The organism is Pontiella sulfatireligans (genome assembly GCF_900890705.1).
GTDB lineage: Bacteria > Verrucomicrobiota > Kiritimatiellia > Kiritimatiellales > Pontiellaceae > Pontiella > Pontiella sulfatireligans.
Genome location: NZ_CAAHFH010000002.1, coordinates 346028 through 576713, shown reverse-complemented (window position 1 = coordinate 576713; position 230686 = coordinate 346028). Strand labels below are relative to the sequence as shown.

Sequence of the window (230686 nt, the reverse complement as noted above, 5' to 3'; positions counted from 1 at the left end):
TGGCGTTCGCGCATGGCGGGGCGGAATTCCAGTGCACCCATGCCGCGCGTGCCGATGTAGCACAGTCGTTCGAGAGGGGTGAAGTCCGTCCGCTGCCGCCCGGTCCGCACGAGCCATTCGTCGATCAGCAGGTTGCCGAACTTGTCCGGCAGCGAGTCGGCCAGCATGCCGGGCAGTCCGTGGAACGAATCCTTCGGCAGTTCAGGGAAGAAGTAGACCTGCTCTCCCAGCGGCATGGCGATGGGGGCCAGCTCAATGCCGCTGTCGAGGAAGGCTTCGGCATATTGGAACGATGCCGCGTCGCGTCCGGCATCCCAAGCGGCGGCACCGACGACGTTTCCCCATAGCAGAATCTCGGCTGTTGTGGCTGGCATGTTGTTTCCTTTTGTTTCTACTCGTCTTCTTTCCACGTCCAAGCGGTATCGCTCGGCAGTGGATAGCGGATTTTACGGGATGCTTTTTGGCGCACCTTGCCCTTGAGCTTGGCCAGCTCAATCGGGCTGACGGGCGGCTCGGGCAGGAACTGGTCGAGCTGTCCCAGACGCCCCAGCGCCCGCAGGATGCAGATGAACGTTTCGAGCGTGGTGCCTTGGCCTTTTTCAGCTGCCACCAGCGTCCGCCGGGAGATTCCGGCGCGCTCCGCCAGATCAGCCTGCGTGATGTTTTGGTTCAGCCGTTCGCGCTGCAGGCGCCGGCCGAGATCTTTTTGGATCTCTGCATTTCCCATGTTTTCGAGATTCATCATGGGGCTAATATGGCAGATGTTTGGTGATATGCAACATAAAAGAGCAATATAGTGCGCATAAAAATATAAGTCCAGTGTGCGGAAAAATACACAATATGGCCGTATAGGTCATAGATGAGCAAATAATTGCACATAAATAAATGATAGACCGTGTTGTCCTTCATCGGTTGGCTGAGGTGAATCCTTCAAAAAGCTCGAAGGATTTATCGTGTTGGGTTACCTTCTCTACCTATTGCTCATGGAAGAAAAGGAGACTGCATGAATCGTAAAAGCTTTATCATCGCATCTGCGGCTGCGGCCGCAGGAAGCGCGCTTAGTACTCAGGCCGCCGGACGTACGCCGAAGAAGTCCGGTTTCAAAATCTCGCTCGCGCAGTGGTCGATCCGCGCATTCCATCGTGCCAAGCCTGGAGCTGACAACTACCTAGATCCGCTCGACTTTGCGAAATACGCCAAGAACATCTGTGGGATCGGCGGCCTTGAATACGTCAACTCATTCTACTTCGGCAAAGAGGGCGACGACGCCTATTTTGCGGAGCTCAAAAAGCGTGCGGACGGCGAAGGCGTTAAAAGCCTGCTCATCATGTGCGACCGGTGCGGCCAGGTTGGCGCATCCCAGGAAGAGGTGCGAATTGAAACCGTTGAAAAGCACAAGCCTTGGCTGGCGGCCGCCGCGCAGCTGGGCTGCCACTCTATTCGTGTGAATGCGCAAAGCGCCGGATCCTTTGAGGAACAGCAAAAGCTCGCGGTCGATGGATTAACCAAACTCGCCGAAGCCGCCAAGCCGTATGGCCTGAATGTCATCGTCGAAAACCATGGAGGCCTCTCCAGCAACGGCGAGTGGTTGTCCGGCGTTATGAAGATGGTGGATCTTCCAACGGTTGGAACGCTTCCGGACTTTGGAAACTTCACGCTGAACAGAAAAACAGGCGAACAGTACGACCGCTACAAGGGCATACAGGAACTCATGCCGTTCGCCAAAGGCGTTAGCGCCAAGAGCCACGCGTTCGATGCCGAAGGCAACGAAACAAAGAGCGACTATTTCCGCATTATGAAGATCGTGGCCGACTCCGGCTACCGCGGCTATGTCGGCGTCGAGTGGGAAGGCGGCAAGCCCGGTACGACCGAAGGCATTATGCTCACCAAGGCGCTGATCGAACGAGCCATTGCGGCGCTGTAAAAAAGGTAGGGACGGCTCGCCGAGCCGTCCGCCAGTCCTGGGTGCGGCGCTTTCGGCGAAAGCGCCCTACCTTGCTGCCTAGTAGTTTTCGCCGAGCACTTCGAAGTGCGCCTGCGGGTGTGCGCAGGCCGGGCACATTCCGGGGGCTTCTTCGGCTTCGTGGATGAAACCGCAGTTGCGGCACTGCCAGATTACAACGCCGTCTTTCTTGAAGACCTTTCCTGCTTCGAGGTTGGCCAGCAGATCACGGTACTGCTTTTCATGCTGTTTTTCTGCAATGGAAATTTTTTCCCAGATCACAGCAGCGGCTACGAAACCTTCTTCACGAGCTTTTGCTGCAAACGCCGGATAGAGCTCGGTCCACTCTTCGTTTTCTCCATCGGCCGCACCTTTCAGGTTTTCAGCCGTCGTGCCAATCACGCCAGCGGGGAAGGTCGCTGTGATTTCGCACATTCCACCTTCGAGCTGTTTGAAGAAACGCTTTGCGTGTTCTTTTTCCTGATCAGCTGTTCTCTCGAACATGGCAGAAATTTGAACCAGCCCTTCCTTCTTTGCGGCGCTGGCAAAGTAGGTGTAGCGCATACGCGCCTGGGATTCTCCCGCAAATGATTTCATCAGGTTCTTTTCAGTTTCGGTTCCTTTAATGTCCGGCATGGTATTGCTCCTTGGTTAGTTGTTCTTACAGTTATGGCACATGCCGCGAATCTGCAGATGCAGAGACTCCACGCGGCCGAGATTTTCAATGCCCTCTGGGAGGGGGATTTCGTCGTTCAAATAAACATCGGCAATGCACCCGCACTCGGTGCAGATAAAGTGGTGGTGTGCGTCGGAGTTGGCGTCGTAGCGGGCGCGTCCGCACACTGGATCGACGCGGCTGATCAGGCCCATGTCCTCTAGCGAGGAAAGCGTGCGGTAGACGGTGTCGTGCGAGATGGTCGGCATGCGTTCGCGCACGCGCTTGAGAATGGTGTCCGCATCGGGGTGCTCATCGGTCTGGGCCACTTCGCGGAAGATTTCCATCCGCTGGTGCGTCATCCGCAAGCCGGCATTCTGGCAGGCCAGTTTGAGGCGCTCGATATGGTTCGTCGTTCCGCCTTCAGGCGGCTCTGCGGACTGGCCGCCTAAAGGCGGAACTACGAACGTTTCTTCCTCACGCATGTTCAATGTCCGTATGGTTCGAGATTTCGGAGTTAGTGGTGAAGAGGTCGCCGCGGTTGAGCGCGTGTACATCGTCGTGTCCGGTGATGCGCGCGAAGGTCTTCAGTTCTTCGGTGCAGACGCGGAGATAGTTGGCGAGCCGCTCGGCGGATTGGTCCACGTCGAGCCGGGCGCGCAGTTCGGGATCCTGCGAGGTGATGCCAACGGGGCAGCGGCCGGTGCCGCACATGCGGTATTGCTGGCAGCCGATCGCCATCATTGCGGCGCTGGCAATCGCCACGGCATCGGCGCCCATGGCCAGCGCTTTGGCGAAATCGGACGAGACCCTCAGGCCGCCGGTGACGATCAGTGCCACGTCGCCGGCCTGGTGCTCGTCGAGATATTTGCGTGCGCGGTGCAGCGCGTAGATGGTGGGCACCGAGGTGGCCGCCTTGATGTATTTCGGTGCAGAGCCGGTCGCGCCGGTGCGCCCGTCGATCGTGATGAAGTCCGGGCGGGCTTTCAGCGCGGCCTCCAGATCGGCTTCAATGTTTCCCGCCGCCAGCTTGATGCCAACGGGGCGGTCGCCGGAAGCTTCGCGCAGCCAGATCACCTTGGCCCTCAGCTCTTCCGGACACTGGATGTCGTCGAACGAGGAGGGGCTGATGATGTCCCTGCCTTGCGGGCGGGCGCGCACGGCGGCGATTTCATCGGTAACTTTGTCGCCGGGCAGATGGCCACCCATGCCGGGTTTTGCGGATTGGCCAATCTTGATTTCGATGGCGTCGGCGTTTTTCAGGTTTTCTTCATTCACGCTGTATTGGTTGGGCACATATTCGAAAATATATTTATGCGCCAATGCGCGACTTTCAGGCAGGATGCCGCCTTCGCCGGAGCACATGCCTGCGCCAACCATGGCGCTGCCCTTCGCCAGCGCCATCTTGGCTTCTTTCGAAAGGGCGCCGTACGACATGTGCGAAACCATCACCGGCGTTTCCAGCACCATGGGTTTTCCGGTGTTTTTGCCAATCACGGTTCGGGTCGAAACCTCTGCGTCGTGCGCGAGGGGCAGGGTAGAGAGCTGCGCGCCTTTCACCAGAATATCGTTCCAGGAAACCACCGGGAGTTTGGTGCGCATCGGTTCATAGATCGAGTGGCCGGTTTCAGCCATCTCGTGAATGTCCTTCATCCAGCCTTCCGTGTCATCAGACGGACGGGTCCATGTTTCCAGATAGGCCCCTTCCGGTTTGGCTGCGGGAGCCGGGGCGGGCTGGTCATCCGCTGCGGGTTCATCTCCCTTGCATTCAAACAGTGCTTTTCCTGCGCCGCAGACCGGGCAGGCCCAGTCATCGGGCAGTTCACCTTCCTGACTGTGCTCATATCCACAAACGCTGCATACATAGTTCATCATATTCTCTCTTCGTTGAAGTCGTTCATTAAAGCTCTATCGACCCTGCCTGTAAAACCTTGTTCATTATTTTGACTACTTAGGATCTAATCCTAATAAGGATATTCTAAATCAGCTCCGGATCACTCATGATCTCCACTAGTGCCGGCCCTTCAACGGCCAGTGCTGCTTTTACTGCATCTTCCAGCTCGTTCAGTTTTTCAACGCGGAACCCCTTTGCGCCGCAGATATCGGCATATTCGGCGAAGCTCGGATTATGCAGGTCGGTTTCCCAAACGGTCATACCGGCCATTTTCTGTTCCGTACTGATTTTTCCTAGTTCGTGGTTGTTTAGCAGAATGTGGGTGATGTTCATGTTGTACTTCACCGCCGTACACAGCTCGCCCATGTATTGCCCGAATCCGCCGTCGCCGGTGAGCGCGACGATGGGGCGGTCGGGCGCGGCGGCCCAGGCGCCCATGGCGGCGGGATAGCCGAAACCGATCGAACCGAGATAGCCCGACATCAAAACGGGCTGTCCCTTGCTCTCGAAGTAGCGCCCGAACGAATAGGTGTTGTTGCCGACGTCCACCGCAATTACCGCGTTCTCGGGAATCAGCTCGCTTAGCGCCTCGAAAATCTCGGCGGCGTTGAGACCATGGCCTTCGTGCTTGGCGGCGCGGTTCTTCTTTTCCGTGGTCCATTCGGCTTTCTTTGCGGCGATTTCCTTGCGGCGGTCGGTGCAGGCGGGGTTTTTCAGCCGCTTCAAAAACAGTTCGGCGGTGATGCCGATTTCGCCGACCACCGGAACGGCAACAGAATGAAATTTGCCGAGCGTGATCGGATCGAGATCCACCTGGATGGTCGGTATGTCCGGATTGATGCCCGTGTGCTGCGAGAACGACGCACCGAAGACGACCAGCAGGTCGGCGCTGTTCATGAAGTGCGCCGAAACCAATGTGCCGCTACGACCAAGCACGCCGCAACCCAGTGGATCGGAGTCGGGAATCAGTCCCTTGCCCTTGAAGGTGGTGATGACCGGGCAACCCAGTTCGTTAGCGAGCTTCAGGATGCCCGACATCCTGAACCTTGCGCCGTGGCCCACGATGATCGCTGGGCGATCGGCTTTGTTGATCAGCTCCATTGCTTGGTCGATGGATTGGGCCGGGGGAGTGGTTTCAAGGTTGGGTAGCCTTCCCTCGGGGCTTCCGGCCTGTGGGGCAGGGGCGGGCAGCGTCTGCACCTCGTTGGGGAATATGAGATGGCCGACGTCACGCTGGAGGATGGCGTTCTTTAGAGCGAGGTTCATTAGTTCGGCATGGTTGCTGGTGTCGAGCACGGTCCGGCTCCAGCACGCGACGCTCGAAAACGCCGATGCCAGATCCACTTCTTGAAACGCGCCGGGGCCGAGCACCTGCGTATCGATCTGGCCGGTCAAAGCGAGAATCGGAATCCGGTCCACACGGGCATCCCACAGTCCGGTCAGCAGATTGGTCGCGCCGGGGCCGGCAATACTCAGGCAGGCGGCGGGCTTGCCCGTCAATTTGCCGAAGGCGGAGGCCGCAAACGAGGCGGCGCCTTCGTGCCGGATGCCGATATAGTGCAGTTTGCCCGCTTCGCATTGTTTGCGGATGGCGTCGGCCAGCCCGAGGTTGGAGTGGCCGACCATGCCGAAGACGTGGGTCACGCCCCAGTTGATCATGGTCTGCACCATCACATCAGAGACGTTCTGTTCTACTGCGGATTCTTCGGCAGGTTCTTCGGAGGAAGGGATCTCGGTGAATTCAGAGGCGGGTACGCCGCATACCGGGCAGATTTCGGGCGGGGCGTCGCCTTCGTGGATATAGCCGCAAACATTGCATTTCCAAGCCATCTCTTGTTCTCCAGTTTAAGAATACTTCCTATATCGGAGAGGGTGGGGAGATGCGAGGAATTAAATCCTTATATGTTAATAAGGAATTTGTCTCACTAACTGGTGCGGGAGGTTCAGACGCTCCTTCAGCTTTAGTTCCTTACAGTCCAACTTCTATCCAAAATGCGTTCCTTGGAACGCCGACCCTTTACAAGCTTGTTTCCAAGCAATAACGCAGGTTTTTCAGCAACGAATGAATGTAAAACAACGAATTTTCAGCGGTTTGGATTCGTTGCTTTACATTCATTCGTTGCCATTCAACCTCTGCTGCGGAGTCGCATTAGTTACTTCCGTTTTAACTTCCTACCATTCTGCGCTCCTTACGCACCCAGCCTTAACCTGTTCTGCCCATATAGATTAACCACGAAATACACCAAATACACGAAGCCTGTCCTGAGAATCTGTTTCGTGTGGTTCGTGTATTTCGTGGTTCATAAATCTGCTGCGAAGCCGCATTAGTTAATTGAAATCACATGCGAGACGTTCAATAGGTATCAGATGTCGGGGTAGCGTCAGGGAAAAGCTCGTCGAACTATCACTGCTTTGCAACAGGATGAGATCTCCACCGTGGGCCCGGGCGATTTCGCGTGCAAGGCTTAGGCCTAGGCCCGTGCCTTCGGTTTGGCGGCTGCGGGACGGATCGACGCGATAGAAGCGTTCAAAGATTCGTTCCTGATCCTGTTCCTGAATCGGGGAGCCGCTGTTCGCAACGGTTACGACGACGCTTTCATGGTGTCGGGCGGCTTTTATCACGATGCTGCCATCTTCTTCCCCGAACTTGACCGCGTTGGTGATCAGGTTTTCAAGGATCTGATTGATTAGATGAGCGTCGCCGCGCGCCATCAGTTCGGTCGGTGCATCAACGGTTACGGTTCTGTCTGGAGCCAGAATCTCGATATCAGTGGCGGCATCGCGAGCCAGTTCCGCAAGATTGAGGTCGTCGGCACTGAGCGGCAGTTGGCCCGCATCGGCCCGGGAGAGCAAGAGCAGTTTTTGTAGAATGATCTTGAGCCGCTGCACCTCGTCCAGCTGTTCGGCATATTCGCGTTGTTCGAGGCTTTCGTCGTCGGCCCGCTGCAGCGAACGTTCGATCTGGGCCTGCAAAATGGCGAGCGGTGTTTTGAGTTCGTGGGCGGCATCCGCGCTGAAACGGGTGGCTTGATGAAAGCTCATATCCAGCCGTTCCAGCATGCCGTTGATCACATCGATGAGCCGTTGAAGTTCCTTGTCGGCATTTTTGTCCGGTATCCGCGCATCCAACTGCTGCGCCGTCATCTGCTCGGCGGTCTTTGCTATTCGATCGACCGGGCGCAGCGCGAGGTGTCCGATCAGCCATCCGACGGTTGCCAGCAACAGCAGTCCTAGCGGAGCCCCAATGACCAACGTGTTTCTGAAGCGGCTGGTTTCGACATGGAGTCCCGCCAGATTGATCGCAATGCTGAGCGACACCTCCTCGTTGGCCATGGTGATGGCGCGCCAACTGCCGTCCGCTCCGGTCAACGTCGCAAAAACCGGCCCGTGGATCAGCGTCATTTCACGAGGAGCGGGTTGCGGGTTATTATTAAGTCGTTCTTCCCCTGCCGGGGGAATGTGCCCGAGTGGAGCGGATTGAACATTGGCGAAGGTGAGCGGAAGCGGGAGGGCGTTCGTGGAGAGTCCTTGGGGCCAGTCCGCTGTGGCATGCAGGACGTCACCCTGTTGAAGTGTTGCTTTGACAATGAACTGTTTGGATTCATCCATGCCGTACATGGAACGGAACGATGCATCGAACCGGTGCCAATGATCCCGTGGTTGTTCTTTCCGGACCTGGGTGTCGGCCAAGGCGATTAATTCGCGGTCGATGCGTTCGATGGCCACCCGGTTCAAGGCCGATACGGCGAAGAATCCAAAGGCCAACAGCATCAGCCCGGAGAGGCACAGGGTCATAAAAGCAATTTTGAGACGGAAGGAGCGCAGCATCAGCCGACCTCCATTTTCCGGAATCGATAGCCGACACCGCGCACCGCCCCGATAAACGATTCGGCTTCCCTCGCATCGATCTTGGAGCGTAGGCGCTGCACGCAGACATCCACCACGTTGGTGCCCGGATCAAAACTGCAGCCCCAAACGTGTTCGAGTATCTGCGAGCGCGTAAAGACGCGGCCGGGGGAACGGATGAGATATTCCAGCAGTGCAAATTCCCGGGGTGCCAGTGTCAGCGGTTTCCCGCCGCGCGCGACTTCCCGTGTCATCAGGTTCACGCTCAGGTCTTCCGCCCGCAGGATACTGAGCTGCTCGCCCGAGGTTCGCCGCAGAACGGTTTGAACCCGCACGATCAGCTCATCCATGTAGAACGGTTTCGCGATATAGTCGTCCGCACCCAGCCGCAATCCCTCCACGCGTTCGGTCGCCTCGGAACGCGCGGTGACCAAGATTACCGGAACCGTGTTTTTTCGAGCCCGAAGGTTTTTGAGAATGCTGAGTCCATCGCGACCGGGCAGCATGATGTCGAGTACGATCAGGTCAAACGGTTCGGCACAGGCCAAGGCATAGGCATCGTCGCCGTTATGAAGAACGGTGACGGCGAAACTATGCTCTTCGAGACCCTTGCCTATGAATTGGGCCAGCTTTTTCTCGTCTTCGACAACTAGGATATTCATGCACAGAAACCTATCATCTTCAGGCCGCCCGTCCAAGAACCGCAGAATTACCATTCTGTAATTTTCCCGTGTTCGACCGGTAGGGCGTGACCGCCTGTCCTGAGCGTCTCGCCGTAGTTTACGATGGCTGAAGTTTATCGAAGGGCCGGGCGCGCCGCGGTGCCGGGGAGTTTTTTTGCCGCAGATGAACGCGGATAAACGCAGATTTTTTACCACAGAGGAACCTCCCGCTTCCGGCCCGTGGGCCTACAGGCCAGAGGGAGGGGTTCCGAGCGACTTGAACGTCTTGAACGATTTGAACGAGGCGCTCCGCGCCGTTTCAACGCGTTGATCGTAAACATGAGTGCTTGAGTATTCTTTCTGATCTTTGTAAAAGTTGCGGATTTATTTTCCAACCCTTGGGAAAAAGGCGTAGAAACGATTTCAACGTGTCAGATTAGAAACTGATGTTTGGGACAAGTTGAGAAATGGGTTCAGCCAATCATTGGGGAAAGCCGATTAAAAACAGAGGCTCTTTGGATGGTTTTAGGAGTTTGGGGAAATGCAGAAAATGTCAGAATTCAAGGACTGACCCCTTTTCAAGGACAAGGCCGATTAGGAGTCTGGAAAAATGCATAAAACATTAAATCATAGAACCGACCCATTTCCCATTCAGTACCCTCAGCATCAAAATGACGAATTAGGGAAATTGATCCCTTTTTTGGATTTAAAACTCCCAGTCTTTTTTCCGTCAATATCTAGCGTTAAAACCAATCTTAAGCCTGTTGAGTATTTAAAGCTATTAGTTGCAGTAGGCCACCCGCAGTTTTTGGTGTCTGCGCACGATTTGTTTTATGCTCCTACTGAGGATAAAGAGGAAATTCATAGTTTGCTTGTTTCAGCTAAAAGAAATGGACAAATAGTTTTATTGGACAGTGGTAATTATGAAGCCTACTGGCATAAGGCCAACTGGTCTGAAGAAATGTTTTTTTCTGTTTTAGATGATTTTGAAAGCTTCAGCGTATCATTTTCGTTCGATGAGCAAAGTCCTCCACCGGACGTAGAAAAGATTTGCCAAATTACAAAGGAAAGAGCTGGGAGGCATTTAGAGCACATCGGGGACGCTATTTACTCTCCGATAATTCACGCTCCGAAGGAACTGTTGAGTGATAGTGTTGTTGGTGTTGCCCAGAGTATTAATCCGCAGATGATAGCTGTTCCTGAACGGCTTTTGGGGCACGGCGTTTTAGAAAGAATAGTTACGTTAAGAAACATTAGGAAACAACTGAATAAACTCGATAGATATCGGTGCATATCCACCGTTCTCTTTTACTGCAGTCGCGGGTGAAATCGACGCTTTTATTCCGGCGTCATCATCTATTGATCCTTTTCCGAAATTCCAACAGGCAGTTGTGCCTGGTAACCATTTGGAAATTGTTCATCCAGATTCGACCGATCATTATTCTTATAAGCTACTTTATAAAATACTAACTAATACACGAGGAGCTTTTAGTGCTGTCGAAAGTGCAAGATTGGCGGTGGAGAACAGGGAATTCCAAGAAGCGATCAATCTCTTGATGCCGGGGGTAGACGACTTAGATGCTAATGCTATCGTTACCTTGGCTCTTGCCCTTGAAAGCATCGGGTTTGATAAAGATGCCGAAGATGTTATTGAGCGTTGGAATACTACTCATGCTAGATCTGCTTTAGATCCAGTTGGAGTACTTGCGGGGCGTCTGAAGCGTCGATGGTTAGTCGGTCGCCAACAAAAGGATTTCGACCGTGCATTAGAGCTCTATTCTGATGGATTTAAGCAAGCTGAAGAAAAGAAAAATCATGATCAAGCATATTATCACGCGATAAATGTGGCATATCTTCTTTTAGTATCTCCTGATGAGGATGTTGAGGGAGCGCTGACTGTTGAGTATATGGTGGAGCGTGCTCTTTACCATGTTGAAGTGGCACAGGAAAATCAATGGACCTATGCTACCATAGGCGAGGCATTTCTAATACAGGGGAAGCTAGAAGAGTCTCTTGAAGCTTATGGTAAGGCTAAGGCTCTTGCCAATACCCTCCGCGAATGCGACTCAATGCATATGCAAGCTGTAGCCGTTTCCTCTCATGTATTTGGAGATAAAGTATCCAAGCAAATAGATGAAGCTTTTGGTTATGTAAGTGAGTCAGTATCGTAACAAGGCTGGGGTTAGTCCTTCTGTCTTCGCGTTTCACGCTTCGCCAAGACACCGCGCATTTAAGAGACGGTGCCGGAGACGGTGCCGGTCCTATTATTTAGTCATTTGCATGCAGGGGAAGTGTGCTGTCGAAAAAGGGGTCACGTATTAATAGGTTAGTGAAAAAGGGGTCAGGCCGCCTAAATCGTCATTTTGGTTTTTAGCTTCCTTTATGAAGCAGTGTTTTTGAATTTTCATCTTTCAATCATTAGAAGTCGTTGCTCTTCAGACAGGCAAGATGCTGTCCTACTTTCCATACCCTGGAGAAAGCAAGCGGGACGCATGCTCTACTTTTCCAAACATTGGAAACAGGGTAGCCGCGCGCGATGAGCGCGGATGATCCTGCTCTGCCGTCCGGGCTCAGACGCGGTCGCCGCCCGCGCCGCAATCGATACCGATGGCGACCTCTCCGAGGCCCTTGGCGGTGAATTGCGCCGGCTTTTTCTCGTCTTCGACGACTAGTACTTGGTCATGAAATTAATGTCCTGTTTCTGTTCAGCCGGATTTTTTACCACATGAATAGGGAGTGAATAACGACCCATTCACCAGAGGCACTGAGTTTGTTAAGGTTCTTTTACTCCGAGCCTCCGTGCCTCTAGCGAAGCGGGTGGTGAAATACCAGTCACTTAATTCGTGACTATGTACTAGTACTCAGTCAGGAATTAAATATCCCATCCGTCTGAGACTGTTCTGTCGAATAGTTCGACCGCAAAGACGCTATGACGCAAAGCTTTCTGTCCTTCGTGTCTTTGCGACTTAGCGGTCAATAAAAACGGCACTTAATTCATGACGATGTACTAGAATATTCATTGGCGGGAATCTACAGCCTTCCCGCCTAACTTCCAAGAAATGCAGAATTACCATTCTGTAATTCTCCCGTGTTCGATCGGTAATTGACGGGGTGTTGTATGTCTCCAGAAGCAGGCCGTGGGCTTGTAGAGAAATGAAGTAACAGGAGACTGTAATGAAGAAGTTCGAAACAGCAATGATTGCAGTGTGTATGGTAATCGCCATGCAGGTGTTTGCCCGGGCGGATAATAATGCACCTCGGCAGGAGCAAGGTGAGAACATCACCGCTGAACAGACTGAAAAGGTGAAAGAGATTCTTTCCCACTATGACGCCGCATCGCTCACTGCGAAAAATGCGATCGCTATTCACGAGGCTTTTCGCGAGGCCGGTCTGCGCGGCGGGCCGTCCATGAATGAGGCGGTAAAAGCGGCCGGATTTGATCCAGATAAACTCAGAGATCTTGCTCCGCCGCCGGATGCGCAGCAGGGGAGCGGCACCGAAGCACCTGGATCGCAACCGCAAGGCCAGAGCAGCCGTTATTCAGTGGATCAGGCGATCAGCGACCGGGCGCAGCTCAATACCATTGCATTTGACGGCGTGGCATTCCTTACCGGCAATATGGCCTGCAATACCTTTCTTCCTCCGGGGAAAGTGGCCGACTTTTGCGGGTTCCAATACATGCGCGACGTGGATACCAATGAGCTGGGACACAATACCTCGTTTGTTCCTCTGGTTGCAAATAATGTGCTCTCGGTGCTGACCGACAAGCAGAAGGGTCAGCTGATTGCCCTCGCTAAAGAGCAGGAACCTGTGTTGGCCGATTTTGGCTATCAGCGCTTCCCCTTGGTTCAGGCGTTTTACCGTCAGCTCACCGGAGATTTTCCCGAGGGAAGCACCGGTCTCAATCGGGCAGCGGTGATGAATTACGCCGCCGGTTTTTATGAAGTGGACGGATTGCTGAGTTATCGTCGCGCCGAAGTGCTGGGAAGCATTATTCGCTCGCTGAGCGACAAGCAGAAAGAATATCTGGGCAAAATGGTCTTTAATGATTCTTCAACCTGGCCGAAACTGGAGAATCAGGTGGATAAGAGAAGCATGTCGCACGCGGCTCATGTGGCGGTGATGACCTATGCCAGTGAAATGTTCAGTTGGTATGCCGGCGGTGTGGAGGCGGATGTGTATTTTTGCCCGGAACGGCACGCGACCTATTTCGGTTCTTTCTTCATGAAGGATATTCCGGCGATGGGCGACGATAACTACACCATCAGCACCTCGCTCACCGGGGACAGCGGTGAGGCCTTCCTGAATCTGCTGACGGACGGCCAGCGCAAGTTAGTGACGGGGCTGGTTGATCAACAGCGTGCGGGTTTGAATGAAATTGTGGAGATCCGCCGTGAGATTTCAATAGTGCTGCGGGGATTCCAGACGAGCGGGAAGGGGGACGAGGAAAAGGTCAGGACGCTGTCGCGGCGGTATGGCGAATTGGATGGTGAAGTTTCCTATTTCTATGCCAAAGCCTTTGCAGAGGTTGCCGGGAGCCTTTCAGCTGATCAGAAAGAGACGTTGATGAAACTGCGGAACCTGGATCCCAAATATACTCCCAAAGGCGCCTTCCTCTATTCTGAACCGATCGATATGCCGAAGATTCCGGACACCGATTTTCTCTTCGTTTCAACAGCAACGGCGAAACAGGTTAAAATGCCACAGGCAAAGAAGGTCGGTTCATTCCAATTGACCAGTCCGGCCGTTGAAGACGGCGGCATGCTGCCGGTCGATTTTACCGGCGACGGCGCAGCGGCCACGTTGCCCCTAAATTGGAGCGGAGCGCCGGAGGGGACCAAAAGTTTCGCCGTGATCATGCATCACATTGCTCCGGACCAAACCAAGTGGTACTGGATTCTCTACAACATTCCCGCAACCACCACGGCCTTGCCCCGCAATGCTCCGGGCGGCGTCGGCATGCTGGGCAACAACAGTGTCAACGGCCGGACGGAGTATGCTCCTCCGCATTCAAAAGGGCCTGGGCCGAAAACATACATCTATACGGTTTATGCGCTGTCGGCACCGGTTTCCGTGTCTGTTGCACCGGAAAAGGTCAACCGCGATGTGCTTCTGACCGCGATGAAGGGAAAGATTCTCGCTACCGCGGAGCTTGAAACCGTGTATGAGCGAAAGGTCGGCGACAACCGGGAACCTCGGGCTGAAAAATGATGAAACCGCTTGCTGTTGAACTGATCGTTGCTTCGCTTTTTGCGCTGTCCGCGAATGCTGCGGAGCAGCCGCTGACGTGGGAGGCGTGCGTCCAGTTGACGGCGAAAAACAATCCGTCGCTGGCGGTGGCTTCTGCGAATGTGGAGGTGGCCGCTTCCGCCATCTCCATTGAGCGGTCAGTCCTGTTTCCCCAGCTTTCGGCCAATGCTTCCACCATGCTGTCCGGGCCGGGGGATAAGACTACGAGATACGGCGCATCGCTCGGGGTGGAGCAGCTGCTGTTCAGTGGCGGGGGCAAACGGGCCGCGGTTCGCTCGGCCAGGGCCGGGCTGGAATCTCAACTCGCGGTGTTGAGCGGATCGCGCTCCGACGTGACCTATGCCTTGCGAAATGCGTTTATCAACGTCCTCTACGCCAAGCAGCGGGTTGAGCTTCTTGCGGAAATCGAGGCCCGGCGCGCGGATAATCTGGAGCTTGTCGAACTGCGCTATGAAGGCGGACGGGAACACAAGGGGTCTGTGGCATCAAGTCAGGCTTCTCTGTTCGATGCTCAGGTTCAGGGGGTGCAGTCCGCGCGCTCCGTATCTGTCAACCGGCAGATCCTCGCGCGGCGAATGGGGCAGGCATCGCTTCCCGTTGACACCGTTGTTGAGGGAACGTTGGCGCAGGTGTCTCCTCCGGAGGAGACCGATTTTGAAACGATTGCACGCGAAGCCCCGGCCTATCTTGAATCGCAGGCTTCCCTCGCCCGCGCCGACGCCCAGCTTTCGGTCGCCCGGAGCGGGTATTGGCCCGAGGTCAGTCTGGTTGGGGCGGCGGGGCGTTATGGCGACGAGAATTCCTTCGATGAGGATTACTGGTCTACCGGGGTAAAGCTTTCCTTTCCCATCTGGTCCGGCGGCCAGACGCGCCATGAAGTCAGCAAGGCGAAGGCTTCTCTACGCGCGGCGGATGCGGATGAGGCCCGTGTTCTCGATGAGCGCGTCCGGCTGCTCGTTTTGGCAAAACAACGGTTTGTCGATGCGGTCGACAATGTCGAAGTACAGGCGAAATATGCCGAGGCCGCCGAGATTCGCGCCCAGATCTCGCGCCAGCAGTATGAAGGCGGACTGCTCTCCTTCGAAAACTGGATTGTGATCGAGGATGATTTGATTTCCAAAAATGAACAACTGCTCAATGCGCGCAGGAGTGCCCTGACGGCGGAAGCCGCATGGTGGCAGGTAACCGGCTACGAAGCCTTTTCTCAGACCAACCCCCGTTTAGGAGATAAACAATGAAGCGCAAATGGATGAAGTTGATGGTTGTGGTGGTGTTGGTCGGCGGTGCCGCCGGCACCGCGTGGGTGGTTCGCGCCCAGCATGGAGAACACGCCCCCGCGTATGAACGGGTGGCCCTTGAGCGCATCCGCATGGAAAAGACGATCGAGGCCACGGCGGTGGTCGAACCGCGCAACCGCATCGAAATTATGCCGCCGCTCGACGGTCACATTGACGAGGTGCTGGTCGATGAAGGCCAGGAGGTGAAAAAAGGGGAAATCGTTGCGTGGATGAGTTCCACCGAACGCTCGACGCTGCTGGATGCCGCGCGGGCCCGGGGCACGGAGATGCTCGAAAAGTGGGAAGATGCCTATAAAGCGACCTCGCTGATTGCACCGCTCGATGGAACCATTATTTCCCGCGATACCGAGCCGGGCCAGACGGTGACCACGCAGGATTCCGTTCTGGTGCTTTCCGACCGGCTGGTGGTTTCGACCCAGGTGGATGAAACGGATATTGGAAACGTGAAGGTTGGCCAGAAGGTACGCATTACGCTCGATGCTTACAGGAACGAGGAGATTAGCGGGGCCGTAAGCCGCATTGCCTACGAAGCCTCGACGGTGAACAACGTCACGATCTATGAAGTCCAGTTGGAGCCGGATGCGATTCCGGATTGTATGAAGAGCGGCATGACGGCCACCGTGGCCTTCATCCTGGCCGAGGCCGACGACGTGCTCACCCTGCCGGTCGGCGCGGTGGGCGGGGAAGGCGATCGACGGTTCGTGCTTGTGGAGCACACCGGAACCGACGACCCGCCGGAACGCCTTCCGGTGCAGATCGGGCTCTCGTCCGGCGGACGGGTGGAGATCCAATCCGGCCTGCAGGGCGATGAGGTGGTGGTTAAAACGGAATTTGCCGTCAAGCACGGGAAAGACGGCGGCTCGTCGCCCTTCGTGCAGGCGCCGCCGGCCGGGAAAAGGCCATGATCAAGGTCTCCGACATTACCAAGGTATATCAAATGGGCGCGGTTCAGGTTCATGCTCTGCGCGGGGTAAGCCTTCAAATCAAGAAAGGGGAATTCGTAGCCATCATGGGCTCGTCCGGTTCCGGCAAATCGACGTTGATGCATATTCTGGGTTTGCTCGATGTGCCGGACAGCGGGCACTATCAAATAAACGGTCAGGAGGTGCAGGGACTTAGCGAAGACGCCCGCGCCGGATTGCGCGCCCGGGAGATCGGATTTATCTTTCAGCAGTTCAACCTGCTAGCGCGGATATCCGCGCACGACAACGTGGCGCTGCCGCTCATCTACGGGAACGCGCCGGGCGACAAAACCCCCGACCAGCTTCTCGAACGGGTCGGGCTGGGTGATCGAAAGTCGCACGCTCCGAATGAACTTTCCGGCGGACAGCAGCAGCGGGTTGCCATTGCCCGTGCGCTGGTGAACGGTCCGCCGGTCATTATGGCCGACGAGCCGACGGGCAACCTCGATTCCGAGAGTGCGGCCGATATCCTGCAGGTGCTTCAGGAGCTGCATCGTTCCGGCCTCACCGTGATTATGGTGACCCATGATCCGGAAGTGGCTGCGGCCGCGGAGCGAATCATTACCATGAAAGACGGGCAGGTGTTGTCCGATACCAAGGGAGCCGGGGGAACCGCAGAATCTCGATCAGGGAATGTCGAATCTCGAAGGGATGGATCATCCTCCTTGCGCCGAAAACCATTCCGTGAATTTGCGGCATTGCTGGCGCAGGCCTCCCGATCGCTTTCGGCCAACAAGGTGCGGACCGCGCTTTCCATGCTGGGGGTGTTGATTGGCGTGGCGGCGGTGATCTCGGTTATGGCGCTTGGTGCGGGCGCCAAGGTGGCCGTGGAAGCACAAATTTCGGCCATGGGCGCCAATCTGCTCGTGGTGCAGCCGCCGCGACCGAAGAGTCGCGGGGTGTCTCTGGGCGCCGGCATCGTATCGCGGCTCTCCGCGTCCGACGCCGGAGTGATTCAGGATTCCATCGAGGGCGTGCAATATGCCTGCGGTTCGGTGAACGGCAACGTGCAGGTCACGTTCGACGGAAATAACTGCAGTACCGAAGCGCGCGGCGTGGAACTCGCCTATGAAACCATCCACTCCATGACGCCGCAGGCGGGACGATTCTTTTCCGAGGAGGAATGTTCGTCGCGGGCCCGCGTGGCGGTGATCGGAACGACGGTATACGAGGCGCTGTTCGACGGGCAGGATCCGGTGGGGCAGACCATTCGCATCAACCGCAATACGTTTGAGGTGGTCGGCCTGCTGCCCGACAAAGGAAGCAGTGCATCCGAAGACGAAAACGACCAGGTTCTTATTCCGCTCAGCACGGCCATGCACCGCGTTTTCGGTGAAGACTATGTGCGGGAAATCGAAATTCAGGTCGAGTCGGCGGACTATATCGACTCCGTCGAAACCGCGGTCGTGGCTTTGATGAACGAGCGGCATCGGGTGACCGACCCTGAGAACAACGGCTATGAAACCCGTAATATGGCCGAGCTCCAAAGCACCATGGCCGCCACCAGCAACACCCTCTCGATGCTGCTGACGGGCGTTGGCGGGATTTCCCTGTTGGTGGGGGGCATCGGGATCATGAACATTATGCTGGTGAGCGTGACGGAGCGCACCCGCGAGATCGGCATCCGCAAAGCCATCGGTGCGCGCCGGAACGATATCCTGATGCAGTTTCTGGTGGAAGCGGTGGCCGTGAGTCTCTGCGGCGGCGCGCTCGGTATTGCGTTGGGTGGCGGGTTCTGTCTGGGCATGAGGCAATTCGCCGGATGGGCCGTGGCGGTGCAGCCGATCACGCTGGTCGTTGCTCTTACCTTCTCCGTATTCATCGGTGTGGTCTTCGGCCTTTGGCCCGCGCGCCAAGCCTCCCTCCTGCAACCGATCGAGGCCTTGCGCTATGAATAACGCAAAAACATAGAGTCTGGGTGCGACGAGATCAGGTCTGAATGATCAACACAGAGAAGTGAATGTTTAAAATTCAGACCTGACCCGAATGCCACTTCCTTAAGCTGCTTTGGCATTATATTTACTCCGATGCTTTATCTCGATCATTTCATGACGATGCAGTGTTAAAAGTTGATAGGGTTTGAGTCTTCTTTTAAGGCATCGCGGCTCACTCCTTCCGGGCCGAAAGGGAATTATATTGGTGCGGATCGAATCGAGCAGGTTTTCCCGTATCCGAAGGATTTCGGATGGGCAAAGCGCGGCTCGATTAAAGTATACTTCCGCCTGCCGGAGTGCTTGTAGTGCGCCTTTATAACTCAGCCGCATGGGGTCTTTTTCATGAGCGTGCGCGGTCTCATAGATCAAATGCCGAATGGCATTGTAAGCGATGAAATACATAAGCAGTTCTTTTCGGATCATCGCGGGGGATTTGCAACGCAATATATCCATTTTCGTGGTTGTTTTCAGGTCGCGAAAAAAGAGTTCTACGCTCCATCTGCGATAGTAGAGGTCGGCGATACTCTTTGCTGAATAGATAAGCGGATCGAGTAGCGTAGTGATGATGTAAAAGCTTTTCACTCGGAATCCGGGCTGCTCGATATCGACTTTGATTTGACGTAATAGAAGCTCTTTGGGCAACTGGTTCCACTCGTCTTTCGGGAGGAGTGCCTTTTTATACCAAGCGGGCCTTTCCCAGCGAATCAGGAGATCATTGTTCGCCAACTTTTTAATGCAGGTCTGTTCCGTTTTCGGTATTCGACGCGCTAATGGAATGACACTGTCAACGCCCTTTTCTCGGAGCCGATCAACATCATAAAAACTACAGAACCCTTTGTCCCCCAGGAAAATATCCCCTTCCTTGAAGGTGCCTTCCTGCTGGCGAAGCAAGGGGAGTTCATGTTTCTTTTTATTTCCGACTGCATAGCTGAGAATTGCGCCCGTCGCGAGATCGAAACAGCCGAGCAGGCGCATTGTCGGGAAACCGCACCCTGTTTTTTGAGAGGAAATTTGAGGCCATTCATCTTGATTTTCAGAGGTGTCAGGCATGCTCAACCCCGTTCCATCAACGACAATAACGCGCCGGCCCGCGAGAGGCTGATCGTCGAGGTTAACATGAAACGACTCTGAGGTGTGCTGGAGGATTTCGACCATATCCGTCTCCTCTAATTTTTTTCGCGCCTTGCAGTAAGAACCCGTGGAAACGGACAACGACTGATCACTATTGAAAGCGAGATATGTTTTTAATTTTTTGACGACTTCTGCACAGCCCCCATCGGCATCAATAATCTGTGAGAAGAACGCCCAGAAAGTGGTTTCCTTGCTGAAAATACGGTGACGACTATGATGTCCTTTCACATTATTTTTCAAAAAAGATTCGGGAATAAAACGTCCGAAACAGGCTTTTAGACCCAGCAGCGATTTGTCTTTTTTATGCATCATTTCATCGGCCATTATTTGTGCCGTAGAGCGCGGTTTTTTACGGAGCGATTGAAGATGGAGTCCTGGAAGGAAGGGTGCTGTATATTTCATGCAAGACACTCGCATTCTTCTTGGTATATATCAAGAGTATAGTATGGGTTTTTGCCCTAAAACTGCGATTTTTTGTGTGCGACAGAAGCCCTTAAGGAAGTGGCATTCAGGACTGACCCCTTTTCCAAAGGGCGCAAGATGGGCAATCCGTATTTGAAGTGGGCGTTCATGCAGGCGGCCATCCTCGGCAAGCGGGCCGACCCGATGCTCAATGCCTATTTCGAGCGGCTCGAACGCAAGAAAGGCAAGCACACGGCCAATGCCATTGTCGCCGCAAAGATTGCCCGTGCGGTCTACTTCATGCTCGACCGCAAGACCGGATTTTCTGTCGATCAGCTCATAAAGGGAAGACGATGATTTAATTTATACTTTTAAGGAGGCGGTGGTGATCCGGACGTTCTAATTGGGACAAGAGTGGTCATCCGATGCACGGCATAATTAAATGGTTCGAACCCGAAGCAGCCGTGATGGAAAGAACCCGTACCCGATCCGCTTGATTGGTACCGCCGCCTCCGGTTTTTATAGAACCTGTTTTGATAAGGAGCCGACCCTGTCGCAAGCCCGCACCAAACTGGACTCTGCCTTCCACCGCAACCGCAGGTTGCACCGGAAGAATACCGCAGACAACCGATGTTTTCTTGAATAGGTAGCGCATAGGGAAGTACCGCATGATTTTCTGGGACGTCATGGATCTTAGTAATCCGTGACAGCCGCCACCCGCCGAAAGACGGGAGACCTGGCCGCCTGAGCCCGCACGGTTGTTTGAGGGAGCCTTGCTCCACTCGCCCATGTAGAAATAAAAACGGCACGAGTTGAGACCAGGTTGGATCGATCAATCGATAGTGTAAGTTGGTAAAAACACGAAGATTGAGGCGGGGGACTTTTTGGCTTTACTCAGAAGGGCTTAATGGTGGTTCGGTTTTTTTATGCTTCACCATTCCAAATTAAAGACAAAACCTTTTTAGTTTCAGGATCAAAAACAGATGTGCACACAGATGTTCCTCCATCACAAATTGAGCTAAAGCTGGAGTACTCAACTTCATCCTCATCAGGAAGAAATGTGTGCATCAAATGCATTTGGCACAAAATCAGTTTTTTCCCGTTTCTTGTAACGCCTGCATATTCAATTTTGAATTTTGGCATCTTAGATTCAACTTCTTTCAGAGCAACGAGCATTCGTTTGTCAGTTGTTTTTTGAGACTGCTCCTTCAGGTATTGTTTGAGTGCCACCTCGAATTCATCTCTTGGAAAAGAGAGTGGCAACCAAAAGGCATCTGAAACTTCGATGTCTCTCCCTTTGGCAAATCTGGCGATATACTCCATGTCGGCAACACGCTTGACCTTGTCGTTTGCGATCACCTGAAGAGTTGTCGCTAAAACGAGAAGGCTAATAATGAGTATTTGCTTTTTCATATTTTATCTGCCGAACTATTACTTAGCGGGCAGATCTACCTGATAAGTGAATATTGAAGGAGTAATCGGGCAGAATTGCCTGTATCCAATATCAGAGCTTCTTCTTCGGCTTGCGTCGGAAGCCGTTGCGGACGGCGAGGAACCAGACGATCCAAAGGGCTTCATAAACAATGTTGCCGCTCATTTTTGAGGTGCCGTCTTTGCGGTCTTCGAAGACAATCGGAATCTCGCCGACGCGGAAGCCTTTCATCCAAGCTTTGTGGGTCATTTCGATCTGGAAACCGTATCCGTTGGCTTTGACGAGATCAAAGTCGTAGGCGGCGAGCACCTCGCGGCGGAAGCATTTGAAGCCGCCAGTGGGATCGGTGAAGGGCATGCCGGTGATCATCTGCACATAGATGCCGGCGCCGCGGCTGAGCATCAGGCGCGAAAGCGGCCAGTTCATAATGCGGATGCCACCGACGTAGCGGGAGCCCAGCACGAGGTCGGAGTCGGCCATCACCTTGTCGCGGAAATTGGGGATTTCCTTGGGATCGTGCGAAAAGTCGCAGTCCATTTCCATGACGAACTTATAGTTGCGCTCCAGCGCCCATTTAAAGCCGGCAATGTAGGCGCGGCCCAAGCCGTCTTTCGAGGTGCGGTGGAGCACATGGACGCGCTCGGATTTTTCCGACAGGGCATCGGCCATTTGGCCTGTGCCGTCGGGGGAATTGTCGTCCACAAAAAGAATATGCACGTGTGGCGATGTATCCAGCACCCCGGTGGTGATTCTGTTAATGTTTTCTTTTTCGTTGTAGGTCGGGATGATGACCAAAGTATCGATTTCGCTCATAGTTTTAGAAATGTAGGCCAGAATGCGTGGCCGCTGCAAGAAATGCGGTTAAAAATCGATGGGAATCAGGCGGGGCTTTGAGCTGGATACGGCAACCAGCCAGATTTTGGCTTCGGCGGCGTAGGGGTAGAGCTTTTCGGCGGCCTTGCGATAAATCTCCATTTGCCGCCGGTATTGCGTTGCGGTGACAGCATCGGCGGCTTCGGTAAACTTATAGTCGAAGATGGCAAAGCCGTCGGCCGTGCGGCAGAGCAGATCGACTGTGCCGTCGATCAGCTTATCCTCTTCATGCAGGACAAAGGGGAATTCCGGGCGGATTTCCTGCATGTCGGTGGTCAGGCCCATCATTAGTTCCCGGGTCTGTTCGATCCGATTTTTCAGAGCGAGCGACTGTTTTTTTGGAATGTCGAACTCATCGCGTAGCTGCTCCAACCATTCAGCGACCGATCCCTCCCAGCCGTTTAGGGCGAGTTGCTCCAGCACGGCGTGCCCAAGCGAACCGAGGGCCGTGGCATTCTCTACACTCCGAACATGGGTGCTGAAGTCGTCGTGCGCCGATTCCAGCTCGTCTTGCTCCTTGGCCAGTCGGGTGGCTGGCATGCGCTGGAGCGTCGGCTTGGCCGGTGCGGGCGGGAGGCTGTCCATCGCTTGGGCCAGACCGTTTGCGGTTGGTCGTGCATGTTCGGCGGGTTCAACCCGTTCCACGGCTTCGCTTAGGTCGGAGTACGCAAGGGTTGGAATTTCCTTATCGAACAACGGCTCTAAATTCTTGAGCCATCCTCCCGAGCGTTTGCCGACGGTGGCCGAGGTGACCACCAAGTCGCGGGCGCGGGTCATGGCGACATAGAAGAGGTTTTTCAATTCATGTTTGCGGACAGCTGAGGCGCGTTCGTTGGCGGCCTTGAAGCCCGGCGAAGCGACGCTGGATTTGTCCGGCGCAGTAATTTTGACGCCCAGCATGGGAACCTTTTCTGCAGAAGCGGGGTCGCCGCCCCCGCCTACAACCGCCGGCTCATCGAAGAAGACGCGGGCGAAGCCGCGGTCGGAGTCGCCGGAAAAGCTGGTGTCGGGTACAAAGACGACGCGCTTGGTCAGGCCCTTTGATCCGTGGACGGTCATAATGGTGACGGCATTCTGCGCGGGATCGAGCAGGGCGGCTTCGGGCACCTGCGGCGGATTGGCAATCTGCTCGGCGAGCTTGCGGGCCACCGTGCCCGGAGTGGTTTGCGCGCCGCGCTCGGTTTCGCGGAGCCAGTCGAGCACCTTGCGGAGGTTGGCCAAGCGTTGCGTGCCGCGCGGCAATCCGGCGAGCAGGGCGTCGTAGCCCGTTTCGTCGATCAGCATGCGCACGAGCTCTGACGCCAGCTTGGTGCCGAGCAACGCGCGGTAGCGGTCGACCACATCGGTGGCCGTTGGATAGTTGACCTGCAGCCGGTCGATTGAAAAGCCTTCGTCGCTCCAAGCCAGCTCGGCGATGGCTTCGTCGGATAGGCCGACCCATGGAGAGCGCAGGAAGCCGATCAGCGAATAGGCGTCGTTGGGGTTGGCGACCACGTTGAGGAAGAGGGAAACATCGCGCGTTTCCTGGCGGGAGAACAAGCCCCTCCCTTTTCCGCCTAGCGTATAGGGGACGCCGGCGTGGCGCAGCGCCTGTTCCAGCGCGGACTGGTGGGTGGTGCGGCGCAGCAGAATCAGGATGTCGGAATACCGGTAGGCGTTGTCGTCGTCCGTCGGTTGAAAGTTGTCCGCATGCCGGAAGGCGGGTTTCCATTCGCTGGATCCGTTCACGAGCAACTGGATGCGGTTGGCGACGGCCTCCATTTCGGCGGCGGTCTTGTCTTGTTTGGAAAGCTCCTCATCGCCGTCGAACGAGAGAAACTCGATGCACGGCTTTTCGCCGTCGGTTTCAAAGTCTGGGTTGGGGGCCAGGCAGTCGCTGGGGGTATAGTCTTCTTGGCCGTAGACCGCTTCGAAGAGGGTGTTGACCACATCGAGGATCGGCGCTTTGGAGCGGTAGCTGGTTTGCAGGTTTTCGGGTTTTCCGCCGGCCTTCAATATTTGGTTTTCTAGATCGGGCATCACCTGCGGGTCGGCGCCGCGCCAAGTGTAGATGCTCTGCTTCTTATCGCCGCAGATGATTAGATTGGTTTCTTCGCCCCAGAGCGACTGGATCAAATCGCACTGGATGCGGGAGGTATCCTGCACTTCATCGACGATCACATATTCAAAATCCGGTTTGGCGCGACCCGACTGAAGCAACTCGGCCGCCATGTGCAGCTGGTCGTCGAAGTCGACCGCATCCATCTCGTGCTTGCGCTGCTGGAACTGGGAGGCGCCGGCCTGCACGTAGCGCGCGAAGGCCTGGGCGGCGGGGAAACGCTCGCGGTAGCGAACGGCATCTTTGACGGATTCTTTGAGCGCCCAAAAATCGTCCGAGATTTCTTTTGCGCCACCCCGTCCGAATTTTTTAATGCCGAGTTCTTCCAGCTTATCCACAAGCGCTTCGATATCGGCAGTTTCCTGCAACGCTTGCTGGATTATGTCCAATGCGGTTTGAACGGCCGGCGTGATTTTGGGGAGCTCGTTGATCCGTTGGCAGATCATCTCGAATTCAACGCGTGTTGCGCTGGGAACGGGGCCGGGCAACATGGCCTCTGCGTTTTCGAGCGAGATGCCGAGACTGCCGGCCTGAGCAATCAGGTTGGGTACAGTTTCGGTGATGCTGGTGCCGAAGCCTCCGCCGGTGCCGATAATGTGTGCGCCGGAGCAGAAGGTTTTAAAGTCGGGGTCGGCGCCGAGGCGGGCGAGCAGCTCGTCGCGGCAGATTTGATCGAGCAGTTCTTTTTGTTCGTCGCCGACGAGGACGGAAAATCCGGGCGAGAGACCGGCTTCGAGCGCATGCTCGCGCAGCAGGCGCGTGCAGAAGGAATGGATGGTGCCGATCGGCGCCGAGGGCAGGTGCGCCATGGCGGCTATCGTGCGCTCGGTCAGCTCGTCGTTGTCTTCGGCCTCGGCGGTGCGGCGCGCTTTGAGTAGGCGGTGCGCCACGCGCATGCGCAGTTCGGCGGCGGCGTTTTCCGTAAAGGTCATCAGCAGGATTTTGCGCGGGTCGATGCCTTCTTCAAGCACGAGCTTTTCATAGAGGCCGGTGACCTGGTAGGTCTTGCCGGTTCCGGCCGAGGCGTTGTAGACGATGTTCATGCGCGCCACTATAGATGGCGCTCCAACGAAATTAAACCGCGAATGAGATCAAATGAGCGCGAAGCCTTCGGTTGATGCTAATGCTCTGTCAGAATTTAACAGAAGCGCGCAAAGGTCGCAAAGGTAGTCCGGATGAGGCTCATAGGTTCGGCAGATAAACATTGGGGTTATTGCCGCGAAAAGGCACACGCGAAGCGAGACGAAGTCAACAAGCACAACGACCTATCCTGTGTGCTTTTGTGTCCTTTACGTTCTTTTGTGGCTAATGGAGGATCTCCCTGCGAGTGAATCCCGCCTTATTTGCGCGGCTTTGTTTTGTATTCCGCCTGCGCTTCAGCGGCGAGGGGCAGGGGTGCGCTTTCTGTCGTTGGATATACAACGACCTTAGGAGAGAGCTTTGCGTACGCGGCGGTCAATGATTTTTCCAGCTTGGCTAAAACCTTTTCCGGCTGCTTGAGCTCGCACTCCCAGACCACAATGACATTCCAGCCCATTTTTTTGAGTTCGCGGATGTGCTTCCGGTCGTTGGACACATTGCGTTCAAACTTGGCTTGCCAATATTCAACGTTCGATTTGGGCATGGAGGCCGTCTTGCAGTTTTGGTGGCGGTGCCAGAAGCACCCGTGGACAAAGACCACCGTGTTGTATTTGCGCAGCACAATGTCGGGCTTGCCGGGCAGGTCCTTGCGGTGAAGGCTGAAGCGGTAGCCCGCGCGGTGCAGCAACGAGCGGACGATCAGCTCCGGTTTCGTGTTTTTTCCGCGGATCCGGCTCATCACGCGCGACCGTTGCTCTGGGGTAAACGTATCCATGCGGTTATCTATCAGCGTCCTTGTTGTTATACACCTTTTTTACCACCCGCTTTGCTGGAGACACGGAGGCTCGAAGATTTCTGTTTCTCCGTTTCTCCGTGCTTCGTGATCAGAGATAGATGTTGGTTTGCGTTCGGAGTCGAGGTGCTATTTGAAAATGCCCTTGATGGTGTTAATGGTTTCGGATACCGCGCCCCCATCGACGCCAATATTGGCGACTGCGCTGGTGATGGCTTCGTATATCGTGGCGCTGACTTCCGCGGCGACGCCGGTCCAAGTGGTGCCGCTGTCTTTTCCGATATCGGTTTTTTCAATGTCCGGAAGAGCCAGTGGAGGGGTTGGAATGCCGGCTATCTTGGCTTTCACAATCCCGTTTCTCAACACTAACTTTTCGATAACCACTTTTTTGGCCGGCTTCTTTTCTGTGGGTTTCTTTTCGGAAGAGGGCTTTTCTCCGCCTCCAGATCCTTCCTTGCCGGCGAACGCTTCGATGTTTTTTTGAATGGCCGAGATGTTGTCGGTTTTTTTCTTGCGCTCATAGGTGAACTCCGGCCCGTCGATCACGATTTCCTTGATGACGATCGTGTCGGTTCTGAGTGAGAGCAGGGAGACCGCCACCTTGAATTTTTTTAGCTCAACAGCGCTTTTCGCGGTAAATCCTTCCGGATTGCCAACGAACAATCCCTCCAGCACGACAATGCCTCCTAGGGGATTGATGGTGAGTTTTTCGATGGTCAGTGGCGCACCGATCGCTTTCGGGCCGACCGTCTCCACGGTTTTCTTTACGGCGGGGCCGAGCCAGAACAGCACCAGACACACCACGACAACAATTAGAATCGTGGCCAGGCCTACGATGAATTTCAGCAATTTAATCATTACGCACCTCCGGGGGGCATCCGGTTTCTTGACCATCAGGATAGAGCTCTTCTCCGGGATTGGAAGCCAAATCCCGGCAACACTGGGTTTTTTACGAACAAGATTGGAGGGCGAGGCTCTGTCTGGGGCAGCGTGCACAATGGCTCCGATGATGCAAAGCGAGTTTAAGGAACGCAAGACAACCGTCGCGCTCCATCTAAAATCAGGCTTTTGAGTGCTGGGAATTTTAGCCACAAAAGAACGCAGAGGTAACAAAGAAATGTCCGGTTTTTTACGATCTGCGCGCTCTTCGGAGACCAGCTCTTAATGTTTGTTAGAGGCTCAATTTTTAGTTTCCGGAGCAATGAAAGCGGCAGGGAATCGTCATGTTGACAATTGTGATACTACGGTAGTACTATCCCGCATGCCTAAGAAGATTAGAGAGCTGACCCGATAGTTGGTGAAGGCCGGCTTTGTTGATCGTGGCGGCAAAGGGAGCCACCGCAACTTTAAGCATCCCGACGGCGAGAAGATCACCATCAGCGGGAATCCTGCTCATGATGCAAAGAAGTATCAGGAACGAGAAGTCCTAAAAGATAATCCGCGAGACAAAAAAATGAAAGCAAGTGATCAATACCTTAAGATTGTGGAGTGGTCGGAGGAAGACCAATGCTATATTGGCTCCTGTCCGGGGGTGATGCGCGGCGGCGTCCACGGGGATGACGAGGCCAAGGTGTACAAAGAACTCTGCGAAGCGGTAGAGGAGTGGATCGAGGTTTATCAAGAAGACGGCGAAAAGTTGCCATCAGCGACGGCGGGGAAAGAATATTCCGGCAAGTTCGTTGTCAGGGTGGGCAAGGAGCTGCACAAAACCTTGGCCGTCGATGCGCTCCGCCAGGGCGAAAGCCTAAACGCCTATTGCGTACATTTGCTGAAAGAAGAGAGCCCCCGCTATGGGATAAAATAATAGGGATGGAAATTTTTCTTGGAAAGCAGGTCAAGGAAGCCTTTCAGTTGATCGCTAGCGCCAAGCGATGGTACGATTCGACCGTCTTATGTGAATCATTGAATTAGGGAAGGGATGTTAGTAATGCGTAATACGCAGTACGTAATAGAAACTATGGAAAAATACCGGACAGCATTGATTTTGGGCTATGGCCGCAGTGGCCGAGCGGCTGAGCGTCTGCTGCATGCAGAGGGAACTGAAACGGTCGTGCTGACGAGCGAAACCTCGGCCGATCCGGAAGTCGCCCAGGCGCTGAACGATTATGCGTTCGACGTCTGCGTCGTGAGCCCCGGATTTTCGATTGCCCATTCGTGGGTCTGCGCGGTGCGCGACGCCGGGATTCCGTTGCTTTCGGAGCTGGAGCTCGGATGGTCGCGCCATCAGGGGCGGACGGTGGCGGTGACCGGTTCAAACGGAAAAAGCACGGCGGTTAAGTGGATTTATGAAGCGCTGCTGCTGGACAGGCGCAAGGCGGCCATTGGCGGCAACTACGGCATTCCTGCGTGCGAGGCGGTGTTTAATTGTTCGGATTTGGAGTGGCTGGTGCTTGAAGTGAGCTCGTTCCAGCTCGAAACGGCGCGGGATTTCCGGGCCGACGTGGCCGTGGTGCTCAATGTTTTGCCGAACCATCTCGACCGCCACGAAAATCTGGAAATCTACCGTAAAACCAAGGCGCGAATTTTTGGGCCAGTCTCCTCGCCCAGTCGCGCATGCCTCGCGCCAGTCGGGCTTTTAGAGGTTTTGCGAGACGACGCGGGCGGTGCGGAGCGGAGCTGGGGCTCGTTTGGCGGAACGCCAGACGCGGACTATTTCTACGAAAACGGGCGCGTTTTTCATGGTTCTGACGCGGTTTTGGATTTGCGCAGCACCTTGTTCGAGAGCCCGATCATAGGGAGCTGCACCGGCTCGGCCGTTGCGGCGGTTTGCGCTTCTATGGGCATTCCGTTTGCCGTTGCTCAGCGGGTCGCGCGCCACTTCGAACCCTTGCCTCACCGCCTGCAGCGGGCCGGAGAGCTCGGCGGCGTGGAATACATCAACGATTCAAAGGCCACTAATTTAGCCGCTGTATCCGCTGCCGTGCAGGCTTGCGGAAAAAACATCCACCTGATTGCCGGAGGGCTTCCCAAGGAGTCGGACTACACTTTTGTCAAAGAAGTACTGGCGGAACGGGTAATGAGCATATACCTTATTGGACAAGCATCCCGTGCAATGTATCAAGCTTGGAACGGGGCTTGCCCGTGCGTTGAATGCGGGTCGCTGGAAGAGGCTTTCAGCGCCGCGCGCAATGCCGCTAAGCCGGGGGACATGGTTCTGCTTTCCCCCGGATGTGCAAGCTTCGACCAGTTCCGCAGTTTCGAGGAACGCGGGGAGCGCTTCATGGCGCTTTTTCAGGACGCGGTGCAGGCAGGAAGTGATGCTTTATGAATAGCGAATCGTCTATTGAAAGGGCGTAGAGGAAAAGGAGTTTGATTATGAAAGTCGGATCAGCAGTTTTAGGTTTGCACGTTGCTGTATTGTGCGTTTTTTCCCTGACCCAGGGGTGTGTTACCAGCGAGTCGCAAGGCAGCGGACGCCCGGCCGGCGCCCGCCACAAAGGGCCGTGGAAGTATGAGCATAAGGTTGCCAGCAGTGGAGCGGTTTCACAAGGCCAAGTGGGGGGCTATGAGCAAGGTATTGACGAGAGTTATGAGGTTATGGTGTTCGAAGATGCCGGCATTGACAGTTCCGACATGGGTTCAACGGTTGAGCCTTATGTGCCTCCTGCTTCATCTGAATCGTTCACGGAAGTTTATATTGTACAAAAAGGCGATGTTCTTTCGCAGCTGGCCGTTGATTTCGACACCACTGTTCCGCGTTTGGTCAGCATGAACGGCCTGTCGAATCCAGATGTGCTTTATGTGGGTCAGGAACTGCGCGTTCCCGCTGGCCGCAGCAGCTCGCCGGCCACCACCAAAAAGAGCACTTCTTCTGTGAAGAAGGGCGGATCGTATGAGATTCAAAAGGGCGACACGCTGTCCGGCATTGCCGTAGCGGCCGGGGTGGCCATCTCCGATTTGCGTTCGCTTAACAACATCAAGGCCGATAAGATTTTTGCTGGCGAAACCATCTATATTCCCAGCTATGGCAAAGTGCCTTCCTCCACGCAGAAGAGCGTTGCGAAGAAAACGTTGTCAGAGCCGGCGGCTGTTGAGCCAGCTCCTTCAGCACCTGCTCCCGCACCGATGGCCTTCGGATCCACCGTGGCAGAACCTGCCGCGCCGATGATCGTTGAAACCACTGCACCTACGGTTGAAATGGTTGCCGACAAGGTGCTGTATCCCGGTGAAACGCTCGACGACGTTGCTCGCCAGTATAGCGTGAGCAAGGCGGAAATCATGCGGTTGAACAACATTACCGACGAATCTGCGGTTCGCGAAGGCCAGCGCCTGCGTGTTCCGATTTCCGAGTAGTTGAGGCGGCGGGTATCGATGCGTAGGACTATATCGCTGTTTATCGCCATCGTATTGATACTTGTAACGCTCGGCATCATCATGCTGGCCAGCGCCAGTTCGGTGAAATACGAGGATGCATCCTATTTTTGGCGCCACCAGCTCGTCTGGTTGGCGCTCTCTTTTTTCGTGGCCTGCGTCGCTGCGCGTTTCGACTACCGCCACTACCGCCGCCTCGTCATTCCGTTGGCGGCAGTTGCTGTTGTTCTGCTCATTCTTGTGCGCATTCCCGGCATAGGACACAATATCAACGGCAGTTGGCGCTGGCTCCGCATCGGGCCGCTGACGGTGCAGCCTTCGGAGATCTCCAAGGTGGCCATCATCATGTTGTTTGCCTGGTGGCTGGCGCGCAACCAGCGTCGCGTTGACGAGTTTAAGCTCGGCATCTTGATTCCTTTCGGCATGCTCGCTTGCTTTGCGCTGCCGATTATTGTGGAGCCCGACTTTGGCACCACCATGCTGGTTTCGGCCGTTGCGGTGAGCATGATGTTTCTTGGTGGCGTCAGCGTTGCGCCGTTGCTGATTGCCGGGTTGCTTGGCCTTATGGGGGTGGTGTTCTTGATTTTTCAGAACCCGGAGCGCACGAGCCGTATTCTGGCCTTTCTGGATCCGCAGAAGTATGAGCAGGACAAGGCGTGGCAGCTGATCAACTCCTTGCGCGCATTTGCCGGGGGCGACATGTTCGGCCTCGGCTTTGGCAACAGCATGCAGAAATACCACTATCTGCCCGAGGCGCACACCGACTTTATTTTTCCGATCATCGGAGAAGAGCTGGGGCTGGTGGCCTCGCTGGCCGTGGTTTTAATGTATATTATTTTGTTTACGCTCGGCCTCAAGATTGCCTTCAAGGCGCGTGACGATTTTGGACGTCTCCTCGCCTTCGGCATCACGCTCATGATCACCATTCAGGCCTTGATCAACTTTGCGGTTGTAACCGGATGCGTGCCCACCAAAGGCTTGGCGCTTCCGTTCATCAGCTATGGCGGGTCGAGTCTGGTGATTTCGGGGCTCATGATCGGCATATTGGTTAATGTGGCGCACACCAGCCTGCATGGCTCGGCCAAGGCCCCGCGCAACCCCTTCAAAGACCGCGCAAGAAAAGTGTAGGATGTGGAAGGAGGGAAGTGGGATGTCACGCCTCACGTTTCACTCGTCACGAAGAAAAGGATTTTGAAATGAACGATGAATACGAGCTGCTCGACAGCGGCAACGGCAAGAAACTGGAACGATACGGCGCCACGGTACTGGATCGCCCCTGCGCTCAGGCCGTTTGGGCACCGCAAAACACCAGCCTTTGGGAAAAGGCCGACGCACGGTTCGACCGCGTTGGCGGGCTGAATTGGGAAGGCCGGCACAAGGTTTCCAAGGCGTGGAATGTCGAAATCGCCGGCGTGGTGATGAAGCTCTCGGCCACCGACTTCGGCCACATCGGCGTCTTTCCGGAAACGCGCGAGCTCTGGCAATGGATTCGTACAACGCTTGCTGAGCAAAAAAAGAAAAAGGGGCGCGATCTCAAGTTTCTCAACCTGTTCGCCTATTCCGGCGGCGCAACGCTCGCCGCCGCCCAGTCCGGCGCGCACTGCTGCCATCTCGACGCCTCCAAAGGCATGGTTGACTGGGCGCGCGAAAACGCCGCGCTCAACGATCTTCAGGATGCGCCGATCCGTTGGATCGTTGACGACGTCATCAAGTTTTTGAGACGCGAGGTGAAGCGTGGCAACGTCTACGACGGCATCCTGCTTGATCCGCCTTCCTTCGGCCGCGGCAAGAAAGGCGAGCTCTACAAGATTGAAGAAAGCCTGGTCACCACCCTCGATCTCGTTAACCAGGTCTTGAGCGACGATCCCAGCTTTGTGCTGCTTACTTCGCACACACCTGGGTTTTCTCCGATTGTCTTGAGCAACCTGCTTCGGCAATACCATTTAACCGGCCGCTTTGAGTGCGGCGAAATGCTCCTCACGGGAAAGCCCGGCGTCAACGACCTGCCGAACGGAAACTGGGCCCGCTGGATAAACAACGAATAAAATTTTCCACCACGGAGGCACAGAGGCACGGAGAATTGAATATCTAAACAGTCTCCGTGTCTCTGTGCCTCCGGGGTAAAAAAATACGATGAGCGAAATTAAATATTCAGCGGCGGAACTCGATCCCCTGATCCTTTTTGCGGACAACCATTTGCTGGCGGTGAACAAGCCGGCGGGGTTGCTGACGCAGGACAGCGGTACGGGGCTCCGGAATCTGGAAGACTGGGCGCGGGAGTGGGTGCGGGTTGACAAGGGCAAGCCGGGAGCGGTTTTCCTGAATGCGGTGCACCGGATCGACAAGGCCGTGAGCGGTGTTGTTTTATTTGCCCGCACCAGCAAGGCGTTGAGTCGGCTGAACGAGGACATTCGCAAGCGCAACTGCAAAAAGACCTACCACGTCCTTGTGGAGGCCGCGCCGAAAAAACCGGCCGAGGAATTGATTCACTGGCTCTCGCACGAGCACCATCGAGCCGAGGTGTGCCGGGAGGGCGACAAGGGCGCGCAACGCGCGGTGCTGCGTTATCGCACGCTGAAGCAAGCGGGGGATTTAACGCTGCTGGAAGTCGATCTCGAAACCGGGCGCTACCACCAAATCCGCGCGCAGCTTGCCGCCGTTGGGTGCCCGATCGCCGGCGACGAAAAATATGGATCAACGCGCAAGTCCGATGCGATCGCCTTGCATCACCGCCAGTTGGAAATCATGCATCCCACGTTGAAAGAACCCGTTATTGTCGAGGCGCCGTATCCGGTCGATTCAGCTTGGTGGAAGTTGGTCTCGTAGTTTCATTATAATGAAAATAACCAATTCAAATTGATTGACGTGAGTATTTTTGTAGTCCATATATTCATTTAGATGAATATTGGAGTCGATGATATGAACCCTTTTGAAATTGGTAAAACCCTAAAATCCCGTCGTCAACTGTTGGGCGTCGATCAACAGTCGCTGGCACAATTGAGCGGGGTTTCCGTGCATACGCTGAGCAATATTGAATCGGGCAAAGGCAATCCATCGCTTTTGGTGCTAGGGCGGTTGCTCGATGCATTGGGCATGGAACTGAAGGTTGGCATCCGGAACGTTGGATAAGTTTGGAGAGTTTGGTTATGAGATCGGGAACGGTGATGGTTGATGGCATTCCTGCTGGTGCGTTGAGCGAGGAGAATGGTGAATACCGTTTTTCCTACTTCGATGAATACTTGGCCAACCATGAAGCCCGTGCGGTGAGTCTTACCCTTCCAAAGCGCACTGAATCCTATGTGGCGGAACAGCTTTTTCCCTTTTTTGCCGGATTGTTGACGGAGGGCGCGGCCATGCAACTGCAGTGCCGACAGTTGAAGATCGATGAAAACGACCTGTTTGGACGACTCTTGAAAACCGCCCATGGCGATGTGATCGGAAACGTATCGGTTCTCGAAACCATCGAGGGAGAATAGCCATGGATTATTTGTGTCGAAGCACCCTCGTGCCAATCAAGTCGGCGGGTTACAGCCCTACAGCCCAACGGAAGCTTGCTGGCGGTGAGCGCAAGTTTCCCTTCCAGTTGGAGTTCAATCGCAAGGATGTAATCACCTTCCGTTCCAAGACCATCGAACACATGTCGATCTCCGGGGTGCAGGACAAGGTTTCGCTCAAGCTTTATCGCGGAAGGCTGCTGCCAACGGAACGAGATGGTGAGTACATTCTGAAGCCCATTCCTGCTGTGGCCTTGCCCGAGTTCCTGATGGATGTTCCTGCCAACGAGCATCTGACCATGCAACTGGCCGGGCAGCTTTTCAGCATCCCAACCCCGCCGAATGCCTTGGTGCAGTTCAACGATGGGGAACCTGCCTATCTGGTCAAGCGCTTTGACGGGAAGGCCGACGGAACCAAGATTGCCCAAGAGGATTTTTGCCAGCTCTCAAACCGCAGTCCGGATACGGGAACCAACTATAAGTATGAGGGAAGCTACGAGGAAATTGGCCGTTTGCTCAAGCGGTATTGCGCCGCCTATGCCATCGAGGTTGAAAAGCTGTTTGCGCTGGTGTGTTTCAACTATGTTTTCTCCAACGGCGATGCCCATCTGAAAAACTTTTCGCTCCTGCAAACTGCACACGGCGACTATGTACTGACCCCTGCCTACGACCTTCTTTCAACCTCGCTGCACCTGCCGAACGAAAGCCGCACGGCCTTGGAAATGTTCGACAACTTTGAAGGCGAAAGCTTCAAGGCCAACGCATTCTATCGCCGTCCCGACTTCGTCGAGCTGGCCAAACGCTACGGCATTGTTTCGGCGCGAGCCGAACGCATGCTCGATGCCTTTCAGGAAAAGGCGCAACTCGCCGAGGAAATGATCAGCCGCTCGTTCTTAAGCAGGACTGGAAAGCAAGCCTATGCCGACCGGTTCAAAGATCGGCTGCATGCAATTGAGGCAGCTCACTGAACGAGCCGTTCTAGGTAGTCGAGCCAGGCGTCCATGCCGACGCCGGTTTTGGCGCTGAGTTCGATGACGTTTGCGCCGGGCTGGACTTGCTGGATGTATTTCCGGCAGGCTGAAAGATCCCAGTCCAATGCGTCGGCCAGATCCATCTTGGTCAGCAGGATGGCTTTGGCGGTGGCGAAGAGCACCGGATATTTGATCGGCTTGTCTTCGCCTTCCGGCGTGGAGAGCAGGGCGAGCTTAAAGCTTTCGCCGAGGTCGAACGCGGTGGGGCAGACCATGTTTCCGACGTTTTCAATGAAGAGCAGCTGGGTTCCTTCTTCAACAACGTCGGACAGGACGTGCGAAACCTGATGCGCGTCGAGGTGGCAGGAGCTGATGGTTTCGATCTGATGAATCTTCGCGCCTTTGCCGGCGAGCCGTTGCGCGTCGCGGTCGGTCTGCTGGTCGCCGGTGATGACGGCGCATTTGATCTTGCCGTTGAGCGCTTCCAGCGTCTTTTCCAGCAGGAAGGTTTTTCCGGAGCCGGGGGCGGAAATCAGGTTGATGGCCGTTACGCCGCGCTCGGCGAGCCATGAGCGGTTTTGATCGGCCAGCGCATCGTTCTGTGCCAGCACCTTTTGTTCAAGGGTCACCGTCTTGGTGTGAACGTGGTCATGTTCGTGACCGTGTTTATGGTGGTGATGTTGCTCGTTCGCCGTTCCGCATCCGCATGTATCGCACATATTCAACTCCTTTGAGTATTAAGAGTAATACACGGAAGGCTGCTGAATCGTCACGTTAAATACGCTCAAAGCGGGCGACGCTTTCGACGTGGTTGGTTTGGGGGAACATGTCGATGGGCTGGCAGGAGACGAGTTTGTATTGGCCGTTTTCACAGAGCATCTGGCCGTCGCGGGCGAGCGAGGCGGGGTTGCAACTGACGTAGACGATGGCGGGCGGCGCGATTACGAGCAGCATTTTGACGGCCCGCGGGTTCATGCCGGCGCGGGGCGGATCGGTGATGACTACGTCGGGTGCGCCGAAATCCTTCATGTCCTGCTCGATGAGCTTGATGTCCTTGAGGTCGAGCTGAATGAACTCGCAGTTGCTGACGTTGTGGCGCTTGGCGTTGGCGCGGGCGTCGCGCACGGAGCTTTCGACGAGTTCAACGCCGAGCACCTTCTGGCAATGGCCGGAGGCAAAGAGGGTGATGGAGCCGGTGCCGCAGAAAAGGTCGTAGACGATGTCGCTGGGCTTGAGCTGCGCGCTTTCCAATATTTGGAGGTAGAGCTTTTCGGCTTGTGCCGTGTTGGTCTGGAAAAAGGAGTTGGCGGAGATGCGGTAGGTGTAGTCGCCGAGCCGGTCGGTGATGTAGCCCGGGCCGTGGAGCACATATTCCTTTTCGCCGAAGGCTACGGTGTTTTTGGCGGAGGTGATGTTGTTTACGAAGGTGGTCAGGCGGTCGCCGAGGACGGCTTGGAGCTTCTCGCTCAGCTTCTTCATCAGCGGAGGATTGTGCGTGGAGGTGACAAGGTTGACCATGAATTCGCCGGTGTGGCCGCCGTGGCGGACGACCAAGTTGCGCAGTTCACCGGTGTGCGATCGGGTGGAGTAGATCGGCAGCTCGTTTTTGTGCTCAAGGCAGAATTTACGCACGGCGTTGAGCGTGCTGTTCATTTCCTCGGTGGAGAGGTCGCAGTGGTTGATGTCGATGGCCTTGGAGTAGCAGCCGGGGGCGTGGAAGCCGAGGGCGAAGTCGAGGGGCTTTTCCTGCTGGTCGGCGGGGATGTCGATTTCTTCGGAGGTGAGGTAGCGCAGGTCGGTGAATGAAAAGTCCATTTTGTTGCGGTAGCCGAAGAGCTCGGGCGCGGGAATGCAGGGAGTGCATTCAACTTCTTTGAACCCGCCCAAGTGTTCGAGGGCGTCCTGCACCTGCTTGCGCTTGAGGCGCAGCTGCTCGGAATAGTCCATGTGTTGCCACTTGCATCCGCCGCAGAGGCCGAAGTAGGGGCAGACGGGCTCGATGCGGTGGGGCGAGGGCTTCACGAGCTCGCACATCCGCGCCGCTAGGAACTTCTTTTTAATCTTGAAGATTTCCGCTTTCACGACGTCGTCCACGGCCGCCGTGCCTTGCACGAAAATCGACATGCCGTCGTCGAGCCGGCCAAAGCATTGGTTCTTGTCCCCTAGGTCAATGATCTCGACCTCCACTATCTGTTTCTTTTTGTACATAGCGGCGAAACATAGTGGAGCGGGGGAAGGGTTGCAAAAGGATTTTGGATGCGAATTGCTTCGGGACTCGAAAGCCTACTCAGCAAACATTTCAGCCAAGGTGTCGAGCGTTTTGTTTTGGGCGGAGGGGGAGACCACGCCCAGTTTGCGGACGAGCCGTGTTTTATCGACGGTTCGGATTTGATCCAGCACGATCTGCCCTTGCTTGCCTTGGAAGGTGCAGTTCACGCGGGTGGGATAGTGCCGTTGTTTGGAAGTCATCGGGGCGATGATTACCGTCCCGATGTGTTTATTCATTTCGTCAGGGGAAATCACCAGGCAAGGGCGTGTTTTCTTAATCTCGTGGCCTTGCGTCGGGTTGAGCCGGATCAAGAATACATCGAATCTCCGGACTACCATTCCCATTCCTCGCCATCCCATTTGGATTGATTTTCAGCGACGAACAGCTGGTCGTCGCCGGCTTCGGCCATTTGTTTGTATTGCCCGTCCCACCCGCTGCGGTTTTCTTTGGGCGCACGGATCACGAGCTCGCGGTCATGGATTTCCAGCTCTACGCTGTCCTTAATGCCGCATTGTTCAATAATAGGCTTTGGAATGCGGATGCCCTGCGAGTTCCCGATTCTAATGATCTTCGCTTTCATGGGTACAATGTAATTACATTGGGGGCGGGGGGCAAGCAATTGCCTGCGAAAACAGATTGATGTACAAACCATCCCTTGTATTCTTTTTGCTTCTCAACGAAAGGATTATGAATGGAAACGATCAAGGCTATCATGACGCGGCGGAGCATCCGCACCTGGACGAACGAACCCGTTGCGGAAAACGAGCGGAAGATTATTATGGAGGCGGCTATGAATGCGCCGTCGGCGGCGGATGCGCGTCCGTGGCATTTTGTGACGATGGACGACCCCGAGGTGATCAAGCAATTCACCGGCTTGGGCGGGACGGAAATGCTGGCCGAATCGACCTTCATGGTTATGGTGTGCGGCGATGAGAGCAAGGAAATCTATCCGGGTTTCTGGCCTCAGGACTGTTCTTGCGCGGCGCAGAATATGCAGTTGGCGGCGCACGATATCGGCATTGGCTGCGTTTGGATTGCCGTTTATCCGCTGGAGGAGCGGGTGGAAACCTGCTGCAAGATTCTAGGCGTTCCTAAAGCGATTACCCCGTTTGCGCTGCTGGCCATGGGCGTGCCCAACGAGGTGCTGGCGCCAGAGGCGCGGTTCGACGAACAACGGCTGCATCAAAACAAATGGTAACGGTTTGGTATTTAATTATTGAACGCAACGTGGAATATTCAGTCTGATTTTAAAACATAACAGGAGCTGAACAATGGCAGAAGGTGTAATTGAACTCGATGGTAAAGGATACGATGAAAAAACCAAAAGCGGCGTAGTGCTTATTGATTTTTGGGCCCCGTGGTGCGGACCGTGCAAAATGCAGACCCCCATTCTGGAAAAGGTTGCGGCGGAAGTTGGCGAAAAGGCGGTTATTGCCAAGGTCAACGTTGATGAATGCCCCGAGCTGGCCGCCAAATACGGCATCCGCTCGATTCCTACACTGATTTTGCTGAAAGATGGCGAGAACAAGCAGCAGTTTGTTGGTTTGCAGCAGCAGGCCTCTCTTGTTTCTGCGATCACTGCTGAACAGTAAGACCGGATGTTTCGGCATCAAAAAAGGCGCTCCATTGAGCGCCTTTTTTGTGTTATTCGGTTTTGTTCCCGGCTGCGCTCACGCCGCTTTTTTCGAACGGGCGAGCCACGGGTGCTTGTGTTTCTTGCTTCCGCTCAGGAAGATGTTTTCTTCAGCGTTCTTCTTCTCCTTCTTCATGCGCCACATCACCAGACCGCGGGCTGCGCCGGCGGTGGGGAATATGATCAGCGAGTGCATGAAGATATCGGAAAACGCCGGAGTGCTTCCCGTAACAACCGGAGCCAGCAAAAATGCGGCTCCAGTGCTGGCTGTTGAGTATACCGATCCCCAAACCAACGCCCCTTTGGTGGCGGCGCCGTTCCATGAATCGGTATTGCAGATGTTCTTGATGTTGCTTTTCTTGGTGTTCATTTGTTTTCCTTTTGTTTGTTTGAGTTTATTTCCCAAGCAAATTGGTAAATAGAATGTGCCTTGAATGCCTATGATTAAGGCGGGGCATTGTGTGGGTGAGACTAGGCGGAAATAATGATTCCGTTAGCCAGCGGTGCGAGACGGGACTATTGTTGGTTCCAGTCTTTGTGCACGAGGGAGGTTGCACCTGTCATGTCCATGCAGCACATCAGGCTTTTTTCCGATTTGTTGATGTTCAGCGTGATTTTCATCCAGCTTTCCTTGTTTCAACGGATATCCAATCATTGGATATATGACTACATTGGTACGCATTCGGTGTGCCATGTTTTTAACAAGGCTATAAAGTCAAGGGGAGTAGTGGCATGCGTGAAAAGCGGACTAATATGCCTGGAAATAATGTTACAAAAGAGGTGCGTTTCGGCTGATTGCAGCTGCTAAATAAAACATAATTGCAGCAAATCTAGCGTCAGTTTCCGGTGACCGCCTTGCAGAATGCGGTTTTAAAGGCGCTGAGCGAATTTTCGGAGAGCACCTTTTCCTGAAGACGGGTGATTTCCGGCGCTCCATTTTTCCGAAGGGCGGAAAATGTTTCGGCGAGGGCGTCAGAGTTTTCGGTCTCGAACGTCCAGGCCTTGGGCAGCATGTCTTTCATTCCATCCCGTGCGCTTCCAATTACTGGAACACCGCGCGCCAGCGCTTCGAGCATGATGAGCGGAAGGCCTTCGAAGCGGGAGGGTATGACGAGGAAGTCGATGGCGGCATAGAAGGCTTCGGCATCCTGCTGCCAAGGCTGGATGGTGATGTTTTTGTTTCCAATTATGAGCGCCTTCAGTTTTTCTTGATCGGGGCCGTCGCCGGCGATGAGCAATCGGCACTCTTTGAAGGTGACGGGGTTTTTGCAGAACGCGCGCACCATGAAGTCCTGCTGCTTTTGGTTGAACTCAATGCGGCCGAGGAGGCCGAGCGTGAGCCGTGAGCCGTGAGTCGTGATTATCGATCCAGATGGCTCGGGAATTCCATTGGGGACGATGGTGATGGGCTTCTTGACGCCGCGCTCAATAAGCAATGCCTGCATGCTGTCGGAAATGGTGATGAAACGGTCGGGCTGGTTGAAGAGGTATTGGTTGACGCGGTCGCGAAGCGCACCGAGCTTGGCGCCCATAACGGCCATGCGGTGCGGGATGGCGATGTAGCTGACGCATTTGATGCCGGCCCGGCGCACGGCGATTACGCCTTGCGAGGCGTCTTCGATGTCGCCTTGGATACAGAGTACGAGATCGGGCTTGAGGATTTGGAGATGCTTTTCCACGGTGCGGATGCCACGCCGGTCGATTCGGTTGCGAAGCCCTTGAAGCCGGCGGGTGGTGCAGGGGGATTCAAGGGTTTGGATATTTTCGATGGTTGCCAGCCGGTCAGCGAGCCGGCGGTTGGCCGGGTTAAGCATAAAGGTGATTTCGAGCAACGGGTCTGAGGCGAGCGCCTCCACCCCGAGGCAGGCCATGATCTGATGGCCGCCGAAGTCGGGGTTGTCGTCGTATACAAGGATTTTCACATAGAACCCTTAGAGTCCGGGCAACGGAGCCAGTCCCATGCTTCCCGACTGGGCCGGTGGCGGTACGAGCTTCTGGAATTCCTTGGTGTTGCGTAGCGGATTGAAGCGCTTGTCTTTGCGGAGCATGTTGCGGGCGGGTTCTCCGCCGACGTCGATGCATTTTTTGAGCGACACCCACATGTCGGCCGGCTTGTTGAGCACCAGCTGAAGCGCGGCAAGGTTGGTCCAACCCTGCATGTCTTTGGGCTTAAGCGCCGTATATTTTTTAAGCGCCGTTTCAACAACGGCGTAACGCTTGTGCTGCGCCATGAACTGGGCGAGCTGCATGGCCATTTCGGGCTTGAGCTCTTTGGTGTTGAGCATGTGTCTGGAGAGGTTTTCCGCCTGCGCGGTCATGCCCATTTGGAAATAGAGGGAGATGAGCTGCATGGCATCGTCGGAGCTGACTTTCCCGCTTTTAAACTTTTGCTCGAGCAACTGCTTCTGAGCAGTCATTGCCTTCATGCTCTCGAGTCGGCCCCGGAATGCGGCGGCCTGTGCGTTGTTCGGGTCTTTTTCGAGGAAGACATTGAACAATTCGATGGCTTCGTCGAAGCGGCCCTGTTTGGAGATGAGGTCGGCGAGGCGGAAGTTGGCCTCTGGGCTGAGGTCGTACAGAGAGACGGCCTGCCGGAAGGCGACTTCGGCTTCCTTGGGCTTGCCGCGTGCGGCATAGAGGCCGGCGAGGGCGCTGCGAAGCTTGGAGAAGGATTTGCGCGCAACGATGTCGCGGATAAACTTTTGGTCGCCGAGCAGACGGTCGCAATACCAGCTCCAGAAGTCGGTGTCGTTTTTGATCATTTCGGCCGTAAGCGGGGTCGGCTTGTTGTTGATCTTCATGATCAGCCCGTGCGGAGTGAGGTAGGGGTACATCCATGGCAGGACATAGCTTTCCTCAACGTAGAAGGTCCGTTCCGGGGGCAGGCCGGTTTCGGGGTCGATGGGCGGGTCGTCGTAGACCACGGCCGAGCCAACGGGGCGCGTTTTTTCGTCGGTCTTGCCTTCGGTGAGGTATTGGTTGTGGTCGAAGATCATTTTGCTGAGGAAGCCGTTGATCTGCATCACGCCGGCCACGCCTTGCACCTGCACTTTGCCTCCTTCGGTCTTGACGTCGGCGCCGGCGTTGATTTTGCCGCTGCGGACGCCTTCAACATACAGCTGGAAGGCGCGGTTGCTGTCGAGCGGGGAGGGGATCCATATTTGGTCGCCGTAGAGGTCGCGCATGACGCTCATATAGGTGTTGTCGGCCAAGGCGTTCTGGGTGATGAGGTAGACGTCCTGCCGTACTTTGGCGGAGTAGATCATGTAGGTTGGAACAAAGCGTCCGGGATCGGTTCCGCCGAAGAAGATGGCGTTGGGGCCCATGGGCTCGGGATAGTTTTTATTGGGATAGGCGGCCCATTGTTTTTCAAATTCTGCTTCGTCGGGATACCAGTAGCGCATGTCTTCTTCAATGCCTTGGACGCCCTGCAACTGCCAGTTGCCGAACTGCCAGCCGAAGTCGTGGCCGTTCTGTTCGGCGCCTCCGACGACCTTGAGCTGGCCTTTGTCGTTGTAGTTTTTGTAGATCAGTGCAAAGGGAAGGAGCAGTACGAGCACCACGCCGATAATCTTGGTGTAGGGGTTGTTTTTCACCCAGGTTTCGAGGGCGGCCATAGTTAGCAGAATGCCGTAGCCGAGCCAGATGACGAAGATGGCGTGCGATTGAATGTATTGCACGCGCCCGATAAACAGGTTCTGGATGTCGGTCTTCGGGTTTTGCAGAATCATGAACACGATGCCGACGGAGAGGAAGGCGACCAGTGTTGTAACCAGCCAGCTGATGTTTTTCTTGCCGACTTTCCAGCAGAACAGGAATGGAACAAGGCTGATGATAGCAACGGGTCCGTAGAACTGGGAGCGCAGATCCATGAGGTAGGTGCCGATTTGCTGGAGGAAGCGCGGCGTGAAGACATGGGCCAGTTTAACGCGTTCATACTGCCCGCGGGTGATGGCGTGCATGAAGCCCTGCCAAGTGCGCGGATAGCCCCAGTTGATGGGCGGGTTTTGGTCGGACGAGAAGGCCATGTAGAAGTAGAAGCCGAGCCCGATGAACATGACGAGGAAGGTGGGGCCGACAATCTTGCCTTTGGGCAGGACGAAGGTGGCAATGGTTGGAACGGCCAGGGCATAGATGGTCCAGATCCAGAAGCCGGCATGGGCGGGGCCGGATACCCACATCAGATTGGCGTGTTCGGGCGATTCCGCCGCCCATTTATTGAAGCCGACCAACAGGATATACATTGCGCCGACAATGACAAAGTCGCGCACCAAGAAGGGGTGCCGGATGAGCAGGCAGGCCACGACGCAGGCGATTACGCCCAGGAACTGGAGGAACAGGTTGGCGTGGTAGACGCCCGCGCCGGCGATCACGAGAGCCACGAGGGCTCCGACCACAAATCCGAGGTGTTTGGGTTTGAAGATTTCAAGCTCGTTGAACATGACGGCGACGGCAATGGCCAGGCCCATGAACATGAGGGTCTGGTGGTTGGTGATGCCGAGGCCGAAGGCGAAGGCGCAGAGGAGGAGCCATTTGGAGTCTTTAGGCTCGACCATCCAGCGATAGAGGAAGAGCAGCACCAGCGACTGGAAGAAAATATTGAAGGTGTATACTTCGGCAATAACGGCCTGCGACCACATGCCTTGGCCAAAGGCCAGCAGCAACCCGCCGGAAATGCCGGCCACCGAGCAAAACAGGCTCTCGGTTTTTTCGCCGAGGACATTGGATTCCTTCTTAAGGCTGCGCAGCAGATCCATGCCGGAGCGGCTGATGAGCAGGGCCAAAACGCCGCAGGCGCCTGCGCCGGTTGTGGCAGAAAAGAGGTTGACAGCCCAGGCGGGGTTGGGGTGGCCGTGGAAGGTGACCGCGTGGAATACCCACTGGAAGAACCAGGTCAGCAGCGACCAGATCGGGTAGCCGGGCGGGTGGGGGACGCCAAGATAGTCCGACGCCACGATCAGCTCGCCGGAGTCTTCGAGCCCCAAGGTGGGCTGCAGGGTGATTACATAGACAATCATCGAAACGACGAACGTCGTCCAACATGCGATCCAGTCCGATTTCCGGAAAAACTTTTCTGTACTCAAAGTCGACCTCTCCAATTAGAAAAAATGAACACATAGGATAGATTAAACCTCCCATAGGTCAAGTTTGCATCCCGCCTTGGGTGCAATCAATTGATGGGCATCTTTTCACGCCTTGAAAGTTGGCGCGAAAGCAGCTTTTCGCGGGCGGGCCGCCTTTTGGGGCGCTGAACCGATAAAAACTCTCGCAATCGTAAGAGGACTTTGCGTAAATCGGCCTGCTTTTTATTTCCACCGGATTATTGAACGAGAGGGTTCCATGGCATCGAGGATAGGCGCGTTTCTAAAGGGGAAGGATTCCCCTGTTGCGCAATTGGTTAAATATGTCATGTGCGGTGGCATGTCTGTGGCGGTTGACCAGGCTGTGTTCTATCTGCTGGCATGGCTGGCGCTGCCCTGCCTGCGCTCGAGCGATCCCGCCGCCCGGTTTCTTGAGTGGGCGGGCTTTGCGGTGCAATCGGTCAGCGAGGCGGAGTTGGCGCGCAACTACTGGATTATCAAGGGGATCTGCTTCCTTGCGTCAAATGCTGTGGTCTACACGCTGAACGTGCTTTTTGTGTTCAAGCCGGGGAGGCATCGTAAACCGGTGGAAATCCTGTTGTTCTTCGGGACTTCGCTGTTCCAGTTTTTCTTTATATGGCTGGGTGGCGTGCTTATTACCGTCTATAACTGGGAAGTGACCTATTCCAATGTCACCATGCTAATGGTGTCGATGATGATTAATTATTTAATAAGAAAGAAGCTGGTCTTCAAGGGGTAGCGGGCCGCTTTAGAGTGAATTTATGAAAAAGGCATTGATTACAGGTGTGAACGGGCAGGACGGTTCCTATTTGGTGGAGCTGCTGCTTGAAAAAGGCTACGAAGTGCACGGTATTGTTCGGCGCACCAGTTCGTTCAGCCGCGAGCGCATTGATCCATTGTATGGCAAAAACACAGATGCCGTCGGCGAATTCGTGCTGCATTACGGCGATATGAGCGATGAAAAAAACCTGCGCAAGCTTGTCGAATTCGTTCGTCCGGACGAGGTGTACCACTTGGCATCCCAGTCGCACGTGGGCATCTCCTTCAATATGCCGGAATATTCAACCGATGTGAATGCACTCGGCACGCTGCGGTTGCTCGAAGCCATCCACGACTATTGTCCTACTGCACGGTTTTATCAGGCTTCGACATCGGAACTCTTTGGAAATGCCGATGAGTCGCCGCTGACCGAGCAGACCCGCTTTAAGCCCAATTCGCCTTATGCGGTCGCCAAGCTGTATGCATACTGGATGACCGTCAACTACCGGCAGACCTACGGGATGTATGCCTGCAACGGGATTTTGTTCAACCACGAGTCGCCCCGCCGCGGCGAAAACTTTGTGACGCGAAAAATCACCCAGACCGTTGCCCGCATAGCTCTTGGTTTGGAGGAGTCGCTATCCATCGGCAATATGAATGCCTGTCGCGACTGGGGCTATGCCCCCGACTATGTGCGCGCCATGTGGCTGATGCTGCAGCAGAAAGATGCCGTGGATTATGTAATCGCTACAGGGGAATCGCACTCGGTGCGAGAGTTGATCGAAAAATCGTTCGCCCACATTGGCACGAAGATCAAGTGGTCCGGCGAGGGAGCCGATGAACAGGGTGTTGATGCCGCAACGGGAAAAATACTCATCACCGTCAATCCCAAGTATTACCGGCCGATTGATGTGGATGCGGTCCTCGGCGATGCATCGAAAGCCAGGAATGAGCTGGGCTGGGAGCCACAAGTGAAGTTTGATGAACTCGTTGGAATCATGATGGAGGCCGATCTGGCCGCCGTCCGGAAGTCGGATAGGAACTGATTTGAAAATTTTAATACTCAATTGGCGTGATGTACTGCATCCGCGGGCGGGCGGTGCAGAAATGCGGCTCCACCAAATCTATGCCCCCCTTACGCAGCAGGGGCACGAAGTCATTCTCTATTCCTGCGCCTTCCCTGGCTGCAAAAAGACCGAAAACGTGGATGGCATCGAAGTCCACCGTCTCGGCAACGACCTCACCTTTGCGCCTCGCTGTACGCTGGGTTTGCGACGCTGGGTTAAGAAGCACCAGCCCGACATCGTGGTTGAAGAACTCAACAAACTGCCTTTTTATTCGCCCCTCGTCTATAAAGGCCCATTGATGATCCAAATGGCGCATCTGTGGCGCAACTCCATCTTTAAAGAGGCCAGCTTTCCTGTTGCCTTCGTAGTTTGGTTCTTCGAACAGACCATCGGCTGGTTCTACAAAAACTGCTGGTTCTCCGTCTACAGCACCTGCACTCAGAATGACCTGAAAGCCTTCGGCGCTAAAGATGACCGCAACCGCCTGATCTATTGCGGCGGCGACCTCAAGGCCTACGTTCCCGGCACGGTCGAGCGCGAACCCTTCATTCTCTGGATCAGCCGCCTTCAAAAATACAAGGGGCCGACCGATGCCGTCGAAATTCTGGAAAAACTAGCAGCCGACTTCCCCGAGCTCAAACTTGTGATTGTCGGCGAAGGGCCGTTCCGGCCGCAGCTTGAAGCATTCATTGCCGAAAAAGGCATGCAGGACAAGGTCACGCTCACCGGCTTCATCAGCGAGGAAGACAAAATCGACCTGCTGCAACGCGCCGCCGTCCATCTGCAATCGAGCTACAAAGAAGGGTGGGGATTGAGCGTCATCGAGGCCAACTGCAGCGGCTGCCCCGTCGTTGCCAACGATACCACCGGCTTGCGCGACAGCTGCCGCGACAACGAAAACGGCTTGCTTTACACGCATTGCGACATCGAAGACGGCGCCGCCAAGGTCCGGCAAATGCTGACCGACGACGATCTCCGAGCTCGTCTTGTCGCCAAAGGCTATGAATGGGGCGGCAGCTTCAGCTGGGAGCGCAATACCCGCGAAATCCTCGCCTACCTCCAAGAGATCATTGACGCCGAATGAAGCTTTCCATCATCATTCCCGCCTACAATGAAGAACTTCGCCTTCCGGTGACGCTCGAAGATTATGCCGGATTCTTTGCCGGCAAGTTTGGCGACGATATGGAGCTGATCGTGGTTGTGAACCACTGTTCCGACGATACCGAAGGAATTGTGCGCAAGGCTGACGAAATTTATCCGCAAATCTGTGTTGTTGTGGAAACCGCCCGGATCGGAAAAGGCGGGGCGGTGGAGCTCGGCATGCGGCAGGCAAAGGGCGATCTCGTGGGGTTTGTTGATGCCGACGGATCAACACCTCCGGAAATGTTTTTTAAGCTCTCAGAAAACATTGGCGATTCCGGATGCATTATCGGTTCTCGATGGATCGAAGGCGCAGTGGTCAGCCCGAAGCAATCGTGGATGCGCCGGCTGGCCTCGCGCATCCTGAACAAGGTGTTCGTTCACGGAATGTTTGGCTTGAATGTGCATGACAGCCAATGCGGCGCCAAGCTGTTCCGCCGCGATGTGCTTGAAAAAGTATTGCCGGAGTTGACCGAACCGGGCTGGGCGTTCGATATTGATTTGTTGTGCCGCGTCAAGCGGTTGGACTATGGTATCCGTGAGTTTCCCATTGAATGGCACCACGTGCCGGGAAACCCAATTAACTTCATGCTGATGTCATTGCAAATGCTTGCCTCGGTGTGGCGGGTGAAAAAGGCGCTCTCGTGCTAAGAATGGAAAATGAGATGAAAAGCGATAAAACCAAATTCCTGCTATGTGTTCTGTTTTTTGTTGTCCTCGCAGCCATCACTTTCCGTTGCACCTGGGGCGCAGACATGGTCTTTTCCGCCTCGGATCTGAACATTGGCCGGTTGGCTTCCATGAAAAACGGTTTGCCTAGTGGCCTCCTCGGCGGATTTTCTGCGGGGCCTGTTCTCGGAGGAAGTGGTGTTCCCAGTCCCCGGTTTTTCAATCTGTTGCTGTCATTTATGCCGCTCGAGTTTTTTGCCAATACGTTTTATGGCTTGGTGCTTGTGCTCGGGTCAATTTCGTTGGTTTGGTTTCTACGTTTGTGGAACCGTAGTTGGTTGGCATCGATTTTTGGCGCTCTGGTTTCTTTTTGGGTTAATTCCATCATGTTGGCGCCAAGCGGCCACGCCTACAAGATGGAGGTGCTGGCTTTTTCTGTGCTGGGCCTGTGCTTGATTGAAAAAGCGGTTCGCGCAAACTCAAACAGAAGGGCTGTAGGCTTTTCTCTCCTTCTTGCCGTAGTCGTTGGCATAATGATGATCGAGCAGCAGGATGTGGCCTTGCTTGCAGGGCTGTTTGTGGGGCCGTATGCCATCTTTCGTCTAATTCAAATGCATGGAAAGAAGAGTGCTCTGCGCTGGGTCTCTGTACTTGTTCCTGTTGCCTTGGTGTCTCTGTTGCTTTCAGGGAGTACGGTAATTAGCTCATATAAGCGAAATATAGCCGGGGCGGCTGCCGTTCAGGAAAGTAATGCACAGGGAGAAAAAAATGAAAAGTGGAACTACATTACCCAGTGGAGCATGGTGCCGGGCGAGTGGCCGGATCTAATTGCATCTGGCTGGAGTGGCTGGAGCAGCAATAATCCGCAGGGTCCTTATTGGGGCAAGCTGGGGCAGTCCGCTGAGTGGGAAGGCACCAAGAAGGGATTCCGCAACTTTAAGCTCACAAGCGTCTATTTTGGCATTATTCCATTCCTTCTTGGTGCATTTGGTTTTGTCTGTGCGCTAGGGAATCGTAAGAACGAGGAGGGGAAGGCCATTTTATTTTGGAGCATTGCAGGCGTGCTTGGCTTCCTGCTGGCCTTCGGAAAATACAGTTTGTTGTACAAACTTTTTTTCCAGTTGCCGATGGTGGGCAACATCCGGGCGCCTATCAAGCTGTTCGACAACTTTCAGATTTGTCTGGCTATTGTGGCGGCCTATGGCCTTGATCGGCTTCTGATCGATGGCAAGGCCGGCAAAGGGACCAAGGTGTTATGGATTGCTAGCGCTGCGGTTGGCGGGCTTGCGCTGTTTGCAGGTCTGAAGGTGCTGGCCTTCCCGAATGCGCGCAAGGCCGAGTTTTCCCAAATGGGGTTTGAGCGTTTTTCGGATCTGATGATTGAAAACATGGCGAACGCGTGGTTTCACGCCGCTCTCCTGTCTGTAGTCTGCGCGGGGCTGGTCTTTATGCTCTGGAAAGGAATAGGGCAGGCCAAGTGGATTCTGACTACGTTTGTCTTGGTGCTAGCGGCGGACAGTCTTGTTCTGACGTCTCACTATTTTAAGTCGACCGATATTTCTTCCCTTAAAAAGGGAAATGCGGTGAGTGATTATCTCAAAGAACATCAGGGTGTTGAACGTACGTTCTTTGTCGATCAGAGTGGCATATACAACCAGTGGTTGGCTTCGGATGGACCCTATCATCGATTGCGGTTTTTCAATATTTGGCAGATGCCGCGGATGCCGGTCGAGTATAAGGAATACTTGGGTAAGGTGGGGCGCAACCAGGTTCGTTTGTGGCAGCTTTCGGCCGTCAAACATGTGGCAGCTCCCTCCCAGGTTCTAGAACAGCTCAAGAAAAATCCGGAACTGGGGAAGCAGTTCAAACCTGTTCTGAACTATAAAGTGCCAACCGCCCAGGGCATGCGTCCGGATGTTTTGCTTGAATTCAGTGGAAGCATTCCTCGTTTTGCGCTTTTTAAAAACTGGGAAAGCATTCCTCTTGAGGAACATTGCGATAGACTGGTTTCGCTAGAGCATGATCCGCAGACCTCCATTTTTCTTATACCGGAATCCGGCGTTGCGCCACAAAGCGGTTTAGGAGAATTCCAACCCTTGGCAGCTAAGAGGGCTGGAAGAACGGCGACGATAGAGGTTCAAGCTGATCAACCTTCGGTGCTTCGCTTTTCTCAACGTTATGAGCCGAGTTGGAAGGTTTTTGTTGATGGGAAAGAGGCAGAGCTTTTGAGGGTGGACTACCTCTGCATGGGCGTTGCTGTTCCCTCCGGGACACACACCATCGAATTTAAATGCATCAGCGGAGTGCAACGACTTTCAATTTTTGTCACGGTGCTCTTATCAGCTATCGTGGTTTCGGTATTTTGTCTCCGGAAAAGAGGGGAGCGTTAAAATGGACTTAGATAAAACATTGCATGTTGGAGCCCCGAATATCGGCAACCGGGAAAGGTTTCATCGGTATGTGGATGAGATTTTTGACCGCCATTGGCTGACGAACCGGGGTGAATTGGTTCAGGAATTCGAACAAAAGCTGGCTGACTATCTGGGCGTGAAGCACTGTATTTCCATGTGCAACGGAACCGTTGCGCTGGAAATCGCCATTCGCGCCCTCGATCTTAAAGGGGAAGCTATAATCCCTTCGTTCACCTTTGTCGCCACTGCCCATGCTTTGCAATGGCAGGGGATAACGCCTGTGTTTTGTGATATCGATCGCCAGTCCTACTGCATCGATCCGCGGGAAATTGAAAAACATATTACCCCGCAGACTTCTGCTATTATGGGCGTCCATCTCTACAGCCGTCCGTGCGATGTCGAGGCTCTGCAGGCTATTGCCGACAAACATGGCATTAAGCTGCTTTTCGATGCCGCGCATGCATTCGGGTGTTCTCATAATGGGAAAAAGATCGGCAACTTTGGCGAATGCGAAGTCTTCAGCTTCCACGCCACCAAATTTTTTAATACGTTCGAAGGTGGCGCCATTACAACCAACAACGATGAGTTGGCCGAAAAGATACGCCTGATGCAAAACTTCGGATTCCAAGGCATGGACAATGTTATCTATATTGGCACAAATGGGAAAATGACTGAAATCTGTGCTGCCATGGGGCTGACCAACCTAGAGGATCTGGACGGTTTCTTAAAAATCAACAAGCGGAACTATATAGCCTACACGAAAGGCCTTTCCTGTATCCCCGGCCTTTCACTCATTGAGTTTAATGACGCCGAACAATGCAACTGGCAATACATTGTCGTTGAGGTCGGTGATGAGTATCATCTCTCCCGCGATGAGTTGATGGAAAAACTGCACGACCAGAAAATTCGCGCCCGCCGTTACTTCTGGCCCGGTTGCCACCGGATGGAGCCCTATAGATCGCTCCAACCTAATTCTGGAATAATGCTTCCTGTTACCGAGGAAGTCTCGGAACGTATCCTTGTTCTCCCAACGGGAACCTCTGCCACTCTTGAAATGATTGGTAATGTCTTAGAGCTGCTATGACTCCTTTTTTTATAATTGGAAATCCCCGGTCCGGCACTACATTGCTGAGGTTAATGCTAGCAAGTCATCCGGATCTTTTGGTGACTCCTGAGTGCGGATTTGCCTTGTGGTTAGCCGAGGAGTTTGAAGGCAAAGATCCGACCCTCAAAGCTGTTAGAGTTGAATATGCGAAAAAGGTGTATACCTCTAAAAAATTCGATACTTGGGGGATCACTTATGAGGTGCTTAAATCACATCTCATAAATAGTCGCCCCCGCACCTACGGCGAGCTAGTGGCAGAGGTGTATTATTGTTATGGGCAGTGTATTCTTAATAAAAAATTCGTTCGGTGGGGGGATAAGAATAACTTTTATATCAACTATATTAACACGATTAGAGAAATCTATCCCCAAGCCCAGTTCATTCATATTATCCGAGATGGACGTGATATTGCCTGCTCGTATCAGGAACTGAATCTCCGAAATTTGAAGAGTCGTTTTGCCCCACAATTGCCACAAGACGTAGCAAAAATCGCTTTGGAGTGGGGGAAAAATGTATCCCTAGTACGAAGTTGTCTTGATCCTCTTGACAGCATCACGAAACTGGAAATTAGTTTTCATGATTTAATAATGTCTCCCACCATAAAGCTGAAAGAAATCTGTAGATTTCTAGGAGTGGGCTATGATAGCCGGATGCTTGAATACCATGAGTTGAATGGGAAGAATAACCTCGAACCGGAACAACTTATGGAGTGGAAAGAGAAAACCCGTTTCCCGCCACAGCAGGATCGTATCGGGAGGTACAAAAAAGACCTAAAACCACTCGACATAAAAATCTTTGAGCAAATAGCTGGAGACACATTAAAGCATTACGGATTTCCTCTCTCAGAGGATAATCATTGAATCTAATTACCGTGATTTTGCCTTCGTTATTGTCGAGTAAACAAAGTCCAAACCATTCATTTTTCTATGGCTTACGCAGGAGAAGGAGATAAGTAATATGATCAGGGCATCAATAATTCAACTTTATGACACGTTCAGGACAAAACAATTCTTGAATAAGATCGGCAAAGACAATCTCGATGCAAAAAATCATCTTGATCATGCCTTCTCTGCATCAAGACGACGGCGACCTTATCTTGCGTATGCAGAACTGAAAACTGCAGAGTATCTAGGTGCTGATCAAAAACAGGTGGAAAAGTATAAGGCTATTTATAGGAGAGCATTGCCCGACCCGAAGCTGATGTCTCACAATCAATACTTTCGTTTTAAAACACTGGCTTCGGAAATCATGGAACGAAGTAGTTCCGACAAGGTTTCTGTTTTGGATGTTGGTGGTGGTGAAGGTGGGTTGGCCGCCTTTCTGCCAGAAAATGCTTCCTATTGTCTTGCTGATCCGAACTTCAATGGTATTTCGGGAGAAAATCTTCCATTTACTGACCACTCATTTGACCATGTCATTTCCTGCCATGTACTTGAACACATACCAATGAATGAGCGATACCTTTTTCTGGATCAGCTACTTTCCAAATCTAGAAGTGGCGTTATTCTTCTGAATCCCTTCCATGCAGAAGGAACTCAGGACAGTGCAAGGCTTAAGTTTATTATTAAACTAACGGGCGTGGAGTGGGCCAAGGAGCATTTGGAATGTACCCTTCCGAGGATTGAAGATCTTCAGGAATATGCCTCCGATAGAGGGTTGGATATTTGCGTGACACCGAATGGAACCATGGCAACAACGACGGCATTTGTCTTTCTTGACTATTTCGCTTCCAAATCAGGGCTGAAAAATGATTGGAAAGAGGTCAACGCTTTTTTCAATGAGAAATATAGTGATATTCTCGATTCGCCGGAATATCCCACTGCCTATCTTGTCTACCTTGGCCATCCGAAGAAATAAGGATGCCACAAATCATGCCCTCTCTTGGAAAACAAGCCCTACATGGCGCATTCTGGTCGTTTGCAGAGCGATTTGGGCAACAGGGCATTCAGTTTGTCATCGGGATAGTCTTGGCCCGGTTGCTGGAACCGAAGGATTTCGGTGTCCTAGGAATGATCATGATTTTCTTCGCTTTGGCGGAATCTGTTGTGGACAGTGGGTTCGGCCAGGCTCTGATCCAAAAACAGGACGCAAGCCGAACCGATGAAAGCACCATATTCTGGTTCAATTTGTTGTTGGGACTCTTTATGGCGGGCGCCTTGTTTCTTGCTGCCCCATGGATTTCCTCGTTTTATGGTCTTCCATTGCTCAAGCTTGTCACGCAGGCCTACGCGCTCAACTTGCTCATCAATAGCTTTGGGATTGTTCAAAACGCATTATTAATAAAAGATTTGGCATTCAAGCGGCGTATGGTGGCGGTTTTGGCGAGCATGTTGATTTCTGGGTTGGTGGGAATCTTTTTGGCTATTCAGGGTTTCGGAGTTTGGGCGCTGGTGGTTCAGAGTTTGGTAATGAATGCTACCCGAACCGTGGGGTTGTGGATGGTTCATTCTTGGCGTCCCCTTTTTGTTTTTTCAACGACTTCTCTAAGACGACTCTGGAAGTTTGGGTCACATCTTCTTTTCGCCGGCCTATCGAATACGATTTTTGACAATATCTATCTGGTGATTATCGGAAGGGTCTATTCGGCTAGTGATCTTGGTTTTTATCAGCGAAGCAAGCAGTTGGTCATGTTGACTTCGTATTCACTTTCCCAGGTAATTTCCCAGGTAAATTTCCCCCTCATTTCAAGGATTCAAAATGATCCCATCCGCATGAGATATATTTCCGAGAAAATATTTCGAAGTACCATGTTACTAATCCTTCCGATTATGACCGGATTAGCTTTGATTGCGCCAAGCCTGATTCAAGTGGTTTTCGGTGAGAAATGGATGCCGTGTATTTCTTATTTTCAGGCCCTCTGTGTAGTTGGTATTCTCTACCCATTGAATCTATTGAATTTAGATATTCTTAAAGCTTTAGGACGTTCTGATTTAATTTTTCGATTGGAGTTCTTTAAAAAAGGGTTGGTTCTGCTGAATATTACAATTGCCTGGAGGTATGGAATCATGGCTCTTTTACTGGGGCAGGTTTGTTGTAGCTTTTTAGCGCTTATTCCAAATTCTTTCTATAATCGGCGCTTTATAAAATTCGGTATTTTAGCGCAGCTTTCTTCAATAAAAGGGATAGTGACTTCCGTTGCGATTGCAGGGGTTATAGCGTTTCTATTTGGTGGACTATTGGAAGGAAATTTAACGAAGTTGCTTTTACAGAGCGTTGTTTATGCAATTTTATGCTCGGGAATCCTATGGATGTTGAAAGAACCGACTTTTGTGGAACTTACCAAAATGTGTTGGACACAAGTCTCTGGGGGAAAAGAATGAATCAGGTCTGGGACATTCGAAAAGAAGACCCATTGGTGAGCGTGTGTGTGATTACCTATAACCATGCGCCCTATATTCGGGATTGCCTGGACGGAGTATTGAGCCAGAAAACCGATTTTCCATATGAAATTTGTATTGGTGAAGATGAGTCCTCGGATGCCACCCGGGAAATCTGTAAGGAATATGCCAAAAAGTATCCTGATAAAATCCGTTTATTTCTCCGTAGCCGTGAAGATGTTTTGATTATTAACGGTCGAGCTACGGGTCGCTACAATTTTCTGGAGACATTGAAATCTTGCCGTGGAAAGTATGTGGCACGCTGTGAGGGAGATGATTATTGGATTGATCCGCGAAAATTAGCGAAACAGGTCGGATTTTTAGAAAAAAATCCTGCGTTTAGTCTTTGTTATTGCAATGTATTTATAAGACATGATAAAGGTTTGTTTTCCTTGTGCCCGGGGTATTCCAATAATCCTTTTTGGAGTAGAAAATTTGGGGTGGGACGTGTGCCTGAAAATGATTTGGACGCACTTTCCTTGGTGCACGGGAATATGTTGCACACTCCCGGAGTAGTTATGCGAAATTCGTTAACTGAGGAACATTTTTCAAGTTCACTATTTCGTTGTTCCTTCATGGCAGATTGGCCTATGAATTTATGTGCACTCCAGCAAGGCTTAGGAAAGTTTATGAATGAACCGATGGCTGTATATAGGGTGCACCGAGGGGGGATTTGGTCGGGTTGCGGAATGGAAGAGCGGTTGGTAAATACGATTTGGAGTGCTGTGGCCATGTTGGAATCACCCTTTTTCTCGCAAGCCACTAAAGAGGGTTTGAGAAAAGGGGCTGCGTGTTTTTTTAGGCGGTTGTGGTTTATGGGGGAAAGTTATTCTTTTGATTCTATGATGATATTATATAGGAACATTTGCGCGAGATTGCCTGAGCTGGAGCCAGAAATATTAAGAGAAATTCGCTCAGTTGATAGCTTAGAACAAAAGAGTTTTAAGCGAGCTTTGGTGCGGGTCCTGAAACGCATGAGTGGTTTTGTTGGACAACTGGGAAGGAAGGGCTAAGAAATGATGCCTTTAGTCTCAATTTGTGTGCCTACCTACAACGGGGAGCGATTTTTGACCGAGGCGTTGGAGTCGGTCGAGGCGCAAATCTATGAGAATTGTGAAGTCGTCGTTTCAGATGATGCTTCTTCCGACCGGACTCTGGAGATTGTTTCTGAGTTTGCTGCTCGTTCAAAATACGAATATCGTGTTTTTAATCATGAGCCTTCTGGTATTGGTGCCAACTGGAACTATTGTGTTGAGCATGCAAAAGGTGAGTATATTAAGTTTTTGTTTCAGGATGATCTACTGCTTCCAGATTGTGTGCGAGAGATGGTCTCTTGTATTAAGAATGATTCTTCCATCGGTATGGTATTTGCTCGAAGGAAGCTGTTGCTTTCCCAGGCTCCCTCGGTCGCGGGTATAGCTTGGTGTTATTTGTTTTCAGATCCGGTAGCGAACTGGGCACACAAACTTTCGCAACCTGTCAGTGGCTGGGAACTGTTAGAAGACCGTTCTCTCTTATGTTCTCCACGTAATAAAATAGGCGAGCCTCCGTCGGTGTTGCTTCGGCGTTCGGTTTTTGAGGATATCGGGTTTTTTAGTGGGGACCTTAAACAGCAGTTGGATTATGAATACTGGTACCGAGTTCTCGCGCATTATAAAGTAGCTTTCATTCCTGATAAGTTGACGGTCTTCAGAGTACATCTGGATCAGGCTACACAGCGCAACAAAAGAGAGAAGCTTGAAGAGGATTTCGTTGGAGAGTTGCTGGCGCATGTTGACAGGTCGCTTTTTCATAAAGAGGTTCTGGCCCGTGCAGGTGGAAAACGCACTTGGTTTCATATGAAAAACGCTGTTTTTTTTCTTCTCAAAACCTGGGTAGTGAAGCTCATGGTCTTACTGAAGATTCTGAAAGGGCAGGAGTTTTTAAACTCCCCTGAATAAATATTTGATCTAATCAGAGAGTCGACGGTGTTACGGGGCTTCTGCGACCCCGTTCCCGCGCATCCTTCAAATTCCACGACAGTGCCCTGAAGAATATCCGCAAATTAAACACGGGGTTCTTTGCATAATAGCGACGGTTGGTCATCGTGTGTTTGCGCCAGTTTTTGATTGTTGTGCACAGAAGAATATTGATGGTCTTGGCAAGGGTTAAGAATGCAGGGTCGTACCGGCGACTGAAAAGGATAGCGTTGCGCATGGCGAGGTAGGCCTTTTTCTCAGGGAAGTGGCGCATAGAACCATCATGGAAATGCCAGATGGGGACATTGGTGCAATATAGTTTGTATCCGGCGTTTTTCACCCGCATCTCAAAATCATCTTCTTCGGCGTAAAATTCGTATTCTTCATCTATCAATCCGACTTTTCTGAACACTTCGACCGGCACAATCATGCAACAGCCTGGAATGTCGTTTGCTTCTTCAAAGTGCATCATGGAGTAGTCGATTTGAGCCAGCTCGAATTCAGCTAAATCATTGAAAATTTTACACCCGACCACTCCAGCATCAGGACTGTCTTCAAAAACGCTCATGGAGTCGGAAAGCCAGCGAGGAGAAAAACGCATGTCGTTGTTTAGCAGTACAACATATTCTGCTCCGTTATCCACGGCATAGCGAATGGCGGCATTGTTTCCGCCCGCCCAGCCGAGGTTATCCTGCAAGACATGGATCTCCATTTTCTTTCCGGCGATCTCGCGTGCATAATCGCAGGATTCGTCTGTTGAACAAGCGTCCACAAAAAGCAGGTGAATATGTTGGTCGTAATCGCAGGCAAGGAACGAGGGAAGCATGTATTTCAGATGGTACATGCCGTTCCAGTTAAGAACCAGCAACCAAATCTTGGGCGATGCCTGAATCCCCATGTTAAAACCCCATGGTTTCGTACTGTTGCACCCAGTATTCTTCCAAGCGCTCCGCGGAGAATTGGTTGGCGATTTCCTCATTCATTACAGTTTGAGCTGGACGGTTTTGATAAAAATATTCAATGGCCTCGTTCCATTGCTGCTGCACCAACGGTCGTACTGTAATAAGGGAGGTAGGCAGGTATTCAATGGCTCCGACATGGGGAGACGTCAGGCAGTGTGTTCCTGAAGCGGCTGCTTCTATAACTACAATGCAGAAGTTGTCGTCGTGGCTGGGCAGTGCAAAGAGGTCTGCGGCGGCAAGCCAATGGCACCGCTCTCGCCCTTTCGCGAAGTCTACATAGACGATCTTGTCTTCGATCTTTAGCTCCTTGGCCAGTTGCACGAGTTTTTCTTTTTCATCAGGCTCCGGTGGGCCCACCAAAACAAGTTTGGCATCCAGTCCCAGTTTGGCTTCATTGAAGCTTTTAATCAGGACGGTCAGGTTCTTCTGTTTCGCGGTTCGCCCAAGATGTACAACATAATATCCGTTTGGGTCTAACCTAAGATGTTTCCTGCTATCTTGCCGTAGCGGAGGATTGTCAAAGTCTGCTAAGTCAACAGGGTTGGGAATTTTGATGATATGTTTCGCACGGTTCGCGGCTCGCCATGATGTTTCTTCTTCCCAGTCCGCTGTGACATGTATGCCATAGACGCACCATAAGTTTATTTTTTCCATGGTATGGAAGAGCAGTTGCTTGAGTACGGGCATCCTTGTGAAGTGGTAGTCGCCGTAGTGGCTGCGACAGCTAATGATGGCAGGTGTTTTTCTGAGCCAAGAGATAACAGCTCCAAAGAAAGTGGTAAAGTTCCACACTCCGTTCAGGTGGATCACATCATGTTGCGGAGCGTTTCGGAATAGCGTCCATAGCGTCTTTGGAATAAGGCCGAGGCCCCAAAATCCGATGGACTTGGAAACATGCACGGCGATGCTGTCATGAAGATAAAACTGCTCTGGAGTATAGGGCATGGCTTTGCTGTCGCCGATGTAGAGGGTCACTTTATGCCCGGCCGTAGTCATGATTTTTGCTTGCTGCGCCATTGAACGGGGCATTCCTCCGCCTTGAGACGAAAGCATCATGCCAACGATGGCAATGTCGTATTTACGTGTTTGGTTCATAGCGTCCTATTACAGGTTGGAGTCGCTTACTAAATAGAGCGGGCGGTCTTTGATTTCGTCGAAGACGCGACGGAGGTATTGGCCAAGAATGCCCATGCCAAAGAGTTGCAGTCCACTGACAAAGAAAATCGCAAGAGTTAGATAGGTGGTGCCGGCATGGGAGGGGGACATTCGCTGGACAAAATTCCAAGCAACAAAGAGATAAACCCCGATGCCAATGGAGAGGAGGCAAAGTAACGTTCCAAGGTAAAAGAGCAAGCGCAAGGGAGTCCCGCTGAACGAAGTTATTGCGTTGAGTGCAAGTCCAATAGATTTGATTAACGGATATTTTGTGACTCCTGCGTGCCGGGCATCTCTGACATATTCCACGGTAGTTTGATTAAAACCGATCCAAGAGGCGAGGCCGCGCATATAGCGGTGCTGTTCGGGCATGGAATTGAGAGCATTGAGTGCTTTTCGGTCGAGTAGGCGGAAGTCGCCGGCATCCACGGTCATTTGCACTTCGGTCATTTTACTAAGAATTCTGTAGAAGAGGTGCGCGAGTAACTTTTTAAGCCCGGATTCGCCTTTGCGCGAGGAACGGACGGCATGGACAACTTCGAAGCCTTCCTTCCATTTCATAATCATATCGGCAATTACTTCGGGCGGATCCTGCAGGTCGGCGTCGATGATGATTGCTGCGTCGCCGTTGCAGAGGTTCATGCCGGCGGTGATGGCGCGCTGGTGCCCAAAGTTACGGGATAGCTGGATATATTTGACTGCCGGATTTTTTTCCGCAGTTTGCATGACCCACGGGAGGCTTCCATCGGTGCTGCCGTCGTCAATGAAAACAAACTCTAGTTCTTCTTTTAGTCCTTGGGATACCTTGTTGCAACGGTCGTAGAGCAACGGCAAGTTTTCCTGCTCGTTGAGGAACGGAACAATTAGGGATACGATACGCCTTTTTGGTGCCTCGTCTTGTTCGCTCATTGTATTTTTCCGCCGTCGGTGACTAGATTAAGAATCGGCTTGGCCAATTGATTCGCACATATTTCAAGGTTGCTGATCTTGCTAATCGTGTCGAGCGCATTATTCCCCATGATTCCTCTTCGCGATGGATTGTTGCAAAGGTAAATGAGTTTCTCTGAAAATTCTGCAGTATTGTCAGGGTCAAAAAGAAGCCCGTTTTTTCTGTCTTCAATGACTTCGGCTATACCCTTCAGATTAACGGCCAGCAGGGGTTTTCCACAGGCCATTTCATGGGTAAGGGTGTCGGTCATATGGAAGTGGTCGGTTTCCTGCCCGGTGCGCATGACCAGTCCTAGGTCAGCTGCATTGATGGTGTCGTTCAGTGATTTTTCGGTAGGAAGCCATCCTGTGAAAATAATCCGATCAGAAAGCCCTTTTTTTTTGGCCAATTGCTTTAGATTTTCCATTTCAGAACCGTTGCCCGCCAAAATGAATTTAAGGTTGGGCAATTCGTCTTTCAGTTCGGCAATTCGCTCAATAATCCAGTCATTACCTTTGTTGGGATGGAGGATTCCGTGGTGGCTGAGCACAATATCGGTGTCGGAAAATCCATATTCTGAACGTGTTTTTTTTCGAGCTTCTGGCGAGATGGGGTGGTAGATGGTTTGATCACAAGGATTCCTTGCAATAAACATCTGCTCTTCTGGTATCCCTTTACCTTTCAAGTACGTTTGGGTGTAGAAGACTTTCGTGAACAGAACCGGAGTGCGTTTCCATGCCTGAAAGTCCAGCCACTCTACCAACTGGCATACTGGTCGGAGTATTGGATGTTTTTCTGTGTAAATCCGAACAAAAAAATCCATGGCAGTCATTGAAAATTTACGCCCGAACAGAATGCGAAAAATCCATCCTGTTAGAGGAAGGGTGTCGTCGATGTACATCAGAACGCGCATCCCAGAGAGCCGGCAATAGATTGCAAGCCATGGGAGGTAGAGGTACCAGAGGATGGTTTGGCTCCATTTATGGATGGGGTTGGATCGGTCCCAAGTGAAGGGAAGTTGGTGTATTTTGACGATGTTGTTCAGTCGTGCCGGTACAGGATCCAAAGATTTTGGCCCAAAATAATGAATTTCAAGACCGCTCTGTTGCAGTATCTCAAAAGTGCGAGGAATGCAGTGTCCTCCACAACAGATCCAACCTCCCAGTCCATAGCGGTGCAAAAACGCAATTTTAGTTTTACTACTTCCCATAACTAAATAAACCGGTGTTCGAGGAAGACTTTGTAGATTTTACGGCCGAGCCATGCGTCGGTGGCGGCGTAGGTTATTTGCGATTCGGTCAGGTCTCTGCGCGCCCAGTTGGAGACTTGCTCTTTTTTGGAGATGCGGAAGCCGAGCAGGATGGCGGTGAGGCCTCGCAGGCCGAGGTTCTTGATGCCTGCTTTTTTTGCGGAGTGGGCCAGTTCAACGAAACCGCCCGGCTGGAACGGGGTCACGGCTTGCAACTCGCTGACGTCGCGCTCGAGCGCCACACCGGTTTTCACGATGTCGTGACTAGAAAGGACTTTCAGCAGGTTTGGGGTCAGGCCGCAGAGCTGGATCTGAAACAGGTAGACTTCGTTCGCGGTGGCGAGCTGAAGCAGGGACGGATCGTAGCTCTCGCCTTTGCGGAAGGCTGGGCGGGTCTCAGTGTCGAATCCGAGCAGATCTTCCTTTAATAGCTTTTCTGCAGCGGCTTCAGCTTCCTCTGCCGTTACGCAAAGGTGAATTGGTCCGTCGTACTGCTTCATGGGCAGTTCATTGATTTCGGCTTTGGAAATGTGTTCTTTAGGTGGAAAGTTATTCATTCGTGTCTTTCTTCCACTGGTCGGAAACCCAAATGGATTGTTTAGCAAGGCCCATTAATATTTTCGCGTCGGGCACGGTCAGCTTGCCGCGCGTGAAGATGCGGCGAAGCCCCATCATCATGTGCTCAAGTTTTTGTTCGTGAGTAAATTCGGTTTTAATCATCATTTCGCGCCAGGTTGCAAACATGCGTTCGCGCAGTTCGGAATCGGCCTCTTCGGCTTTTTCTTCCGCGGGATGGAATGCCCCAGCAGCGGTGAACATTTCATAGCAACAGACCATAACGGCATGCGAGAGGTTAAGCGAGGTATATAATTCGCTCGAAGGAATTTGAATAATATGGGTGCAGAGTGCGAGCTCTTCGTTTTGCAATCCTTTGTCTTCGCGGCCGAAAACCAACGCAATTTTATGGTTTTTAGCGCTTTCGAGCCCGATTTGGGCAAACTCGCGGGGGGAGTGGGCGGTGTCGCGGTAGAATCCAGTGCGCGCCGAGGTGCCGGCCACGACGGTGCAACCGGCGATGGCTTCGGCCAGTGTGGGATATTCCTTGCGTGCTTCCAACTGCGCCTTGGCATTGCACGAAAGCTTGCGCGCATCATCCCAGTCGGTCGTTGGACGCGGATTGACAATCGCGAGGTCCGTAATGTCATTGTTGTTCATCGCCCGGCAGACCGAGCCAATGTTGCCACCGAAGATCGGTTCAACTAAAACAATTCGAACGTTGTCTAGCATGCTCACGATTCATAACTCCTGAGCAGTTTGATTTCGTTCGCCCAAATGGTTTCGTCGATGGTTTCGAGCACCATGGGGATGTCGTCGAAGCGGTCGTCGTTCATAATATATTTAAAAACCTCCAGCCCGAGCACGCCTTGCCCGAGGCTGTGGTGGCGGTCAACACGGCTACCGAGTCCCTTCTTGGAATCGTTCAAGTGCATCCCGCAAAGATAGTTGAAGCCAACCACTTTTTCAAACTCGGCAAAGACGGTGGCGCAGCTTTCCGCAGTTTGGAGGTCGTAGCCGGCGGCAAAGCTATGGCAGGTATCGATGCAGATGCCGACGCGGGCCTTGTCTTCCACTTGGTCGATGATTTCCGCGAGGTGCTCAAAGCGGAAGCCCAGGTTCGAGCCCTGTCCGGCGGTGTTTTCAATCACGGCGGTCACGCCGGTGGTTTTATCGAGCGCCCAGTTGATCGACTCAGCGATGGTGGAAAGGCATTCGCTCTCGGAAACGAGCTTGAGATGGCTTCCGGGGTGAAAGTTGAGCAGTTTAAGGTCCAGTTGCTCGCACCGCTGCATTTCGTCGAGAAAGGCATCACGCGATTTTTCCAGTTTTTCGGCATCCGGATGGCCGAGGTTGATGAGATAGCTGTCGTGGGGGAGGATATGTTCCGGCGAGAAACCGTGGTCGGCGCAGTTCTGCTTAAAGGCGTCAATGCTTTCGGCCGTCAGTGGCTTTGCGACCCACTGCCGCTGGTTTTTCGTGAACAACGCAAAGGCGTTGGCCCCGATTTCGGCCGCGTTCAAGGGGGCGTTTTCCACCCCGCCACTCGCGCTTACATGTGCTCCAATTCGTTTCATCCAAATTTCCAATTCAATAATGGAGGCAAATAAAACCATATTAATGCGCAGGATGAAAGCCTGCATCATCAACAGGATTTCTGATCAAATAAATTTAGGAATCAGACGATTGTTCGTGTTTTGCGAGCCCTGTGCGGGTGGTGATTTTCGCGGAATCCGGATTAAATGCCGTTTTTGGCGAGCTTGCTGTGGTTGAAAAATACGGGGTTTGATGTCAAATGCAGAAAAGGTGATAGTTCTAAGCATGTTTTTTGCGGATTTTTATTGTGTACTGGAATTATCCTATTTAAATTGCACGCACTCTAAAACGAGGGAATCGAACTTATGGATACGACTAATTCAAATACCGAAAATGTGGATTATGACAAACAGGACTGGCTTGATGCGCTGGACGAGCTGCTTGAAACCGCAGGTCCGGAGCGGGTCAAGGACATCCTTCATGACCTCCAGATAAGCGCGCACCGCAAAGGCGTCCGCCTCCCGTTTTCGGCCAACACCCCCTACATTAATACGATCCCGCTCGATGAGCAGCCGGCCTATCCGGGCGACCGCGAAATGGAGCGCCGCATCAAAAGCCTTATTCGCTGGAACGCCATGGCCATGGTCGTGCGCGCCAACCGCGAAGAAGACGGAATCGGCGGCCATATTGCGAGCTACCAATCCATCGCGACTCTTTATGAGGTCGGCTTCAACCATTTCTTCAAGGGCCGCACTGATGATTATCCGGGCGACCTGGTTTATTTTCAGGGCCACTCTTCGCCGGGCGTCTACGCGCGCGCCTACCTTGAAGGACGCCTGACCGACGACCATCTCACCAACTTCCGCCACGAGCTGCACGACACCCCCGGGCTCTCGTCCTATCCGCACCCGTGGCTCATGCCCGACTTCTGGCAGTTCCCGACCGTATCCATGGGGCTCGGCCCGATCACCGCAATTTATCACGCGCGCTTCATCAAATATCTCGAAGACCGCGGCCTGCGCGAACCGTGCAACCAGCAGGTCTGGGCCTTCCTCGGCGACGGCGAAACCGATGAGCCCGAAACCCTCGGCGCCATCAACCTCGCATCGCGCGAAAAACTCGACAACCTGACCTTCGTTGTTAACTGCAACCTCCAGCGTTTGGACGGTCCGGTGCGCGGCAACGGTAAAATTATCCAGGAACTGGAAGCCTCCTTCCGTGGCGCCGGCTGGAATGTGATCAAAGTCCTGTGGGGCGACAGCTGGGATCCGTTGCTCGAAAAGGACGAAGACGACCTGCTCGTTAAACGCATGGGCGAAGTCGTCGATGGTCAATATCAGAAATACACCGTGGAAGATGCCGACTATGTCCGTGAGCATTTCTTTGGAACCGATCCGAAACTGCTCAAACTGGCGGAACATCTTTCCGATACTGAAATCCAACGCATGCGTCGCGGCGGCCACGATCCGGCCAAGGTATACGCTGCCTACAAACAGGCGTCCGAAACGAAGGGCCGCCCGACCGTGATTCTGGCGAAAACCGTCAAGGGCTACGGCATGGGAACGGCCGGGGAAGGGCAGAACATCACCCACTCCCAGAAAAAGCTCGGCGAAGATTCGCTGCGCGAATTCCGCAGCCGGTTCGGCATTCCGATTTCCGACGAAGACATCGACAGCGTACCGTTCTACCGTCCGCCGGCAGACAGCCCGGAGATGCAGTATCTCAACGCCCGCCGCGACGAACTGGGCGGCCATGTGCCGACGCGCCGCACGGCATACACGCCGATCGAGATGCCGGCCGATAAAATCTTCCAGGAATTCGATGCCGGTTCCGACCGTCCCGTTTCCTCCACGATGGTTTTCGTCCGCGTTCTTTCAAAACTGCTCTCCGACAAGAGCATCGGCAAACTGATCGTTCCGATCGTTCCGGACGAAGCCCGTACCTTCGGTATGGACGCGCTCTTCCGCCAGGTCGGCATCTACGCCCACTCCGGCCAGCTCTACGAACCGGTCGATGCCGACAACCTGCTCTTCTATAAGGAAGAGAAGGACGGCCAGATCCTCGAAGAGGGCATCACCGAAGCCGGCGCGTTCTCCTCCTTTGTGGCGGCGGGCACGGCCTATTCGAACCATGGCATCAACACGATCCCGTTCTACACCTACTATTCGATGTTCGGCTTCCAGCGTATTGCCGACCTTGCATGGCTGGCCGGCGACTCGCGTTGCAAAGGCTTCCTGATGGGCGCAACCGCGGGCCGCACCACGCTCGCCGGCGAAGGCCTGCAGCATCAGGACGGCCACGGCCTCGTTACGGCGCTGACCATCCCGAACATGGCGGCCTACGATCCGGCTTATGCCTACGAGCTGGCCGCCATCATCAAGGACGGCATTCGCCGAATGTATGTAGATAACGAACAAATTTTCTACTACATCACGCTGATGAACGACAACTATGAGCAGCCCGCCATGCCGGAAGGCGCGGAAGAGGGCATTCTCAAGGGCATGTATAAGTTCCAGTCATCCGAAAAAGCGCAGGCGCAGATTCTCGGCAGCGGCGCAATTCTCCCGCAGGCGGTCAATGCGGCCGAGCTGCTGAAGGAAACCTATGGCATCGAAACCAACGTTTGGTCGGTTACGAGCTACAAAAACCTGATCAACGATGCGCAGGATGCCGAGCGCGAAACCGTCCGCAACGGCAACACTACCAAGCCGTACGTCACCGAATGTCTCGAAGGCGAATCTGGACCGGTGATTGCCGCTTCCGACTATATGAAGCTGCTGCCGAACTCGCTGGCCAAGCATGTGCCCGGTCTCGTGGCGCTGGGCACCGACGGTTTCGGCCGCAGCGACGGCCGCCGTGCGTTGCGCAAGCACTTCGAGGTTGACCAGAACGCCATTGCATGGACCGTGCTTTCGTCGTTGGCCTCCAAGGGCGAATATGATCAAAAGAAACTGGAGAAAGCCCGCACGGAGCTGGGCATCGATTCCAATAAACCCAATCCGGTAGGAGAATAGAACCATGGCACTTGAATTTAAACTTCCAGAGCTTGGAGAAAACATTGAAGGCGGCGATGTCGTCAGCATCCTCGTCGCCGTAGGCGATTCCGTAACGGACGGCCAGGCGCTGCTTGAAATCGAAGCCGGCAAGGCCAGCATGGAAATCCCGTCGCCCGCGGCGGGAACCATCACCGCCATACACGTTGCCCAAGGCGACACTATTGAAGTGGGGCAGCTCGCCTTCACGATCGATAGCGTGGAACCGGATTCCAATCCGGTGCCTGCAACTGCAGAGCCCGAACCAGAGGCTGTCGTTCCGGTAGTTGAGGAAGCACCCGTGCCCGCACCAGAACCGGCACCGGCTCCGAAGGCTGCACCCGCACCCGTTGCGACTCCGGCCCCTGCGCCGGTTCCGGATGCCAAGGCTGTTTCCGCCGCCCCGAACGTACGCCGTCTGGCGCGCGAGCTTGGCGTAGACATTCACGCTGTTGAGCCGGCTCAGGCCGGTGGCCGCATCAGTCTGGAAGACGTTAAGCAGTTTGCCAAATCAAGCATGGAGAGTGGCGGGGGAAGCGGCAAGGCCAGCGTTGCCGGCGCCGTGCGTGTGGAAAAAATGTCCGGCATCCGCAAAGCGACCATGAACCACATGGCGCATTGCTGGAGCACCATCCCGCATGTCACGCAGCACGATACCGCCGACATCACCAAGCTAGAGGCGTTGCGCAAGCATTATGCGCCGCGTGCCGAAGCCGCCGGGGCGAAGCTCACGATGACCGCCATTATCATTAAAGTCATCGCCTCCGCGCTCAAAGTGTTTCCGAAGTTCAACTGCAGCATCGACCCGGAAAAGTCCGAGATCATCTACAAGGATTACTACAACATCGGCATTGCCATGGATACGCCCAAGGGGCTTCTGGTTCCGGTTATCCGGGACGCTGATCAGAAAAACATGGTCGAGCTGGCAGTGGAGCTAAAGGCGCTGGCAACAAAGGCGCGCGAAGGCAAGCTGGAGATGTCGGATCTGCAGGGCGGCACCTACACCTTCACCAACCTCGGAATTATCGGTGGATCGTTCTTCACGCCGATCGTCAATTCGCCGGAAGTGGCGATCCTTGGGGCAGGGCGCGGCTATTGGGAATCGAGTATCGACAGTGACGGCAAGCGCTTTAAGCTGCCGCTCTCGCTTTCCTACGACCACCGCATCATCGACGGCGCCGACGGCGCGCGCTTCCTGCGCTGGGTCGTAGATGCGATCGAAGAGCCGATGCTCATCTCGCTGGAGGGGTGAGTTTAGCCTGGAGCAGCAATCGCTCCGGGCGATAGGTTTCGAAGGCTGTACAGGCCTTCCCAGTCTCCGCCACGCATCTTGCGGGCGCCGTTTTTTCGGCGCTCGCCGAAGAAGGGCCGGTTGTTTTCGAATATTTCCTCGATAAACAATCGGCTTCCCAGTGCGACTCCGTCGTTGAAATAGCGGACATGGCAGCGAATCAATGCCCTCAGCGGCAACTCGCCGCCTTGTTCCAATACCTCTTTGGCTTGTTGCTCGGTAAACCCGGCTTTGGCATCCGTTTCGTAGCCTGTGCTGAATAGATAGGTGCGGTACTTTGCCGAAATCTGACGCCAATTACCTTCCTGTCCTTGGGATTGCATCAGCCGGGTGATTCCGTCGCGCGCAGCCTCCCCTCCGCCGACTGCTTCCGCGTAGCCGCAATGCCGGTATTCCTTCGGATCTCCGACAAGTCCTGCGCGAACCGGATTCAGGTCAATATACGCCGCCATGGTCGTCAAGGCATGGTCGGAATTCTCCACCAGCACACTCTTGAATCGCTCTTCCCAAAGCGTTCCCCTGCGACCGTGCTTGCGGTTGTACCACTTAGAAAAACGTTCCTTGAGTTCCTTCAGAAACACCGATAGATCGCCCATTCGCGAGACATACTGCAACCTGAATTCATCAAGCCAGTCCCTGTTTCCAGTATCTTGGGCATGTTGGAACGCGCGCGTGTATTCCTGCTCGATTTCGGAGAATTGCCTTTTGGAATAGAAGGTTCGGAGTCGATCCAGCAGGGCGTCATCATCCAAATCGGTGATATTGGGCACTTCCACCAATATGTGAAAGTGGTTCGACATGATGCAGTAGGTCAGGATCCGCAATCCCGAAAAAGCTTCCAGCTTGCGCATGGTCAGCATGAAGAATTCTTTTTCTTCAGCTCCCATGACATGGTCGCGGTTCACGACGCGCGACATGACATGATAGTAGTTAGTTTCTCTATTCCCAAGTATCCGAGGTTTTCTCATGAACAAATCTTTAGCAGGTGCCATGCATCAGTGTCAATATATTATGTGCCTGTCACTTTATAGTAACTGACGCTCTTCGTGTGCAATTCACATGGGGGAATGCTCATTTCGCGTGAAGGATAATTTGCATCAATAGTTTTAATGTGGAAGATAATGGCTATGGATTTAACCATGGCCATTTTTCATGCCGAGATCACTGTGCTGGATTACGAAAGCACGGGCTCTTTGCGCGGTTTCGCCAACGAGCCGTGGCAGATCGGCATGGTGTCGCTCAAGAACGGGAAGGTTGATCCGGTTTCTATGTTCGAGAGCCTGTTGCGGGTTGATGTCAACCGTCCGTTCAATCCCCATGCGCCGGGGCGGCACTCGATGCTTCGCGATCAAATCGCGGTGGCGCCAACGCCGGAGGAATTGTGGATGCAGGTCCGGTCGCGCCTTACCGGTTATCCGCTCTGCGCGCACAACGTGGCGACCGAAAAAAAGTTTACCCGTCTGATGGCGCCGATGCATAAGTTTGGCCAGTGGATCGATACGCTCCGGATTGCCCGCAAGGTGTGGCCCGGTTGTCCGTCGTATGCGCTTGAAGACCTCGTCGTCCTGCTCGATCTCAAGCTGCGGGTGGATGACCTCTGTCCCGGCAAAGAAGCCCATGATGCGCTCTACGACGCCGTCGCCTCCGCCATGCTGCTGGAGCACCTTTTTGAGCAGCCGGGGTGGGGGAATGTTACGGTCGGGGAACTCGCATCCATGTAGTTTTTCCCGCAGATTACGCAGATAGACACCGGTTTTTTATCCGCGTGAATCTGCGGGCAGCAAATGCTCCAGCGGACAGCCCGCGCATTTGGGCTTGGTGTTGCAGTGCTCTTTGCCGAGCTGGACGATGAGGGCGTGGTATTCGTTGAATAGCTGCACGTCCTCGGGCAGGCTTTCTGTGAAGAGTTTCGCCACCGAATCGTACGAGGCGTTTTTGTCGCACCAGCCGTGGCGCGACAAAAAGCGCTTGGTGTAGGCATCCACCACAAAGACCGGGCGTTTGCCGGCATAAAGCAAAATGCTGTCGGCGGTTTCCGGGCCAATGCCCTTCCACGAAAGCAGCTCAGTCCTCAGGGCAGGGGTATCGAGCGCAAAGAGCTGGTGCAACGAACCGTCGAAGTGCTCGCGGAGGATCTCAACCATGCCCTTGATGCAACCGGCTTTCTGATTGAAATAACCCGCGGGGCGGATCCATTCGGCAATCTGATTCTGCGACGCTTTTTCCAATGTCTGGAAGTTTAGCGCGCCGTTTCTTCGAAGGTTGGAAACTGCCTTTTCGACGTTCGACCACGCGGTGTTTTGCGTGAGGATGGCTCCGAGCATCATTTCCAGCCGCGTTTGGGCCGGCCACCAATGCTGTTTGCCCCATAGGGCAAAGAGCGCATCGAAAATTTGCTGCTTATCCGAGTTCATCTGGTGGCTGGAGCTCGGTGCCGTTCACCTATCTGGCAATGCACAGTTGCGCAAGCAACACATCAACCAATAGGCTACTTCTGACCCGTCGGCGCTTCGCCTGTGGTTCCTTGTTTCTTTTTCCGCTTTTCTTCCTGTTTTTTCTTCTTCGCGATCTCTTTTTGCCGCTTTTCGTATGAATAGTTGGGTTTAGCCATTTGAGCTCCTATTTAAATTAAGCTCTATTTTATAGCGCATTTAGGCGGCATTTCTCGCACCAAAAAAGAGATCTTTCTACGGTTGCCTCACTCGAAGTTGTTCCGTCCTTTTCCTGAAAGCATGCAGATGGACGTCATTGGCGGCTTGATGCGCCATGGAATTACTTTCCGGAAGCGCCTTTCCAGAACCGCCGGGTGGAGGCCGCAATGCCGCCAACGATCAGGTCACATTTCCTCCGAATGAAATCATGCCGGCGGGAGGTTAAAAAGGCCTTGATGATTCGTGCGGTTTCCGGCGTCCGCAGGTATCCATAACTCTTATGCGGATTGGGGTGGGAGTTGACCTCATAGTCATTGGCCGCCAGCAGGTCGATGGCCCTAAGTCCCTTGGAGTTGGCCGCGTAATCATCGCGGAGCGTATGATCCAGCGCAACGGTGTCGCGTAGATCGGAAAGGTTGTACCAATGCGGCCAAACGCATTCCGGTGCGGTGGGTTGTTTCAGTTCTGGAAAAAGGGACTGCTGGGCCTTAAAATTCCGGGCGACTATCGGCGGCAGGCCCAGCGGGGAGCCCATGGTCACCAAGGTGTGGATCTTGAAATTAACCGAAGGGTCCCAAAGCACATCAAACGCAATGATCGACCCCATGGAATGGCTGAGGAGCAGGATCTCATAGCCGGCGTACGTCTGAAGCGTATCGCGTAGCCGGGCTTGTATAGCTGCTTTTGCTGAACAATCTTCGTTCTTAAGCGATCGGCATTCATCCGTATAATAGAAGTCTAGTTCGGAGAAATGATGCGCCATCATTTTTGCACTGGCTCCCGGAAAGGTTTCCGATAGATCTTTCTTCAGGAACAACCGATCGAGATGGGTTTCGATAAACTTCAATGCGAACGCATGCAGGTGCCTGCGCTTTTGCGACTGCTCGGGGCTGGCGGTATACGGCTCTGCTAGAAAGAGCGGGTCTGAGGGGGCGTCAATTTCGGGGCTCAGTGGTGCTGGATAGGAAATATCGGCCCAGTAAACCATTTCAAAGGGAATGTTGAGTTTTTGTTTCCCCCGCCGGGCCAGCCCTTCGCCAATGGCCTTCAGCCACGATGCACGCAATAGCGCAGCATCCGGTTTATTGCCGAGTCCGTGAATGGCGATTATGATTTTTTTCATGAGCGGGGGGCGCCAGTTGCGTTCAGCTGCTTGCGCATCCAGCCCGGGCGGTTTGTGGCAATGCCGTTTATGCCGTTTTTGGCGAGCGCGGCGGCCCGGCGGGGATCATCCACCGTCCAGCAATAGCAACCCAGTCCATGCTCTCGGCAGGCGCGGATCAATGCAGCATTCAGCAGCGGGGTGTTTTGAAGGTTCACCCCGTTCAGCCCGCGCTGCCGGGTTGTGCTGAGGATCTGGTGGAGCGCGCGTTTTTTGCGCCACGGAACTTGAAGGCGCGGAAGCTTATTCAGCCACAGCACCTCTATGGCTGGAAAATTTTCCTTCATGGCGATGACCGTTTCCAAATCAAACTCCATCAATACCATCTGCGACGGCTGCAGGGCCGACGCCGCAATCACTTTCTGCAGCGGAGCAACGGCGGGTGGGCCGGCTTTGATCTCGATGAAAATGCGGCGGTCCGTGGGCAGCAGATCCAGCACTTCGGCAAGCGCCGGGATGCGGGCGTCGCGCCAGTCCGGCGATTTCCAGCTTCCAGCATCCAGCGCTTGCAGCTCGGCAAGGGTCATGTCCTTGACGGCTTTGTTGACCCCGGCCGTCCGCTGAACCGTCGGGTCATGAATCACCACCAGTTGTCCGTCCTGCGTCAGGTGGACGTCGCATTCGATGGCGTCGGCTCCCTGTGCTAAGCCCAGCTCAAAAGATTCCATTGTGTTTTCCGGGGCATCGTAGGACGCCCCGCGATGAGCGATAATCTCGGCGGCGTGATTCACTTAGACTCCGGCTTGGTTTCAGCAGGGATCAACTCGCAGGTAAAGCTGCCGACGGCGACCTTGCTCTTCATCATGACCGGAATATGGCGGTGGTCGGCGGTCACCCAGATTTCAAGCTTCGCCTTTTTGCTCTTCTCAAACACGCCTCCCATATCCTTAAGGTCGGGGAGCAGTTTAAAGGTGTCATACTTCCGCCCATTCACTTTCTTGCGTTCACGAGCGGCCACCTTGACCAGCGCCATCTTGCTCTTTTTCCCGTCCGTAAACGGCCCCTTGATCACCTTCCCGACTTCCAGCTCCTGCATGCGGACAAAATAAAAGGCCGAGAGCGGATCCTGGGAGCCCGGTAGAATTATGGTCTCCTGCTTTTTGCCCTTCAGCTTCTCTTCATAGAAGGCGGTTTTTCCCGCTTCGTCATAGGTCACCACCACATCGCGCTTGGTCTTTCCTTCGCGCTGTTTTTTTTCAAAACGAAGCGAGCGGCTCAAATCCAGCTCCGTTAGAGAAGACAGCCGATCGCGCACCTTGAAGAGATGATCGATTGATTTGCGGGTGCGCGCGGTCAGCAGAAAACTCCGCACCGGTTTCCCGTTGAGCTCGGTATCGGGCAATACTTCCAAGGTCGCCGAACCGACCGTTAAAAACTGCCATCCTAGCGAATAGTGAAGCTTCTCGCCCGGTTCAAATGCCGGAGGCGCCTTCGGCCCTGAAACCTCGGCCTCTTGTCCAAACGATCGGTGCAATAAAACAGGAACCACCAGCAAAGCCTTAAGAATCGTTCTGCGCTTTTCCCTTCCTTGCATGACCCTTCCTTTCTCTGAAGCAGGCTATCCCGCACAGGCGCGGAACGCAACCCGCACGCCACTGTTTTCATGAGGCTTCGATTTGTGGACTCATTCCTCGGCTCTTCTGTTTTCGGTGATATGTCGTGGCGGTGGATTCCGATCCGCCGTGTCCATGCATTCGGGGCAACGGATCAGAATCCGCTCCCACAACCAGCTACGCCACTTGAACACGCTGCTGGGTGCGGTCGCTTCCGTGCTTCGGGATCAGCGGTTTGTTTTCGTTGGTTGGTATTTCGAAATCCAAATCCTGAATCTCGAGACTTGACCCCAGTCTTCTTAAGTTCGGGGCAAGGACGGTTCTTGATTTGCAAAGCACTGAACTTCTTGTGGAAAAGTGGCCGACTTATTCGTTTTCGGATATCGCAATCCCGTTCTCCTTGAGGAATGCGCCGAACTTAACGTCCACTCCCCGGATATGCTTAAGCAACCAGTTGACCAGCAGTGTTTCGATGGATTCGGCCAAGACGGCCGTCGGGCCGTCGTCCCGGAACTCGCTTTCCATGTAGGCCAGGATGGTCTTGAACTCCTCGTGCTTGGCCTTGTGGGCTTCGAACGCTGGATAGCCATGCGCCTTCATGTTGCGTTCTTCCATCGAAAAGTGGAAGTCCGTGTAGTCAATCAGGAAGCTGAGGGTGTCGGGAATTTCATTGGGGCCATGCTGTTGTTCAACGGCTTTGGTCAGGTTGTTGAGTCGCTGTATCAGTTCTTTATGCTGGTCGTCGATCAATTCAACGCCAACGGAAAGGTCGTCGGTCCATTTCACTTCGTTCATTTGATGTTGTCTCCTTCTGGGCTGGCATGGTGGTTGGTGGGCAATACGATATTGTGCAACATGAAAACGAAATACCGCGCCTCTTGCAATAGAATTGAGACTGTGTCTGTTTTAGGAGTCAATTTTATCGATATTGCTCCAGCCTTTCCACGAGCACCTGTTTCATGCGGGGCTTGTCTTCGGGGTAGAGCGAGATGAGGCGCTTGCCTTGCTGCTGGTAGAGTTTCTGTTTTTTGAGCATACCGATTTTGTAGTCGGCGGTGGTCATGCCCCAGTATTCGATGTAGACGTCGAATTCGGGCAGATAGAAGTCGGGGCGGATGGCGTAGCCGTCGAGGATGCGGAAGCGCTCGTCGTAGCGGTAGCGGATGTTTTCGGCAATGAGCCGTTCGCCGTCGGACTGCACCCAGGTTCCATCCTTGGCGCGGATCTTCTTTTGCAGCTCGACCTTCATTTCAAAATTGCGGCGATCCATGAAAACCTCGTCGAAACAATAGTTGCAGAACGGGCGCTGGAAGGCCTTTTGCGAACGGGCGAATTCGTCGGGCTCCAACTCGACGCCGCGGCGTTGGCAGCAATGGACCGCTTGCCTCTCTTCGATTCGGCTCGTTTCCACGATGATGCCGATGGCGCGTTTGGCGCCATTGTTGTTGTATTCCTTTTCAACGGGGCTGATGGCCATATATCGCGCAGGTCGTGCAAGGCCGGCTTGGCTGTGCTTCCGTAGGCGCAGAGCGCGCGAGCGGCGTATTGCCGAACCTGGGGCTTGGCGTCGCGAAGCATCGGAACGAGAGCGGAGACAGCCTTTTCAGCCTCCGCCAGTCCGGCCAACTTCCCGATGGCGGACGCCGCCAGACGCCGTACGTTGGCGGCAGGTGAAAGCGTCAGTTCAATCAGTTCTGGCAAAGCAGCTGGGTCGCCGGAATTTCCAAGTTCCACTGCACGATCCCTGAACTGTTTTTCCAGTTTGCTGTCCATTTCCAACTCCAAAATTTGACAACGTTCAAAGGATGAGGTCGTATCCGGTTTCCGGAGTCACGGACAGGAATTCGGCATCTGGATAGCACTTTAGCCATTCGGGCGGGGTTTTAGCTGTTTTCTTCGGCGACCATTTGCATTCGTAGCCAAAGAGATTGCCGTCGCGCTCTTCCACCCAGTCGATTTCCTGCTGGGTGTAGGTTCGCCAGAAATGGAGGGGGATGCGGGTGCCGCTGTATTCGAGTCTTTTTCGGCGCTCGACAACCATGAAGTTTTCCCAGAGCGCTCCGATGTCGTCACGCTGGTCAAGCGGATTGAAACGGGCAATCACGGCGTTGCGGATGCCGTTGTCGGCAAAGTAGTAGCGGTGCTTGGACGTCACCTCCTTGCGGAGGTTGCGGCTGAATCCAGTGGAGCGAATCAGGACATAGCTTTTTTCGAGCAAGTCCAGATAGCGCCCGGCCGTTTTGACGTCGATGTGCAATTGCCCGGCCAGTTCGTTGAACGAAACCTCCTTGCCAACCTGGAACGCCAGCAGCTTGAGCATGTCCAGCAGTGTCCGGGGGCTTTTCACCTTTTCGAGGGCAAGGAGGTCCTTCAGGAGGTAGGAGTCCACCAACTCATTCAGCAACTCTTGCTTTTTTTTCGGGGAGGTTTCGGTAGCCACTTCCGGATAGGATCCATATACGAGAAATTCGGGCAGCTGTTCTTTAAGTTCATGGCGGTTGCATGTGTTCAGCAGCTCCATTTGGGCAATGGGAAACAGGTGGCAGGTCTTTTTCCGGCCGGTTAGCGGTTCGCCAACCTGCCGGGCCAGCTCGAACGAGGCGGAGCCTGTGGCGATCAGCCGCAGGTCGGGGCGCTCATCGACCAGGATTTTCAGAGCCATTCCAATGTTTGGAATATTCTGCGCCTCGTCGATGGCAATGAGTTCATAGCCTTCGGCATAGGGAAGGATTCGTCCGAAGTCCTGGGAACCCAGTAAATCCTGAATCCGGATGTTGTCGCCCGAATCCAGTTTGTATTTCAGAGGCGTCCAGCCCAGAAACTCCTTCAGCAGGGTGGTTTTCCCGACTTGCCGGGCGCCGGTCAGGATCAGCGCCTTGCCCGGAGCGAGCTCCTGTTCTAGATTGTAGTGTCTCGCAATCATGGAGATACAAAAGCACGGAGACGGATGGGTGTCAATAATTTATGGATCATGACTCCATAAATTCACATTAAAATGTGGATCCGTGTTCCATGAATGGTTTGGATTCCGATCCGCCGTGTCCATGCGTTCGGGGCAGCGGATCGGACGCGTAGCGAGGCTTTCTGTTAGAAAGCAACGACCGAAGGAAGTGGCAATCCGCTCCCACAACCAGTTGCGCCACCTGCAAACTATTCAGGTTTCGAGAGCCGCCATGCTTTGGGATGAGAGGTTCGTTTCTTTGGCTGGCATAATTAAATAAGTTGCTGTGAGTTGATGCTTGGGATCTGAAAGTGGTTTGTTGTTTGTGGATCGAGAGCCATTCTGCTGATTTCGTCATGGGAAAAACCGAGTTCAGAAAGAATTATGGTTTTGCAGAGAATATTGAGTTTCCAGCATAAGTGAATTTGTTTTAGTTGCAGTTCTTTGAGTTCATCGAGGTTGTAGCGATTGACAGGTTTCTGGGGAGTAAGGTGCGCGCACTCATTTCTAAAGAGCCTTGCTGATTTGGAAAAGGAGCTTTTCTTGCCAAGAAAATTACGAATTATTTCAGGTTGTTCCTCCCAAATCCTGTTTATTATTGGCTCAAATTTGTCCAAGGAAAACCGTTTTCGACCGTAAAACTCAACCGTAATTGCTAGGTCAAGAAAGATATCGGAGACTTCGAGTTGTTCGGTTGTAAGATGCTTTATGTGATGGTGGATCAGTGGACGATATTCCGTTTCCAATCGACACCATTCTTCCCATAAAGAGGGTATGCGATCCTGAATTTTATGAAACTGGATTAGGATGCGCCCATCATCGAAGGAGGCGTTCTTGTTGTAGTAAGGCTTGATCATTTCTGTAGAGATGCGCAGTCGTGGTGACCTGAGGGACGCATCCCTTGTGAAAATCTTTTGTTGGGTTACAAATGACAGGAAATCACTCATCCAAAGTTCGGTGAAATACGAGTGGTTGAGGAATGAGCCAAGTTTCTTTTCTTCCTGCCAAAATGATACGACGTAATTTGACTTCTCATGATATTCGAAACAGGTTCTTTCGCTACGCGCTTCGTCGTGCAATGAAAATGGAATACGTCTACCTAAGTATTCATGAACCTCAATTTGGCCTGGTGGTTTCTCCTTGGCGCCATACTCAAGCCATTGGTGTAAACCGGAAAAAGTGAAAGCAATACCAAGCTCACTAAGCTCATTTAAGGAGTGAATGTGGGCGCCAATCAAAAGAGCTGAAATTTCAAATGTTGTTTCTGAGATGAACGTTTCTATGTTTGGGTGGTGTTGGTGCCGTCTATTGCATAATATTGCCGTAAGCTTGATGCCATCAAGGGTTTCGCCTAGCAATAAATCATAGTTTATAAAGTTGTCATGCTTCCATAGGATTAGCCTGAGAGTGCTGTTTTGATGTATGGCCTTGCCTCCATAGCGTTCATTTGAGTTAGGCGCATACCAGTGTCCTGAAAACTCCCTGCTCATCCTATTGCTCCTTCCGTTAGTGCGCTTCCAGCCAATTCTCCCCAGTGCCGGACTCAACCAAGATGGGAATCTCCATCGGGATGGCGGATTTCATTTTTTCCTCGATGAGGGGGAGGAGGTCGTCCTTTTCGTCGAGGGCGAGGTCGAAGACAAGTTCGTCGTGGACCTGCAGCAGGAGCTTGGTTTTGGACTTCTTTTCTTCGAGCATTTTTTGGATGGCGATCATGGCGATTTTGATCATGTCGGCGGCCGTTCCCTGGATGGGGGCGTTGATGGCGTTGCGCTCGGCGCCGCCGCGGACCATTTGGTTGCGGGCGTTGATGTCGCGGATGTAGCGGCGGCGGCCGGTGATGGTTTCGACGTATTCATGCTGCTGCGCAAATTCGATGGTGGAGTCGAGGTAGCCCTGCACGCCGGGATAGTTGGCGCGGTATTGCTCGATGATTTCCTGCGCTTCTTTGCGCCCAATGCCGAGGCGCTGGGCAAGGCCGAAGGCGGAGATGCCGTAGATGATGCCAAAGTTGACCATCTTGGCCTTGCTGCGCATTTCGCGGGTGACGTCGTCCTTGCCGACGCCGAAGACGCGGGCGGCGGTGGCGGTGTGGATGTCTTCGCCGTGGATGAAGGCTTCGCGCAGGCCGGCGTCGCCGGAGAGCTCGGCCATGATGCGCAGCTCGATCTGGGAATAGTCGCAGGCGAGCAGGGTGAAGCCTTCGCGCGGGATGAAGGCGCGACGGATTTCGCGACCGTCTTCGGTGCGGATCGGGATGTTCTGCAGGTTGGGGTTGACCGACGACAGGCGCCCGGTGGTGGTGACGGCCTGGCTGTAGGTGGTGTGCAAGCGCCCGGTCCCTTCGAAGACTTCCAACGGCAGGGCGTCGACATAGGTGCTTTTAAGTTTGGTGAGCCCTCGGTAGTCGAGCATCTTCCGGACAATCTCGTGGTCGGGCGCCAGACTGGAGAGCACTTCCTCGTCGGTCTTGTATTGCCCGGTCTTGGTCTTCTTGGGTTTTTCAACGAGCTTGAGCAGATCAAAGAGCACTTCGCCGACCTGCTTGGGCGAGTTGAGGTTGAACTCCATGCCGGCCATGGTGTAGATGGCGCTTTCCAAGGCATGGATCTTTATGCCGAGCTCCGCGGAAAACTTTCCAAGGGCTGGAACGTCGAGGTTGACGCCGTTGTATTCCATCGTGGCGAGCACGGGCATGAGCGGGGTTTCAATTTCGTAGAATACGCGTTCCTGGCCGCGCTCCTTGAGCATCGGCTTGAGCTTGTGCCAGAGCTGGAGGGTGATGTCGGCGTCTTCGGCGCCGTATTCGCAGAGCTCGTCGAGATCGACGTCGCGCAGCGTTTTTTGCGTGCTCTTCTTTTCGCCGATGAGCGCAGTGATCGGGACGGGGGAATAGTTGAGCAGCGATTCGGCCATGTGGTCCATGTTATGGCGCTGGTCGGGATCGATGAGGTAGTGCGCGAGCATGGTGTCGAGCAGTTCGCCGCGGACTTCGATGCCGTGCCACTTGAGGATGCTGACGTCGTATTTCAAATTCTGTCCGACTTTCCGCACGTCGGGGTTTTGCAGGATCGGAAGAAACGGCTCCAGCGCCAGCAAGGCTTGTTCGCGGTCGGGCGGGAGGGTGACGAACCACGCTTCGTGGGGCTCGATGCAGAACGAGATGCCGATGAGCTCGGCAACGCGGACGTCGAGGCCGGTGGTTTCGGTGTCGAAGCAGACTTCGTAGCAACCGGCGAGTTTTGAGACGAGCGCGTCGCGTTCGGCGGCGGTGGTGACGAGGTGGTAGTTGTGCTTCACATCCTTAATGGTATCGAACTGCGGCAGCGGCTCCATCATTTCCGGATGGGCGGAGGCGGCGAATTCGAAGAGGTCGCCCTGGCCCTCGGTGGCGGCGGCCACGGCGACGGAGGCCAGGGAGGGGGACTCGCCGAAGAGGCGCTTGATGAGCGACTTGAATTCGAGTTCGCTGAAAAGAACCTTGAGCTGGTCGTCGTTGCGGACGCCCATGATCAGCTCGGCCGGGTTTTCCTTCACCGGTACGTCGCTCTTGATGGTGACGAGGCGTTTGGAGAGCAGGGCCTGGGCTTTGTTGTCTTCGACCTTTTCCTTCTGCTTGCCCTTCAGTTCGTCGGTGTGTTCGAGCAGGTTTTCGATGGAGCCGTATTCGGCGATGAGTTTCTGTGCGGTCTTGGGGCCGATGCCGGGAATGCCGGGAATGTTATCGGCGGCGTCGCCGGCGAGCCCGAGGATATCGATGACCTGCTCGATCTTAGCAATGTTCCACTGCTCCAGAATTTTCGCTACGTCGAGCAGTTCGCCGGATTTGCCGCTGCCGGGCTTGAGCATGAAGGTGTGCTCGTCGACGAGCTGGGCATAGTCTTTGTCGGGGGTAACCATGTAGGTGTCGAAGCCCTGCTGCTCGGCCTGGCGGGCGAGGGTGCCGATCACGTCGTCGGCCTCGAAGCCGGGATATTCGAGTACGGGGATGTTGAAGGCGGTCAGCAGGTTGCGAATGTGTGGGACAGCGGTGCGGATGCCCTCGGGCGTTTCGTCGCGGGTGGCCTTGTATTCGGGGTATTCGATGTGGCGGAAGGTCGGCTCGTGGGTGTCGAACGCAACGGCGATGTGCGTCGGTTCGTAGGTGTGCATAATGTCGAGCAGCGTGTTGATGAAGCCGAACACGGCCGAGACGTTTTCGCCCTTGGAATTGATGCGCGGGTTGCGGATGAGCCCGAAGTAGGCGCGGTAGACGACGGCCATGCCGTCGATGAGAAAGAGTTTCTTTTGCATAGGTGTGTTCCCTTTTTATTCCGTACTTCGCATTCCGTATTTTTGTTCAATGACTGAACCGCGAATGCTACAGGGTCTGCTTTCCAATGTCTGGAAAATCCTGTAGAAAATCTTCCAATCATTGGAAGGAGCTGGCCATGAAAAAGCTGTTATTGATTATGTTGATGGTGTTGGGAGTTGTGTTTGCGGGGGCGCAGAAGAGCGAGCCGAAGGGGAAGTATGCCATTGTGCTGCAGGCGGGCAACGAGACGAACGAGGGCATGGCGCGCGCGATCCATGCCTTGCTCTATGCCCGCGAGCTGGCTGAAGGCGGATATACTGTGGTGCTGATCTTCGACGGTGCGGGGACGGGCTGGGCCAACGAGCTGCGCAAACCGGAGAATCCGTTGCATAAACACTATGTAAAAATCAAGGAGCTCGGCATGGTTGAGGAGATCTGCGACTACTGCGCCGAACAGTTCGGCGTGAAGGATCAACTTACAGAGCAGCAGCGCAACTTGCTCGTCGGCGATTATGACGGCCATCCGAGCCTGGTGAAGTGGATTGAAAAGGGCTACCAGGTCGTGGTGCTGTAGCGGGGCGGACTTCCAGTGGAATAAAGGCTGGTTTCAATCCGTTGAATATACCAACATCCCGCTTTGTTGTTTGTAAGGTATGGTTTTGTTTTTATGATTGAGTTGACTGATGATCTGATTTTTGCGCAGGGGGGGCGGCGGTATTGTTTTGTCCATCCGTCCGATTCCTCGAAGTGCATAAAAACACTCAGTGCCAGAGGCAATCCCGCCACGCGCAAGCAGACCGCCGTTTGGTATAAAAAGCTGCGTCCGCTTTCCATGTTCGACGACAACTTGCGTGAGTTTAAATCATTTCAGTTGCTGGAAAAAAAGGGCGAAGCCGTTTGGGCGCACTTCCCGCGATGCTATGGCATACAGTCGACCAATCGCGGAGACGGCATCGTGACCGATCTGATCCGTGACGCCGACGGTCAGGTTTCCAAAACCGTGCGCGATTATATTAAAGCCAGCGGGAAAACGCCGGAGCTGCAGGCCGCCTTGGAGGATTTTTTTGAATTGTTTCGCGAGCAACGGCTCGTGACCCGCGATATTCTCCACCACAACTTGGTGGTTCAAATGGGCGCCGAAAAAATCACGATCTACATGATCGACGGATTTGGATCGTCGGAGCTGCTGCCCGTTTCCTCGTGGCTGCCGTTTGTGGGCGCCCGCAAGGTTGAGCATAAGATCGACAAGTTCAATGCGCGGTATGGCTTGGCCGTGGCAGGTTGAAAGGGAAGCATGGGGCTGACATCTAAAATCCTTAGAAACGAAAAGTTTTGTTCGAGTTGTTTCGCCTATCTCCGCCGTCGCGCATCCGGGTGGAAGCTGGATGCACCGCCCGTTTTTGTGGTGGGGTGCGGGCATAGCGGCACGTCGGTGCTGCTGCGCATACTCGGCGCGCACAGCCGGATCTATGCGGTTCCCTACGAGAGCCGGGTCTTTATGCATTCCGGCTTCAAGAAAAAGCTGGCCCGCATGGTTTGGAGCCGCGACGCCATTGCGCACGGCAAGCGCCGGTGGGTGGAAAAAACGCCAGGGCATGTCCGGTACATCAAGGATGTTTTCAGCGACTACCCCGATGCCAAGGTGCTGGTTGTGGTTCGCGACGGGCGAGATGTGGCCGTGTCGTTCCGCAAGCGTTTTGGCGAATTTGAAAAAGGGCTGCAACGCTGGGTGGCCGACAACCAGGCCGCGGAGGAATGGAAGGATCACCCGAATGTGATGTCGCTGACCTACGAACAGCTTGTGAAAGATAGTGATGCCGCCATGGCGAAGGTATGCGAATTCATCGGCGAGCCCTTTGAGGAAACTATGTTTTCGTTCCACGAAAAGCCCATGGAAATCTTTTCCCAGAACGCAACGACCGTCAGCGAAAACGAGGGGCAGAACCATAACCAATTCAGGAATTGGCAGATCAACCAAAAGCTGTTCGACGGGTCGGGAAAGTGGATGGCCGAGATGACCGCCGCCGAAAAGGCGCAGTTCAAGCCGGTGGCCGGCGACATGCTGATTGCCTACGGCTACGCCTCGGACAATGAGTGGTAGGGGCACAAGGAGATCTATGAATACGAAAGTTTTTTGCATTGGCTTCCATAAAACCGGAACGACGAGCCTCGGAAGGGCGCTGCGCATTCTGGGCTATCGGGTCGCGGGCATGTTCGGCGTGCAGAACCCGGACATCGCCGAGCAGGTTATGGAACTGGCCGGGCCGATTGTTGCGGAGCACGACGCCTTTCAGGACAACCCTTGGCCGATCATATATAAAGAGCTCGACGAGCGCTATCCCGGCAGCAAGTTTGTGCTGACGCTACGCGATCCGGAGGCGTGGCTCAGGAGCCAGGTGAAGCATTTCGGCACGCGCGAAACCTGCATGCGGAAGTGGATCTACGGCGCGGGCTGCCCGGAGGGGAACGAAGAAATATATCGGGCCCGCTACAAGCGCCACAACGAAGAGGTCTTGGACTATTTTAAAGACCGGACGGACGACTTGCTTGTGATGGACTTGGCCGAAATGGACGGCTGGGACAAGCTCTGTCCGTTCCTCGGCAAGAACGTGCCGAACAAGCCGTTCCCGCATGCCGGAAAATCCGAGAAACGGGAAGGCGCGCTGGCCAAGCTGCGCAAATGTTTTGGGAGAGGGAAATGATTGTTTCGCATAAGCATAAATTCATTTTCATCAAGACGGCTAAAACGGCAGGCACCAGCTTTGAGATTGCGTTGAGCAAGTATTGCGGCCCCGACGACATTATCACGCCGATCTCTCCGGCCGATGAAAAGATCCGTGGCGAGCTGGGTTGCCGGGGCCCGCAGAACCATCTGGCGCCGCGCTCCGACTACGGCTTGATGGACCGCTTGAACCTGCTTTTCCGCAAGCGGGAAAAACGCCTCTACTACAATCACATGCCCGCGTTCATGGTTAAGGAATTGATCGGCGACGACATCTGGAGCAGCTATTACAAGTTTTGTTTTGAGCGGAACCCGTGGGACAAGGTGCTCTCGTTGTATTACTGGAAAAACAAGACCGAACCGCGGCCGCCGGTTTCCGAATATTTGGAATCCGCCGACATCGGCATCTTGAAAAAACGAGGCATCCGCTGCTACGCGATCGACGGCAAGGCGGCGATGGACCGGGTCTGCAAATTTGAAAACTTAAAGGACGAGCTTAAGCTGCTGCAGGAGCGGTTCGAGCTGCCCGGCCCCATCGAAATGCCGTTTGCCAAAGGCTCCTACCGCAAAGACAAGCGGCACTACCGCGATGTGCTGACCGCCGCCGAAGCGGAGCGTATCGGCGAGATTTTCAAGGATGAGATCGAACTGATGGGCTATGAATTTTAATCCTGCAAACAAACGGAATTCTTCACCACGGAGACACGGAGGATAAGGTTTCAAAACTCCGTACCTCCGTACCTCCGTGTCTCCGTGGTGAACCCCCTGTCGTTTAATTTGTGACTTGGGGTAATGTGCGGAGAGCTGGCGTCGTTGATATGAAACTGATCTACAAGTGCATAATTGGAGCGGCCATTGTTGGCTTGCTTTGGCTGGGCGGAAGGTGGTTTGCGCCCGACCGTGCACCGGTTGTTGTTCCGTCCCCGCCTATGGCCGAAGAGTCCATTCCTGTTTCACTTTCCCAGCGCCCGGTTGCGCGACCTCCCGCCGAGCGTTTGGATGGGCCGGATGTGCAAGCCGTGATGCGGCAGCTGTTCGGCCAGTCGGCGTCGGGGAAATATTCTGGTTGGAGCGCGGCGGAGCTGATTGATGCGCTAGGATCGGAAGGCTTGGACGCAAAGGAGCGTCAACGCATGCTTTGGGCGCTGTGCCGTTTGGATGATCCGGAAGCACGGGCATTTCTTCACGCGTTTGTGAATGATGACGGCGCGGATGAATATTTGCGCGCCACGGTTTTGGACGGACTGTCTGCGGCGGATCAGCGTTGGGCATACGATTTGACCGTCAGCGCGCTGGGCTCGGAATCCGCAGTCGTTGCGCGCGCCGCCATTCGCGCGCTGGGCAACTATGGCGGCGACAGCGCGACAGCGATCCTTTCCGAGCTGGCCTTTGACTTTGAGGCTGATCCGGCCATAGCGCTTGTTGCGGCGGAGGCCTTGGGGCAACTGGGAAGTGCCGAGGCGGCACAGGTGTTGATGGACTTATTTGAGCAGGGCGTTACCGATGGGCAGGACGATGCGATCGAGTTTGCGTTGGCTGGCTTGGGCTGCATTGATTCGGATGAAGGACGGGGCTATCTCAAAGAGGTCTACGAGCTGGCCTCCGATCCAGAGATCCGCGTGCGCCTGTTTGAGGGGCTGGAGGAATCGACGGGGGATGTTTCTGAAATCAGCCGTCTAGGTTTGCTCGATCCCGACGACGAAGTCCGCGCCGCGGCGGCTTGGGCGCTGGCCTATGCCGACGAGCCCGGCATGGACGGGGCGGAGGTGATGGGGTTTATCGCTGCCGAAGCCGATCCCGATGTCCGGCGGTATTTGTATCAGGCCTTGGACGGGGCGGACGGTGTTGACGCCGCGCAGCTCATGGCTCAGATGGCGGTTGAATCGAACCCGGATGCCAAGCTTGCCGCCTGCCAAGCGACATGCAGAGAACTGTCGATGGATTCGGACCCGGCTGCGTTTTTAGACCTGTTGAAGGGCGAGTTGATCGAGCTGCGAAGCGATGGCGCCCTTTCAGAAAATCAGATGGCTATTATAGATGGCTTACTGGAGCAGGTTGGGCGTCTTGAACTTTAACCAGCAGGCGGTAGGCCCGAGGTTTTGCGCAACGGGCCTGCACCCGGCCGAGCAGCGCGCATCGGCGGCGCTGGAACTCTACCGCACGACCGATCACGAAGACGCCGTGCCGCACCGTCATGGCGCACTAATCTCCGAGCGGAAGCCGCAGCGAGACGATGCACCCGGCAGGGTCGGCCGCTTCGATCTGCACGGTGCCGCCGTGCGCGTTGACAAAGGCTTTCACGAGGCTCAGGCCTAGTCCGTTTCCTGGAGTTGTCCGGCTGGCGCTGCACCGGTAAAAGCGCTCAAATGCGCGTTCCCGTTCCGACAAGGGAATTCCGGGGCCGTTGTCGGCCACTTCCAAGTGGGCCTCGTTTTGATCGGCGGAGAGCTGGACGTTCACCCTGCCGCCGTCCGGCGTAAACTTAATGGCGTTGTCGAGCAGGTTGGCGATCACGCGCTGGATCCGGCGGCGGTCGCCGACCAGGCGGACCGGCTCGGCGGGGAACTTGCTTTGCAGGGTGATTTTTTTCTCCTGCGCCGAACCCGAAAAAACAGCGGTCGCCTTCTGCGCTTCAGCGCTGAGGTCGAACGGTTCCGGATGAAGCACCAGCACGCCGGTTTCGGCACGGGCCACCTCAAGGATGTCGTTGATGAGCGGGGCAAGGTGGTCGCATTCTTCGATCACCATGCCCGCGACCTCCTCGCATTCGGCTTCCGAAGCGCAGTTCCATTCCATGGTTTCGAGCAGTCCCCTGATCCGGGTGATGGGGGTGCGCATATCGTGGGCAATATTGGCGGTGACATCCCGCAGCTCCTGCACCAGTGCTTCAATCCGCGAGGCCATGCTGTTGAAGGCGTCGCAAAGCTCTTCCACCTCGGTGCCGCCCCGGCGGCTGCCGACGCGGTGTTGCAAATGCCCCGCATCCAATGTGCGGGCCGCCGCCGTCACCCGCTTGACCCCGGCCATCGCCCGCCACGAAAGAAACCAGCCAATGAAAATACTGCCGGGCACAAAAATCGCCAGCAGCCCGAGAAAGAACTCCCACCAGCGCCGTAGTTCAAGCTGGCCGAAGGAAAAATCATTCGAAATGCACAGCACGTTTCCATCATACATTTCCCGCGCCATGAAAAGGCCGTGTCTGGGGCTGGTCAGGAGCGCTTCCGTGCGGTCTTCAAGTTCGCGGCGCAGCGCGGCAATCCGTGCGGGCGAGAATGCACTTGGTGAGGTTTCCGCCAGCCGGCCTCCGGCCGGGTCCAGCAGCAGCAGCTTAATCGCGGAAACCGAAGCGTCGTCCAGCGGATTCGCAATGGCAGTTTCCAGCGAATGGAACACCTCTTCGATCGATTCCGAATGGCTGATCCACATCTGCCCGGCGGCGGAGATCAGGATTTCCAGCCGCTCCGTTCCGGTGGAGGCGATAACTTCATAGCCGCGGCCGTCGTGCTGCGCCTCTGCCTCGATCATGCCGACCATGACCTTGGGGAAGGCTTTGAAGAAGTTGGTTTGAACGGAGGCCGGCCACTCGCTGTTGGGGATGATTTGCGGATCCTGTTCGGCGCTCGACCCAAAATACCTTTCGGTCAAAAACTCCATGGCTTGATTCATCCGGATGCGGGTCTCGGACTGCAGCTGGTTGTACAGCACGAGGTGGCTGATCCCGTAGGTGACGACCAGTACCGACAAGGTGAGCACAAAATAGTACAGCACCAGCCTGAACTGGAACGTCCTGCGCCAACTACCCTTTGATTTCGAGCGCATAGCCGGCTCCTCTTACGGTGTGGATCAGTTTGGGTTCAAAGTCCCGGTCCACCTTGTCGCGCAGCTTATAGATCCGGGCCTCGACCACGTTGGTGTGGGCCCCCGCGTTGTATTCCCACACCTGCTGCAGGATGGTGTCTTTGGAAACCACCCGTCCCGTTTGGCGCATTAAATAGACGAGCAGTATGTATTCCAAGGGCTGGAGCTCGATTTCGGTTTCGCCGCGAAACACTTTGTTCCGCAGCAGATCCACGCGCAGGTTCGCCACGCACAGCTCCTGCGGCGCAGCCAGCCCGTCGTAGCGGCGCGTCCGGGCTTCCACGCGCGCCAAAAGCTCCGCGAAGGAAAACGGTTTCACCAGATAGTCGTCGGCGCCGGCCTGCAGGCCCTCCACCCGGTCTTCGACAACGCTTTTGGCGCTGAGAATCAAAATCGGCGTACTGCGCCCGTGCTCCCTGAAGCGGCGGATAATTTCCATTCCATCGAGTCCCGGAAGCATGAGGTCCACGATCAACAGTCCATGGTCGCCTTCCAGCGCCAAGCGAAGCCCCGCCTCGCCATCGGCCGCATGCTCGACGGCATAGCCGGCCCGCTGGAGGCCTTTCACCACGAACAACGCAATTTTTGGGTCATCTTCGATCAGCAGTAGGTTCAAAGCCGTTCCTCATTTCGCCAACACAAGTCAAGGTTCTAGCAAAAGGCGCGCCGCGCCGCAAATTGAACGCGATGATTAAATGGTTATGCTCGCTTTCTTGTGCGGCCGCCGGTTCGCATTTAGCTTCAATCTCCATGAAACGAATCTGCTTCGGCCTGCTCTTGCTTTATATCGCTGTCTACCTGCTGCCGTTGGGCTGCCGTTCGCTCGCGATCCCTGATGAAATGCGCTATGGCGAAATCGCCCGGGAAATGCTCGCCTCCGGCGACTTCGTCACCCCCCGCCTCAACGGCTTGCGCTATTTCGAAAAGCCCGCCGGCGGCCATGTGCTCAACGCCGCCTCGATGGCGGCTTTTGGCGAAACCAACTTTGCTGTGCGGCTGATGTCGGCGCTGGCGGCGGGGCTCTCCGCCTGGGGGCTCTTCGCCCTGCTGAAGCGCCGCCTCGGGCTGGAAACCGCGGCGTTGGCGGCATTGATTTTCCTCACCTGCGGCGAGATGATGGTTATCGGAACCTTCAGCGTGCTCGACAGCATGGTTTCCGGCTTCATCACCCTTTCGCTGTGCTGCTGCTATGCGGCGCTCGATGCCGCCGGCAAAAAGCGCGCGGGCTGGCTCGCGCTGAGCGGGGCGTTCGCAGGGGGCGCCTTCCTCGTGAAAGGCTTCATCGCGGTGGCGGTGCCGGTGGTGGTCGTCGTGCCCTACCTGCTGCTCCGCCGGCAGTGGAAACAGCTGTTCATCGTGCCCTGGATTCCGCTGGCGGCCGCGCTGGCCGTGGCGCTGCCGTGGTGCTTGGCCATCGCTGACCGGGAGCCGGACTTTTGGCGCTACTTTTTCTGGGAGGAGCATGTTCGCCGCTTCTTTTCGCAGGGAGAGGCCCAGCACGCCCATTCGTTCTGGTACTTCTTCCCCGTCCTCATCGCCGGTGCCATTCCCTGGGCCTTTATTGCGCCGCTGCCGCTGCGCGACCTCGTCCGCCGCCGGCGCCGCGAGCCGCTGGTGCAGTTTGCGCTGTGCTGGCTGGTTGCCCCTTTGCTCTTTTTCTCGGCGTCGTCCGGCAAGCTGGCCACCTACATCCTGCCCTGCTTCGCCCCGTTTGCCCTGCTGCTGGCCCTCGCGCTGGCCGACCGCTCCGAAGAGGGCGGGGAAAACCGCTCCCTGCTGGTGGGCTCCAGCATTTTTGCAACGATTCTAGCCACCGCAATGGTCGGTCTGCTGGTGGTGGGCGGCCTCTGCTTCCTGGAAGTTCTGCCGCCTCTCGATGCGCATTTCACGCTGAAGTTTTGCGGTGCGCTGGCTGGGCTGGCGCTGGCGGTTTGGCTCGCGCTCAGCGGGCGCGGCAACCGGCAGAAGACCGTCCGGCTGGGGCTCTCCGCCGCGGTGTTGTCCATCACCTTTGCCACCTGCATCCCGACCGAGGTCTCCCAGGCCTTCGGCCTGCAAGGGTTTCTAGAATCGGAACGCAGCCGCATAGAACCGGACACCATTCTCGTCGGCGTTCCTCGAACCGCCCATTCGCTCTGCTATGTGTACAAGCGCGACGATGTCTATCTTTTCCGCCGGGCCGGCGAACTCACCTACGGAGTTTCGTATCCGGAGGCCGCGCACCGCCTGCTCGACATGCCGGACTTGGAGCGCCTGCTCCTGCAGCGCGGCGGCCGGCGCGTGGTACTGGCCATGAAGAGCTCCCAAGGCGTCCGCATCAAGGCCGAACTTCCAATGCCGGACTACGAACGGGAGTGGCTGAAAATCTGGTATGCCGTATACGAACCCCTTACCGAAAATGTAAACAACCCAACAACAAGGATTGCCCTATGAGAACCCAATTCCTTCCCTTTTCCGTTCCAACCATCTCCGAAGAAGAGATCGCCGCCGTCGGCGACGTGCTCCGCTCCGGCTGGATCACCACCGGCCCCAACTGCGCCCGCTTCGAGGGCGCGTTTGCCGCCTACACCGGCGCCGCCGGCGCGGTGGCCGTCTGCTCCGCCACCGCCGGCATGCACTGTGTGCTGCTCGCGCTCGGCATCGGCCCCGGCGACGAAGTCATTACGCCATCGCTGACTTGGGTCTCCACCGCCAACCTCATCTGCCTGCTCGGCGCCACCCCCGTCTTTGCCGACATCGATCGCGATACGCTGATGGTCTCGCGAGAGACCATCGAGCCGCTCGTCACCTCCAAGACGAAAGCGATCATACCCGTCCACTATGCCGGCGCGCCTGCTGATATGGATCCGATTCGCCAGCTGGCCTCCGAGCGCGGTCTGGCGCTGATCGAAGACGCCGCCCACGCCGCCGGCACCGAATACAACGGCGAACGCATCGGCAAAAAGGGCACCGCCATCTTTTCCTTCCACCCGATCAAAAACATGACCACCGGCGAAGGCGGCATGGTCTGCTCCGACGACGAGGCGTTGCTGGCCAAGGTCAAGTCGCTCAAGTTCCACGGCCTCGGTGTCGATGCGTTCGACCGTCAAACCCAGGGCCGCACCCCGCAGGCGCAGGTCATCCAGCCGGGCTTCAAGTATAACCTGACCGACATCGCCGCTGTGCTCGGCCTCGGTCAGCTCAAACGTCTCGACGGCTTCAATGCGCGCCGAGCGGAACTTGTTGCGCGTTACCGCGAACGGCTTGCGGACATTCCCGAAATCCTTCCCTTGGGCCTTCCGGAATACGGCCATCTCCACGCATGGCACCTCTTTATCGTCCGGGCCGCCACGGACCGCACCGTGTTCATGGCGGCGCTCAAGGAGCGCAATATTGGAACCGGCCTGCACTTTCGCGCCATCCACCTGCAGAAATACTACACCGAAACCTTCGGCATGAAACGCGGCCTGCTGCCGAACACCGAATGGAACTCCGACCGCATCTGCTCGCTCCCGCTTTTCCCGTCTATGACGGATGCGGACGTCGACGATGTCGCGGCCGCCATCAAATCAACGTTAGCTGCAGCAAAGGACTAGCCCGATGAATCAAAACACCATGGCCTCGATTGTCATCCCGGTTTTCAACGAACAGGAAAACCTGTCCGAACTTACCCGGCGCTGCATCGCTGCCTGCGACGGTATGCATATTCCCTACGAAATCATCCTCATTGATGACGGCAGCCGCGACGGGTCGGCGCGCATGATTTCCGATGCCGCCGAAACGCACGGCGGCAAGGTGGTCGGCGTGCTGCTCAACCGCAACTATGGCCAGCACGCCGCCGTCATGGCGGGCTTTGCCCATGCCAAAGGCGACTTCATCATTACGCTCGACGCCGACCTGCAGAACCCGCCGGAAGAGATCCCCAACGTGGTGAAAAAAATGCTCGAAGGCTACGATGTCGTCGGCACCGTCCGCCAAGACCGGCAGGACTCGTTCCTGCGCACGCTGCCGTCGCGGATGGTCAACAAGGTGGTCCGGAAATCGACCGGGGTGCATATGACCGACTACGGTTGCATGCTGCGCGGCTACACCCGCGAAATCGTCGAAACCATGTGCCAGTGCCGCGAACGCAGCACCTTCATTCCCGTTTTGGCCAACACCTTCGCCCACAAGGTGACCGAGATCCCCGTCGGGCATAGCGAACGCACCGACGGCGATTCGAAATACAGCTTTTGGAAACTGATCAACCTCCAGTTCGATCTGCTCACGAGCATCACCACTTTTCCGTTGCGTGTGCTGAGCGTGGTCGGTGGCTTGGTCGCCCTAGCCGGCATCGCGCTGGGTGTGCTGATCATCGTTCTGCGCATCCTCTGGGGCAGCGCCTGGGCCATGGAAGGGGTGTTCACGCTCTTTGCCATCCTCTTTGTGTTCGTCGGCGCGCAGTTTGTCGGGCTCGGCCTGCTCGGCGAATACATCGGCCGCATCTACCACGATGTGCGCGACCGCCCCCGCTATTTCGTCCGTCAGCTGGTTGGCCGAAAACTTTAATTTATAACGAAAAGGAATCCTCATGAAAACTGTTGTACTAGCTTACCACTCGATCGGATGCGAAGGCATTGAAGCGCTGCTCAAAAGCGGCTGCGAAATCAGCGCCGTCTTCACCCACGTCGACAACCCGCACGAAAACCTCTGGTTCAATTCGGTGGCGGAGCTCGCCTCCGAACTCGGGATTCCGGTCTATGCGCCGGACGACATCAACCACCCGCTGATCGTCCAGAAAATCCGCGCCATGGAGCCGGAGGTGATCTTTTCGTTCTACTACCGCAACATGGTTAAAAAGGAGCTGCTCGCCGTTCCGCCGAAGGGCTGCATCAACCTGCACGGCTCGCTGCTTCCGGTCTACCGCGGCCGCTGCCCCGTCAACTGGGTGCTCGCTAACGGCGAATCCGAAACCGGCATCACGCTGCACTACATGACGCCCCGGCCCGACGACGGCGACATCATCGCCCAGCGCCGCATCGCAATCGACTACGACGACACCGCCAAATCGCTCTTCGGCAAAATGGTCCGCAGCGCGGAACCCCTGCTGCTCGACGTCCTGCCGAAAATTAAGAGCGGCACCGCATCGCGCACTCCGCAGGACCATTCCAAGGCCTCCTACTTCGGCGGGCGCACGCCGGCCGACGGCGAGATCAACTGGGACATGGGCGCCGAACAGATCCGCAACCTCGTCCGCGCCGTCACCCGCCCGTACCCCGGCGCCTTCTCGTTCATCGGCGACCGCAAGTTCCTGCTCTGGCAGGTTTCGGTCGAACCCGCCGCGGCGGCGGCCGCCCCCGGAACCATCCTCAGCACCAACCCGCTCATCGTCGCCTGCTCCGGCGGCGCGCTGCGCGTCGAGAGCGGCCAGGCCGACGGCGGCGTGATCCTCAACGGCGGCCAGCTCGCCGAGGATTCCCGCCTGCTGCCCAACATGAAGTTCGGCCCCAACCCGAAAACCAAGTACGAGGCCGAGCGCCGCAAGAGCGTGCTGATCCTCGGCGTCAACGGCTTCATCGGGAGCCACCTCTCCGACCGCCTGCTCAAGAGCGGCAAGTACGACGTCTACGGCCTCGACCTGCGCAACACCTACATCGAGCACCTGATGGACGAGCCGGACTTCCACTTCCGCGAAGGCGACGTGACGATCCACAACGAATGGATCGAATACCACATCCGCAAGTGCGACATCATCATTCCGCTCGTCGCCATCGCCACGCCGATCGAATACACGCGCAACCCGCTCAAGGTCTTCGAGCTCGACTTCGAGGAAAACCTGCGCATCGTCCGCAGCTGCGTGAAATACAAGAAGCGCATCCTCTTCCCCTCGACCTCCGAAGTCTACGGCATGTGCCCCGACGAACAGTTCGACGAAGAGGAGTCGCCGCTCGTGCTCGGCCCGATCAACAAGCAGCGCTGGATCTACTCCTGCATCAAGCAGATGCTCGACCGCGTCATCTGGGCCTACGGCGAAAAGGAGGGGCTCGACTTCACGCTCTTCCGGCCCTTCAACTGGATCGGCCCGCGCCTCGACACGCTCAACTCGGCGCGCATCGGTTCATCGCGCGCCATCACCCAGCTCATCCTCAACCTCTGCCAGGGCACCCCGATCCAGCTGATCGACGGCGGCGAGCAGAAGCGCTGCTTCATCGACGTCGACGAGGCGATCGAGGCGCTCTACCGCATCATCGAAAACGAAGGTGGCAAGTGCACCGGAAAAATCATCAATATTGGATTCCCCGAGAACGAAGCCAGCATCAAGGAGATGGCTGAAATGCTCATAAAGCAGTTCGATACCCATCCGCTGCGCGACCAGTTCCCGCCCTTCGCCGGCTGTATTGAAGTCGAGAGCGGCACCTACTACGGGAAGGGCTACCAGGACATGGTGCGCCGCGTCCCGAGCATCAAGAACGCCAAGCGCTGCCTCGACTGGGCTCCCGAGATCAGTCTCGACGCCTCCATCGGCAAAACGCTCGACTTCTTTTTGGAGCAGGCCATCGAGTCCGGCGAATTTGCACAAGAGAAATATGTGCTCGAGGAATGCGCGGTTTGAAACTTGGACTTCGAATTGATGTGGACACGTTCCGCGGAACCAAGCTGGGCGTGCCCGGCCTGTGCGACGTGCTGAAAAAGCACGGCGTGAAGGGCACGTTTTTCTTTTCGGTCGGACCGGACAACATGGGCCGGCACCTCTGGCGTCTGCTCAGACCTGCCTTTCTGCTAAAGATGCTGCGCAGCAACGCCTCCAGCCTCTACGGCTGGGACATCCTGCTGCGCGGCGCCTTCTTCCCGGGGCCGGTCATTGGGGAAAAGCTGGCGGCGCAAATCAAGCGCGCCGCCGAAGAGGGCCACGAGATCGGCTTGCATGCCTGGGACCACCACGCGTGGCAGGCCAAGATCGCCACGATGGATGACGACGCCGTTTTCCGGCACTTGGAGAATGGCTTCAAGCTGCTGGAAAAAATCTGCGGGCAGGCGCCGACCTGTTCGGCGGCGCCGGGCTGGAAGTGCAATGACGCGGCGCTGCTGCAAAAGGAGCGCTTTCCGTTCCAATACAACAGCGACTGCCGCGGTTCGTCCGTATTCATGCCGGTGGTCGCCGGCCAGCGGCTGAAGCAGCCGCAGGTTCCCGTCACGCTGCCGACCTACGACGAAATCATTGGGTGCGGCGGCATCACCAACGAAACCTACAACGACCACATTCTTTCGCTCATCCAGCCGGACCGGCTGAACGTGCTCACCATCCACGCCGAGGTCGAGGGCATCGTCTGCCGCGGCTTGTTCGACGACTTTCTCGCTAAGGCCGTCCAGCGCGGCATCGAAGTGGTTCCCACCGCCGCGCTGCTCGGCGAAGCAACCGCGCTGCCCGGCGACGCCGTCGTCCCGCGCACGCTCCCCGGACGCGAAGGCTGGATTGCCTTTCAGGCCTCACACGTGTAATTATAAACATGCATCTAATTCCGGTATTCCGGAGGAGAGATAAAATGAGTGGAAAAGTGATTAGATTAGGTTTGGCTGCGCTGGCGGTAGGTGCGGTGTCGGCATGGGCCGGCGGAAAAGCAATCAAGGCCGACCAGCTTCCGGCCGCGGTAGTGGCCGCCGCGAATGCGGCCTGCCCGGGCGGAACCATCAAGGACATTGAAAAGGAAAAGGATGACGGCGCGGTGGTTTATGAAGTCGAAATGACGGCGGGCGGCAAGGGCTGCGACCTTAAGATTGCGGCGGATGGAACGGTGCTGGAAACCGAGCAACAGGTCGCCGTAGAAGACCTGCCGAAAAAGGTTCAGGCCACCTTGGCCAGCTTCGCCAATGCTGCGGTCAAAAAGGCCGAGCTGGTGAAGGAAAAGGATGCGGCGGCGTTATACGAGATAAACATCGTCATGACCGGCCAGGCCATGGAACTTAAAATCAATGAAAAGGGCCAGATCATCGAACTCGAAACCAAAGGCAAGAAGAAGGGTGAAAAAGAAGACGACGATTAGCCTTTGAAATCTGGGACATCACTATGACTCGAAGAATGCTGGCCAAAAACCTTCCGCTCTTTGCCTTGCTCGTATTTTTGCTGGCAGGCTGCGCCCATTACGATGACCGCCCGCTGGATCCGGAATCCAATCTGGCCGCCTTTGATGCGCGCTCGCTGGCCGATCCCGGCCTGGCGGAATTCATGGCAACCAACCGGCCGGACGCCGGCGCTTCCGCAGGCTGGAATGCGGCGGAGCTGACGCTGGCGGCGTTTTACTTCCAGCCGGAGCTGGCCGCCGCCCGTGCGCGCTGGGCCGCGGCGGTTTCGGAAATCGGCGGCGCGGGTGAATATCCCAACCCGACGTTCGGCATTGCTCCGGCCTTCAACAGCAGCACCTCTTCCGATGAAGGCCTCGCACGCTGGGTTATTCCCGCCTCCCTCGATTTCACCCTCGAACAGCCGGGCAAGCGCAAGGCGCGTATCGCGCAGGCGCGTTTCCGGGCGGATGCCGCGTGGCTCGAGCTGGTTCAAACGGCGTGGCAGACCCGCGTGCAGGTGCGCGCCGAAATGCTGGATCTCTACCGCGCCCGGCAGAACAGGGATCTGCTGGATGCACAGGAGGGATTCCAGAACCTCCTGCTGCAGGCCATTGACCGGAAGCGGCAGCTGGGAGGCACCGGCCGAATGGCGGTGGATCAGGCGCGCGAGGCCGACAGCATGGTTCAGCTCGATTGGGAAGAAGCCATAAAGCAGGAGGGGATGGCCCGCGCCCGGCTGGCCTCGGTCATCGGAATTCCGTCATCCGCCTTGCGGGCCGTCACGCTTGATTTCAGCGAATTTGAAGAACAGTTGCCGGGCGAAATGCCCGTTTCCACGGTCAGGAAGCAAGCCCTGATGAACCGGGCCGACATTCTCGGGCTGCTGGCGGAATACAATGCCGCCCAATCGCAGCTGCAGCTCGAAGTTGCGAGGCAGTATCCCGACCTCGTGATCGGCCCCGGATATGAATACGACCAGGGCGACAACAAATGGGGACTGGGCCTGTCGTTCACGCTTCCGCTGTTCAACCGGAACCAGGCGGCCATCGAAACGGCCCGCCGCCGGCGGGAGGAAGCGGCCGCGCGGTTCAACGCATTGCAAACCAGCGTGCTGGGCAATCTCGGGCAGGCCTCCGCCGACTACAGCCACACCTATGTTCAGTTTCTCATCGCCTCTAAAATGCATGCAGCCAGAAAAGCCATGTTCCAACGATTGGAAAAACAGGCGATGGAGGGCGCGGTCTCGGCGGAACAGGAGCTCGCTGGTCAAATTGCTCTCCTTGAAATGAACAAGGTAAAACTCGCCGCACAGATGGAGGCGCAGGCGGCGCTGGGCCGTCTGGAGAGCGAACTGCAAAGCCCCGCCGACCTGCCCGGCTGGCAAACCGCCTTGAAACAAACCATCGATCACAACGAGGATGCCCATGAAAACAACTAAATCATCACTCATCGGAATGCTGGCGCTCTGCGCTGTTGCCATTGCCGTTGGGCTGCTGTTTGTCCACCCGTCCGCAGAGGCGGAGGAGGCGGAAGAAGCCATCGAAACCGTGGTTCCCGTCCAGGCCGGCGAGATCGTCAAAACCACCCTGCACGGCTACGAGGTGGTCTACGGCAATCTGGTCGCCGCGCCGGCCGGCGCGGATGCGCCCGCCGGCCGCGTTGCGGTGCAGTCGGCCATCGACGGCGTAGTCCTTCGCCTCGCATGCAGTCCCGGGCAGGCCGTCAAAAAGGGCGACGTGCTGCTTGAGCTCGATGCGCGTGCTGCGGAACTGGCGATGAAGGAACAGCAGCAGCTCCTTGATTTTTCCCGCAAGGAATTTGACCGCCAGACCCGGCTGCTGGAAATCGAAGGCACCTCTCAGATGGAGTATGAGCAGGCCGCGCGCAACTTCCATCAGGCCGAACAGGCCGTGGTCGCCGCGCAGGTGCAGCTGGATTACCAAACGATCCGCGCGCCGATTGCCGGAACCGTCGCCTCCGTGCGGATCAACGCCGGCGACGCGGTACAGGCCGCGCAGACGCTGGGCGAAATTCTGAATGCAAACCGCCGAGTGGTTTCGATGCAGCTGCCCGCCGCGGCGGCCGGCCGCGTACAGCAGGGCATGCCGGTGCAGGTCGAGACCGCCAACGGTTGGATCGATGCAGGAACGATTGGCTTTATCGCCGAAGCGGTTGATCCAAAGAACGGAACGCTCGAAATCCGCTCAACGCTGCTGGCGGACGTCTCGTTGCGGATCGGGCAGTTTGTCCGCGCACGGATTCTGTGCGAAACCCATGCCGGATGCCTCGCGGTTCCGGCCGAAGCGTTCGTCACCAATTCCGACGGCGAAACCTACGTCGCCGTGCTCTCGGGCGACCGCGCTTCCCGGCTTCCAGTGACTGGAAAACTGCGGGAAGACGGCTGGATTGAAATCGAAGGGGAGGGCCTTGCCGCGGGCATGCCGATCGCCTCCGAGGGGGCTTATGGGCTGCCGCAAGAAACCCGCGTTGAAGTGATTGGACGCTAACCAATGAAGAACCAGCCGTCCTCCCTCATCGAAAAGGAAGGGTCCCTGCTGGGGCGCTTCGCCGTACGCCACGCGCTTTCCATTGTTTTTGTCAGCGTGGCGCTTTGCCTGGGCGGCATCTATTCCGCCCTGCAGGTGCCGTCGTCCGTTTTTCCACAAACCAATTTTCCGCGCGTCGCCATTCTGATCGACAGCGGCGTGATGCCGGGCGACGAAATGATGGCGCGCATCACGCGTCCCATCGAAGAGGTGATGAAGGATATCCCCGGCGCGGAGCGCGTGCGCTCCTCCACCGGGCGCGGCGCGGCGGAGATCAGCGTCTACTTTGATTGGAAGACGGACATGAAGCAGGCGGAGCTGTTTGTGCTCGGCCGCCTCTCGCAGATTCGCGGCAGCCTGCCGGCGGAGGCGGAAACCAGCGTCTACCGCATGACCTTCTCTTCGTTCCCTATCCTTGGCGTCAGCCTGACGAGCGATACGCGCGACCTCGTGCAGCTCTCGGAAACCGCCCGCTACGACCTCAAGCCGCGCTTCCTCGGCATCCCGGGCGTGGCGCGCGTGGATCTCGTCGGCGGGCGCGCCGCCGAATACCACATCACGGTCGATCCGGTCCGTCTCAAATCGTTCGGCCTGACGATGCAGGATATCGCCGATGCGCTGGAACAAAACAACTTGATCACCCCGGCGGGCATGCACGAAGAAAACCATGCGCTCTACCTCACGGTGCTCGACGGCCGGATTGCTTCGCCCGAGGCGCTGGAAGACTTTGTGTTGCAGACGCCGGACGGGCATCCGTTGCGCATCGCCGACATCGGCACGGTGGCGCGCGGCCCGGAACCGGTCTACAACCTTGTGACGGCCGACGGGCAGAATGCCGTGCTGCTCAACATCCGCAGCCAGCCCGACGGCAGCACGCTCGATATTGCACGCGAGCTCAAACGGCAGCTCAAGGAGCTCGGCACCGAACTGCCGCCCGATATGAAACTGGCCTTCTTCTACGACCAGTCGGAGATCGTGAAGGAGTCCGTCCGCAGCACCTGGGAAGCGCTGCTGCTGGGCATCTTTCTCTCCACGGTGGTGCTGTATCTGTTTCTAAAACAGGTGGGCACCACGTTTGTCGCCATTCTGGTGATTCCGATCTCGGTGCTGATCACCCTGCTGGTGCTGAAGCTCGGCGGCATGAGCTTCAACATGATGACGCTCGGCGGCATCGCCGCGGCCATCGGCGCGATTATCGACGACTCCATTGTGGTGGTGGAGGCGATCGCCACCCATATCAGCCGGGGCATGAAGCGGCTTGAAGCGGTCAAGCAGACGATCGGCGAAATCTCGAAACCGCTGCTGGCCTCCACGCTGACGCCGGTGGTGGTGTTTATTCCGCTGGCGTTTCTCGACGGCATTACCGGCGTGTTTTTCCGGTCGCTGGCAATCACGATGGTGGTGTCGCTGCTGACCTCGCTGGTGCTGGCGGTTACGCTGATTCCGTCCGTCGGCGCCTGGATCATCCGCGCAAAAGAAACGGACGGCGAAGAGGCCGGCGGGCCGGTGCTGCGCGCCATCATCCGCGGCTATGAAAAGGCCGTGCGCGGCGCCCTCGGCCACCGCGGCCTCACCGTTGGGTTCTGCCTGCTGCTCGTCGCGGCGGGCATCGCGCTCTATCCGCGCCTCGGCAGCGAATTCCTGCCGCCCATGGACGAAGGCGGCTTTGTGATCGACTATGTTGCGCCGCCGGGCACCAGCCTCAAGGAAACCAACCGCGAGCTGATGAAGGCCGAGGAAATCCTTGTTTCTCTCCCGGAGGTCGAAAGCTATTCCCGGCGCACCGGCGCGCGCCTCGCGCTGGCCGTGGCCGAGCCGCATACCGGCGACTTTCTGGTCAAACTCAAAAACGACCGGGAACGCGCAACGGACGAGGTTATGTCGGAACTGCGCCGCAAATTCAACACCGTCGCGCCGCTCGTCGAATGGGAATTCCCGACCGTGCTCGGCGACCTGATCGGCGACCTCGCCTGGGCGCCCGACCCGATCGAGATCCGCCTCTTTTCCACCGACGTCGATTTCCTCAAGCGCAAGGCGCCGCAGGTCGAGGAGATGATCCAGGCCATTCCCGGCATCGTGGACACGTTCAACGGGCTGGTCTACACCGGCAACGACATCAGCTTCCGCATGCGCGAGGCCGATGCCCGCCGCTACGGGCTCGACACCACCGCCGTGGCCGCCACGCTTAGGGCCGCCATGATCGGCACCACCGCCACCGCCATCCTCGAAGGCGACCGCGTGGTCGATATCCGCATCACGGCCGACGCACGTAAACTCGCCACCATGGCCGAGCTGCGCGAACTTCCACTGCGCACGCCGGACGGAGAAATCGTCAAGCTTTCGCAGGTGGCCGATCTTGTGATTGCGCCCGGCCAGATCGAGCTGCATCGCGACAACATGAAGCAAAGCGTCTCCGTTACCGCCCGCCTCGAAGGGCGCGACATGGGCAGCGCCGTCCACGATATTATCGCGAAGCTGCGGCAGGATCCCGAGCTGCCCGCCGGCAGCTTTGAAATCGGCGGGCTCTACCTCCAGCAACAGGAGGCCTTCCGCAACCTGCTCGCCGTGCTGGCCATGGCCATTGTGCTGGTCTTTACCGTGCTGCTCTTCGAGTTCCGCAACTTTGCCGCACCGGTCGCCATTATGCTCGGCGCCCTGCTGGCGCTCTTCGGAACCGTTGCCGCCCTTTTGCTGACCGGCATTTCGCTCAACATTGTCTCGTTCCTCGGCGCGATCATCGGCATCGGCATCGTGGCCAAGAACGGCATCCTGATGCTCGACATGGTCGACCACCTCGTGGAAGGCGGGCAGCCGCTGACCGAGGCGCTGGTCCACTCCGGCCGTCGCCGGCTGCGTCCGGTGCTGATGACCTCGCTGACGACGTTGCTCGGCATGCTGCCGATCGCCTACGGCATGGGTTCGGGCGCCGACATGCTCCGGCCGCTCGCCGTCGCCGTGATGGGCGCGCTGACGACCTCCGTCCTTCTCTCGCTCATCGCCACGCCGGTCTTCTACCACCTGCTCGTCTCTTTCAAGCCCAGGGGCTAGATGTTGTTGAACCACGGAATACCCAGCGCGGCATAGCCGCAACCAAAATTGAACCGCGGATGAACGCGGATGGACACGGATCTCTTTGACAGAAGAACGCAAAGGTCGCGAAGACGGAAGCGCTTTCCGTTGCGCCTTTTGCCCTGCTATCCGCCGATTTCTTGTTTTTCGTCACGCGCGTTTTACAGCGAAGGGCTGCGCGAGAGATGACCAGCGAATTAATGAAAACTACGAATCCAAAATAAGGGCAGGAAATCCATTCGTAGATTTTATTCATTCGTTGGTTAAACCCTTTGGTTGCGGCTGTGACGCGCCATGAACTTGGTGTTCAAAAAACGTGTGACGAAAAACAAGAAATCGGCGGATAGTAAGGCAGGCGGGACGCCTGCGGTACGTATCGCAGGCGTCCCGCCTGCTCTCTAAATCGTAAAACTGATAATGGTATGACTTGGGTGCCGTGGTTACTTCAGCGTAGTTTCGTATTCATTGAAGCGCGCTGAAACTGTTTATTGCTGGAGGGTGTAGCAGCGTTCGCCGGTGACGTTGGCCCGGTGCGCCCGGTCGTTGGCCAGCGGTGTTTCGCGCAATCCCGCCAGAAGGAGTGCGGCCGTCGCGGCAAGCAGCAGGGCCGTTGAAAGCAGTTTGGTTCGCAGCATGGACTTCATAGAAAGCAATGTTTAGAGGCTGGCGGACTGCGTTCCAATGAAGCAATCATAACCATTTAGTCATGCTTTACCTTTGCCGCATCATGCGCGGGAGGGGCGGGGCTGATGACCAATTGGTTATTTATCGTCCATTGATTCGAACGGATCGATTAGTTACTTTCCATGCCTGCCCAGCAAATCATTTGAAAAGGCTGGATAGAGTGCCGCACATGCCGCGCAGCGCCGTGTTAAACGTATAGGAAGCCATAGCCATGTTGAATAAAGAAAAGAGTGAAGGGAGCACTGACCGCGTGTTTGATGACGCCGCTTCCCAGATTGCCGATTTTTCATTCGATCAAAAAGTGGCCAGCGTGTTTGACGACATGGTCAGCCGGTCGGTTCCTTTTTATGATGAAATCCAGCGCATGAGCTGCGAACTGGCGGCCGATTTCGCCGAGCCCGGCAGCAACCTGTACGATATTGGCTGCTCCACCGCCACCACGCTGCTGGCGCTGGATGAAAAGCTGGATCCTTCCGTACGCTTTTTCGGCATCGACAATTCCGAGGAGATGCTGCTCAAGGCCAAGGGAAAAATCGCCCAGTCCGGCACCCGGCGTGCGATCGAATTGCAGGCGGTTGATGTGCACAAAGGAATGGTGGTTGAAAACGCCAGCGTGGTCACGATGCTCCTGACGCTGCAGTTTGTGCGGCCGCTTTACCGCGACCAGGTGATGAAGACGCTTTATAACGGGCTGAACGAAAACGGGTGCTTGATTATAGTGGAAAAGCTGACTTGCGAGCATACCGACTTTAATCGGCTGTTTATCGAGCACTACTATGAATACAAGCGGCGGAAAGGGTATTCCGAGATTGAAATCTCCAAGAAGCGCGAGGCGCTGGAGAACGTGTTGATTCCCTACCGCAGCGAAGAAAACATCCATTTGCTAAAGGAAACAGGCTTCCGCTATGTGGAGGAATATTTCAGGTGGTATAACTTTTGCGGCATTATTGCGGTCAAGTAGGAGCGGGTAATTTATGAAGTCAACGCGGGTCATGCGGGATTCATCTTGTCCGACGCTTTCGGTTGTGGTGCCGGTTCACAATGAAGCAAAAAATTTAGCGTCGCTGATCGAACATATTTCGAAGAGCCTGGAGCGCGTCGATCATGAAATTATTTATGTGAACGACGGCAGTACGGATAGCAGCCGCAAGGAGTTGGAGCGGTTAGCGTCCAAATTCGCGACTCTCCGGGTTTTCCATCACCGCACTTCCTGTGGTCAAAGCCGCGCGGTGGTTACCGGCGTTCGGCAAGCGAGGGCGGAGCTGATTGCCACGCTGGACGGCGACGGCCAAAACGACCCCGCCGATCTGCCCCGCCTGCTCGAAGCCTTTCAGGTGGCCGCGGATCCCGCACTGGCCATGATTATTGGGAATCGGGCGTCCCGCCGAGATACGGCATGGCGGCGCTTCAGCTCTCGTTTCGCCGCTATGGTTCGCGCCAAAATGCTGCGCGACCATACGCCGGACAGTGGCTGCGGCATTAAGATGTTCCGTCGGGAGGTTTTTCTCGAACTTCCAAATTTCAACCATATGCATCGATACCTGCCGGTTCTTTTCCGCAACAACGGATACTCCGTGCAAAGCATGGAAGTGAACCACTTGGATCGCTGGCATGGCCGTTCGAACTATGGCACGGTGGACCGGCTGCTGAACGGGTTGTCGGATGTGCTTGGGGTCATGTGGTTGACCAGACGCACAAATGTGCCCGAAATAGAAGGTGAAGTTTCTGAACGCGCCACCGCAAAGGAAGACAGATGATAGAACTATTGACTGATCCGTGGGTATTGCTTGGCCTTTTGGGGCAAGTGATGTTTTCGCTTCGAATGCTGGTTCAGTGGTGGGCGAGTGAAAAAGCGGGGAACTCCATTGTGCCTGCGCAGTTTTGGTATTTAAGCATCTTGGGCGCGTTGGCTCTTTTTTCCTATGCGGTTCATCGGCGCGATCCGGTCTTTATTCTGGGGCAAAGCTTCGGCCTGTTCATCTACAGCCGCAACATTGCGCTTATGTTCAAATACCAAAAGAAACTGGCCTCGCTCGAGTTGAAAAAAGCAAGTTAGATACCTCTGGAAGCGATAACATATGAATGAACATTCCTCCGTTCAATCGATCGGCGGCCCGCGTTGGCCGGTCGTTCTTTTCATCCTGCTGGGGTTGAACGCGGTCGTGCAGGTTGTTCTGCGGGTTTCGATTTCCGACTCGCTGGGGCTTGATGAGGCCGAGCAGCTTTTTTTGTCGCAATGGCTGGTGTTGGGTTATGGCCCGCAGCCCCCGCTGTACAACTGGATCCAGCAAGGGTTTTTTGCATTGATCCCCAGTCCGGTGCTGGCTCTTTCGCTGTTTAAGCACCTGCTGTTTCTGGGCCTGTTTGCCCTGATGTACAAAACCACCCGGATGCTGGTCACTCCCGCAGCTGGCGCGGTTCTGGCTGTGGCCATGCTTTTCCTGATGCCGGAATTTTCGTTCGAGGCCCAGCGCGACCTCACGCATACGGTTCTCGCGGCGTTTAGCGGCATGTGGTTTTTTTATGCATTGATCCGCATTTTGTTGAAGGCCAACGGTGCGAAGGACTTCATCCTGTTTGGACTGGCCCTCAGCAGCTGTCTGCTTTCAAAATACAACACCCTGCTGCTGGTGGTCCCCATGCTCGCTGTGGCGGCGGGCATCGGGGAGCTGAGGAGGCGCTTTTGGGTTCCGCGCGCAGGGTTGGCCCTGCTGGTTATGGCCGTGCTCTGCGCGCCGCATTGGTATTGGCTGTTTCAGCACCTCGGCGACGCAACGGCCAATTCCATCGACAAGCTGGATCTGACCGAGGACGGCTCGGCCATCGGAATTCGGATTGAGGGCCTAAAAAACATGGCTGGCTCGATCTCCGGCATTGCGGGGGCCTTGCTGGCGACGGCGGCGATTGTCTTTTGGCGCTCGTCTCCCCGCAAGCCTGCGCTGTCCGGTCCCGAGCAGATGCTGGGCAAGCTGTTCCGTCGCTACCTCATCGTGCTTCTATGCGTGATGCTGGGGTTTGTTGCTTTTGGCATTGGCGACTTTAAGGGGCGCTGGCTGCTGCCGTCGCTGGTTTTTTTGCCGGCGGTTTTGTGCTTTTACTTGTTCCGCTGCCGCAAGGTCACGCAGCGTCAGCTCCGGCTGTTTCTCGCGATCTCGCTGGTGGTGGGTCTCGCCATCCCGGTGGCCTTGGGCGTGCGGGTTGCCGCGGCGAGGCCGGGCAACTATAAACGCCTCAACGAGCCGTACCGGGAGCTCGTTGAGCAGTTTCCGGTGACCGGCGATTTTCTGCTGATTACCGACCGGGTTCGCGTCGCCGGAAATTTAATGCACCATCTGCCCGGTAACGTTGTGGCTTTGTCAGCGGACATGGACTATTTCCCCGTCGCACCCCGCACCCATCAAACGGTGGTGCTGGCGTGGCGGGAAAAACATGCTGGCCGGAATGCAGGGCCCCGCCAGGTGCCTGGTCGGCTGCTCGCATTTGCAAAGGAGCAGACCGGCCTGGAGACCATCGAATTTGAAGGGGTTGCAATGCTTTATGCGCCCTATAAATACGGAACCGAGCTGCGCGCTTTGAATCTGGCCTGGTTTCGCGTCAACTAACCTTTTGCTGCTTCCCTTTCTGCGAGTTGACGCAACTAGAGCCTTCTCCTTTATTGATCAACGCGATATGTTGCGGGCTATTCAGGACAACGGTTTTAGGTTATGAAAATTACGCAGATTATGTTGGGCAAGGGATTCGGCGGCGCCGAACGTTCGTTTGTGGACACCGCGCTGGCGTTGGCGGCGCGCGGACACGAAGTGCAGGCCATCTGTCATCGCGATTTTGTGAAACGCGGGCTTTTGGAAAATGTACCGGGCTTGACGCTCGAAACCATCAAGGCCGGGGGCGAATACGATTTCATGGCCCCGCGGAGGATTGCCAATCTGATTCGGGCGTTCGAGCCGTCGATTGTGCACACGCAGCTCAAGCGGGCGGCGTGGCATGGAGGGCGCGGCGCCCATAGGGCCGGTGTTCCCGTGGTTTCCAAACTGCATAACTATGTAAAGCTCGAGCGCTACCGCTATGTTCATACGCTGATCGGCACCACGGAGGACCAGCGCCGGCACGCGTTAAAACTCAATTGGCCCGAAGACCGCGTTACGGTGATTCCGAACTTTTCCCGCGTGCCGCCCGTTGCGGAGGCCCGGACTCCTGAGGCACGTCCGCTGCGGCTGCTGACCTATGGCCGCTGCGTGCACAAAAAGGGCTTTGACGTGCTGCTTCAGGCTTTGAAAAAACTGATCGACGGCGGCGTGGAAGCCGAACTGCTCATTGGCGGTTCGGGCCCCGAACTGGACGCGCTGCAGGCGCTGTCCGTCAAACTGGGGCTGGCCGGCCGCGTCAACTTGGGGGTTTGGATCGATGATGTGGGGCAGGCGCTGGATGAAGCGGATGTATTTGTGCTGCCTTCGCGCGACGAACCGTTTGGAATCGTGATGCTCGAAGCCATGGCGCGCGGGCTTCCGATTGTTACGACCCGCACGCAGGGGCCGGTCCAGGTGCTGACGGACGAAACCGCGTATTTTGCCGACATCGATTCGGTTGAAACCTTGGTGGCTGGACTGCGACAGGCGGCGGCTCATCCGGAAGACGCCCGTCAAAAGGCGGCGGCGGCGTTGGAGCTGTATCGCACCACCTACCATGAAGACGCCGTACTTCCGCGGTTCGAAGCGCTTTACGAATCCGTCAGTTCGCGGTAGACCGCCAGCTCGGTGTCGGTCATGTGGCCGAGGCTGAAATTTGTTTCGATGTGCTCACGCATATTGGAAAAGCCGAACCCTAAGGCTTCGAGCAGTTTTTCGGCCATCGCTTGATGGTCGTCGGGCGGAAAGAAGAATCCATTTTCCCCGTCGAGCAGAATGTCGAGCGATCCTCCATGCGCGCTGGCGATCACCGGCGTATTCATGGCCAGCGCCTCGGCGGCGGTTCGTCCGAAGGTTTCGGGCTTGCTCGAGGCCGCCGAAACGATGAAGTCGCTCAAGGCATAGATTTCGCGCACCTGCGGCTGCGAGCCAACAAAGCGGATGTCCGCTCCCAGCTCCTGTGCCCGTTTTTTGAGCGAGTCAAAATAGTCGTCTTTGCCATGCCACGCGCCGCCGGCCGCCACGCCGACAATGTCCGGGTGCCGCCGCTGCACTTCGGCCAGAGCACGGATAAAGCTGCCGTGGCCCTTCCATTCGGTGATACGGCCGACAATGGTGACCAGGCGCCGGCCCCCGAGCCCATGCTGTTTTTTAAAGCCGTTGATAAAGGCTTGGTCGGCACAGGCGGGGTCGAAATAGTCCATGTCGATGCCGCGCGGCACATAGCGCAAGAGGGATTCATCGATCGAATAGTTTTTGAGAATGTAGTCCTTGATGGCCGTGCTTCCGTAGATCACGCGCTCGCCTTTCAGCATGATTTCGCTGTAGCGACTGACGCTGTTGAAGCCGTGGACGGTGGTGACGAAGGGGATCCGAAGCTTTTTATTGGCAAACCAAGCCAGCCACGCCGGAACCCGGCTGCGGGCATGAAGGAGGTCCGGCTTTAGCTCGGCTAAAGCGGCCTGCAGCTTGAGAACCCGCAAGGGAAAGCTCAGCGGGTTCTTGGAGCAGACGTCCAGCGCAATGTGGCGGCCGCCTTCTTCTTCGATTCGGGCGGCAAATTCGCCGCCGGCGGAGATGACCGTTGAACCATGCCCGCGCCGCACCAGCTCGCGGCTAAAATCCACAACGCCGCGTTCGACGCCGCCTTGGTTGAGCTCGGGTAGGATTTGGACAATATGCATGGGGGATAAGCTAGCAGTTAGGCGGGCAGACTTGAAGCGGTTAAACCGCGGAGTTTGCGCGGAAGTGTGCGTGGTTTATACCCGCAGCCTTACGGCCTGGATTGTTGCATGCCTATCCGGTTGGCGCACCAATTACTCATATGGGATTAATCTGAAAGGTATTGTTTCTCACACATGATTGAGAGCGAATAGCGAACAATTTCCACAAAGCCACGAAGCCAAAGAAAACAGGGTCGTCCGCTGAATCGGTGGGTGAATAACTTTTCCGAGGGAAAGGCGCTTAGGAGCGAATGGCTCGTTTGCCCTGTAAAAACTTGCTTTTGATGGGCATCGGGCTTCGAATTCTGGTGCGAAATATTCTGTATCGATAAAAACACACATAAGCGCAAGCGTAACATGCTATAAATACGGTGGTTAGGTTTGTTTCTCCAAAGTCCTGCCCACCGATTCGGCGGAAGAGGCTATTTTTTAGACGGGATGACAGAATGAACAGGATTGTTCTTTGGCAGGGCGAGACCACCGGGCGGGCCGTTCATCCGTCGCAAATGCGGTGCAACCGCCTTGGAGTGCGCTGACTCCGTCAGCGCTTTTGCGCAAGAACAGCCTTTGCAGACGGAAAGCGGTAACGTGGTTTCCGCACTCCAAAGCGCTGCGCGCAAACCCCCAACTTCTCTAAACCCTTTCCTTAACTTCAATCTAAACCCGAGCAAGGTGTACGTATATATATTTTGCTGTGCGTATGGGGCGTGCAGTTGTGTGGGCGGATAATGAAAAAAGTGGTCCGCCTCTCGGATGAAGGGAGTAGAGGAAATGCAGAAAACATCATTTCATAGGTCTGACCCCTTTTTAATCACGAACATCAGCAACGCCATGATATATTTTTCTCAAATGAGGATTTAGAAAGACGATGCTCGGCCGCACTTGAGTTCCTGAATATATTCATACAACGCTACAAGGAGGCCTCCGTTCCTTTCAAAAATGGTGAACCTCAGCAAATAGAGCCTTCTACTGTCATAAAATGGGATAAACAACGAGAGTTCTGGACATTTGCAAAATAAAATCAGCGAACCAGAGGCTTGACCTTACCGTGACAACGCCCGTTGATAAAGTTGAAGCACAATCCACTCAGGGTCATGAGTAACGTTCATATGGCTGAAGTTTTGTCAACAGGGCAAAAAAATATTATCCCCACTTTTTCCACACGGTCGATCGGCATCCGGAAAAGGGGAACTCTCATTCAAACCACCCGCGAAAGGAGCGCACGCAGGGTGAGCGGTTTAGCCGCACGCAGGGTTATGCTCATATCCTTGGACTCATTGCCATGCCGGTGAGGGCATGAACTACCAGTAGTATCCTTGTTCACCGCGGCCCTTCCCGTTGTCTGGGTGTCTGACACTCAACCGCGATCCCGTCGGATCTCTGTGGTTTAGTCGTATAACGTTATCAGGGGCTGGCCTCTGCTGCTCCCGTTCGCACGGGTGGTTTGAATGATTTATAAAGCGGGGTGGTTCTCCTTTTAAAATTGTTTTCGGAACGAAAAGTAAATGCGTCTCGCAAGTGGCTCGCCGAGCGCCAGGTGTCTTCCCCTATAAGGGCCGAAGGCCGACGCGAAGCGACGTTACGCGAGGAGCGCGCTTGACGGACAAGGGGCGTCTTGCTGTTCGATGATTATGGCGATGTCCCAGATGTAGGAGGAGAGTTCGCGGGCGATGGCGGTTCGGATTTTATTGGTGTGCAGTCCGCGCAGGGCCAGTTTATACCAGCGTTTGCTGAGCCGGTTCTGCGCGTGCCAGGAGACTTTTTTGACGTCCCTCGATAGTCCTTCCTGCCGGACCGAGAGGGCCTTCGATACTTTGGCCGGCAGTTTGTAGTGCCCCGCGCATTCAATGAGAATCCAGCGCGCGTGGGCGTTGCCGCATTTGGTGATCGATCCCATCCGGCGTGTTTCCCCCGAGCTTTCTTCCGACGGAATGAGACCGAGGTAGGCCATCAGTTGCTTCGGATGTTTGAAACGGCCGAAATTGCCGATCTCGCTGACTATCACCATCGCCGCCACCATCTTGAATCCGCGCATTCCCATCAAAGCCTCTACGAGTGGCTTCCGCTTCCAGGTGCTCAGGATTTTCTCCATCTGATCCTCCAGTCGTTTGATTTGTTCCCCGGCGTTGTCGATCCGGCGGATGTACTCTTCCAATAGAATTTTCTGAGTCGGATGCGCCATCACCAGTTCACGCAAGTAACGCATATGCGCTTCGGTCCAGCGTGCTTTCTCCGGGTAGCGATAGCCGTTGCGGAGCAGGAAAGAGAGCAACTGCTTTTTTGAAGCTTTGAGATCATTCACCGCATCGGTCCGCCCCCTGCATACATCGCGCACCACTTCATCGTCCACCTCCGGAATGTGCACCGCAGTCAAGTGTCCCGATCGATGCATCTCCGCCAACTTCCGGGCATCGCGTTTATCTGTTTTGCGTTTCTCTCCGGGCTTGGTGGGAATCAGTGACGGCGCGATCACCTGACAGTCGTACCCAAGCTTGATCAATCGGCGGGCCAGCACGAATCCCGTCGGCCCCGCCTCATAACAGATTTGCAGATCCTCTTTTTGCAGATCATGCTTCTTTTGGATTTTGCGGATGGCGTCGACCGTTCGGTTCAGGTCGGCGGAGACCTTTCCATGGAGGATCGAGGGCTTCATGTCGTTAAAGGCGAGCGCGAGTACATTTGATTCTTTATGTGCATCGATTCCTACGGTACATTTTTTCATGGCGTATTCCTTATGGTTTAGGTTGTTAATGGATCCGGTGGTGACCGGATCCGCCCGCGATTCGTTCGCGGGTACGCCATCTTTTTTAACAAGACAACGACCGCGGCGGAATCAACTTCAGCCATAGGGTCTGCTGAGATAAAATTATGAATACCATCACAGGTATAGCCACACTTGTTGCAACAATAGTAGCGTGGATTGGCTATCAACAGCACAAGCTAGCTAAAGAAAAATTCAAACTCGATTTGTTCGAAAAACGCTTTTCTGTCTATAAAGGGGTTCAGGAGTTTCTGATAATTATCCTACAAGAGGGTGCTTTTGAATTTAAGCAACTAGCTACTTTTAATGCAAAAACCCAAGATGGGACGTTCTTGTTCGGATCAGATATTCCAGACTACATCAATCGTATTTACAAAGACGCATTACGTATGAGAACAGTCAATGTTCGGTTGGAACATTTACCAGTGGGAGATGAGAGAAATCTGTTGTGCGAAGAAGAAAGCCAGTTGCTAGAAGAACTAGCCGAAAGACTATCTAGCTTGCCAGAAATCTTTGCCCCATACCTTCGCTTTGAAAAATGGAAATAATGGCAGAACCAGTCAATTGAGAGGTACGTGAAATGTCGTGCGATAATTTAACCATTCAGTTCTCGCGCAATATCCTTAGGTTGTTTCAATTTCACGCCCCTCATTTCAAACGTTCTGTATTTTAAATATGAAAGGTAAAAATGAATAAGATCAAAATTGTGTTTTTCGGGTACATGATAACCTGCAACTTATTATATGCAATCGAGACTCCCCTTGAATCAGGAGCCCCTGTTTCCTATGTGTTCTCGAATCTTACCTCAACAGCTGAAAACACAGAGGGATATGATGTTAAATTTATCATCACATTCGGTGGTGATGGAGTGACCCAAACCGAGGGCTATTACATTAGATTTTATGCAGATAAAAAATCATTAACTCCACTTTTTACAGATGATTTTGTAAATCGCTGGGACCACTCCGTCATGTATCTGAACTCCAAGTTTAACAATAGTAGCATCGATATTTGGCGTACGGATTTTGAAGGTAGAGTTGAGTTTGAAAACCTCAACGGCACTGTGTCGATCACCTCAGTTAAAATGATATTAGATGACGACAATGGTGGCTTCTGGACTCAGACTATGACAGTTCCCGAACATATGAAATTCTCAACAACAAACGGAACCCCGTATGAATGGTTAGCCAACCTTGGGTATAGTGCAAATTGGGAAGCTGCTGATATTGCAGATTTTGACAATGACGGATTCCTAAATTGGCAGGAGTATGCTTCCGACACTGATGCAACGGATAACTCTGACTTCCTTAAGAGCCTTATCTCAGGAGGAAATATAAATTTCGACAGTTCATCATCATGCCGTTATGGCATTAAATATTGTGATAACCTTCAGAGTGGAACTTGGAATTTGTTAACTAACAACATCTCTGGGGATGGAACTGTGATGTCTGTTACACCATCCCACTCAAATCCAAACCGTTATTTCAGGATTACTTCAGAGCGAAAACCTTAACAAGATAACAGAACCACCATGAAAGGGGTCAGACCTGAATGGCACTTAGTTAAGCCGCTTTGACACGATATTTACTGCGGTGCTTCGTCTCTTTCATGGTACTTCGATGTTCGGTCAAAAGTTGATAGGGCTTGGGCCTGCGTTTGAGGCAGCGGGGTTCTTTTCGGTTGGGCCTGAGCGGTACGGTTTTGAGGGCAATTCCCCGCAAGGGGTCAGACCTATGAAATGATGTTTTTTGCTTCTGGCCCCGTTGCCCCCTTATTGAAATGCCGTCTAAATTTCTTCCCGAACCAGCCTGTTTTCTAATGTTTCAGCCCGTTGAATCGTGCAAGGGGTCAGACCTATGAAATGATGTTTTTTGCTTCTGGCCCCGTTGCCCCCTTATTGAAATGCCGTCTAAATTTCTTCCCGAACCAGCCTGTTTTCTAATGTTTCAGCCCGTTGAATCGTTGCTGGGGCCTTAAGTTTTATCCTCTCCGCTACGTTTGTCTATCATCCTTAAACCTTTTTCAGTCTGCCAAGACTTCTAACTCGGATTTTGTCCAAAGTATAATTCCGAATCTTCAAGTTTCTTAATGGTTAACAGGAAATGGGAGTCCGATATCTTAATATTTCCTGTCCGGGTCTATCTGCGTAATCGGCGTGTTCTGCGGTTGTCCCTATTGGAGCAGAAGGTTCCGGGCTTGGTGCGGCAGGTATAAAAAAACAGCGTACGGAAGGGGGAGATCCGTACGCTGCTCTAAACAGGAGAAAAAAGGAGAAAACCTGTTTATCAGGGAGATGTTATTAATCTTAGACCGTCCCGCCGGAAAACGTTCAAAAAATATTCAGGAATGCAAGGGGTCAGACCTATGAAATGATGTTTTTTGCTTCTGGCCCCGTTGCCCCCTTATTGAAATGCCGTCTAAATTTCTTCCCGAACCAGCCTGTTTTCTAATGTTTCAGCCCGTTGAATCGTTGCTGGGGCCTTAAGTTTTATCCTCTCCGCTACGTTTGTCTATCATCCTTAAACCTTTTTCAGTCTGCCAAGACTTCTAACTCGGATTTTGTCCAAAGTATAATTCCGAATCTTCAAGTTTCTTAATGGTTAACAGAAAATGGGAGTCCGATATCTTAATATTTCCTGTCCGGGTCTATCTGCGTAATCGGCGTGTTCTGCGGTTGTCCCTATTGGAGCAGAAGGTTCCGGGCTTGGTGCGGCAGGTATAAAAAAACAGCGTACGGAAGGGGGAGATCCGTACGCTGCTCTAAACAGGAGAAAAAAGGAGAAAACCTGTTTATCAGGGAGATGTTATTAATCTTAGACCGTCCCGCCGGAAAACGTTCAAAAAATATTCAGGAATGGTTTCTGCTCTGGGCATAAAAAAACAGCGCACGGGAAAAAGAGGAGGGAAACCCGTGTGCTGTTTCAGAGGGAGTTAATCAAGACTCCATGAATTAGACGTGGCGTGGGGCGCGGAGTGGACATATTCCCCTCCCAAATCAATCTGCGCAATCAGCGTGTTCTGCGGATGCCCCTACAGCCCCTAGCGCCCTTAGCCTTAGACGGTGCCGGCAACTGCCAAGTTAGGCTCTCCAACTGCAAGTCGCGGGATGCGTAGGCGTAGCAATCTACTCCACAGAAAGTGAGCCTGCCAAACGGCAGGAGTGTAACGTCAACCCATCCTAAGGCGTAGCAGGTGGAATAAAATCGGCAGCCCGTAGGGGCGAAATGCTGAAAATAATGAGTTCTGAATAACGATCTATGTTTCCCCTTTCAGCATATTGCTTGCCGTCCATTTGATTTCCCGTTGATCTCGAACCGTCCGTACCACCATTTCGATTTCAGCGCCCGGTCTTTTTTTCTGGCAATTTCCAGTCCCATTGTGCTCTCCTATTCGTTGTTCCGATTTGATACCCCTCTAAACAAAGAGGGCGTTTCAAACCGCCAAACCCGAACTTTCCGACGGAGTCTGGCTATTTCGGGGCTGAAAAAGGAGTTTGCAGTTTATGCAACTACTTGGAAAGCAATACATTGAGCGGGAGTAATTCAGTGGTAGAATGACAGCTTCCCAAGCTGTATGTCGCGAGTTCGACTCTCGTCTCCCGCTCCATCTTTAAAGGGTTTGTCCACAAGGATAAGCCCTTTTTTATTGGTTATTATGCATGTTTGGCCACTCTTCACCGGTTTTGATGGCGCGTGACAACTCGTGATTAAAACTGAGTAGGGGTGGAAATAAAGTGGAAACATTTGCCGTTTTCCCTATGGCGACACCACCCCCGCGCACTTTCGGCGCACAAATATCCCCCATGAGACCGGTAACCCCAATAAGTTGAAGTAGGACACTTAAGCCGGTTCCGTCTGTCTTTTGCGGAAGCTGCCTTTGATACGTTGGCGTTGGAGAGGCCCCTACCTCTGGGGGGAGGAGGGGACGCGACCCCCTTTGAAGCATAGATATCGTCCCGAACAGGTACGCGGATTTTCGGGAAGTATATCAATAGCCCGGCCAGCTCAGGAAATGGTGCGTCATGGGTTCAAAGTGCAGATACATTGATTTTGCAAGGGGTTTACAGCGATTGGGAAGTAAATGCGCGTGGATATACTTCATGCGGTTTGACTGTTTAGACGGTCTCGGATGAGATGTATCACACCCGCGCGCGCAGGAAAATGAGGACCTAACCTTCCTTTGTAGCTGGCTTGGTTGACGAAAAGCCTACTCTTTAGATTGGATCCAAACACTCTAATGTTCATTTCTTGCATTGAGGAAAGAATTTTATATGTCTAAGATGTTTTTATGAAATTAGGGGGCATTGATCTCCATCATTGCATCAGGCATGCTTTTAATGTGCTTACTTGATGGATTGCCGTATACCTATTTCCAGATTCTTCGTTGGGCGGTCTGCGGGGTGTGTGGATACAGAGCCTATCTTTCCTACACGCTGGAAGAGAAAGCGTGGATGTGGGGTTTCATTTTCGCTGGCGTTCTGTTCAACCCTATTTCCCCAATCCGGCTAGACCGAGATGTGTGGGCTGTTGTCGATGTTTGTCTCGCTGTTTTACTTTTGCTTTCTCTGAAAGCAATAAGAAATGGGGGTCGCTACATGTTGGAGAAATCTTTAAAACTGCAGCTCGTTATAAACTCAGATAAACAAAAAACAAAGGAGGCCTCAAAATGAAAGAACTCACGCCAGATTTATTCAAAAAAGCACTTCTTGCGGAACGTGGTGCAATTTCAGACCGTCACCGTGCAATGCTCAAAGCCCACTATCAAGCTGATGAACATACGCTGACTGCCACAGAACTAGCTGCGGCTGCAAGGTACGACAACTACTCCGCCGCAAATCTTCATTATGGGAAGCTAGGAAAATTATTGGGAGCTCATCTTCCTTTTGAACCGAATAAAAAAGAAGGTGGGACCCCCATCTGGATAACCATTCTGGCGGTAGGAGATCCGGAGACTCCCGAAGGAGAGCACTACAGATGGATTATGCGACCAGAACTGGTTCAGGCTCTTAAGGAACTTCCTTGGGGCATGGACAAATAATAATGAAAACAAATCAGACCGCCACTCCGGAGCAATTTCAGGAGGGAGCTGGCGGTTTATGATTAGTCCGAGTGATTGACCGAAATATCCAAACCAAACTTACGAGTGGCATCTACCGCGCGGACCTTAAACTCGCAGGTATCGCGTATGAAGATGCGCAACGCGGACGCGCGGACTTCCACGCGTTGCGCAAAACCTTTGGGACACTCATGATGCTTGCCGGTGTCAATCCGCGTACCGCGCAGGAACTCATGCGACACAGCGACATCAAGCTAACCACGCAGATTTATACGGATACGCATTTACTTCCAACCGCCGCCGCAATCCACAGTTTACCGCATTTGGGTTTTGCCCCACATACTGCCCCCACAAATGGGACAAAATGGGGCATCTCCAGTCCTGCCCTGTCCCGAATTCAAGAGGGAACGAGCCCACTTTCAGTCAATGGTATGGCGGGTTGGGGGATGCTGAGTCCTGAAATGCCCCAAGGAGGGAATGGTGCCGGAGGTGGGACTCGAACCCACACAGATTTCTCCGCGGGATTTTGAATCCCGTGCGTCTACCGATTTCGCCACTCCGGCAATGAGTAGGAAAGTTGAGCAAGATAGCAAACTTCTGCGGTTTGGCAACTGATTTCACAATATTTGCGCGGATGCGGCTGATGGGGCCGGTCGCCGTTTTATTTTGCTTTTTGGGCGATGGGGGCATAGCTTGCTCCATTCACAAAAAGCAGAGAGGCCTACCTTGGCAGCGGAAGACCAGTATAAAACCAGAGCAACACTGATCCAGCGGGTGCAAAACCAGCACGATGACGCGTCGTGGGAGGAGTTTGTGCGCGTCTACCGTCGCTACATCTATGCGATTATCCGAAGCATGAACATTTCGGAGCATGATACGGAAGACATTCTCCAACAGGTTTTGATCAACCTCTGGAACAGCCTGCCGAAGATGGACTACGAAAAGATCAACCGCTTCCGCAGCTGGCTGAGCACCGTAACCAAGAACTGTGTGACCGACTTTATCCGCAAGCGCACCCGCGAGGCAAAGCGGCTGGAGAAGGCGGGGCAGGACGATACCCTGACTTATCTGAAGGCGATCCGCCTGCCTGAAATCGACAAGATTGCCGAACGCGAGTGGGAGATCCATCTGACGAATCTGGCGCTGGAAAATATTATGCCGCTGTTTTCAGGGAAAGCGGTGGATGCGTTCCGGTTGACCCTCAAGGGCAAGAGCGTTGAAGAGATTGCCGCCGAGCTGGGGCTGAAGGAAAACTCGGTCTACCGCTTGAAAAACCGGGTGAAGGAACGGCTGATTCTGGAAATCAGGCATTTGCGCGACGAACTAGAGTAGCGACGCGCTTTTTTGACTTCTATAGATTCGTCCGAAAACAACGGGAAGATAGCCACGAAAAAGCACAAGAGGCGCGAAGACCAAAATACGTTAGTTTTTCACAACCATCCCATAGGGGCACGAAGATTTGCGTAACCCATTGAAAAAGAGGGTTAAGTAGAGGGTTTTTGAAAAATTGGAATTCGCACTTTTTTGCTATGAGGTGCCAGATCTCCTTTGTTGCCGCTTGCTGTCCCATGGCGCGGGGCCTATTTCGGTTCAAAACCGGGAAAACAGGCTTGTCCGGGAAGCGCAGCCATGCGCGGAAGACCGCCTGCTGTTCCATGGAATTGCAGCAGTTCTTTCAGATCGAACCGCTCCCAGGCGTAAGAGCGCAGCAAGGCCATCAGGCGGCTAAAGCTGTGCGTCCCAGCGGATGCGAATGCGGCGTAGCGGGAGAGCAGCCATACTAAAAGCGCGGCCCATACCTGCCACTGTATCGCTTTTTTACTGTAGCCGATGAAGCCGGAGAGTTTCAGCGTTTGTTTGAGCTGTTTGAAAAAGACTTCGATTCCCCAGCGCGATTGGTAGAGGTCGGCCACGGAGCTGGCGGCCCATTTTATGTTATTGGTGATGAAGGTCATCTCGACCTCTTTCCCGTTGATCTCGACCCGCGCGGTTACTATACGCAGCGGTTGCGGATAGGCTTTTTGACTTTGCTCGGTGTTGAGCACGATGATCTGGTCATGGACGATGCCTTGCGCCGCATCGACGGGGCGTTCCTCAATCACCGTACAGCTCATGTTGTCCTTCGCCCTCTTTCAAGGGGACGCATAGTTCGCGGGCGCGTGTTGAATCGTGATGAGATGCTTCTTCAACAATGGCAATGGTCGGCAGGAACGTTTGTAGGTTCAGCGTCAAATGAAGCTTCGCCGAAGCTTTTTGTCGCCGATGCTTCGCCCAGTCTAAACAATTTGCGACCAGACTGATCGTCGAGGAGTCAATCGCGTGAATCGTGGTTTTAAATCGTCGCGGAATTCCAGAATAACGGCCTGCGGGTCCGAACCCAGGGCTTTGCGTCGTCAGAGCTTTGAGCGTCTCCCAAAAAAGTTTCTCCATGAGCATGGGGTCCCGCGTTTTATTCGCATGGCTCAACGTATTGCGTTTTGGGGCGGTGGCTTCGCGCAGCAATGAGAGGCGCGACTTTCGCAACGCGAGCGCGTCTCATACATCCGCCAGCGAAATGCAGTGGCACAACTGGGCAAATAATAAGCTGACGACGTGGCTCCATGCGGAAAAGGTTCGCGCCTTCTTTTCATCCTCAATTTCTCGGGCGATTCGGGAAACGGCATGAGACGGAATGTACTTGCAAAGCTGCGCAAGGACACAGACTCTCCTTCTGGCTGGTTTGTTATTTTGTTTTTTCATACGCCGATTCTGAGTGGAATCGGCGGCCAGCCGCTACAACTTTTTAAAAATTCTATGGGTTGACTGTGGAAGAAATTGATTATAACGCCGCCCGAGTACTGGATCATCTGAAAAAGCAGGGTATTGAGCAGGATACCATTGTGATCTTTACCTCGGATAATGGTTCCTGGTTGTCAAAGGGCCGAAACGGCGGCTCAGCCAAGCCGCTGTTCGAGGGTAAGTTTACCGGCTTCGAGGGCGGACAGTGTGTGCCGTGCGTCGTTTGCTGGCCGGATACAATTCCTGCCGGATCGGTTTGTTCGGAAATGGCTTTCTCAATTGATTTGCTCCCGACACTGGCCAACATTTCCGGCACCGCGGTGCCGGATGGTATTGATGGGAAAGACATTTTGGGCCTCTGGAAAGATCAGGGGGCCAAAACCCCGCATGACCATTTCTTTTATGTATTTCAGGGAAAGGCTGTGCGTTCCGGAAAGTGGAAATATCATAGAAAAGAAGTGTTTAAAGTGAAGGAAACCACACGCGAAAGCGATGGCCCGACCCTCTACAACCTCGAAGAGGATATCGGCGAGGCCAATAATGTCATTGATGAGCACCCTGAAGTGGCAGAGAGGTTGGATCGGGCGCTTCAAACACACCTTGATCGGATATCGAAAAAAAATTAAAAAACAAAATAGTCTCCTGCTAACACGCAGGGGACTTGAGGATAAGAATACTTATGAAGAAGAATATACTATATTGGCTGGCAACAACCGTCATCGTCTCCGCATTCTCCATACAGGCGGCAACGGAACTGCTCGATCAGTCGACGATTCAAATATCTCTTCTTGAAGCCAATGGAGAGGCCAACGAATGGGCCGATTCCGTTGAAGGCTTGGAGACGAACCGCTATGGATATCAGATCTTTTTTGAACTAGAGGATGCGCCGAACTATCTATCGTTGACACTCGATCTGCCTGAATCGATCAAAGATATCACATTAAACGGAGCCCCCGTTCCAATTCCTCTGGAAGGTATGGAATACAGAACCATCCCGGGAATCCCGGCAACCCTGTTGAAAGAAGGAGAGAACGTTCTGATCGCAAAAACTTACGTTCCTGGGAAGAAAAAGAGGCGCAAAAAGAGTCAAATAGTAATGCCCTCAAAAGTATATATGGCCACCGATGGCAAATTCGCCCTGCAAGGTCTGCTGGCTGAAGATCTTGTTCTTCAAACCGGTCCAATCCTTGGAAGCGCTAGTCAAACCTCCGTCACGGTGGCCTGCCGAGTCAACCTCCCTGCGGAAGTACAACTGATCCTCGGCGACCAAACCCTGATTGCCAAAAAAGGCTTAATGCATTCCTTTAAAGTCGAGGGACTCTCTCCAAACACGGATTACTCCTATACGCTTCAGGGGCGTCCCGATGCGACCTCCGCTTGGGCAACGCTTTCAGAAAGCTATTCCGTGAAGACTTTTCCTCTGGGCGGCGATCTTGAATTCATCGCGATGGGCGACTGCCGTTCGAACCCGGAAGGCTGGGGGGCCATTGCCGCTGCTGTCACTAAACACAAGCCGATGTTCTGCGCATTTAGCGGAGATATGGTGACTATTGGGCAACATGATGTGCTCTGGGATAAGGAACTCTTTTCTCCGGCAAAGGAATTCTTTGCCACCATTCCGTACTACGCCATTATCGGGAACCATGAAGGTGGAGCGCCTCTATTCACCCGCGTCTTCCCGACGCCGAGCGGAACACCAACGTGGGAGCAACGAGTCGGCTCTGCACATATTATTTCTATTGATGGCGAAGAAGACTGGTCGGCGGAAAGCGAAAAAACCAAATGGCTGGAGGGCGTCCTCGCGGCATCCGATGCCAAATTCATTTTCTTGTTCTCCCACTTCCCCGCCTGGACGTCCGGACAACACGGCCGTCTCATCGATGGACAACCCAAAGAGCAACCGATTCGTGATGGACAGGAAGTGATTGTTCCATTGATGTCCAAATATAATGCGACCGCCATGATTGCAGGGCATGATCACACCTACGAACGGTCTGAGGTGCCGGGTAATATTTCCGTTATTGTGTCTGGGGGAGCTGGCGCCCCATTGCGTGATAAAGTTGAGGGGTGCGAAATCCAAAATCCGTATTCTGTCGCTTTTGCATCAGAATATCATTACTGCCTCTTTTCCATCAAAGGCGATCAATGCACGATCACAGCCTATGCGCCCGCAGGAGACATCCTTGATACACATGTTTGGAACGCTCGGGAGGCGAAGTAAAGTAACCGTCCTTTCGTCGCGTTCCTTAGGTATGGCAACGCGACGACGCTTATTTTCCTGAACTCCTGTGGGATGGCGGTGTTAGTTTTTGTGCATTTTGAGCCTCTTTGTGGCCATTAAGTCACGATGAGATCTGACCGTTTCATCAGGAAAGCGTTCCGTGCAGATGAGGCATGGATCTACTTTTTCGCATCGACCACTTCCATGCTTTTCCGCAGTTCGGTAATGACGGCCTTGGGATAGTCGCTTTCCGTGAGCACAACGCGCTTGAGCTTGAACGGCTCCAGCTGCTTGGCCAGCTGCTTCCTGTTGTCCAGCTTGACGCCGGTCATGCGCAACTCGTTGAGCTTCAACCCGCGAAGCTCGCCCAGATTATCCAGCTTGGAGCGGCTGATATCCAATGACTTCAACTTCAAGGGTTCCACGATATTGCGCCGGTAGACCCCGATAATATTGAAGGAAAAGACCGAGTAGCCGGAGCCGGACAGATTGAGGTGGAAGCCACCATCCCGCTTGCTTAGCGCCAATGGCTTCGCTTTGGCCCGTGGAATATAATTGAGTTTATCGAGCACGGCGGAGGCGAGCGGTGCATATTCTTCCGGCGAGGCCGAGGCTGGGCGGCGGCGCATGTGGTGGTAGTACAGATAGTAGAGCGTCATTTGATTGGCGGCGCGGCCCTCATTGAACAGGTCGGCCAGCTGTTGGTCGGTCAGGCGCCTTTTGTCGACCGGCTTAATCTTGGCGTATTTGCGGCTCAGGGTGCGCATCTGGCCGATCCGCTTCGATTGCCCTGCGCCGTCAAAGCATTCGTTGGCGGCGTTGAATTCGCCCAGCACAAAATGCAGGATGCCTTTTTGCTCCAGCAGGTTTTGCCGTTTGACCGTATCCACGTTTTCCTTGAGGCCGGTTTCCAGGAGCTGGACCATCGAGGCGGCATTGACAAAGTCGCGGCTGCGGACGGTATAGGACACGGCTTCGCTCAACCCCTCGCCGAGCTCCTTCGCCAGCCGCTGCTGCTTTACGTAGAGGCTGAAGTTTTCTTCCGCTTGCTCGCGCGCCTTTACGGCATCGGCCTTCTCGCGGCTGATAGCCACCAGGTTGCCGCTGATCACCACGGCGAGCAGCAGCAGGAAAAAGATGACGAGCGATGCCAGCCGGCTGTGGCGCTGCAGCAGCAGGGAGATGTGGATCAGCCATCCGGCATGCTCCGCCTGCGTGGGGTATCCGGAGAGGAAGCAGCTGATTTCCTGGCGCAAGGCCAGCACGCTTTCGTAGCGGTTGGCAGGCTCCAGCGCAAGCGCCTTCATCATAACGGCGGAGAGGCCTTTCGGAATCCGTGCATCCGGCTTGCGCCGGCGCGGGGGCACCACCTTGCCCTCGCGTGTGTTTTGAACGACCTCGTTCGCCGAGCTGCCTTGCACGGGGAGTTCATGCGCCAGCAGCATGTAGAGCAAGGCGCCGAGCGCATAGATATCGGTCTGCTCGGTCTTTTCGGCATAGGCGAGGGTCTGCTCCGGCGCCATGAAACCGGGCGTCCCTTTCATGGTGCCCGAAAGGGTCATGTCGTTGAGCACGTCGGCGTCGAGCTGTTCGGAATCCTCTCCGGACAGGCGATCTTCGGGGGTGTTCATCACGCGCGCGAGGCCCCAGTCGCAAACCAGCACTTCGCCGAACTCGCCGACGCGGATGTTGTCGGGCTTGATGTCCAGATGCAGCACGCCGCGCGAATGGGCATAGGCAATGGCGTCGCAAACCTTGATAAAAATATTGAGCAGGGTTTCAAGCGGATAGTCGCGGCGGTAGCCTTCGTCGCCGTCGCGCAGCTTTTTAACGATGGTCTTGAGGCTGTCGCCGGGCACGAGTTCCATCGAAAAGAACGGCACGCCGTCGGGATCGAACCCCATGTTGTAGACCGGCATAATGTTCGGGTGCGCGAGATTGGCCGTCAGGCGCGCTTCGCGCAGAAACTGCTCCTGATCCTGCAAGTTGTCGGCGCGCACGGAACGGGCCATCGCCACCCGGCGGTCCAGCCGGTGGTCGTGCACGAGCGCCACTTTTTTTTCGCCGCCCTCCGCGATTTTGTTGATCTCGCGGTAGCGCTCCACATTGTCCTTGAGCGAATTAAGGATGGGCGTGAGCGATGCCGCTTCATCATCCGTCAGCGAAAGGGCATCCGTGTTATAGAAGTCGCGCAGCGTCTCGTTGCGATCGCTGAACGTCTTCTCCAGTTCTTTAGTGTCGCCTTCCGCCATACTGAAAACTTTCCTCGAGTTGGAACCGGCATTTATAGCGCGTTTGCAGGCATTGGAAAACTATTTGTTTCGCCAAGCGCCCTCCATCCCGTGGAAGAGCCAGTCGGCTTCGGGCACGCCCCAGGCGGCGGGCGGATAGGCAAAAGGCTTGAGCTGGTCGATCTGGTCGAAGATGGGCTGGACGACGCGCCACTCGGCCTCGACTTCGTCGGAGCGGGTGAACAGGGTTGAGTCGCCGTGGAGCGTGTCGAGCAGGAGCCGTTCATAGGCTTCGGGCAACGACTTGTTCCAGGTGCCGGAATAGGAAAAATCCATTTTCACGTCTTCCACCACAAAGCGCATGCCGGGCCGCTTGGTGCCGACCTTGAGAAAGATGCCTTCGTTGGGCTGGATCTGGAAAATGAGGGTGTTGGGCTTAATGCGGGCAATGTCGCACACGTCGCCCTCGCATTCGATCTGCTGAAAGAGCTGCAGCGGAGGCACCTTGAACTGCACGGCGACCTCAGTGGTTTTCTTGGCCATGCGCTTGCCGGTGCGCAGCAGGATCGGCACGCCCGCCCAGCGCCAGTTGTCGATTATCAGCCGCAGCGCGGCAAAGGTTTCGGTGGTCGAAGCCGGATCGATCCGCTCCTCTTCGAGGTAGCCCTTGATCGGTTGCCCGTCCTCCTCCATGCCGGCGGCATACTGCCCGCGGCAGACCGCGTCGGAAATATCCTTGCGGACATCGAGCTTGGCGGCATTGAGCACCTTGACCTTTTCATTGCGGATGGCGTCGGCCGAGAGGTCGCCGGGCGGTTCCATCGCCACGAAGCAGAGCAGCTGCAGCAGGTGGTTGGTAATCATGTCGCGGATGGCGCCGTATTCATCGTAGTAGCCGCCGCGCCCCTTTTCCATTCCGACTGTTTCGGAGGCCGTAATCTGGATGTGGTCGACATAGCTGCGGTTGAACACCGGTTCGAAAATGGCGTTGGCGAAGCGGAACGAAAGAATGTTCTGCACCGTCTCTTTTCCGAGATAGTGGTCGATGCGGTAGATTTGCGATTCGTCAAGATGGCGCAGCAGCTGGGCGTTCAGGGCCTTGGCGCTGGCCAGATCTTTGCCGAACGGCTTTTCAATCACCACGCGCGTCCAAGGCGCGCCCCCCGGCTGGGCCACCATGCCGGACTCCTTCAGCGACCGCACCGCGGTCTCGAACAGCGACGGGATGATGGACAGGTAGTAGAGGCGGTTTTCGGGATAGGTTTCCACATCCTGAAATTTTTCCTTCAGCCCGGCATAAACCTCTGGCGTGGAAATATCGCCCTGGTGGTAGCGGATGTGCGCAACAAAGCGCGCCACCGTTTCATCGTCCGGCGGCACGCGCGAAAATGCCGCAATCGAGTCCGCCAGCATAGTGCGGAACACTTCGTTGTCGTAGTCGCGCCGGGCCAATCCGACGATGGTAAAGTTTTCGGGAAGCAGCTCCTGCGCATAGGCCATGTAGAGCGCCGGGATCAACTTGCGGTGCGTCAGGTCGCCGGAGGCGCCGAAAATCACGATGGTAACGGGATCGTGGACCCGGCTTTCGCCAATCATTCCAGTTGCGCTCATGAGGGGAAACTCCTTGTTGATTGCCGGAAACCCTACACCGGCGGCACGCGCTTTTCAACGCTTGCCGTGGCTGCGTTTACGCGCTACCGTACGCGCATATTTTATGAAGATTCTCGGTCGCTACCTATTCAACAACATGCTCAAACCGCTGCTCTACCTGCTGGTGCTGTTCACCTTGCTGTTCATCGTTGCCGACCTGATGAACAACGCCGGAAAGTTCATGAAAACCGAGGCTTCGGTGCTGATGATGGCGAAATACTACAGCCTGCAGCTCCCCTCGCTGGTCATCTTCATCGTGCCGATCTGCCTGCTGCTCGCCACGCTCTACAGCCTTTCCTTGCTCACGCGCCACAGCGAAATTGTGGCCATGCGCGCCTGCGGCGTCAACATTCACCGCATCGTCCGCCCCTACCTCGGCATCGGCTTTGTCTGCTTCCTGCTGACCGCGGGCGTCAACGAATACACCGGCCCAAAATACGCTTACCGCGCCTACCAGCTGCTCCAAAGCCAGAAAGACGAGTCCGACGACGTCTATTTCGAGCATATCCCCTACAAAAACCCCACTGCCGGCCACAGCTGGTACATTGAAAGCTTCGACACCCGCAACTACACCATGCGCGGCGTCACCCTCCGCCGGCAACGCGCCGACGGCAGCGACGCCCTGAAATACACCGCCAAGAAAGGCATGTGGATGGATGGCCGCTGGTGGTTCGAAGACGGCGCCGTCCAGCGCTTCGATCTCAACAGCAATCTCGACGGCCCTGCTGAAACCTTCCAGGTGCGCGAAATGCGCGACCTCCCAGAAATCCCTGAAGACTTTCTCGGTGAGGCCAAAGACACCGCCCACCAATCCTCTTACGAGCTGTGGAAATACATCCGCACCCACCAGCATCTCTCCAAAGCCACCATCACCTCCAAGCATGTCGACATCCACCACAAGCTCACCATGCCCTTCGTCTGCCTCATAGCCACCATCATCGGCATCCCCGTCGGTGCGCACACCGGCCGTAAAGGCGCCTTCGCCGGCATCATGCTCGCCATTAGCATGTTCTTCGGCTTCTACGCCATGCAGTTTTCGATGGAATACCTCGCCAAGCAAATGATCATCCCCCCCTGGGCCGGTCCCTGGCCCGCCGTCGTTGTTTTCGCCGTCATCGGCTACAGCATGATCCACCGCATGCGCTAAAGATCCCCGTGCAACCGATGGGCGCCGAGGCCGGCGTCCCTCCACCTTCTCTTGGAGGGAGGCGTTTCATCGCCGCCTGTGCGGGCAGAGTTTCCGGACCGAAACATAAAGAAAACCATGGCGGTACAACCTGGTTTTTCATGCAGATATCCATCAGATATCGACGGTTTTCCGGGCCGTTAACCTTTCTTTAAACCATTCGGTTTTTCGAGTTCGGCGATGATGTTCAGGTCGGCTTTGGAGTAGGGGACTTTGCGGAGGTCGGAGATTTTCAGCCATTGGAAGTTCTGGCATTCAAGCGGGCGGGGACGGCCGGATTTTATTTTGGCGAAGTAGGTGTGCAGATCCATGGTGAAGTGGCTGTAGGCGTGCTTGACGGTGACGAGGAAGCCGCAGGTTTCGATGTTGATGCCGAGTTCTTCCTTCAGCTCGCGCACAATGCATTGCTGGATGGTTTCGCCGGTTTCCTGCTTTCCGCCGGGGAATTCCCAAAGGCCGCCGAGCATGTCCTTTTCGCGCCGCTGGGCAATCAGCACTTCGCCTTTGCGGTTGGTGACGACGGCCGCGCCGACGACCATGTGCGGCGTTTTCTTTTTGGGCGCTTTGACGGGGTAGTCGGTGGGGCGTCCGGATTCATGGCCGAGGCAGACCTTTGACATTGGGCATTCGCCGCACTGCGGATTCTTGGGCAGGCAGACGGTGGCGCCGAGCTCCATCATCGCTTCGTTAAAGTTGCCGGCGTCGCCCTTCACGAGCAGCTCGTCGGCGAGCTGCTGAAGTTCTTTCTTCGCGGTCGTGGTACGCGTGTCGGTGGTGTAGGCGGTCAGGCGGGAGAGCACGCGGATGACGTTGCCGTCGAGCACGGCCATGTCGAGGTTGAAGGCGAGCGAGCCGATGGCGGCAACGGTGTAGCCGCCAATGCCGGGAAGCTTGAGGATTTCTGCCGGATCGCGCGGGAAGCGTCCGCTGTAGTCGGCTGCAATAATCTGCGCCGCTTTGTGGAGGTTGCGCGCGCGGGAATAGTAGCCGAGCCCCTCCCACATTTTAAGCACATCCTCCTGCGAGGCGGCCGCCAGCGATTTGAGCGACGGGAAGCGCTTCATGAAGCGGTGGAAGTAGGGCGTGGCCTGGTCGACGCGCGTTTGCTGGAGCATCAGCTCCGAAATCCAAACACGGTAGGGCGTGCGGTTGCTGCGCCACGGCATGCTGCGTTTGTTGGCGGCAAACCACGGCAGCAGCCGGGCCTTTACCGCGCGTTTTATTTTGTTCATCCGAGGATGTCTCCCACGCCGTCGAGGATTTGGTCGGGGCGGTAGGCGAAGGCGTTGACCTCCGCGCGGGAGGTGCATCCGCTCAGTACGAGTACGGTGGCAATCTCTGATTCGACGCCGGCGAGGATGTCGGTATCCATGCGGTCGCCGACGATGACGGTGTCCTCGCGTTGGCAGCCCAGCCTTTGGAGGGCGGTGCGCATCATCAGCGGGTTGGGCTTGCCGACAAAGTATGCCTTTTGGCCCGAGGCTTTTTCAATCGGCGAGATCAGCGCGCCGGTGGAGGGCACCATGCCTTGCTCAGTGGGGCCGGTTTGGTCGGGATTGGTGCCGATGAGCTTGGCGCCCTGCTGGACAAACTTGACGGCGCGCAGAATGCTTTCGTAGGTGTAGTTGCGCGACTCGCCGACGATGACATAGTCGGGGTTGACGTCGTTCATGCTGATGCCGGCGTCGTAGAGCGCGTTGCTAAGCCCGGTTTCGCCGATGACGTAGGCCGAGCAGCCGGGCGCCTGCTTGGCGACGAAGGCGGCGGTGGCCAGGGCGCTGGTGTAGAAGTGCTCCTTCGGCACATCGAGCCCGAGGCGGGCGAGCTTTTCCTGCAGCTCGCGCGGGGCGCGTTCGCTGCTGTTGGTCAGGAACAGGAAGCGCTTATCTTCCCTCTTCAGCCAATCGACGAATTCGGGGACGCCCGGCAGGAGCTTGTTGCCGTGGTAGATGACGCCGTCCATGTCGCAAATGAAGGCCTTCTTGCTGCGTATGTTTTCCATTGCCGCTTCTCCAAAATAAAAACCCGGCTCCAACGATTGGAAACCGGGGCGTATTCTCCAAAGTCTGGAAGCCGGGTCGAGCGTATTCAGCTTAATATCTGTTTTCCGCACCCACCGCATTTCCCGCTGGCGACAACGGTCGGCCCATTTATTTCTTTTTGGCCTTCTTTTTCTTGGAGCTGCTCGTCTTTTTGGAAGAGCTGGTTGCGCGGATGGGGTTGTCGATGCTGTAGAGCCATTTATCGGACAGAAAGGACCGCTCGTTGGATGATTTAGCAAGGATTTTTCCGTCGCGCCGCACCACAACAATGTAGCCGGCATAGACGTCGCCGGAGATATTCTTTTTTGAGGACGAACTGTTGTTGTTGCTGCTGTTGCCGGAGGACTCCTTGGAGGTTTTGGTTTCTACATAACTGACGGGTTTTGATTCGGCCTTATGCGCGGTGCGCTTGCGTCCGGCGATGGTAAGGGTTTCTTTTCCCTTTTCGCAAATTTGGGGTTCGCCTTTGCTTCCATTGCTCTCTATAGGGCGTTTGATGAAGAACCATTCAAGATCGAAGGTGTCTTCTTGGGGGGAAAGGTTATTGACCTTCATGTCGAGTAAGTAGGTCTGGGTTTCCGTTTCTGTTTTAGTGACAGAGGAGCCTTTCTCGGATTTACTTCTCTCGCTGTTCTTTTCGAGTTTTCCGGAGGCCGCTACGCTGGCTCTGTGGGTTTGGGCGGGTTTGGCATGCGCAAGGCTGAATGCCGTTGTCGTTAGCGCAATGGACAGGGCTGTTCTTATATTCATTCGTTTTCTCCTATTGGGTTGAAGTTATGTTTTCGTTCAGGTGTGAAGGCGTCGGGCTACCGAAGTTTTGAGGTCCACTCGTCGGAAGCGAAGATGCTGGAGCTGGCTTTTTGGTCGAGAATTTCAGAACCGTATTTGAGGCGGACGATCCAGCCTTCGTTTTCGACGCCGCTTTCCTTGATTCTGGCGTCGCCGCTGTATCCGCTGCTTCGGTTGGTTTCGATTTTTTGAATCACAAATGGATCGGATGCAATGTCGACGAAGGTTCGTTTGCGCGCCTCAACGGTGACCTTTTTGGAGTCCGTGCTATGAATCGTGGTTGGGCTCTCGTCTGCCTTGTCGTCCGTTTTAACCGCCTTGCCTAAAAAGAACCATTCCACGGTATAGGTGTCCGGATGGGTGGTGGCATTAGTGATGGTGGCTTTAAGCCGCTGCACTTCAGTGCGCGTTTTGGTGGTTGTGGTTGTGGTATTGATTTCGCCGCTGTTTTTACTTTTCTTGTCTTCGTTCTCGCTCTCGCTCTCGGATGACTTCTCCACTTTGGCTGAGACGGCAAGGCTCGCTTCGTGCAGGTTGGCTTGTTCTTCAGCCATGTTCTCCATATTGAGCTGCTGCTTGAATTCGCGGGTTTTGACGACGGCTTCGGCGTGGGCGAAGTCTTCGGCGAAAAAGACGGCGCGCGAAGTTTCGTGGAGCGCAGTGCGCTTGTAGGCCACGCTGCCGGTGTCGGTCAAGAGCGTCATGTCCGTGGCGCCGAGCTTCATTAGGATGCCTGTGCGCGGCTGTCCGTTCGCCAGTTTAACGGAGACCTCGGAGCCGAGCTCCGGCGGTTGGAAGGTCGGCGCGATTTCCGCCTTCTGCTGTTCGTAGTATTCTTTGACGGAGTCGCCGGCAAAAACGGCAGACACGCCCAGAACGAGGGTCAGGATTGCAACGGTTCTTTTCATGTCGGGAGGTTCCTTTCTCTATTGGACGTTGGTGGAGGGCAGCATGTGGACAACTTGGATCTGCCGCTGTGTCGCGGAATGGATGCGCAGGGTGTAGCCGGGGGCTTCGAGGGTTTCACCCGATTTGGGAATGCGCCCGAGCCGGGAGAAGATGTAGCCGCCGAGCGAGTCGTATTCATCGTTTTCAGGCAGCTTGGCGTCGAGCTCTTCGTTGAGCTCATAGATCGGCATGCGCGCCTGAACCATCACGGAGCCGTCCGGCCGCCGTTGCAATTCGTTTTCTTTAAGGTCGTATTCGTCCTCGATTTCGCCGACGAGCTCTTCGATGACGTCCTCCATGGTGACGAGGCCTTCGGTGCCGCCGTATTCATCGACCACCAGCACCATTTGCGCATGCGACTTCTTCATGAGCTGCAGCAGGTCGTTGAGCGGCATCGTTTCGGGGACATAATCGATTTTCTTGGCGAGCTGGCTGACCGTCGTTTCGCTGGCGCTGTCGGCCCCGAGCCGGAGGAGCTCTTTAACGTGAAGCAGGCCGACAACATCATCGATGTTTTCGTGGTAGACCGGAAAGCGGGAGTGGCGCGAATCTTTGATTTGATCGATGCACTCGTTCAGCGTCAAGGTGTCCTTGAATCCTTGAATGTCGATGCGCGGCGTCATGATTTCGCGGGCGATCGTCTCGCCAAACTCGAACACGCTGCGGATGATTTCCCGCTCCTCCTCTTCGAGGGCCTCTTCATCGGTTTCTTCGATCAGGCTTTTGATTTCGTCTTCCGTCGAAGGGCGGTCCTCTTCGTCCGAGGATGACATGGCATGGTGCAGCAGGCGGTCTTCAATAAACTGCAGCGGCCAGACAAAAGCATACAGCAGCAGCGTCAGGGTTCCAATCATCGGAAGTGCGGCGAGGGAGATGCGGTCGGCATAGCTTTCCGACAGCACGTACGGGATAATGCGCGCAACGAGCATGTAGAGCAGCGAAAGCAGGAAGAGGGCCGCCACGGTAAAGCCTTTGCCGCATTCCTGTAGAGCGAGATAGAAAAGAATGAAAGTGGCAATGGCGGTCAGCGTGAGCAGCAGGCGGGCGGCTTTCGTGAGTAGATTCCAGCGGTGCCGCCAGAATTCAAGCCGTTTGGTGTGTTTGCCTTCGCGCTCGATCAAGCGGGGCACGCCGGCGTCGCCGGTAAAGCGCAGGGAGGTGAAAACCGTGGCCAGCGTGGAGGCCAGAAGCAGCGTGGCGATGCTGTAAAAAAAGTACTCAGTCAGAATGTCGTTCATCAATGGGGTCTATGTTTCCTGTGCGTTTTAAAGCCGGCTAATAAGTCGCAACGCCGGCAGATGTCACACAGCTAAACGAAAGACCTGCTGGATTACCAGTCAAACTGCTGTTTTTTCACCACGAGACGGCTGTAAAAATCCGAGGGGGGAATTGCATCGGCAGGAATAGGTGATAGTGTAATGCACCTTATGAAAGAGATCATTGCTGCCATCATTGCCGGTTCCGCACTCGGGTGGGTTGCCATTCCGCACTGCTACGCCATGTGCGGCCCGCTGCACGTATCCGTTTGTGCGCTCCACCGCGATAAAAGTCTCAAGGCGCTGTCGCTGTTCAATCTAGGCCGCATCGTCGGCTACACCCTCGCCGGCCTGCTGTTCGGTGCGTTCGGCGAGTTCATTAACATTGGCCCTGCGCACTATTGCTGCCAAGAGGGCGCCCATCCGCTCCGCGGTGCGCTGCTGTCGCTCCTCTTTCCCGGCATAATGATGTTTTTCATTGCCGGCTACGCATTCCGTAAAAAGGGGCTGAAGGCGCCGAAGACGAGCTGGATGTCGCGCTTTTTCAGCGGAGGGCTCGGCAAGCTCACTGCCGGCGGAGTGTGTACTACGCTGATTCCCTGCGGCATGCTTTATGCCGCCTTTGCGATGGCCATCGGCACGGGTGTTTGGTGGAAGGGCGGCGCGTTTATGCTGGCCTTCGTGGTCACCCAAACCTTTTTCATGCAGCTGGGCATTTCGCTCGGCCGCCTCGTCGATAAGAAATGGGGCGCCCGCTTTGAGAAGGCCTTCCCGTGGATCTGCCTGTCGATCGGCGTGTTCTATGTTGTAATGTTTGCTTTCAAACTAATTCCACCCGCTCAATAGGAGGGTTCGCACAAAGTCTCGAAGCCACTAAGGCATAAACGCTCCTGTTTCTTTGTGGCTTAGTGCGAGAATAATGATTCATGGCTGACCGTTGCATAGTTTGTAATCGAAGCGTTCCCGGCGGGGCGGGCGAGTTTTGCTGTCCGGGCTGCGCGGCGGTCTATACCATCGTAGGCAAGATGGGGCTCGAGGGCTCCGAGCGCGATGAACGGATCCAATCCCTGCTTGAAGGCGTTTTTCCCGGTGGCGGCGGCGAGGCGGGGGAGGTGGCCGACGCTCCGGAAATCGAGAACGGGCAGGACCTCTGTTTTCTCGTGGGCGGCATGGTTTGTCCGGCCTGCTCCTGGCTGGTGCATCACAGCCTCGGGAAACTGGCCGGGGTGGGAAACGTCAACCTCAACTTTATCGCCGAAACCTGCACGCTCTCCTACGATCCGATGAAGATTGGCAAGGACGACATCCATGCCAACATTGAAAAGCTGGGCTACCAGTTCTACGAGGGCGCCGATGCGGACCGCGCGGGCTACGATTATTTCCGCTTTGGCGCCGGCTGGTTCTTTGCCCTGAACAACATGATGATTTCGTTCGTGGTCTACTCCGCCGAGAGCTGGGAGGTGCCGTTCGCCATGCAGCTGGTTTGTTCAGTCCTGCTTGCCGTATTTGGCACGCTCGTGCCGCTCTATGCCGCGCGCAACACCATGCTGGCCGGCTTCCGCCAGATCGTCATGCGCCAGTACCGGATGGAGAGCCTCGTTTTTCTCTCGGCCACGGCGGCGTGGATCTATTCGGTCTTCTCCATGGTCACCGGAGATTTTGCCCATCTCTACTTCGATGTCGTAGCGTTGCTGCTGATGCTCATCGAAACAGGCAATCTGATTTCGGGAAGCTTCTATAAAAAGCTGAGCCGGCGCGTCAGCTCGCTCTCGTGGCAGCTGCCGAAAAAAGCGCGCGTAGAGGCCGATGACTATGCCGCCGTTGAGGACCTTCAGCCCGGGCAGGAGTTTTTGGTGCTGCGCGACGAGATTGTCCCGACCGACGGCGTGTTGATGGGCGCTGCCGAATTTGACTTCAGCCTGATCACGGGCGAGTCGCACGGGGTTTCGCTGGAGCAGGGCCACTATGTTGGCGCAGGCGCCAAACTGCTCTCCGCCAACGCCCGCCTTTCGGTTCCGGCGGCGGGCAGCAGCAACCTCATTCAAAAGATTGTCGACAGCACCATCGAAGCCTTCAATACCCGCAAAGAACAGCTTTCGATGGGCGACAAGATCAGCCAGGTGTTTGTGCCGATCGTAGTGGCCGTTGGGGTGCTGGTCCTGTTTGGCAATCTGCTGTGGGGCGACCGCGGCGAAGCCATCATCCGTCTCTTGAGCGTGCTGATTGTGGCGTGCCCGTGCGCGTTCGGCATTGCCGAGCCGATGGTGCTCACGGCGGCGATTGAACGGGTGCGCGGGCTCGGCATTCAAATCTTCAACGGCGCCGTGCTGGCGCTTAAGCCTTCGGTGGTGGTGTTCGACAAAACCGGCACGCTCACGCGCGGCGCGCCAGAGGTGCGCAGCATCGTTTGGCTCGTCGATGAAAAAAAGGATTATCTCAATCTGCTCGCGTCGCTCGAGAACGGCATTGAGCATCCGATCGCCCGGGCGTTGGCCGCGGTGGGCGCGCCCCGGCCGATTACCGACCGGACGGTTGCCCGCACCGTGGTGTCGGCCAAAGTCGACGGCAAGCACTACCTCGCCGGAAGCGCCGAGCTGTTTCCTGACGTTGGGATTCCGCCGGGGTTGGAAAATTCTACCATCGTCATGTTTGGGGACGCCGAACAGTGCTATTTAGTGGTCGGTCTGCAGGATGCCGTCCGCGACGAATCAAAACAGCTTGTCGCCGACCTCAAGGCTGAGGGCGTTGAGCCTTGTATTTTTTCCGGCGACCGCAATGCGGTGGTGCGGCAGGTGGCCTGTGAGCTTGGCATGACGGATTTCCGAGGCGAGATGGGCAGCGGCGACAAGCAGCGCGAAATTGCGGCGCTGCAGGCAAGGGGCAAGACGGTTATGATGGTGGGCGATGGAATCAACGATGCGCAGGCGCTGGCGGCCGCCGATTTCGGGCTGGCGGTCTTTTCCGGACAGATTCCGGCAAAGATGAGCGCGGATGCTGTATTTATGGTTCCTGAGATTGGAAAACTGCGGGATCTGCCTTTCATGCAACGCAAGGTGCGCCACAAGATTCGGCTGAATTATGGCTGGGCGTTTCTGTACAATGCGGTCGGCATGTTCCTCGCCGGCGTGGGATGGCTTTCGCCCAAATATTGCGCCGTCGGCATGGTTTTTTCAAATCTGGTGGTCATCTTTAACTCGATGTACGGCATGAGTTTACCGAATAAGAAGTGAAATGGGGCGGGTGGGGCATGCTGGACGGGGAGGACGAAGCCTCTCTGGGGTTGGGGCGAAGGGGCCTCTGTTTCAGCCTCCCTGCGGCTTATTCCATAATACCCTTACTCTTTTTTGCGTGAATGGTCTTGACGGGTAAAGCACTCACCATTTATAGATGATAAAAGTTATAACAAAATGACCGTTTGAAGGAGACCCAAACTATGAAGCTATCAACTAAAGGCCGCTACGCCACTCGCATCCTGCTTTGCATTTCCCGCCTCGAAGGGGATCTGCCCGTGCCGAAAAAACGGATTTCTGAGCAGGAAGGAATTTCAACCGACTACATCGAACAAATCATTGTGCCGCTCAAGAACGCCGGCCTTGTAAACAGCGTCCGCGGCCTGCGCGGCGGTTTTCGTCTGGCCAAGGACATGGCCGATATCACCGTTTACGATGTCCTGGCGGCGTCGGAAGGCGACATCAATTTGGTGGGCTGCCTGGCGGAAGGCTGCAGCAACTCCGACAAGTGCGTGGTGCAGCGTGTGTGGCAGGGAGCCAGTGATGAGCTCCGGATCTATTTCTCGAAGATTACCCTCAAGGAATTGCACGACGACTATGTTAGGCGCACGGCCGACCAACCCATCATGTTCAATATTTAAATTGGAGATAGACGATGCCTGTTTATGAAAACATAACCGAAACTGTAGGACACACCCCGCTGGTGAAGCTCGGCCGTATTGGCAAGGGCCTGCCGGGCACGGTAGTGGTGAAGATGGAGTCGCGCAACCCGTTGGGCAGCGTGAAGGACCGCATCGGCGTGGCTATGATTGAAGACGCTGAGCAGAAAGGCTTGATCAAGCCGGGCTCCACGTTGATTGAGCCGACGAGCGGCAACACGGGAATCGCTTTGGCGTTCACTGCCGCGGCGAAGGGCTACAAATTGATTCTCACCATGCCGGAAAGCATGAGCATCGAGCGGCGCCGTTTGCTGCAGGTGCTCGGCGCCGAGCTGGTGCTCACCCCGGCGGAAGAGGGCATGCCCGGCGCGATCACCGCCGCCGAAAAGCTCGTTGAACAAAATCCCGAAGCCATCATGCTGCAGCAGTTCGACAACCCCTCCAACCCTGAGATCCACCGTGTGGCTACTGCAGAAGAAATCTGGGAGGACACGGACGGCGCGGTCGATGTTTTTGTGGCTGGCGTTGGAACGGGCGGCACGCTGAGCGGCGTGGCGGCTGGCTTGAAGGCCAAGAAGCCCGAGGTCAAAGCCGTGGCGGTTGAGCCGGCCAAGTCGCCGGTCATTGCCGGCGGCAAGCCGGGCGCCCATAAAATCCAAGGCATCGGAGCCGGCTTCATTCCAAACAATCTGGACATGAGTCTGATCGATGAAGTGATCGGCGTTGATGGCGACGCTGCCGGTGCTATGGCGCGTCGTTTGGCCAAGGAAGAGGGCATTCTGTGCGGCATTTCCGCCGGTGGCAACGTGCTGGCGGCCATCGAACTGGCCAAGCGCTCCGAAAACAGAGGCAAGATGATCGTTACCATGATTTGCGACACGGGCGAGCGCTACCTTTCCACCTGGCTCTTCGAAGAAAGGTAGGCCTTTCATCAGAGGCTGGCGAACGCCGGATTTCCATGCTTTGGAATCCGGCGTTTTTGCGTTTGGGCGGCGCGTTTTTGGGTGGATCGAGGAAAGTGCCGATGACTTGTGGGCGTTTGGGCTTGAGGGGGCGCTCCGGCTGACCTATTGTCCCCCCTTTATTTATAACTCGGGAAAGGGGTGTTCATGAACATCGTAGTATGCATCAAGCAGGTGCCCGATTCAGACAAGGTCACGATTGACCGCGAGACTAATCGCCTGAATCGCGCAGGAGTTCCAAGCATTATTAATCCGTTCGACGAGAACGCGCTCGAAATGGCGTTGCAGCTCAAGGATCTGCACGGTGGAAAGGTCATCGTCATCTCCATGGGGCCGTCGCAGGCCGACGAAGCGTTGCGTACCGCGCTTTCGCACGGGGCGGACGAAGCCATTTTGGTTTCCGACCGCAAATTTGGCGGCGCCGATACATGGGCAACATCCTATACGCTCAGTCTCGCCATCAAAAAGATCGAAGGTGTTGATCTTGTTCTTTTTGGCAAGCAGGCCATCGACGGCGACACCGCGCAGGTAGGCCCCGGCGTGGCGCACTTCCTCGATATCCCGATGCTGACCTACGCCAAGGCGGTCGAAGTCACTGGTGACACCTTCAAAGTGGACAAGGTTACCGAAGACGGCTACGAAATCTGGGACATCGACAAGCCCGCCGCTCTCACGGTTGTAAAAGAGGCCAACCAGCTTCGCATGCCGTCGCTCAAGAAAAAGATGGCTGCCAAGAAGGCCGAGATTCCCTGCTGGGGCGTCGAGGAGCTTCAGCCGGTCGAAGAAAACATCGGTCTGGCCGGATCGCCCACCAAAGTGAGCAAGGTTTTCGCGCCGCCGGTCAAGCTGAACAAGGAAATCCTTTCCGGCGAGCCGTCCGAAATGATTGCGGAACTGATTAAAAAGCTGAAGGAGCAACACGTACTATGAGCACGACAAAGGAACTTTGGGTATTCGCAGAGCAGCGCGAGGGCAAAATTGCCGGTGTGGTGCAGGAACTCCTCAGCCAGGGCCAGATTCTGGCCGACAAGGCGGGCTTCACGCTGGCCGCCGTACTGCCTTCCGCAGACGGAGCCGGGTTGTGCCAAGAGCTTTACAACTTTGGCGCCAAGAAGGTATATACAATCGACGATCCAAAACTGGCCGACTACCAGAACGACTACTATTCCCGCGCAGTCGCCCAGCTGATCAACGAGAAGAAGCCGGAAATCGTCCTCTACGGAGCAACCACCATCGGCCGCAGCCTTGCACCGACCGTGGCCGTAATGGTTGACGCCGGTCTCACCGCCGACTGCACCGAGCTCGACTTCGACGTTGAAGCAGGCAACCTGCTGCAGACCCGTCCGGCGTTTGGCGGCAATATCATGGCCACCATCATTTGCCCCGACCACCGTCCGCAAATGTCGACCGTCCGCTCCAACGTCTTCAAAAAGACCAAGCTTTCGGACCGCGAAGCCGGCGAGCAGATTCCGTACGAAGTCGACCTCTCCGGCGTGCCGGAACGCATGCGCCGTTTGGAATCCGTTCACGAAGCGGACAACAACAGCATCGACCTCAACGCCGCGCAATTCATCGTTTCCGGCGGGCGCGGGGTAGGAAAGCCCGAAAACTTCAAGGTCATCTACGATCTCGCCTCCGAGCTGGGCGCGGCGGTCGGTGCTTCGCGCGCCACCGTGGACGCTGGCTGGATTTCGCACCACCACCAGGTGGGGCAGACCGGAAAGACCGTGTGCCCGGTGATTTACATCGCCTGTGGCATCTCTGGCGCCATCCAGCATTTGGCCGGCATGCAGAGCTCCGACATGATCATCGCGATCAACAAGGATCCCGACGCGCCGATCTTCGATATCGCCGACTACGGCCTCATCGGCGACCTGCACCAAATCGTGCCGGAATTCCAGAAGCAGATCGCTGCAGCAAAAGCATCGTAAGCGCGGCCAAGCCGCGTGAATATCGAATAACGAACAAGGAACTGATGAATAAAGAAGTACAGCTCCTGCGAAATTCAACATTCTTTGTTCGATATTTTTCGGTTCGGTTGGTGGATTGGATGGATTGACGGTTTGAAACTGGAGCCCCAATCCTGTAATTCATTCATCCATTAATCCAACGATAAGGAATCTGATATGGAAAATGTTGTAATCATTGGAGCCGGTGCTGCCGGTCTGACGGCTGCGGTTTACGCTGCCCGCGCCAATCTGGCGCCGCTCGTGATTGAAGGCATGCAACCGGGCGGACAGCTTACCACCACCACTGAAGTCGAAAACTTTCCGGGCTTCCCGGACGGCATCGACGGCACCGAGCTGATGGACAAGTTCAAGGCGCAGGCCGAACGTTTCGGCGCAAAGTTCCTGCAATATGACGCCGTTCAGAAGGCCGATTTTTCCAAACGTCCGTTCAAGCTGGAAATGATGGCCGGCGACCCGATCGAAGCAAAGACCGTTATTATCGCTACTGGTGCAACAGCAAAATATCTCGGCATCGAGTCCGAGCAAAAATTTATGGGCCGAGGCGTTTCCGCCTGCGCCACCTGCGACGGGGCTTTTTACAAGGATGTGCCGATTGTGGTGGTTGGCGGCGGCGACACCGCTTGCGAAGAAGCGATGTTCCTGACGCGCTTTGCGTCGAAGGTTACGCTGGTGCACCGCCGCGATGAGCTGCGCGCCTCCAAAATCATGGCCGACCGCACCGTCAACCATTCGAAAATCGAGATGGCCTGGAATTCCACTATTGAGGAAATTCTCGGTGACGACACCGGTGTGACCGGCGTGCGGATCAAAAACGTGAAGACCGGCGAAACGACGGATATCGAAGCGAAGGGCTACTTCTCAGCCATCGGCCACAAGCCGAACACGGACGCGTTTAAACAGCTCGATATGGACGAAGTCGGCTATCTGATCGCGGACGGCGTAAAGACCAAGTATGAAGGGGTCTATGCAGCGGGCGATGTGTCTGACGCGATCTACCGCCAGGCGGTGAGCGCTGCTGGAACGGGCTGCGCCGCCGCGCTGGAAGCCGAGCGCTTCCTCGAAGCGCAAGGGGAATGACGGAGAATTTTAGATTGCCGATTTTTGATTTGTAGAACTCAGTTGGCGTTGGCCTCTTAACAAGAAAAGCTGTCGCAGACCCGAAATTCAAAATTCAAAATTCAAAATTCAAAAATAAAGAATGGGTTAATTAACTAGGAGAAACAGACATGGCTATCAATTGGGGTATCACCGAAGAGCAGCAGGAAATCGTCGATCTGATCGACGATTTCGGTAAAGAACGTATTGTTCCGGTTCGTGCGGAACTCGACGAAAAGGGCATCTTTCCGGCAGATCTGTTGAACGAACTTGCACAAATGGATTTGATGGGGCTGTACATCCCCGAAGAATACGGCGGATTCGGCGCCGATCAACTCGGCTTTTGCATGGCCGTTGAAACCATGTCAAAATACTGCATCGGCGTTTCCGTCTCCTACGCCGCCAACGCCCTCGGCGCCGACCCGATCATTATCGGCGGCTCTGACGAGCAGAAGAAAAAATACCTCTCTCCGCTGGCCTCCGGCGAAAAATGGGCCGCCTTCGGTCTGACGGAAGCCAATGCCGGCTCCGACGCGGGCGGCATCCAGACCTCCGCAGTGAAGAAGGGCGACAAGTATGTCCTCAACGGCACCAAGCAGTGGATCACCAACGGCGGCGAAGCCGACATCTATACCGTCTTTGCCGTCACCAACAAAGCCAAAGGTGCCCGCGGCGTTTCCTGTTTCATTGTTGAAAAGGACACCCCCGGCTTCTCCTTCGGCAAGAAGGAAGACAAGCTAGGCATCCGCGCTTCCGCCACCCGCGAACTCGTTTTTGAAGATTGCGAAGTCCCGGCAGAAAACCTGATTGGCCGCGAAGGCATGGGCTTCCTGCTCGCCATGAAAACATTCGACGTTTCCCGCCCGGGCATCGCCGCGCAGGGCGTTGGCCTAGCACAGGGCGCGCTCGACGAAGCCGTCAAGTATGCCAAGGTGCGCAAGCAGTTCGGCAAGCCGATCATTGCCAACCAGGGCCTGCTCTGGATGCTCGCCGAAATGTCCACCAAGGTGGAAACCGCGCGTGCCATCACTTACGCCGCCTGTCGCACGCTCGACGCCGGCATTAAGGACGTCTCCAAGATTTCCGCCATGTGCAAATACTATGCGGGCGACGTCGCCATGTCCGTCACCACTGACGCCGTCCAGGTGCTCGGAGGCTACGGCTTCATGAAGGAATATCCGGTCGAAAAGATGATGCGCGATGCCAAGATCCTGCAAATCTACGAAGGCACCAACCAGATCCAGCGCGACATCGTCGGCAACTCCCTCGTCAAGGAATACGCCTCGATCTAGCGGAGGGTCGCACGCCGTGCGACCGGGCGGACCGCGTCCGCCCCTCCAGCCAAACCCCGTCGTTTTCGGCGGGGTTTTTCTTTTCCGTGGCGGTGGACTCCGATCTGCCGTCTTCCATCCGCAGGGGCGCCGGATCGGAATCCGGCCCCACGCCGCTCTACGGACTTAGCGGCGGTTCGGCCTGAATGTGGTAGAAGCGGTTGGTGTCGGTTGCGCCGATGCCGTCCAGGTGCTCGGGGGCTATGGCTTCATGAAGGAATATCCGGTTGAAAAGATGATGCGCGATGCTAAGATCCTCCAGATCTACGAAGGCACCAACCCAATTCAGCGCGATATCGTGGGCAACTCCCTCGTCAAGGAATACGCCTCGATCTAGCGGAGGGTCGCACGCCGTGCGACCGGGCGGACAGCGTCCGCCCCTCCAGCCAAACCCCGTCGTTTTCGGCGGGGTTTTTGTGTTACGTGGGGCGGGGCGGCGAATCAATCTCCATAACACATTGCCATGTAGAATATGGCTCCCTACTATGTGTTTGATAGTGGGTTTTTGTTGGTTCGGGGTGGCTGGCTGGTTGGCTGGGGTTCCGCTTCGTGCCAGAGGATGCAACAGAACCAATGGAAAATACGGCGCGCCCGGGGGGCTGTTATGCCGTTCGGCGCAGACGCTCCATTGTGGCTTTTTCTGTTGTTTGGGGATGCAGTTCCCGCTGGTCGGGAAACTAACAACAGGAGAGAATAGATATGCCGCGAATTAAACTACTACCCATGCTGGCCCTGGCCTTCATGTCGCTGACCGCTTGGTCGCATGGTTCCGAAGCAGCCGGGGCCGTAAGCTTGGCGGATGTGGTTAATGTGCAAAAATATTTCCGGGCCATCCATGTGATGGCGATGCTGCTGGTCGGTTTCGGCTTTCTGATGGTGTTTGTGAAAAAATACGGCCGCTCGGCGGCCACAGCCACCTATCTGCTGGTGAGCGTGGCGATCCCGCTCTATTTCCTGAAGGACTCGCTGGGCATCATGGGCGGTGTTGAACTCGATATCGACCGGTTGATTCTGGCTGAATTCAGCGCGGCCGGCCTGCTGATTTGCGCGGGCGCCGTGCTGGGCCGCTTGAAGCTGTTCCAATATATGCTGCTGGCGATCCTGTTTGTTCCGTGCTACTCGCTCAACGAGTGGATACTGCTCGAAGGCGGGCTGGGGCTGATTGAGCATGGCGCATTGGTCGATACCGGCGGCTCCATCGTCATCCACGCCTTCGGCGCGCTGTTTGGATTGGGCTCCATTTTTTCCCTCACCAGCAAAAAGGAATTCGAGACGCCCATCGAAGCCGATGCGACGAGCGACCGGTTTTCGCTGCTCGGCAGCATGGTGCTGTGGATTTTCTGGCCAAGCTTCTGCGCGGCATTGGTGGAGCCCTCGGCCATCCTCGGCACGGTCGTGAACGTAATCCTTGCCCTGTGCGGCTCCACCCTCGCGACCTACTTCGTTTCGCTGGCGCTCCGCAAGAAAGTTTCCGTGGCGGATATTGCCAATGCAACGCTGGCCGGCGGCGTGGCCATTGGCTCCACTTGCGACCGCACCGTTCCGGCCATTGCATTTGCGATCGGCATCGGTGCGGGCGCAATTTCCACCTTCGGCTTTGCCGTAATCCAAGACAAGCTGCAAAACCTGATCAAGAAGACGGACACTTGCGGCGTATTGCATCTGCACGGCTTGCCTGGCCTGTTCGGCGGCTTGGTTGCGCTGTTTGTTGTGAAAGGCATCGACGTCGGCGCGCAGCTTTCAGGAATTGGAATCACCATTGTGCTGGCGATTCTGACGGGGCTCGTTGCCGGCAAGCTGCTGTCGTTTGCCGGCAGCCGCATCACTCCCTATGACGACGAAGAGGAGCTCGACTAAAGGTGAATCCTTCCTAGGCCGCCACCCCTCCAGCAAGCGCCTGTTCGCCGGGGTTTTTTGTTGCGTGGGTTGGAGTAGATGCAAAAAAAAGCCCCGGCGCGCTTTTCCGGGGCCGCTGGGCATCAGGAGCTTTATGCGTATTATTTGCCTGTCGATCATGAGTCAACACAATCTGGACAAGGGCATCTGTTAGCGATTTACACCTCCGTGTCGCCAGCTTAAGGGAAACTCCCTCAATGTTTATGGACAGCTTTGGGCGCAAAATGTTCTGAAAAAACGCCGGCTTATTTCCCGCGGCTGAGGATGGGGTAGAAGAGGATGCGCGGGCAGATGAAGACGGCGGTGAGGGCGATCATCAGTCCGATCCAGCTCTTGGCGCTTTCTGCCATAAACAGCGCGGGAATGATGACGGCCATGCCGAGCAGCATCCATGCGGTGAGCAGGCCCTTGGTGTGACGTCCCATAATTTGCGGGATATTGAAGAAGAGGTCGAACACCCAGTGTTCGAGCAACGCGCCATGCTCGCCAAAGACGGGGATGATGTGAACTACCGAAGTGGCGCGCAGGCTGACAAGGAAACGTGCGAGGTGCGGATAGGTGGTGGTCATCTGCAATGGGAAAGCGAGGTAGCCGATGTATTTCACGAACGAGAGCGGGCAGGCGACGAGGTAGTCGCGCCAGTTGCGTTCGCGGATCATCAGATAGACCACATAGAAGCCGCGGCAGAGTGAGCCGGGCGAGATCGGCGTGACCTGGAAGAGGGCGACCACGCCGGCGAAGGCCAGCGACGCGTCAGTCTTCGTTCCGCCTTTGCTGAGCACGTAGGCGGCAACAAATCCGCCGGTGATGACGCTGACGATCTGGGTGACGGGGATGGTGCAGAAGTGCACCGCCATGCTCTTGAGATATTTGACGATGTAGGGCTCTTTGATGATGGAGACGATGTGATCGTGCTCCTCTTTGGAGAGCATGCCGTCTGCTTCGCCTTCGGCGACTTGGTCGAGGAACCATTTTTCGCGGAAGGCTTCGTCTCTGGCAAAGTCGTAGATGAATTTGAAGAAGGCCACGAAGCCGTTCCATGCGATGATCGGGCGCAGCGCCAAGCGATGCAGTCCAATCGGCAGCAATCCGACGGTAAAGCGCTCAAGGAAAAACAGGCCGGGCTTTTCGGCGAGTTTGCGGGTGCGCGCTTCGTCGGTGCGTCCGGCGCGGTGCCAGCTGATCAAGTCGTGCGCAGCGCGTGCCTTGAACGCCATTTTGAAATAGTCCGGCTTGGTGAAGATGCCGAGCATATGCTGGCGGAAGGCTTTGCTGCCCCAGCGCTGGCGGATCATTTTTCCGAGGACCGGGACGGCGCCGAGCAGATGGAAGAATGAGAAGGCCAAGCCGCCCTGGCGCAGTTTTTCAGCGAAGGCTTCATCGACGAGGTCGTCGGCCAAATAGCCTTCTACGAGTCCGGCGATGACGTCTTTCTGCAGCGCTTTGTCGAAGGTGATCCGCAGGCCGTGGTGGGTGATGTCGGGCAGGGAGCGGCGATAGGCGCGGTCTTGGGTTTTCAGCTCGTCGATCATCGGCTGAACCTCTTCGAACACCTCGGGATGTTGGGCGATAAAGGCATCCATTTTGGCAAGGTCGCAACGGTCGAACTGTACGAGGGTGTGGCGTTTAAACAGGCCGTCGAAAATGAGCTTAAAGTCGCCGGGGCTCATAGGCAGCCACGGGAGGAGGGCGAGGCCGGCGCGGAAGTCGATGGCGCAGAGGCCGCCGTCTTCGGTGTCGGTGCGCTTCATGCAGTTGGGCTGGCTCTTCATCGTCGACCACTCGTACTGGCGGGCAAATTCAGGGGCGCCCAGATCGTGCATTAGCTCGACCATGTCGCGCATGAAGCGACGCTTGTCGACATATTCGGGGCTGCCGGTTTCTTCGAGCGGCACGTTTTTCCAGTCAAAGCGCTTGGCAATGTCTTCGTCGGCTTCGAGGTTCCACATGCGGCCTTCGACCCATTCGGTGATTTCGCCGTAGGCGTTGAGGTTGGCGTCCCAAAATGAGGCGTACGCATCCTTGACGGCGGTTGTGCGGCCAAACTTGATGAGGCCGGCTTGCCGAACGAGCTTTTGCCAGGCGAGGCCGGCGCGGCAGGCGCCATGGTTGACCTGCGAGCTGAACGGCCCTTGGAAGGCGAGCCAATAGGTGGTGTTGCGGAACCAGCGGGAAAAGGCGCTCGGGGGAATGACAATCTTAACGGCGTAAAGCTTGCCGCGCTCCAGACCCGGAATGTCTTCAGGAAGATCGAGCCCGGTGAGCTTGCAGCGGTAGACCTGCCCGGCGAAGCCGCCTCCGAGGAATTTATCGACTGTTAGCTCGGCTCGGCCTTCAATGGCCGGAAGCACTCCGGTGATGTCGATCGGCAGCACGGTTCCGTTTTCATAGCGGACAGGGCGGTGGACGATTTTCAGCAGCGGATCGCCCGCGGCGGCGGCCAATGCTGCGCATAGTTCGGATGAATATTTTTTTTTCGCCATGTTTCCCCTAAATCGAAGCTGCAAAAACAATTCGAACCATGCCAAAAGCAATATGGGATGACAAACCCTACTGAAGGTTAAAAGACGGATGCACCAAACGTGAAAGGCGCATCATTGACACACAATTTCACTTGCGCGCCCCGTGAACTTGAAGCATATTCTCTCGATCTTCAGGGCAGGGTGAAATTCCCGACCGGCGGTGACAGTCCGCGAGTTGCTCCAATGTTTGGAGCAATAGGATGCAGTGAAATTCTGCAACCGACAGTAAAGTCTGGATGAGAGAAGATGGATTCGCGCAGCGTTGTGCATTTCCCAAAAAGCCCTGAAGGCGTACGCCCTTTAGGGCTTTTTAGCTGGAAGGTATAAATATGAGCGACAGTATATTCGATCCGATCGAGGATGTGATAGAGGCATTCCAAAACGGCGGAATCATCGTAATGACTGATGATGAAAACCGTGAAAATGAAGGCGACTTGATTTGCGCCGCGGAAAAGACCACGCCGGAAGTGATCAACTTCATGATTACCCACGCCCGTGGCTTAGTCTGCGTGCCGATGGAGGATGACCAGCTCTCACGGCTGGGCTTGTCGCACATGGTTCCGGCGCATTCGTCCGATAAATACCATACGGCGTTTATGGATTCGGTGGATGTCCGCGAGGGAACCACCACCGGCATTAGCGCCGCCGACCGCTCCAATACCGTTGCGGCATTGATTTCTGAGACGAGTCAGGCGGCTGACTTCATCAAGCCCGGCCATTTATTTCCGCTCAAGGCGGTTCCGGGCGGCGTGTTGGAGCGTGCCGGCCATACTGAGGGCACGGTCGATTTTTCCCGGATCTGCGGCATGAAGCCCGCCGGCGTCATCTGCGAAATCATGAAGGACGACGGCGAAATGATGCGCGTCATCGAGTTGCGCAAGTTTGCCGACAAGCACGGCCTGAAAATGACGGCGGTTTCGGAAATCGTTAAATACCGTTATCTCCACGAGCCGCTTATCCATCTTGAGCGCGAAATAAACATGCCGACCGATGCCGGCCCGTTCCGCTTGAAGCTCTACAGTTCTGTCGTCGATAACAAGGATCACCTTGCGCTGGTGTGCGGCGATGCAGACTCAGGAAAGACGCCGTTGGTGCGCGTGCATAGCGAATGTTTGACCGGCGACGTGTTTCATTCCATGCGGTGCGACTGCGGCGCCCAGCTGCACGCTGCCATGCATGCGGTTCAGCAGCATGGCTATGGTGCCGTCGTCTATATGCGCCAGGAGGGCCGCGGCATTGGCCTGGCCAAGAAGCTGCACGCCTACGAGCTGCAGGAAAAAGGCATGGACACGGTCGAGGCCAACGAGCACTTGGGCTTCAACGCCGACCTGCGCGACTACGGCGTCGGCGCCCAGATTCTGCATAATTTGGGCATGACCCAAGTCAATTTGCTGACGAATAATCCGGCGAAGATTTCTGGATTGGATAAATACGGCATCGAAATCGCCGAACGCGTTCCGCTGGTGTTTCCACCGTCGGAGCATAACGGTTTTTACCTGTCGACCAAGCGCGATAAGATGGGACATATTATTTAGTGAGACGTGAGGCGTGATGTTCCGGTCACGACTCATTCGTCACGCAAGGAGTTTGTTATGGGAAAAGGGATTTCAAAAGCGATTGAACGAATAGAAGGCATCGGTGCCAATCAGGTTGTTGGCAACCTTGATGCTTCGGGCATGCGGTTCGGGATTATTGTTGCGCGGTTCAACGACGAGCTGACCGACGAGCTGGCGCGCAGCGCCTATCAATGTTTGGAAAAAAATGGGGCCAAGCGCGAAACCATCGATATGGTCCGCGTGCCGGGCGCTTACGAAATCCCCGTGGTTGCCGAAAAAATGGCGGCTAGCGGAAACTATAATGCTCTGATTGTGCTCGGCGTGGTGGTTGAAGGGGAAACGCAGCATGCCCAGATGATCATCGACACCACCGGGCAGAGCATCCTTGATATTGCCTGCCGGCATCAGCTTCCGGTCATCAATGAAATCGTCGGCGTCCGTAGTTGGGCGCAGGCCGAGGCGCGTTGCCTCGGCGGCGAAAACACCCGTGGGTGGTATGCGGCTGAAGCCGCCATCGAAACCGCCCGCGTCTACAAACAAATTGGATAACTTTAATGCAGAAGAAAAAAGTCAACGGCCGGCGCGAGACGCGCGAATGGATCATGCAGTTTCTTTTTCAGCTCGATTTCAATCCTGAGCCGATCGATATCGCACTGAAGGATTTTTGGGAGGAAAAAGAGCCCAATGCCCGCGAAAAGACGTATGCCGAGGAAGTCATCAAGGGCGTGGTGCAACACAAGGAAGAGCTGGATGCGAAGCTTTCGGAATATGCCACCCGCTGGAATTCCGACCGCATGGGCGCTGTCGACCGCACCGTTATGCGCGTGGCCCTGTTCGAAATGCTTTACCGTGAAGACGTCCCGCCGGTGGTTTCCATCAACGAAGCCGTCCATTTCGCCAAGGACTTCAGCAGCTTTCAGTCCGGCCGCTTCGTGAATGGGGTGCTCGACCGCATCCGCAAAGAAATCGACCGCCCGGCCCGCACCACCTACAAGCCCAAGGGAGGCAAGTAATGGCTGGCTGGCTTGGCGCGCTTTCCAAGACCCGCAGCATCATTAAGCAGGCTTTTTCGCCGTCGGCCACCGAGGCCGGCGAGCTGAACGTTGAAGAGCTCGAAGAAATCCTTCTGCGTTCCGATGTGTCCGCGCGGTTGGTGATGGATATCGTCGATGAGCTGGAATCCGCTCCGCGCAAAGCTTCGCGTAAGGAATTGCTGCGAGGCATGCTGTTGGACGCGCTGGGGGAAGGCCCGGAGTTTGCCTGGCCGACCGGCCAGAACGCCTATGTACTCATGCTGCTCGGAGTAAACGGTTCCGGCAAAACGACCACTGCTGCCAAGCTGGCCAAGAAGGCCAAGGGGCAGGGGCTCAAACCCATGCTTTGCGGTTCCGACACCTTTCGCGCAGCTGGCTCCTCGCAGCTTAAGCTGTGGAGCGAAAAAGTCGGGTGCGACTTTGTCGGCGGCGAGATGGGCTCCGACGCCGCCGGCGTGGCGTTCAATGCAGTGGAAGCGGCGCTTGCAAAAGACTGCGATGTTGTGCTGGTGGATACGGCCGGACGCATGCACACCAAGACCCCGCTCATGGACGAACTGCCTAAAATGTGCCGCGCCATGAACAAACGGCTCGAAGGCGCGCCTCACGATGTTTGGATGGTGCTCGACGCCTCTCTGGGACAGAACGCGATCATCCAGGCCAAGCAGTTCAACGAAGTGGTGCCGCTCACCGGCATCGTCGTCACCAAGCTTGACGGCTCCTCCAAGGCAGGCTTTCTCTTTTCCGTGCGCTCCGAACTCAACGTGCCGATCCTTTTCACCGGCCTCGGCGAAGGCGAGGACGATCTTGTCCCCTTCAGCCGCGAAGAATTTGTGGATGCTCTATTCGGAGATGCGAATGAAGAATAAACACGAAGGCACTAAGAACACGAAGAATTAATTTGTGGCATCTTAGTGGGCTATGAGTCTTAGTGTTTACAAGTTATGACTGTTGACGAAAAACATATGATGCGGGCGATTGAGCTGGCGAAGCTGGGCGAGGGGATGACCCGCCCGAATCCGCCGGTGGGCGCCGTGCTGGTGCTCGAAGACTACATCGTTGCAGAGGGCTGGCACCATAAAGCCGGCGAAGACCACGCCGAGCGCGATTGTCTGGGCAAGCTCCCGCCGATTGCCACCTCGCTGAAAAACGCCACGCTCTATGTTACGCTCGAACCCTGCTCGACCCATGGGCGCACGCCGCCTTGCACCGACCTCATTCTCGAAAAGGGCATCGGCCGTGTTGTGGTGTCGGTTGTTGATCTAAATCCCGCACACGCTGGACGGGGACTGGAAATTTTAAAAGAAGCTGGCGTTGAGGTCGTCTCTGGCGTTTGCGAAGCCGAGGGACGCGAACTGATCGCCCCGTTTGAAAAATTCATCACCACCGGAATGCCGTACGTTACGCTCAAGCTGGCATCGACGCTCGACGGCAAGATTGCCGACCGCAACGGCGACTCCAAATGGATCACGGGGGCCGAAGCGCGCGAGCGGGTGCAAGAAATGCGCCTCCGGGCGGATGCCGTTATGGTGGGCGCGGGAACCGTGCGCGCTGATGATCCGTCTCTGCTGCCCCGGCCTTCCAATGGTCGGAAACCTTGGCGGATTGTCGTTGGAAAAAACATTCCGGCCGGCTCAAAAGTGCTGACGGATGAAGACGCAGAGCAAACGCTGGTGCGCGAAGGTTCGCTGAGCGTGATTTTGAAAGAGCTGGCGGAAAAGCATGATGTGATGCATGTCCTCTGTGAGGGGGGCGGTCAATTGGCGGCGGGACTTATTGAAGTGGGGCTCGTTGATGAGTTTGCCTTTTTCATCGCGCCGAAGCTGATGGGCGCCGACGGGCTTCCAAACTTTGGAAAAACCGGCGGGTTGATTTCCGATGTGAAAAACTTGAAGTTCCAATCGTTGGAGCAGGTCGGCAACGATATTTTGATTAAAGCGAAACAGGAGAAATAGATATGTTTACAGGCATTGTTCAGCGTTTGGGCAACATTACCGATATTAAGATGGAAGGCACGGCGGGGCGCATCACGATGGTGCCGAACCGGCCGTTCGACAAGACCGTTGGTCTGGGCGACAGCATTGCGGTCAACGGCACCTGCCTGACCGTGGCGGCGATAGAGGACGAGAAACTGATGTTCGATGTGCTTGGCGAAACCTTCGACAAAACCAACCTCGGCGAAAAGAAGCCGGGCGATCTGGTGAATCTGGAGCAGGCGCTGGCGTTGGGCGATACGCTGGGCGGCCATATTGTAACGGGTCATGTCGACAACACCGGCATTGTAGCGAAGGTCGACCAGGTCGGGCGCGACTGGAAATTCACCGTCGAAACCTCGCGCGATATGCAGATGCTGATGGTCTACAAGGGCTCGATCGCCATCGACGGCATTTCGTTGACGGTTGCAGAACTGACCGACAACGGCTTCATCGTCTACATTATCCCGCACACGATTCAGGAAACGGACATGTCGGAATTCAAGGTTGGTACCAAGGTGAACCTTGAAGCTGATATTCTTGGCAAGCACGTTCAGCGCATTCTCGAATTCGGCGGCGGGCAGGACTACCGCCTTAATCTGAACGGCTAGAGTTCCCTAAAAGGGAACCTTGTGTTGACGCATCTTGCGGAGTCTGCTTTTATGCATGTGGTCAAAAGGAAGACATTGGTCGAGTTTTGGCGGAAACATGCGAATTCCGAGGCTCCCTTGGTGGGATGGTACCGTGAAGCGAAGTCGGCTCGGTGGAAAAGTCCTCAGGATATAAAAGACCACTATCGATCAGCGGACTTTCTTCCGGGAAACCGAGTCGTTTTCAATATTGGCGGAAACAAGTACCGGCTGGTGGTGAAGATTGCCTATGTGCCCGGCACGGTTTATATCCGATTTATTGGAACCCATGCTGAGTATGACAAAACCAATGCGGAAACAGTGTGATGAAAGCACGGGTAATAAAAACCGAAAAGGAAAATGATGAGGCATTGGCTCGCATTGAGCAGTTGATGGAGCTTGAACCGTCGCCCGAAGTGGTGGACGAAATCGAGCTGCTCTCAACCCTCGTCGAGCTGTACGAAGACAAGGCCTATCCCGTCCCGTTCTTGAATCCCCTTGATGCCATTCGTTTCCGCATGGAGCAGCAGGAGCTCAAACAAAAGGACCTCATTCCATACATTGGAAGCAAGAGCAAGGTATCTGAGGTGTTGGCGGGGAAACGCTCGCTGAGCCTGTCCATGGTTCGGAGACTGCACGAAGGCTTGGGAATTCCCTTGGATGTTTTATTGGGGAGCAAAGAGATCAAGCTAGGGATGGTTGCTGAAGAGCCATTGCAGTATAGAACCCGTCGGGAAGATCCATGATGCGCTATTCATTTTTATTTCTGTTGATTGCATCCCTTTGCGGGTGCCGGGCTCCGGCGCCTAAACACCGGCATGTGCAGCAGCCAAAGCCGAAGAGGGAAGCGGTTCGGCAGAAGCAGCTGTTTATCGTGATCGACGATGCGGGGCTGGCGCTGAGCGAGGTGCAGCACTTTCTGGACATCCCGGTACCCATGACCATTGCCGTGCTGCCACACCAAAAGCAGACGCGCGAGGTGTGTGGCGCTTTAGCTCGCGATCCTAAAAAGGAAACCATCCTCCACCAGCCGATGGAGGCGCGCGACGCATCCAAGAATCCGGGCATAGGGGCAATCTACAATACAACGCCTCCAGCTGAGGTGCGGGTCATTCTAGACAGCAGCCTGGCTTCGGTGCAGGGGGCAGTGGGCATGAATAACCACATGGGGTCGCGGGTGACGGAAAATCCGGTTTTGCTCGATGAAATCCTTCGCTACTGCAAAGCCAGCGACCTGTTGTTTCTTGACAGCAAGACGGCCTACAACTCGATGGTGGAACGCGTGGCGGACCATCACGGCCTCCACTTCGAAGAACGCGACATTTTTCTCGATATCCAGCACGACCAGGAATATGTCCGCCGCATGTGGGGCAAGTCGGTGGCCCATGCCCGCGAGCACGGCTATGCGATCGTCATTGGCCACGCCTGGTGCAAAGAAACCGCCGCGGCCATCAACGACAGCTACGAAACCTTGCGGAACCAAGGCTACACCTTCCACAAGCTCTCGGAGCTGTATAAATAATCTGCAACTAAAAATTAGTTGCATGAGTGGAGGGTCAGGAGTATTGAATGGGCAGGCACGAAAAACTGGTTGCTCGGTTTGAGAAAATCCCAGCTGCTTTTACATGGGACGAGCTATGCCAGCTGCTGTCGGGCTGTGGCTTTGATGTATTGAGCGGGGCTGGATCTAGATTTAAGTTTACACACGCTGAGAGGAAACGGGTGATCAGCCTTCATCGGCCTCATCCGGTTAATATAGTGAATAAATATGCCTTAAGGCAGGTATATGAAGTTTTAAGACAGGATGGATTAATCAAATGAAACCGCTTCAGTATAAAGGATATTTAGGTTCGGTGAAGTGCAGCGTTGATGACGATTGCCTTTATGGGAAAATTCTTTATATCAACGATCTGGTAAACTACGAGGCAACGTCTCCTGTTGAGCTGAAACAGACTTTTGAAGCGGCGGTTGACGATTATCTCCAGACGTGCGAGCAGCTCGGGAAGGAGCCTGAAAAGTCGTTCAAAGGGTCGTTCAATGTGCGCGTGTCTCCTGAACTGCACCGGGAAGCGGCTACCCAAGCGGCTATTTATGAAGAATCGCTGAATGAATTTGTTGCGCAAGCTGTTCGGGAAAAGGTGGCGCGCTATGGATCGGAGCCTTCGGAATGAGAGCTCCACGCGTTGAAAACCGCTCGGTGCTGGTGACGGGATGCTCGTCGGGCATCGGTTTGGCGACGGCGGAGCTGCTGCGCTCCAAGGGTTGGACGGTTTTTCCGACGGCGCGGAAGCTGGAGGATTTGGATGCGCTCCGGCTGGCGGGCTTCGATGCCATTAAACTTGATGCAACCGACAGCACATCGATCGCCACTGCGGTTGAGCGGGTGCTGGTCAAGAACGACGGCAAGCTGGGCGCGGTGGTGAACAATGCGGGTTTCGGCATGCCGGGCGCGATCCAGGATTTGACGCGCGACGCGATGCGCTATCAGTTCGAAGTGAATCTCTTTGGCTTGCAGGAGCTGACCAACCTTCTGATCCCCGTTTTCCGCGAGCAGGGCTGCGGACGCATTGTGAATATTAGCTCGGTGGTGGGGCGGTTGGCGCTGCCGTTCATGGGCATCTATTCCGCCTCCAAGTTTGCGCTCGAAGCGGTCAGCGACGCCCAGCGCGTAGAGCTTTCGCCAGATGGAATCGGCGTGTCGCTGATTGAGCCCGGGCCGATCCGTACGCGTTTTTCGACCAACTGCGCAGGACAGGGCGAGGAAAAGCTGGATGCGGGCGCTTCGAAATTTGGAGCGGCGTATAAACAGTATTTTGAAAAGCGGCGCAACGGAGGGATGGGCGAAGACCGGTTTCGCCTGCCTCCAGAGGCAGTGGCGCGTAAGATTCTGCAGGCCTTGGAATCCAACCGGCCGAAAATCCGCTACAAGGTGACCCTTCCTGCCTATTTGGGCGATTGGGCGGCGCGTTTTGTGCCGGCGGGATTGATTGACCGCATGATGATCGGCCACGTGAAGAAGCGCTTTGGTTGATCTTGGCAATGCGCGGATCCTTCCTATACTGAAACCATCTCATTTGGAGGCTTGTTTCATGAAAAAGACGCTGTTCCTGCCGATGCTGTGCGCTCTGGCTTTTGCTGGATGCTCCTCCGTTTACGTTAAAACGGACTACAGTGAATCAATGGATTTTTCCCCGTTCAAAACGTATGCCTGGCTGCATGCCGTACAGCCGAAAACCGGCGACGCTCGGTTGGACAACGACTTGACCGACGCGCGCATAAGGGCGGCGCTTAACCAGACGCTGCCGGACAAAGGGCTGGTGTTCGACGAAGACAATCCTGATGTCTTGGTGGCCTATTTCGTGGATGTGACGCGCCGGATTGGCGGCAACACAATGGCGTTCGGCATGGGCTATGGCCAGCGGGGGCGGCGTTATAGCGCTATCGGATACGACACCGCCATCTATGATTATGAGGAGGGGGCGCTGACGATCGACATTATCGATGCCCAGACCCAAAAGACCATTTGGCGGGGCAGCGGATACCGCAACACCTACAGTGGCTCGAACCCCGAAAAGGCCACGGAAATCATCAACTCGTCCGTGGCACGGATTCTTAAGAAGTTTCCTCCGAAATAGCCGGATCTATTTTCTGGCGTTTGAAATATGCTTCAGCATATCCGCGGCTCGGGAAGGGTCGGTTCTTTTAAGGATTTCAGCTTCCTGCTTTGCGCGGTCCCATTGCTTCAGCTGAAAGTAGGAGAGCGAGAGCATGTAGCGTGCATCAGCAAAATTGGGATCCAGTTTCAGGGCAGCGGTGCAAGCCTGGGCGGTTTCGGTGTACTTGCCTAAAGAATAGTAGGCCAGCCCCATGTTGTATTGAGCGTTTTTGGCATTCGGGTCGGCCTGAACCGCCTTTTGGTATTGTTCAATCGCTTGAGCATATCTTTTCTCAGCGTGCAACTTGGCCCCTTCGCCCATAAATTGTACTGCTCTGGACAGATCAGCCGTCGGCGCCGCCCTTCCGCCGAGGCGCGCAATCGCTTGTTTGGCTGCTTCGACGTGGCTGCCGTCCGTGGCCGTCCTTTGGAGGTAGTCCTTGTACCATCCCATCGCCGCGCTTTTGTTGCTCAGCCACTGTTCGTAGATGGCGCCAAGGTTGTATGCAGCGGGGGCATAGTTGGGATGTGTTGCGAGAATTTGCTTAAGCCGATTGATGGCGGCATCGCTGTTTCGGCCGGCATGCAGTTCAGAGAGTGCGAGTGCATTTTGAGCGGCTGGCGTGCGCGGATTAATCGATGCGGATTTGGCCGTTGTCTGCACGGCGCCTGCCCAGTTGCTCTTCTGCATTTCAATGAGTCCAAGGATGGTGAGGGCCGTCTGGTTTTGCGGGTTTTCGCCCGCCACGTTGTTCAGTGCCATTTCCGCTTCGGCAAGGCGTCCTTCATGAAACAGCGCAATGCCGAGGTTTAGATTGGCGCCGGTCAGTTCCTCGGAGAGCGAGCACGACTTGCTGAAGGCTTCCGCGGCGGCGCCGTCTTCTTGGAGCTCCCATAGAATGAGACCCAATTGGTTCCAGGCCGCCGACTTCTTTTCGTTGCCGGACGATTTGCGGATGGATTTTTCCAGCAAGGTCCGCGCGCGGACCAAATCGCCCTTTTCCCACGCGGACATCGCCTTGGAATATTCTTTTTCGCCGGACCGTTCGCCGCAACCGGCAAACATGGCCAGCACCAGGCAAATGCTTCCGATCACCACTGCTGTCTTTTTGTTTTTCATGCTTCTGAAATCCCTTTAACCCAGACCTGTCGGGTCCGCGGTCCGTCAAATTCGCAAAAATAGAGGCTTTGCCATGTGCCCAGCTGCAGTTGTCCGCCGGAAACAATCACCTGAACGGACGAACCCATCATGCTGGCCTTAACGTGCGCAGCCGTATTGCCTTCGGAGTGGCGGTAGCCGCCGTTCCATGGAACAATTCGGTCGAGCACCAGTTCCATGTCTGAAGTCACATCCGGGTCGGCGTTCTCGTTAATCGTCACGCCTGCCGTCGTGTGGGGGATGAATACCGTCACTACGCCGTCAGCAAAACCGTTATTTTGCACAATGGAAGCCACTTGCTGGTCAATGTTTACAAAATCGGTGCGGGCACCGGTTTTTATCGAAAACTTCTTCATGACATACACCTTATCCAAACGTTGGAAACATGAAAGCGGAAAGTGGTTGGCGAAGGGGAAAAAGCAACATCCAGACGTTCGAGGGTAACATCTAACTCCCACGATCGTGGGAGTTAGATGTTACTTGCTCGAGGGGGGATGAGGGTAAAAACTTGCTAGCGGGCTTCCCTTTTTTTCCTTCAAGCCCTTTAATCAGCACTCAATTAAAAGGTTCGGGGATTGGAGATTCTTTCAAATAATTTTTTAGCTCTAGCAGGGATGGCGTTGCTGCTGTGCTGCTCGGCTTTTTTTTCGGGCACGGAGACGGCTTTGTTTTCGCTGACCCGCGAGCAAGTGAAAAAACTACGCCACGATGGGCGCCATGTTGAAAAGCTGCTGGCTTTGCTGTCAGCGAATCCTTCGGGGCTATTGATTGCGATCCTGTTCGGCAATCTGGTGGTGAACATTCTCTTTTTCTCCATGAGCGCGGTGCTTGCCTTAAACATTGCCAAGCAATATGGAGATTGGTGGCAGGCTGTTGTTGGGTTCGCCGTGCTGCTTCTCGTGATTCTCGTGGGGGAAATCCTGCCGAAGGCGATCGGCATTTCTTTTCCCGAACGCGTCGTGCGCCTGAACTCGCTTCCGTTGCGCAGTTGGTTCCGCTTCATGGGGCCGGTGCGCGTGGCATTGGAACATGTCACCCGTCACATGGAGCCGCCGGAGCAGCACGACAACCGGCTTGATGCCGCCGAGTTCAAGACGCTGGTCGAAGTCACCCAGCATGACCCCTCCTTCGGGAGGCAGGAAAAGGCGATTGTCGAGGATATCGTCAATCTGCCCGAAATTCGTGTGCGGGAGCTGATGGTTCCCCGCGTTAAGCAGCTGTTCCGCCGGGCGGATGCGCTCGCCGGCGAAGCATTGGCCGAAGCGGCCGAGCGGGAAATTGAACTCATTCCCATCTATGAAGAAGATGAGGACAATATTGTTGGCTTCGTAGAGGTGCGCGACCTGTTTGTGGATAGTGATCCAGACCGTCCGCTATCTGATTTTGCGAATCCGGTCCAGTTTGTGCCGGAGGCGATGCGGGCCGATGAAATGCTTCGCCAGTTTCTTGCCGAAGGTTTGCGAATGGTTTGTGTGGTCGACGAGTATGGCGGCCTTGCCGGTACCGTTTGCCTCGAAGATTTGTTAGAAGAGGTGGTGGGCGAGTTCGATGTTATGGATGCCCCTGAGTTTGAGCAACTCTCGGAAACGACCTACCGCCTGCTGGGCAGTCTCGGGGTTCGTGAGTGGCGCAGCCTGTTCGTTGGCTTCCTTCCCGACGAAATGATGCGCGACCTTGCGCTGGACACGTTGAGCGGGCTGGTGGTTTCGCTGCTCAAGCGGATGCCGGTTCCGGGCGATGTGGCGCATGTGGGCAATTTGCGGTTTACCGTCGAGCAAGTGCGTTCGAATCGGATCGAGTCGGTGCTGCTGGAGTTGGAGTCCAACGGCGGGGGGGGCGAATCATGATGGTTTGGACGATCCTCGCCATTTTGGCCGGGTTTCTGTTCTCGGCCCTGTTTTCCGGGGTGGAGACGGGGAGTTATATGATCAACCGCATCCGCTTGCGTCATCGCGAGCGCGAGCGCCGGCCCTCTGCATTGGTGCTCTCGAAGTTGATGCGCAACTCCCATATCTTTATTTTCACGGTGCTCATCGGCAACAACATCGCCTGCTTCCTGCTCTCCAAAGAGGTCACCGATCTCTACTTGGCCGGCGGGCTCGAAGCGGGGCGCATGCTGTTCGGCTTCATCCCATGGAGCGCCGAGGCCGCCGCTACGCTGACGCTGATGTTCCCGCTGTTCCTCTTCGCGGAAGTCGGCCCGAAAAATCTGTTCCGTAAAAAGGCCGACTCGCTCATGTACCGCTTGGCCGGGCTGCTGCGCCTAGTGGTCTGGTTCTTCTACCCCGTTACGTGGCCGCTCACGCAGCTGTTCCGCTTGCTGACCCACGGCATGGATGATCCCGGCCGCGAGCTTCACCGGCTTTCCCCCGATGCGCTCAGAGAATATTTTTCAACCGGCGAAAAGGACGGGGTCATTTCCTCGTTCCAGAACCGGATGATGGACAACGTTACCTCGATGCACCGGGTTTCGGTGCGCGTGCTCATGACGCCGTTCCAGAAAGTGCCGCGGCTGCCCGATACCGCAACGGTGGCCGATTTCAAGCGGCTGGCGGCGCAACGCGGCGAACCCTATGCCATGTTGATGCACAAGCATGCCGTGGTTGGGATCATCTCAATGTTTGCCGTGGTCAACCGCAAGCTCGAAGACGGGGAGCGACTGAAGCCCTATGCCGAGGATGTGCTCAGCGTGCAGGATAGCCGCAACTTAAAGTCGGCCTTTTACCGCTTGCGCCGCCATCCGCGCCACTGTGCGGTCATCGTCGATGCCCACCGCCATCCCGTCGGCTTCATCCGCCTTGAGGATATTGCGCGCTACCTCACGCTTAAATAGGGGCGGTCTACTTGGCGAGCAGCTTGCGCATGCGGTGCAGGCTTCCGGCGTTCACCACGTTGGTATAGCCCGCTTTGTTCAACGTCCGTTTGGCCGATGCCGAACGTGCGCCGCTGTGGCAGTAGACAATGATTGCTTTGGACTTGTCGGTTTTTTGCTGGCCGATAGCTCCTGCAATGATGTCGTAGGGAATGTTCAGCGCGCCGTCGATATGCCCGCCGGCAAACTCGCCCGCGGTGCGGGTGTCGATCACCAGTGCGCCGCTTTTAATTAATGCAGGAACATCGGCGTCTTTGTCTGCGCCTCCGCCAAAAAGAAGATTTGCAAGAATACCCATGGTGATTGCCGCCAGTCCTAGTTTTAGTGGTGTTTTCATTTTTTCTGCCTTTGCTCAGATCAGCCTGTCCGGCATCCGAATCAACAAGGCGTCGTCCTCCGCGATGATCGGATGAGGAAAGCTATCCCATATCCACGCCTTAGAAAAGCTCTAGGCCCGCTGATTTTTTTGCCGCCTGATAGGAAAACGTGGGCGGACAGAACCTTCCGGAAGGGGCGGTTTATCGAGTTTGGAGTTGATTCACATCCTGAAAAGCGATTTCCTAACCCCCATTTTTGAACAAGACGGCAACGGTGAGCGTTGCTTTTGAAAGGTAAAATCCTATGAGCAACAAAGCGAAAATAATCTACACCATCACCGACGAAGCGCCGGCCCTCGCCACGCATTCACTCCTTCCGATCATTGCGGCTTTTACCAAAGCCGCCGGAGTGGCGGTTGAACCGCGCGACATCTCCCTTGCCGGACGCATCCTCGCCAGCTTCCCCGATGCCTTGACCGAAGAGCAGCGCGTCTCCGATGCGCTGGCCGAACTGGGCGAGCTCGCCAAGGCGCCGGATGCCAACATAATCAAGCTGCCGAACATCAGCGCTTCGGTGCCGCAGATGAATGCGGCGATCAAAGAGCTGCAGTCCAAAGGTTTCGCATTGCCGGATTATCCCGAAGTTGCAGCGACGGAAGCCGAGCAGTCCGCCAAGGCGCGCTACGACAAGATCAAAGGCAGTGCGGTCAATCCCGTGCTCCGCGAGGGCAACTCCGACCGTCGCGCCGCCGTTGCGGTTAAGAAGTATGCCCAGACCCATCCGCATCCGATGGGGGTCTGGAGCGCAGACTCCAAGTCGGTTGTAACCTGCATGACGGCCAACGATTTTTTCGGAAATGAAAAGTCCGTAACGATCCCGGAAGCGACGGTGGCGAAGATTGAACTTGCTGCCGCCGATGGCAGCGTGACGGTCCTGAAAGACGGCCTCGCGCTGCTGGCCGGCGAAGTGCTCGACGGCACTTTTATGAGCGTCGCCGCCCTCAATGAATTCCTCGCGGAACAGATCGCCGCCTCCAAGGCGGACGGCGTGCTTTTCTCGCTCCACATGAAGGCAACGATGATGAAAGTTTCCGACCCGATCATCTTCGGGCACGCTGTGACGGTGTTTTTTAAAGACGTCTTTCAAAAGCACGCCGACACGATCAAGTTCCTCGGCGTCGATGTGAAGAACGGCTTCGGCGATCTTTGCGCGAAGATTAAAACCCTCCCCGCTGAAAAGCAGGCGGAGATCGAAGCCGACATTGCTGCGGTCTATGCCGACAGCCCGGATATGGCGATGGTGGATTCCGACAAGGGCATTACCAATCTGCACGTCCCGAGCGACATCATCATCGATGCCTCCATGCCCGCGGCCATCCGCACGTCCGGCCAAATGTGGAACAAGGCCGGCCAGCTGCAGGATACCAACTTTGTCATTCCCGACCGCTGCTACGCCGGCGTGTACCAAGAGACAGTCGACTTTTGCAGAAAGAACGGCGCCTTTGATCCGCGCACCATGGGCACCGTGCCCAACGTCGGTCTTATGGCCCAGAAGGCCGAAGAATACGGATCCCACGACAAGACCTTCGAAGTTCCAGCCGACGGCACCGTCCGCGTGGTCGATGCATCCGGTGCCGTGCTCTTTGAACACCAAGTGCAGGCCGGCGACATCTGGCGCGCCTGCCAAGCCAAAGACGCGCCGATCCGCGACTGGGTGAAGCTTGCCGTGACCCGCGCCCGCGCGACCGGCTTGCCGGCCGTCTTCTGGCTCGATGCCAACCGTGCGCACGACGCGCAGCTGATTGAAAAGGTGAACCTCTATCTTAAGGATCACGATACCGAAGGCCTGGACATCCAAATCATGGCGCCCGAAGCGGCCACCCGCTACACGTTGGCCCGCGCCAAAGCTGGCGAGGACACCATTTCCGTAACCGGCAACGTGCTGCGCGACTACCTCACCGACCTTTTCCCGATCCTCGAACTCGGCACCAGCGCCAAGATGCTCTCCATCGTTCCGCTCATGAACGGCGGCGGCCTCTTCGAAACCGGCGCCGGCGGTTCCGCGCCCAAGCACGTGCAGCAGTTCAAAAAGGAAAACCATCTGCGCTGGGATTCCCTCGGAGAGTTCCTTGCATTGGGCGTATCGCTCGAGCATCTCGCTTCAGTCTTCGGAAACGCGAAGGCCCAGGTTTTGGCCGATGCGCTAGATGTGGCCAACACCAAGTTTCTTGCTGAGAATAAGTCGCCGTCCCGCAAGGTTAACGAGCTCGACAACCGCGGCAGCCACTTCTATCTGGCGTTTTACTGGGCGGAAGCCCTTGCCGCGCAGGATGCCGACGCCGAATTGAAAGCCCGCTTCGCCCCGCTGGCCGAGGCGCTGACGGCCAACGAAGAAAAAATCGTTGATGAACTGCTCCGTGTTCAAGGCGTCGCGATGGACATCGGCGGCTACTACCGTCCCGACGAAGAACTCGCGTTCAAGGCCATGCGCCCCAGCGAAACCTTCAACGCCGTGCTCGCCTCGTTGTAGTCCAGCAAGGCCAAGCATCTAGAATGCATGAAGCCCTCGTCGAAAGACGGGGGCTTTTTGTTTGCCCGGCAAAGCCGGCAAACCCAGTCGCCTGAAAGAAGGCGATAACACCCCGTCCGAGGGGAAGTGAATTCGAATCGCAAGGGCGTTGCTGGTAACGGCGGGGTCTGAAGGAAGCGATAGGAAGTGAACGGTACATAACGGTTGTAAACCTGATTCGGCAGGCGCGGTGGGTCAGCGTGCAAAATAGCGCGAAGCCCGATATGGCGATGCCCAACCGCTGGTTCAACGAGATCGGGCTATACCCAGCCGATCAAGTAGAGACCGGAACGCTTTCCCCGTTGAATCGGGGATAAAAGTAGACAGGAGCCGTGTACGAGGTTCGTACGCACGGTTCTGTGAGAGGAACAAGGCTGAGCTTAATCACTCAGCTTTGTCCTACTCGATTCTATCGCATGTTTCCCCACAAACCGGCGGGTTCCTGGCCGACGCGCCAGAAGGCGACGCCACGGATGGGGCGCTGAACGTACAGATTCAGTTTGGCCTCCAAGGACTGGAGGGTTTCAAAGTGAACATCGACGGTGACGGTTTCCTGAAAACTGTAGAAACCGCCGTTTTCCCGGTCGTTGGAAGGCTGGATCCTTTTTTCCCGCAGTTCGTTGGCCACCTCTGAATTTTTATAGGCCTTGGCGAGGGAGGGGGTTTGCCAGCCCCGTCCGTAAAGCGGGACGCCCATGACCAGCTTGTTCGGATCAATGGTTTGCAGGGCGTAGTCGTAGATCTTTTTGCACCAGGGCAGGGAGGCGACGGGGCCGGCGGCGCCGGAGCGGTAGTGCTCGTCGTAGGCCATCACTACCACACGGTCGGCAATCATGCTGATGAAGGGATAGTCGAAGGCATCGTCGGGGTTGGTTTGTTTGTGCGCCGCCCAGCGGGCCATGACGGCGACGCTGAATATTTTATCCTTGGGCAGCGCTTTTTTTACGGCGGCGAGAAAGTTGAGATAGGCGGTGCCGTCTTTGGCGCTGACGCTCTCAATATCGATCTGCAGTCCGGCGAAGGGCTTTGAGCGTTCGACGATGTCGGCAATGATGCGGCTGCGGAAGGGCAGTTGGGGGTTGAGGTAGATGTGTGCGAGCGTGGTGCTCCACGGGATGGTGACGACGAGGTGGTAGCGGGTTCCTGCATTGGCGCCGGGCAGGGCGGGAGGCGCCAAGTGCCCGCCGGAAAGGCGGCCGTCGCTATCGACCGCAGCGCTGAAGCAGGCAACGTCGGTGATTGTTGATGCGGCGGGGAAAAGTTTTTCCTCGCCTTTCATGAGATAGGCCCAGGTTTCGGGAAAAGTTTTTGCTTGTCCGGACAGGGCGGACAGGCACAGCAACGTGGCGACAATGGAGTTTTTCATGCCCTCAAGGTAGGAGGGCGGTTGCGCTCTGTCAAGGGTTGGGGCTTAGGCCGCGCCGGCTTCCTTCTGTTTTTCCGGCATGGTGATTTCCGATGCCGCTTTTTTGAACGGGAACTCCACGGCCAGGGCGGTAACGCCGGCATCGCGGTATTCCAGGTTTATTTCGGCGTCGAGCAAGGTCGCATAGCGACGGGCCAAGGTGAGCCCGAATTTGTTGTCGACCGCACCTTCGACCGCCGGTTCGTCCGGAGTGCCGAAGAGCTTGGACAGCAGCGGATCGTGGCGGTTGGTTCCGGTGTAGACCATTTCAAAGAGAATGCGGGTGCCGTCTCCTTCGCTGGATTTGCGGGCGGCATGGAGGCCCAACCGTCCTTTTTCGGTGTGGTCCAAGGCATAGCCAAGCAGGATGGAGAGGATCTTGCGCACCTTCTGTTCATCGGTTTTAACCAGCTTCGGTACGTTGTGGGCGGCCTGGTACTGCGCAAAACTGACGGCGAAGAATAGCTTCTTGGTTTCGGCGCGGTGGGTGAACTGCTGGTCAATGTTCTTGATGAGTTCGTGCAAGTCGCATTCGTCGGCATTCACTTCGCCGCTGCCGTCAACGAGGTGAGTCAACTCGCTGCGGTAGTTCATCATGTCGATCAGGTTGCGACAGCGGAAGTTAATGCCTGTAATCTCAGCCTTTTGCTGGGGCGACAGGTTTTCGGCCTGTTCGATAACGAGGCTGGACTTAATCGCTGGATCGAGCGTTTCCTGTATGGTCCGGTTCAGCTCGTCCACTAGCTCGCCGTTCATGCGGCTGATGGCTTCGGCTTCGGCCAGTGCCTTGCGCAGTTCGGCCTGCTGTTCGAGCTTGAGCTTGTTGAGGAGGTTTTCCGCCTGCTGCATCTGCTCTTCGGCTGTTTCGCGCTGTTGGAAGGTTTCGGTTAGTTCGCGTTCACGCTGCTCGATGGTCTCCTGTAGGGCGGTCACGCTCTGCTGCAATGCGGTTTCATTTTTCTGATATTGTTCGTTCTGCTTCCGGAGCTCATCGGTCTGCTGTTCAACGAAGCTCTCAGCATTTTCCTGGCTCGCTTCGAAGGCGATCTGAAGCTCAGCGAGTTCCTGCTCGCCCTGCTTGTGCTTCTGCTCTTCGGCCCGGAGGCTTTCCGTAGCGGACGCGATCTGTTCTTCGAGCTTGGCGATGCGCTCCTCCTGTTTCTTTTCCTGTTCGCACAGGCTGTTTTCCGATTGCTGGAGGAGGGCCATCTTGTTTTGAAGTTCGCTGGTTTCGTCGGCTAAGAGCTGGGCTTGGTTATCGGCCATCTGCTGGATTTTGGCTTGGCCGGATTTATAGGCTTCGGCCAGTTTTTTGTATTCGGCAGCCATTCGCGAGAGTTCGGCTGCGCGCGTTTTCAACTGTTCATTGGCTGCGCCTTGCTCCTGCTTCAGGCTTTCCGTTTCCTGATGCAATTGTTCGCCGATCTGCCGCTGCTCTTCGAGCTGGCGCTGGAGTTCCTGCGTTTCGGAGGCCACCATCTGGCTTTGGCCCTCGGCCAGCTCTTTAAGCTTGCCCTGGGTTTCCGCCAGTGCGGCGGAAGCTTCGCGGTGCGCCTCGTGGGCCGCTTCCAATTCGTCGTTGCGCGCCTTGAGGTAGTCTTCGAGCATTTCCTTTTCCTGCATCAAATCGCTCACCCGCTTACGCAGCTTGATTTCGTCGAGCCGGATTTCCGCAACATTGAGGTTCAGCTTCTGGGTTTCGCGCTCAATGAGCTGCGTCTGGCGCTTGCTCATGAGTTCTAGCTTTTGCTCGGCTTGCTGGCGCTGCACTTCTGAGCCTTCCCTCGCCTGAATTTGATCGGCATGCTCTTTGGCTTTGAGATGGAGTGAGTTTTCCAGTTCCTTGATGCGGTCTTCCAAATCTTTTTCGCGCTGGCGGAGAGCCTTCTCGCGAATTTGCTTTTGGGCTAGCTGCTGCTTCATCGCTTTGGTTTCCTGCTCGATGCGCAGGCTGAACTGCTGCTTAAGTTCGTCGAGTTCTTCCATGTTTTGGATGAGCTTTTCCGCCGTGGCTTTGCGTTCGGCCACCTCTTTTTGGAGTTCGTCGGAATGCTTTTCGGTCAACTGCTTGAGCTGCTCTTGGGTTTTATGCAGTAGGTCATCGACCTTCTGGAGCTGTTTTTCCGCTTTATCGCGCCCTTGATGCTCGGTGTTGAACTGCTGTTCGTGCTGGCTCTTGACCGCATCGAGCTGTTGATTGCGTTCGGCGGTAAGTTCTTCGAGCTCTATGCGGTATTTGTCCAGTGCGGAGCGGTTGAGCTTGAGGTTGGCTTCGGCCTGCTGGTGCAGGGCGGTGGCTTCGTCGAACTGCTTTTTCAGGTTTTTTGAATGCTCGTCAAGTTTACGCAGCTCTTTCTCTTTGATGGAAAGGAGCTCTTCCCACTTCTTGCGCTTGTCGGTTTCGGCGTTGAGCTTCTCGAGCCGCTTGGAGAGTTGTTCTTCAAGCTGGCGCTGGCGGGCCTGAAGGGCCTCTTCGCCGCGGCGCAGGGTCTCTTCGATGCGTTTTCGATCGGCGAGGTGTTCCTTGTATTCATGCTCTCGGTTGATCTTTTCAGCCTCGAGGATCTTAAGTTTCTGTATGGCGCTGGAAAGGGAAGAAGCGGTCTTGCTGTGCTCGCCTTGCGATTTGCGCAGCTGGTTGGCGGTGTTTTTGATCTGGCTTTCCAGTTCGCCGCGGTAGTGCCGGGCTTCCTCTTCCTTCTGCTTTCGGTCTGTGATTTCGAGGGACAGGCCGACCACGCCTTCGACGAGTCCTTCGTCGGAAACGAGCGGGATCTGGATGGTTTCCATCCAACCGGATTTGTTCCGGGTTTCGTAGGGGCGCTCGATCCGGTGGAGCTTGCTGGACTTCATGGTGTTGATGGCTTGCTGGTCGTGTTCGCGCGGGGTGGCGGGCATGATTTCGAAAATGGTTTTTCCCACCCACTCTTCCTGGGGGATTCCCGTGCGCTCGGCGAGGCGTTTGCTGGCGTAGAGGTAGCGGCAACGCGTGTCCTTTACATGGACGTCGGCCGGCAGTGCGCTTAGAATACGGTGCATGAACTGCACTTGGCTGCCCAGTTCTGCCTTTTCGCGTTTTTGCTGACTGATGTTGCGCTGCGATCCCCAAATGCCGACCAGCTTGTTGTCTTCAATCAGTCCAATCACATTGTTGAGCAGGTTAATGCGGCTGCCGCTGGCGTCCTGCCGTACGGATTCCAGATCAACAGCTTTGAAACCTTCCGCAACGAAGGTGGCAATGCTTTCATAATTCCTGAACGGTCCGCATCCGTCCTGCAGTTCGCTGATGCTCTTGCCTTCGAGTTCGGTGGGCTTGGTGCCATACATGCCGGAAAACGTGTTGTTGCAGGAAGCGACCGTCATTTCGCTCATGATGGCTTGGGTCATCTTTTCCGGCGATGTGGAGAGGGGGATCGGGGTTGCCGGGGTAAGTTGGTAGTAGCCTTCGATCGTTTCTTCCACGAAACGCGCATAGCGCGCGGCATTGGCTTTGAGGCTCAGCTTTTCTTCGTGCTGTTCGGTTACGTCGTAAATCCAGCCGATGCAGCTTTCAACATCCATTTTTTCGTTGAACACTTTGGTGGCCTGGCAGACCACATGCACTTCCGGCTTTTTTGCCGGCTTGAAGCGGAAGGCGAATTTGAGCGGCTCTTGGCTGTTGGTGAATTGTCCCCACGCAGACTTGAACGCTTCGCGGTCTTCGGGGTGGATGGCGCTGTGCAGGCCTTCTTTAATCGCCTTTTTTGGATAAAGCCCCGACATTTCCTGAAGGGCGGCGTTGATGTAGGTGCACTTGCCGGCGGCGTCCATTTGGAACATGCCGACTTTGGCGTCGAAAAGAATGCCTTGATAGCGTTCGGCGGTATGCTTGAGTTCGCCGCGGGTCTGCGTTAAATCGTGACCGGTTTCCACGAGGCGGGTCCGGGTGCCGTCGAGTTCGTTGGTGATGTCCTTGAGTTGCCGGCTCGCGACATTGAAGCGCCGCTGAAAGCTGAAAAACATGATCATGGAAAGCACCAGCAGGCCGCCAATGATTAAGTAGCTGGCGATGCTTAATTCAAACGGAAGGAGGCTGGCCAGCTCGTTTCCTCCCTGGGCTTGCACGCCAGACGGGACCAGCAGCATTCCTGCCAGCGCTGTTGCGGTTGATTCAATTTTTGAAAAGCGGTTGTGGAGCTTCATGTTTTTTCCTCAATTAACGAACGCGTAACAGTCACGCGAAAGGGAGCATCTTGCATGCCAAGCAAGCAGCGGAAATGGTTCCCGGTGAAGGGCAGGGGGTTTCCTCTAAGATCAGACCTTGCTATTCGGCGGTATCGGCCCGTCTGAAGAACAGGAGGACGGTGCCAAAAAAGACGATATACCCCGAAAGCCGGGGGGCTGGGGATTCGGCCGCTTCGATGGTTTTGACCGGGCTTTTTGGCGTTGCGGCAACCACCGGTTGCGGTGCGGGCCTGGCGGTCTGTTTGGGCGGGGCCAAGGGCGGAGGTTTGGGGGTTGCCGGGTTCTGGATTCCCGGCGGGCGGGTCGTGGGAGGGTGGGGCATGCGGTTGTGCGGCGGCCGATCTTCAGGCGGATCGGTCGGGGGTTGCGCAAGGCAGGTCGCCGCGCTGAGCGCCGCTAGAATGATCAGATGTTTCTTTGAGATGGGATGCATGGCTTGGATCGTATTTTTCCTGGGGAAGGAAACGGTCGCTCCCATCCCCTTCCGGAGGCTAGCCGTTTTCTTCTTTGGAGGCGCGGCGCAAGGCGAGAAGGCATGTGCCGCAGAATACGATGTAGCCGCTTAGATGCATGCCTGGCGCGCTATCTTCGGCGCTGGAAGACTGCCCGTCATCTGTTGCCGCCACCAGTGCCGATGCTGCCCGAGGCGCGTCGTCGAGATAGGCGGGCGCCGCCTGCACCGGCATTTTTTGGATAGCGGCAATGAGTTGCTCGACCGTTTGTGTTTTCGACTCGTTCCGCTGATCTTCCGCTTGGATGATCAGCATCTTGTTGTTGATGACGGGACTTTTGAGCCGGCATCCCAGAGCGGCGACCAATCGTTTTTTCCGGATCATGTTAATGATCAGCTTTTTCTTGGTTTCCGCCTCAATTTTAGATTCAACGCGAAGCGTGCCCATGTCGCCGATCACCACTTTGCGGCTGGAGTCTTCCAGGAACATGCTGAAGGGGTCTTCTGCGGTTTCCAATCGGACTGTGCCCCCGAGGATATGGATTTCGGCTGCGCCGCCGTCGCTGGCTTTGGTGTTAAGCTCGAGTTCGGTGATGCGGTAGGTGGCTTGGTCGCGCACATAAACCTGTCCGGTGCCGCTTCCCGCATTTCCTACGGACAGCGCGCCGGACACATTGGAACGGTTCCGCAGCGTAATGGAGCCTTTGCTTTGGGATGTGCCGAAGGCTTTGGCGGAAAGGGCGATTCGTCCATTGAGCGAAAGGTTGTCGTTAAGCGTCATATTGGCCAGGCCCGCGGCGGCCGCGGGAATATTTACGGTTTGCTGGTGGGGAACCGGGTTCAAGAGGTTGATGTTGCCGTTCCCTCCGAGCGTCAGTTCCCGGCCATAGAGTTGGATCCCGTTGTTGAGCTGGATGGTGCGGTTGATGGCAACCAGACTGTTTTCTTCTCGAAAGTGAACCGATTCATCGCCTTCAGGCGTGTGCTTAAGCTTCCATTTGAACTTGTCGTTCCAGTCTGCCCCCGTTTCATCGCCCCGCCAAACATTAATGTTTTGCGCGCTGACACTGAGGGTTGCGACGCTTAGCGCCATCAGACCCGCTATGATTTTTCCCTTCAGTTCCATAATTGTATACTCCCGTTTGCAATTAACCAACGTGAGTAATAAAGCATTTACCGTGCCTACATTCCCGGCCGGGGGCATTCGAAATAAAACGCCGCAAAAATTTAACTTAGCCCAATTAGTGGCACGGAGGGTGCTTGTATGGAGCCATCGATTTTAATTTAACGAATTTAGATGAGGGAATGACGAGAGCCATGAAAAATTATTTGTTTTCAAAGGAAGATGGATTGATGCAGCTGCCCTACGGCGAGTATGAGAAGCTGATGGAGCATGCGCAGGAGGGGAACCGCATACGTGAAGTCAAGGCTTCCGTCGTGGCTGGGCTGCGGTCCTTCCTCGGCGCCGCCGCGCCGGCGCTGAAGACCGCCCCGGTGGCGGAAGAGGCGCCGCTGCGACAGGATGCTCCGGCTCCTGAAAAGGTTTCTGTCGAATTTGCCGCAGAAATGCCCCAGAACGCACCGGCTCCGGTACAAGAACAGAGCTTGGCGAAAAAAAAAGCTATGAAAAGTCCTGCACCTAAACCTGCGTCCCGCTCCGAATCGGCCGACATCAGCATTCCTCCGATCAAGAAGGAGATTGCCGCGTTTTTCAACAAGCAGGACGATTCCAGCCGGCTGTTTAATGTGCTTAAACAATACTACACCTGTTTGAACGAAGCGTGTGGCGGTACGGTGCGCGTTACGATGAAAGACGGAGTATGCAGTCTCTGGAACTATGACGAATGGGAAGAGTTTGCCTTTGTAGACATTTTCGAAAGGCACCTGCGGATTTCGCTCGATCCGCGCTGCTCCGAGCGGCTCAAATCCCTCAATTTCTGCGAGGTTCCGCGTCTGCTTTCCGGGCGGCGCAATCTGATTAGTGCACAGGTGGATGATCTGAACAAGATCATGCTCGACGTCCTCATCCAGGCTTTTGATGAAGTGGGAATGACTGCTTAGTAGTAACGGGAGAAGTACATGAATAAAAAAGAAAAAACAAATCTGGCCATGCTGTTCGTCGCTGCCGCGCTGTTTATAGCGGTTAATGCCGGCGTATGGGTGGCTACGCAAAAGGGAGTTATGCCCTCGGTCGAGAACGTGTTGGTGTGGGGCGCCTTTGTTTCCCTTAACGTCGCGTCACTGCTTTGGGCCATCAGTCTGTTGGGTCTGCAACCCCTAGTGGTTGCGCTATCCTATTTGGCGGGCGGTTTTCTGGCCTTTCAGGGCGTGCGCGGCATGCCGGGAATCAGCGTGGCCGAAGTGACTTGCGCCGGCGCAACCTATGGTGCATTTGGCGCGCTGGCGGTCGGCAATGCCACGGCCCGCGTACGGCTGGCCTTTTTCCGTAAGGGTCAAGTTCCCTTTATGTTTGTTATTCTTGGTCTGATTGTGGTCGACGGCATTCTTAACAGCCGTATTTCCATGGTAAAAGGGCCGGTTATTCTGAACGCTCTCGTGTTTCCTTTTCTGCTTGCGGGCGTCGTTGTTGGTTTGATCTGGATGGTTCTCAACCGCTTTGGAATTGGGCAGAGCGCCCATGAGGCTGAAATGGCCAAAGCGGATGAGCATGCGGAAGTTGAAGAGCTGGAATCCGTCGAGGCCGTTGCCAGCAAGCTTGTCATCGAGATGCCTCAAGACGCTGTCTCTGAGGGTGAGGACGGAGAGTCCGACGATCTTCCTTCCCCGGTTGCTTTGCCCTTAGTGGCGGTCGCGGAAGCTGCGGAAGAAGTTGACGCGCCTCTCGTCGTGGCCTCCGAAGTCAAACCGGCCAAGGAAGAGGAGTTTTTCCCGCTTGAAATTGATAAGGACGATGCCTTCATCCTGCCGGAACTGGTTTCCGAAACGGATCATGATGCAGAAGAAGAATTTCCCATTACCTCATTCGATGCCGAGAGTTATGTGGCTGGACTTTCCTCCATGGATGACGATGCCGAAGGCCGCGTCATGATAGAGGAGCCCCCAGCCGCCGTTGCGGTGGAGAAAAAACAAGAAACAGTTGTAGAGCCGGTGCCGAAAGCCGAACCAGAGAAGAAAAATAAAAGCGAGGATTGGCTGAGCAACCACCTCGATTTGTTGAATAAACTAAAATAATGAAATAAGGAGAAAGTCATGGATAACGATAATGTACAGATATTCTACGATGGAAACGGAAATGCCGTTGCAGTGCAAATGCCCATCACCGACTACGAAAAAATCATTAAAAGCGCCAAAGAAGCAGTGGATGCCAAGGATGCCATTGCCAAGGCTGTGGATGCGCTTCAAGGCATATTGTAAGCCGGAGCATTCATCCGGCTTCCGTTTTCCAGCGCCTGGAAAATATCAGGCGTTGGAAAACAGATTCGCCCTTTTTTTTTCGAAGGAAAACCTTTCCCGATTGTCCATATCAATGCCGGCAGGTCGTTCTCTGAGTGAGTAGAGCCGTATAACGGTTCCAACACGTGGCGCCTCCGGGGTGCCGCTAGGATGGGAAAGATGAAGAAAACAGTGCGTTTAACAGGCCGAAGTGTGGCGCTTGGCCTGCTTGCGGTTTTGGCCGGTGCCGGTCTGGTGCAGGCCGCTCCGAACAGCGCCAGCGCAAAAATCGACCGCTTGGTTTCCGCCAAGCTCGACGAGCTTGGAATACCCACCTCCGATCCCTGCACCGACGAAGTATTCCTTCGCCGCGTCTATTTCGACCTGATTGGCACGCTGCCGACCCAGAGCGAGGCGCGGGAGTTTTTGGGCAGCCACAGCATCAATAAGCGCAGCGAGCTGATCGAGCAGCTTTTCGACCGTCCGGAATTTGCCGACTATTGGTCGCTTAAATGGTGCGATTTGCTGCGCGTCAAAGCTGAGTTCCCCAGCAAGCTCTGGCCCAATGCCGTTCAGGCGTACCATCGCTGGGTGCGTACGGCGCTGTTCAACAACATGCCGTACGACGATTTTGTGCGGGCGCTGCTGACCTCCAGCGGCAGCAATTTCCGCGAGGCGCCCGTCAATTTTTACCGCGCCATGCCCAACCGCGAGCCCGCTGAGATCGCCCGCGTTGTAGCGCTTACCTTCATGGGCATGCGCACCGACAAGTGGGGCAAGGACCAGTTGCTCGGCATGGCGGCCTTTTTCGGGAAAGTGGGTTACAAGGGCACTGCGGAGTGGAAGGAGGAGATTGTTTTCTTCGATCCTTCTAAAGAGTTTCTGGACCCCGACACAAAAAAACCGGTCGAGCTGCGGCTGCCTGGAGGCGAGTCCGTCGAACTCTTGTCCAACGGCGATCCCCGGCTGGCCTTTACCGACTGGCTTGTGGGCAGCAAGGTGTTTGCGAACAGCATGGTCAACCGCATTTGGTTCTGGCTATTGGGGCGTGGCATCGTCCATGAAGCCGACGACATCCGCGACGACAATCCTCCGCAGAACCCTGCGTTGCTGGACTTTCTTGCACAGGAGCTGGTGGACAGCGGCTACGACATGCGCCACATCTACCGCATCATTCTCAATTCCAAAACCTATCAGCTCTCCTCAATCCACAACGAAGGCAACCTGTCCGACGAAGCCAACTTTTCGCGCTACTATGTGCGGCGGCTCGATGCCGAGGTGCTGATCGACGCCATTTGTCAGATCACCGGCACCACGGAGTCGTATTCCAGCGCTATTCCCGAACCATTCACTTTCATCCCGGAAGACCAGCGCTCCATTACATTGGCCGACGGCAGCATCACCAGCCCGTTCCTCGACCTCTACGGCCGGCCGCCGCGCGCCACCGGCTATGAATCGGAGCGCAATAATACGCCGTCGAGCGCGCAGAAGCTGCATATGCTTAACTCGACCCATATCCAGCAAAAGCTGCAGAAGAACAAGGCTTTGCTCGGCCTGCGAGCCGGCACGGCTAAAAGCAAAAAGAATAAACAGGTTAAATCCCCATGGAAGTCTCCGGAACAGGTGGTGGAAGATATGTACTTAACCATCCTTTCGCGTTATCCTACCGCTCAAGAAAAGGAAACCGCTTTAGTGTATTATCGGGAGACCGGAAACAATTATAACGCCTCGGTCGATCTGGCTTGGGCGCTGTTGAACACCAAGGAATTCATCTACAAGCATTAATTGCTGAAGGAGTTCGGCCATGAATATACAAAATCACCTGAAAATGGATCTTTCCCGGCGCGATATGTTGCGCTATTCCTCCCTCGCCGGCGCAGGCGGCCTGATGCTGGGCTCGCCGCTGCAGGCGGCAACGAAGAAGCCGGGCAAGGCCAAGTCGGTTATCCAGATTTGGATGTGGGGCGGGCCGTCGCACCTCGACACCTTCGATCCCAAGCCGGACGCGGGCGCAGACTATTGCGGCCCCTATACGTCGCCGATCGAAACAAACGTCAGCGGCATCCGCATCTGTGAACGGCTGCCGCTGCTGGCCAAGCAAGCCGACAAATATTCCATCATCCGCAGCATGACCCATGGGATCAACGGCCACGAGACGGCCTCGTACGTCACCCAGACCGGACGCCCGGTCGGCAACGGCGAGGTCTACCCTTGCACGGGCGCCGTGGTCTCGCGCTTTAAGGGCGTGGATGCGGGCTACACCGGCCTGCTTCCTCCATACATCGTGCTCACCAAACCGCAGGGCCGTTTTTCCGAGTCGGGCTTCATGGGGCTTCGCTACAAGCCCTTCGCCACCGGCGGGAAGCCCAGTGCGCCGGTATTTACGGTTGAGGGCGTCATTCAGCAGGGCATCACCGAGGCGCGTCAGCGCGACCGCCGGCAGCTGCTGCACGATCTTGAAACCTATGGTGGAAAAATGACGGGTAATCCGGCTTTCGAGCAGATGGACCTATGTGAAGAGCAGGCCTATGAACTGATTCTCGGCGATGCTGGAAAGGTGTTCGATATCAAGACCGAAGATGCCGCGCTGCGCGAGCGCTACGGCCGGTCCGACTTCGGCGCATCGTGCTTGATTGCCCGCAAGCTGGTGGAAGCCGGCGTGCCGTATGTGACCATCAACTACAATGGATGGGATACGCACAAAAAGCATTTCGAGATCATGACTACCAAACTCCCCGAGCTGGATCGCGGCTTTTCTACGCTGCTCGACGATCTTGACCAGCACGGCCTGCTCGACAGCACCATCGTCTGGTGGGGCGGCGAATTTGGGCGCGGGCCTAAGATCCAGATGGAGGCGCCTTGGAACGGCGGCCGCAGCCACTATGGAAAATGTTTCAGCCATGTGGTTGCCGGCGGCGGCTTCCAAGGCGGTCAGGTCATCGGAAAGTCGAGCGAGAAGGGCATGGAAGTGACCGACCGTCCGGTGTATCCGTGGGATCTGATCGGCAGCATGTATGAACAGCTCGGCATCGATTCGAATGCACAGCTCCCGCACCCGCAGGGGCTCGATGTGCGTGTCTGCCCCACCGAGGCCGATGGCGTGGTCATGGGCGGGCGTTTGCGGGAAATCATGTCATGAAGACGCGGCTCAAACTCGCGGTGGCGGCGGTGGTGGTTGCGGGCGCCGGCCTAGTGCAGGCCAAAGAGCCGCATATCGGCTATGCCTTTCCGGCGGGCGGGCCGCGCGGCACCTCCTTTGTTGTGTTCATTGGCGGGCAATACCTGAATGGGGCCACAAACGTCTTTGTCAGCGGTGAAGGCGTTTCGGTTCAAATTGAAAAATACACCGTCAAATACGAACCCAAGAAGCTGTCGCAGATTTTTCGCAACATCCAAAATGCAACGGCAACGCTTGAGGATGGTGCCGAGGGCAAGGAAAAGGAAAAGCTCGAAAAGCGGATCGCAATGGCCAGAAAACAACTGACCTTGGCCGATTTGCCCGAGGGGACTGACCCGTTCGATAGAAAGATGGTTCAGCGATATGCTAGAGCCGACCCCAAAGAGCAGTTCAACCCGCAGATTTCCGACCGCCTGCGCGTTCGGGTGAACATCGGAAAAAACGCGCCTCCCAGCGAACGCGAGCTGCGCGTCTATACGCCGGCCGGGCTTTCCAACCCCATCTATTTCCAGGTCGGCACCTTGCCGGAAACGCTCGAGGAGGAGCCGAACGACGACCACATGATGCCCGGCCTACAGACCGTTCCCGTTCCTTCCGTCATCAACGGCCAAGTGCGGCCCGGCGACATCGATCATTTTCAGTTCAAGGCCAACAAGGGTGATTCCATCGTGGTGGATGTGGCCGCCCGCCGCATTATTCCCTATCTCGCCGATGCCGTGCCCGGCTGGTTTCAGGCCGTGGCGGCGCTCTACGACGACAACGGCAATGAAGTGGCCTATCAAGACGACTATAAGTTTCATCCCGACCCCGTGCTTTTTTTCGATGTTCCAAAGACGGGAACCTATACACTCTCCATACGCGACTCTATCTACCGCGGCCGCGAAGATTTCATCTACCGAATCGCCATCGGCGAACTTCCTTTCATCACAAGTATTTTTCCGCTCGGCGCCGAGCAGGGGAAGGAGGTGGACATCGCTTTGATCGGTAAAAACCTCCCCAAGACCCGCCTGACCGGCAAGCTCCCGAAGAACGGGTTCGAGGTGCGCCACGTTTCGGTGAAGCGCGAGGGCTACCGTTCCAACGAAATGCCGTTCGCCATCGGCGAAATGCGCGAAGCGTTCGAAACCGAACCTAACAATACCCCCGCCGAGGCGCAGCCCATCGAACAGCCGCTCCTCATCAATGGATGCATCGAGCAGGAAGGCGACCGCGATGTGTTCAGCTTCCAAGGCCGGAAAGGCGACTCGCTTTCCATCGAGGTGATCGCGCGCCGGCTCAATTCGTCGCTCGACTCGGTCATTACGCTGACCGGTCCAGGTCTTGAAAAGCCGATGCGCAACGATGATTATATGAACAGGGACAAAACCTATTTGCATCTCGGCGCCGGTCTGGTTACGCATCATGCCGATTCCTACCTGCTGCATACGCTGCCGGCCACAGGAACCTATTTTGTTGAGATTGGCGATGCCCAGTCGAAGGGTGGCAACGAATACGGATACCGCCTGCGCATCAGCCCCTCCAATCCCGACTTCAAGCTGCGCATGGAGCCCTCCGGACTGCAAATCGCCTCCGGCGGCACGGCCGCCTTTTCCATACGCGCTTTGCGCATGGAGGGCTTCGACGGAAAAATCCAGCTAGACGCAGCCAACCTGCCCTCCGGATTCTCCATGAGCGAAGCGGTCATTCCGGCCGGTTCCGACCTGACCCGTTTCACCATCACCGCCCCGAAGGAAATCCATGGCAAGCTGATCAGTCCGGAGATCTCGGGAACCGGCATCGTGGCCGGCCGTCCGGTTACGCGGCCTGCGGTCCCGGTCGACGACCAAATGCAGGCCTTCCTCTACCGTCATCTGGTGCCCGCAAAGGAACTGGTGCTGGCGCCGGTCTCCAAGCAATCCCCCTTGAATTTTGAAGCGCGGATTCCAAAATCAGGAGTTGTTTATCTGCCGCTCGGCCAGGAAGTGAGGGTTATTTTAGACGGGAAGAGCCGTTCCGGAGCGAAAGGCTTTCAGGTCAAGATCGACCATCCGCCGGAAGGGATTGCCTTTAAGAAGGGCTGGATCGCACGCAAGAAGCTTAAGGGAAAAAACGCCGAAGGAAAACAGCGGTACCATAAATCCGACGTCGCCGGTGCCATCCTGATCACCGCCGGTGAGCCGCTCAAGCCCGGCGACGAGCTGAGCCTCGTGGTCATGGCTGTTGAAAGAAAGGGCAAAGAGGAATTCCTCTATCCCGCACCCGCGATTCCTGTGAAGATCGTTAAACCGAAATAAAACCAGAGACCATCGGGAGTAGAAGGGCGGGGAATCCCGCCCTTTTTAGGTTTACATGAGTGTTGTTAAGAGTACTCTTGGTCGTGTTCTTAAGGAGGCTTAATTATGACCGTCATTACAGCAAACGATTTAAAGAAGCAGGGTGTTTCCGCGCTGGACCCCATTTTAAAAGAAGAGCAGGAAGCGGTCATCACGGTGCGTGGCGAGCGTAAATATGTGGTGATGGACATGGCGGCCTACAACCATTTGCGGGAATGCGAGCTGGAGGCTGCTTTGATGGAGTCCCGTCGCGACCTGGAAGCCGGCAAGTTTGTTTCAGAGAGTGTAGCCGACCACATCCGCCGGATTGCCGATGACCTATAAGATTTTCTTTACTGAAAGCTACAACAAACGGGCCCGCAAGTTCCTGAAACGGCACCCGGATGTTCGCAAGCAATATGAAAAGACGTTGTCGTTGCTTGAGCTCAACCCGCATCATCCTTCGCTTCGGCTGCATCCGCTCAAGGGAAAGCTCTCAGAACTTCACTCGGTTTCAATCAACATCAGCTACCGCTTGACCATCACGTTTCTCATAGCGGAAAAGTCCATTGTCCCCATCGATGTCGGAACCCACGACGAGGTGTATTGAGCCGTAGGATGGAATTCCAATTCCGTCCACCTGCCAGAATGGTCGATGTGTATTTGGAGCATTGTTCTTCATTGATGTTGCCCCAAGAAGCATTTTCATAAAATGCAAATGCCGTATTGCATCCAAACTGGTTTTGGCAGCGGCCTCGGAAGATCATTGATCATGGTAAATCCAGAGTGACGATCGTCACTCTGGATTTACCGTCCGCGGGGAAACTTTTATCGATAAGATGTGGAGCGGGGTGGCGGTTTCCAAGGATTGGAAGCCGGTTAAAGCTCCATTGCCACTCCGATGACGAGTTCGAGGAAGAGGAGAAGGTGCAGCAGCAGAAAGGCCTTGGCGGATGCCGGGACCTTGCCATGTTGCCTTCCAATCTCCCATGCGACGGTCCAGTCGGCCCATATGGACAGACCCCAAGTGATGGCTGATATGACGGTCTTCCCTTTTTTACGGATGTATCTGCGCAACCCGAAAACCCACAGCCCGATCAGGATCGGCAGATAGAGCATCGAGGTAACGATGATGAGGACGCAGCAGGCCTGGCTCATTCGGCTTTATTAGGGGGAGCTTTGGCTTTTGGTTTCTTGGCCGGGCGCCCTTCGTCCTTGGCGCTTTTCTGACGGTCGGCGGAGGGGAGGTCGACGTCCATCAGGTCGCCTTGCGTGTTGAGCAGCAGCAGGCGAAGCTGGTCTTCGACGTGGACGGGGTAGGGCAGCACGCGCAGCTGCAGCAGCACTTGCACTTGGTTGGCCGTGAGTTTGAGGCCTTTGTATTCGGATTCGAGCACAAACTTGCAGCCTTCTTTCCAGCCGGAACAGCCGTAGGCGGTTTTCCCTTTGATGACTTCTTTGCCGCATACGGGGCAGTCGCCGAAGCGATCCGTGTCGAGCTTGGTGGAGGTGCTGCTTTTGATCAGCCCGCGGGTGTAGGCATGTATGCCGTCCATGAAGTCGGAGGCCTGCGCCTCGGAGCGTTCGATCTGCTTGAGTTTTTCCTCCCACTCGCCGGTCATTTCGGGCGATTTGAGCAACGGGTCGCGGATGAGTGCAATCAGGCAACGCCCCATGTCGGAGGCGCGGATCTGTTTTTTCTGGCGGTAGATGTAGTTGCGGCGCAGCAGCGTTTCGATGATGGCCGCGCGGGTGGCGGGCGTGCCGATGCCGCGCTCCTTCAATGCTTCGCGCAGCGCATCGTCGTCGACCCATTTGCCGGCGGCTTCCATGGCGCCGAGCAGTGAGTTTTCGGTGAAGAATTGCGGGGGCTTGGTTTTGCCTTCGCGGGTGGAGGGTTCGTGGTCGCCGCTTTCACCTTTCTTGAATTCGGGCAGGGTTTGCTCTTCCTCTTCTTCGCCGGAGTCGGGATCCTTTTTCTTTTTCTTCTTTTTAGGGAAGAGCACCGACCAGCCCGGCTCGACGATGACCGTGCCCTTGGCTTGGAACTTTACCTCGACGCTTTCGCCGTCGACGGTGGTGATCTTTTTCAGGCAAATCGGGTAGAACGCGGCAATGAACTGGGTGACGATAGCATTGTAGACCATCTGTTCGTTCCCGCCGAGCGAGCCGGGGATGATGCCGGTGGGGATGATGGCGTGGTGGTCGGTAACCTTTTTGTCATCGACGATGCGCTTGGTGAAGGGCAGCTTGGCGAGGTCGAGCGGTTTGATCTGCTCCGTGCGCATCGGCTTGAGCTTTTGAAAGATGCCGGGGATGCGCGGCTTCATGTCGGCGCTGAGGTAGCGCGAGTCGGTGCGCGGGTAGGTTACGAGCTTGGACTCGTAGAGGTTTTGCGTAGCGGCCAATGTATCGGCCGCCGAGAGGCCGTTGCTTTTATTGATCTCGCGCTGGAGCGTGGTGAGGTCGAACAGCTGGGGAGGCTGTTCTTTCTTCTGTTTGCCGGCCACGCCGGTGACGGTGAAGGGCTGGCCGGTGATTTTGTCGAGCAGCTCCTGCGCCTTTTCCGGTTGGTCGAAGCGGTCGCCGGTATATTTGAAAACGGTGTCGCGGTATTTGGTGGCCAGCTCCCAAAAGGCTTTGGCGCGGAACTTAAAGATTTCGTCGTCGCGCTGGACGATCATGGCCAGCACGGGCGTCTGGACGCGGCCGATGCTCCAGAGCACGCGGTCGTCGCCGGCGGCGAGCCGGCCGTGGCGCACGGTGAAGCAGCGCGTGGCGTTGAGGCCGACAATCCAGTCGGACTCGGAGCGGCATTTGGCGGCGGCGTAGAGCGGGTCGTAGTCGTGGCCGTCCTTCAAATCCTTGAAGGCCTCCTTGATGGCGTCGGGTGTAAGCGAGCTGAGCCAGAGGCGTTTGAGCGGCTTGTCTTCGCATTCGCTTAGCGCAAGGATGTAGCGGAAGATCAGTTCGCCTTCGCGCCCGGCGTCCGTGGCGCAGACGATTTCGTCGGCTTCTTGGCAGAGGCGTTTGATGGTTTCGAATTGTTCGGAAACGCCTTGGTTGTCGATGAGCTTGAGCTTGAATTCGTCGGGAATGAAGGGGAGGGAGTCGAGCCGCCACTTGCGCAGTTCGGGGTTGTATTCGCCGGGTTCGAGCAGGGTGACCAGATGGCCGAACGCCCACGTGATGGCGCACCCGCGCCCTTCGATGCTTCCCTTCTTCTTTTCGGTGATCTTCAGCACGGCGGCGATATCGCGCGCGACGGAGGGCTTTTCTGTAATGACGACTTTCATAGGGCCTATTGCGTACTGCGTATTTGATTTGAAACGGACATCTTGTACATTGGATGGAATCTGTTCAACCAATATCGGAGCCGGATGGTTATGAAGAAGATATTTTTATTTATGTTGTTGTGCGTCGCTTCGGCCTGCGCGGCCGGCGAAGTTGCAGTGCTGACCGAGACGCCGGTGGCGGAGTTTGCCCTGCCGGACGGAAAGGTTTTAAAGAACGCCTTTGTTTGGCGCCGCAATTCCGAGGGGCTCATGATTGTGCATGACGACGGGCAGGAGTTTTTGAATTTTAAGCTGCTTCCGGCGGATTGGCGGTCGGCCTACGGTCTGGATCCATCCGAGGCGCCTGCCAACGGGAAGGTGGAAAGACGCCACGACCAATATTTGATCTATCCGATTCTTATGAAGCTGAAGGGGCTTTCTCCGGAAAGTTATTCCTTCTACACATCCAAGCGCTATAAGGGCGATGCCGATAACCTGCTGCTTTCGGGCTGCGCCTTGCAAAGCCTGCTGGATGAAAACTTTTCAAAGGCGCTTCGCCTGAACGAGATTGTTGCGGAGCGCTTCCCCGATGACGGCCGGCTTGAGTTGAAGGACTTGTTTTCTGTCTGCGAAAGGTGCAAGGGGGAGGGCATTCGCACGTTTGCATGTAAAGCCTGTTCGGGATCCGGAAAATGCGAAAAATGCGGAGGAAAAGGAACACGAGCGGCTGCGTTGAACGACGAACTTGTGCACTGCACGTTTTGCCGAGGCAGCGGAAAATGCCCAAAATGCGGTGGATCAGGCGAACAGATCGTTCAGTGCCACGAGTGCAAAGGACGGGGCAAGATTTTGGAACAGGACAAGGTCAACGCCCAGTTGGCGATCTTGGTGGAAGAACTAAACGCCTTCCAAAAAGCGCAGTAAAACCCGGACGTCCGCCGGTCAGTCCGCGATCGGGACATAGTCGATTTCCTGAAACTCGACGACTTCCTTCAACCAGACTTCCTGCACGAAGCGCACATGGTCGGGGTGGGTATTATAACCGTCGTAGGCCGCTTGATCCGCAAACTCCATGGAGAGGCCGAAATCAAAATTATTCTTAGGGCTGGTCTCTTTCAGGGTTTGGAAGTTTTCAACGCCCGGGATTCCGGACAGTTCGGCGGCTTGGGCCAGAAAGCCGGCTTCCGCTTGCGATCCTTTGTCGTGCTTCAGCTTGAAGAATACAGAATGGACAATCATAGGTTTCTCTGTCGTGGTTGAATTTCGCATGGTTGTGCATCCTGTTAGAAGGCAGGCCAATCCGGCAAGGGCAGTGGATTTCGCATTCATTCATGGCTCCTGTCTATTAATTGGGGATGATGACGTTTAGGGCGCTGGGGAGCACTTCGATGCGCACTTCGGCGTCGGCCTTCATCAGCTCGCCGTCGATCTGGATGGGCGAGGGGTTTTTGCGACGCACCGTCATATTCTTGAAGTGGCGGTTGGTGACGAGCGGATGGAGGTGGAAGGTTTTTTCGATGAAGCGGTGGACCTGGCTGAGCACGATCGGCATGTCTTTGGTTTCGATGGCAACCAGTTCGAGGTCGCCGCTGTCGGCCTGGGCGTCGGGGGCAACGAGCACGTCGGAGCCGAATTGCGAGAGATTGGCTACGGTGAAAATGAGCGGGTGCTTGAAGTTGAGCGTTTCGCCGTCGATATCGACTTCAAAGGGCTGGGGTTTGTATTCGAACAGCTGTTGCGCGCCGGCGAGGACGTAGGGGACGATGCCTCGGAAGGGAAATTTTTCAAAGGCTTCGACGAGCGCGCCGTCCCACGCCATGCTGCACGTAACGAAGAAGAGGCGTCCGTTGGCCCGGCCGACGTCGATCGGCGCGGTGTAGCCGTTGAGCAGGGCTTCGGCGGCGGCGGCGGGGTGGAGCGGAATGCCGAAGTGGCGGGCAAAGCCGTTGCCGCTGCCGGCGGGGATGACGCCGAGGCGGACATTGGTGCCGACGAGCTCACAGCCGATGGTGTTGACCATGCCGTCGCCGCCGACGACGAGAATGGTATCGACGCCGCGCTTAATGGCGCGTCGCGCCTTGCCGGCGCCGTCTTCGGCGGATTGGCTGAACTGGAACGAAATGTCGCGTTCGGGCGTGTCCCACGTCTTTTCAATGGCGGCGACGAAGCGGTAGGGGCCGCCTACGCCGGACTTGGGGTTTATGAGGACGAGGACCTGTTTCATTTTGAGTTTCCAATGATTGAACGGATTTGTAGCATACGGTGCGCAGTTTGGGAATAGCGTTGAGGTTGGTTTTTCATGGTCGGTAAGCCTTTTTGTTGCACAAACGGGTTTGCAACTGGACGCCGTTGGAGTAGGTTGCTTTTTTGTTCGCTGGGGGAGCCACCCCGCTGGCGCGGGGAATTTCTAAGATCGAAACCCTAAATCCGAAAGAAAACGTCTTCTGTTAGGATTTAGAGATTTGAATTTAGGATTTCCTGCCAAGGCAGGTTGGCTGAGAGTCCAACCCTTGGAACCTGTGCGGGTTGTGCCGCGAAGGGAAGCGATTTGATCGTCCTCCTGTGTTCCCCGCCTAGTGAACTGTTAAGCAATAACGATTAACGGATGACAACATTATGAGCGGTTACGGCAAATATTTTCCACGGTCTGAAAAAATCTATGTAGAGGGATCGCGCCCGGACATTCGTGTGCCGTTCCGCGAGATCAGGCTGCACGGCGACAACGACAATCTGCGCCTCTACGACGTGAGCGGTCCCTACACCGATCCATCCTACGAACCCGATTTGAAGCAGGGGCTTCCCGCCATCCGCAGCGAATGGATCGCCGAGCGCGGCGATACCGAGGTGCATCTTTCCAACGTGGCTATTCTCTCGAACGCCGACAAGGCTTTCCAAGGGTTAGAGCGGCAACCGCTGCGCGCCAAAGCCGGCAAGACCGTCACCCAGATGGCGTACGCCCGGCAGGGCACCGTTACGCCGGAAATGGAATACATCGCCATCCGCGAGCATGTTGCTCCCGAATTTGTGCGTGCCGAAGTCGCCGCTGGGCGTGCCGTTATTCCGCTCAATATCAACCACCCCGAAGCCGAGCCGATGATTATTGGCAGGAAGTTCCGCACCAAGGTCAACGCCAACATCGGCAATTCGGCGCTGGGCTCTTCCATTGAGGAGGAAGTCGACAAGATGCAGTGGTCGACGTTGTGGGGCGCGGACACCGTGATGGATCTTTCGACCGGCGCGGACATTCACGACACGCGCGAATGGATCGTGCGCAATTCCCCGACACCGATCGGCACCGTGCCGCTTTACCAGGCGCTCAAGAAGATCGACGATGATGCCGACGGCCTGAGCTGGGAGCTCTACCGCGACACGCTCATTGAGCAGGCGGAGCAGGGCATCGACTATTTCACCATCCACGCCGGCGTGTTGCGCAACATTATCCCTCATGCAAAAAAACGGCAGCTCGGGATCGTCAGCCGCGGCGGTTCTGTGTTGGCCAAGTGGATGATGGACAACGACTCCGAAAACTTTCTCTACACCCACTTTCGCGAAATCTGCGAAATCATGGCTCGCTATGACATCACCTTTTCGCTCGGCGACGGCCTCCGGCCGGGCTGCATTGAAGATGCCAACGACGAAGCGCAGCTGGCCGAGCTCAAGACGCTGGGCGAGCTGACCAAGATTGCGTGGGAATACGATGTGCAGGTGATGATTGAAGGGCCCGGCCATGTGCCGCTCGACAAGATCAAGGAAAACATGGACCTGCAGCTGCAGGACTGCTTCGAAGCGCCGTTCTACACGCTCGGCCCGCTGGTCACCGACTGCGCGCCGGGCTATGACCACGTCAATTCCGCTATCGGCGGCGCGGTGATTGGCTGGTACGGCACATCGATGCTTTGCTACGTGACGCCGAAGGAGCATCTCGGTCTGCCGAACCGCGCCGATGTGAAGGAGGGCGTGATTGTTCATAAAATCGCCGCCCACGCCGCGGATCTGGCCAAAGGGGTTCCGGGCTCCATGGACCGCGATATCGCCATGACCAAAGCGCGTCGCGAATTCCGCTGGGAAGACCAGTACAACCTTTCGTTCGATCCGCACCGCGCCCGCGAATACCGCCGCGAATCGCTCCCGCCCGAGGAGCGCGACCAAGTGGACCAGCACTATTGCTCCATGTGTGGTGAGCGCTACTGCTCCATGCGCATCAGCGAAGAGATTCGGAAGTCGTGATGAGTGAAACGTGAGGCGTGATTAAATGAGGGACGCGTTCTGGGTCTATGTAACGGCGGAAAACGAGGCGGAGGCCAAGTTGATTGCCAAGACCGTTGTCGAAGAGCGTTTGGCCGCTTGCGCCAATCTGCTCGGCGGCATTCAGTCGATCTACTGGTGGGAGGGCAAGGTGTGCGAGGGCGAAGAGGTTGCACTTGTGCTGAAAACCTCCAATGCCCGGAAGACGGAACTCATCGATCGCATCAAACAGCTCCACTCCTACGACTGCCCCTGCATTGTCTGCCTGCCCATTGCTGATGGGAACCCCGGCTTTTTAAGTTGGATTGCTGCTGAAACCAGCTGAGTATCCATTCCATGTCCACGCGCTATAAAATCAAGGTGTCCTACGACGGCACGAATTATTCCGGCTGGCAGGTGCAGCCGAAGCAACGAACCGTGCAGGGCGAGATCGAGCGCCTGCTTTCGGAAATGACCGGCGAGAAGCATGTTCGCGTCGAGTCGTCGGGCCGGACCGACACTGGGGTGCACGCCCGGGCGCAAGTGGCGCATTTTGATCTGAAAAAACCGGTTGATCCCAAATATTTCCAGCGGGGCCTCAACGCGCAGATTGACCGCGACATCCGCATAATGACGATGGAGCAGGCGGCGCCCGATTTCCACGCGCGCTTCAGCGCCGTGGGCAAGGAATACCGGTATTTCATCTACAACGGACTGATTGTTCCGCCAACCAAACGCCTCTACCGCTTGCAGGAAGGCCGTCCGCTGGATGTCGATCGCATGCGCATCGCCGCCGACCTGCTGGTGGGCGAGCACGACTTTGCGCCATTCGCCGCCAACCGCAAGGTGCCCATCAAAAGCACGGTGCGCACAATCCATTCGTTCTATGTCCGCAAGCACGGCGCGGATGTTGCGCTGGAAGTGCAGGGCAACGGCTTTCTCTACAAGATGGTGCGCGGCTTGGCCGGCTTCATGGTTCACGTCGGCATGGGGCGCCTCGAGCCTGAAGCCGCCCTTGAAATCCTCAACCACGGCACCCGCACCGCCAAAGTTCAGACCGCCCAGCCCCACGGGCTGTTCCTCTGGAAGGTTTTTTATTAAGGCTCGCCTGAAATAAATCCCGCGCTACACTCGTTCTTGTGAAAACAAGCTGAAAGGAGTGTGGCTATGAAAAAATTCCTGTTGCTGTTCCTCGCATCATCCGTGGTCGCTGCCCAAGCGCAGCGCCGCCAGCCCCGCGGGCCGGCCATTGACAAATCGGCCTTGCAGGCCAAAACCATTCCGTACACCGAGGTGGAAAAGCGTATCATGAAGGTGCTCGACGACCTCGATGCAAACCACCGGCGCGGCAATATGAATGTGCCGGTCGAGGACGGCCGATTGCTTCGGCTGCTGGCGGAATCAATGAACGCCCGGCATATTGTGGAGATTGGAACCTCGAACGGCTATTCAGGATTGTGGTTCCTGATGGCGCTGCAAAAAACGGGCGGGCATTTGACCACCTACGAGATTGACCGTGCCCGCGCTGACCTAGCGATCGCCAACTTCAAGCGCGCCGGCGTCGAGAAGGATGTGACGCTCGTGTTTGGCGATGCCCACGCGAATGTACTGAAGCTGTCCGACCAACCGATCGATGTTCTTTTCCTCGATGCCGACAAGGAAGGCTACATCGACTATCTCGACAAGTTGATGCCCAAAATCCGTCCAGGCGGATTGATCATTGCGCACAATATGAACACGCGCCAGGCGCATCCGCCGTTCGTCGAAGCCATCGCTAAAAACCCGAAACTCGAAACCCTGTTTCTGCACATGGACAACGTCGGCGTGGCCGTGACGATGAAGAAGCGCTAAATACTGTGGGGCAGGCTTCCAGCCTGCCCGAGCAGGCAGGGATGCCTGCTCCCCGCAAACGATGAAATCGCCGGTCAAAGCACTGTCGCTGTTTGATTCCACCTGCATCATTGTGGGGATTATCATAGGCGCAGGGATTTATGAAACCACGCCGATGGTGGCGGTCTGCATGGGCGGGTGGGGCGGCACGATGGCGGCGTGGCTGGCGGGCGGGCTGCTGGCGCTGTGCGGGGCGCTCTGCTATGCGGAGCTGGCTACCACCTATCCAAGCCAAGGCGGCGACTATGTCTATCTTTCCCGCGCGTACGGCCCGTGGGCGGGCTTCCTTTTTGGCTGGAGTCAGCTGGCTGTCATCCGCCCCGGCGACATTGCCTTGATGGCGTTTGTTTTTGCGCGCTACGCTTCGACGCTCTATGCGCCGGTTCCAAACATGGGAACCTTCTACGCCGTCGGAGCGGTGGCGGTGCTGACGGTGATCAATATTCTTGGCGTGCGCGAAAGCAAGTGGACGCAAAATGCGCTGACGGTGGTGAAGGCGGCCGGGCTGCTGTTCATTGTTGCGGTTGGGCTGGCTGCGCCGGGCGCAGCACACGTTCCAGCCTCTGGAAGCATTACGGGCGGCGGGTTGAAACTGGCAATGATTCTGGTGCTGTTCACCTATGGCGGATGGAACGAGATGGCCTATGTGGCGGCGGAGATCCGCAACCCGCAAAAGAATATTGTCCGGGCGCTAGTGTTCGGCACGGTTGCCGTTGCCACCTTGTATCTGCTCGCCAACGGCGCGTTCCTGCATGCCTTGGGCTATGCGGGCATGGCCGGATCTGAGGCGGTTGCGGTTGATGTGGTTGCAACGCGGATGCCGGGAGTTGCGGCTCGACTCATTGCCGTAATTATTTGCATTTCCGCGCTCGGTGCGGTGAACGGGCTGATTTTTACCGGCGCGCGGATTTCGTATGCGCTCGGCACCGGCCATAAGGTTTTTCAAGGATTGGGAAAGTGGCATCCAAAGCTTGGAACTCCGATGGCGGCGCTGGCGCTGCAGGGCCTGCTCAGCATGGTCATCGTATTGGTGGCGGGCTCATTCGTCGATACCATCCTCTACAGCGCGCCGGCGGTCTGGCTGTTTTTTCTCGCCACCGGCCTGTCGCTTTTCCGGCTGCGGAAAAAAGAGGCAAGCATTCCGAGGCCGTTCAAGGCGCCGCTCTATCCCGTTGTTCCCATTCTCTTTTGCGCGGCCTGCGTGTTCATGCTCTTCAGCTCCGCGAGCTATGCGTTTGCAGAAAAGCCGGTTGGCCTGCTGGCGCTGCTGTCCGTCATGGCGGCCTCGGCTCTTTTCTGGCGGAAGGCGGACGGCACGCATTTCGGCTCATAGCGCTAATTGCTAACTTAGCAGGGTTAGCTCTGCATGGAGCAGGCGGTACGCCTGCGGTACGCCCCCGTGCGAATCGTCGCAGGCGTCTCGCCTGACCGCGTGCCGGATGCGACGAAGCGCATCCCGCCAGTTTTAGAGGGACAAAATGCTAGTGCTGGGGCGGATAGAATTCGGAGCGCTTTTTTTCTGAGAGTACGGAGTAGTAGTACATCTGCCGTTGCTGGTAGGCGGTCAGTTCTTGTTTGAGCTGCTCCAGTTTTTCGGGATAGAGCTCCGAGAGGTCGGCGGCTTCCATGGGATCCAACTCCACGTTGAGCAGGCGTTCGCCGTCGCGCTCGCATGAGATGTATTTCCAAGGATAATCGACGATGCCGTGCATTTTGACGATGGCGTGGGAGAGCAGATAGATGAAGCCTTCGCGCGGCTGCCCGCATACCTGCCGGCCCTGGAAGTTGGGGTGGTTGGGCTGGCCGAGGATTTCGAGAATGGTCGGGTTGATGTCGATGAGCGAGATGGCATCGCGGCGGACTCCTTTGCTGCTGGCGCCGGGGAGCTTGAAGAGGGTGCTGGTGCGGATCTGGTCGTCATATAAGGTCGTGCTGTGAGTGGGATAGCCATGTGCGTAGAAGGCTTCGCCATGGTCCGACGCGATCACAATCAGGCTGTCTTCGTAGAGCCCCTTCTGCTTGAGGTGGTCGATGAAGGCGCCGACTTGCTGATCCACATAATGCAGCGCATTGTCGTATTTGTTGACCACGTTTTCGACATAGCGCTGGTCATAGTTGAAGTATTTAAATTCAAAATCATCGGTGGAGCAGGGCTGGTAGGGGCGCGGGGCGTCTTCGTCCAAGTCGTAGGGGAAGTGGGTGCGCTGGAAATTCAGATACATGAAGATGGGCCGACCGGCGCTGCGCTGCTCAAGGAAGTCGACCGCGTGCGTGCGAACCTGTGCGTCGTCCACTTTGGATTCGATTCCAATATTGCCGCCGAGCTCGTCTTGGGAGTGGTAGAAGTGCTGCAGTTCGGTGTTGGCGAGGATAAATTTTTTCATGCCCTGCCAGTCTTCATTCTGCGCCGAAAAGAAGGCGGTTTGGTAGCCGGCGTGCGAGAGGACGTCGAAGAGGAGCGTTTTGGGATAGTCCACCTTGTCGAACTGGTCGAGGTGGTTGCGACGCAGCGGATACTGCGACGAGTGGGTGCTGGTTTGCGAATAGTTGGAATGGTTGGCCGCGGCGTAGGTCCGCGGAAAGACCAGGCTTTCGGCCGCCAAAGCGTCGAGGTTGGGGGTAACGCCTTGGCGGCGATAGCCCGTGAAGCCAAGGTGATCCCACGAGACGGCTTCGAGCATGATGAAGAACACGTTGGTTTTGGGCTTCATCGGGTGAGTCTGGAAATAGTCATCGAGCGAGAGGCTGGGCTTGAGCGCCAGATCGGCCATGGCATATCCCGCCGGCCAAGTGGCGGGAATCAGATCGTCGATGATCGACAGCGTCAGGTAGGTGGTGGGGAGCAGGTCTCTCCGGACGCTCTTGAACGCATGGTTGGGCGCGCCGTATACGAGCGCAAAGCTGCCTGCACCAGAAGCGATGAATACGGCGCAGAGGATGGCAAAAAGCTTTGGGGAGGGGACGTGTTTTTTATCGTGGTAGCGGGCGGTGTAGAATCCTGCCGCCGCGATTGCCACCGCTCCGATCAGAGACAGCTCCATGCCGTTGCTTCTTCCAATGTCTGGAAGAATCTGAAGCGTGTCGAGAAGTACGGCCTGAAGGGTGTCCCAGGCAATGAAGGAATTCACCTCGAAATACATCTGCAGCGAGGCTGTATAGATTCCGAGAAACACGATGATGCCCAGTGCGCTAAGAACAAAGCGGGCCGCTTTTTTTCCAGCCTTTGGAAGGATGGAGAAAAGGTGGTTGAGTCCATAGTGCGACAGCGAGATGGCCAGCACGAGCGGCAGCTGCATCGCCAGAGCCATCGGATAGAGCCACAGCACCCCGGGGGCGATCGGCTGCAACGCCAGCGCCAGCCCGAGCGAAACCGCATTGCACAGCGAGAAGATGCCCAGCCATAAATAGAATGTTTTAATGTATTTATGCATAAACCGACATGTGTTTTCTTCCCGTCCTTGAAAGCGGCCAGAACCTATGCGAATGAGTCGCCAGCGGCAATGGAAAACCTCGGCCTTTAACGTAGTGCTGCTCGCTCCTTCCCGGTTGTAGGGGCAACTTCGTTCTCGGCGGTAGCATCGGATCGGAATGAACGCACAGGAGGGGTCAGCCTGCTGAGGGGTCAGAACGCTTTTTTCATCATTTTCCGCATCTTGATGATAGTTGGATCATCGGCATGCTGCACATCGTTGACATTGCGGGATAGATTTGAAGCCCGGCCCATGACAAGTTTCGAGCAAATCCAGTCGTTCATAACGCTGGTGTTTTTCCGGATAAGCCAAGCCATGACTTTCTTTCGAGGGTCATTCTTTCTGAGTGCGGGCAAATCATCCTCCGTAAGGCCTAAAGCCTCAAGGCCGAAAGAAAACAAGCGCTGGGCCTCAAGTTCATCATGTCCGGCAGCTGCTTCCCCCAGATAGGACCGCCGGTCAAAACGGCTGATGCGTTCGTCTGCAAATGCATTCATTTCCTCGCGGAATTCCTGGTCGCCCAAGCACCAGCCGCGCCGGATCTTCTTCCATTGTTCATCGCACTCCATCGGGTTGTCGCTGTATAGGACTTCAAGCGTTCGCTTCTTCATCATTTCGGAAAATTTCCCCAACCCGGATTGGGAGTCCAGCAGTTGATAGCACCCGAGCACCTTCTCCACGCATAGCCAGTCCGGTCGCTTCGCCGCATCAAAATACAGCAGGAAGCTGCTCCAGCGGTATTCGGTCAAGGCGTGCTTGCTGAAATCGAGCAGCTTGGCCCGCACGGGGTTTAGGTGGATGTAGGTCGCAACGGTCGGGAAGTAGTCTCCCTGGTTCGACTGAAGCACGAGCGCCTTGTAGCGCCCTTGAAACAAGTGCCCCCACTCCTTGTGCCGGCTGTTGAAGCGTTGCGTGTATGTTCCCTGAAGCCATTTCATGCCCACCACGAGATTCGGTGCGGGGGTCTCCAGCAGAAGGTGGTAGTGGTTGTCCATCAGCACATACGCATGGATCAGCCATCCCTGGCGCCCGCAAGCCTCTGAGAGGGTATCCAGAAACAGTTCCCGGTCCCGGTCATCCCGGAAAATATTGTTTTGGCGGTCCCCCCGGCTCATCACATGATAAACCGCCCCCGCATATTCTATTCTCGGTTTCCTTGCCATGCCGGGAATTTACGTCTGGACGCTGGATGGCGCAAGGCAAAAAATGATGAAAAAAGCGTTCTGACCCCTTTTCCTGAGAGGGTATCCAGAAACAGTTCCCGGTCCCGGTCATCCCGGAAAATATTGTTTTGGCGGTCCCCCCGGCTCATCACATGATAAACCGCCCCCGCATATTCTATTCTCGGTTTCCTTGCCATGCCGGGAATTTACGTCTGGACGCTGGATGGCGCAAGGCAAAAAATGATGAAAAAAGCGTTCTGACCCCTTTTCTGACCCCTTTTCCACTTGGATTTTGGCATCATTGATAAAACCAATAGGCGTAGGAGATGTGGTCGCCGGCAATTTCGACGTCAAGTTCGGTGCCTGTCACAAACGCGGCGGGAATATCTAAAACCACTTCCTGAAACTCTGCATTGGGGATCGATACCGTCGGCCACGCCGCAGCAACGTCGTCTATATATATTCCGAGGGTGAGGGGATTGTTCATTTCAAGATGCTCGATGGAGGAGGTTTGCCGTCCGACGAAACATTTTCCAGCGGCGGACCGTGAGGAGCGCAACACCATGCGGACAGGCTTTCCGGGAATGGTATTGTGAATGGTGAATGACTCGCTGCCCATGATGATGCGGCCCACCTCGGAATACGGTTTGTCGTCCAGCTTAGCGTACTTGGTGCACAGATTGATGATGGTGTTTTTAAGGCGCGAATATTCTGTGTAGCTATGTGCGCGCTCATGCGGACAGTAGCCGATATCGAGGGAGTCGATCAGCTGCAGGCCTTTGAGCTGTTCACCGATGAGTACCGGAGTTTCGCCGCCATCGAGGGCCTCCCACTTGGCTGGATAGACGGCAAGCGCCCGGGGATTGCTCAAGGCGGTATCCGTATCGATGAGTATGGCGTTCCCCATTAAAGGCTGCGCCCATTTTCTGGCAATCTCGCGTTTGCTGTAGCCTAGCCAATATTCAAAACGAAGTTCGGGGCGGTGTTTAAGACGGTCGATGATGCGGGCGGGGTCGTTGCTGAAGTCGGCGTCGAAAAAGTCAGGCGAAAGAATGCCAAGGAGGTTGTAGAGCTTGTGCTCAGGGATATAGTAGAGGATGCCGCTTCCTCCAACCATCGAGCCAAGGCGTGCCTCGGGAGGCAGCAGCTTGTCGATTTTTTTTGCAAAGTTTTTCTGTTGGTTCAGCGAAGTCGTCGTACTGAATTTGTGAGAAAAGACAAAGGTCAGCGAAATCAATTGGTATCCGATGATCAAGGTGCAGCAGACGGGGAGGAAGAAGCGTGAGTTTTGCCGAAGGTTGAGCTGGAATGCGCCGATGAGGATGTACCAGGTCCAAACGGGGAAAACCCAAGCCAGATAACGGTCGTACGAAATGCCCTGCCATGAGCTCGCGGCCACAGTGGCCAAAGAGCCGGCAATGCAGAGCAGGATCCAGAATTCGCACAGCCGTATTTTTTTGTCTTTGCGGGGATATAGCAGGATGCCCGCAATGCCAAGAAAGCCGGCGACTAGCGGAACATGGTAGAATTGACGCCCCCCGCTGTTCGGCAGTCCGAAGAGAAAGCCTTTGAGGAGCGACATTAAATCGAACAGGGTTTGCTCTATGGCGCCAAAGAACGGGTATTGCTTGAAGTAGCCTTTGTTCGCCACCGACATGAACATGGTGTGTCCGGTCAGCAGGTGGTTGATCAAAAGGGTGGAGGCAAAAGCGGCCAAACCGGCGAATGCGCAGACCAGAAACCATTTCGACTGCGATTTAGATCCTGGAGCGGTCTCGAATTTTCCGCCGAAGGCCAAGCCCGCCGTCCCCGTTGCTAGATAGGCCATCGAAAATATGGCGCCTTCCGGACGAGTGACGGCGCACAGAATGATCATGGCGAGCATCAGCCATTTTTTGTCGTAGAGCGTGGCCGTAATGGCGGCCAGCGCGAGCAGGGCGAAAAAGCCGACATCGGTTTGGCTGAACACGGCGGCCACGGTATGGCCGCTGACCAGCGCTGTGAAGAGCACGAGCGTTGCAATTTTCGGATAAAGCTTTTTGGCTGCAAGCCAGCATAGGAGTCCAATGGCAAGATAGATCAGGCTGTTGAGCGCAAAGCTGGCGGTGAACAGAGCGTCATCGGCGGCACCGAGTTTATAGAAGGCCGCCAGAATAAAAGGGTAGAGGTGCGTCGTGCTGCCGGTCGAGGGGGCGTCGCCGGCCGAAAAGACATAGGGCTGTCCCAGCGCAATGTTGCGCGCATACTGCAGATAGATCGTCTGGTCGGGCTCGGGGCTGGCCGGAATCCCGTCCCCGGCGGCGCAGAAAAGAATGTAGAAGGCGGAGGCAATCAGCAAAGCCAAGCAGCAGGCCAAGGTCAGGACGTTTTTTTGTGACAACATATGCAATTACTATAGTTTTGATTGAATACAAGGCAATCCAAATCGAGTGGAGTGTAAAAGAACCAGCAATCTTCCTGATTGCGAATGGATTGCTGGATGACTGGAACGACTTCTTCGGAAATTATTTTAGCACTTGTGCCGCAAGTTCGGGGTCGATCCGCCGGGCCTCTTCAAGGTAGGAGGCCTCGTCGGTTTCCCGGTAGCGGAGCATGGCATGGATGCACTGCATTCTTTGGGTTTGAGCGAATTTCGGAGACAGGCTGTTCCATGTTTGCTGGGCAAGGTTCAATTCGCTTTCCTGAACAGCCAGCATAAGCAGGTTGACCGATGCGGAATGGAAATTAGGGCTTAATGCCAGAGCCTGGCGATAGGCGGTCAAAGCCTTTTCTGTTTCGCCCGCGTTTTCAAAGGCGATGCCCATGTTGTTGTGGAGCGCGGGATCGCTGGCATTCAGCGCAAGGGCTTTAAAGTAGGCTTGCAGCGCCGCTTGGCTATTATTGAGCGCCAATAGGATGTTGCCGTGCTGCAGGTGGTAGCCGGGATTCTCTTGGGTTGTTTTCAGGGTTGTTTCAATGTCGGCCAGCGCTTTTTCGTATTGGCCGAGAGCGTAGTAGGCCTTGGCGCGGAAAGCGTGATCGCCCTCGATGGGGTCGGGGGGGATGCTAAACCAATTGATGCAAGACAGGATCAAAAGCACAAGGCTGCAGGAAGCCAGTGCCCATGGAATTTTACGGGATTTGAGGGATGACCACAGGTGGATGGCGCCTCCTCCGCCGAGAATGGCCATGCCCGGCCATAGGGGAATGCGAAAGCGGCTGTTCACGAAAAAGAGAACGATAGTGCCGGAAAACAGCATGAAGAAGCTGCAGATCCAGAGCAGCAGTTCCGGCTTCTCTTTTTTAAAGAGAGCCGCTAGTCCCCATGGCGCCAAGGCCACCAGCAGCCACCAATGCACCGGAAGCCATCGGAGCAGCGGTGTTTCATGGGTTGCGGTGAATGACAAGCTGCGGTTGTTGGGCACCTCGTGGCTCCATACCATAAGCCACGTTTTTTTGAGCATCAGGTGGAGCCAGCGCAAGGGATCCTGTTTGATTTGGTCGACCGTTTTGGTTTTCCAATAGTTGGAGACCGCTTCTTGGGAAATTGCGCCCTCGGTTCCCATGGCTTCCTGATATCCTTGTTCGGCCATTACTTGGATGGGGTCGCGATAGGCGCCGTCGTAAACCACATAGCTGCTTTGGCGGGGAATCATGCCGTCGGCGCTTTGCGAGTTCCCGAGATAAAAGTTAATGCCACCGGCCTGAGTCATAAGGGAAAAGGTGCCACTGTGCCTTGCGTTCAATGCGCCAAAGAGGATTTGAACGGCGAGCAGGCCGGCCAGAGCCAGTAAAGGGGTGGAAGCCTGTGCAATTTGTTTTGGACAGCGGATCAAACGTAATGCAGACAGCGCGGGGATGGCAAGTATCAGGGGGAGGGCGTTGGGACGGGCCTGCGCCGCCAGCCCGAGGATTACGCCGGTGATGAGCCAGAGCAGGCCTGATTGGCGTGGTGACGCGCTTTTCGACGCTTGGTAAAAGGAGGTCCATACGCCGAGTAAAAGGCAGGAAAACAAAGTGGCAATGAGCAGTTCGCCCTCAAAATAAAGCGGGGGGGCGCTGAGGCAAAAGAACAGGCCGGCCACGAGGCCCGCTTTTGTGTCGGCAAAGAACCGCATGGCCAGCCAAGCCACCAGCACGGCCATGCCGACACCCATGATGTGTTGTGCCATGATGGAGAGCAACATGCCGCTTTCGAGATGAAGCGAATAGAACAGCGAAAGGAAATAGGGGTAGAGCAGCGGCCGGAACCCACCGATCAGGTCGCCTCCCGCGCCGGCGAGCTGGCGGGCGCAGAGGTCGTAATACTTTTGATCGAGAAACGGGCGGGCAAAAAAAGGGGAGGATAGATGCTGCAGGAAGTAGGCGAACCGGACGAACAGCGCCATCACGGCGATCCGGGCAAGCATCGTTTTTTGAGAACCATTTAGCACGTTTTGATAATGCGGGTTGAAGAATGCGATTCAAGTTCAAATGGAGGCACAAAAAAACCCCGGCAAAAGCCGGGGTGTCATAATTTGAGTTCAACTCGGTTTGAGTGAGTGCTCAAATTGGCATATTAGAAATCGATATTCGGATATGCATTGGTTGCGTTGAAGTCCGTACCAACGGTCGCTTCGCCAAAGGTAGGGGTTTCGTTACCAACTTTCATTGCGGCCATGCCACCCTTAAGATATTCCTCATAATCGGTTTGTGCAACCGTGCCATCATCAACCAGGCCTTTATCCATGGCGTATTGGTCAACCGCGGCGTTAACGAGACGGACGTTGTTGATTGCCGATTTAGCCATGGAGTTGGCACGGGCCTTCTGGAAGGAAGGGATGCCGATGGCTGCGAGCAGACCGATGATGGCCACTACGATCATGATTTCTACGAGTGTGAATCCTTTTTTGTTCATTTTTTTCATTTTATTTTCTCCAGTTGGATTAATATTTGCTTTTAGTTTTTTGTCTGCTTGAGCTCACCTCAACTTAATTGTTCAGACGGAATGATATATAGCAGTTGCCGTGCCAATATAAATTTTGTGTTAAATGAGCGGGTGCTGTTGAGGTGGGTGCGATGTGTTTTTTTTGGTGAAAACCCCCATAAATACAGTCATTTAGTGCTGATTTTTTGATTTGTAAAATATTTTCAGGGGCGAGGGGTCAGTTTTTGAAGAATGCTCAGATTCGCAAAAAACGAGAAGGATTTTCCTCCCAAAACTTAGAATTATCAGTTTTAGAAGAAGAATTTGGCCGGCAAGAAGCCGTTGCATAACCCTGTTTTTGCGGGATTGTTTTACACAAGGGCGCAAAGGTCGCAAAGCGGGGATGGAAAAATAACGAAGATGCTTTTTGCTTATATTCCCTGGTGCGGCGCGGTTTCGCCGCAGATGAATGTCCGCATAGGTGCGAAGACGCAAATGGAACAGACGTCAAAATATTCGTTTTTTAGCGGTTACTATGGATCCGGCGGATAAATGCAGGGATTATTGCCGCGAAAAGGCACGCGCGAAGCGAGACGAAGTCAACAAGCACAAAGACCTGAGCCGCTGCGTTTTCGTGCCTTTTGTGCCTCTGTGTGGCCATGCTTGCGAAGCTTTGGGTGTTTAATGCTCCGCTGCTTGCAGCGAATGTAGATGGAGCTTCTAGCTCCATTGCGCACTACACGCATCACTGCTGGCTCCAGAGTCCGTTGGAAGCGGTCAAGACGGAAAAGCGTTGGCGGCTCGCCTGCCCCGCATGCAGGGCCGGAGGCATAGAAACCCATGCAAAACAACCCTTAAGGAATTGGCAGTCCGGTTGTGAACCCAATAAAAAGCGGACAGGCCTCCCGACCTGCCCGCACGTGTTCCAAGGAGAGGAACGTGTTGAATCCTTAGTTGTCTTTCAATGCTTTTGCTTCCTCAATGACTTTTGATGCGAGGTGGGCTGGCACCTGTTCGTAGCGGCTGAAGTCCATCTCGAAGGAGCCGCGGCCGCTGGTCAGTGAGCGCAACTCGGAGCAAAACTTAAACATTTCCGCCTGCGGCACATCGGCCGTAATGGCTTGGAGCCCGTCTTCCGGCCCCATGCCGAGAATGCGTCCGCGCTTGGTGTTGAGCAGGCCGGAGATGTCGCCCATGAACTGGTCGGGCACGATCACCTTGACGTTCATGATCGGCTCCAGCAGTACGGGAGCGGATTCTTCGATGGCCAAATGCAACGCCCGGGAGCTGGCAATCTTAAACGCGACTTCGGACGAATCGACGTCGTGGTAGGAGCCGTCGTAGAGCTCGACCTGAACGTTGATGACTTTTGCGCCGACCAAGGGGCCTTTATCCAGACCTTCGGTAAAGCCCTTTTCGCAGGCGGGAACAAAGTTGCCCGGAATCGCGCCGCCGACGAGTTTGTTGATGAACCAGTTTTCTTCGGCCGGATCCTTCGGGCGGATGCGGATGTAGCATTCGCCGTATTGGCCGCGGCCGCCGGACTGCTTCCTGTGTTTGTAGTGCCCTTCGCCGTTGCCGGTGATGGTTTCCTTATAGGCCACTTTTGGCGTGTGGTGGGTCATTTCCACGTTGCTGCGGTTCCTGATGTGCTCGAGGGTCACGTCGAGGTGCATGTCGCCCATGCCCCAGAGGACGAGCTCGTGCGTTTCAAAATCGTGGATGAGCTTGGTGGAGGGGTCCTCGTCGGTGGCGCGGTGGAGGGCCTGGCCAATCTTGTCTGCATCCGCTTTGTTCTTGGGTTCGACGGCGTAGGCCATGACGGGCGCGGGGAAGACGATGGGCTCAAACTGGATTTCGCTGCCGAGGGCGCAGAGCGAATCGTTGAGGTAGGTGTGCTTGAGCTTGGTCAGCGCAATAATGTCGCCGGCCTTGGCTTCGGCGGCCTCGGTGGTTTTCTTGCCGTCCACATAAAGGATGGTGCTGACTTTTTCCTTCTGGTTCTTGGTCGGGTTATAGATTTCCATGCCGGGCTTGAGCACGCCGCTGTAGATGCGGACAAAGGTAAGCTGGCCGATGAAGGCGTCGTTGTAGCAGCGCCACACTTGGCCGGAGAAGGGCTGTTTCTCCTCGGCGGAGATTGCGTTGCCTTTGGCGCAATTCACAGGATAGTCGTGCGGGGAGGGGAACAGGCGGCTGATGGAATCCATCGTTTCCTTTATGCCCATGTCGGTTTTGACCGATGTGGCAAAGACGGGAATCAGGTGGGCGTCGTGCACGGATTTGCGCAGGCCTTCTGAAAATTCGTCGGCGGTGAGTTCTTCGCCGTTGAAATATTTTTCCATCAAGGTGTCGTCGGTTTCAGCGGCGAGCTCAATCAAATGGTCTTTGATGGCCTTGACGCGGTCTTTCAGTTCGTCCGGAACCCGGTCGGTCGGGGTGTTGAGAATGTCAATGGCCTTGCCGGCGGAAGTCGGGAGCACCATGGCCACGCAACGGTCTTCGCCCCAGCGCTCCTTGATTTCCGTTAAGGTGTTGCTAAAGCTGGTGTCGTCTTTGTCGAGGCAGGTGATGGCGATGCCGCGCGGCAGGTTGCGTTTTTCGGAGGCCTTCCAAGCGCGCTGCGTTCCAACCTGTATGCCGGAGGAGGCATCGACGGTGATGAGGGCGGCGTCGGTGATTTCCGCCGCGGCGACCATCTGGCCGATAAAGTCGGCGAAGCCGGGGGTGTCGATCATGACAAGGCGACGGATTTTGCGCGACGCTGCGGTGTAGACGCCGTCAAAGGGCTTGGCCCAAATGGAGATTCCGTGCGCTTTTTCTTCCTCTGTCCAATCAGCCACACTGGTGCCGTTTTCCGGAGAACCCACGCGATCAACCTGCCCTAGCTTAAACAGGATACTGTCGATCAGCGAAGTTTTTCCGCTACCAGTGTGGCCCATTAGAGCGAAGTTGCGGACATTATCAATGGGAACGTTTTTCATATTTCCTCTCCGGTTAAGCGCAAAAGCACGCAGTTACTGGTTGTTTGTTATTGGTCAATAGTCAAGGCACCTCACGCAGCCGTCTTGATGACTATTAACGAATAACTATTAACCGGGGCTCTCGCCCCCATCCCGTTGCCACCCCTGCAGCATAGAAGCGGGAAGCTTTGAAAAATACCTTTCGGCAGTAGGTTTTTCAATCCTTTTCCCGAACTAACCGAGGGTTTTGGCAGAATAATTGGGTGGCAGACACGAAGTGTCAGGCTGGCGCAGAGCGACAGCAGCGAGGCGTCAGCCATTTTTTTTCTCGGTCGCATCGGAAAATATTTTGCCACAAAATTATTCTGCCTTAGATTTAGCCCGCAGAAATCATTTTGCTTTAAATCATTTTGCCAAACCCCCTTCCATTATCCATTGTCTCCAGCCCATGGAAAACCTGACCAATACATTTGAATTGATGGCGCCGGCGGGGTCGTATGCCTCGCTCTCGGCGGCGATCCGCGCCGGGGCGGACTCGGTCTACTTCGGCGTCGACAAGCTCAACATGCGCTCGCGCGCCGCCAGCCCGTTCAGCCTCGGCGATCTGCGGCGCATTGCGCGCATCTGCCGCTGGTGCGGCGTGAAGTCGTATCTGGCGCTCAACGTTATCGTCTACGACGCCGAGCTCGGCATCATGCGCGAGGTCTGCGATGCCGCCAAAGCCACCCACATTGACGCCATTATCGCGTCCGACATTTCCGCCATCGAATATGCCCGCTCCATCGGCCTTGATGTTCATATTTCGGTGCAGGCCAATGTCTCCAATATCGGCGCGGTGAAATTCTACAGTCGCTATGCCGACGTTATAGTGCTCGCCCGCGAGCTGACGCTCGAACAGATTGCCGTCATTTCAAACGCGATCCGCGAGGAAGGCATCCGCGGCCCGAAAGGGGAGCTGGTGCAGATCGAGCTCTTCGCCCACGGCGCGCTCTGCGTCGCGATCTCCGGCAAGTGCAACATGAGCCTCGGTTGCTACAACCAGTCCGCCAACCGCGGCTCCTGCTTCCAAAACTGCCGTCGCGCCTACCGCCTCGTCGATGTTGAAACCGGCGACGAACTCGAAATACAAAACCAGTATGTCATGTCGCCCAAAGACCTCTGTACGCTGCCGCATCTCGACAAACTCGCCGAAGCCGGCGTGTCCGTTTACAAACTCGAAGGGCGCGCCCGTACGGCGCAATATGTCAGCACCGTCACCAAAGCCTACCGTGCCGGCCTCGACGCCGTTGCCGACGGAACCTTCGCCCCCGAAAACTTCCAGCCCTTGGAAGCCGGCCTCGCCAGCGTCTTCAACCGCGGCTTTTGGGACGGCGGCTACTACTGTGGCGAAAAAATGGGAGAGTGGGCGGCCGCCGGCCATTCGCAGGCCACGCACAAGCGCATCGAGCTCGGCGTCGTCTCCAATTTTTTCGCCAAGATCGGCGTCGTTGAATTCACCCTCTGGCAGCAGGAGCTGCTGCCCGGTTGCGAGCTGCTCGTTGAAGGCCCCACCACCGGCGCGGTGCAAACGGTTGTCGAAAACCTGCGCGTCGACGGCCAGCCCGCCGACAAAGCCGTAAAAAACGACAAAGTCACCTTCGCCCTCCCCGAAAAGGCTCGCCGCCAGGACAAGGTGTTCCTGCTTCAGCCGGTGGAACAAACGTAGACGGAGCTTCCAGCTCCGTTCGGGTGGGCTTATTGGTCCAGACTCACCATTGCATAGGACAGAAGTACCTTAGTGTTCATCCTGAACGGAGCTGGCCGCGACACGAAGTGAGAGCGAAGCTCAACCGAGGCTTGAGGAACGAAAGCAACCAAAGGGAATGGCAACCATCGTCTACGAAGCCCCGAAAAATTCCGGTGCCAAGGCAAGGTCGATGGAAGGAGAAACGCTTGGTCAGGGACCGGGCCTACATTTTTCTGGAGGCCGGGTGCCCCCACGGTGTGGAGGGTCGGCGACCTCGCCGACCGGGCGCAGAGGCCTGCGCCCCTCTATGGCGCGCTCGCCACGTGAGCCGAGTTGGACACGGCAACGTGGCCTCACTTGGGCGAGCACGCTTTACCAATTTATACGGAATCTCGACGTGCATCTTGTAGAAGGCGGCCGGGAGGAGCGGTCCTCGTCCGCGGGGGCCGTTTCGCTCCATTTTGGGGCGTCCGCGTTTCGCACGAACGGAACGCCTGCTCAGCTGCAGCGCGGCTGAAGACAAGACGGGGCTGGCAGGCGGAGATTAGGTGCTATTCGCTTCCAATCACGTGCGGTACGTATCGCCGCCGTCTCGGTGCGGCAAATTGAAAGGGCGTGGTTTTAGAGCACCGGCGTCATGAGGGCGCAGAGGTTTTCACCGAGTTTTTGGAGGGAGGGGCGCTGGAGCCATTCGTTGAGATGGATCTCGGTGCTGCAGTCCATGTCTTCGTGGATCATGAGCTTGAGCTTGCCAACGGCGGCCTCGTCTTCGATGAGAGCGGTGGTTTCGTAGTTGAGCTTCAGGCTGCGGACGTCGAGGTTGGCGGTGCCGACGAGTGCGACGGCGTCGTCGGCCACCAAGGCTTTGGCATGGATGAAAGGTGGTTTGCGGTGGTAGATGCGCACGCCGGCCTCGAGCAGCTCTTCGTATAGGGCCTTCGAGGCCATGCCGGCATAGTGGTGGTTGTTTTTTTCGGGAACGACGATGCGCACGTCGATGCCTCGGTGGGCGGCGGAGCGGAGCGCACGAAGCAGGTCGGTGGTGGGGACAAAGTATGGGGTGACGATCAGGACTTGATGCTGGGCCATGATGATGGCGTTGAAGAAGGTTTCGCTGGCGATGTCCGGCGGCTCGGACGGGCCGCTGTCGATGAGTCGCGCCCGCGCTGGGCCAATGGAGAGCACTTGCGGGAAGTGGGCGGTATTGAGCAGCTGGTCGATCGGCTCTTCGGTCATGAAAAACCAGTCGCGCAGGAAGGAGAGTTGGAGTTCGTGAACGAGCGGGCCTTCAACGCGGAAGTGGTAGTCTCGGATGGCATTACGCCCCTTGGCTGTGGTGTTTTCGTCGGCAATGTTGACGCCGCCGAAAAATCCGATATGGCCATCCACCACCAGGTTTTTGCGGTGGTTGCGCAGGTTGATCTGGAATTGGCGCTTAAGCGGGTTGGCTTGGGTCCAACCGCAGATTTCGAGGTTTGGAATGTTGCGGTATTGGCGGAAGAGGCCTCCGAGGAGGGCGTGGGTGGAGCCGAAGCGGTCGTACATCAGGCGCACCTTCACGCCGGCTTCGGCCTTGGTCTTGAGCTCGTCGAGGAATTTGCGGCCGATGTCGTCGCGATGGAAGATGTAGCTTTGCAAATGGATGTGGTTTTTTGCGGCGCGGATGGCTTGGAGCATGAGCGGATAGGCTTCATCGCCGCAGACGAGCGGCGTGATGGTATTGCCGTCGAGCAGGGGATGATCGCGGATCAGGGGGTCGATGGAGCGGTTGAGCTTCTGGGAATAGCTGTCGTCGATTTTGTCGAGCGCGGTCCGGTAGTCGAAATGCCACGCCACAAAGGTGCTGCTGTCTTCGTGCCGCTTTTCGCGCTGGCTCATGATGGTTTGGTTGGCGGCCTTTTTTTCGAGTCCTTTGGCTGGAATGCGGTCGATGCCGAAGGAGAGGTAGAGCATCGGGCCGATCAGCGGGAACGACCAGGCCACGAAGATCCACAGGATGGTTGCGCTGGCGTTGCGCCGCCGCTTCAGCGCATGCAGCAGGACCCCGGTGAAGGCCAGCATATGCAGTGCGGTGCTGAAGACAACCCAGGATGTGAGGTTGAACGTGCTTTCCATGAAACCCATGCTAGACGTTGGCGATGCCCGTGAACAAGTAAAAGGTTGCGCCAAGTGTTGTATGGAATGCACTAAACCGGATAGATTTGAGGCATGAGATTTTTGCTGTACAACATTTGCTACGCCACCCACGGCAACCAGCGCCGGCTGCCGCTGCTGGGCATGCTCGGGCGCACGCGCGACCACTTTGAAGAAATAACCAAATTCATCCGGCCGCTCGATCCCGATGTGATCGGATTGATCGAGGTCGACAACGGCTCTTACCGCGCCCGGCAGAAAAGCCAGGTCGAAAAGATGGCCGAAGATCTGGGGCATTTTCACTGCTACTGCTCGAAATACGGCGCTGAGTCGCGTTGGCAGCGCATCCCCATCTACAACAAGCAGGGCAATGCATTTTTAGCCAAAGATGAAATCCTTGGTGAAAAGTTCCACTATTTCGAACGCGGCATGAAAAAGCTGATCATCGAGCTGGAGCTTGAAAAATTCACCATTTTCCTCGTCCACCTAGCGCTTAGTTACAAGGCCCGGCAGGAGCAGATTCTGCACCTCTACCACCTCGTCAAAAAAACCAAGCGCCCCTACATCCTCGCCGGCGACTTCAATGCCTTCATGGGCGAGGCCGAGATCCAGCTGCTGATGTCTGCGAGCGGCCTGCAGAACGCCGACACCGAAATGCAGCCTTCCTATCCCAGCCACCGTCCTAAAAAGTACCTCGACTTCATACTGCACAGTCCGGAAATCAAGGTGAACAAGTTCTGGATGCCCGATGTGCGGCTTTCCGACCATCTGCCGCTCGTGCTTGATTTCGAGGTCGAACCCGTGGACAAGCCGACTTGAACCGGCTTTCAACCTGCGGAAAATGGCCTGTACTTGTGCGGTGCCCCGCTTTAGCATTCAGGCAAATGAGGTAATTGAGATGAATGAATTTTTAATCGGCATGGTTGTGGCGTTGGTCGTGGTCGGGGGGCTTTGGTTTTGGCTTAAGCTGAAAAAGAACCGGCCGGCCAAGGAGATCCGTATTTTTTCGAGCATCGAGCGTTTGCGGGCGATCGGTCAGCTGTCGGTCTACAAGGTGCTCACCAAAGAGATCGTCACCGAAACCGACCACACCTGGGGCGAGTTCGGCAACCGCTATCTCGGCTGGGTGCTCAGCCGAAAAAAGATGGCGATGATTTTCGAGTTCGAGATCGATTTCCGTTTCAACCTGCAAAGTCCGCTTTTCGAAATCAAGGAAACGGGCGAGGCCGCCTATTCCATCACCATGCCGCCGTGCGACTACGAAGTGCACATCCGCGACATCCGCTTCTACGACGAGCAGGGCTCCAAGCTGCTGCCTTGGCTTTTGCCGGACCTGCTCAACGGGTTTATTAGCGACGGCTTCTCCGAGGACGATAAAAACAAGCTCGTCGACGCCGCCAAGGGGCACGCTGAGAAGCAGGCGCTGGAGCTGATCAACAATATCCAGTCCGAGGTGCAGAAATCGGCTAAAACCACGCTCGAATCCATCAGCCGGGCGTTTGGCGCAGAGAGCGTCGAGTTTAGCTTCTCCACCCCGACCGCCATCGAGGTCGAAGTGGCGGTATCCGAAAAACTAGCCGCCTCCGCCTAAAACACGCCGCAACCACAACCTTTTTACCACGGAGGCACTGAGACACGGAGAAACAAAGATTTCCGTGTGTCCAGCGAAGGGGGTGGTGAACGAACATGCAAAATTTGGAATCGTTATGAATTTTACAGATCTTGGAATATCGCCCGCGCTCGTCCGTGCATTGGATAAAGAGGGCATCACGACGCCGATGCCGATTCAGGCCGAAGCGCTGCCGACCTTGCTAGAAGGGAGCGATGCCTATGTTTCCGCCCAAACCGGAACCGGAAAAACGCTGGCCTACCTGCTGCCCATCTTTCAAAAGATTGATCCCGCCATCCCCAATGCCCAGGCCATTGTGCTGGCGCCGACCCACGAGTTGGCCTCGCAGATCCATCAGCAGGCGCTGCGTCTGGCGCAAAACTCCGGGATGCCGATCAAGTCGCTTTTGCTCATTGGCGGGGCGAGCACCAAGCGCCAGCTTGAAAAGCTGAAGAAAAAGCCGCCGCTGGTCATTGGCTCCTCCGGCCGCATTCTCGAACTTATTCGCTCAAAAAAACTCAAGGTACCCAAGGTGGGCACCGTCGTGATCGACGAAGCCGACCGGATGCTGTTTGGGGAGTCGGCGCAGACCGTAGATGAAATTTTGAAAACTCTGCCGCTTCGTCCGCAACTGGTTTTTGCATCAGCCACAGTGCAGCCGGAAAGTTTTGCGACTGCCGGCGAGCTTGCGCCGGAAATGAAGCACCTTGCCGCGGCGGCGAATCAGGTGAATGCGGATATCCAGCACCTCTGTTTTTACGCCGAAGAACGCAGCAAGGCCGATCTGCTGCGCAAGCTGATCCGGGCGACCGAACCCAAGCGCGCCATCGTATTCGTCCACCGCAACAAGGATGCTGAACTGGTGGCCTCCAAGATGCATCACTACGGGATTTCTGTTGCCGATATTCATGGCACGCACGGCAAGCTTGCCCGCAAGAAGGCGATGGACGACATCCGCTCCGGCAAGGTTTCCATTCTGATTGCCTCCGACGTCGCCGCCCGCGGGCTCGACATCAAAGGCGTGACGCATATCTTCAACTATGATGTTCCATCGAGCAGCAAAGATTATCTCCATCGGGTCGGCCGGTGCGGACGGGCAGGGGAACAAGGCTACGCCCTTTCGCTCATGACGGAGCAGGAAGGCCGCCTCGCCGCACGCTACGAAAAAGAGCTCGGCATCCAAATGATTGAAGCCGAAATCCACCAAGGCCAAATCTTCGCCGCCGAGGAGTAGGTTGGTGCTCCAATGCCGACTTTTTTTTGAGAAAGAATTGAATTTGTTGCTTTACAAAATTCCCAGAATGGGAATCCTTCTTTTCGTTCTAACAGACAGGACTGTCGAGCATGAGGCTATTGACGCTGGGAACCATAAAATTGTTCTGGGAGAACCACGCTGATGCCAAGTTCGTGCTGAAGGCGTGGGTCAAAACTGTTCAAAGGGCACAGTGGTGCTGCTTTGCCGACGTAAAGAAAGAATACAGCTCCGCGGATGTGCTGCCGGGCAATCGGGTCGTGTTCAATATTAAAGGTAACAAATACCGGATTGTGGTGAAGATCCACTACAACACGAAATTTATGTTCGTCCGGTTTATCGGAACGCATGCGGAGTATGACAAGATTGATGCGGAGACGATCTAATGAAAGCAAAAATCATAAAGACCGAAGAGGAATACGAAGCGATGCTGAAGCGTGTCGAGGTGTTGATGGATGCCGAGCCTGCAACGCCGGAAGAAGAGGAACTGGAACTTCTGGGGCTGCTGGTGGAATCGTACGAGAAGGAGCATTACCCGATCGGCCTGCCCACACCGATTGAAGCCATTGAGTTTGCCATGGACCAGAAAAAGCTGACGCAGGCCGACATGGTGCAGTATCTCGGCTCGCCGAGCAAAGTGTCCGAGGTGCTGAGGGGAAAGCGGGCGCTGAGCAAAACCATGATCCGCAAGCTGGTGGAAGGGCTTGGTATTTCCCCCGAAATCCTGCTGGAGGTTGAACAATATTCCAAGGTTTCTTATCTGAATCCAAAGCCTGCCCGGTTGCGTGTGGCCGAAGACGGCGCTTCGTACGGCAAAAAAACCAAGATACCCAAGCCATAAACAAAGCCGTACCCTGTCGGCGGATTCAGGTTCTGCGCTTTTGAAGTGGAAATTCAGGTAAATCTATACCAAATTAGCGCCAATTAAGCGAGAGGTCTTATTTCATGAGTGATTTTATCCAAAAACGCATATCCGATGCCGAGGCGCTGGACATGCTCCAGAACATGCCGACGGCCGAGTTGATGGCGCGAGCGGATGCGATCCGCAGGGCGCGCCACGGCAACAAAACCTACTATGTGCATAGCCACAACCTGAACCCGACCAACCTCTGCGTCGTTAAATGCAAGCTCTGCTCGTTCTGGCGCCCCGAGGGTGCGGACGATGCCTACATCACTTCGCTCGACGATGCCCGCAAAAGCCTGGAAAAGGCGCAGAACTGGAACCTGACCGATCTGCACATCGTCGGCGGCATGATTCCTGAGCTGGACATGAAGTATTACGAGGACCTGTTCTCGCTATCCCGCGAAATGCTCCCCGGCGTGCTGCTGCAGGGCATGACCGCCGTGGAAATCCACTGGATTGCCGGCAATGCAGGCATTCCGGTGCGCGAATGCCTCGAACGCCTCAAGGCTTGCGGCTTCGGCTCCATCTCCGGCGGCGGCGCGGAAATCTTCCATCCGGATATCCGCAAAAAAATCGCCACCACCAAGATTCTCGCCCAGCAGTGGCTCGATGTGCACAAGACCGCCCATGAACTGGGCATCCCAACCAATGCCACCATGTTGTTCGGGCACATAGAAAAGGACGAACACCTGATCGACCACCTTTCGCATCTGCGCCAGCAGCAGGACGAAACCGGCGGCTTCCAGGCGGTTATTCCGCTGCCGTTCCAGGCCAACGGCAAGGCGCTTGGCGTGCAATACACCCCGTCCGGCGACCGGCAGGTGCGTGTGGCCGCCATCTCGCGCATCTACTGCGACAACTTTCCGCATGTGCGAATGCTCGTCAACTATATGGACCGCAAGCTGCTCGGCGTGCTGACGCACAGCGGCGTCGACGACATCGGCGGAACCAGCCTCGACGAGCGCATCGCCAAGGCCGGCGGCGCACCGCAGAGCCAAAAGTTTTTCTCAGCCGAGGAGATGGGGGAATTCCTGATCAACCACGGCCATACGCCGGTGCTCACCAACAGTGCTTATGAACAGATCAATGGGCAGCCGGATGTGGACGCCATTCCGGCAGTCCCCGCCGTTTCCAGCCGTTGGAAAACCATTCTTGACCGGGTCGAAGCCGGCGAACGGATCAATGCTTTCGATGCCCAGATCATCTACGACGAGGCTCCGTTTCAGGAACTCGGCCGCGTGGCCGATATCTGCCGCCGTCGAGCGGTTCCCGGCGATCTGGCGACGTATGTTTTCGACAAGAACCTGAATACCACCAATGTCTGTGTGGTGGATTGCAAATTCTGCGCGTTCTATACCAAGCAAGAAAAAGACAATGCCTACGTAAAGAGCCCCGAGGAGATCGTCGAGCAGGTAAAAGCAGCGGCTGAAGAGGGAGCGACCCAGATCCTGATTCAGGGCGGGCTGCACCCGGATCTGAAACTGGACTACTACGAAAAATGCCTTTCCGGCATACGCGATAATGTGGATATCTGGATTCATTCCCTTTCGCCGACTGAAATCGAATTTGTGGCCAAGATGGAGCACATCTCGATCAAAGAGTGTTTGCAACGTCTGAAAGATGCGGGGCTGCAATCCCTTCCGGGAGGAGGAGCTGAAATTCTCAACGATGAAGTTCGTAAACGGATCAGTCCCAAAAAGACCCGCTCCAAGGCTTGGTTGCATCTGATGGAAGACGCGCATTCCATCGGCCTGAAAACAACCGCAACCATGGTGTACGGCTTCGGCGAAACCTACGAACAGCGTATCGAGCACTTTATGAAGGTTCGCGATCTGCAGGATCGCACCGGTGGATTTACCGCATTCATTCCCTGGAGTTTTTCTCCGGATATGACCGATCTCGATTGCCCGCGCCGGCAGAATGGAATCGACTATCTCCGCCTCGTTGCCATGGCGCGCATCATTCTCGACAACGTGCCGCATCTTCAGGCCGGCTGGGTGACCGAAGGCCCGGATGTATCGCAGCTGGCGCTCCAGTTTGGCGCCGACGACTATGGCGGCGTGCTGATGACGGAAGAAGTGGTGAGCGCAACCGGCGTGGATTACAAGGTGGATGAGGATCTGGTGGTTCACCTGATCCGCGAAGCCGGCTGGGTGCCCGCGCAGCGCACCACGCAGTATGATCTGATTAAGGTCCACGGCGAAGAAGTCGAAGCTTAATCGTACTACGTATTAACATGCAGGATGCGTGACGGAAAATTTATACGCAATACGCAATAGGAATTGAACCATGGCTAAGAATATTCTAGGCGGCGACTTGATCGCCTGCAGTACAGATCCAATGACCGGGTTCTTCCGCAATGGAAAATGCGATACGCGTGCCGAAGACCAAGGCATGCACACCATCTGCGTGTTGATGACGGCGGAGTTTCTGGAGTTTTCCGCTGCATGCGGGAACGACCTTTCAACCCCGAATCCGGAGTATGGTTTCCAAGGGTTGAAACCCGGCGACTATTGGTGTCTCTGCCTATCCCGTTGGATTCAGGCCCACGACGCCGGCATGGCGCCGAAGGTAAGGCTCGAAGCCACCCACGCCTCCGTTCTCGAATTCATTGAGCTGGCCCACTTGCAGGAATACGCAGTTTAGCGAATTGCCTGTTCGTGGAGGGTCGCCGTCCCCGGCGTCCGCAGACAGCGAGGACGCTGTCCCTGCTCTAGCGTTTTCCCGCATTCAGCTGCTTCACCACGCGGTAGAGCTCGGTGACGCCCCAGGCCTGTGCGCCGCAGCCGCGCTGGATGTGCGGCGTGTTGCCGTCGATCACTTCCGGACTTTGGCGCAGGCATCCGTGGTTGAGCACGTCGGAGGCGCTGCCGAGAATGGCGAGCGCGGTTTCGCGCGCGGCATCGCCATAGACCATCACCAACGCTTCCGCGTACGACGGGAAGGGCCAGGTCCAGGCCGTGCCGTTGTGGTAGGCCGGCTTGCGGCGAGAATCTTCGTCGCCGGTGTAGCGCCCCCAATAGGGGTGCACCGGGTCGTTGAGCAGATGGCCGTCGTTGTAGACCGGAGCGTGATGCTTCACCGGCCGGTCGGCTAGGCTGCGGATGGCGCCGGGAATCAGAAGCTGTTCGCAGGCTTCGATAATGTTTTTGCAGAGCTCGGGATCTTTCACCGCGCCGAGCGTGACGGCCAGCAGCTGGTTCGAGCGCAAGGCGTCGTCCACGGCCGCATCGTGCGCGCCCATGCCCGGCGCCGCGGCAAGGCAGTCGGCCAAATAGGTAAAGTCGCCGGCTTCCACGAGGAACAGTTCGGAGATCGACTGTTCAACCTGGCCGGCCAGTTCTTTCCATTTCGCGGCTTTGTCGATTTGGGCGAGCATATCGAGCGCATACTTCCACATGGCCTGGATTTCGATCGGGTAGCCTTGGCGCGGCGTGCCGGCCGGATAGTTGGTGTCCATCCAGGTGAAGTGCGACGGGCTGAAGATCAAGCCGGAGTTAGGATCGAAGGTGATGCCGTTTTCGGTGCCGTTGATCAGGCCGGTCGCCAGCGAAACAAGCACTTCTTTCACGGTGCGTCCGTCGCCGCAGTCGGCCTTGAGCAGCTTCTTGCTTTTCTGTGCCTGCATCAGTTCGTTGCAGGCAACGTAGAGCCAAAGCGGGGCGTCGGAGGTTTCGCGGTTGTTGTCGTCGTTGCCTCGGATCATGTTGGGGATGGTGCCGCCCTTTTCATACTTGGCAAACTGCAGCAAAATGTTCTGCGCCTCTTCGAGCAGCCCGCCGGCAATAATGCCGCGCAGGCAAATCAGCGTGTCGCGTCCCCAGTCGAGGAACCACGGATAGCCGGCGATCACGGTCTGGAACTCGTCGCGCTTCACGATGAATTGTTTCATCGCAATCCCCATCGCTTCCTCAATAGACAACTGAGGGGTCAGTCCTATGATTTGATGTTTTTCCGGAAAACATGATTTCATAGGACTGACCCCTATGTTGATTTCCGCCACGAGTTCGGCGGTTTCGCTGCCGCACAGGTCGATTTTGAAATAGCCGGGGCTGAAGAGGTCGGACTCGCCGTCGATGCCGCGCGCTTGGTCGACGGGGTGGCCGATCTGGTAATACCACTCCGGCTCGGCATGGAACTCGCCGCCTTCGACGGAGACGTTTAATTGGCGGTCGTGCGCCGGGGCAAACACAAATCCGCTCTCCGATGTTTGGACGGCGTGGGGCCAATGGGCTTCCGGACCGTTGCTTGCTTTGGTGACTTCGTGGTTATTGCGGTCTTCGATGTCGGGGCGCAGGATTAGTGAAACCGGCACTTGGTCGGCCAAATGTTCGGGATCGGTTCCGGCATCTTCGCGGATAAAGCTGAGCTTGACCGCATTGGTGTCGGGGTGGAGCTGCAGCGCCGCCTTGAGCGGGATCAGTTTGCCTTCGCCAACCGGCACAGCAAAATTCCAAACCACGGTGCCGTCGTCGGCGACGGTGAAGCTCTTCTGGCAGTGGAGCGAAAGCTCGTTGGAGTAGCCCCGGGCAACGACCCATGCACGGCAACGCGTGAGCATGGTGTGGCGGTCGACCGGCACTTCGGAGTCGAGGTTGGCAATCAACAGGCCGTCGTATTTGCTGCGTAGCTCGGCCCAGCCGATGCGGATCTGTGAGAGCGCGCCGTGTTTGTTGGTGCAGACGGCGTAGCGGTCGCGGTCGTAGATTTCACCGGCCTTGCAGGAGGTGATGACTTTGGCGTTCTGCTCTTCGCTAAGCTGCATGACCGGCGAGGCGGCATGCTGAATGGCATCCGGTTCAAATAGGGTGAGCTTGAGCGTCAGGGTGCGGTGTTCGTCTGGTGTTTTCAAGGGTTGGAACAGCACGAAGGTTTTGCCGTCGAGCTGGGGCATCGATTTTTCGTGCACGATGGTTTCGCCGGCTTCGTTCTTAAGCTCGGCAATGAAGCCGTGCTCGGCTTTAACGAGCAGGAAGTGGTTCGGCGGCAGCAGCACAGTGCGGCGGGTGTCGCGCGGCCATTGCCAGGTGGTGACGACCGGTGCACCGCCGGCGAGCTCTTGGCAGACGGCTTTTGGATCTCCGAGGAAGCGACCAATGAATGCGATAGAGGGGTCAGTAGAGGGGTCAGTCCTATGATTTAATGTTTTTTCCGAAAACATTAAATCATAGGACTGACCCCTAATGTGGCCGAGGTCCACTTGATCCAGTGCCTGGAAGTGGTTGTAAATGTCCATGGCCTTGGCGCGCAGGCATTGCGCCTCGCTGGCTTCCGCGCCGCGGAACGGCGTTTCCAAGGTTTGGAAAACGCGGTTCATCCATTCGGGGTCGTCGGTAAGGCAGAGCACTTCGCCGGGCTGCAGCGGATAGGAGCTGTTGCGATGGTGCACCGGGTTTCCGGAAAGAAGGTCGGTGCCGAATTTAGTAAAGTCGCCGTGCCATTCCACCATGCCCTGCACTTCGGAGTTAAGGTTGGCGAGCACCAGCAGCTTGTTCCGGCCGGAGGCGTCGGTGCGCAGGACGGCGCTCGAGTTATGGTGGCCGTTGGTGATGCTTTCCACCTTGGCGTCGGCATGGAAGCTCGGGTGAACCTCCATGATGGCGTTGATGCGGCGGATCCAATCGATCATGTTGGTTTCGGCACCCCAGTTGATGGAGTGGCTGTTGTGGACGTTGATCTGTTCTTCGGCATACCACTCGACGCCGTTGGCAAAGCCAAAGGCGCCGTTGTGCGAGGTGAGCGCGCAGAAGGCGGCGCGCAGGCGGGCGAACGAATGCGACGTGGCGGCGAGCCGTGCGTTGTCGTGCGTTTCGCAGAAATGGATCAGGTTGCCCTTGCTTTCGGAGACGCGGATGCTTTCGGGCAAGTAGCCGTCGACTTGGTCTTGGTCATAGTTCTGGAAGATTTCGGAATAGGCCCAGTTCATGCCGGAGTCGGCCAGCAGGCCTTCGGTGACGTGCTTGTAGCCGCCGAGCCCTTCGAGCATGAAAATCGTGTCGGGATATTCCATGCGCACCTTGGCAATGATGTATTGCCACGCGTCGAACGGAACCTTGTAGCCGGCATCACAGCGGAAGCCGTCGGCGCCTTTGCGGCACCAGAAGAGAAAGACATCGGCCATGTAGTGCCAGAGGCCGCGCTCGTTATAGTTGAGCTTGGAAAGATCTTCCCACAGAACGCCCCATGCGCCCGGCGACATAAACGAGCCGTCGTCGTTGTGGTGGAACCATTCGGGATGGGTGACCTGCAGGTGCGAGGCCCAGCCGGTGTGGTTGATCGGCATGTCGAGATAGAGGCGCGCGTTGCGCTTGTGCACTTCGTCGACGAGTTCCTGGAATTGGTCGAGCGGCGTGGTCTGCTTGTCGAACTCGGCGAGGGCCGGATCGACATCGAGCAGATCCATCACGGCGAAGGGGCTGCCGAAACGGCCCATGCGGGCGTAGGTGGTCGGAGTGGGGTGGATCGGCAGGAGTTGTACAATCTTGCAGCGCAGGGTGCCGACAATAAAGTCGAGCTCCTTGATCAGGTCTCGGAATTTTCCAGACTTTGGAAGCACCGCGTAGCCGGCCTCGTCGAGCTGCTGGACGGCATGCTCTTCGTGGGGCGCTACGGCGCCTCTAAACTTGGCTTCGCCAAACTGACGGACGAAGGCGGTGTACATCGTGTTGCTGGCCACGGTTTCGGCGGGCTCGACCTTCATGACCGAGTTGCCGCCCTCCGGCCAAATGATTTTATCGTTGCCGTCGGCGATAAAGTAGGCCTTGGCCTCGAAACGGCCGACGCCGAGGAGGGGCAGAGTGATGGTGAATTTATTTTGGCCTTCGGCCTGCATCGGGAAATCGTGCCAATCGCGAGAGAGGGGCGGCAGGCCCTGTTCGGCGTGGGTGATGATCTCGGTATGTCGCACATCGGCGTGGCCAATGTTTGAGCGCAGCCATGCCTGGCCTTTGGCCTTGGTATGGTTCTCAAGGGTGAACGTGACGGTGTCGCCCCGGAAGTGAATCGTGTGCTCGCCGGGTGCGGGCTGCTGCAATAATTTGCTCATTGTATAAAAGCCTTGTTTCAAAAATAGCCAATGGTGAAAAAACTTCGGTTTTTATAGGGGGAAACCTGTGCAATGTCTGGACAAAAGGTGGAAATTTATGGGGTGCCAACACTGCGGGAAGGCTGCCGCATCCACTTCTTGAGCAGGAGCTGAGGATATTCGGGGGTGTAGTTGAGGTTTTGAGCGATGCGGAAGTATAGGGTTTGTTGTTGGGGGTGCATGAACCCAAGCGCGGTGCAGAGGATGGCTTTTTCCTGAGGCATGAGGCGCAGGGCGGCGAGCTCCTGCTGTGAAGGAGAGGGCGTTGCTCCCGAAAGCATGGCGACGGCTTTTTTGCGGTCGTATGTTTTGGGACTGATCTCGCGGATGGCTTTGGCGAGTTCGATTTCGGCGATTTCCGGATGGGCGTAGCGCTGGGCGGCGCAGTACATCACGAGGTGGGCGCTGTAGTCGTGCTCTTCATTTTGGCTGAGCAGCGCATGGGCCTTTTGGATATCGCTGTTCATCAGAGGAAGTTGGAGCTTTTCGACCACGATTCCAGATTCTGTCATGGCGTCGGCATAGTCGGTTGCATTGCCGACGGCGTAGTAGCGGGCGGCGTTGAAGTAGGCGCTCAGGCTGACCTGAGCATCGGGGAAGCGGGCGGCGGTTTCGGCCGCGGCTTGATGCTCTCCGGCCAGAGTCAGGAATTTGATCAGGTCTGCAATCCTCTGGGGATTGGACGGTTCGTCGGCCAGCACTCTACGGATTTGGAAGATCAGGGGATCGTATTGCCGCAAGGCGAGATGGATCCTCATGTTCAATTCATTGAATTCCACGTTTCCGGGATCGCGGTCCAACGCCTTTTCTGAAAAGGGCAGCGCTTCTTTGAACCGGCCGGAACAAAGCAGGTTGCGGGCGATGGCTGCGTAGCCCAGACCATTGCTTCCGGGGCCTTTCTCTGATTTTATGAACAGTTTGTGTGCGCTGTCGGGGTTGTGGGCAACACGTCCGAGCAGATAATAATAGAGAGAGGTGTCGGGATGCTGTTTGCAAAGCAGAGCGTATTCCTTTTGCAGGTCGTATGCACAATCTTGCTCGGTCATGTAATCCTGATAGAACAAATGCCAGCCAAGTTTGGGGGCGGCATCTAAACGGCCCTGCTTCAAAAACGCAACGGCCGCGTCGATCGGCATGTCGTCGACCGCCCAAGACAATAGGGCATCGATCTCGGCCGGTGCGGGATCGGCCTGTAAAATACGGCGGGCATGGGTGCGGGCTTTTGTGTGCCCGAGGTATTGATCCACCGCTTTTACGGCATCGAGGTGATTTGTTGCGGGATGCAAAAACAGCCGAGACTGAGGGGATCGCTTTGCGGACGCCCAGGCGGGGAATTTGGAGAAGGGATGGTTGATGCCGGTTAGGATGTAAACGGTTTCGCCGACGTAGAAGCGGTTCGTTGTATTGTTTTTATGCATGGTTTCAGCAAGTAGCAGCGCTAGGCCGTCTGGATTTAAAACAAGCGACTCGTGCGCCAGCTTTTGCTTGACCAACGGGGTGGTGTATTCGAATAAAACCGGAGCGTTCCGCTTGGGCCCTGCGAGGCGCATCATTTCATGTTCACCTAGGCGCAGCTTGATGCGCGTTGACGCACGCGGGAGCAATCGGTGGATCTTGCCATCGATTTCAACCGAATAGGGGAATGGGGAGCCATTGACCAGCCAAGCGTTGTGATGGTGCATTGCGGATAGGCCTTGAAATACAAGAATGGTGGCCAGAGCAGCTGCGCAAGCCATCAAAAACGCATAGGGCCGAACCAGGGATTCAGACTCGACAGGAGCGTCAACTGTTGCCTTTTCACTCATCGATTGGCACAGCGCCAGCAACTCTTCAGCCTTTGGTCCCGCACCGAGTACAATGGCCTTGCGGCAATAGGTTGCCGCTTCATTAAAATGTCCGAAGCGACACAGGCCCTGGGCAATGAGAAACTGCACTTGCATGTGGTCATAGAAGCGTCGGCCGTAGGAGTGCTGCAGATCCATGAACCAGCGTTCTTCATTATACCCCATCAAGGTTTGCATGCCGTGCAGCGCGGTATCTGGATTGTCGGCATGCTTCGAAAAGCTTTCCATCATGGATGCGAGGTCGCGGGAGCGCTGCTTTCTGAATTTGCGCTCCGAGGTCGCGCCCCGGGAGCCGCATTGCAGGCATTCATCGATAATATGCACTCTGCCTAAAGGTAAAAGGGGGAATTGGCGAAAATGAAGGAAGCGCAAGGTGGAGTAGGAACTTAACACCGTCAACCTGCGGCACCCGCAGCACTTGCTGTGGCGGGATGCCGGATTCTTTTTCCCGAATAAGTCTACGCCAAAAGGGTTGGACATAATAGTTCCCTGATGGCACCGACCTCCCGAACCGATGCTCATATTTAAGCTCATAGTACTTTTTTTGGAATATTTTTCAAGGGCGCTGTGCAAAAAAGTCTAAATCGGATTGGGACAGCGTTTGTTTAATATAGCCCCCCTGTCATTTGATCAGAAGAGCGAGTCGTTAAAGATTTTGGATTTGCGCCTCTTTTTAATCGGATCTTGTCTAAAGTTGACTTCCGAGAGGCTGTTCTAAAATCATTTCTTGCCAACCGGCGGTTCAATCGATATTTTTGCATCGGTTTCCGTAGCAGTGATTATGTGTTCGGGTTGTCCGAGAGGAGAGAGTCCATGAGTGAGTTGGTTCCAACGATCAGGGAAATCTGCAAAAAGTACGGCAACGACCGCGCGCGGTTGATGGATATGGTGCGTGAGGTTCAGGAATCGATCGGCCATGTGCCTCGCGAAGCGTTTGGCCTAATTGCATCCGAGGCGAAAACCCACCGCGTCGAAGTCGAAAGCGTCGTGTCCTTCTATTCTTTCCTTTCCGACAAAAAGAAAGGCGAGGTCGTCATTCGGTTGTGCGACGACATTATCGATCGCTTCCAAGGCGCCGACGCCATTGGCGATGCTTTGATAAAGGAACTGGGCATCGGCTTCGGTGAAACCACGGCGGACGGAACAATCACGCTGGAAAAAACAGCCTGCATCGGCATGAGCGATCAAGCGCCGGCGATGATGGCCAACGACACGGTCGTAACCAATCTGGCTCCGGAGAAAATCCCCGGCCTCGTAAAGCAGCTGCGCGAAAACCCGGAGCCGCAGGCGTTGGTTACGGAGATGGGCGACGGCAACAATGCCGACCCGTTAGTGCAGTCGATGGTCTGCAACAACATTTGTGAAGCCGGACCGGTTATTCTTTCCGACTACCGCAAGGACGGCGGTCTGCGCAAGGCACTGACCCAAACACCGGAAGAGGTGATCGAAGACATCAAAACCTCGCAGCTGCGCGGGCGGGGCGGGGCGGGCTTCCTGACCGGGCTGAAGTGGGAGCTGACGCGCCAGGCGCCGGGTCCGGATAAGTTTGTGCTGTGCAATGCCGACGAAGGTGAGCCGGGCACCTTCAAGGACCGCGTGCTGCTTACCGAGCGCGTCGATCTGGTGCTGGAGGGCATGACGGTGGCCGCTTATGCCATCGGTGCGGAAACGGGGATCATCTACCTGCGCGGCGAATATTCCTATCTGCGCGCATTTCTCGAAGACAAGATGAACCAGCGACGTGTGGCCGGCCTGCTCGGCAACAATATTCTCGGCAACGAGGGATTCAATTTTGACGTCCGGATTCAGATGGGCGCCGGAGCATATGTGTGTGGCGAGGAGACGTCCTTGATCAGCTCGTGCGAAGGCACTCGCGGCGACCCAACTGACCGGACACCTTTCCCTGTGGTCAAGGGCTACATGGTTTCGCCGACAGCGGTAAACAACGTCGAAAGCTACTGCTGCGCCGCGCGCATCATGGACAAGGGGCCCGGTTGGTTTTCGTCCATCGGCACCGAACGCAGCGCCGGCACCAAATTGCTTAGCGTCTGCGGCGACTGCGCGCGTCCAGGCATCTACGAGGTGCCGTTCGGCACCAAGCTCCGCGAGGTGCTCAGGCTCGCCGGCGCGGAGGATGTGGCGTGCGTTTGCGTCGGCGGCCCGTCCGGCCAAATGGTCGGCCCCGCTCAATTTGAGCTCGGCATCAGCTATGAGGAGCTTTCGACCGGAGGCTCGGTGATGGTGTTCAGCAACCAGCGCGACATTCTCGAGGTGGCCGATGCGTTCATGGAGTTTTTTGTGGACGAAAGCTGCGGCTACTGCGTGCCGTGCCGCGTTGGAAACGTGTTGTTGAAAAACCGGCTCGAACGCGTCCGCAAGGGCGAGGGCTCGCCAGCCGATCTCGACTATCTTCAGCGCTTGGGCGAGAGCGTCAAGTTCACCAGCCGCTGCGGGTTGGGGCAGACCTCGCCCAATCCCGTTCTTTCGACGCTGAAAAACTTTAGGCCGGTCTACAACGCGCTGGTCAAAGACAACGGCCACGGGCTGAACAAGTCGTTCAACATCATGAAAGCCGTCGAAGACGCCAGCGCCATTGCCGGACGCCGTTCCGAAATTTTCCATGCATGATCCGGTTGCGCATTGCGCAACCAGGAAACTCTAAATTCGAATATCTGAATGCTGAACAAATATAAAACTGGAGTTTCGGAGGGGTTGGATTATTGGCATTTGTTGAATTGGGATTTGTTTAGGATTTAGAGCTTAGAAATTAGGATTTTTTCCGACGAAGGAGGAATGATGAGCGATGCGATAAAAATCACAATCGACGGGAAGGAAATCGAAGCGCAGCTGGGGCAGACGATCCTTGAAGCGGCGGACGAAGCTGGAATCTACATTCCGCGGCTGTGTTCGCACCCCGAGTTGAAGCCTATCGGCAGCTGCCGCGTTTGCACCGTGGTCTGCGACGGCCGCCCGCAGGCGGCGTGCGTCAAACCGGTGATGGACGGCATGGTGATTGAAAACGAAACGCCGGAGCTGCTGCAGCATCGCCGCAACATTATCGATATGATGTTTGTGGAGGGGAACCACTTCTGCATGTTCTGCGAAAAGAGCGGCAACTGCGAGCTGCAGGCGCTGGCCTACCGCTTCGGCATCACCGCGCCGCAGTATCCCTTCCAATTCCCGGAAAAAGAGGTCGATGCCTCGCATCCGGACATCCTGCTCGACCACAACCGCTGCATCATGTGCGCACGCTGCGTGCGCGCCTCGCAGGAGCTCGACGGCAAAAACGTCTTCCAGTCGATCGGCCGCGGCTTCGACCGCAAGATTGGCGTGAACGGCGAGAAGGCACTAGGCGATACGGACATGGCGGTCGCCGACCGCGCCGCGGATATTTGCCCGGTGGGATGCATCATTAAAAAGCGGGTTGGCTTCGAGGTGCCTGTCGGAGAGCGGCTCTACGACAAGGCGCCGATTGGTTCGGACATCGAGGGGGTGCGGTCATGAGCAAGCCGAGAGTTGCAACCACATCGCTGGCCGGATGCTTCGGCTGTCATATGTCGCTGCTGGACATCGACGAGCGGATTCTCCAACTGATTGAGCTGGTCGATTTCGACCGCTCGCCGATCGATGACATCAAGCACATTTCCCAGCGCTGCGCCATCGGGCTGATTGAAGGGGGGTGCTGCAACGAGGAAAACGTACATGTGCTGCACGAGTTCCGCGAAAACTGCGATGTCCTCATTTCGTTCGGCGACTGCGCCACCATGGGCGGTATTCCCGCCATGCGGAACAATATTCCGTTGGAGGAGTGCATCAATGAGGCCTACCGCGACGGCGTGACCGTCTACAACCCAAAGGGCATCGTGCCGCAAGACCCGGAAATTCCGCTGTTGCTGGACAAGGTGTATCCTGCACACGAAGTGGTCAAGATCGACTATTCCCTGCCGGGCTGCCCGCCTTCGGCCGATACGCTCTGGGCGGCGCTCACCGCGCTGCTGACCGATAAGCCGGTGGAGCTGCCATATGAATTGCTCAAGTACGATTAGGGAATAAATGACGAAATCCGAAAGACCCAGATACCCAAGGAAACTCGAATGACGAATGGCGAAAAACCATATGATCTGGAGGAACGAACGGCTCAGTTTGGTGAAGCCATTATTGCATTCGCTAAGACAATTCCCGTGAATCCAGTAACGAGGCGTTTGATCGATCAGGTGGTAGGGGCGGGAACCAGTGTGGGTGCAAACTATTGCGAGGCCGATGATGCAGTATCTAAGAAGGATTTTAGGCACAAGATATCCATTTCGAAACGCGAAGCGAGAGAAGCGAAGTTCTTTTTGCGGATGATCGCGAAAGCGGTTCCGGAGTTGAAGGAGGAAGCAAAACCATTGTGGCAGGAGGCGAAGGAGTTGCATCTGATCTTCGCCAAGATCTACAGAGGTTGATTGATCAGATTAATAGAGTTTTAGGTATTTCATTATTCGGGTTTCTTTGGGTATTTGGGTGATTCGGTATTGAGATTTGACTAAGGAGTAATCCATGACCACAAAAAAGATCACCATCGAACCCGTCACCCGAGTCGAAGGCCACGGCAAGGTGACCATCCTTCTTGATGAAGAGGGGCAGGTTAGCCAGGCGCGGCTGCATATTGTCGAGTTCCGCGGTTTCGAGCGTTTTATTCAAGGCCGCCCGTATTGGGAAATTCCGGTGCTGGTGCAGCGCCTGTGCGGCATCTGCCCAGTAAGCCACCACTTGGCGGCGGCCAAGGCGATGGACGGCATCGTGGGCGTAGACGTGCTGACGCCGACCGCCGAAAAGATGCGGCGGTTGATGCACTACGGCCAAATGTTCCAGAGCCACGCACTGCATTTCTTCCATCTCGTCTCGCCCGACCTGCTGTTCGGCTTCGATGCCGATCCGCTCGAACGCAATGTGATCGGCGTGGCGCAAAAGTTTCCCGATCTCGCCGTGCAGGGCGTGATGATGCGCAAGTATGGCCAGGAAATCATTAAGGCGACTGCAGGCAAGAAGATTCATGGCACCGGCGCTGTGCCGGGAGGTATTAACAAAAATCTTTCCATCGAAGAGCGCGACGGCTTCCTCAAAGACATCGACCAGATGATCGAATGGTGCCGCGCGTCGCTGAAAATTGCGAAGGACTATACGCTGGAGCATATCGGCGAACTGGCCGACTTTGGTTCGTTTGATTCCAACCATGTCAGTCTTGTCCGCGAAGACGGTGCGATGGATCTCTATCACGGCAACCTGCGGGCGATCACTTCAACGGGCGAGAAGATCTTTGATCAGGTCGATTACCAAGGCTATTTCAAATACATTGCCGAAGAGGTTCGGTCGTGGTCCTACATGAAGTTTCCGTTCATCTCCTCGCTGGGGCCGGAAACGGGCTGGTACCGCGTTGGCCCGCTGTCGCGCGTGAACGCCTGCGACTTTATCGACACGCCCGAAGCCGAAGCCGCGCGCAAGGATTTCCTGTCCATCACGGACGGCAAGCCCAACAATATTACGATGGCCTATCACTGGGCGCGCATGATCGAGCTGCTCCACTCGGGCGAAAAGATCCGGGAGCTGCTGAACGATCCCGATCTGCAAGGCACCGACTTGATGGCCAAGGGCGAACGGCGCGGGGAATCGGTGGGGCTGATCGAAGCGCCACGCGGCACGCTGTTCCACCACTACAAGGTCGATGAAAACGACCAGGTGACGATGGCGAACTTGATTGTCTCGACGACCAACAACAATACGCCGATGAATTTAGCGGTGGAAGGAGTGGCACGGAAATACCTCTCGGGAGCGGAGATCACCGAAGGACTGCTGAATCGGGTGGAAGTCGCGATCCGAGCCTACGACCCGTGCCTCTCCTGTGCCACCCATGCGATGGGGCAGATGCCGCTCGTCATCGAACTCGAAGACGCCGCCGGCAACACCCTCGACCGCCGTGTGCGTGGCTGAGTGGAAGCAAAATAATTTAGGGCAAAATGATTCCAGTGCGGACAATCATTTTACCATGAAAATTCTGATAATAGGCTATGGGAATCCGGGGCGGCTCGATGACGGGCTGGGGCCGGCGTTTGCCGAAAGGGCGAGGGCCTTGGAGCTTTCCGGTGTTGCGGTGGAATCCAACTATCAGCTCAATGTCGAAGACGCCGATCTAATCTCGAAATACGAGGTTGTCGTTTTTGCCGACGCTTCGGTGGATGCGGCCGAGCCGTTCGAATTTCAGCCTCTGGAAAAGAAAGCGCCGATGGTTGGCTTTTCCAGTCACAGCATTACGGCGGGTTCGTTGCTGGGGTTGGCGGAAGAGCTTTTCGGCGCAACGCCGGCGGCCTACACGATGGCCATCCGCGGCTACGACTTTAATGAGTTTGGCGAAGTGCTGTCCGAGCGCGCCTTGGCCAATCTGGATGCTGCGCTGGAGTTTTTCGCCGGATGGGTGGCGGAATGACTTATCCTGAATAGGAAGATAAAACCGCAGATTCACGCAGATATACGCAGATTGTCAGGAAGATGCAGAAATTACCGACCTCACCTGATGAGGTGGGTGTGTGTTTTTGGGTTTTTTGCAGAACTGTGTTTGCCGGTGTTCATCTGTGGTTCATCTCCGTTTCTTGGCTTATTCCGCCGCGTTGGCCCATTCCTCCACTTCGGGATCAAGGTAGGCGTTCTCAAGGAGTTCTTCTGCCCATCGTTCGTCCTTCTTGACCAGCCGGCGCAGCAGGCGGAACGACATGGCCTGTACTGCGGGCACCTCTGAATAGAGGGCGTTGTTTAGGCATCGCCAGTCGGAAGGGATCATTTTTTTGGGCTCGATAATTTGCTTGCGGCAGTCGTCGCAGATAAAGATGCATCCATCGACGAAGGGTTCTTTTTCGAGTGGGGGCAGTTCATAGACGTCGAGTTTGACGCCGTTCTTTTCGCACAGTTCACAGTGCGAACGGGAACGTCGCACAAGATCCTTCGCAAAGCGTGAAAGCATGTTTTGCCGATGAAATTTTCCCTGGAACCCCGTAGACATTCTGTATTCCTTAAGTAGATATGCATCAAAATAGGGGAATATTTTTCAATGTCTGGTAAAAACGTAACCTTTTTAAGGCATTTGAAATTGCGGTCCGCAGCTATTTTTTCTCGAAGAGGGCTTCGAGGTCTTCTAGTTGCGTGAACATGAATTGTTTCATGTCCTGAATGGCGGTGTTGTAGATGGCCGGTGCGAGCTTTTCGATAAACGCATCGAGAAGCCGGTCGGCCTTGAAGTCGCTGATCTCTTCGTCGAACTCGTCAAAATAGATCCCCACAAGCTTCCTGCGAAGCTCGCTTTGCTGGGTGTCGGAAAGTTTGACTTCCATTATTCGAAATCGAATTTATAGCCAAGGCCCAGCTCGTTGCGCATGGTGATCATGTCTTTCTGCAACGCTTCATTGACCGGTACGCCGGAGTCCGCACGCTCGATTCCGGTGAGGTGTTCCTTTTCGCCGCAGGTGTAGATGCGTTCGGCGCCGGGCGCCTTTTCAGATTCGCGCAAGGCACGCATAATGTCGCCCGCGCTCTTGCGGAAGTCTGTCGGTTCGCAGAAGCATTTGATGTCGATGGCGATAAAGAAGTGGCCGAGCTGGTAGGGTTTGCGTTCGCCGTTGGCGTCGCGATCGGTGAGCTGCTGGAGGAAGGCGCCCTGCTGCAGGGCGGCGGACAGGACTTCCGTGACGGTGGCAAAGCCGTAGCCTTTATAGCCGCCGTTTTCTTCGCCGATGCCGCCGATGGGCGCGAGCGCCGCTTCGCCTTTGACGAGGTCTTCGAGAATCTGCTTGGAATTGGTCTTGCTCTTTCCGTCGCGCCCGATGATGAGGCCTTCGGGGCAGTCCTTTCCTTCGCGGGCATACTGCTCGATCTTGCCGCGCTGAATGACGGAGGTGGCGTAGTCGTTGACAAAATCGAAGGGCTCGTCGGTGGGGAAGCCGAAGACGAGCGGGTTGGTGCCGAGCATGTTTTCAACGCCGAAGGTGGGGGCAATCGACGGCCGTGCATTGGTGCCGGAAATGCCGATCATGTTTTCGGCGCAGGCCATGAGCGGATAGTAGCCGGCAATGCCGTAGTGGGTGGAGTTGCGAGCCACGACCATGCCCATGCCGTGTTTCTTGGCTTTGTCGATGGCCATCTGCATGCATCGCTTGGCGACGACCATGCCCATGCCGTGGTGGCCGTCGACCACTGCGGTGGCGAGGTGGTCGCGCACGATTTCGAACTCGGTGGAGGCCTGCTGGATTTTTTGGTGCACAATGCGGTCGTAGTAGATTGGCTTCAGCCGGCCAATGCCGTGGGAGTCGATGCCGCGTTTGTCGGAGGCTATGAGTACGCCGGCGCAGGTCTTGGCTTCGTCGGCGGGAACGCCGATGGCCGTGAATACGTCGAGCATGAATTTTTCCATGTAGTCGAAAGAAATGTGGTGCAGCATGTTTAATCTCTCCGTTGTTGATTGCGTAGCTCTATATAGATACCACTTCTTGCAGGATTTGTTCAAGCTCGTGGGTGGTGGAACGGATGTCGTATTGTTTTTTCACCATGACTTTGGCGGCTTGGCCCATGTTGACGGCAAGCTGATGGTCGTTGAGAAGCCACTCGATAGAGTCGGCAAACAGTTCCGGGGTGTCGGCAATAAAGCTGTTCATTCCGTTTTGAGCTGGTATGCCCGCTGCGCCGAGCGAGGTGGACACGACGGGCAGGCCGGTGGCCATCGCTTCAAGCATTTTGATCCGCAGTCCGGAGCCGAGCCGCATCGGGTTGATGAAGATGCTGGCCTGTTCGCGGTAGGGGCGTAGGTCGTCAACCAAGCCGGCCACGACCACTCGGCCGTCCTTTTTGGCGAACCGTTTCATTTCGTCGCTGGCGCCTTCGCCGACGAGGTAGTACTGCAGGTCCGGATGCTTGGCCGAAACCAACGGCCACACTTCCCGGGCGAACCACATGGCGCCGTCGTGGTTCGATTTGTTGGCGAAATAACCGCACATCATTAAGATTGGTTGCTTTGCCCGCCTCGTTTGCTTCCGGTTCAGATAGCCGCAGTCGATGCCGGGCGGGATGACGGAGACGGGAAGCTGGGGAGCATGGTTCAACAGCGTAAAGCGGTCTTCCGCCGTGAGGGTGAGGATGTGGTCCATTGCGCTGTAGAGCTCGAATTCATATTTTTCAAGCATTCGGACCTGGGACGCGCTCTTCAGCCGAAGTGCGGGAGAAACGCCGGAGGTTTCCATATACTTGCTGAAGGCCGTCGTCAGGCAGCGGTGGCAGGAGACCACTTTGTGTACGGCTGAGAGGTAGGGGTTGCGGTAGAGGTACTGGCCCATTTCGCCAAACTCGGCAATGACCACGTCGTATTTGGTGCGGCAGACCATATCGCCCACGGTGCGCATCATCTGTTTTGAATGGTTTTTCCAGAAAATAGCCGGCATCGAGCTGCTGATATAGTCGCGGAACACGCGGGTGATCACATTGGGTTGGGGGGTTGGTGCGGTTTCAAGTTCCATCAGTGATTTTTGCAACTCAGGAATATATCCCGTGTTTTCCGAAGCAACAAAGGCCGCCAATCCTACTTGGTGCCCTTGGTCGATCAGCTGCCGCATTCGCTGATAGATCAGCCGATGGCCTCCTGCCACATTTTCGTGCGGCAATCGATTGGCGAGAAATAGAATTTTCATGACGCGCGCACTTTAACCAATCGGCGGATGCAGTTACACACAAAAAACAGTTGCGGACGCTTTCCAATCCTCCAATAATGTAAAACGTATTAAGGGTTTTGGAGCAGAAGTTCCAATGTGCCGGAAATCATAACAGGAGGTTGAGATGAAACGTGTTGCTTTTAGTGTGTTGTCCCTTGCAGTCTGCATCGGTTTTGCTGGATGCAAATCCAAGCCCAAGATGGATTCGGACAAATCGATGTTCGACTACATGCAGGAAGAAGTCGGCAAGATCACAGAAAATGGAGGCATGGCCTCGGTCGGGCTCGGCGAATCCAGCAATACGCAACTGGCCATCACCAAAGCCAAAATGGAAGCCCGCAAGAATCTGGCTCAGTTGGTTCAAGTGAAAATCGAAAACCTCGAGAAGGCCTTTATCGAAGAAATCGGCGAAGCCAGCGGCTCGGAAATGAACGAGCTGTTCTCCTCGGCCACTAAGCAGATCACGTCCCAGACGCTGCAGGGCACCGTGCCGAAGATGCAGAAGTACGAAACCGACGACGGCATCACCACCGCCTATGTTTTGATGGTGCTTAACCCTGACATCATTGTTGACTCGCTGAAGAACAACAATGCCAAGCACCTGTATGAGCGCTTCCGCGCCTCTAAGGCGTTTGAGGAACTCGACAAGGAAATCAAGGAGTTCGACGAGGCCGAGCGCCAAGGCTTGCTCGGCATGTAAGGGGATTGGAGAATTGGAGGAATGGATGGTTGGAAAAGCGCTGTTTCCGGCCTCCGTTCATAAAATTCCATTCATCCAATCTTCCCGCCTTGCATCAATCCAATTCAAAACGGGGCTTGAATACTCCATTCAAGCCCCGTTTTATATGCGTCATGAAAATTCTTGGAATCGAAACCTCGTGCGATGAAACCGCGGCCGCCATTGTTGAAGATGGGCGCACCGTGCTTTCCAACGCCATCTACTCCCAGATCGCTAAGCACCGGCCTTACGGCGGCGTCGTGCCGGAGATCGCTTCGCGCAACCATGTGGCCAAGCTTCCGGGCATCATTGAAGAGGCTCTGGCTGAAGCGGGCGAGAGTTTCGACTCCATTGACGCCATTGCCTGCACCTATGGCCCCGGATTGGCCAGCTCGCTGTTGATCGGGTTTGCCGCGGCCAAGACGCTGGCGCAGCGGCTGGGCAAGCCGCTTATCGGGGTGAACCACCACGAAGGACACTTGCACTCTGTTTTCATGAAAGACGATGCTCCGGCCGAGGATGAGGTTTTCCCGATGCTCGGTTTGATGGTTTCCGGCGGCGACAGCAGCCTGGTGCTGATGCAGGGCCCCGGACAATACGAGCTGCTCGGAAGCACTATTGATGATGCCGCCGGCGAAGCGCTCGACAAAGCGGCGGCCGTGCTGGGCCTCGGCTATCCCGGCGGGCCGATCATTCAAAAAACCGCCGAGGGCGGCAACCCGAAAGCGATCCGCTTTCCGCGCGGATTGGAGCAATCGGACCGGGGCAAGTGGGTCTATAAATATGACCGCGATCTATGCTTCAGCTTCAGCGGGCTGAAAACCTCGCTGCTCACCCATGTTAAGAATCTGGACCATACACCCGAGGGCGACGAACTGTGCAACATAGCCGCCAGCTATCAAGAGGCGGTTTGCGACGCGCTCGTTATACGAGTTGAGCGTGCGCTGGGCCGTTTCCCGATCAAGAGTTTCTGTTGCGCCGGCGGCGTTTCGCTCAACAAGGTGCTGCGCGAAAAGCTGACGGCGCTTTCCGCAAAGACGGTTGTGCCACTGCTGTTGTGTCCGCCGGCCTACTGCACCGACAACGCGGCCATGATTGCCGGCGTGGCCTGTGAAAAGGCGCGGCTCGGCAAGCTTGGCGCCGAACCCAATGATGTGAATCCCAATCTGCGGCTCGCTGACTGGGTCTAGCTTCAGCCCTGGTGGCCGGATGCTTTGACGAGCGCAAAGAAGCGGTCTTCGTATTTTTCCCAGAGGCCGTTTTGCTTGAGCATGTCGGCGAGGCCGTTGATTCGGCCGGAATCGCGCGAGGCGTCCAGAAACGCTTGGTTAATGTTGTCGGCCAAGGTTTGTTTCATGGAGAGGGATTGCTGCTTTAAATCCTGAATGTTGCCGCGTGCCGAGTTTTGCACCAGTTCAACCATCAGCTTCATCAGGCAGACTTCCCACGGGGTGTCGACGCCGGTGAGGATCGCGCTGAGCGGATCATCTTTGGCGGCCACTTCACTCTTCACGCGGTCGAGCACATTGTCGATGTGGTCGGTGACGACATATTCCTTGAGCTCCTGCTTCTGCAACGTGAAACCGTACTGGAGGATGCGCAGTTCGTTGGCGTGTTCGGCAAGCCATTCCGCATATTGCTGCGCCTCTTCGCCGAGATCGCCTACGTCCATTTGTCCGAGCGACTGCGGTGTAATGATTGCCGGCTTGAGCGCTTTCAGGTGGCCTTCGCGGACGCGGACTTGATCGACGCTGTCCATCAGCTCGCAGACGAGGTAGTAGTTCACCACCGTGTCGCCGAAGGTTTCCAGCCGGCTCGATGGAGCGGTGATCAGTTCGGTATTGTTCACCGCGTACCAAAAATCAAATTGTCGCTTGTTATTATCCATAGCAGGGCTTTTCAGGTTTCAAGTTTCAGGTTTCCCGTTTCCGGGCGCAGCCCTACTTCATAGTCTTTTCATTTTGCTGGTAGTCGGCGAATTTCATCGAGACGACCCTGGAGATGCCGCGGGTCTGCATCGTAACGCCGTAGATTACGTCGGCGGTGGCGATGGTTTGGCGGCTGTGGGTGATGATAACGAATTGCGACTCGAGCACGAATCCCTTGAGCGCTTCGACAAAGCGGTTGATGTTGGCGTCGTCGAGGGCGGCGTCGAGCTCGTCGAGCACGCAGAACGGGCTGGGCTTGACCTTGAAGAGCGAGAAGAGCAGGGCGACCGCCGTCATGGTGCGCTCGCCGCCCGACAGCAGCGAGATGGTCTGCAGTTTCTTGCCGGGCGGGCGGGCAATGATTTCGATGCCGGCTTCGAGTACGTCTTCATCGTCGGTGAGCACCAGTTTGGCGGAACCGCCGCCGAAGAGCTGCGTGAACATGCCTTGGAACTGCTCATTCACCTTATTGAAGGTGTCCTTGAACATTTCGGTGGTGGTGGCGTTGATCGTCTTGATCATGTCGAGCAGCTGCGTCTTGGCGGTGATTAGGTCTTCCTGTTGCTTGTTCAGGAAAGCGTGGCGCTCTTCGTATTCGGCGTGCTCTTCGATGGCGACCAGATTGACCGGCCCCATGGAGTCGAGTTTGGCCTGCAGTTCGGCCACGCGGGTTTCGATGGTCTCGCGGTCGGGCACCTCGTCGTTTTCCCAGTGGGGCGCCTCGGCTTCGGACAACTCTTCCTTGGTGATGTGGTAGGCGCCGGTCACGCGTTCGAGCGCATTGTCGTGGCGCATGGTGAACTCGGCTTTCTCGACCTCAAATTTGGACTTGCGGTTGAGTTCGCCTTCGAGCGTGTTGCGCAGGCCGCGCAAGCGGTTCTCCGCGGTGGTGAGGAGCAAGAGGGTTTCCTCGCGCCGCGCCCGCTCGGTTTCCAGGGTTTGGGTGGTTTCCTGCAACCGGATCTCAAGCGGCTCGATCTGGGCGGTCTCGTCCTCGATCGCGGTCCGAAGGTCTTCGATGCGCCGGTTGTAGGAGTCGATCCCGCCGGTGCGGTCGTTGATCAGCTCTTCGAGCTCGCGGATGCGCGCTTCCATCGGCTCCTTGCGGTTGTTCAAATGCTCCAGCGCCTGCGATTTTTGGGAATAGACGATCCGGTGCTCGGAAGTGATTGAGAGGGCGTCGGAGCGCTTCTCTTCGACTTCGTTGAGCGCGCTGGTTTGTTCGCTGATTTGCGAGCGAATATTGGCTTGGCGATCGCGCGACTCCTGCAGTTCGGCGGCGAGGCGGGTGCGCATTTCAACGCCCTGGCTTTCGCTTTTATTTAGGTTGTCGAATTCAAAGGTTACGATTTCGACGCGTTCACGTGCGCTGGCGGTTTCTCGGACAATCACCTGGCGCTCGCCCTCTTGAAGCGCGAGTTCGCGGCGGTATTCTTCGAGCATGTGCCGGGCGCTTTCGATTGTGGAGGCGATGCCGGATTCTTCGCCGCGCAGGGTTTCGAGCGAGGTTTTCAGCGATTGGAGGGTTTCTTCGAGCAAGCCGATCTCTTCCTGCAGCTGTTCGCGCATCTGGTGGCGGGCGAGGGGGCTCTTGTCTTCCGTGCCGGGCATCCATAGCTCGGACGATCCTGCGCCGGAGACGACCGTGCCGTTTTGCGAAACCACGACGGTGTCGGCGGAAAGAATGTCGGGGATTTCCATTTCGGAACCGACCACGCGCACGTTCCAGAAAAGACGGCGCACCAGCGGCGCGACGTCGTCGTTGAAGGTGATGCAGTCGAGCAGTCCTTTTCCGACGGGGGAGGAGGTGTCGAGGTCGGCTTCGTCCTTGCTGGAGGCGACGCTCAGGATGCGTATGCTTCCGGCTTCTTGGTCGCGGAGCCAGTTGAGCGCTTCGCGGGCATAGGCTTCGTCTTTCACGACGATGGCATCGATGCACGGGCGCAGGATGGCTTCGAGTGCCGTTTGGTATTCCGGCGAAGTTTTCAGCTGTTCGGCCAGCGGGCCGATGATGCCGGCGCGGTCGGGCGAGAAGTCGGCCGGCGGATCGAGCAGCAGCTGGGCGCCGGGCGGGAACCCTTCCTGACGGGCTTCGCCGCCGGAGAGCATTTCGAGCTGCGCATTTTTAGCGGCCGCCACATGCTGCATTTCGTTGAGCTTGCTCTCGTTGCTGACGATTAAGTCTTTGCGGTTGGTGCGGTCGGAGTTGAGGCTGTTGAGCGTTTCGGCCTGTTCGGCCACTTTGCCGGAGAGCATTTCAACCTTGGTGTCCATTTCCTCCTGATGCACCATGAAAGAACCGAGGGAGCGTTCGAGCTCCGATTTTTCCGTGGAGAGGCGCTCTTTTTTGAGCATGGCCTCGCGGTCGCGCGCGTCGAGGGCATTTAGCTCGTTCTGCATCTTGGATGATTTGGAGTCGAGGGCGACCGATTCGTTGCGCAGGTTGTTGAGCTGCGAGCGGGTGCCGTTCATCTGGTCTTCGACTTCCTTCTGCACCAGCGTAACGCGCTCGAGCCCTTCTTTGGCGGCTTCCTTTTCCTGCGTCGCCTCGGTGATGTCGGAAATGATTTTTTCCAGCTCGGTGCGGTGCGCCTCGAGGCGGATGCGGGCTTCCTCGGTTTCCTGCGTGTTGCGCTGGGCGAGGGTGGTCAGCTCCGCAATGCGGTCGGTGTTCATGGCGATCAGGTGGCGGGTGCGTTCGAGCTCGCTGCGCGCGGCCGAGGCCTGTTCCATGGCTTCGGAAATCGTATTTTCGAGCAGGGTCAGCGCTTCGCGCGACGCCTCGGCCTCGGTTTCGGCCGATTCGACCTGCCGGTGCAGTTCGTTGACTTTTTGTTCCAGAACCTGGAGTTCGCCGGTCAGTTCGTTGATCTTTTTTGCGTATTCGGCGAGGCGTTCGCGCGTGACGTAAATATCAAGGTTGCGCATTTCTTCGGAGAGGTCTTTATAGCGCTTGGCCTTTCCGGCTTGGCGCTGGAGCGAGATGATTTGGCGCTTGACCTCGCGGATGACGTCGGCGAGGCGGAGCAGATTGGCTTCGGTGTGCTCGAGCTTGCGCAGGGCTTCCTTTTTGTCGGCCTTGTATTTGGTGATGCCGCTGGCCTCTTCGAAGACGGTGCGGCGGTCTTCTGGACGGGCGGATAGAATCTGGTCGATCTTTCCCTGTTCGAGCACGGAATAGGAATCGGTGCCGACGCCGGTATCCATGAACAGGCGCTGGATGTCTTTGAGGCGGCAGGCCTTGCGGTTGAGGAAGTAGCCGCTTTCGCCGGAGCGGAACACGCGACGGGTGATGCAGACTTCGTTGTATTCGATTCCAAGCGATTCCGTGCAGTCGGCCAGCGTAATGCTGACCTCGGCCATGCCCAGCGGTTTGGCGGAGTTGGTGCCGTTGAAAATGACGTCTTCCATCTTGGCGCCGCGCAACGCCCGGGCGCGCTGTTCGCCCAGCACCCAACGTACGGCGTCGGAAACGTTGCTTTTACCGCAGCCGTTCGGTCCGACAATCGCAGTCATTCCCGGCTCGAATTCGAGCTTGGTTTTATTCGCGAAGCTTTTAAATCCAACAATTTCCAAGGTTTTCAGATACACAAGGGGTCCCTCCAGAAAAACGATCGCCCAAGCTACCATAATCGGCGCGGCGCATGGAAACCGAATTTTGCTTCAAAACGGTGCTTATAACGCAGCCGGAGACGGCTGTATTTTTTAAAGCCTCCTCAAAGCTGAGCCATCCGTCCTGATTAATCTCTTGATTCAGCCTCTTCGGGCGGTAGTCTCCGTTGCGTTCAGCGCATGAACACTTGAGGCGGAGCTAAATGAAACAGAGCGTATTTTTGAAAAACAGGCGATTGAGGGGCTTTTTGGCCGTTGCGGTGTTGGCGTTGATGGCTGGATGTGCAACCATCCCTGTTGCAGATAGATATGCAAATGCGTCCGTTGAACTGGACATTCCGGATCGGCGGTGGGATCCTGGGCGACCCGATAAAAGCGTGGGGTGGTGCGGTGAAGCGTGCATTCAAATGGCCATGTTGCACTACGGCAAAGAGGTTTCGCAGCACGCCATCAACCAAGCCGGAAACCCGGGGCATCCCGACCTTTATGCGTACGACTTGGACGATGCGATGGACGTGCTCGGCGTTTCATACCTTGAGTGGAAATGGTCCGACCGGGATCTGCAATCATTCATAATTTGGATCAAGGAGCAGTTGTCTTCCGGATATCCTGTCATATGCGGCGTCAAGATATACCCGGATAAGCAGCCCAGCTGGTACTTGGACCACTTTGTCCTCGTGGTGGGGTTTAACGAATACGGCCTGATTATGAACACCCAGCCGGATTTAGACGGCCAAGCTTTGGTTCCATACAAGCAGCTTGCGTCAACTGATCCCGGCTATTCATTCAAAAGCAGAAAGAAGCGTTATTTCGGATGGGCCGTCACAGGCCTTCGCTAGAATCTCGAATAATCATATTCCTTATTTGCCTTGCATTCTCCACTTTGCTCCGAACAAAAATCACGTTTCGCGCGGGGTGTTCCCTCGTTTTCAGGGGGCCGTCGATCTCTCTCCAGTTCCTTTGCGATATTGGACTCGCTCATGCCTGCCTTTAAAAAGCCCTCAATTAAAATGCGCTCGTTCCTGTTCAAATACTTGCCCTTGCGTGTTTGGGTGCTACCTTTCCCTTGCTCCATGCCGATGTTCCTTTCTTCGTTTGTGGTGAATTGAAGAAAGGTTCATTCTGGCATGGAGCACTCGATTTCCAAACTGGGCATTTTAATTTACAGTCTGCCGGAATGCAGCCTCGCCTCGAAATATCCTAGACGTGTCAAAGCGATGCGCGATACCATCGTGGAAATTGCCTCGGAAAAAGCTGTTGGAGAGAAGGGGCTGGACAAGAAACAGCTCGGGTTCTGACGCAGGAGCATAGTTGAAACGGTTTTGGCATGTTGAACGGATTTGGATTGCTTTGGTTGCGGCCATGGTTTCATTTGCCGTTGCTGGAGAACAGGAATCGGTTGATGCCCGTAATCCGGAAGAGTGGCGGGCGAGGCGGGATGCTGAAAAGCTGAACCTGAGCCGTTGGCCTCATAAGCGAATCTTACAGCTTGCGGCCGAACGGGAGCGGCTCCTTCAACAGATTGCCGTGCTGCCGAAGCATGATCCGCAACCGCTCCCCGATCGTTTGGGGTATCATTCTGCTTTTGGGGATTCATCCTCGCTCTCAAACGCCCACCACGAACTGGAGGTGGAGTGGAAGACGTTTTATGCCAAACTGTATTCAATCGCCCTGGCTCCTGCATTCAACTCCAAGAATCCAGGCGGAGGACCCTACGCCTTTCCGAAGCGCTTTGAGATCGAGGCCAAAGTGCTTGGTCGCAGGTGGAAGGGCGACAAAGAGACCGGGCATTGGGTGGATGATCCGTTGCTCGATGAATGGGTGGAGATCGCAAACTGGCTGGATGAAGATTTCCCCGATCCAGGACCTTATCCGGTGTTCTTTGATGTAACGGAGCGTAGGGTTAAACAGGTGCGCATGACGGTTCCCCTGCTGGAACGGGAATCGGGTGCGGGATATTATGCGCTGGGTGAAATATATGTTTTCCGAAGGTTGGAAAATGGCGAGATGGGCGACAACATGACCTTTTGGTGGGATGTGGTGGATATCCGGGTTTCTGACTCTTTTTCAGTTTATCCTCTTTGGGACAAGACCTATCTCTATGATGGGGCAGTAGGTTTCGGGCTTCCGTTAAGTGGGCAAACGGATGTTGAAGAGGATTTTATGGTGACGTTCGAGGACCACGATCCTGTGTCTGAGCAGGTTGAGTTTCTGATGGATCTCGGCGTAACCCAAAAGATTGGACGAATAGAATTCTGGCCGGCCGAAGCGCCGGGGCAGATGGCGGTTTCCATGTTCGGATTCCCGGGCGAGATTACCGTGGAGCTTTCGCCCGATCCCGATTTCAGTACGTCCAGAATCATTGAGGTGAAAGACGCGGGAGAACAGTTGTTTCATGACAACCTCCTCACGGTCATATG

At 55.6% G+C, this 230686-nt stretch carries 200 protein-coding genes, 2 tRNA genes, 4 pseudogenes and 1 riboswitch (2 of these 207 cut by a window edge); of the genes and pseudogenes, 123 read left to right on the top strand and 83 right to left on the bottom strand.

Annotated elements, in window-relative coordinates:
* Positions 1-374, bottom strand: the beginning of a protein-coding gene (locus SCARR_RS15420) for a type II toxin-antitoxin system HipA family toxin (RefSeq protein WP_136062565.1). It extends 949 nt beyond the left edge of the window; the window shows 374 of its 1323 coding nt (coding positions 1-374); the start codon lies at positions 372-374; its stop codon lies beyond the left edge, outside the window.
* A gap of 17 nt (positions 375-391) precedes the next feature.
* Positions 392-745 carry a helix-turn-helix domain-containing protein gene (locus tag SCARR_RS15415; protein WP_136062564.1) on the bottom strand — a complete coding sequence of 118 codons (354 nt, stop codon included), beginning with the start codon at positions 743-745 and terminating at the stop codon, positions 392-394.
* 258 nt (positions 746-1003) lie between these two features.
* Here SCARR_RS15415 and SCARR_RS15410 point away from each other — a divergent pair, with 258 nt between their 5' ends.
* A complete protein-coding gene (locus SCARR_RS15410) occupies positions 1004-1924 on the top strand; it encodes a sugar phosphate isomerase/epimerase family protein (RefSeq protein ID WP_136062563.1) in 921 nt (306 codons plus the stop codon).
* Positions 1925-2002: 78 nt separating this feature from the next.
* Here SCARR_RS15410 and rbr read toward each other — a convergent pair whose 3' ends face one another.
* The 6 genes from rbr to SCARR_RS15380 all read right to left on the bottom strand — a co-directional run bounded on the left by rbr (position 2003) and on the right by SCARR_RS15380 (position 8999).
* A complete protein-coding gene (gene rbr, locus SCARR_RS15405) occupies positions 2003-2578 on the bottom strand; it encodes a rubrerythrin (protein ID WP_136062562.1) in 576 nt (191 codons plus the stop codon).
* Between the two features lie 15 nt (positions 2579-2593).
* Positions 2594-3082: a Fur family transcriptional regulator gene (locus SCARR_RS15400; protein ID WP_168433348.1), complete on the bottom strand. Its 489-nt coding sequence runs from the start codon at positions 3080-3082 to the stop codon at positions 2594-2596.
* Complete coding sequence (locus SCARR_RS15395; protein ID WP_136062560.1) at positions 3075-4472, bottom strand: glutamate synthase-related protein; 1398 nt, start codon at positions 4470-4472, stop codon at positions 3075-3077. The genes SCARR_RS15400 and SCARR_RS15395 overlap by 8 nt, the downstream gene beginning before the upstream one ends.
* 103 nt (positions 4473-4575) lie before the next feature.
* Complete coding sequence (locus tag SCARR_RS15390; RefSeq protein ID WP_136062559.1) at positions 4576-6321, bottom strand: thiamine pyrophosphate-dependent enzyme; 1746 nt, start codon at positions 6319-6321, stop codon at positions 4576-4578.
* Positions 6322-6819: 498 nt separating this feature from the next.
* Entirely contained in the window at positions 6820-8319 is a 1500-nt protein-coding gene (locus SCARR_RS15385; protein WP_136062558.1) for an ATP-binding protein, read from the bottom strand.
* Positions 8319-8999 (bottom strand): response regulator transcription factor, encoded by a 681-nt coding sequence (locus SCARR_RS15380; protein ID WP_136062557.1) that lies wholly within the window; start codon positions 8997-8999, stop codon positions 8319-8321. The genes SCARR_RS15385 and SCARR_RS15380 overlap by 1 nt, the downstream gene beginning before the upstream one ends.
* A 610-nt stretch (positions 9000-9609) precedes the next feature.
* Between SCARR_RS15380 and SCARR_RS15375 the strand changes: the two genes are divergently transcribed.
* From SCARR_RS15375 to SCARR_RS15350, 7 genes are all read left to right on the top strand, one after another.
* Entirely contained in the window at positions 9610-10326 is a 717-nt protein-coding gene (locus tag SCARR_RS15375) for a hypothetical protein (RefSeq protein ID WP_136062556.1), read from the top strand.
* Between the two features lie 79 nt (positions 10327-10405).
* The gene (locus SCARR_RS15370; RefSeq protein WP_136062555.1) at positions 10406-11170 is read left to right on the top strand and encodes a tetratricopeptide repeat-containing protein; all 765 of its coding nucleotides are present in this window, start codon (positions 10406-10408) and stop codon (positions 11168-11170) included.
* Between the two features lie 375 nt (positions 11171-11545).
* Entirely contained in the window at positions 11546-11671 is a 126-nt protein-coding gene (locus SCARR_RS29110) for a hypothetical protein (RefSeq protein ID WP_281281183.1), read from the top strand.
* Between the two features lie 502 nt (positions 11672-12173).
* Positions 12174-14210 carry a YbhB/YbcL family Raf kinase inhibitor-like protein gene (locus tag SCARR_RS15365; protein ID WP_136062554.1) on the top strand — a complete coding sequence of 679 codons (2037 nt, stop codon included), beginning with the start codon at positions 12174-12176 and terminating at the stop codon, positions 14208-14210.
* Positions 14207-15487 (top strand): TolC family protein, encoded by a 1281-nt coding sequence (locus tag SCARR_RS15360; protein ID WP_136062553.1) that lies wholly within the window; start codon positions 14207-14209, stop codon positions 15485-15487. Before SCARR_RS15365 ends, SCARR_RS15360 begins: the two co-directional genes overlap by 4 nt.
* On the top strand, positions 15484-16452 hold the full coding sequence (locus SCARR_RS15355) for an efflux RND transporter periplasmic adaptor subunit (RefSeq protein WP_136062552.1): 969 nt from the start codon (positions 15484-15486) through the stop codon (positions 16450-16452). Before SCARR_RS15360 ends, SCARR_RS15355 begins: the two co-directional genes overlap by 4 nt.
* Positions 16449-18407 carry an ABC transporter permease gene (locus SCARR_RS15350; protein WP_136062551.1) on the top strand — a complete coding sequence of 653 codons (1959 nt, stop codon included), beginning with the start codon at positions 16449-16451 and terminating at the stop codon, positions 18405-18407. The genes SCARR_RS15355 and SCARR_RS15350 overlap by 4 nt, the downstream gene beginning before the upstream one ends.
* A gap of 99 nt (positions 18408-18506) precedes the next feature.
* Here SCARR_RS15350 and SCARR_RS15345 read toward each other — a convergent pair whose 3' ends face one another.
* On the bottom strand, positions 18507-19976 hold the full coding sequence (locus SCARR_RS15345) for an IS4 family transposase (RefSeq protein ID WP_136062550.1): 1470 nt from the start codon (positions 19974-19976) through the stop codon (positions 18507-18509).
* Between the two features lie 99 nt (positions 19977-20075).
* Here SCARR_RS15345 and SCARR_RS15340 point away from each other — a divergent pair, with 99 nt between their 5' ends.
* Entirely contained in the window at positions 20076-20333 is a 258-nt protein-coding gene (locus tag SCARR_RS15340) for a hypothetical protein (RefSeq protein ID WP_136062549.1), read from the top strand.
* A 567-nt stretch (positions 20334-20900) separates the two neighbouring features.
* On the opposite strand, the gene SCARR_RS15335 is transcribed toward SCARR_RS15340, so the two are convergent.
* The 5 genes from SCARR_RS15335 to SCARR_RS15315 all read right to left on the bottom strand — a co-directional run bounded on the left by SCARR_RS15335 (position 20901) and on the right by SCARR_RS15315 (position 27110).
* The gene (locus tag SCARR_RS15335) at positions 20901-21389 is read right to left on the bottom strand and encodes a hypothetical protein (RefSeq protein ID WP_136062548.1); all 489 of its coding nucleotides are present in this window, start codon (positions 21387-21389) and stop codon (positions 20901-20903) included.
* A gap of 91 nt (positions 21390-21480) precedes the next feature.
* On the bottom strand, positions 21481-22221 hold the full coding sequence (locus tag SCARR_RS15330) for a polyprenol monophosphomannose synthase (protein WP_136062547.1): 741 nt from the start codon (positions 22219-22221) through the stop codon (positions 21481-21483).
* Between the two features lie 48 nt (positions 22222-22269).
* Positions 22270-25422 carry a UvrD-helicase domain-containing protein gene (locus SCARR_RS15325; RefSeq protein WP_246044500.1) on the bottom strand — a complete coding sequence of 1051 codons (3153 nt, stop codon included), beginning with the start codon at positions 25420-25422 and terminating at the stop codon, positions 22270-22272.
* 296 nt (positions 25423-25718) lie between these two features.
* Complete coding sequence (locus SCARR_RS15320; RefSeq protein WP_136062545.1) at positions 25719-26234, bottom strand: very short patch repair endonuclease; 516 nt, start codon at positions 26232-26234, stop codon at positions 25719-25721.
* A 147-nt stretch (positions 26235-26381) separates the two neighbouring features.
* Positions 26382-27110 (bottom strand): DUF748 domain-containing protein, encoded by a 729-nt coding sequence (locus tag SCARR_RS15315; protein ID WP_168433347.1) that lies wholly within the window; start codon positions 27108-27110, stop codon positions 26382-26384.
* 439 nt (positions 27111-27549) lie between these two features.
* Between SCARR_RS15315 and SCARR_RS15310 the strand changes: the two genes are divergently transcribed.
* The 9 genes from SCARR_RS15310 (at position 27550) to SCARR_RS15270 (ending at position 35025) form a co-directional block, all read left to right on the top strand.
* Positions 27550-28056: a toxin-antitoxin system HicB family antitoxin gene (locus SCARR_RS15310; RefSeq protein ID WP_222846337.1), complete on the top strand. Its 507-nt coding sequence runs from the start codon at positions 27550-27552 to the stop codon at positions 28054-28056.
* Between the two features lie 123 nt (positions 28057-28179).
* Positions 28180-29520, top strand: a complete 1341-nt coding sequence (gene murD, locus SCARR_RS15305) for a UDP-N-acetylmuramoyl-L-alanine--D-glutamate ligase (RefSeq protein WP_168433346.1) — start codon at positions 28180-28182, stop codon at positions 29518-29520.
* A 47-nt stretch (positions 29521-29567) separates the two neighbouring features.
* On the top strand, positions 29568-30545 hold the full coding sequence (locus SCARR_RS15300; RefSeq protein WP_136062541.1) for a LysM peptidoglycan-binding domain-containing protein: 978 nt from the start codon (positions 29568-29570) through the stop codon (positions 30543-30545).
* An 18-nt stretch (positions 30546-30563) separates the two neighbouring features.
* On the top strand, positions 30564-31691 hold the full coding sequence (gene ftsW, locus SCARR_RS15295) for a putative lipid II flippase FtsW (protein ID WP_136062540.1): 1128 nt from the start codon (positions 30564-30566) through the stop codon (positions 31689-31691).
* A 68-nt stretch (positions 31692-31759) separates the two neighbouring features.
* A complete protein-coding gene (locus tag SCARR_RS15290) occupies positions 31760-32608 on the top strand; it encodes a class I SAM-dependent methyltransferase (protein ID WP_136062539.1) in 849 nt (282 codons plus the stop codon).
* 88 nt (positions 32609-32696) lie between these two features.
* Positions 32697-33389, top strand: a complete 693-nt coding sequence (locus tag SCARR_RS15285; RefSeq protein WP_136062538.1) for an RluA family pseudouridine synthase — start codon at positions 32697-32699, stop codon at positions 33387-33389.
* Between the two features lie 93 nt (positions 33390-33482).
* Positions 33483-33692, top strand: coding sequence for a helix-turn-helix domain-containing protein (locus SCARR_RS15280; RefSeq protein ID WP_136062537.1), 210 nt, complete (start codon positions 33483-33485; stop codon positions 33690-33692).
* Between the two features lie 17 nt (positions 33693-33709).
* Positions 33710-34039: a HipA N-terminal domain-containing protein gene (locus SCARR_RS15275; RefSeq protein ID WP_136062536.1), complete on the top strand. Its 330-nt coding sequence runs from the start codon at positions 33710-33712 to the stop codon at positions 34037-34039.
* 2 nt (positions 34040-34041) lie between these two features.
* A complete protein-coding gene (locus SCARR_RS15270) occupies positions 34042-35025 on the top strand; it encodes a type II toxin-antitoxin system HipA family toxin (RefSeq protein ID WP_136062535.1) in 984 nt (327 codons plus the stop codon).
* On the opposite strand, the gene hypB is transcribed toward SCARR_RS15270, so the two are convergent.
* From hypB to SCARR_RS15250, 4 genes are all read right to left on the bottom strand, one after another.
* Positions 35019-35747 (bottom strand): hydrogenase nickel incorporation protein HypB, encoded by a 729-nt coding sequence (hypB, locus tag SCARR_RS15265; RefSeq protein ID WP_136062534.1) that lies wholly within the window; start codon positions 35745-35747, stop codon positions 35019-35021. The two genes, SCARR_RS15270 and hypB, sit on opposite strands and share 7 nt — an antisense overlap.
* Positions 35748-35802: 55 nt before the next feature.
* Positions 35803-37236: a 23S rRNA (uracil(1939)-C(5))-methyltransferase RlmD gene (rlmD, locus tag SCARR_RS15260; RefSeq protein WP_136062533.1), complete on the bottom strand. Its 1434-nt coding sequence runs from the start codon at positions 37234-37236 to the stop codon at positions 35803-35805.
* Between the two features lie 75 nt (positions 37237-37311).
* On the bottom strand, positions 37312-37641 hold the full coding sequence (locus SCARR_RS15255) for a type II toxin-antitoxin system PemK/MazF family toxin (protein ID WP_136062532.1): 330 nt from the start codon (positions 37639-37641) through the stop codon (positions 37312-37314).
* Positions 37629-37877 (bottom strand): AbrB/MazE/SpoVT family DNA-binding domain-containing protein, encoded by a 249-nt coding sequence (locus tag SCARR_RS15250; protein ID WP_136062531.1) that lies wholly within the window; start codon positions 37875-37877, stop codon positions 37629-37631. Before SCARR_RS15250 ends, SCARR_RS15255 begins: the two co-directional genes overlap by 13 nt.
* Before the next feature lie 111 nt (positions 37878-37988).
* Between SCARR_RS15250 and SCARR_RS15245 the strand changes: the two genes are divergently transcribed.
* A complete protein-coding gene (locus SCARR_RS15245) occupies positions 37989-38495 on the top strand; it encodes a nitroreductase family protein (protein WP_136062530.1) in 507 nt (168 codons plus the stop codon).
* A 73-nt stretch (positions 38496-38568) separates the two neighbouring features.
* Positions 38569-38889 carry a thioredoxin gene (gene trxA / locus SCARR_RS15240; RefSeq protein WP_136062529.1) on the top strand — a complete coding sequence of 107 codons (321 nt, stop codon included), beginning with the start codon at positions 38569-38571 and terminating at the stop codon, positions 38887-38889.
* 78 nt (positions 38890-38967) lie between these two features.
* Here trxA and SCARR_RS15235 read toward each other — a convergent pair whose 3' ends face one another.
* The 3 genes from SCARR_RS15235 to SCARR_RS15225 all read right to left on the bottom strand — a co-directional run bounded on the left by SCARR_RS15235 (position 38968) and on the right by SCARR_RS15225 (position 44014).
* Positions 38968-39300, bottom strand: a complete 333-nt coding sequence (locus tag SCARR_RS15235) for a hypothetical protein (protein WP_136062528.1) — start codon at positions 39298-39300, stop codon at positions 38968-38970.
* A 466-nt stretch (positions 39301-39766) separates the two neighbouring features.
* Positions 39767-40852, bottom strand: a complete 1086-nt coding sequence (locus SCARR_RS15230; RefSeq protein ID WP_136062527.1) for a glycosyltransferase family 4 protein — start codon at positions 40850-40852, stop codon at positions 39767-39769.
* A 9-nt stretch (positions 40853-40861) separates the two neighbouring features.
* Positions 40862-44014: a protein O-mannosyl-transferase family gene (locus SCARR_RS15225; RefSeq protein ID WP_136062526.1), complete on the bottom strand. Its 3153-nt coding sequence runs from the start codon at positions 44012-44014 to the stop codon at positions 40862-40864.
* Between the two features lie 256 nt (positions 44015-44270).
* Here SCARR_RS15225 and SCARR_RS15220 point away from each other — a divergent pair, with 256 nt between their 5' ends.
* The 11 genes from SCARR_RS15220 to SCARR_RS15170 all read left to right on the top strand — a co-directional run bounded on the left by SCARR_RS15220 (position 44271) and on the right by SCARR_RS15170 (position 56500).
* Entirely contained in the window at positions 44271-44771 is a 501-nt protein-coding gene (locus SCARR_RS15220) for a GtrA family protein (RefSeq protein WP_136062525.1), read from the top strand.
* A gap of 22 nt (positions 44772-44793) precedes the next feature.
* A complete protein-coding gene (gene gmd / locus SCARR_RS15215) occupies positions 44794-45837 on the top strand; it encodes a GDP-mannose 4,6-dehydratase (protein ID WP_136062524.1) in 1044 nt (347 codons plus the stop codon).
* Position 45838: 1 nt separating this feature from the next.
* Positions 45839-46942 carry a glycosyltransferase family 4 protein gene (locus SCARR_RS15210; RefSeq protein WP_136062523.1) on the top strand — a complete coding sequence of 368 codons (1104 nt, stop codon included), beginning with the start codon at positions 45839-45841 and terminating at the stop codon, positions 46940-46942.
* Complete coding sequence (locus tag SCARR_RS15205) at positions 46939-47649, top strand: dolichyl-phosphate beta-glucosyltransferase (RefSeq protein WP_136062522.1); 711 nt, start codon at positions 46939-46941, stop codon at positions 47647-47649. Before SCARR_RS15210 ends, SCARR_RS15205 begins: the two co-directional genes overlap by 4 nt.
* 14 nt (positions 47650-47663) lie before the next feature.
* Entirely contained in the window at positions 47664-50057 is a 2394-nt protein-coding gene (locus SCARR_RS15200) for a glycosyltransferase family protein (protein WP_168433345.1), read from the top strand.
* Position 50058: 1 nt separating this feature from the next.
* Entirely contained in the window at positions 50059-51162 is a 1104-nt protein-coding gene (locus SCARR_RS15195) for a DegT/DnrJ/EryC1/StrS family aminotransferase (protein ID WP_136062520.1), read from the top strand.
* On the top strand, positions 51159-52043 hold the full coding sequence (locus SCARR_RS15190; RefSeq protein WP_136062519.1) for a sulfotransferase family protein: 885 nt from the start codon (positions 51159-51161) through the stop codon (positions 52041-52043). Before SCARR_RS15195 ends, SCARR_RS15190 begins: the two co-directional genes overlap by 4 nt.
* Positions 52044-52140: 97 nt before the next feature.
* Positions 52141-53040: a class I SAM-dependent methyltransferase gene (locus SCARR_RS15185; protein ID WP_136062518.1), complete on the top strand. Its 900-nt coding sequence runs from the start codon at positions 52141-52143 to the stop codon at positions 53038-53040.
* A gap of 2 nt (positions 53041-53042) precedes the next feature.
* A complete protein-coding gene (locus tag SCARR_RS15180; protein ID WP_136062517.1) occupies positions 53043-54503 on the top strand; it encodes a lipopolysaccharide biosynthesis protein in 1461 nt (486 codons plus the stop codon).
* Positions 54500-55573: a glycosyltransferase family 2 protein gene (locus SCARR_RS15175; RefSeq protein ID WP_168433344.1), complete on the top strand. Its 1074-nt coding sequence runs from the start codon at positions 54500-54502 to the stop codon at positions 55571-55573. The genes SCARR_RS15180 and SCARR_RS15175 overlap by 4 nt, the downstream gene beginning before the upstream one ends.
* 3 nt (positions 55574-55576) lie before the next feature.
* Positions 55577-56500 (top strand): glycosyltransferase family 2 protein, encoded by a 924-nt coding sequence (locus tag SCARR_RS15170; protein WP_136062515.1) that lies wholly within the window; start codon positions 55577-55579, stop codon positions 56498-56500.
* 13 nt (positions 56501-56513) lie between these two features.
* Here the strand turns inward: SCARR_RS15170 and SCARR_RS15165 are convergent, their stop codons facing one another.
* The 7 genes from SCARR_RS15165 to nfo are packed head-to-tail and all read right to left on the bottom strand — an operon-like array spanning position 56514 to position 62944.
* On the bottom strand, positions 56514-57416 hold the full coding sequence (locus tag SCARR_RS15165; protein WP_168433343.1) for a glycosyltransferase family 2 protein: 903 nt from the start codon (positions 57414-57416) through the stop codon (positions 56514-56516).
* A gap of 1 nt (position 57417) precedes the next feature.
* The gene (locus tag SCARR_RS15160) at positions 57418-58575 is read right to left on the bottom strand and encodes a glycosyltransferase (protein WP_136062513.1); all 1158 of its coding nucleotides are present in this window, start codon (positions 58573-58575) and stop codon (positions 57418-57420) included.
* Between the two features lie 9 nt (positions 58576-58584).
* On the bottom strand, positions 58585-59544 hold the full coding sequence (locus tag SCARR_RS15155) for a glycosyltransferase family 2 protein (RefSeq protein ID WP_222846335.1): 960 nt from the start codon (positions 59542-59544) through the stop codon (positions 58585-58587).
* The gene (locus SCARR_RS15150; RefSeq protein ID WP_136062512.1) at positions 59541-60773 is read right to left on the bottom strand and encodes a glycosyltransferase; all 1233 of its coding nucleotides are present in this window, start codon (positions 60771-60773) and stop codon (positions 59541-59543) included. The genes SCARR_RS15155 and SCARR_RS15150 overlap by 4 nt, the downstream gene beginning before the upstream one ends.
* A gap of 2 nt (positions 60774-60775) precedes the next feature.
* Positions 60776-61369 carry a 3'-5' exonuclease gene (locus SCARR_RS15145; RefSeq protein ID WP_136062511.1) on the bottom strand — a complete coding sequence of 198 codons (594 nt, stop codon included), beginning with the start codon at positions 61367-61369 and terminating at the stop codon, positions 60776-60778.
* Complete coding sequence (locus tag SCARR_RS15140; RefSeq protein WP_246044499.1) at positions 61362-62099, bottom strand: RNA methyltransferase; 738 nt, start codon at positions 62097-62099, stop codon at positions 61362-61364. Before SCARR_RS15140 ends, SCARR_RS15145 begins: the two co-directional genes overlap by 8 nt.
* A gap of 2 nt (positions 62100-62101) precedes the next feature.
* Complete coding sequence (nfo, locus tag SCARR_RS15135) at positions 62102-62944, bottom strand: deoxyribonuclease IV (protein ID WP_187356377.1); 843 nt, start codon at positions 62942-62944, stop codon at positions 62102-62104.
* A gap of 324 nt (positions 62945-63268) precedes the next feature.
* Here nfo and aceE point away from each other — a divergent pair, with 324 nt between their 5' ends.
* Together aceE and SCARR_RS15125 are read left to right on the top strand one after the other, a co-directional pair.
* Complete coding sequence (gene aceE, locus SCARR_RS15130; RefSeq protein WP_136062509.1) at positions 63269-65917, top strand: pyruvate dehydrogenase (acetyl-transferring), homodimeric type; 2649 nt, start codon at positions 63269-63271, stop codon at positions 65915-65917.
* Positions 65918-65921: 4 nt separating this feature from the next.
* Positions 65922-67187: a dihydrolipoamide acetyltransferase family protein gene (locus tag SCARR_RS15125; RefSeq protein WP_136062508.1), complete on the top strand. Its 1266-nt coding sequence runs from the start codon at positions 65922-65924 to the stop codon at positions 67185-67187.
* A gap of 2 nt (positions 67188-67189) precedes the next feature.
* Here SCARR_RS15125 and SCARR_RS15120 read toward each other — a convergent pair whose 3' ends face one another.
* Positions 67190-68194 carry a transposase gene (locus tag SCARR_RS15120; RefSeq protein WP_168433342.1) on the bottom strand — a complete coding sequence of 335 codons (1005 nt, stop codon included), beginning with the start codon at positions 68192-68194 and terminating at the stop codon, positions 67190-67192.
* Between the two features lie 153 nt (positions 68195-68347).
* On the opposite strand from SCARR_RS15120, the gene SCARR_RS15115 reads away from it, so the two are divergent.
* The gene (locus SCARR_RS15115; RefSeq protein ID WP_168433341.1) at positions 68348-68947 is read left to right on the top strand and encodes a 3'-5' exonuclease; all 600 of its coding nucleotides are present in this window, start codon (positions 68348-68350) and stop codon (positions 68945-68947) included.
* Positions 68948-68983: 36 nt separating this feature from the next.
* Here the strand turns inward: SCARR_RS15115 and SCARR_RS15110 are convergent, their stop codons facing one another.
* The 11 genes and pseudogenes from SCARR_RS15110 to polA form a co-directional block, all read right to left on the bottom strand.
* On the bottom strand, positions 68984-69640 hold the full coding sequence (locus SCARR_RS15110) for an endonuclease III domain-containing protein (protein ID WP_136062505.1): 657 nt from the start codon (positions 69638-69640) through the stop codon (positions 68984-68986).
* Between the two features lie 74 nt (positions 69641-69714).
* On the bottom strand, positions 69715-69837 hold the full coding sequence (locus tag SCARR_RS29105; RefSeq protein WP_281281180.1) for a hypothetical protein: 123 nt from the start codon (positions 69835-69837) through the stop codon (positions 69715-69717).
* 161 nt (positions 69838-69998) lie between these two features.
* Entirely contained in the window at positions 69999-71000 is a 1002-nt protein-coding gene (locus tag SCARR_RS15105; RefSeq protein ID WP_136062504.1) for a hypothetical protein, read from the bottom strand.
* Positions 70997-71770: a glycerophosphodiester phosphodiesterase gene (locus tag SCARR_RS15100; protein ID WP_136062503.1), complete on the bottom strand. Its 774-nt coding sequence runs from the start codon at positions 71768-71770 to the stop codon at positions 70997-70999. The genes SCARR_RS15105 and SCARR_RS15100 overlap by 4 nt, the downstream gene beginning before the upstream one ends.
* A complete protein-coding gene (locus SCARR_RS15095) occupies positions 71767-72573 on the bottom strand; it encodes a DUF3108 domain-containing protein (protein WP_136062502.1) in 807 nt (268 codons plus the stop codon). The genes SCARR_RS15100 and SCARR_RS15095 overlap by 4 nt, the downstream gene beginning before the upstream one ends.
* A gap of 385 nt (positions 72574-72958) precedes the next feature.
* A complete protein-coding gene (locus tag SCARR_RS15090) occupies positions 72959-73387 on the bottom strand; it encodes a bacteriohemerythrin (protein WP_136062501.1) in 429 nt (142 codons plus the stop codon).
* A 124-nt stretch (positions 73388-73511) separates the two neighbouring features.
* Complete coding sequence (locus SCARR_RS28905) at positions 73512-74069, bottom strand: hypothetical protein (RefSeq protein WP_246044472.1); 558 nt, start codon at positions 74067-74069, stop codon at positions 73512-73514.
* Positions 74070-74131: 62 nt separating this feature from the next.
* A pseudogene (locus SCARR_RS29560) lies at positions 74132-74365 on the bottom strand (HEAT repeat domain-containing protein); the annotation flags it as partial.
* 25 nt (positions 74366-74390) lie between these two features.
* The gene (locus SCARR_RS15075) at positions 74391-75515 is read right to left on the bottom strand and encodes an ATP-binding protein (protein WP_136062498.1); all 1125 of its coding nucleotides are present in this window, start codon (positions 75513-75515) and stop codon (positions 74391-74393) included.
* Between the two features lie 290 nt (positions 75516-75805).
* On the bottom strand, positions 75806-77023 hold the full coding sequence (locus SCARR_RS15070) for a hypothetical protein (protein ID WP_136062497.1): 1218 nt from the start codon (positions 77021-77023) through the stop codon (positions 75806-75808).
* Between the two features lie 16 nt (positions 77024-77039).
* Complete coding sequence (gene polA / locus SCARR_RS15065; protein ID WP_136062496.1) at positions 77040-79826, bottom strand: DNA polymerase I; 2787 nt, start codon at positions 79824-79826, stop codon at positions 77040-77042.
* A gap of 137 nt (positions 79827-79963) precedes the next feature.
* On the opposite strand from polA, the gene SCARR_RS15060 reads away from it, so the two are divergent.
* From SCARR_RS15060 to SCARR_RS15035, 6 genes are all read left to right on the top strand, one after another.
* A complete protein-coding gene (locus SCARR_RS15060; protein WP_168433340.1) occupies positions 79964-80401 on the top strand; it encodes a DsrE family protein in 438 nt (145 codons plus the stop codon).
* Between the two features lie 93 nt (positions 80402-80494).
* The gene (locus SCARR_RS15055) at positions 80495-81112 is read left to right on the top strand and encodes a YrbL family protein (protein ID WP_136062494.1); all 618 of its coding nucleotides are present in this window, start codon (positions 80495-80497) and stop codon (positions 81110-81112) included.
* Between the two features lie 9 nt (positions 81113-81121).
* Complete coding sequence (locus SCARR_RS15050; protein ID WP_136062493.1) at positions 81122-81928, top strand: sulfotransferase family protein; 807 nt, start codon at positions 81122-81124, stop codon at positions 81926-81928.
* Between the two features lie 16 nt (positions 81929-81944).
* A complete protein-coding gene (locus SCARR_RS15045) occupies positions 81945-82529 on the top strand; it encodes a sulfotransferase family protein (RefSeq protein WP_168433339.1) in 585 nt (194 codons plus the stop codon).
* A complete protein-coding gene (locus SCARR_RS15040; RefSeq protein ID WP_168433338.1) occupies positions 82526-83218 on the top strand; it encodes a sulfotransferase family protein in 693 nt (230 codons plus the stop codon). Before SCARR_RS15045 ends, SCARR_RS15040 begins: the two co-directional genes overlap by 4 nt.
* A gap of 149 nt (positions 83219-83367) precedes the next feature.
* Positions 83368-84624 (top strand): HEAT repeat domain-containing protein, encoded by a 1257-nt coding sequence (locus tag SCARR_RS15035; protein ID WP_136062491.1) that lies wholly within the window; start codon positions 83368-83370, stop codon positions 84622-84624.
* Positions 84625-84751: 127 nt separating this feature from the next.
* On the opposite strand, the gene SCARR_RS15030 is transcribed toward SCARR_RS15035, so the two are convergent.
* On the bottom strand, positions 84752-86368 hold the full coding sequence (locus SCARR_RS15030; protein ID WP_136062490.1) for a sensor histidine kinase: 1617 nt from the start codon (positions 86366-86368) through the stop codon (positions 84752-84754).
* On the bottom strand, positions 86346-87023 hold the full coding sequence (locus SCARR_RS15025; protein ID WP_136062489.1) for a response regulator: 678 nt from the start codon (positions 87021-87023) through the stop codon (positions 86346-86348). Before SCARR_RS15025 ends, SCARR_RS15030 begins: the two co-directional genes overlap by 23 nt.
* Positions 87024-87094: 71 nt before the next feature.
* On the opposite strand from SCARR_RS15025, the gene SCARR_RS15020 reads away from it, so the two are divergent.
* Genes SCARR_RS15020 through SCARR_RS14980 form a run of 9 tightly spaced genes read left to right on the top strand, consistent with a single transcriptional unit; the run spans position 87095 to position 100020 of the window.
* Positions 87095-88840, top strand: coding sequence for a phospholipid carrier-dependent glycosyltransferase (locus SCARR_RS15020; protein ID WP_136062488.1), 1746 nt, complete (start codon positions 87095-87097; stop codon positions 88838-88840).
* Positions 88837-89982 (top strand): DegT/DnrJ/EryC1/StrS family aminotransferase, encoded by a 1146-nt coding sequence (locus SCARR_RS15015; RefSeq protein ID WP_136062487.1) that lies wholly within the window; start codon positions 88837-88839, stop codon positions 89980-89982. Before SCARR_RS15020 ends, SCARR_RS15015 begins: the two co-directional genes overlap by 4 nt.
* Positions 89983-89986: 4 nt before the next feature.
* The gene (locus SCARR_RS15010) at positions 89987-90934 is read left to right on the top strand and encodes a glycosyltransferase (protein WP_136062486.1); all 948 of its coding nucleotides are present in this window, start codon (positions 89987-89989) and stop codon (positions 90932-90934) included.
* A gap of 22 nt (positions 90935-90956) precedes the next feature.
* Positions 90957-92978 (top strand): bifunctional UDP-4-amino-4-deoxy-L-arabinose formyltransferase/UDP-glucuronic acid oxidase ArnA, encoded by a 2022-nt coding sequence (arnA, locus tag SCARR_RS15005; protein ID WP_136062485.1) that lies wholly within the window; start codon positions 90957-90959, stop codon positions 92976-92978.
* Positions 92966-93865, top strand: a complete 900-nt coding sequence (gene arnD, locus SCARR_RS15000; protein ID WP_136062484.1) for a 4-deoxy-4-formamido-L-arabinose-phosphoundecaprenol deformylase — start codon at positions 92966-92968, stop codon at positions 93863-93865. Before arnA ends, arnD begins: the two co-directional genes overlap by 13 nt.
* A gap of 44 nt (positions 93866-93909) precedes the next feature.
* Complete coding sequence (locus SCARR_RS14995; protein ID WP_168433337.1) at positions 93910-94407, top strand: PepSY domain-containing protein; 498 nt, start codon at positions 93910-93912, stop codon at positions 94405-94407.
* Between the two features lie 23 nt (positions 94408-94430).
* Positions 94431-95864: a TolC family protein gene (locus SCARR_RS14990; protein WP_136062482.1), complete on the top strand. Its 1434-nt coding sequence runs from the start codon at positions 94431-94433 to the stop codon at positions 95862-95864.
* A complete protein-coding gene (locus SCARR_RS14985; protein WP_168433336.1) occupies positions 95851-96933 on the top strand; it encodes an efflux RND transporter periplasmic adaptor subunit in 1083 nt (360 codons plus the stop codon). The genes SCARR_RS14990 and SCARR_RS14985 overlap by 14 nt, the downstream gene beginning before the upstream one ends.
* A gap of 3 nt (positions 96934-96936) precedes the next feature.
* A complete protein-coding gene (locus SCARR_RS14980) occupies positions 96937-100020 on the top strand; it encodes an efflux RND transporter permease subunit (protein ID WP_136062480.1) in 3084 nt (1027 codons plus the stop codon).
* On the opposite strand, the gene SCARR_RS14975 is transcribed toward SCARR_RS14980, so the two are convergent.
* Both SCARR_RS14975 and SCARR_RS28210 read right to left on the bottom strand, forming a co-directional pair.
* A complete protein-coding gene (locus tag SCARR_RS14975) occupies positions 100004-100297 on the bottom strand; it encodes a hypothetical protein (RefSeq protein WP_136062479.1) in 294 nt (97 codons plus the stop codon). The two genes, SCARR_RS14980 and SCARR_RS14975, sit on opposite strands and share 17 nt — an antisense overlap.
* Before the next feature lie 229 nt (positions 100298-100526).
* Positions 100527-100676 carry a hypothetical protein gene (locus tag SCARR_RS28210; protein WP_168433335.1) on the bottom strand — a complete coding sequence of 50 codons (150 nt, stop codon included), beginning with the start codon at positions 100674-100676 and terminating at the stop codon, positions 100527-100529.
* Between the two features lie 260 nt (positions 100677-100936).
* Between SCARR_RS28210 and cmoA the strand changes: the two genes are divergently transcribed.
* From cmoA to SCARR_RS14950, 5 genes are all read left to right on the top strand, one after another.
* Positions 100937-101686: a carboxy-S-adenosyl-L-methionine synthase CmoA gene (gene cmoA / locus SCARR_RS14970; RefSeq protein ID WP_136062478.1), complete on the top strand. Its 750-nt coding sequence runs from the start codon at positions 100937-100939 to the stop codon at positions 101684-101686.
* Positions 101687-101699: 13 nt separating this feature from the next.
* On the top strand, positions 101700-102482 hold the full coding sequence (locus tag SCARR_RS14965) for a glycosyltransferase family 2 protein (protein WP_222846333.1): 783 nt from the start codon (positions 101700-101702) through the stop codon (positions 102480-102482).
* Positions 102479-102781 carry a lipid-A-disaccharide synthase N-terminal domain-containing protein gene (locus SCARR_RS14960; protein WP_136062477.1) on the top strand — a complete coding sequence of 101 codons (303 nt, stop codon included), beginning with the start codon at positions 102479-102481 and terminating at the stop codon, positions 102779-102781. The genes SCARR_RS14965 and SCARR_RS14960 overlap by 4 nt, the downstream gene beginning before the upstream one ends.
* A gap of 22 nt (positions 102782-102803) precedes the next feature.
* Positions 102804-104327, top strand: coding sequence for a glycosyltransferase family 39 protein (locus tag SCARR_RS14955; RefSeq protein WP_136062476.1), 1524 nt, complete (start codon positions 102804-102806; stop codon positions 104325-104327).
* Positions 104328-104429: 102 nt separating this feature from the next.
* Positions 104430-105467: a glycosyltransferase gene (locus SCARR_RS14950; protein ID WP_222846332.1), complete on the top strand. Its 1038-nt coding sequence runs from the start codon at positions 104430-104432 to the stop codon at positions 105465-105467.
* Here the strand turns inward: SCARR_RS14950 and SCARR_RS14945 are convergent.
* On the bottom strand, positions 105443-106534 hold the full coding sequence (locus SCARR_RS14945; protein WP_136062475.1) for a glycosyltransferase family 4 protein: 1092 nt from the start codon (positions 106532-106534) through the stop codon (positions 105443-105445). The two genes, SCARR_RS14950 and SCARR_RS14945, sit on opposite strands and share 25 nt — an antisense overlap.
* Positions 106535-108152: 1618 nt before the next feature.
* Complete coding sequence (locus tag SCARR_RS14940; RefSeq protein WP_136062474.1) at positions 108153-109295, bottom strand: IS110 family RNA-guided transposase; 1143 nt, start codon at positions 109293-109295, stop codon at positions 108153-108155.
* Between the two features lie 146 nt (positions 109296-109441).
* On the opposite strand from SCARR_RS14940, the gene SCARR_RS14935 reads away from it, so the two are divergent.
* The 6 genes and pseudogenes from SCARR_RS14935 to SCARR_RS29305 form a co-directional block, all read left to right on the top strand.
* Positions 109442-109882 carry a hypothetical protein gene (locus tag SCARR_RS14935; RefSeq protein WP_136062473.1) on the top strand — a complete coding sequence of 147 codons (441 nt, stop codon included), beginning with the start codon at positions 109442-109444 and terminating at the stop codon, positions 109880-109882.
* A gap of 140 nt (positions 109883-110022) precedes the next feature.
* On the top strand, positions 110023-110847 hold the full coding sequence (locus tag SCARR_RS14930) for a hypothetical protein (protein ID WP_136062472.1): 825 nt from the start codon (positions 110023-110025) through the stop codon (positions 110845-110847).
* A gap of 2018 nt (positions 110848-112865) precedes the next feature.
* Positions 112866-112940, top strand: a tRNA-Gly gene (locus SCARR_RS14925).
* A 697-nt stretch (positions 112941-113637) separates the two neighbouring features.
* The gene (locus SCARR_RS14920) at positions 113638-114003 is read left to right on the top strand and encodes a DUF6804 family protein (protein WP_136062471.1); all 366 of its coding nucleotides are present in this window, start codon (positions 113638-113640) and stop codon (positions 114001-114003) included.
* A complete protein-coding gene (locus tag SCARR_RS14915) occupies positions 114000-114371 on the top strand; it encodes a hypothetical protein (protein WP_136062470.1) in 372 nt (123 codons plus the stop codon). Before SCARR_RS14920 ends, SCARR_RS14915 begins: the two co-directional genes overlap by 4 nt.
* Before the next feature lie 71 nt (positions 114372-114442).
* Positions 114443-114610, top strand: a pseudogene (locus tag SCARR_RS29305) (hypothetical protein); the annotation flags it as partial.
* Between the two features lie 257 nt (positions 114611-114867).
* On the opposite strand, the gene SCARR_RS14905 reads toward SCARR_RS29305, so the two are convergent.
* Positions 114868-114952 (bottom strand) — tRNA-Leu (locus SCARR_RS14905).
* A 163-nt stretch (positions 114953-115115) separates the two neighbouring features.
* On the opposite strand from SCARR_RS14905, the gene SCARR_RS14900 reads away from it, so the two are divergent.
* Complete coding sequence (locus SCARR_RS14900) at positions 115116-115721, top strand: RNA polymerase sigma factor (RefSeq protein WP_168433334.1); 606 nt, start codon at positions 115116-115118, stop codon at positions 115719-115721.
* Positions 115722-115969: 248 nt separating this feature from the next.
* Here the strand turns inward: SCARR_RS14900 and SCARR_RS14895 are convergent.
* Positions 115970-117128, bottom strand: a pseudogene (locus tag SCARR_RS14895) (DUF4372 domain-containing protein).
* 65 nt (positions 117129-117193) lie between these two features.
* On the opposite strand from SCARR_RS14895, the gene SCARR_RS14890 reads away from it, so the two are divergent.
* Complete coding sequence (locus tag SCARR_RS14890) at positions 117194-117793, top strand: sulfatase/phosphatase domain-containing protein (RefSeq protein ID WP_168433333.1); 600 nt, start codon at positions 117194-117196, stop codon at positions 117791-117793.
* A gap of 209 nt (positions 117794-118002) precedes the next feature.
* Positions 118003-119388 (top strand): purple acid phosphatase family protein, encoded by a 1386-nt coding sequence (locus SCARR_RS14885; RefSeq protein ID WP_168433332.1) that lies wholly within the window; start codon positions 118003-118005, stop codon positions 119386-119388.
* 179 nt (positions 119389-119567) lie between these two features.
* On the opposite strand, the gene SCARR_RS14880 is transcribed toward SCARR_RS14885, so the two are convergent.
* Together SCARR_RS14880 and zwf are read right to left on the bottom strand one after the other, a co-directional pair.
* Positions 119568-121640, bottom strand: coding sequence for a serine/threonine-protein kinase (locus SCARR_RS14880; protein ID WP_136062466.1), 2073 nt, complete (start codon positions 121638-121640; stop codon positions 119568-119570).
* Positions 121641-121700: 60 nt separating this feature from the next.
* On the bottom strand, positions 121701-123230 hold the full coding sequence (gene zwf / locus SCARR_RS14875; protein ID WP_136062465.1) for a glucose-6-phosphate dehydrogenase: 1530 nt from the start codon (positions 123228-123230) through the stop codon (positions 121701-121703).
* 103 nt (positions 123231-123333) lie between these two features.
* Here zwf and SCARR_RS14870 point away from each other — a divergent pair, with 103 nt between their 5' ends.
* Positions 123334-124416, top strand: a complete 1083-nt coding sequence (locus SCARR_RS14870) for an LptF/LptG family permease (protein ID WP_168433331.1) — start codon at positions 123334-123336, stop codon at positions 124414-124416.
* A 179-nt stretch (positions 124417-124595) separates the two neighbouring features.
* On the opposite strand, the gene mutY is transcribed toward SCARR_RS14870, so the two are convergent.
* From mutY to SCARR_RS14845, 5 genes are all read right to left on the bottom strand, one after another.
* A complete protein-coding gene (gene mutY, locus SCARR_RS14865; RefSeq protein ID WP_168433330.1) occupies positions 124596-125687 on the bottom strand; it encodes an A/G-specific adenine glycosylase in 1092 nt (363 codons plus the stop codon).
* Entirely contained in the window at positions 125684-126457 is a 774-nt protein-coding gene (locus SCARR_RS14860) for an HAD-IIA family hydrolase (protein WP_136062462.1), read from the bottom strand. Before SCARR_RS14860 ends, mutY begins: the two co-directional genes overlap by 4 nt.
* Before the next feature lie 148 nt (positions 126458-126605).
* The gene (locus SCARR_RS14855) at positions 126606-127247 is read right to left on the bottom strand and encodes a hypothetical protein (protein ID WP_136062461.1); all 642 of its coding nucleotides are present in this window, start codon (positions 127245-127247) and stop codon (positions 126606-126608) included.
* Positions 127248-127303: 56 nt separating this feature from the next.
* Positions 127304-128194 carry a hypothetical protein gene (locus tag SCARR_RS14850; RefSeq protein ID WP_136062460.1) on the bottom strand — a complete coding sequence of 297 codons (891 nt, stop codon included), beginning with the start codon at positions 128192-128194 and terminating at the stop codon, positions 127304-127306.
* Positions 128195-128212: 18 nt separating this feature from the next.
* Positions 128213-129472, bottom strand: coding sequence for a transporter associated domain-containing protein (locus tag SCARR_RS14845; RefSeq protein WP_168433329.1), 1260 nt, complete (start codon positions 129470-129472; stop codon positions 128213-128215).
* A gap of 180 nt (positions 129473-129652) precedes the next feature.
* On the opposite strand from SCARR_RS14845, the gene SCARR_RS14840 reads away from it, so the two are divergent.
* From SCARR_RS14840 to SCARR_RS14795, 10 genes and pseudogenes are all read left to right on the top strand, one after another.
* A complete protein-coding gene (locus SCARR_RS14840) occupies positions 129653-130336 on the top strand; it encodes a sulfite exporter TauE/SafE family protein (protein ID WP_136062458.1) in 684 nt (227 codons plus the stop codon).
* Positions 130337-130416: 80 nt separating this feature from the next.
* On the top strand, positions 130417-132720 hold the full coding sequence (locus tag SCARR_RS14835; protein ID WP_136062457.1) for a heavy metal translocating P-type ATPase: 2304 nt from the start codon (positions 130417-130419) through the stop codon (positions 132718-132720).
* Positions 132721-132923: 203 nt separating this feature from the next.
* Complete coding sequence (locus SCARR_RS14830; protein WP_136062456.1) at positions 132924-133361, top strand: RrF2 family transcriptional regulator; 438 nt, start codon at positions 132924-132926, stop codon at positions 133359-133361.
* A 14-nt stretch (positions 133362-133375) separates the two neighbouring features.
* A complete protein-coding gene (cysK, locus tag SCARR_RS14825) occupies positions 133376-134302 on the top strand; it encodes a cysteine synthase A (protein WP_136062455.1) in 927 nt (308 codons plus the stop codon).
* A 186-nt stretch (positions 134303-134488) separates the two neighbouring features.
* Positions 134489-135271 carry an electron transfer flavoprotein subunit beta/FixA family protein gene (locus SCARR_RS14820; RefSeq protein ID WP_136062454.1) on the top strand — a complete coding sequence of 261 codons (783 nt, stop codon included), beginning with the start codon at positions 134489-134491 and terminating at the stop codon, positions 135269-135271.
* Positions 135268-136272, top strand: a complete 1005-nt coding sequence (locus tag SCARR_RS14815) for an electron transfer flavoprotein subunit alpha/FixB family protein (protein ID WP_136062453.1) — start codon at positions 135268-135270, stop codon at positions 136270-136272. Before SCARR_RS14820 ends, SCARR_RS14815 begins: the two co-directional genes overlap by 4 nt.
* Before the next feature lie 195 nt (positions 136273-136467).
* On the top strand, positions 136468-137388 hold the full coding sequence (trxB, locus tag SCARR_RS14810) for a thioredoxin-disulfide reductase (RefSeq protein WP_136062452.1): 921 nt from the start codon (positions 136468-136470) through the stop codon (positions 137386-137388).
* A 155-nt stretch (positions 137389-137543) separates the two neighbouring features.
* Positions 137544-138698 carry an acyl-CoA dehydrogenase family protein gene (locus tag SCARR_RS14805; protein WP_136064631.1) on the top strand — a complete coding sequence of 385 codons (1155 nt, stop codon included), beginning with the start codon at positions 137544-137546 and terminating at the stop codon, positions 138696-138698.
* Positions 138699-138915: 217 nt separating this feature from the next.
* Positions 138916-139074: pseudogene (locus tag SCARR_RS14800) on the top strand (acyl-CoA dehydrogenase family protein); the annotation flags it as partial.
* A 362-nt stretch (positions 139075-139436) separates the two neighbouring features.
* Positions 139437-140594, top strand: a complete 1158-nt coding sequence (locus tag SCARR_RS14795; RefSeq protein WP_136062451.1) for an ammonium transporter family protein — start codon at positions 139437-139439, stop codon at positions 140592-140594.
* Between the two features lie 284 nt (positions 140595-140878).
* Here SCARR_RS14795 and SCARR_RS14790 read toward each other — a convergent pair whose 3' ends face one another.
* Positions 140879-143116, bottom strand: a complete 2238-nt coding sequence (locus SCARR_RS14790) for a hypothetical protein (RefSeq protein ID WP_136062450.1) — start codon at positions 143114-143116, stop codon at positions 140879-140881.
* A gap of 162 nt (positions 143117-143278) precedes the next feature.
* A riboswitch (FMN riboswitch) is annotated at positions 143279-143407 on the top strand.
* An 89-nt stretch (positions 143408-143496) separates the two neighbouring features.
* On the opposite strand from SCARR_RS14790, the gene SCARR_RS14785 reads away from it, so the two are divergent.
* The 13 genes from SCARR_RS14785 to SCARR_RS14725 all read left to right on the top strand — a co-directional run bounded on the left by SCARR_RS14785 (position 143497) and on the right by SCARR_RS14725 (position 151982).
* Positions 143497-144690: a bifunctional 3,4-dihydroxy-2-butanone-4-phosphate synthase/GTP cyclohydrolase II gene (locus SCARR_RS14785; RefSeq protein WP_136064629.1), complete on the top strand. Its 1194-nt coding sequence runs from the start codon at positions 143497-143499 to the stop codon at positions 144688-144690.
* Positions 144691-144747: 57 nt separating this feature from the next.
* Positions 144748-145260 (top strand): 6,7-dimethyl-8-ribityllumazine synthase, encoded by a 513-nt coding sequence (gene ribH / locus SCARR_RS14780; protein ID WP_136062449.1) that lies wholly within the window; start codon positions 144748-144750, stop codon positions 145258-145260.
* A 5-nt stretch (positions 145261-145265) separates the two neighbouring features.
* The gene (nusB, locus tag SCARR_RS14775; RefSeq protein WP_136062448.1) at positions 145266-145724 is read left to right on the top strand and encodes a transcription antitermination factor NusB; all 459 of its coding nucleotides are present in this window, start codon (positions 145266-145268) and stop codon (positions 145722-145724) included.
* Positions 145724-146614, top strand: a complete 891-nt coding sequence (ftsY, locus tag SCARR_RS14770) for a signal recognition particle-docking protein FtsY (RefSeq protein WP_136062447.1) — start codon at positions 145724-145726, stop codon at positions 146612-146614. The genes nusB and ftsY overlap by 1 nt, the downstream gene beginning before the upstream one ends.
* A 75-nt stretch (positions 146615-146689) precedes the next feature.
* Positions 146690-147700 carry a bifunctional diaminohydroxyphosphoribosylaminopyrimidine deaminase/5-amino-6-(5-phosphoribosylamino)uracil reductase RibD gene (gene ribD / locus SCARR_RS14765; RefSeq protein WP_136062446.1) on the top strand — a complete coding sequence of 337 codons (1011 nt, stop codon included), beginning with the start codon at positions 146690-146692 and terminating at the stop codon, positions 147698-147700.
* A gap of 2 nt (positions 147701-147702) precedes the next feature.
* Positions 147703-148329, top strand: coding sequence for a riboflavin synthase (locus SCARR_RS14760; protein ID WP_136062445.1), 627 nt, complete (start codon positions 147703-147705; stop codon positions 148327-148329).
* Between the two features lie 51 nt (positions 148330-148380).
* On the top strand, positions 148381-148674 hold the full coding sequence (locus SCARR_RS14755) for a type II toxin-antitoxin system HigB family toxin (protein WP_136062444.1): 294 nt from the start codon (positions 148381-148383) through the stop codon (positions 148672-148674).
* On the top strand, positions 148674-149093 hold the full coding sequence (locus tag SCARR_RS14750) for a helix-turn-helix domain-containing protein (protein ID WP_136062443.1): 420 nt from the start codon (positions 148674-148676) through the stop codon (positions 149091-149093). Before SCARR_RS14755 ends, SCARR_RS14750 begins: the two co-directional genes overlap by 1 nt.
* Positions 149090-149869 (top strand): divergent polysaccharide deacetylase family protein, encoded by a 780-nt coding sequence (locus tag SCARR_RS14745; protein ID WP_136062442.1) that lies wholly within the window; start codon positions 149090-149092, stop codon positions 149867-149869. Before SCARR_RS14750 ends, SCARR_RS14745 begins: the two co-directional genes overlap by 4 nt.
* Positions 149870-149916: 47 nt before the next feature.
* The gene (locus SCARR_RS29300; RefSeq protein WP_136062441.1) at positions 149917-150168 is read left to right on the top strand and encodes a type II toxin-antitoxin system HicA family toxin; all 252 of its coding nucleotides are present in this window, start codon (positions 149917-149919) and stop codon (positions 150166-150168) included.
* Positions 150165-150518, top strand: coding sequence for a type II toxin-antitoxin system HicB family antitoxin (locus SCARR_RS14735; RefSeq protein WP_136062440.1), 354 nt, complete (start codon positions 150165-150167; stop codon positions 150516-150518). Before SCARR_RS29300 ends, SCARR_RS14735 begins: the two co-directional genes overlap by 4 nt.
* Positions 150515-151378, top strand: a complete 864-nt coding sequence (locus SCARR_RS14730; protein ID WP_136062439.1) for an SDR family NAD(P)-dependent oxidoreductase — start codon at positions 150515-150517, stop codon at positions 151376-151378. The genes SCARR_RS14735 and SCARR_RS14730 overlap by 4 nt, the downstream gene beginning before the upstream one ends.
* A gap of 58 nt (positions 151379-151436) precedes the next feature.
* On the top strand, positions 151437-151982 hold the full coding sequence (locus SCARR_RS14725) for a DUF4136 domain-containing protein (protein WP_136062438.1): 546 nt from the start codon (positions 151437-151439) through the stop codon (positions 151980-151982).
* A gap of 6 nt (positions 151983-151988) precedes the next feature.
* On the opposite strand, the gene SCARR_RS14720 is transcribed toward SCARR_RS14725, so the two are convergent.
* Both SCARR_RS14720 and SCARR_RS14715 read right to left on the bottom strand, forming a co-directional pair.
* Positions 151989-153122: a tetratricopeptide repeat protein gene (locus tag SCARR_RS14720; protein ID WP_136062437.1), complete on the bottom strand. Its 1134-nt coding sequence runs from the start codon at positions 153120-153122 to the stop codon at positions 151989-151991.
* The gene (locus SCARR_RS14715; protein WP_136062436.1) at positions 153119-153517 is read right to left on the bottom strand and encodes a secondary thiamine-phosphate synthase enzyme YjbQ; all 399 of its coding nucleotides are present in this window, start codon (positions 153515-153517) and stop codon (positions 153119-153121) included. Before SCARR_RS14715 ends, SCARR_RS14720 begins: the two co-directional genes overlap by 4 nt.
* Positions 153518-153775: 258 nt before the next feature.
* Between SCARR_RS14715 and SCARR_RS14710 the strand changes: the two genes are divergently transcribed.
* Together SCARR_RS14710 and SCARR_RS14705 are read left to right on the top strand one after the other, a co-directional pair.
* Complete coding sequence (locus SCARR_RS14710) at positions 153776-155008, top strand: hemolysin family protein (protein WP_281281220.1); 1233 nt, start codon at positions 153776-153778, stop codon at positions 155006-155008.
* Positions 155005-155994 carry a CNNM domain-containing protein gene (locus SCARR_RS14705; protein ID WP_136062434.1) on the top strand — a complete coding sequence of 330 codons (990 nt, stop codon included), beginning with the start codon at positions 155005-155007 and terminating at the stop codon, positions 155992-155994. The genes SCARR_RS14710 and SCARR_RS14705 overlap by 4 nt, the downstream gene beginning before the upstream one ends.
* Positions 155995-156001: 7 nt before the next feature.
* On the opposite strand, the gene SCARR_RS14700 is transcribed toward SCARR_RS14705, so the two are convergent.
* Positions 156002-156370 carry a rhodanese-like domain-containing protein gene (locus tag SCARR_RS14700; RefSeq protein WP_222846331.1) on the bottom strand — a complete coding sequence of 123 codons (369 nt, stop codon included), beginning with the start codon at positions 156368-156370 and terminating at the stop codon, positions 156002-156004.
* A 284-nt stretch (positions 156371-156654) separates the two neighbouring features.
* Here SCARR_RS14700 and SCARR_RS14695 point away from each other — a divergent pair, with 284 nt between their 5' ends.
* Positions 156655-158880, top strand: coding sequence for an NADP-dependent isocitrate dehydrogenase (locus tag SCARR_RS14695; protein WP_136062433.1), 2226 nt, complete (start codon positions 156655-156657; stop codon positions 158878-158880).
* A 448-nt stretch (positions 158881-159328) separates the two neighbouring features.
* On the opposite strand, the gene SCARR_RS14690 is transcribed toward SCARR_RS14695, so the two are convergent.
* From SCARR_RS14690 to SCARR_RS14675, 4 genes are all read right to left on the bottom strand, one after another.
* Positions 159329-160285 carry a glycosyl hydrolase family 18 protein gene (locus SCARR_RS14690; RefSeq protein ID WP_136062432.1) on the bottom strand — a complete coding sequence of 319 codons (957 nt, stop codon included), beginning with the start codon at positions 160283-160285 and terminating at the stop codon, positions 159329-159331.
* Between the two features lie 45 nt (positions 160286-160330).
* Positions 160331-164506 carry a PAS domain-containing protein gene (locus SCARR_RS14685; RefSeq protein ID WP_136062431.1) on the bottom strand — a complete coding sequence of 1392 codons (4176 nt, stop codon included), beginning with the start codon at positions 164504-164506 and terminating at the stop codon, positions 160331-160333.
* A 121-nt stretch (positions 164507-164627) separates the two neighbouring features.
* Positions 164628-164981, bottom strand: coding sequence for a hypothetical protein (locus SCARR_RS14680; RefSeq protein WP_168433327.1), 354 nt, complete (start codon positions 164979-164981; stop codon positions 164628-164630).
* 58 nt (positions 164982-165039) lie between these two features.
* Positions 165040-166125 carry a hypothetical protein gene (locus SCARR_RS14675; protein ID WP_136062429.1) on the bottom strand — a complete coding sequence of 362 codons (1086 nt, stop codon included), beginning with the start codon at positions 166123-166125 and terminating at the stop codon, positions 165040-165042.
* A 191-nt stretch (positions 166126-166316) separates the two neighbouring features.
* On the opposite strand from SCARR_RS14675, the gene SCARR_RS14670 reads away from it, so the two are divergent.
* From SCARR_RS14670 to SCARR_RS14640, 8 genes are all read left to right on the top strand, one after another.
* A complete protein-coding gene (locus SCARR_RS14670; RefSeq protein ID WP_136062428.1) occupies positions 166317-167060 on the top strand; it encodes a hypothetical protein in 744 nt (247 codons plus the stop codon).
* An 18-nt stretch (positions 167061-167078) separates the two neighbouring features.
* On the top strand, positions 167079-168191 hold the full coding sequence (locus SCARR_RS14665; RefSeq protein WP_136062427.1) for a hypothetical protein: 1113 nt from the start codon (positions 167079-167081) through the stop codon (positions 168189-168191).
* Positions 168192-168209: 18 nt separating this feature from the next.
* The gene (locus tag SCARR_RS28205) at positions 168210-168374 is read left to right on the top strand and encodes a hypothetical protein (RefSeq protein ID WP_168433326.1); all 165 of its coding nucleotides are present in this window, start codon (positions 168210-168212) and stop codon (positions 168372-168374) included.
* A gap of 198 nt (positions 168375-168572) precedes the next feature.
* Positions 168573-170177 (top strand): DUF1553 domain-containing protein, encoded by a 1605-nt coding sequence (locus tag SCARR_RS14660; protein ID WP_168433325.1) that lies wholly within the window; start codon positions 168573-168575, stop codon positions 170175-170177.
* A gap of 19 nt (positions 170178-170196) precedes the next feature.
* The gene (locus SCARR_RS14655) at positions 170197-171531 is read left to right on the top strand and encodes a DUF1501 domain-containing protein (RefSeq protein WP_136062425.1); all 1335 of its coding nucleotides are present in this window, start codon (positions 170197-170199) and stop codon (positions 171529-171531) included.
* Positions 171528-173843 (top strand): PPC domain-containing protein, encoded by a 2316-nt coding sequence (locus tag SCARR_RS14650; RefSeq protein WP_136062424.1) that lies wholly within the window; start codon positions 171528-171530, stop codon positions 173841-173843. The genes SCARR_RS14655 and SCARR_RS14650 overlap by 4 nt, the downstream gene beginning before the upstream one ends.
* A gap of 105 nt (positions 173844-173948) precedes the next feature.
* Positions 173949-174206: a type II toxin-antitoxin system Phd/YefM family antitoxin gene (locus SCARR_RS14645; RefSeq protein WP_136062423.1), complete on the top strand. Its 258-nt coding sequence runs from the start codon at positions 173949-173951 to the stop codon at positions 174204-174206.
* Positions 174196-174471: a type II toxin-antitoxin system RelE/ParE family toxin gene (locus tag SCARR_RS14640; protein ID WP_136062422.1), complete on the top strand. Its 276-nt coding sequence runs from the start codon at positions 174196-174198 to the stop codon at positions 174469-174471. The genes SCARR_RS14645 and SCARR_RS14640 overlap by 11 nt, the downstream gene beginning before the upstream one ends.
* Before the next feature lie 269 nt (positions 174472-174740).
* Here SCARR_RS14640 and SCARR_RS14635 read toward each other — a convergent pair whose 3' ends face one another.
* Entirely contained in the window at positions 174741-175019 is a 279-nt protein-coding gene (locus SCARR_RS14635) for a hypothetical protein (protein WP_136062421.1), read from the bottom strand.
* Positions 175016-177157, bottom strand: a complete 2142-nt coding sequence (locus tag SCARR_RS14630) for a DNA topoisomerase 3 (protein WP_136062420.1) — start codon at positions 177155-177157, stop codon at positions 175016-175018. Before SCARR_RS14630 ends, SCARR_RS14635 begins: the two co-directional genes overlap by 4 nt.
* 90 nt (positions 177158-177247) lie before the next feature.
* Between SCARR_RS14630 and SCARR_RS14625 the strand changes: the two genes are divergently transcribed.
* On the top strand, positions 177248-178060 hold the full coding sequence (locus tag SCARR_RS14625) for a hypothetical protein (protein ID WP_136062419.1): 813 nt from the start codon (positions 177248-177250) through the stop codon (positions 178058-178060).
* Positions 178061-178078: 18 nt separating this feature from the next.
* Here the strand turns inward: SCARR_RS14625 and SCARR_RS14620 are convergent, their stop codons facing one another.
* Positions 178079-178405 carry a Dabb family protein gene (locus tag SCARR_RS14620; protein ID WP_222846330.1) on the bottom strand — a complete coding sequence of 109 codons (327 nt, stop codon included), beginning with the start codon at positions 178403-178405 and terminating at the stop codon, positions 178079-178081.
* A gap of 76 nt (positions 178406-178481) precedes the next feature.
* Positions 178482-179360: a diacylglycerol/lipid kinase family protein gene (locus tag SCARR_RS14615; RefSeq protein WP_136062418.1), complete on the bottom strand. Its 879-nt coding sequence runs from the start codon at positions 179358-179360 to the stop codon at positions 178482-178484.
* A gap of 392 nt (positions 179361-179752) precedes the next feature.
* Here SCARR_RS14615 and thiC point away from each other — a divergent pair, with 392 nt between their 5' ends.
* From thiC to SCARR_RS14590, 5 genes are all read left to right on the top strand, one after another.
* On the top strand, positions 179753-181363 hold the full coding sequence (gene thiC / locus SCARR_RS14610; RefSeq protein ID WP_136062417.1) for a phosphomethylpyrimidine synthase ThiC: 1611 nt from the start codon (positions 179753-179755) through the stop codon (positions 181361-181363).
* A 25-nt stretch (positions 181364-181388) separates the two neighbouring features.
* The gene (cutA, locus tag SCARR_RS14605) at positions 181389-181706 is read left to right on the top strand and encodes a divalent-cation tolerance protein CutA (RefSeq protein WP_136062416.1); all 318 of its coding nucleotides are present in this window, start codon (positions 181389-181391) and stop codon (positions 181704-181706) included.
* An 11-nt stretch (positions 181707-181717) separates the two neighbouring features.
* Positions 181718-182461, top strand: a complete 744-nt coding sequence (gene truA / locus SCARR_RS14600) for a tRNA pseudouridine(38-40) synthase TruA (protein WP_136062415.1) — start codon at positions 181718-181720, stop codon at positions 182459-182461.
* 66 nt (positions 182462-182527) lie between these two features.
* Positions 182528-183211 (top strand): O-methyltransferase, encoded by a 684-nt coding sequence (locus tag SCARR_RS14595; protein WP_136062414.1) that lies wholly within the window; start codon positions 182528-182530, stop codon positions 183209-183211.
* A 61-nt stretch (positions 183212-183272) separates the two neighbouring features.
* A complete protein-coding gene (locus SCARR_RS14590; protein WP_136062413.1) occupies positions 183273-184583 on the top strand; it encodes an APC family permease in 1311 nt (436 codons plus the stop codon).
* A 148-nt stretch (positions 184584-184731) separates the two neighbouring features.
* On the opposite strand, the gene SCARR_RS14585 is transcribed toward SCARR_RS14590, so the two are convergent.
* From SCARR_RS14585 to SCARR_RS14560, 6 genes are all read right to left on the bottom strand, one after another.
* Positions 184732-186681: a sulfatase gene (locus SCARR_RS14585; protein ID WP_136062412.1), complete on the bottom strand. Its 1950-nt coding sequence runs from the start codon at positions 186679-186681 to the stop codon at positions 184732-184734.
* Positions 186682-186872: 191 nt separating this feature from the next.
* On the bottom strand, positions 186873-187883 hold the full coding sequence (locus SCARR_RS14580) for a transposase (protein WP_136062411.1): 1011 nt from the start codon (positions 187881-187883) through the stop codon (positions 186873-186875).
* Positions 187884-188181: 298 nt separating this feature from the next.
* Positions 188182-190266 (bottom strand): hypothetical protein, encoded by a 2085-nt coding sequence (locus SCARR_RS14575; RefSeq protein WP_136062410.1) that lies wholly within the window; start codon positions 190264-190266, stop codon positions 188182-188184.
* A 121-nt stretch (positions 190267-190387) separates the two neighbouring features.
* Positions 190388-192250 carry a tetratricopeptide repeat protein gene (locus SCARR_RS14570; protein ID WP_168433324.1) on the bottom strand — a complete coding sequence of 621 codons (1863 nt, stop codon included), beginning with the start codon at positions 192248-192250 and terminating at the stop codon, positions 190388-190390.
* A 170-nt stretch (positions 192251-192420) separates the two neighbouring features.
* A complete protein-coding gene (locus SCARR_RS29100) occupies positions 192421-192768 on the bottom strand; it encodes a type II secretion system protein (protein WP_136062408.1) in 348 nt (115 codons plus the stop codon).
* Between the two features lie 950 nt (positions 192769-193718).
* Positions 193719-195752 (bottom strand): elongation factor G, encoded by a 2034-nt coding sequence (locus SCARR_RS14560; protein ID WP_136062407.1) that lies wholly within the window; start codon positions 195750-195752, stop codon positions 193719-193721.
* Between the two features lie 427 nt (positions 195753-196179).
* On the opposite strand from SCARR_RS14560, the gene SCARR_RS14555 reads away from it, so the two are divergent.
* Complete coding sequence (locus tag SCARR_RS14555; protein ID WP_222846329.1) at positions 196180-197436, top strand: peptidase U32 family protein; 1257 nt, start codon at positions 196180-196182, stop codon at positions 197434-197436.
* Positions 197437-198078: 642 nt separating this feature from the next.
* Here SCARR_RS14555 and cls read toward each other — a convergent pair.
* A complete protein-coding gene (cls, locus tag SCARR_RS14550; RefSeq protein WP_168433323.1) occupies positions 198079-199572 on the bottom strand; it encodes a cardiolipin synthase in 1494 nt (497 codons plus the stop codon).
* Between the two features lie 93 nt (positions 199573-199665).
* On the opposite strand from cls, the gene SCARR_RS14545 reads away from it, so the two are divergent.
* From SCARR_RS14545 to SCARR_RS14515, 7 genes are all read left to right on the top strand, one after another.
* Positions 199666-200409, top strand: a complete 744-nt coding sequence (locus SCARR_RS14545) for an endonuclease/exonuclease/phosphatase family protein (RefSeq protein ID WP_136062405.1) — start codon at positions 199666-199668, stop codon at positions 200407-200409.
* A 79-nt stretch (positions 200410-200488) separates the two neighbouring features.
* Positions 200489-201181 (top strand): DUF4230 domain-containing protein, encoded by a 693-nt coding sequence (locus tag SCARR_RS14540; RefSeq protein ID WP_168433322.1) that lies wholly within the window; start codon positions 200489-200491, stop codon positions 201179-201181.
* A 115-nt stretch (positions 201182-201296) separates the two neighbouring features.
* Positions 201297-202433, top strand: coding sequence for a DEAD/DEAH box helicase (locus tag SCARR_RS14535; RefSeq protein ID WP_136062403.1), 1137 nt, complete (start codon positions 201297-201299; stop codon positions 202431-202433).
* A 110-nt stretch (positions 202434-202543) separates the two neighbouring features.
* The gene (locus SCARR_RS14530; protein WP_136062402.1) at positions 202544-202837 is read left to right on the top strand and encodes a type II toxin-antitoxin system HigB family toxin; all 294 of its coding nucleotides are present in this window, start codon (positions 202544-202546) and stop codon (positions 202835-202837) included.
* A complete protein-coding gene (locus SCARR_RS14525; protein WP_136062401.1) occupies positions 202837-203292 on the top strand; it encodes a helix-turn-helix domain-containing protein in 456 nt (151 codons plus the stop codon). Before SCARR_RS14530 ends, SCARR_RS14525 begins: the two co-directional genes overlap by 1 nt.
* Before the next feature lie 104 nt (positions 203293-203396).
* Positions 203397-205574, top strand: coding sequence for a cyclic dehypoxanthinyl futalosine synthase (gene mqnC, locus SCARR_RS14520; RefSeq protein ID WP_136062400.1), 2178 nt, complete (start codon positions 203397-203399; stop codon positions 205572-205574).
* A gap of 70 nt (positions 205575-205644) precedes the next feature.
* Positions 205645-206001 (top strand): DUF2237 family protein, encoded by a 357-nt coding sequence (locus tag SCARR_RS14515; protein WP_136062399.1) that lies wholly within the window; start codon positions 205645-205647, stop codon positions 205999-206001.
* Between the two features lie 67 nt (positions 206002-206068).
* Here SCARR_RS14515 and SCARR_RS14510 read toward each other — a convergent pair whose 3' ends face one another.
* Both SCARR_RS14510 and SCARR_RS14505 read right to left on the bottom strand, forming a co-directional pair.
* The gene (locus SCARR_RS14510; RefSeq protein ID WP_136062398.1) at positions 206069-210400 is read right to left on the bottom strand and encodes an amylo-alpha-1,6-glucosidase; all 4332 of its coding nucleotides are present in this window, start codon (positions 210398-210400) and stop codon (positions 206069-206071) included.
* A 95-nt stretch (positions 210401-210495) separates the two neighbouring features.
* Positions 210496-212607 carry a tetratricopeptide repeat protein gene (locus SCARR_RS14505; protein ID WP_136062397.1) on the bottom strand — a complete coding sequence of 704 codons (2112 nt, stop codon included), beginning with the start codon at positions 212605-212607 and terminating at the stop codon, positions 210496-210498.
* Positions 212608-213096: 489 nt separating this feature from the next.
* Here SCARR_RS14505 and SCARR_RS14500 point away from each other — a divergent pair, with 489 nt between their 5' ends.
* The 6 genes from SCARR_RS14500 (at position 213097) to SCARR_RS14475 (ending at position 218746) form a co-directional block, all read left to right on the top strand.
* Positions 213097-214911 carry an NAD(P)H-dependent oxidoreductase subunit E gene (locus tag SCARR_RS14500; RefSeq protein WP_136062396.1) on the top strand — a complete coding sequence of 605 codons (1815 nt, stop codon included), beginning with the start codon at positions 213097-213099 and terminating at the stop codon, positions 214909-214911.
* 168 nt (positions 214912-215079) lie between these two features.
* A complete protein-coding gene (locus SCARR_RS14495) occupies positions 215080-215787 on the top strand; it encodes a 2Fe-2S iron-sulfur cluster-binding protein (RefSeq protein ID WP_136062395.1) in 708 nt (235 codons plus the stop codon).
* Complete coding sequence (locus tag SCARR_RS14490; RefSeq protein ID WP_136062394.1) at positions 215784-216329, top strand: NADH-quinone oxidoreductase subunit B family protein; 546 nt, start codon at positions 215784-215786, stop codon at positions 216327-216329. The genes SCARR_RS14495 and SCARR_RS14490 overlap by 4 nt, the downstream gene beginning before the upstream one ends.
* Positions 216330-216377: 48 nt before the next feature.
* A complete protein-coding gene (locus SCARR_RS14485; protein ID WP_136062393.1) occupies positions 216378-216728 on the top strand; it encodes a four helix bundle protein in 351 nt (116 codons plus the stop codon).
* Positions 216729-216822: 94 nt separating this feature from the next.
* Positions 216823-218253, top strand: a complete 1431-nt coding sequence (locus SCARR_RS14480; protein WP_136062392.1) for a Ni/Fe hydrogenase subunit alpha — start codon at positions 216823-216825, stop codon at positions 218251-218253.
* Between the two features lie 55 nt (positions 218254-218308).
* Positions 218309-218746 carry a hydrogenase maturation protease gene (locus tag SCARR_RS14475; protein ID WP_168433321.1) on the top strand — a complete coding sequence of 146 codons (438 nt, stop codon included), beginning with the start codon at positions 218309-218311 and terminating at the stop codon, positions 218744-218746.
* Between the two features lie 168 nt (positions 218747-218914).
* Here SCARR_RS14475 and SCARR_RS14470 read toward each other — a convergent pair whose 3' ends face one another.
* The 4 genes from SCARR_RS14470 to SCARR_RS14455 form a co-directional block, all read right to left on the bottom strand.
* Positions 218915-219316 (bottom strand): phnA protein, encoded by a 402-nt coding sequence (locus SCARR_RS14470; protein ID WP_136062390.1) that lies wholly within the window; start codon positions 219314-219316, stop codon positions 218915-218917.
* Positions 219317-219416: 100 nt separating this feature from the next.
* Positions 219417-219644 carry a DUF2164 family protein gene (locus tag SCARR_RS14465; protein ID WP_136062389.1) on the bottom strand — a complete coding sequence of 76 codons (228 nt, stop codon included), beginning with the start codon at positions 219642-219644 and terminating at the stop codon, positions 219417-219419.
* Positions 219644-220747, bottom strand: a complete 1104-nt coding sequence (locus tag SCARR_RS14460; RefSeq protein WP_136062388.1) for an Ldh family oxidoreductase — start codon at positions 220745-220747, stop codon at positions 219644-219646. The genes SCARR_RS14465 and SCARR_RS14460 overlap by 1 nt, the downstream gene beginning before the upstream one ends.
* A 31-nt stretch (positions 220748-220778) precedes the next feature.
* The gene (locus tag SCARR_RS14455; RefSeq protein WP_136062387.1) at positions 220779-221987 is read right to left on the bottom strand and encodes a glycosyltransferase; all 1209 of its coding nucleotides are present in this window, start codon (positions 221985-221987) and stop codon (positions 220779-220781) included.
* 145 nt (positions 221988-222132) lie between these two features.
* Here SCARR_RS14455 and SCARR_RS14450 point away from each other — a divergent pair, with 145 nt between their 5' ends.
* On the top strand, positions 222133-222708 hold the full coding sequence (locus SCARR_RS14450; RefSeq protein WP_136062386.1) for an LPP20 family lipoprotein: 576 nt from the start codon (positions 222133-222135) through the stop codon (positions 222706-222708).
* A gap of 152 nt (positions 222709-222860) precedes the next feature.
* Positions 222861-223916 carry a tRNA (adenosine(37)-N6)-threonylcarbamoyltransferase complex transferase subunit TsaD gene (gene tsaD / locus SCARR_RS14445; protein WP_136062385.1) on the top strand — a complete coding sequence of 352 codons (1056 nt, stop codon included), beginning with the start codon at positions 222861-222863 and terminating at the stop codon, positions 223914-223916.
* Positions 223917-223918: 2 nt separating this feature from the next.
* Here tsaD and SCARR_RS14440 read toward each other — a convergent pair whose 3' ends face one another.
* Complete coding sequence (locus SCARR_RS14440; RefSeq protein WP_136062384.1) at positions 223919-224614, bottom strand: hypothetical protein; 696 nt, start codon at positions 224612-224614, stop codon at positions 223919-223921.
* Between the two features lie 52 nt (positions 224615-224666).
* A complete protein-coding gene (gene smc / locus SCARR_RS14435; protein WP_168433320.1) occupies positions 224667-228245 on the bottom strand; it encodes a chromosome segregation protein SMC in 3579 nt (1192 codons plus the stop codon).
* 224 nt (positions 228246-228469) lie between these two features.
* Between smc and SCARR_RS14430 the strand changes: the two genes are divergently transcribed.
* Positions 228470-229105 carry a C39 family peptidase gene (locus SCARR_RS14430; RefSeq protein WP_136062382.1) on the top strand — a complete coding sequence of 212 codons (636 nt, stop codon included), beginning with the start codon at positions 228470-228472 and terminating at the stop codon, positions 229103-229105.
* On the opposite strand, the gene SCARR_RS14425 is transcribed toward SCARR_RS14430, so the two are convergent.
* Positions 229102-229341, bottom strand: coding sequence for a hypothetical protein (locus SCARR_RS14425; RefSeq protein ID WP_136062381.1), 240 nt, complete (start codon positions 229339-229341; stop codon positions 229102-229104). The genes SCARR_RS14430 and SCARR_RS14425 overlap by 4 nt on opposite strands.
* A gap of 52 nt (positions 229342-229393) precedes the next feature.
* Here SCARR_RS14425 and SCARR_RS28200 point away from each other — a divergent pair, with 52 nt between their 5' ends.
* The gene (locus SCARR_RS28200) at positions 229394-229564 is read left to right on the top strand and encodes a hypothetical protein (RefSeq protein WP_168433319.1); all 171 of its coding nucleotides are present in this window, start codon (positions 229394-229396) and stop codon (positions 229562-229564) included.
* Positions 229565-229577: 13 nt separating this feature from the next.
* Positions 229578-230686, top strand: partial view of a sensor histidine kinase gene (locus SCARR_RS14420; RefSeq protein WP_136062380.1) — the 5' portion only. The gene runs 1051 nt beyond the window's last position; the window shows 1109 of its 2160 coding nt (coding positions 1-1109); its start codon is at positions 229578-229580; its stop codon lies off the right edge, out of view.

Excerpts from the sequence above, each read along its gene's own strand:
- SCARR_RS15415 (WP_136062564.1), bottom strand. The coding sequence starts at position 745 with ATGATGAATCTCGAAAACATGGGAAATGCAGAGATCCAAAAAGATCTC.
- SCARR_RS15410 (WP_136062563.1), top strand. The coding sequence starts at position 1,004 with ATGAATCGTAAAAGCTTTATCATCGCATCTGCGGCTGCGGCCGCAGGA.
- rbr (WP_136062562.1), bottom strand. The coding sequence starts at position 2,578 with ATGCCGGACATTAAAGGAACCGAAACTGAAAAGAACCTGATGAAATCA.
- SCARR_RS15400 (WP_168433348.1), bottom strand. The coding sequence starts at position 3,082 with ATGCGTGAGGAAGAAACGTTCGTAGTTCCGCCTTTAGGCGGCCAGTCC.
- SCARR_RS15395 (WP_136062560.1), bottom strand. The coding sequence starts at position 4,472 with ATGATGAACTATGTATGCAGCGTTTGTGGATATGAGCACAGTCAGGAA.
- SCARR_RS15390 (WP_136062559.1), bottom strand. The coding sequence starts at position 6,321 with ATGGCTTGGAAATGCAATGTTTGCGGCTATATCCACGAAGGCGACGCC.
- SCARR_RS15385 (WP_136062558.1), bottom strand. The coding sequence starts at position 8,319 with ATGCTGCGCTCCTTCCGTCTCAAAATTGCTTTTATGACCCTGTGCCTC.
- SCARR_RS15380 (WP_136062557.1), bottom strand. The coding sequence starts at position 8,999 with ATGAATATCCTAGTTGTCGAAGACGAGAAAAAGCTGGCCCAATTCATA.
- SCARR_RS15375 (WP_136062556.1), top strand. The coding sequence starts at position 9,610 with ATGCATAAAACATTAAATCATAGAACCGACCCATTTCCCATTCAGTAC.
- SCARR_RS29110 (WP_281281183.1), top strand. The coding sequence starts at position 11,546 with ATGATCCTGCTCTGCCGTCCGGGCTCAGACGCGGTCGCCGCCCGCGCC.
- SCARR_RS15365 (WP_136062554.1), top strand. The coding sequence starts at position 12,174 with ATGAAGAAGTTCGAAACAGCAATGATTGCAGTGTGTATGGTAATCGCC.
- SCARR_RS15360 (WP_136062553.1), top strand. The coding sequence starts at position 14,207 with ATGATGAAACCGCTTGCTGTTGAACTGATCGTTGCTTCGCTTTTTGCG.
- SCARR_RS15355 (WP_136062552.1), top strand. The coding sequence starts at position 15,484 with ATGAAGCGCAAATGGATGAAGTTGATGGTTGTGGTGGTGTTGGTCGGC.
- SCARR_RS15350 (WP_136062551.1), top strand. The coding sequence starts at position 16,449 with ATGATCAAGGTCTCCGACATTACCAAGGTATATCAAATGGGCGCGGTT.
- SCARR_RS15345 (WP_136062550.1), bottom strand. The coding sequence starts at position 19,976 with ATGAAATATACAGCACCCTTCCTTCCAGGACTCCATCTTCAATCGCTC.
- SCARR_RS15335 (WP_136062548.1), bottom strand. The coding sequence starts at position 21,389 with ATGAAAAAGCAAATACTCATTATTAGCCTTCTCGTTTTAGCGACAACT.
- SCARR_RS15330 (WP_136062547.1), bottom strand. The coding sequence starts at position 22,221 with ATGAGCGAAATCGATACTTTGGTCATCATCCCGACCTACAACGAAAAA.
- SCARR_RS15325 (WP_246044500.1), bottom strand. The coding sequence starts at position 25,422 with ATGAACATCGTCTACAACGCCTCGGCCGGAACCGGCAAGACCTACCAG.
- SCARR_RS15320 (WP_136062545.1), bottom strand. The coding sequence starts at position 26,234 with ATGGATACGTTTACCCCAGAGCAACGGTCGCGCGTGATGAGCCGGATC.
- SCARR_RS15315 (WP_168433347.1), bottom strand. The coding sequence starts at position 27,110 with ATGATTAAATTGCTGAAATTCATCGTAGGCCTGGCCACGATTCTAATT.
- murD (WP_168433346.1), top strand. The coding sequence starts at position 28,180 with ATGCGTAATACGCAGTACGTAATAGAAACTATGGAAAAATACCGGACA.
- SCARR_RS15300 (WP_136062541.1), top strand. The coding sequence starts at position 29,568 with ATGAAAGTCGGATCAGCAGTTTTAGGTTTGCACGTTGCTGTATTGTGC.
- ftsW (WP_136062540.1), top strand. The coding sequence starts at position 30,564 with ATGCGTAGGACTATATCGCTGTTTATCGCCATCGTATTGATACTTGTA.
- SCARR_RS15290 (WP_136062539.1), top strand. The coding sequence starts at position 31,760 with ATGAACGATGAATACGAGCTGCTCGACAGCGGCAACGGCAAGAAACTG.
- SCARR_RS15285 (WP_136062538.1), top strand. The coding sequence starts at position 32,697 with ATGAGCGAAATTAAATATTCAGCGGCGGAACTCGATCCCCTGATCCTT.
- SCARR_RS15280 (WP_136062537.1), top strand. The coding sequence starts at position 33,483 with ATGAACCCTTTTGAAATTGGTAAAACCCTAAAATCCCGTCGTCAACTG.
- SCARR_RS15275 (WP_136062536.1), top strand. The coding sequence starts at position 33,710 with ATGAGATCGGGAACGGTGATGGTTGATGGCATTCCTGCTGGTGCGTTG.
- SCARR_RS15270 (WP_136062535.1), top strand. The coding sequence starts at position 34,042 with ATGGATTATTTGTGTCGAAGCACCCTCGTGCCAATCAAGTCGGCGGGT.
- hypB (WP_136062534.1), bottom strand. The coding sequence starts at position 35,747 with ATGTGCGATACATGCGGATGCGGAACGGCGAACGAGCAACATCACCAC.
- rlmD (WP_136062533.1), bottom strand. The coding sequence starts at position 37,236 with ATGTACAAAAAGAAACAGATAGTGGAGGTCGAGATCATTGACCTAGGG.
- SCARR_RS15255 (WP_136062532.1), bottom strand. The coding sequence starts at position 37,641 with ATGGGAATGGTAGTCCGGAGATTCGATGTATTCTTGATCCGGCTCAAC.
- SCARR_RS15250 (WP_136062531.1), bottom strand. The coding sequence starts at position 37,877 with ATGAAAGCGAAGATCATTAGAATCGGGAACTCGCAGGGCATCCGCATT.
- SCARR_RS15245 (WP_136062530.1), top strand. The coding sequence starts at position 37,989 with ATGGAAACGATCAAGGCTATCATGACGCGGCGGAGCATCCGCACCTGG.
- trxA (WP_136062529.1), top strand. The coding sequence starts at position 38,569 with ATGGCAGAAGGTGTAATTGAACTCGATGGTAAAGGATACGATGAAAAA.
- SCARR_RS15235 (WP_136062528.1), bottom strand. The coding sequence starts at position 39,300 with ATGAACACCAAGAAAAGCAACATCAAGAACATCTGCAATACCGATTCA.
- SCARR_RS15220 (WP_136062525.1), top strand. The coding sequence starts at position 44,271 with ATGGCATCGAGGATAGGCGCGTTTCTAAAGGGGAAGGATTCCCCTGTT.
- gmd (WP_136062524.1), top strand. The coding sequence starts at position 44,794 with ATGAAAAAGGCATTGATTACAGGTGTGAACGGGCAGGACGGTTCCTAT.
- SCARR_RS15205 (WP_136062522.1), top strand. The coding sequence starts at position 46,939 with ATGAAGCTTTCCATCATCATTCCCGCCTACAATGAAGAACTTCGCCTT.
- SCARR_RS15200 (WP_168433345.1), top strand. The coding sequence starts at position 47,664 with ATGAAAAGCGATAAAACCAAATTCCTGCTATGTGTTCTGTTTTTTGTT.
- SCARR_RS15195 (WP_136062520.1), top strand. The coding sequence starts at position 50,059 with ATGGACTTAGATAAAACATTGCATGTTGGAGCCCCGAATATCGGCAAC.
- SCARR_RS15190 (WP_136062519.1), top strand. The coding sequence starts at position 51,159 with ATGACTCCTTTTTTTATAATTGGAAATCCCCGGTCCGGCACTACATTG.
- SCARR_RS15185 (WP_136062518.1), top strand. The coding sequence starts at position 52,141 with ATGATCAGGGCATCAATAATTCAACTTTATGACACGTTCAGGACAAAA.
- SCARR_RS15180 (WP_136062517.1), top strand. The coding sequence starts at position 53,043 with ATGCCACAAATCATGCCCTCTCTTGGAAAACAAGCCCTACATGGCGCA.
- SCARR_RS15175 (WP_168433344.1), top strand. The coding sequence starts at position 54,500 with ATGAATCAGGTCTGGGACATTCGAAAAGAAGACCCATTGGTGAGCGTG.
- SCARR_RS15170 (WP_136062515.1), top strand. The coding sequence starts at position 55,577 with ATGATGCCTTTAGTCTCAATTTGTGTGCCTACCTACAACGGGGAGCGA.
- SCARR_RS15165 (WP_168433343.1), bottom strand. The coding sequence starts at position 57,416 with ATGGGGATTCAGGCATCGCCCAAGATTTGGTTGCTGGTTCTTAACTGG.
- SCARR_RS15160 (WP_136062513.1), bottom strand. The coding sequence starts at position 58,575 with ATGAACCAAACACGTAAATACGACATTGCCATCGTTGGCATGATGCTT.
- SCARR_RS15155 (WP_222846335.1), bottom strand. The coding sequence starts at position 59,544 with ATGAGCGAACAAGACGAGGCACCAAAAAGGCGTATCGTATCCCTAATT.
- SCARR_RS15150 (WP_136062512.1), bottom strand. The coding sequence starts at position 60,773 with ATGGGAAGTAGTAAAACTAAAATTGCGTTTTTGCACCGCTATGGACTG.
- SCARR_RS15145 (WP_136062511.1), bottom strand. The coding sequence starts at position 61,369 with ATGAATAACTTTCCACCTAAAGAACACATTTCCAAAGCCGAAATCAAT.
- SCARR_RS15140 (WP_246044499.1), bottom strand. The coding sequence starts at position 62,099 with ATGCTAGACAACGTTCGAATTGTTTTAGTTGAACCGATCTTCGGTGGC.
- nfo (WP_187356377.1), bottom strand. The coding sequence starts at position 62,944 with ATGAAACGAATTGGAGCACATGTAAGCGCGAGTGGCGGGGTGGAAAAC.
- aceE (WP_136062509.1), top strand. The coding sequence starts at position 63,269 with ATGGATACGACTAATTCAAATACCGAAAATGTGGATTATGACAAACAG.
- SCARR_RS15125 (WP_136062508.1), top strand. The coding sequence starts at position 65,922 with ATGGCACTTGAATTTAAACTTCCAGAGCTTGGAGAAAACATTGAAGGC.
- SCARR_RS15120 (WP_168433342.1), bottom strand. The coding sequence starts at position 68,194 with ATGAGAAAACCTCGGATACTTGGGAATAGAGAAACTAACTACTATCAT.
- SCARR_RS15115 (WP_168433341.1), top strand. The coding sequence starts at position 68,348 with ATGGCTATGGATTTAACCATGGCCATTTTTCATGCCGAGATCACTGTG.
- SCARR_RS15110 (WP_136062505.1), bottom strand. The coding sequence starts at position 69,640 with ATGAACTCGGATAAGCAGCAAATTTTCGATGCGCTCTTTGCCCTATGG.
- SCARR_RS29105 (WP_281281180.1), bottom strand. The coding sequence starts at position 69,837 with ATGGCTAAACCCAACTATTCATACGAAAAGCGGCAAAAAGAGATCGCG.
- SCARR_RS15105 (WP_136062504.1), bottom strand. The coding sequence starts at position 71,000 with ATGAAAAAAATCATAATCGCCATTCACGGACTCGGCAATAAACCGGAT.
- SCARR_RS15095 (WP_136062502.1), bottom strand. The coding sequence starts at position 72,573 with ATGCAAGGAAGGGAAAAGCGCAGAACGATTCTTAAGGCTTTGCTGGTG.
- SCARR_RS15090 (WP_136062501.1), bottom strand. The coding sequence starts at position 73,387 with ATGAACGAAGTGAAATGGACCGACGACCTTTCCGTTGGCGTTGAATTG.
- SCARR_RS28905 (WP_246044472.1), bottom strand. The coding sequence starts at position 74,069 with ATGGCCATCAGCCCCGTTGAAAAGGAATACAACAACAATGGCGCCAAA.
- SCARR_RS15075 (WP_136062498.1), bottom strand. The coding sequence starts at position 75,515 with ATGATTGCGAGACACTACAATCTAGAACAGGAGCTCGCTCCGGGCAAG.
- SCARR_RS15070 (WP_136062497.1), bottom strand. The coding sequence starts at position 77,023 with ATGAGCAGGGAGTTTTCAGGACACTGGTATGCGCCTAACTCAAATGAA.
- polA (WP_136062496.1), bottom strand. The coding sequence starts at position 79,826 with ATGCAAAAGAAACTCTTTCTCATCGACGGCATGGCCGTCGTCTACCGC.
- SCARR_RS15060 (WP_168433340.1), top strand. The coding sequence starts at position 79,964 with ATGAAAAAGCTGTTATTGATTATGTTGATGGTGTTGGGAGTTGTGTTT.
- SCARR_RS15055 (WP_136062494.1), top strand. The coding sequence starts at position 80,495 with ATGATTGAGTTGACTGATGATCTGATTTTTGCGCAGGGGGGGCGGCGG.
- SCARR_RS15050 (WP_136062493.1), top strand. The coding sequence starts at position 81,122 with ATGGGGCTGACATCTAAAATCCTTAGAAACGAAAAGTTTTGTTCGAGT.
- SCARR_RS15045 (WP_168433339.1), top strand. The coding sequence starts at position 81,945 with ATGAATACGAAAGTTTTTTGCATTGGCTTCCATAAAACCGGAACGACG.
- SCARR_RS15040 (WP_168433338.1), top strand. The coding sequence starts at position 82,526 with ATGATTGTTTCGCATAAGCATAAATTCATTTTCATCAAGACGGCTAAA.
- SCARR_RS15035 (WP_136062491.1), top strand. The coding sequence starts at position 83,368 with ATGAAACTGATCTACAAGTGCATAATTGGAGCGGCCATTGTTGGCTTG.
- SCARR_RS15030 (WP_136062490.1), bottom strand. The coding sequence starts at position 86,368 with ATGCGCTCGAAATCAAAGGGTAGTTGGCGCAGGACGTTCCAGTTCAGG.
- SCARR_RS15020 (WP_136062488.1), top strand. The coding sequence starts at position 87,095 with ATGATTAAATGGTTATGCTCGCTTTCTTGTGCGGCCGCCGGTTCGCAT.
- SCARR_RS15015 (WP_136062487.1), top strand. The coding sequence starts at position 88,837 with ATGAGAACCCAATTCCTTCCCTTTTCCGTTCCAACCATCTCCGAAGAA.
- SCARR_RS15010 (WP_136062486.1), top strand. The coding sequence starts at position 89,987 with ATGAATCAAAACACCATGGCCTCGATTGTCATCCCGGTTTTCAACGAA.
- arnA (WP_136062485.1), top strand. The coding sequence starts at position 90,957 with ATGAAAACTGTTGTACTAGCTTACCACTCGATCGGATGCGAAGGCATT.
- arnD (WP_136062484.1), top strand. The coding sequence starts at position 92,966 with ATGCGCGGTTTGAAACTTGGACTTCGAATTGATGTGGACACGTTCCGC.
- SCARR_RS14995 (WP_168433337.1), top strand. The coding sequence starts at position 93,910 with ATGAGTGGAAAAGTGATTAGATTAGGTTTGGCTGCGCTGGCGGTAGGT.
- SCARR_RS14990 (WP_136062482.1), top strand. The coding sequence starts at position 94,431 with ATGACTCGAAGAATGCTGGCCAAAAACCTTCCGCTCTTTGCCTTGCTC.
- SCARR_RS14985 (WP_168433336.1), top strand. The coding sequence starts at position 95,851 with ATGAAAACAACTAAATCATCACTCATCGGAATGCTGGCGCTCTGCGCT.
- SCARR_RS14980 (WP_136062480.1), top strand. The coding sequence starts at position 96,937 with ATGAAGAACCAGCCGTCCTCCCTCATCGAAAAGGAAGGGTCCCTGCTG.
- SCARR_RS14975 (WP_136062479.1), bottom strand. The coding sequence starts at position 100,297 with ATGAATAAAATCTACGAATGGATTTCCTGCCCTTATTTTGGATTCGTA.
- SCARR_RS28210 (WP_168433335.1), bottom strand. The coding sequence starts at position 100,676 with ATGCTGCGAACCAAACTGCTTTCAACGGCCCTGCTGCTTGCCGCGACG.
- cmoA (WP_136062478.1), top strand. The coding sequence starts at position 100,937 with ATGTTGAATAAAGAAAAGAGTGAAGGGAGCACTGACCGCGTGTTTGAT.
- SCARR_RS14965 (WP_222846333.1), top strand. The coding sequence starts at position 101,700 with ATGAAGTCAACGCGGGTCATGCGGGATTCATCTTGTCCGACGCTTTCG.
- SCARR_RS14960 (WP_136062477.1), top strand. The coding sequence starts at position 102,479 with ATGATAGAACTATTGACTGATCCGTGGGTATTGCTTGGCCTTTTGGGG.
- SCARR_RS14955 (WP_136062476.1), top strand. The coding sequence starts at position 102,804 with ATGAATGAACATTCCTCCGTTCAATCGATCGGCGGCCCGCGTTGGCCG.
- SCARR_RS14950 (WP_222846332.1), top strand. The coding sequence starts at position 104,430 with ATGAAAATTACGCAGATTATGTTGGGCAAGGGATTCGGCGGCGCCGAA.
- SCARR_RS14945 (WP_136062475.1), bottom strand. The coding sequence starts at position 106,534 with ATGCATATTGTCCAAATCCTACCCGAGCTCAACCAAGGCGGCGTCGAA.
- SCARR_RS14940 (WP_136062474.1), bottom strand. The coding sequence starts at position 109,295 with ATGAAAAAATGTACCGTAGGAATCGATGCACATAAAGAATCAAATGTA.
- SCARR_RS14935 (WP_136062473.1), top strand. The coding sequence starts at position 109,442 with ATGAATACCATCACAGGTATAGCCACACTTGTTGCAACAATAGTAGCG.
- SCARR_RS14930 (WP_136062472.1), top strand. The coding sequence starts at position 110,023 with ATGAATAAGATCAAAATTGTGTTTTTCGGGTACATGATAACCTGCAAC.
- SCARR_RS14915 (WP_136062470.1), top strand. The coding sequence starts at position 114,000 with ATGAAAGAACTCACGCCAGATTTATTCAAAAAAGCACTTCTTGCGGAA.
- SCARR_RS14880 (WP_136062466.1), bottom strand. The coding sequence starts at position 121,640 with ATGGCGGAAGGCGACACTAAAGAACTGGAGAAGACGTTCAGCGATCGC.
- zwf (WP_136062465.1), bottom strand. The coding sequence starts at position 123,230 with ATGAGCGCAACTGGAATGATTGGCGAAAGCCGGGTCCACGATCCCGTT.
- SCARR_RS14870 (WP_168433331.1), top strand. The coding sequence starts at position 123,334 with ATGAAGATTCTCGGTCGCTACCTATTCAACAACATGCTCAAACCGCTG.
- mutY (WP_168433330.1), bottom strand. The coding sequence starts at position 125,687 with ATGAACAAAATAAAACGCGCGGTAAAGGCCCGGCTGCTGCCGTGGTTT.
- SCARR_RS14860 (WP_136062462.1), bottom strand. The coding sequence starts at position 126,457 with ATGGAAAACATACGCAGCAAGAAGGCCTTCATTTGCGACATGGACGGC.
- SCARR_RS14855 (WP_136062461.1), bottom strand. The coding sequence starts at position 127,247 with ATGAATATAAGAACAGCCCTGTCCATTGCGCTAACGACAACGGCATTC.
- SCARR_RS14850 (WP_136062460.1), bottom strand. The coding sequence starts at position 128,194 with ATGAAAAGAACCGTTGCAATCCTGACCCTCGTTCTGGGCGTGTCTGCC.
- SCARR_RS14845 (WP_168433329.1), bottom strand. The coding sequence starts at position 129,472 with ATGAACGACATTCTGACTGAGTACTTTTTTTACAGCATCGCCACGCTG.
- SCARR_RS14840 (WP_136062458.1), top strand. The coding sequence starts at position 129,653 with ATGCACCTTATGAAAGAGATCATTGCTGCCATCATTGCCGGTTCCGCA.
- SCARR_RS14835 (WP_136062457.1), top strand. The coding sequence starts at position 130,417 with ATGGCTGACCGTTGCATAGTTTGTAATCGAAGCGTTCCCGGCGGGGCG.
- SCARR_RS14830 (WP_136062456.1), top strand. The coding sequence starts at position 132,924 with ATGAAGCTATCAACTAAAGGCCGCTACGCCACTCGCATCCTGCTTTGC.
- cysK (WP_136062455.1), top strand. The coding sequence starts at position 133,376 with ATGCCTGTTTATGAAAACATAACCGAAACTGTAGGACACACCCCGCTG.
- SCARR_RS14820 (WP_136062454.1), top strand. The coding sequence starts at position 134,489 with ATGAACATCGTAGTATGCATCAAGCAGGTGCCCGATTCAGACAAGGTC.
- SCARR_RS14815 (WP_136062453.1), top strand. The coding sequence starts at position 135,268 with ATGAGCACGACAAAGGAACTTTGGGTATTCGCAGAGCAGCGCGAGGGC.
- trxB (WP_136062452.1), top strand. The coding sequence starts at position 136,468 with ATGGAAAATGTTGTAATCATTGGAGCCGGTGCTGCCGGTCTGACGGCT.
- SCARR_RS14795 (WP_136062451.1), top strand. The coding sequence starts at position 139,437 with ATGCCGCGAATTAAACTACTACCCATGCTGGCCCTGGCCTTCATGTCG.
- SCARR_RS14790 (WP_136062450.1), bottom strand. The coding sequence starts at position 143,116 with ATGGCGAAAAAAAAATATTCATCCGAACTATGCGCAGCATTGGCCGCC.
- ribH (WP_136062449.1), top strand. The coding sequence starts at position 144,748 with ATGGGAAAAGGGATTTCAAAAGCGATTGAACGAATAGAAGGCATCGGT.
- nusB (WP_136062448.1), top strand. The coding sequence starts at position 145,266 with ATGCAGAAGAAAAAAGTCAACGGCCGGCGCGAGACGCGCGAATGGATC.
- ftsY (WP_136062447.1), top strand. The coding sequence starts at position 145,724 with ATGGCTGGCTGGCTTGGCGCGCTTTCCAAGACCCGCAGCATCATTAAG.
- ribD (WP_136062446.1), top strand. The coding sequence starts at position 146,690 with ATGACTGTTGACGAAAAACATATGATGCGGGCGATTGAGCTGGCGAAG.
- SCARR_RS14760 (WP_136062445.1), top strand. The coding sequence starts at position 147,703 with ATGTTTACAGGCATTGTTCAGCGTTTGGGCAACATTACCGATATTAAG.
- SCARR_RS14755 (WP_136062444.1), top strand. The coding sequence starts at position 148,381 with ATGCATGTGGTCAAAAGGAAGACATTGGTCGAGTTTTGGCGGAAACAT.
- SCARR_RS14750 (WP_136062443.1), top strand. The coding sequence starts at position 148,674 with ATGAAAGCACGGGTAATAAAAACCGAAAAGGAAAATGATGAGGCATTG.
- SCARR_RS14745 (WP_136062442.1), top strand. The coding sequence starts at position 149,090 with ATGATGCGCTATTCATTTTTATTTCTGTTGATTGCATCCCTTTGCGGG.
- SCARR_RS29300 (WP_136062441.1), top strand. The coding sequence starts at position 149,917 with ATGGGCAGGCACGAAAAACTGGTTGCTCGGTTTGAGAAAATCCCAGCT.
- SCARR_RS14735 (WP_136062440.1), top strand. The coding sequence starts at position 150,165 with ATGAAACCGCTTCAGTATAAAGGATATTTAGGTTCGGTGAAGTGCAGC.
- SCARR_RS14730 (WP_136062439.1), top strand. The coding sequence starts at position 150,515 with ATGAGAGCTCCACGCGTTGAAAACCGCTCGGTGCTGGTGACGGGATGC.
- SCARR_RS14725 (WP_136062438.1), top strand. The coding sequence starts at position 151,437 with ATGAAAAAGACGCTGTTCCTGCCGATGCTGTGCGCTCTGGCTTTTGCT.
- SCARR_RS14720 (WP_136062437.1), bottom strand. The coding sequence starts at position 153,122 with ATGAAAAACAAAAAGACAGCAGTGGTGATCGGAAGCATTTGCCTGGTG.
- SCARR_RS14715 (WP_136062436.1), bottom strand. The coding sequence starts at position 153,517 with ATGAAGAAGTTTTCGATAAAAACCGGTGCCCGCACCGATTTTGTAAAC.
- SCARR_RS14710 (WP_281281220.1), top strand. The coding sequence starts at position 153,776 with ATGGCGTTGCTGCTGTGCTGCTCGGCTTTTTTTTCGGGCACGGAGACG.
- SCARR_RS14705 (WP_136062434.1), top strand. The coding sequence starts at position 155,005 with ATGATGGTTTGGACGATCCTCGCCATTTTGGCCGGGTTTCTGTTCTCG.
- SCARR_RS14700 (WP_222846331.1), bottom strand. The coding sequence starts at position 156,370 with ATGAAAACACCACTAAAACTAGGACTGGCGGCAATCACCATGGGTATT.
- SCARR_RS14695 (WP_136062433.1), top strand. The coding sequence starts at position 156,655 with ATGAGCAACAAAGCGAAAATAATCTACACCATCACCGACGAAGCGCCG.
- SCARR_RS14690 (WP_136062432.1), bottom strand. The coding sequence starts at position 160,285 with ATGAAAAACTCCATTGTCGCCACGTTGCTGTGCCTGTCCGCCCTGTCC.
- SCARR_RS14685 (WP_136062431.1), bottom strand. The coding sequence starts at position 164,506 with ATGAAGCTCCACAACCGCTTTTCAAAAATTGAATCAACCGCAACAGCG.
- SCARR_RS14680 (WP_168433327.1), bottom strand. The coding sequence starts at position 164,981 with ATGCATCCCATCTCAAAGAAACATCTGATCATTCTAGCGGCGCTCAGC.
- SCARR_RS14675 (WP_136062429.1), bottom strand. The coding sequence starts at position 166,125 with ATGGAACTGAAGGGAAAAATCATAGCGGGTCTGATGGCGCTAAGCGTC.
- SCARR_RS14670 (WP_136062428.1), top strand. The coding sequence starts at position 166,317 with ATGAAAAATTATTTGTTTTCAAAGGAAGATGGATTGATGCAGCTGCCC.
- SCARR_RS14665 (WP_136062427.1), top strand. The coding sequence starts at position 167,079 with ATGAATAAAAAAGAAAAAACAAATCTGGCCATGCTGTTCGTCGCTGCC.
- SCARR_RS28205 (WP_168433326.1), top strand. The coding sequence starts at position 168,210 with ATGGATAACGATAATGTACAGATATTCTACGATGGAAACGGAAATGCC.
- SCARR_RS14660 (WP_168433325.1), top strand. The coding sequence starts at position 168,573 with ATGAAGAAAACAGTGCGTTTAACAGGCCGAAGTGTGGCGCTTGGCCTG.
- SCARR_RS14655 (WP_136062425.1), top strand. The coding sequence starts at position 170,197 with ATGAATATACAAAATCACCTGAAAATGGATCTTTCCCGGCGCGATATG.
- SCARR_RS14650 (WP_136062424.1), top strand. The coding sequence starts at position 171,528 with ATGAAGACGCGGCTCAAACTCGCGGTGGCGGCGGTGGTGGTTGCGGGC.
- SCARR_RS14645 (WP_136062423.1), top strand. The coding sequence starts at position 173,949 with ATGACCGTCATTACAGCAAACGATTTAAAGAAGCAGGGTGTTTCCGCG.
- SCARR_RS14640 (WP_136062422.1), top strand. The coding sequence starts at position 174,196 with ATGACCTATAAGATTTTCTTTACTGAAAGCTACAACAAACGGGCCCGC.
- SCARR_RS14635 (WP_136062421.1), bottom strand. The coding sequence starts at position 175,019 with ATGAGCCAGGCCTGCTGCGTCCTCATCATCGTTACCTCGATGCTCTAT.
- SCARR_RS14630 (WP_136062420.1), bottom strand. The coding sequence starts at position 177,157 with ATGAAAGTCGTCATTACAGAAAAGCCCTCCGTCGCGCGCGATATCGCC.
- SCARR_RS14625 (WP_136062419.1), top strand. The coding sequence starts at position 177,248 with ATGAAGAAGATATTTTTATTTATGTTGTTGTGCGTCGCTTCGGCCTGC.
- SCARR_RS14620 (WP_222846330.1), bottom strand. The coding sequence starts at position 178,405 with ATGCGAAATTCAACCACGACAGAGAAACCTATGATTGTCCATTCTGTA.
- SCARR_RS14615 (WP_136062418.1), bottom strand. The coding sequence starts at position 179,360 with ATGAAACAGGTCCTCGTCCTCATAAACCCCAAGTCCGGCGTAGGCGGC.
- thiC (WP_136062417.1), top strand. The coding sequence starts at position 179,753 with ATGAGCGGTTACGGCAAATATTTTCCACGGTCTGAAAAAATCTATGTA.
- cutA (WP_136062416.1), top strand. The coding sequence starts at position 181,389 with ATGAGGGACGCGTTCTGGGTCTATGTAACGGCGGAAAACGAGGCGGAG.
- truA (WP_136062415.1), top strand. The coding sequence starts at position 181,718 with ATGTCCACGCGCTATAAAATCAAGGTGTCCTACGACGGCACGAATTAT.
- SCARR_RS14595 (WP_136062414.1), top strand. The coding sequence starts at position 182,528 with ATGAAAAAATTCCTGTTGCTGTTCCTCGCATCATCCGTGGTCGCTGCC.
- SCARR_RS14590 (WP_136062413.1), top strand. The coding sequence starts at position 183,273 with ATGAAATCGCCGGTCAAAGCACTGTCGCTGTTTGATTCCACCTGCATC.
- SCARR_RS14585 (WP_136062412.1), bottom strand. The coding sequence starts at position 186,681 with ATGCATAAATACATTAAAACATTCTATTTATGGCTGGGCATCTTCTCG.
- SCARR_RS14580 (WP_136062411.1), bottom strand. The coding sequence starts at position 187,883 with ATGGCAAGGAAACCGAGAATAGAATATGCGGGGGCGGTTTATCATGTG.
- SCARR_RS14575 (WP_136062410.1), bottom strand. The coding sequence starts at position 190,266 with ATGTTGTCACAAAAAAACGTCCTGACCTTGGCCTGCTGCTTGGCTTTG.
- SCARR_RS14570 (WP_168433324.1), bottom strand. The coding sequence starts at position 192,250 with ATGGCGCTGTTCGTCCGGTTCGCCTACTTCCTGCAGCATCTATCCTCC.
- SCARR_RS29100 (WP_136062408.1), bottom strand. The coding sequence starts at position 192,768 with ATGAAAAAAATGAACAAAAAAGGATTCACACTCGTAGAAATCATGATC.
- SCARR_RS14560 (WP_136062407.1), bottom strand. The coding sequence starts at position 195,752 with ATGAAAAACGTTCCCATTGATAATGTCCGCAACTTCGCTCTAATGGGC.
- SCARR_RS14555 (WP_222846329.1), top strand. The coding sequence starts at position 196,180 with ATGGAAAACCTGACCAATACATTTGAATTGATGGCGCCGGCGGGGTCG.
- cls (WP_168433323.1), bottom strand. The coding sequence starts at position 199,572 with ATGGAAAGCACGTTCAACCTCACATCCTGGGTTGTCTTCAGCACCGCA.
- SCARR_RS14545 (WP_136062405.1), top strand. The coding sequence starts at position 199,666 with ATGAGATTTTTGCTGTACAACATTTGCTACGCCACCCACGGCAACCAG.
- SCARR_RS14540 (WP_168433322.1), top strand. The coding sequence starts at position 200,489 with ATGAATGAATTTTTAATCGGCATGGTTGTGGCGTTGGTCGTGGTCGGG.
- SCARR_RS14535 (WP_136062403.1), top strand. The coding sequence starts at position 201,297 with ATGAATTTTACAGATCTTGGAATATCGCCCGCGCTCGTCCGTGCATTG.
- SCARR_RS14530 (WP_136062402.1), top strand. The coding sequence starts at position 202,544 with ATGAGGCTATTGACGCTGGGAACCATAAAATTGTTCTGGGAGAACCAC.
- SCARR_RS14525 (WP_136062401.1), top strand. The coding sequence starts at position 202,837 with ATGAAAGCAAAAATCATAAAGACCGAAGAGGAATACGAAGCGATGCTG.
- mqnC (WP_136062400.1), top strand. The coding sequence starts at position 203,397 with ATGAGTGATTTTATCCAAAAACGCATATCCGATGCCGAGGCGCTGGAC.
- SCARR_RS14515 (WP_136062399.1), top strand. The coding sequence starts at position 205,645 with ATGGCTAAGAATATTCTAGGCGGCGACTTGATCGCCTGCAGTACAGAT.
- SCARR_RS14510 (WP_136062398.1), bottom strand. The coding sequence starts at position 210,400 with ATGAGCAAATTATTGCAGCAGCCCGCACCCGGCGAGCACACGATTCAC.
- SCARR_RS14500 (WP_136062396.1), top strand. The coding sequence starts at position 213,097 with ATGAGTGAGTTGGTTCCAACGATCAGGGAAATCTGCAAAAAGTACGGC.
- SCARR_RS14495 (WP_136062395.1), top strand. The coding sequence starts at position 215,080 with ATGAGCGATGCGATAAAAATCACAATCGACGGGAAGGAAATCGAAGCG.
- SCARR_RS14490 (WP_136062394.1), top strand. The coding sequence starts at position 215,784 with ATGAGCAAGCCGAGAGTTGCAACCACATCGCTGGCCGGATGCTTCGGC.
- SCARR_RS14485 (WP_136062393.1), top strand. The coding sequence starts at position 216,378 with ATGACGAATGGCGAAAAACCATATGATCTGGAGGAACGAACGGCTCAG.
- SCARR_RS14480 (WP_136062392.1), top strand. The coding sequence starts at position 216,823 with ATGACCACAAAAAAGATCACCATCGAACCCGTCACCCGAGTCGAAGGC.
- SCARR_RS14475 (WP_168433321.1), top strand. The coding sequence starts at position 218,309 with ATGAAAATTCTGATAATAGGCTATGGGAATCCGGGGCGGCTCGATGAC.
- SCARR_RS14470 (WP_136062390.1), bottom strand. The coding sequence starts at position 219,316 with ATGTCTACGGGGTTCCAGGGAAAATTTCATCGGCAAAACATGCTTTCA.
- SCARR_RS14465 (WP_136062389.1), bottom strand. The coding sequence starts at position 219,644 with ATGGAAGTCAAACTTTCCGACACCCAGCAAAGCGAGCTTCGCAGGAAG.
- SCARR_RS14460 (WP_136062388.1), bottom strand. The coding sequence starts at position 220,747 with ATGCTGCACCACATTTCTTTCGACTACATGGAAAAATTCATGCTCGAC.
- SCARR_RS14455 (WP_136062387.1), bottom strand. The coding sequence starts at position 221,987 with ATGAAAATTCTATTTCTCGCCAATCGATTGCCGCACGAAAATGTGGCA.
- SCARR_RS14450 (WP_136062386.1), top strand. The coding sequence starts at position 222,133 with ATGAAACGTGTTGCTTTTAGTGTGTTGTCCCTTGCAGTCTGCATCGGT.
- tsaD (WP_136062385.1), top strand. The coding sequence starts at position 222,861 with ATGAAAATTCTTGGAATCGAAACCTCGTGCGATGAAACCGCGGCCGCC.
- SCARR_RS14440 (WP_136062384.1), bottom strand. The coding sequence starts at position 224,614 with ATGGATAATAACAAGCGACAATTTGATTTTTGGTACGCGGTGAACAAT.
- SCARR_RS14430 (WP_136062382.1), top strand. The coding sequence starts at position 228,470 with ATGAAACAGAGCGTATTTTTGAAAAACAGGCGATTGAGGGGCTTTTTG.
- SCARR_RS14425 (WP_136062381.1), bottom strand. The coding sequence starts at position 229,341 with ATGGAGCAAGGGAAAGGTAGCACCCAAACACGCAAGGGCAAGTATTTG.
- SCARR_RS28200 (WP_168433319.1), top strand. The coding sequence starts at position 229,394 with ATGGAGCACTCGATTTCCAAACTGGGCATTTTAATTTACAGTCTGCCG.